Raw genomic sequence first — 230,686 nt, 5'->3', positions numbered from 1 at the left:
CTTCAGCTGGCAGACCGGCGAGTAGAGCGTAAGCAAGAGACTGTGGAATCAACAGTACTGTAACAATTGCTGCAGCCAAAAGATCCCGAATGAGGGTGTCCCGATCATAAAAAGTAAGGGTGTTGAGAATAGGAAACCATCTGGAAAACTGCTGCTTGGCCATCATTTACTGCTCACATTTTTCTCTATCCACGGCCCCCTTATACGCAGGACTCAAGAAAGATTAGAGACGGCACCAGGTTGTACCGCCATAGAGAATAGTTAATCACCAGCAGCCAGAATTGACTGCTGAAAAATATATGAGATTAAGGTTCGATTGTGACCAGTACTGCACTAATATCAAAACCCGCCCCTTGAGCCTGGGAGTGCAGTTGCTTTTTATCTGCACCCATCAGGATTTTGGCCCCCGCCCAAACCTGGCTGGAGCGGTTTCCGGTTCGGCAAAATGCATGCACTTTACTTCCCTCTTGCAGCACATTGCGAAAGGCCTCGCAGTGCTCTCGCATCATACGCCCACGGGTAAAGGGAATTGCCACAAACTTAATTCCAGCTTCTTCCGCTGCAAGCTTCATATCGGCATAGCTGGGATGCGCTTCACTCTCTCCTTCCGGGCAGTTACAAACCACAACCTGTATACCATTCTGCGCCAAGGGCGCCAAAGCGTCACAGGTGATATGTTCGGAAACGCTGACCTGGTCATCCAGTTTTTTAATGTTCATGTTCGCCTCAAAATTGATTTAATCCAATCCTCTGGGGACACTTTAACAAATGGCTAAAGCTGATTTAGCGGAACCTTTAAATAGACAGTACCATTGGATTCTGCCGGAGGCATTTGTCCCGCGCGGATATTTACCTGCACAGAGGGGATAATCAGCTTCGGCATATTCAGGCTGGCATCGCGCTTTTTGCGAATTTCTACAAACTCTTCTTCGCTGACACCATCGCGCAAGTGGATATTTTCCCGGCGCTGAATCCCTACGCTGGTTTCAAACTGGTAATCCCGCTTGCCTTTAGGTGGATAGTCATGGCACATAAACATGCGGGTTTCTTCTGGCAGGGACAATATCTTGCGTGCAGACTGATATAACTGTGTGGCATCACCGCCGGGAAAATCGCAGCGGGCGCTGCCCACATCCGGCATAAACAGGGTATCTCCCACAAACAGGGCGTCCCCGATTAACCAAACCATATCTGCCGGGGTGTGCCCAGGGCTGTACATCACTCGCGCTTCCAGCGCTCCCACCTTAAAGGTGTCGTCATCTTTAAAGAGATGATCAAACTGGCTGCCGTCTGCGAGGAACTCCCGTTCCAGGTTAAAGACATCGCGAAAGATTTTCTGCACCTGGCAAATCTGGTCACCGATAGCGATACGCCCACCCAGCTGCTCCCGCAGAAAGGGGGCCGCTGAAAGGTGATCCGCATGGGCGTGGGTTTCCAATATCCATTCCAGGGTCAGCCGCTTATCGCGAATAAACGACACTATCTCTTCTGCCCCCTGGCTACCGGTTCGCCCGGAGGCAACATCAAAGTTGAGCACAGCATCCACCACTGCGGCGGAGCCCCCTCCTTGTCGTATACCACATAGCTCCAGGTTTCTGTGTCCCGATCAAGGAACGGCTTTACCTGAGCGACTTGCTTCTCTTGGTGCATTTCATGCCCTCCAGCACTCACTATGCTATCAATATACATTCTGATAATATATAAAACAATATATTGTTATTTTGTAAATTGTTCACAGGCTCAGCGCTATGCCAGACCCCAATAATCTCGACTTCGACAAGATGCGCGAATCCGCCGGCCAGGCTGCGGCCATGCTGCGTTCGCTGGCCAATCAGGACCGCCTGATCCTGCTCTGCCAGCTGAGCCAGGAAGAACTAAATGTAGGCGAACTTGAAGAAAGGCTGGGAATTCGCCAACCCAGCCTGTCCCAACAGCTGGGTATTTTGCGCCGCGAAGGGCTGGTGGCCACCCGCCGCGAGGGCAAACACGTGTATTACCGGGTAGCTGACCAGCGAGTTCTCACCCTGCTGCAAACCCTATACCAACTTTATTGTGCGGAGTAGACCCATGACTATCGATTGGACGGCCTTTACCCCCACTACCGCTTTCGCTGGCGGTGCACTCATTGGGCTCGCAAGCGCCCTTTTACTGCTTTTCAATGGTCGCATTGCCGGTATTTCTGGAATTATTGGCGGCCTATTGGAAAGGGGGACAGGTATTGGTTGGCGTTTGGCATTTATTGCCGGGATGCTTATCGCCCCCTCTCCTGGCAACTTTTTTCTGCCCTACCCCCAATAAAAATTGATGCGGGTTACTCAACCCTGATTGTCGCCGGACTGTTAGTGGGGTTTGGCACCCGCTATGGCTCCGGCTGCACCAGCGGCCACGGTGTTTGCGGGCTGTCCCGCCTGTCTCTTCGCTCACTGGTTGCCACGCTGGTGTTTATGGGTGCGGGCTTTGCCACCGTATATGTTTTGCGCCACTTACTGGTAGCCTGATGGAGGGAATGACAGTGAAATCCAGAGTAATCGCACTAATGGCCGGATTGATTTTTGGACTGGGCCTGCTGCTCTCAGGCATGGCAAACCCGGAGAAAGTACTGGGATTCTTAGACCTGGCCGGTGCCTGGGACCCATCCCTGGCACTGGTGATGATCGGTGCAATTACCGTTGGGCTGCCAGCCTTTCAGCTAGTAAAGGGACGCAGCCGTTCTCTCCTTAAAGAGCCCCTGCAGCTACCTACCAGTGCCGATATTGATCGCCCCCTGGTAATCGGCGGCCTGCTGTTTGGCGTGGGCTGGGGGTTGGCAGGCTTTTGCCCTGGCCCAGCGATTGTGGCCACAGGTGCCGGCCAGGAAAAGGCCCTGGTTTTTACGCTGGCAATGCTCACCGGCATGGGTATTTTCCAGTTCGGCGCCCGTAAAACTGTCGCAGCCCAGAGCTAACCCCGCGCTTTAACCACTAGCGCAGCACAAGCCAACTATCTTGTTGAAGCAGGCCAATCTTCAGCAGGCAAGGGAATGCGAGCTCACCACCTTATCCCACCCTGGTTAAAGCGCTACCAGCCCAAGTGGCTGGTAGGCGATGCCGTGGGCGCGCTCCTGGCCAGCATGATGCTGATACCCCAGGCGCTGGCCTATGCAGCACTTGCCGGCCTGCCGCCTTACCTGGGCCTTTATGCTGGGCTACTACCCCTGGTTGGCTACGCAATATTTGGCTCAAGCTCTGTACTGTCCGTCGGTCCGGTAGCCGTTCTGGCTCTGATGACTGCCTCAGCCCTCACCCCCATCGCCACCCCAGGTAGCGAGGAATATATAAACGGCGCCATCCTCCTGGCCCTGCTCAGCGGGATCATTTTGCTAATAATGGGATTACTGGGCCTTGGCAGCCTGTCCAATTTATTGAGCCTGCCGGTGGTGGATGGCTTTGTCTCCGGCGCAGCAATATTGATTATGGTGGGGCAGATTGCACCGCTGCTGGGTATTCAGGGTGAGGGGCACACCGCTCTGGAGATTCTGGTAAGCACTCTCAGTAATTCCCCTATGACAGATCCGGAAGCCGCCTTGCTGGGAATTGTGGCCCTGGCCAGCCTGATTGCAGCGCGCCTGGGATTGCCATTTCTGTTGCGCAAAATGGGGGCCAGCCCACCGCGGGCAAAACTGCTCTCGCGACTGGCACCTATGCTGATCGTCCTGATATCGGTCCTGCTCACCACCATCTTTCATTGGGAAAAAGAGCTTCCGGTGGTTGGCGTGATTCCCGCGGGCTTACCGGCCCTAAAGGTGCCCTCTTTTAATCTGGGCATGGTTTACGAGCTACTGTTGCCGGCATTGATTATTGCCCTGCTCGGTTTTGTCGAGAGCCTCTCAGTAGCCCACAGTATTGCCCTGCGCCGGGGAGAAAAACTCAACCCCAACGCCGAGTTGCGCGGCCTCGGCACTTCGAATCTTTTCAGCGCTTTTTCCGGAGGCTTTGCAGTAACCGGCAGTTTTGCACGTACTGCCGTTAATGATGAAGCCGGCGCGAAAACCCCGCTCAGCGGGATTATTGCAGCGATAGTGATCGCACTGGTATTGCTGTATGCCACCAAGGTTTTTACCGAACTGCCGATCTGCGTACTGGCCGCCACAATAATAGTGGCGGCGGCAAACCTGATAGATGTCCGCGCAATGGCCCACCACTGGCGCTACGACCGCACCGACGGCCTTGCCATGGGCGGTACTTTCTTGGGGGTACTCTTGTTTGGGGTGGAGGCCGGGATTGGCCTGGGTGTAGGACTCTCTTTCGCTACCCTGATCTGGCGCACAAGCCGGCCTCATATTGCCGTGGTGGGACGGGTTCCCGGCACTGAGCAGTTTCGCAATGTGCTACGCCACACAGTGAAAACCCTGCCGGATATCCTCTTCCTGCGCATCGATGAGAACCTGTTCTTCAGCAATATCAGTGCAGTCGAAGAGCGTCTGTTGGTGGAGGTCAAGCGCCACCCCAACCTGCACGACCTGGTGCTGATTCTCTCTTCGGTCAACCGTATTGACAGCACTGCCATCGAGCGTCTGCAACAAATCAATCGCGACCTGCTGGAGCGTAATATCTGCCTGCACCTGGCAGAAGTGAAAGGGCCAGTACTGGACCGACTGGGGCGCTCCAAGCTATTGCAGGAGTTGAGCGGCAGGGTGTTCCTGTCCTCTTATATTGCTGAATTGGCCCTGCGCCACCATAAGATCGATGACGACAATCAAGCTGCCGGGCCCAACCCTCCCGCTGATCCTGCCTGAACCGAAATCCCCCATAAACTTGTAAGCGCCGGCCCTACACTGGCAAAATATCCAGTATTTGGGCGAAGCACACGATGGGCGGCAATACTCTCACCACTGAGCAACAGGCAATTGCAGATCACGCCGGTGGTCATGCCAAAATTATTGCCGTTGCCGGCTCTGGCAAAACCACTGCCCTGCTGCACTATGTGAAAAACCGTCTGGATGCCGGTATTTCTCCTGAGCGACTGCTGGTATTGATGTATAACCGTAGTGCGCGGGAAGATTTCGATCGCCGTATGCGGCACCTTGCGGATGGACCTATTCCCTCGGTACACACTTTCCATAGTATGGGCTACCGCTTATACCAACGCATGATCGCCAATGATCATATTGCTGCGGCCAATCTCACCCTCTCCCCCAATCCACTGTTCAACTGCAGATCTGGAAGGCGATTGAGGAATGTGCCCCCACCCACGAGCTGGAGGAAATCCGTGCGCGTAAGCAATCGGAGATCGAAGCTGCAGAATTTTTTATTGACTACACCAAGACCATTCTATCCGGGGACCTCAGCGCATTTCAGGAGCTGAAACTCGGCGATGAGTACATGTATTTCCTGCAGGTGTTTCGTACCTTCGAGACCTGGCGCCGTAGCCAAAATGCTGTTACTTACGCCGACCTGATTTACGATCCCGCCATGCTGCTCAGCCTCGATGAGCAGATGGCCGAACAATACGGTAGCTATTACGAAGATATCCTGGTGGATGAGTACCAGGATATCAACGAAATACAGCACTTTTTATTGCGCGTACTCTACGGAAAATCCGGCAACGTAATTGCCATTGGCGACCCGGACCAGACTATTTATGAATGGCGCGGCTCCAAGCCAGATTTCCTGCTCACATTTTTTGATGGCGATTTTCCGCCCTCAAATATTTATCACCTGAGCCGCACCTTCCGTTACGGCCACCAGCTATCCCTGGCGGCCAATCACTTTATCGAAAATAATCGCGAACGCGCCGATATATTCTGTGTTTCCGCCGATGAAGACCGGTATACAGAAATCGAACTGGTTAGAACCGATAAAGAAGGCCGCTGGCTGGTAGAGCATTTGCGCCGCTGCCAAAAGCATGGGCAGCCACTCAATGATATCGCCGTGCTAGTTCGCCTCTGGTCTATTGCGGCTCCCATTGAACTGGCATTGTTGGCCAACAATATTCCGTACAAATCTGCCAGCCGCAATACGGTGCTATCACGCCGCGAATTAAGGCCACTTTTTTGGAGTTTGAATATTGCCTCAGGCCGATTTGCCGAGCTGCCCGTCAAACGGCGTCAACAGGGGCTTTACGAGTGGCTAACTGCGCCCCATGTGCGTATTCCTCGCAAACTACTGGAGCCCATTTGCTCCTCCCTCGCCGCCCTGGATAAAGGCTGGGGCAAGCAGCTGGTACACCTGCTGCCGGAAGACCTGAGCAAGCCACAAACCAAACGCCTGCGCCAGCGCGCAGATCTGCTAACCCAAATTGAAAACTGGCGCGGCCATGCCGGTGAGCTGCTGCGAAGACATATCGGCGAACTGGAACTCCTCAGCGGAATTGCTGACGACGCCTTCACCCGCCAGCAGGGAGAAGAACGGCAGCAAACCATCCTCGCCTTCTGCCAATATTTGGACACACTCAAACAGCCGCCCATAGAAGCCCTTGCCCACCTTCAGGAGCTGCAGCGACAACACCGCGAAGGAGAGCAAACTGAGGCAGATGCCATCCAGATAACAACCATGCATCAGGCCAAGGGACTGGAGTGGGATCAGGTAATTATTCCCACTCTCACCCAGCACAATATGCCCTACCAGCCCCAACGGGATTTCAGCACCCCCGCCTCCCTGGAGAGTGAGCGCCGCCTGATGTATGTCGCCATAACCCGGGCAAAGTCAAAACTATTTCTGCTGGCACCGACAGAGGCAGCCAATAAAAAAGACCCCGAAGCCTCCCAGCCTTCACTGTTTATCAGTGAAATGCAACTTCCCCTGAGCAAGTTGATGGCGGATTCACTGCGTCAACGCTCTGAACAGATAGATACTGATATCCCTGTCTCCCGCCAGGCCCTCCACTACCTGGAAGCCTGTGATTACAACCCCAATATCAGCGCCCCACGTGCGCCCATACGCAAACCGGAACCCGGCGAGGGCCTACGCCACCGCAAACTCGGCCATGGACGGGTGCTGAAATGGGAAGACCAGCGAATTGAAATACTGTTTAGTGACGGCAAACCGCGGCGCTTTGACTGGGAGACTTTGGCTCAGTATTTAATGTAGTAAATGCGATAAAGAAAAATCTCTATATCTGGAGCTGGGATATAGTTTTGCATCGATACTTAATGGTTTAGCGGTGAAATGCCTATCACTGGTGAAAACCCATCAGTATCTTATTCAGATAACGAAAATGGATTTTTTTGCATCGGTGCCAGTTACGCATTTACTGAGCGTTAACTACTTCCCGACCAATTAACAGACAGATTTCTATGCAACCTCCCATTAAAAGCCTTCTTTGTCATCACCTCTCCCAATTACTTTTAATTACTAATAAAATTCCACAATCATTGTTCGGCAAGCAGCTTTCCCCGGATATGTTTTCCATGGGAGACAATGCAAAAATTGCAGCCAATTTTGCTTTGCGCGGATACTGCCCATTGGTTGGCCGGAAAGTTGTTTCATTCGATAAGAAAGGGGTTATAAAAGAGGATATTCAAGATACTATCCAGAGAACACTGGAGTACCTGGATACCTTACCCAAAGTAACGCAACTTGATACCAGCAGGATAATCACTGACAAAGCCGGTTTTATTGAGGTGCAGCTGCCCCAAATTGAGTTTATCTACCAATACATACTGCCAAACCTCCTATTCCATATCAGCCTGGTCTATGGGACCGCACGCGCCCATGGTGTTGCACTCAGTAAAGGGGACTTTGATGGTTACCATAGCTATCCAGCTGGCTTCAGCTTTGTCTGAACTGAGGACACGCCTCCCGGCCTAGCACAACACCCCACCACTGAATCCACCCTCTATGCATAAATACCGGTATTGACATGATCCGACCGACCCTTCTGAGCCAGACTCATTTCCTTGAAGTTGTGGCCGCTATCTCCCGCCCAGCCTCCAACATCCCTCGGATACCGGGCTTATAGAAGGTAAGGCAATGATTTATAACGACTTTTCTGTAAAAAAGTAGTTGACTTCGGCGAACACCCTCTATACTATCCGCACCCGTAACGCGCTCGTAGCTCAGCTGGATAGAGTACCTGGCTACGAACCAGGCGGTCGGAGGTTCGAATCCTCCCGAGCGCGCCATACACGAAAGCCCGCACCGAAAGGTTCGGGCTTTTTTGTTATCTGCCCTTAAGAGCCCTCGCCGACGCCCTCTCCCAAGCTGCATATAACGTAAACTTTTGTCCTAGTGATTTGGCACTTACCTCCCATGGCAACCTTGCCCCATATCAACAACACTTTCCCTGCACCGATTGACCTCATCAGGAAGTTGCGATAAGGATGGCTGCAACGGGGTTACCCATGGGTTTCCCGTGAGATAATTGACAGAGTGAAAACCTGGCCCGGCGATATTTGCAGTCCATCAGTAGTGCCGACTCCCTGCCTGTTTGGAGGTCTCCTCCGTAGTATTCAGCCATAACTCTTTTAGCTGTACTCACGTCTAACCCTTTACTTCCCCCAAAACTCCCACCCGAAGTGTATACGTCTCTCTGGTATCAATCACACGTTGCATAATCCACTGTAAGTAAGGGAGTACCCAATGAGACCGCAGCTTTTAGCCACTGCTATCGTATTCGCCATCGCCAGTACATCAATACTGGCAAACAACAACACCCGGGTAGTGAACCAGAACGGCACAGGAAATACTGCCTTAGGGGATCAATCCGACCCTACCAGTGAAGGCAATACAATGGTGCAAACGCAAAACGGGGACAACAACTTCTCCGATGCTGCACAATTTAACACTACCCTCAACAGTACTATTGTTCATACCCAGATTGGCGACAATAACTTCTCTAGCTTCCTGGAGCAGGAAGGGGCAAGTAATTCATCAATACAGCTGTTACAGAACGGGGATACTAACGAAGTATTTGCTGTTCAATTTCAAAGCCAAGACTCAAATATGAGTCTGATTCAGCAGGGCTCTGGCAATAGATCAAGTCAGGTTCAACAGTGGTCTGACCAATCCAACTCAACTGTTTTCCAGCTGGGAGACCTGAATATCTCTACGACTATTCAGGTGCTGAGCACGTCGAATATTGGCAATTATGTTCAGATTGGATCATCCAATATTGCACTTTTAAATACTGTCGAGGCTTCATTTAGCCAGTTCAATGTGCAGCAGGTTGGTATGCAAAATACTGCCACCACCGGAGGAGGCCCAATCAATTTTAACTCTATCAGTGTGTCTCAGTTCGGTGATGACAATGAGGGTAGCGGCGTACAAGGCTTTATCGACAATAGCACCATTGATGTCGTACAAATCGGTTCACAAAATGAAGCTTCAACCGGCCAGTCTTTTGGTGAATTCGCCAATACTGAGGTTCTCCAAAATGGTACGCTGAATATCGCATTCTCCAATGGTGCAGGATCCTTTATTCAGTCACTGACAACACAGTTCGGTCAACAAAACGATTCATTCCATCAACCTTTTGGAGATGGGCATATCGCAACCACGTTTCAAAGTGGCACGCTTAATACAGCAACCACCTTCCAAAACGGAGCCTCCCAGACTGCCAACATTACACAGCTTGGCAGTAGTAACACCGGCACTGTAAACCAGTAGCAGTATCAATACTTGCTAGTTACTTCTTGTCTCTAAGAGCGGGGGTGCTCTTGCAAAGAACGCCCCCGCCAAGTTAACTGTCTGTTATTCCTATGATATACGTGATAAAAAACCCTACACTTTATTCCTACTATTTTCCTACTTAACTCCCATAGTAAACCGGCTCAAAATCTACAACACTTTCAATGCACCGATTGACCTCATCAGGAAGTTGCGATAAGGATGGCTGCGCCGGGATAAGCATAGGCCTCCCGTGAGATAATTGTCAGAGTAATCGTGGATTACGGCTATTTGCAGTCTATTCGTGCCGGCGCCCAACCTGCTTGGTGAGAAGTCCCGAAACACCCAGCCTCAGTTCTGGAATTATCACTCACGCAGAGTCCTTCCCTGCCCCAGTTAACCGGCCATACATATGCAGCCTGTTGATTTCAGCCAAATTACTGTTGCCACCTACATCCAAGGGATCGCCTTATGAGACCAAAGCTTTTAGTCACGGCAGTTACGCTTATCACCGCCAGTATCCACGTGCTAGCAGGAAACAATACCTCTATTATTGAACAGATCGGTACAGGCAACATGGCCATGGCTGATCAAGCTGACCTCAGTACTCACAGCAGCACCATTTCACAAATACAAAATGGTAGTAATAATTTCTCAGACGCAACTCAATTTGGAACCACTTTAAATAGCACTATCAGTCACACACAAATAGGCAGCGGAAATAGCTCTCTCAATTTGGAACAGGAGAATGCCGTATCCTCCAATATGACTATTTTGCAGAGTGGCGATGGAAACATACTGTCAAATTTTCAGATTAATACCATCGGAACTACGGTGTCACAAACACTCTTCGGGGCCAATAATGGCACAAGCGCCACCCAAATTAATTCATCTAATGATACAGCCATTTCTTTGCAGCAGGGTGACTCCAACAATACAGCGCTCACCCAAATAGACAGTACTAATAACTTTATGAGTATGACCCAGGACGGCAGCAACAATAACGGGGTATCGATACAGATTCAAAGCTCCTTTGGTACCGTACTGATTTTACAAATCGGGGATCAAAATGAGAGTGGAATATCTCACAGTCTAAGCACTTCTGACTTTGCCAGCTCCACGCAATTTGGCACAGGGAATATGATAAGCCTTGGCCAAGGTGGAGGCAGCAACAATTTTGCTACTGTTGACCAGATTGGCGAGCAGAATTCAGTACAGGCTAATCAATTCGGTAGCTCCTTTAGTCAATTAAATATTAACCAGCAAGGTATGCTAAATACGCAAAATATTTTTCAGGCAGGTTCGCTAATTCGCTCATGGACCACCCAGAGTGGTATGGAAAATTCTGTTGTATCTAATCAGGGTGGTATGAGCCATACTTTAACCTCCCTGCAAAGCGGGAGCCTGAACAGCCTTACAGCCAATCAAAATGGTGTCTCACAACTTGCTAACGTGACCCAGCTGGGAGCAAACAATAGCGGTACGATCAATCAATAATCACCAAACAACCTGGCAAGTCTCGCATGAGCTTCAGGAAGCCCTACAGGGGGCTTCCTGCCTACCCTTCTTAGATAAGCTCCTTACAGTTTCCAAAGAAGACCGCATAAACAGGCCTCCAGGTCACTAAATGTCAAAATATGCATCTAGAATGAAGAAAATGCTTGACTCTATCTTTGCCTATCTATATTGTGCGCCTCCTCGACGCGCTCGTAGCTCAGCTGGATAGAGTACCTGGCTACGAACCAGGCGGTCGGAGGTTCGAATCCTCCCGAGCGCGCCATATTGAAAAGGCTTACGCTACTTGCGTAGGCCTTTTTTATTTCTTGCTTGTTAAATGTCCAGCGCTTCCGCTCCCGAGCGACGAAGTAATGTCCACCATTAATATTCTTGGCTTAACACCAATCTAAACTACTGCTTTTAAAAGCCCCATCTACATTTCTGATATAACCTCACCATTAACTCTTCCAAAAAAGTCTAACCTACCAAAGCACGTATCAGGCGATCCTCTTTTATAGTGACATCCGGAAAATCATAACCATCTGAAAGGGAAATCAACATGAAGATCAACATACTTAACCTGCCGAGAGAAATTCTAACTTTTTCATTAATTCTCTTAGCATCATTTGGCTCATCACAAGTATTTGCAGTAGAGTGCGGCGCCACCATTATAAAACCAAGAGTTCTCACACAGGACCTCAACTGCGAGCTAACTGCAGAGAACCCTGTAGCCTTAACTGTAATTGGGCCCTTCGGCAGCCTTATATTAGAAGATGCTGAAATTTCCTGTTCGATTCAGATTCCATTTGAGATGCAGTCTTTTGGCATAGTTCTGAAGGGGGCGAGTGCTAGTGTATCAGGAGGAAAGATCTCCGGCTGCGAGAATGGGATTTCTGCTGAAGACCACGGAACTCACTCTATTTCCAACATTGAAATTATTGATTTTGACCGGGATGGTATTCGCTTAGCCAGCGGAACCAATACTGTGACAAATGTAATGCTTACAGGGCTTGCAGGCTCCACCAATGCAGATGGCATTATGATAGCGGGAAGTAACAATAATATTAATAACTGCATGATTAGCGGTATTGGAGATGAGGGTATAGAAGTAGGTGGAAACTACAATAGTGTTACCTTCTGCCATATCTCTGGATTTAATGAAGAGGGTATTGAAATAATTGGGGACTATTCCAATATCGCCCAAAATGTTATCGAACACAACCTTGAAAATGGCATCAGGGTAAATGGCGATTTCGCCACAGTCGGGCAAAATGTTGTTAGGTCTAATGCCGAAATCGGAATTGAGATTGATAACACTGTGGGTAGCAGGATTACCCAGAATACCGTAATCGAAAATGGCTCTAATCTCTCAGAGGGGTTTGGTGGAATTGTGGTTACTGATGAGGCAGCAGCCGGAAATCAAATCATTGGGAATATTGTTTTTGACAATGAGCCATATGACTTGTCTGACCTCTTTGATCCAGACTGCACCGGAACCAACATTTGGGAAGGAAATCGGTTTGGAAGCGCCAATCCAGGCTGCTTGAATTAACGGCGTCACCGCTTGATTCTTACCGGGAAAAAGGATTCAATTCCTATTTCCCGGTACAACCCTCACATTAAGTTAACGATTCATACTTCTGGGTATAAGAATTTGCCTGTTCCTGCAGAATATCAGCGCTCCCGAGATAAATTTTATGAATATCTTATCGATGCACGAAATCAAGCCAACTTATGGAGCACTCATGTTACTTTCACAATGACCCAGGGTGTCTTTCAGGTGTTCCGTCGCCGCCTTTCCCTGGAGGATGCCATCAGGTTCTCCCAAGCACTCCCCCCATGCCTGCGATCCCTCTTTGTGGAACAATGGGATGTCACAGAAAAGCAAAAGCCATTTGAAGATTTACAAACTATGACACAGGAAGTCAGGAACCTTCGCCCGGATCATAACTTTTCTACCGACAACGCAATCAAGGACGTTGCCTGGGCATTGAGAAAACATGTTGATGAAACAGTCTTCGATCGAGTACTGGATACTTTGCCCCCAGAGGCAAAAGCATTTTGGTCGATCGACAATAGATAAAATACCTTCCGCTAATATAACTATTCCAAATAACCCAAACTTCATACACCTTACCAAAGGTCAATATACGGTTACTCACGCAAATAGATCACTAATGGCTATGCTTTAAATATTTAAATCACTTGCCCTTTTGGAAAGGAGTTCCAGATGAAAGGTTATGGCTTCAACTTAGGAAACGCCATAAAAAGTGTCGCGGTACTCATTGCTGGATCGCTATTTTCCCTCCACGTATTCGCGGTTAGCTGTGGCGACACTATAACTTCGCCAACTACATTAACAGGTAATCTAAATTGCGAGCTCAGCCAGGCAACTCCAGTTGCACTTACCGTGCAGGGCCCTGCCGGCATTCTTAATATGAATGGGTTCGCAATTAACTGCTCCACACTAGATCCCGTCGCCACAGAGTTTACAGCTGTCGAATTACAAGGTACCGCTGCAAGAGTCAGCAATGGCACACTTAATAATTGCCTCAATGGCGTCGTAGCCATGGGCGATGGCTTCCATCAGATCAGCAATATGACGATGACAGATGTTATTAGGAATGGAGTCCTATTATTTAGCGACGGTAATATTTTGCTTGACACTTCCATCACCGGAGTCGCCGGTTCCACTGTTTCAGATGGTGTAGAGGTGTTGGGAAATGACAATATAGTCTCCGGGTGCACCATCTTAGGCGATGGTGACGAAGGCGTTGAAATACTTGGCCTGCGCAATACGCTGACATTTAGTTATGTGGCGGGGTTTAGTGAAGACGGTTTAGAGCTGGACGGAGATCATATCATTGTTGCGCAAAATACCTTTGAAAATAATGGTCAAACCGGAGTAATCATCAATGGTAACTTTGCCACAGTTACCCAAAATACTGTGACCGGTAATGGCCAGATTGGTATTAATATCAGCGGCGGGAATGGTGGTAAAATTAGCACGAACTTCGTAACAAACAACGGCTCTAATGCCTCCCCCAACTATGGTGGTATCGTCCTGACTGACCCAAATAGCTCCAACTACCAGATTCTTGGCAACATTTTATCTGGCAATCAGCAATTTGACCTGATTGATCTGTTTGATCCAAACTGCACCGGAAGTAATCGTTGGCTGGGAAATCAGTTTGAATCCGCCAACCCCATGTGTCTACGCTAAAGACTGAATCCTCTTCGTTTGTTATAGTGGGGAAAGTCCGCTTTCCCCTTTTCTTTGCTCTCTCTAACCTCTTACAAACTACCGCTCCCTGGCTATTTAGCGCCATTCTTACCAATACCCACATTATCACTATCCACTTTTTTAGCGTAAAGAATAACCTCCGCACTCCACATAAAATACTTAACTGCTACCGCACAGCTGGCTTATATTTATCATCTATCATTGTTTAGCGTCACTACTCGAGAATACTATTTAAGCACTGGCAGGAACCCGATGAAATGACCCTGAATTGCAACCTCCACGGCTGGAGCTTTTATCCTTAGCTGCAATGAAAAAATCATGGCCAAAAAAGTACTCATCAGTCTATTAATTTTAGTCGCCCTCTATATCACGATTGCATATATCTACAATACCCGATTCACTCAGACGGCTATATTTGAAAGAACCTCCGTGACTGAAGAGTTCATAAAAAGCACGGCAGATATCGAAAAAAAAGACACTATCAATATTCTCATTATTGAAGGTGGCGGAGTTCGCGGCCTCATTCCACTTTATATAATCCAGTACTTGGAGTCCCGCCTTGGTAAACCTGTTAGTGAGCTATTCGATGTTTTTAGCGGGGTTTCTACCGGAGCGGCAATTGCCACCGGGGTTAATGTTCCATTTAAATCTCTCCTTGAATACCGTGGCGGAGACCTGTCAGCCACTGAATACATGATAAAGGTCTATCGGGAGGATACCGATTATGTATTTTCCTCTCCGTGGTATCATAAGATACTCACTGCAGGAGGACTTTTTCCCCTTCTTTTCTCGGGGACCGTTTACACGAGACCTTGGCGAAGCACTACTCAAAACACCTTCCATTTACTGATTTAAAAAACTACGTCATTATTCCCGCCCTGGATGTACACAGTGGAAAAATCCACCTTTTTAAAAACCGAGGAACTTCTGTCACCGACCTACCAACCAATACCACTTACCAATTGGTTACAGCTTCTGTCAGTGCAGAGACGGCCTTCCCACCAGTAATTTTCAGGGCTCCGGATGGGGAGACAAGACACCGATTTTTCGCCGATGCGGGTATGGCTATCAACAACCCAACCAGCCTGATTTTGTTGGATATCATTAACGAATTCCCCGGGAAAAATTACTATTTACTGATCCTGGGTGCTGGCAATCCACCTCTTGCGGGGGCGAAAATCAGTTATGACCAAATAAAAAACTGGGGGCGTTTACGCTGGCTGAGAGATGCCTTCTCTAATATTCAATTGTCCATGGATCACCAGCAGGTTTTTACACTGGAAATTGCCAAGTCTCTCTCATCCAAGGGGCGCATCGAATATGATTTTCTGGATATAGATATTGCAGAACCTTTTGTAGGCATCTTTGACGCCGGCTCCAAAGGGCACCTGAGAGCCTATGCTGACCAGCTAATTGAAGAAAATCGCCCGGCTTTAGAGAGAATTATTAAGCATTTGGAACAGCAAAATTAGTGCACCGGTCTCGTAATACCTTTCTGCTATCGTTCTTCCAGACGCTAAAGGCAGGGTTAAACTAAAGATTGAAATAGCGGCACGAGCTTAGCGTTAATTCTACCTGCTGCTGTCTTCTACTCGCTGTCAACCTTAATCATGAAGGCGTTAATATTTTGTACTATTGGAATTGGAAGCTTTCCCTCGGGCCTTTTCCAACAACAGGGTTAGTGCAAACTTTATCACCGCATTAACTTGCCCAGCATGATTTCTGCCAAACAATTGGCAAACCATTAGGTCCTCAGACCCGCCTTCTGTTTTCACTGTAACGCCCCACTAAATACCACCCCCACAGCAATCAAGAACTGCAATATGAATGGAACACCCGATATACATACCGCAAATACAGACCTTAATGCTGCTGCCTGCCCTTTAAATATTAACTACCGGCAGAGCTTCGAAACGCGTTGTGTAGGCCGGTGAGCGATAGGCCTGCCGCATCTTCCACTGCTTTTGCACACCCTCAGCACCTAAAAACAAAGTGCCACTGCCAAAGCGCTGATTAACCCGGTCCAGTGTCTGCATCATCATACCAGCACGGGCCGGCTGCCCGATGGCGAATAGATCACCCTGCCCCAAAGTCTTGGGTACCAACTCAACCAGCCCCACCCCAGCTTTCATAAAACGGTGTCCCGGACGATAGAGTTCCCTTATGGCCCCCTTCGCCAAACTGGCAATCAAGCGGGTGTCATCCGTAGGGTAAGGACATCGCACCACGGTGCTGCGGCTGTAATAGTTGGGCTCATGCGGGGATGTATGCAGAAACAGGTGAATCGCTGTTACCAGGTATTCCTGCGCACGCAATTTCTCTGCCGCCCGACTCGCATAGAGTGTAATAGCCTGTAACAGGGGCGGCAGCTCGGTGAGCTTTTCCCCAAATGAGCGGGTGCAATAAATCTGCTTCTTGGGCGCGGGCTGCTCTTCCAGGCTGAAACAGGGAGAGCCATTCAACTCCTCGATAGTTCGCTCAATATTAATATTGGTACGCCTGCGTAAAATTTTGGGGTTGGCCTGCCCCAGGTCATAGGCAGTTACAATGCCAAATTCCCCTAACCGTTGGGCCAAGCGCCGACCAACTCCCCACACCTTGTCAACTGGTATGCGTCTCTGCAGCCATTGCCAACGTTGCGGGCCATCCAAGACACAGACCCCATCGCATTTGGGAATCTTCTTCGCCGCTCTGTTCGCCAACTTGGCCAGGGTTTTACTGGGGGCAATTCCAACTCCCACCGGCATGCGTACATCCCGCCACAGGGTTCGACGTATTCCCTGCCCGTACTCGACCCAGTCCTCCCGCAGGCCTTGCAGATTGAGGAACATCTCATCAATACTGTACACCTCCACCTCTGGGCTAAAGTCCCGCAAGGTTGTCATGACTCTGTGAGAGATATCACCATAGAGAGGGTAGTTACTGGAAAAAATGGCAACATCATGATGCCGCAGCAAATGTTCAATCTTGAAGAAAGGTTCCAAATCACCGATACCCAGCAATTTGGCCTCTTTGGAACGCGCTACCACAAAGCCATCGTTATTTGATAACACCACCACTGGCCTACCCCGCAGGTCCGGCCGAAAAATCTGTTCACAGCTGGCGTAGCAACTGTTGCAATCCACCAATGCCAGCATTCAGCAAGATCGATGGTAGCGAATAGATGCCTTTACCACCCCTTCCACAACGAGTTCCTGCCCCTCCCTGATAGATATCGGAGGGTAGCGATCATTGGCGGAGAGCAGGCGCCCCCGGTAGCGGTCCAGGACCTTGCAGGCGAGCTGTCCATCCAGGGCAACTACCACAACATCCCCCTGAGCCGGCTCCAGTGAGCGGTCTACTATCAGGAGATCCCGGTCAAAGATTCCCAGGCCCTGCATGGAGTCCCCATTGGCACGCGCCATAAAAGTGGCAGCGGGCCGGGTAATAAGGTGTTGGTCGAGGCTTAGTGAATCCTCCCTGTGGTCATCCGCGGGAGAGGGGAAGCCTGCTGCAACACCATGGCTGTATAAAGGGGTCAGTTTCATTAGGGAACACCAATACTGTATATAAATACAGTTTAGAGGCTGAAAAGTGACACCGGCAAGAGAATTAAGTGACCACAGGGCCGGGAAGTGCTCACTAACATCCAATGGTGGTCAAGGAGAGGTAGAGTCTGACACCAAAGGCCAGCCCACCAGTTACCCTCAAGCCGCTTGGCAGCGTGACACTCTGGCACTATGATCCGGCCCCATAGGCAAAACCCAGATACTAGGGCCTCTTATTACTCGATCAATTGCCCACTGGAACCCCTCGATAAGCCTGCCCCAGCACAAAGAGAGAGACACAAATATGAATTTATTGGTCGCTGCACTGATTGTGGCTTCTTATTTTATCTGCATGAGATTGAGCTCTTCCGCCATCAAAAAGTTAGGCGGCGCCAAAGCAGTGAAACCCTACCGCCTGAAATACATCTCCAAAACTGTGGGCATTGCGCTACTGGGATTTCACTTGGCACTGCTGATCAGTGCTTTGGGATTTGAATATACCCAGGTTTCCATCTTCCTCTCTTCGGTATTTGCTGTAATTGGCGTGGCGCTCTTTGCCCAGTGGTCAATTCTGAGCAATATCACCGCCAGCCTGATTATTTTCTTCGGTTTTCCTTATCGTGTGGGTGACAAAATCCAGGTAATGGATAAGGACGACGACATTTCCGGGATTATTGAGGAAATCACGCTCTTCCATGTATTAATCAGGAGAGGGGAAGAATTGATCACCTATCCGAACACATTAATGCTCCAGAAAGGCGTAATAAAAAATCCCGAAAAGAGTAAGGCTGAGGATAACAAAGAGCCAGCGGAGTCACGCTCGGCAGAAGTACAGTAATACCCAGGTCCCCGCTTTTTACCATACCCAGCTCATTAACAGAGGGCCGAGACGTAGCTCCCCCGGCTCTCCCATATCCTAGTAATTTGCACACGAGTCCCCATTATCGGCAACAGGGGTTCGTATCAAGTTGATTCAATAGTCTCAATAGTTAAAAATGCGCATGAATCTGTAAAATTGGCTTTAAGGGACTACATGACCGATACCCTCAAAGATATACTCCACTTTATCCAAGAAATGGGCCTGAAAAATGGTCTGTTTGTCGTATTTTTCATCTTTGCACATTATTTACTTTTCTGGATGTACAGCGGGCGACTGAAAGATCGTCAAGTTGAAATTGATCGACTAGCGGCAGATAATAGGGAGTATCGAGACAGGTTCCTGAAGCTGATGGATAATGCCTTCTCCTATTCCCCGCCCACCAGAAAAGTGGCACCGAGAAAGCCAATTAATGAAAAGGAGTTTGAGTAGTGCTCTACATATTGTTAGCCCTTGCTCTTTTCTTCATTTCAATCCAGATATATCGGCTTTGGGAAATGAGAAAACACGACCAGCACTTGTTCGAGTTTTGTCAGTTGCGGAGAGATACCATTACGTATCTCTCTAACTCCTATGAGAGTCTCTCCAGAACAGATTATATCGCCCTCAGAAAAATCAACGATGCCCTGAGTACTATCATTGCGGAGTACAAGGAGCATAGAACCGTTGTATTCAATTTCCGTTTATTTGTGGAGTACCTGGATGAGCTGAAGGCTTTCGAAAAAAAGGCTGAAAAGATCTCTACCAGCAACAAAGAAATACAGAACCTGCTAAACAGAATACATTGTTCTATCTTCAAGGCATTCCTGGCATTCACGCCCTATCTCAAATCAGAGCTCGCCCTCTCACTGGTTATGAAGTTGAGCTCACTCGGGGTTAAAGCCGGAGTAAATTCCCTCAAGGGTTATCTCAGTAGCCTCAAAGAGGCAAAAATGATGGTCAACACCTTTAAGCGATCATCCACCCCCTGCTAACTGGCATCCGCTAGTACTCAAATGGGGGCTAAGCCCCCACCACTTTCCCATTTACCCCCATTCAAGTTAGACAAACCAACCCTCAACTCTACTCAGCAAGATTGATCAAGCCTTAGTAACCCTGTCGTTATAGTATTCCATTACCAAAGGGGAGGAAGGCAAGTATGTCCAGTTATCGGGAACAATTTCTGCAAGTACTAGCTTATATCGAAGCCAACCTTGATACCGAGCTGGATATCGACCAGCTATGCGGGCTCACCCAGTTATCCAGGTATCACTTTCATCGCCAATGCTCAGCATATTTTGGCATGCCCTTAATGGCCGTTGTCAGGCTGTTAAGGCTTAAGCGTAGCGCTTACCAGCTGGCTTATCGCACAGACAGAAGGATCCTGGATATAGCTTTGGAAAATGGCTATGACAGCCATGAAGCTTTCTCTCGGGCATTCAAAAAGCACTTTGGTCAGAGCCCATCAAAGTTCCGGCTGTCGCCAAACTGGGACCATTGGCTTTCCCACTACCAGCCTATTCTGACATTGAGAACACAGATAATGAGAAGCCAGGACAAAATCCAAGTGACCATCATAGACTTTCCCGAAACTTTGGTAGCGGCCTTGGAGCACAAGGGGCCACCAAATCTACTTAGCACAACCATTAGAAAATTTATTGAGTGGAGGAAATCACAGGGGCTAACACCGGCTACAAGCAGGACATTCAATCTTCTCTATAATGATCCGGCAACAACCGAACCGGGTGAGTACCAGTATGATGTCTGTTGTTCAGTACCATATTCAGTGAAGAATGATAACCATGGCATCAAGAGCAAGACTATTCCCGCTGGTAAGTGTGCGGTTATCAGGCATACCGGCAGTGATGACACAATAGGTATCACCGTAAGCTATCTATATTCAGACTGGCTGGAAGTGTCTGGTTTCACACTGCGAAACTTCCCGATTTTTCTGGAGAGGGTGAAATTCTTTCCAGAGGTGAAAGAGAGTGAAATGATTACGGATATCTTCTTGCCAATAGAATAAGCGCACTCTCAATCACTAGGCGCAAACTGACTTCAGCCTACACCTTTTTCCCATAGTAAGGGAAACTCAGCCAGCGAAATGCAAAACTCTTTGAGGCTCGCTCACCCCAGAGAGTGACCAAGGTAAAATTACCAATCTTTCCTCAAACAGCCTCTATCAACTGGCAACAGCTGCAGCTAGTGCTGAAACTGTATTTCCTTCAATAGTGTTTTAAACAGCAGGCAGGGATACTCTTCAACGATACTAAGCCGACATAGGGATAAGTGAATAGCCAGTCTCCTAACAGAACAATCACGTTATGTAATATGTTTACCAGGATACTCATAGAAACAGGCATACAAAATACGTGCTAATCACAAAATAATCTTAGAGTTTTTTGTCCCCTGGTCAGATAAACATTATCTTTAGCGTGTTAGTCCACCCAGAGTGGACATAGCAGGGGCTAACACAGTTATGAAGAGAGTGCTTCCGATTCTACTTACAGGGTTTGCTATTACACTGGCACCTCAAGTCACCCGGGGCGAAACTCTTTACGAACGTGAGATCGTCAGTCGCTGTCAGCATACCTGTAGAGATATCTACCGCAAGTGCATTCGTGATAATGAAAGACCACAAAATATCTGTGTTGAAAATCAAAGCCACTGCGATGTTATCTGCCGTGAAGGCAACAGGGTAGATTTCTATTATGATAAGTTTGATTCAAAATATCGATCTGGATACGACAATTACGATTACTAACCTCCACAAGGTAAAATTCCCCCTAGATAGTTAGCACTCAATTATCGTTTTACAAACCTCTATTTATTAAACCTCAATAAAACCCTGCGCAAACAACAGACTTCTAAGTTCGCGCTGATTCATCCTGCAATATCAGATTACATAAAACAAGATAGGCTCGATGTAATAAGACGTATTAGAAACGACTTGCAAGCATGATACCCTAAGTGAGTTGTTACTAGGAAATTTTTCCAGGAACCCTATTAAATATGCGCCGTACCAATTAGAAACAAACAAATGGATAAAATTCTATGAATAAAAATGCTTCCTCAGCATCAATATCAAATAGTGATACTCTTGATGGTACTAAAACCAACAAGGCCGGGGCTACTCTAGTTCTATTTCTATTACTTTCTATAGCACTCGCCTTTACCGCAGCCTTTCTCGGCCAATTCTTGCGCACAGGAAACATTGCCGCTGGCATAGGGGGAGGCTTAGCGCCAATTATCATGGGGCTTATAGTTGTTGTTTTTTTTCAAATTGGGAAGCCCTTCAGAAACTCACGATCTCGCTGCAAGATACTCCTGTGGAGCCAGATTGTGCTTATATTAGGCAGTATTTCAAACTTGCTATCCTATTTTTCCCGTGGGTATTGATCACTCAATGACTAAACTTAAAACTGTCAAAAATAGATAATTAAGTATTTAGTGTCAGGGTGCTCATATAGGCCCACCTTAAGTAGGCACTTCAGTTCACCGGCGCTAACTGCAGTAAAATCACATTTTTTATGTAACAATATTTTATACAACCTTACAATCAAAGGCTGCTAAAGAATAGCATAATCCGGTGTGTGCCCTCTTCTGTAAACCAGCACAGTTCTTAAGAACGTCATAAATATATCACCATTCTGCTTGATACCTCTAGTCTCAACGGTAACTATACCTTGAGCGGGCCGCGACTTCGATTCACGCTTAGAGATAATTTCACTTTCAGCATAAATAGTATCCCCTTCAAAGACTGGTTTTAACAACTTTACTTTATCCCATTCCAAATTGGCCACAACCTTTTTACTAATCGTATTAACAGTCATGCCAGTTATGATTGCCAAGGTTAAAGTACTATCTACCAGTGGCAATTTCCACTCTGTACGCTCAGCATAGTGCGCATCAAAGTGCAACTGAGCAGTATTCATAGTAAGTAGTGTCATCCAGACATTGTCAGTTCGTGTCAAGGTTCTACCAGGACGATGCTCTATCACCAGTCCAACTTCGAAGTCTTCAAAATAGAAACCAAAATCCTCTCGAAATCGGTTTTCTTCAATTTCTTTATATGGTTTAAAATTCACGATATTCTCCTGTAATTCTTCCCCTTAAAAAATCTCCAAGGTTCCTACTTCACGCACACCTCATAAAAAATGGCGTAAAATCACACACACCAAAAATAATCTAACAACTTAGATTAATCATCTGGCACACAACCAATCTATTCACACACCACGCACTGCACGATTTCACCCTAAACAGATACTTTAATCCCGCTCAGGAGAATAGCTAAGGCTATAAACTCTTGTTGCTTTAAATTAATCAAGGAAAGCACCTTTTCAATCTATTGGCAGAAAAATCATTACAAAGTGCCCCCGGCTATTTCTTGAAACCATCCTACACCCACACTCATAAGCCACTGAAAAATACAAACGTAAAATAACGACAATACGTAACTTACCAGACAAACTGAGCCAGAAACTAACTAATTGTGCACCAAAGTTCCACCATGTAAGAAGATGTGATAACCAGAAGTAGAACAGCAACAACGTGGACATATAGAATTGACTCGCTTACTAAAAAGTAAGCAGTATCTTTTGTTGAATCTGCCTGGTCAGCATCATCGATCAGTACTTTTAAATATATAAATGGGTAATCAATATGGAAGTTGAACTTAGCACTAAAGACGGGACTTTAGACCCCCAAAATCCAAACCCTGCTCCAGTAGAAGCCAAGTACACACCTGACAACCCTCCCACTGGATGGAGCTACATTAATTACAAGAATCAACCGGGCGGAGGATTCCAATGCCCTAACTGCAATAGGGTTGAAGACGGTGCAGATGTAGATGGGCATAGCTGCAACTGAGTGGAAGTTATTTAGGGCAAAATACTATTTTTGTCCTAAATATACATTAATATTTCACATGCCAGCTATAGAACTAAAGCGATTATATTTGAGACCACTTATTAATATAAGACCTCAGACAGTGAGGCTAAAACGAATAATTCAATAGCCCTTTAGCTCCAATACATTCAGATAAAATATAAGCCAAAAACCACCTCGAGAGATAGAAACACGAGAAGCAATAAGAAAGAGGATAAAATATAAATCTTCCCCACCACAAAAAAAACAAATAATTTCCCAGTGAAACAGCCACAAGCCCTCCCCAATTAAATATCTTTACGACTGCCTGGTAATCGATATATAAAATGTAAAAAATATTTATATATTCACAGTCACCAAAAGGTATTTTTAATGCAAAACTAATACGCCATTTAGTACTCTTCTTAATAAAGAGGATACAGGTTGAATTTGGCATGAGGACCAGATACTTACTACTTACTATTACTTTGTTAGCTTTTGCTTTCATTGGGACTGTTTATTTCTACAACAATCAACTTGCTGAAAGCATCAAGTTTAATGCGACTCCTGTTTCTGATGAACCAATAGTCAGCAACAAGGGGCTTGAAGACAAAGATACTATCAAAATCCTTATCATCGATGGTGGTGGTATTCGCGGTCTTATCCCTCTTTATGTCCTTCAATATATTGAGGACAAATTAGGTAAGCCTACCAGTGAAATTTTTGATGTGTTTAGTGGGGTATCAACCGGTGCCATCATCGCAACCGGGTTAAATATGCCTCATCAGAAAGACTACATGTTCAAGGATGAAGAAGCAGAGCTTCATTCAAAAAGTGAAAAAATTATTGATATCTATAAAAGCGAAAGCGAATATTTGTTCTCTTCGCCATGGTATCACAAAATCTTAACAGTAAATGGCTTTTTATCTCCTAGATTTCTGGGAGATCGACTACATGAAGTCATGCAAAAGCACTATAGTAGCGAACTGAATTTTAGAGAACTAAATAATTACGTCATTATTCCATCACTCGATATCCATACCGGTAAGCTACATCTATTTAAGAACCGCGGCGAAGATAGTAGCGAATTGCCGACAGACACTCTTTACCAACTGGTAACAGCTGCCGCCGCCGCAGAGACCCTTTTTCCGCCCGTAGACTTTATGAGCCACAATGATGATGTTAAACATCGTTATTATTCAGATGCAGGAATATCAGCAAACAACCCTGCAAGCATTATTCTGCGTGAAATCATCAAAGAGTTCCCTGGAAAAAAATACTATGTACTTGTTTTAGGCGCAGGTACTTCTCCACTAGAAACTATGGAGAAAAATTACCGAGAACTCAAAAATTGGGGAAGATTGAATTGGATGCAGGATGCCATATCCAATGTACAGAGATCAATGGATGACCAACAAATATACACACTTGACATAGCAAAATCGCTTGCTCCTGAAGGCCAAATAGAATTCAACTATTTGAATGTTGAAATTATTGACCCCTTTGTAGATCCATTCGATTACAAATCAATTGACAAGTTGAAAATATTATCAGAAAGACTTATTAACGATAATAAAGAAGAAATTTGCCACGTTCTCAAGCATCTTGGTGGGGAGACATAACAATACCTAGCTCCCTACTTCAAGATCTATTTCCCGGCGCAAGGGTTTGCCAGCAGACTTTGATTACCGTTCAGTTAGCCCGTTAAGCTAACTTTAACCTATAAAACACTGCGACCAACACCAAAAGCTCCCGCACTAAAGGTTGGACATTAACTATCCAGCAAATAGTCATTCTTCAAAGGTGTAATCTGCTGATATTGATCAAGGCTCTCACGTAATTTATCGTTATATTGGTACAGACTGAATGGTCATATATTGAATAAATTTCCAATAAGGAGTCTATGCTATGGCAGTTCGATTGGGAGATGGCTATGCGGCTTATCGTTTCAGGCCGGAGTGTACTTGGGTAACCGGCACCAATGCAGGAGAATTAAGATCTGACGGTTATGGCTCCTGTGTAGGACTGGTACTTTATAGTGGCGCTCCCAGAAAGATTGGGGTAGTCGCTCACTTCTCTGGTTCAATGCAAGCTCCACAGGTAAGGGATGATACCTTTGAGATAATGGCAGCGGTGTGCCCTATTGCACCGGGAAGAAAGTGGAGAGGATGGGTGTTTGGCGGCGTATCTCTAAATGGCAACTCTTCGCACCAAACAATGAGTGGGAACGGATCCAGCCTAAGACATACTCAAGCCCTGATTGATGTGGTACGTGGAGTACTGGATTTTAATCGAATGTTTGATGTTAATTTTAATATCTCTAACCTGGAAAAATTTAATTTTAATAGTCAGGGAGTCTTTACCGAAATGTCCCTACGCCAAGGTGATACCTATGTTGGACACCAAGGTGTGAAGCTGAATCTCGCGACTGGAAGAGTTACCTGGGACGATCGTAATCACGGGTCAGGTAAGTCAAAAAGTAAAGAGATGGTGAATTCTATGTTTTGATCATTAAGGTTAGACCTGACTGGTGGTGCCACTTACCTGCCAGGTCTAACTCACTCGGCTTAGAGGATCATATTTAGCCTTAAGGGTGTTGTATTTCAGATCCGGCCTAACTCTATTCTTATCCCCCTCTCCCCTACCGTAACCCTTACAGAGCTCGACATAAGAGCGAGATGATATTACTAAATAAAAAACTCCTGATACCATCAGTACCAGCCAAATACTTGATACAAAATATAGAGTCCATAAATAGGCTAAGAATGGTAACGTGAAAAGCGCTAACTTCCGTACACCCGTACCCGTAATATGTAATGATGCATAAATAGATATCAAAATAGTTAGAGAAGCGCAAACCAGAAGCAGCGATGAAGACTTCATGGTCAACATTATCAGGCTGAGTAGAACAAAAACTATAAGTCCAAACCACCGCATTTCAGGTTCTAGTGCTCCCATGCTGATAGGCGCAGCCATATAGCCAACGACATGATATCCAGTTACAACCACCATAAGTGCTGCCCAGCTATCCGCATTAGCTAGAACAACAGCTGCTAATACCCAATTGACTAGCATGGACCGTCTGGAAATATTATGTATTGGATCTAACACCGCGAGCCAACGAGGCATTTGCCCAACTGTAGCCATCGCGAATAAAATTCTTGATGATGCACCAAGATAAGTATACCCAGAGGCAGAGGGGCTAGTTACGCTGTCAGCGAGTAACACTAACGCTAGAAAATGCAGACCAAGAAGGGTAGCAAGATCTAGAAGTGGAGAGGTAAAGTTCAATCCCCGCCAACCACCAGTCTCAACCAGCAGGTCACGCGGAATCGCCTCCATAAAAGCAAATTGTAACGCAAGATAAACCAGGGTGATAATCACTACTGACAATGTTATAGCCAGTGGAATATTACGTCTTGGCTTCCTAATTTCACTGGCAAATGCAACACTAATTTGAAACCCATTGTATGAATAAATAAGTCCAGCGCCAATGATGGCAGAAAATGCACTACGAAAATCAAACTGCTGATTGTAAGAAAGGGAGAAATTTGAGCTGGTTTGATTACTGGTAAAAACCACAATGAGAAGCACAGTAAGCGCAAATAATGGAGTAAAAATCTTCAGTACAGTGACTACATTATTAATTTTAGTAAGCCAACGAATACCGTAAAAGTTAATTAACAGATAAACAGCTAAAATACTGAGTGCAAGTACCTTCCCCCATATAGTAAGAGTATGATTTTGTATTAGTATCGCAGAACCGATAGCAGATGATAGATACTGTGTTGTAGCCTGTGCTTCTGTAGCCACAACCATCAAGATACCAAACCAGTTCGCAAAAGCAAAAGGCATACCAAAGATGCTATTGTGCGAAAGGGCACTAGCTTGGGCCAAGGCTCCACGCACTGGGTAAGTCGCCACAATACGAGCAAGGCAAAGCCCTACCATCAAGACCAACAGAGCAGCAAGTATCCATGCCGCAAAAGCCCAATTACCTGCATATTTCGCCGTTAATTGAGCACTAAACAACCACCCTGATCCTATCATACAGGTGGCACTGAGTAATGTTGCGCTAAAAAGCGAAACTTTTTTCTTGCCACGCTTGGTATGATGCATATCGCTGATTTGTGTAAAATAATGAAATAAGAACAGTTTACAGTTTCACTATGCAATGACAAATGCACAGACTAACCTTTTCAGTACCAGCAAAAATAACCAGGTCTTTATCCGTCATCAAAAGCATTTTAAGGGCGTATATATCATCTAAATTCACTCAAGGTTAAACCTTATCCCTACCTTTCAGCTAACACGTTCCATACACAATTAGTTAAACGGTAGAGCTTCAGAGGGAATAGCTTCTCGCTCCTATTGCCATCACAGCTTAATCAAAATTAATCCTCAAAGTAAGCAACATCTATAGCGCGTCCCCATATATAAAAACTTTTTAAGATCTATGAGTCTGAAATATTATATTTTTTCTTCACACACTCCCGAAAGGTTCCAAAGTTAAAGGGACCAGGAACAAAGACTGGCTTGCATATAACAGAATTTCCCTTAACCCAGTAAGGTGTTCCTGCAACAATTTTGGTATCAATAGTGGCTTGAAAAATTGGTGCACCAACTACACCAACCGCTTCAGGGGAGGGGTTTTTCGGAAGTGAATTAAAGAACACATCAGCCTCTCCATCCCTGATTGCTTCATAACATTCCTTTATATCAAGCTGTCGTTTAGTGACAACCACATTCTCTGGAAAATACTGATTTGCTGTTTGAGTTGAAAGGTTTCCAGTACAAATTCTTATACTTGGATTAGACTGCAAATCGTCAATGGAACTAACTACATAGGGAGAGCCAACAGGTATATGAATAAACTGGCCAGAACTAATAATGGTGCATGTTGACCGACGCCCCTTCAGCCTGCGCAGATTTTCAGACTCACCACCTTTTGCATTAAACTGGCCTATAATATCAACGATGATACCTGGGTTATTAACGAATTCGAACATCTCGTAGACTTCACTAAACGGGCTAAGGTTTGTACCAAAGATCCCATCCTGTAAGGCAGAAGTTGTATTGAAAGGAAATGGAATTTCAATAGAATTTACCTCTATCTGCTCCACACTGTAATGCTTGGCAATTTCTCTGAGTATTTCTACAAAAATATCGTCAAGTATGCTTGAGCCATACATACCATTATCAAACCAATCAGAAGTACTAGCTCCAGAACTAATAAACCAGGGCATTCCAGCTATATACCCACGGCGTATTTGACCTGAAGACAATATCTTGGCAAATCGTCCCCTGGGCTTGGCGGGAAAGGGAGTGATCTCTGGGTTTGGAAGGCAGTCAGCTTGATTTACAATGTAATCTGTTGCATCAATTACTCCTGGAATCGGCTCAGCAAAGTCTTGGATTATTTTTCGATATTTACCGCTATTAATAATTCTTACCCAAGCAGCGTCAAATGCGTCAACTAACTGATCGTCGCCATCTACTTTTCTACTAGAGCCGGCTTGAACCTGGCTAACAAATAAAAGAGATGCTAATAAAAATATTTTCAGGAAAATATGGTTGTTCATAGTGCGGCCTATTGGTGATAGATAATCGATTTCTGCAATTGCTGCACATTATTTAGCTCACCATCCCAAAAAGTGCTAACCAAGGGTGCAAAATACTCAGGTAAGTACACCTTTTACACTCTCTGTGACTATACGTTCACGGTATTCAGAGTGCCCCACAATTACCAGCTCACTTTTTTGGTTTATTTAATAAGAAGCCACCCATCTGAAGTATCAGTCACCACGCGAGAAGAGTAAAAAGAAATACCTCTGAAATTTCATACACAAAACACCGCATCTAGTGGTGCTCAAAGAGCTCTTTAATATTTATAACTAATGAAGGATAAGCTTGTAGATGAAACATACATCTAAAAGTCACAAAGCAATATTACTTCTCTAATCGAACACCACTACAATGAGTTTGAACCAATCAGGTGGCACAATGAAAACTTGGCGACCAGCAATTAGATTTTTCCTACTAATCTTTGTTTTCGGCATCACCGCCTATATTTACAATCATCATTTTACTGAAAAGATAAAATTCAACAGAACCCCCCGTTACAGAAGAAATAATTATCAGTGAGGGTCGCCTAAAGAAAAAGGAAACTATCAATATCCTAATCCTGGATGAAGGAGGAGTTGGTGGTGAAGAAATCACCAACCTGCCTTCGAACAGTCCCTACCAATTAGTAATCGCAGCTTCTAGTGCTGAAATGTTTTTCCCCAGTTGACTTTATGATCATAAATAGAGATTTTAGCCACTGATACTTTGCCGATGCAGGAGTATCGGCCAATGATCCCACCGCATAATATTACTGGATATCATCGAAGAATTTCCGGATAAAAATTATTATGTGCTGATTTTGGCGCAGGCTCTGCTCCTCTCAGCAGAGTAAACACTAGTTATGAAGAGGTAAAAAATTGGGGGCAGCTACGCTGGTTTCATGACATTATCACGGATATGCAAAAATCGATGGATAACCAGCAACTATACACACTAAAGATTGCCAAACTATTATCTGCCCTGGAAAGGTTGAGTACGATTATTTGAACGTTAAGGTTATTAACCCAACAGTTGGTATCTTTGATTATGAGTCTATAGATTCTCTAAAAATCCATGCCGAGAGATTACTTGAAGCAAACAAAAACTCAAATAGACCAAGCTGTCAAACAGCTTAAGCAAAGATCTGAGTAGCTAAACCTTTTCACTCCATCTCTTATCCTCTAAAAGGAGCAACAAGATTCACTGCCTTTTTGAATCGGAGGGCATGGAACTGACCCATAGGAGCAAAATACACAGCAGTCACCTTGCTTGGGGCTTAATAATTTCCCACACTGCCCGCACTCATAGAACCATTGACAAGCATTAACTGGCATACTTTCTACCTGTTTATACCCACACTCAGGGCAGGTAATCGTAGAAGTTAGAATTTGTTCTCTCATTACCAGTTCTTAGCCTCTCACATGTCTACAGTCGAAATAACAGTTGTCTTGAACTCTTGATAATCACAAAGCTATTTCAGATAACTGCTACCAAGAACCAGTAACTCTATAAAACTATCTGTCAGGAATCACTATCTACCCTTATGAAATTGCGGCAACCTTTAAGGCCTCTGCATTTCGTCGAATAAAATCATTCCATGTAGCAGGCAACCTACCAACAGCTGCCTTGAATGCGGCCTCATCAAAAGTCCGATCTGCATTAGGTATTGCGCCAGCTGCATTTAAACGGAACTGATCCCTAATACAGGCCATATAGACAGGATCAGCGCCAGCAGCTACAGCCTCCTCATAAAAGATCTGGGGGTCAAGTGGGCTTAACGCTATTGACTGCCCTACCAAGTCACTCATCATCTCGGCAACCTCAGCCATACTCGCAGCATCATAACCGAGACGCCAGACTTGACCGCTAAATCTATCAGGGCTTTTAAGGGCTGCAGCCGCGATTGCCGCTACGTCACGAGCATCAACCCAACTCCAGCGAGCATCACCGATTAGGTTGGTTAAACTGCCATTTTGCAGCCACCCAAAACTAATCAGGTTTTGCATAAAGCCCTCGGGACGTAGATGGGTATACCTAAACCCTTGCTGCTCAATATAAGCTTCTATCATCTGGTGCCACCCCCAATGGGAAACCTCGGCGGTATCAGCACCAGAAGCGCCGATATGAACAATATGATCAACTTTTGAGCGCCTTGCAGCATCAATAACACGTTTCGAGTGCTTCAACATATCTACGGTGTAACCGGTCATCAAGAGAATTCCGTCGACACCAACTACTGACTTCTCGACTGTAGTCATATCATCAAGATCAAGCTGAATTGGCTCCGCGCCAATATCAAGCATCGACTGCGCCTGATCATCCCGCCGGATAGCAGCAACTGTTTGGATATCCGGGTACTTGACTAAAGAATAAACGACTTCCGCACCTACTTTCCCAGTAGCACCAATAACGAGGAGGCGCCTCTTCTTTTGATTACTCATTAAAGTACTTTCCCCTACTTTTGTTACTTTTCATTAGACTACCCACTTTTGTCATCTGATATCGCTAGGCTAAATCATGCAATAAGAAAACCTGAGTAGACTAATTAAAGCGTATTGTAATATGGGGAGATATCTATCTACGCCAGAGAAGTGGGGTAACATCCTGTCCTGCAAATCACTTGACCTATGGACTTCTCTTTCAGCTAATATAATCTAGTAGCTATTACCAACCTACATAAAATTGATAATCTGGCGCCTTAATACTCGCTCCAATAAGCTTCTATCCTTCCTAAATACGCTTCCTATCTTAAACGGCCTTCTCAAAGTTTAGCGAATGAATCTAAGATTTCCCCAGATTAGTAGAACTTAATTGTTAGCCGTCAATCTAATATAATAATTTTGTACATGCACTAATTCTCTTACTCAATCTACAAAAATGCTTCTTAAATTAAGATAGAGGGGGCCGATGAAAATACTGATTTTATTATCAGCACTCTGTATCTACTTCATAAGTAACACAGCCTCTAGCGAAATACTGAACAATAAAATAAAAGATTCTAACTTTAACTCACTGAAATCTGTTACTGAGCGCGCAATCGCCAACTCTGCTTTTTTCAGCGAAGATATACTTCAATTAATAAATAGATCCAATTTTGATTTTAAGGAGTCAAGTGAATCTGCACAAGTCCACCTATACATTGATAGCACTTCGGCATCTATTATCACTAAGAAATCTCAAAGTAATTCAGATTTTTTGGATATTACGATCAGAGCAGCTGACGCTAATTATCACATTAAGCTTAACAACCAAAAACCCGAGTACATTATTTCCGGGCATGGATCAAAAATTGATATTGAAGGGAAATTATTGCTTTGTATTATTGTCGGAAAAATGGAATTAAAAGGATGGCAGAAATCTGAAAATTTATACAAATCTGCATCATATAAGATTGCGAACTGGTTCTCTGAAATGCCTACTGGCATGGTAATTTATACTATTGATTCGATAAAAAAAGACAATAAAAAGTAAGAAATGCTGGTATGTCAATAGCAAGGTTGCCTGGCCCTTACCTCAAGACTATTTATATTCACTGAGTTTAGTAGGATTTCTTCCCGAAAATTCTACAATCTTGGCCAAAATATTTGCGAGCACTGGTCTTTTAGGGCCCACTCAAAAGAACTTAGAGCATATGTGCCGCTACCTTACTATCAATTCATTAAAGCAATGAGCCACTTAACAGTCGATTAACTTTGCGATACCAACCAAGTTTGGGGCTCTTTATTTTTGAGCGTTTTTTGACGACAATCAATAAACCCTTTAACGACTCAGAGAATAATAATGAAGGATTTTTTGATTGTTGGCGGTGGCCATAACGGCCTTGTCTGCGCCTGCTATTTAGCCAAAGCGGGAAAAAAAGTAACAATTCTTGAGCGCCGGACTATTGTTGGCGGAGCTGCAGTTACTGAAGAGTTCCACCCAGGATTCAGAAACTCGGTAGCGAGCTACACCGTGAGCCTGCTCAACCCGAAAATCATCGAAGACCTTCACTTGCGTGAGCATGGCCTGGACATCAAGTTACGGCCACAGTCAAACTTTTTCCCACTTACAGATAGTGAGAGTCTCTCCTTCCATAATAATCTGGCAGATACACAGACAGAGGTCGCCCGCTTCTCAGAAAGGGATGCAGCCACTCTACCCGACTTTTATGCCATGCTGGAAACCGTAGCGGATATTTTACGTGAAGAATTGCTACGCTCTCCCCCAACGTGGGTGGCGGGTTTGTAGATTTGATTCGCGCTGGTAGCTTTGGCATGAGAGCGAAAAAGCTCAGTATGGCAGCTCGCCGGGATGCACTCGACCTGTTTACCAAGAGCGCTACCAGCGTGCTGGATGCCTGGTTTGAAAATGACCATGTCAAAGCAGCATTTGCCTTCGATTCTATTGTCGGTAACTATGCCGCTCCCAGTACTCCCGGCTCCGCTTACGTGTTACTGCACCATGTGTTTGGCGAGGTTAATGGTGAGAAAGGCGCTTGGGGTCATGCCATGGGCGGCATGGGTGCTATCACACAAGCCATGCGTAAAGAGGCTGAGCGCCTGGGGGTCACTATTCGCACAGACGCCGAAGTTAAAGAAGTCCTGGTTGATGGTGGTCGCGCTAGCGGGGTGCAGCTAAGCAATGGAGAGACCGTAACCGCCGGCAAAGTAATTGCCAATGTTGGCCCTAAACTACTCTACTCCCAGATGATTGACGAACAACACCTAGAGCCGGAGTTTCGTCGCCGTGTGCGCGGCTTCAAGGTAGGGTCCGGAACCTTCCGTATGAATGTGGCGCTGTCTGAACTACCAGATTTCACTTGCAAGCCCGGAACTCACTTACAGCCACACCATCAATCTGGAATAGTCATTGGCCCCACCATGGATTACTTGGAGCGGGCCTACGTGGATGCGACACAATACGGCTGGTCGAAGCAGCCCATTGTAGAGATATTGATACCCTCTACCATCGACCCCTCCTTAGCCCCCGAGGGCCACCATGTCGCCAGCTTATTCTGCCAGCAATTTGCTCCAGAACTGTCGGACGGCAATAGCTGGGACGACTACCGCGAGCAAGCGGCACAAACCATTGTCGATACCGTCACTAACTATGCTCCCAATTTCCGTGACGCCATCATCGCCCGGCAAATTCACTCACCTCTGGATTTAGAGCGCAAGTTTGGCTTGATGGGTGGCGATATATTCCATGGCGCCCTGGGGCTGGACCAGCTTTGGAGCAACCGCCCCTTTATGGGTTTTGCAGATTACCGTACGCCGATTCAAGATTTATATCTCTGTGGCTCCGGCACTCACCCTGGAGGTGGGGTTACTGGAGTGCCTGGACATAACGCTGCAATGGAGATTCTGAAAGATAGATGAGACTGGCTCGCACTGATCTTATGAACCCAGTGCGGCCACTATTTATAGAGTGTTCAGGCCAAGGTTTACCACTCAAGAGATCAGCTGGTATATACGTTATTTGAATAAGTCCCTGCACTTGCTGGCAAGTGCAGGGACCATAATGGGAGAGCGCTGACAGCCTGTATGATCTATGTCTACCTGGACTACTACACAGCAGCCTTATAAGACTATGGTTGCGTCAAGCTAACGAATACTGATGGCATGGTGAGTTACCCCACCATACCAACAGCCGTCCCAGTAAACAAAACCCAATCTAATTAAAGATTCAGTTACTGTAGCGAAATAGCAGTCAACTCAGAGCCAGCGATATACAGGGTTCCGTCATCACCAAGACTTAAGTGCCCGGAAGATTCAAAACTCCAGTCCAGCTCCTGAGTACCTATATTAATGGCATAAGTATGTGAGGAATCTCCAACAAAAATATGCGTTCGGGTTACCACAATATTTGAAGTTAACAACGTTGGCGCCTCCCAGGCCCACACTTCGCTGCCATCTTCTTCATCGATAGCCTTCAGAATGCCAGACTGCAAGGCATAAATAACTCCACCACTAGAGGATGGCTGCCCGGAAAACCCAACAGAAGTTTTCTCCCACAAAATATTGCGTTCATCCAGATCAAATACAACTAAAGAGCCCGATTGAATTGCCACAACATTATTATACCTAGTCAAAACTGTGGCCACATTTACATCGTATCCTCTCCAGTCAAGATTAGGATATTCAATCTTATAGGCTAATTCACCAGAATCACGATAAAAAACCTGTAGATCAGTAATAAATGCATATACATACTCTTCATCTACAGCTGGGGTAAAATCTTGATAATGATCTGTTGATGTAAACCAGGACTCCGATCCATCACTCAGATCAAATGAGTAAAGTCCTCCGTAATACCCCCCGCAGTATAAATCCCTCCATCATATACAGTTGGAGACATATAAGTTGTCCACTGATTTTCATATTTAGTAGCAAACAATAGTGAGCCATCATCTATGTCAAGCCCTCGTATAAAGGAATCCCCATGACCACCAGTTTGAAAAATGACTTTTCCACTGTCATAAGCTGGGGGGTTTATAGAATGTATACCATCATAAACGCGCTCCCATGCCAAATCTCCCGTGCTTGTATCCAGGGCAACAATTCTATGCTCAGCAAAATAGGAATCATTAGATGCGAAGACCTTACCATCAGCCACCACTACCGGGTGTAACTTCGTCATATTAGGTAATGTCACGGACCAATGGTGAGAGAAATTATCTACATCTAGCTGTAGCGGTGTATAACCAGTATGCGCTGCTCCGCCTTGATATGTCGCCCATACCACAGGTAAGGGGTAACTATTGCTATCAATAGGTGAAGTGTCTGAGAAGAACTCTTCAAAATTTGTAAAAGAATCAAAATCTTCATCATTTGCTGCATCGTCAGCATCAATGGGGTCTAGCGCATAAAGCACTTCCCATCCATCCCGCATATGATCGCCATCAGTATCAGCAATAATTGGGGATGTACCATAGGTATTCGACTCTTCAAAATCCGAAAGGAAATCACCATCTGTGTCTATATCTATTGGGGAAGACCCCAAGGTATATTCTTGCAGGTTGGTCAGGCCATCAGCATCAATATCACCAGCGCTATCATCTGCCAACAAATCCAAACCATACTCAAACTCGTACATATCTCCCATACCATCACTGTCTGTGTCTTCAAGTAATGGATTTGAGCCGAGTTCCTTCACCTCTGTAAAATCAGTAAGCCCATCGTTGTCACTATCTTGCTCCAATAAACTTGTACCTAATTCCACCTCTGCTGCATCAGACAAACCATCAGCATCTGTATCCACAACAAAAGGATTAGAACCATAAATCAACAGTTCATCGCCATCGTTAACGCCGTCATTATCAGTATCAGGGTTGTCCGCATGAGTACCAAAGGTGTACTCTAGCAACGCAGATAAGCCATCCCCATCCAAATCGGAGCCCGCATCAGCAACATTCTTCGGATCTAATCCAAAGCCATACTCCCACCAATCAGGAAGTCCATCACTGTCAGAGTCCCAATCTGGTGTCAGATCTACAAATTTACCCCGCGCATCTAGCTTGGAAAAACTACTTAAGTCTGCCGTGACACGATATAGTCCGTCATATGCTGTAGCAGCGACTAACTCCCCATTACTACGGAGATTTAGATCATTAAAGCTCTGGCCAACGAATAATGTTTTTTGCAAAACCCCACCAGCCGTAAACTGATGTATCTCACCATTCCAGGTAGCTGAAAAAATATTACCAGCCTCATCTACCGCAATTGCCCGGGAAGTTTCAATAGATATGTTGGAGAGCAGAATTCCTGACTCTGGACTGAATTGAGAAACCTGACTGCCACTTAATGCGTAGAGATAGCCATCTGCGCCAACTGTCAGATCTATAAATGAGTCTGCATCTACATAGTTCACAGAACCATTTGCTAAGTCAAACTTCACATACCCTTGACTAGGACTGCCACTCGTTGACTGGTTGGTAACGAAAACTAGTTCACCAACAGCATCTATGCCGCCATAACTCAAATTATTAATAATACTCCAACCAGGCGCTGGATAATGCTCCCAAAGATTTGACTCTAGTGAATATACACTTAAATAAGGCTCAAATGTCCCATTGAAAATCGCTACTCTTCCATCATCCAAAATCACCGCATCTCGTGCATATGTGAAATCACTTCCACTCGGATTAGGGATGTCGAAACTTTTTATTTCACGACCATCGACATCAAGTAAGTAAAGCTTATTTTCAAAAATAGAAATTCCAGAGGCTCCCACTTCAAAAATTGTAGGAAGAGAAACCCCCTTCAGTTCATCAATCAAAATGCCACAATCGTTAGCTGAGGATTCAATCCTCACATCTAATGTATGATAACCCTCAGTAATGGGAACAGATATCTTTTCCCATGATGTTTGGGAGACAGACACACCTAATAATTTCTCACCATTTAGCTCAATAACCAATTCAGCATCATAGATGGAATAGCAGGTAGATCGTGCTTGTAGAGAAAACTCTACAGGGGAAAAGTAATTGGTTGTAGAAATACCCCAACTACCTTCGGTAAATAAGCTAACAACCCCATCACTAGCTGATTGAGTGACAAATTGTGGGCTACCCTGTGAGACCCAGCCCCCGGCAATTCTTGATTTTCAAAAGAAAAATAGAATTCATCGATTGGAGAGGGTAAAGATAACTCCTCAGTTGGGTCAGAGCCCAAAAGGTACTCGATTAGATTAGAAAACGTATCATTATCCAAATCACTATCGGCATCGGAAGCATCCAACGGATTCAGTCCAAATAGTACTTCCCAGCCATCCGGCATACCATCTTCATCTGTATCACTGTTAGATGGATTGGTAAAGTAAGTGATAACCTCGTCAAAGTCTGACAACCCATCCTGATCCGTATCTGCCATCAAAGGCGAACTGCCGGCTAAGAACTCCTCAAGATTATTTAGGCCATCAGCATCCGAATCCTTCAAGGCATCTAGTTTGTCAGTGTCATCCAAACCATGGGCCAACTCCCACCACATTGGCAAGCCATCGTTATCGGCATCAGATTCATACCGATAATTTACTATATTCAGCTCATTGCCAATTGATTGATGAATTAGTATTACACCATTTTCATCAGCAATAAGGTCTATATAGGTATCGATATCGAGATATTGTTTAAATAGAATTTCTCTAAGATCATGACTGAAAATTGCTAAAAGATATTCCCTATCTACCTTAACCAGGCCAACAGCAACACTCTCGCTCCAGGTGAAATCCTGTAGCTGTATCTCCGCACCCACATCCTCAGATAAAGAGCTCAAATCAAGTGCGCTAACGAGGGGGTTAGCGGGGTACCCCTGGATAACATTCCCCTCTCCAGTCACAAACAATTTACCATCCGGTGATTGCGACAGCCATGCACCTAAAGACTCTCCGAAGTAATAATATTGATACCCGGAAAACTCCTTTCTATCATTATCAATATTAAAGCTATTTAAATCTCCATAAGAAGAATAATGATAAAACCGGCCGGTTTCCTCCACGTAAAACAGCTCCTGTGAGCTGCTTACCCAATTGTAACTATCCCTAATCACAAAGCTTTTATTAAGCAAGTGATAATTCAAATAAGCGCTACCTGAACCACCTCCAGCAACTGCCACATAGAAATCACCAGCACTTATTAATGCTTCCAGATTACCCTCAAACGAGGCCACTTCCTGGTTTTTTATAGGTAAAGTTTCACTAAACTCAAGAAGTTTACCATTCTCAAAACCAACCAATATCGAAGATGAATTGTCGACATTAATAGACAGCGCCTTACCGTTGCTCTCAAAGTGCCCCAAATGTAAAGGATTTAAATATTTACCAGCTACCGTATCCCACTTCCAGATTGAGCTGGAATTGTCATCCAGTAAATAAAGCACGTCTCCTCTTCGAGCAACATCATCTACATTTTTGACCTGCACTTGCCCTTGAATATCACAAACACCATTTATGCCATGCTCTGCAAGGTAGCAGGCTGAATCCAGAGGAAATAAATCGAGGCTTAAACTAGATTCTCCCACAGACGGATCATACCCATCATTCCATGAGTCGGGCGCGCCATCGAGGTCAGAATCTACTGATGCAGCCCTATCGTTTGGAAATGCATCTTCTCTATTCGGAACTCCATCGCCATCTATATCATCCAACAGCTCAACGAGCTGATACTTTCGGCCATGATTTTCAGTATAAGTAATGACTAAGGCCACTTCATCTAACTGTACTAAGCCCTCAGGAAGCCCTGTATAGGTAGCAGAAAAAAACGCCTCAAAATCATTATTGTAAGCAACTAAAGAGCTTCTATTATTAGTAACAGACGCTGATAGGGTTACAATCACACTACTATCGGAAAACCCATAATCAAAACTAGTTACTGGAGAACCAATAAAACTCAAGTCACTGGCTTCGTAATAATCACCACTACCAAGCAGTACTCCATTACCACCGTTCACAATCAGAATGGGGCCTCTGATAGTGTAATCACTATGGTAGGGAGATTCCCCTTGGACACCTATAGCGCCGCTCGACTGAGAGATTTCCTCAAAATGTATATCATTAGGGGACGTGCCATCTCTAAAATGATAAATCCGGCTATTTACGTCGTTCCAAGCGTAATAATGAGAATACCTATTCCAATCCTTGCTATCTAATAAATTTCCATCCTTAGACAAGACATGGTGTGAGTACCAAGCTCCCTGATTATCTTGAAGCAATAAATAATTACCCGCCTCAGCCAGTCCAGTTGCACCAACAGGCATTTGAATGAGGTCAACTATCTTTTCAGGTGTATCAATTGAAAAATATCGGATCCAGCCGTCACTATAAGCAAGATATACTCTCTTGTGCTCATCATGGTAACGTACAACCTGGGGACTTTGATCATCAACTACTAGATCAAGTTTTCCAGTGAAGTTTTGGGTCTCTAAACTCCACTGGTAAAAATTGTAAACCCCATTTTCAGAGAAGCTGAGATATATAACACCATTCGCATCAGAAAATACTTCATCCAAAGCTAGTGTATCGGTCAGAGTAGCGAAACAGGTCTCCCCATCACCTTCATTTATCCGGGAGCACAACGCATCAAGATCGTAATGGTCAGCATTATCACCAACTCCGTCACCATCCAGATCTGATGACTCTGTTTCATCCCAAGGGAATGCGTCGTTCTCGTTTTCTACGCCATCATTGTCGATATCATTGTCAACGTCATTGGGGGTACCATCCCCATCTAAGTCGGCTCCGATAGCTTTGATAATGGAGTATTTTGGTTTATCCCCCAGGCTGAGATCTCTCTTGAACTGTCATATTGGCGTGTTTCATGAATAAGGAGCTTAACTAAGCCACCAACTTTGAGAGGAGTCTCAGCGTCTGAAGACTCGGGGTCAAAGGTGTTGGGCACAGGTAGCTCACCAACGTTCAGCCTGGACAAAAAGTCGTAATTATCTTGTATTGCCTGCGTGGTATTTGTATCAAGACCTTCGGCAAGGCCATCTAACGCCCCATCTGTTAGATCTGAAACTAACAACTCCAGTACTGTTGAAGTGCTTATATCTGTCTCGTTTTTAAGAGCCCACACAAGAGACGCGGTAGCTTCAGAAGCGGTACGGTAGCTCAAAATATCATCAAGATCGGCCTCATTCCCAAAAGCCACTGGTGGCGTATGAAAAAGGTCTACCTTATCTAGCAGCTCAAAGCCTAACTGACTTTTAACAATCAGAGATTGAGATATCAAAGCATCGGTCAATCCCTGCTTATCTTCGATATTTCCACGCCGGATCAGATCAACTACGATGGTTGTTAGCGGTGTTGCGAAGATATCTTTAGATTTCTCGAGAGCTTCAGATTCAACAATTGTCGACAGGCCAGGAAGGATTGGGGCCATTCCTGTCGTTAGGTCTACCGTGGCATCACTAGCCAAAAATTCAATTAGATAGTAACCATTACCCGGAAGATCTAAGCCTCCCTCAGTGAATTTACCTAACTCTGTGGTTTCACCTCTCGCTACAATATCCCCCTTTAAGTCCGCCGCCTCAAAAGAAACTTCATGAATCCTATAATTGGCAAAACTTAGGGGTCCCTTTACGGCTGCCCCTGAAAGTGAATACGTCACGGGTGGGGGGCTGGTGGCTCGGGTTCAGGTGAAGAGTCACTGCCTCCTCCCCCTCCGCAACCTAATAAGACCGCAGTGAGACCTGCCAGTACAAGCTTTAAATTAAATGCCGTTGTTCGCGATCCCATATCACAATCCTTTTCAATCACTCAGCCTGCATACTTGGTGCGATAGTACTTGAGCTGTATAAATCGAGGCCTTTTAGCCACTGTGCGATTCTTTACAATAAGCGGGCGCGAATCATATACGGCTATTAAATGAACTGCAAAACCAAACCTGGAATACAATACCTTATATCACTATATCTCCCGCTGTGTGCGAAGGGCATTCCTCTGCGGTAGGAGGGCCAAATCCGGGAAGAACTGTGAGCACCAGCGTCAGCGAGTTGAAGATAGAATGCAAAAAGGGCCGAGATCTTTACTCTCGATATCGCAGTCCCAATTACCACTCGATCCAGAAACGTATTCACGCTGCAATCTCAACCGAGCAACCCACCTCTGGTGGGCAAGGAGCGCCGGGATGCCCAAAGGCTTACCTTTTCAGCTGAGCCGCTATTTAAAGCCAGTAGACTGGAGGGGCTGGCAACTGTAACCGAATAAACCAAGGATGCATGGGTTAAGGATTGCCAGCGCTTTCTTTTCCCACCGCTAAACTCAGAAAATTCATCAAGGACTACTATCTTGCTTGTGTGGCTCTTTGCCTAAATTCCTATCAACTGTCCGATGAGCGGCTATCGTGAGTTGCATACCGCCTGTTTCTGCGCAGAACCTCTGACAACCAATTAAATGATGTAAGCGTTTGACTCCCACCTCAGTACTCTCCAATTGGTGGGTATCCAACATCGTTGCAGCTCTGATTATGAGTTATTGCACCATGTATTTGGTAAGGTCAATGGTGAGAAAGGCGCTTGGGGTCATGCCATGGGTGATATGGGTGATATAGGTGCTATCGCCCAGGCCATCTGTAAAGAGGCTGAGTATCTCGGAGTCACCATTCGCATAAAAGCTGAAGTTAAGAAGGTGTTGATTGATGGTGGTCGCGCTACCGGAGTGCGGCTAAGTAGTCGGGAAACCATTACAGCCATTATAGTAGTTACCAATGTTGACTCTAAACTGCTCTATTCCCAGATGATTCGCGAACAACATCAGGAGACTGAGTTTCGCCGCCGTGTGCGCGGTTTCAGGGTAGGCTCCGGGACCTTCCATATGAATGTGACGCTGTATGAACTACCAGGCTTCACTTGCAAGCACGGAACTCACCTACAGCCACACCATCAACCTAGAATAGTCATTGATCCTACAATGAACTACTTGGAACAGGCCTAAGTAGACGCGAGAAAACACGGCTGGTCGAAGCAGCCCAAGCCACCCGGGAAGTGGGGTTACTTAAGTACCTAGTCATAACACTGCAATGGAAATATTAAGAGATAAATAAGAATGGCCTGCGAATGCGGGCCATTCATAGCATGAGATTTAGTTTCAGTAAATGAGTTAAGCTCAACTTCGAATTCAAACGTTTCAAAGAGTCTTGTTTAGCTCCACTACAACTAATGCATAATAACTCTGAAACAGTAAAGGGTATCCACTGAAACGCCCCCGCTATTAACTCTCCAAGCCCTTTTTATTGACTATCCATTGATCAATTAATTGCTCCAATACCATCAGGGGTACAGCGCCGTTGGTTAATACAACATCGTGGAATTCACGGATATCAAACTTATTTCCTAGTTCTTGACGTGCACCTTCACGTAATTCCAGTATTTTCAACATGCCAGTTTTATAAGCCACAGCTTGCCCTGGCATTACGAAGTAGCGCTCAACCTCAGTTATGACCTCAGTTCTCGCCATACCGGTCTTTTCCACCATGTACTCAATTGCCTCTTTCCGACCCCAACGCTTGTGATGTATGCCGGTATCCACCACTAAACGTACAGCCCGAAGCATCTCATCTTGCAATCGTCCAAGATCATCATAAGGATCATCTTGAAAACCCATCTCTTTTGCTAGTTGCTCAGTATAGAGAGCCCAGCCATCTGAATAAGCAGTATTTGATACTGCCTTAAGAAAAGTTGGCAGCTCCTCTAGATCCTGCGCAATCCCTTCCTGGAAATGATGCCCTGGAACTGCCTCATGGTAAGCTAAAGTTCGCATGCTGAATTTCTTGGTTTCATGAACATCGCGCAGGTTCACATAAAATACTCCTCCGCGTGAGCCATCAATTGCTGGGGGCATATAGTATGCTTTAGGTGCACCCTGCTCTTTGAACTCTGCTATTCGTCGAACCTCTACTCTCGCTGTCGGTTTTAAATTGAAATAGTCATCAATACCTTCATTAATTTCATTAATTATCAATTGGTAATCTCTGATAATCTGCTCGCGTCCTTTATCAGAATTTTCATAAATAAACCGAGGGTCATTATTGATTGCTGAAAAACGATAATTGATACTACCTCTATCAAGACCAATAGAAGCAAAGATCGTATTCATTTCCTCCTCTATGCGTGTCACCTCCTTCAAGCCAGTATCATGCAGCTCATCAGGAGTCAGATTTGTAGTGGTATGAACACGTGCTTGATAGGCATAAAACTCATCACCTTCCGGAAGAGCCCAAACTCCATGGCTCCCTGTAACTTTAAGCTGCAATTCTCGATAATAGGCGATCAAGCTTACGTAAGCGGGGTAGACCTCGGTTTCTATTAGTATCTTTCCCCTATCAAGGATACGTGTACGCTCATGGTCTGGTAGAGTTTCAAGCACACTCAGGCGCTCTTCCAGAGAGGTATAGAGTATGTTTTCTTGAGCTGGAACATCAATAAATCCTTGCATTTCCTTCAACACACGATCAATTACAAAGCGCGGAGGCAGGATCTTTTTTTGTTCCCGAATTCTTAATCCATCTAATACCTGAGAGAATTTTCTATCCACTTCACTTAAGCGAGAAAGATAATAATCAGCCTCTTTGATACTATTAATCTGATGCAACTCAACAAGAAATTCCGGCAGCTTATTTTGAACACCAAACATCTGATTGAGAGGATAGTTATGATGTTTCCAACGATCTCCCTCTACCATGCTTTCCAGGTAGTACTCAAAAATATCATAGGAAATTGCCTGTCGATCATTGAGACTAGATCGATCATACTTCCTTAAAGTAGATAGCTCATCCTTAACTATCTGAAGCTTATGTTGTACCATCTTTTCAGAAATATCATCAAGATGGGCATTGTGGCCATCAAATCCAAATTGTTCAAGAATCCGTAAAATTGACAGCGTTTCCGGGCTGGTACTTTGAATTTTGATGAATGCTCTTTCAAAATACACATTTATAGCCCAAGGCTTAAAATAAATCGCATTGGCCGCAAAGGCTGAAACTCCAACCACCCCAATCAATAGAGCTCCACCAAACCATTTGGCTGTTATTTTTATCATTATCGACCCCTCTTACTTTAGATCGCCATTGTCACCATGCTAATAAGTGAAGTACAACCATTTGAACCAAGCAAAGCGTCGAACAAACTGAATTAGGCGATAAAATGCACATTGCAGACGCATCAAGTCAGGGGCGCCACTCCTTAAGGAAAATCAAAATTCCTAATTTTTGTGCAAGTTACCATTGCGCTAAGTTGCTATCTATTTACGGAGGACAAGAAAGGAAAACATAAGTTCGTATGAGAGATATGAACATATACTCACCATTAAAATAAAAGTATGACTAGTAAGGATTCAATGGAAGGTACCCAACGATCCCTTAAATTCTAAATAAATGATCATTAACAAAGGTAGAAATTACTTAATTGCAGATCCGGCCATAAGTTACTTGGAGCAGGCCTATATGGATACGATGCAACATGGTTGCTCAAAGTAGCCCATTGTAGAATCGTTAACCCCCTCCATCATTGCCTCCTCTCACGGCAGAACGCCAATATGTCGCCAGCCTATTCAGCTAGTAATTCCTTCCAGAACTGCCTGGCGGCAAGAGTTGGAACAACTTCGTTGCATAAAACTCTCACCTAAATTGCAGAGTCCCAATCTTTGGGCGTACAGAATCATTGTACTCCAGTACCTGCTTTATCCTTCTAAGATAATAAAACTATATATATAAATATAACGATTAAGGTGTGATTTCTGTTCATAGGACAAGCTAAACAGATGACATCAGATTTCAGACAAGCCGATTAATTTAGCATTTCTAAATTATCAAGTGTGACTTTCATAGATTTTATATGGAATTATTGATGATAATTTTTTTCATATTTGTAAAAGTACAACAAGTAATGGTTTCTTAAAAGTCTGACTGAAAGAATATCTTTAATCATTTGTTTAGTATTTCAACAAATATCAGCAGCAGCAGGCTTTTTTAATTCTTCATATAAAGAATGTTAATTATTTCTTGAAATACTTAGAGCGTTCTTTGGTATGAAAACTGGCGCTGGTTAGCTTCTAATTTACAATCATCGAGTTGTAAATATGCACGAAAGTACTATATTATGCGCCCGCACAAGAATTAAGTGTGAAAATAAAAAATGGTCGTACCGCTACTAAACATCTATTAATTTAGAGGGATTAGATATGAATAGAACTCATATTTTTCTTTCACTAGCAGTACTCTCAGGGGCATCATATGCAGATCCCCTTTACAATTTTGTTGAGATAGGCCAAGCCGCAAGTTTCATCAGCGGGCATAATGTTGCCAAGCAGCCGGTAGTAGACGAGACTGCTGTAAAGAAAGAATATACGTTAATAGAGCGCACCTCTTCTTTAAGCGCCATTGCGGTTACTCCAGACGGTAAGCAATATGTAGCAGACGTAGATGAGAAATCGCTTTCATTGCTGGAGCAAGCTATAGCGATTTTTGAGTCTCAAGGCTTGGATGCAAGTGTTTTTTCCTCTAAAGGGCAATTGCCCACTATGGTCGAAGGTCAGGAACGACTGCTACCCACAGTTGTAATAGGCACTGACGACAGAGTTCAAATCACTAATACTGTGCAAAATCCCCACTGGTATAATGGCCGCATTGATGTGGGATGTACCGGTACATTGATTACAGCAAAACATGTCTTGACGGCAGGCCACTGTGTTTCTGATGGTTCCGGCAACTGGTTCAGTTCTCTTGATTTCACGGTGGCCCAATCTGGTAGTTATAAACCCTGGGGCAGTGAAACCTGGACCAATGCTGTGACTACCACCGCATGGCATAATAATGGAGACACTAACTATGACTATGCGATTATTGTATTAGCGGAACCACCTCACAATGGATATTCAGGATGGGGGGTCTATTCGAGCGGAACCCATAGCGTTACTGGATACCCAGGAGATAAGCCATTTGCTACTATGTGGACTGACTCAGGTAGTACATCCTCAAGTACCTATAGAGTGTGTTATACATTAGATACAGCTGGTGGCCAAAGTGGCAGTGGGATTAAAGATACTAATAACACCGTTCGCGGAATCCACACCACTGGATCGCCCTCACAGAACTGCGGAACTCGCTTAACCAGCACAGTGTATACTACCTTGCAGGATTGGATTGCCACTTATCCATAAAGTGAAAATACCACACTCAAGTTCGGAAAAAGGCGCCCTTGGGCGCCTTTGTTAATAATATGAGAATACTTATTCCTTTGATCTTTTTTCTAGGTGCATGCGGGATAATGGCCGATGATGAGCCCGAATGGCATCGTGTGATGGTGAGAGGCAGTCTAAAGACACCTGATCCCGTTTTACGCGAAGTACAGCGCCTGGAACAACTAGGACAAGTAAAAGATGTCGTTATTCTTGAGTCCTACCCACTACAGATATGGTTTAGTTCCGACTTGGAGACAGCTGAAAAGCTGAAATCTCTGTCAGAAAAATACAGCTCGGTACGCTGAGCGTATGCGATTGCTAGATCTATTTCTCTGCCAGTACATCAAGTAATAATAAACCTCTATCAACCGAACCAGTCATACCGATGCTCCATTTATATGCTCAATCTATGATCAATCAGAGGGAGGCATCTCAGGCCTGATCTAATACCTACTTCTTAGCTATTAATAATTCCAGTAAAGAAAAAATACGTGAGCTTAAAGTAATTTATTTAACCTATAGGTGTCCGGGATCAGCTTTTAAACATTGGGTTTACTGAATTTCTTGCAATTAACTTATAAAGCCCACAGTAGGTGGAGCAAAACACCCGCACAGGCCCGCGGGACCGAAGCAACTTGCCTGTGATAGTTATGTTCATTTGTTTGAACCTTCAAGTCTGAGTAAATCTTTTTCTACAGATCTTACCGATCGCTAATTCTTTTTCTGGAACCGCTTATTATGTGTTTATTCATCATACTCAATAAAATCCCATGGGATTTCTTTTTTGAATATTTCAATACATTCTTGCATCAGCTCAAGAGTTACTGACTCTTTGAATACTGTGACAGTGCGGGTTTTCTCCGTATCATCTCGAAATATCTCTATGACAAGTTCGTCGTCTCTATAAATCTCGACACCAATGCCATCTCTTGGATTTACATCGCTAGCTACTACAATTCTATCTTTTGGTTGAGACATCAATACTCCATTGTCAATAGTGCCCGGCTCACCAAGCAAATTTTTGATGGCAAATTTTGTGCGGGTTTTGCACAAAAGGTAACAGTGGCCGGAAGTCAAATTACAGGCACCTGTTATATTTTAATTTTACAATTTCCATGAATCCTTTTAGCTCAACCTCTGCGGGGCCTTGCTCTTTAATACCCTGCATAATTAAGCAGGTTTCATCATCAAGCCAGCTACAGCATTTAGCTTGATCACTGCTTAAATTTACCGAATGAAAACTCATTAAAATAAGCTTGCTTGGAACCTCATGAAAATCGAGTTTGTTACACTCATATAATTCCGCAATTCTGGATGCAACACTATCAAAAGCTTCACTTTCGCATTTAAAATCAAGCTGGGATAAAACCTTATATTGCTTATTCTCATCGTTGGCTAACAAAAGATCCATTATCATTTCATCGGGCTCGTCACATCGAAGATTTTTTTCATCAGCCCACTGCGAAATCTCTCCTGAAAAACATAACGCCCGACTAAGCAGCGAGCTTCGCAGCAGTAAGTCCGGCAGGCGCTGCCTGCATATTTGAGCCGCTTGTTATGTGAATCACTAGCCTGGGAACTGGAAATCATTGGACACTTTCTTAATTACATATTTGTTCCCAGAACTATAGCTCTCATACTCTAACATCTCGTTATCCAGTTTAATGATTCGATAAGCATCATAATTAAACGGATCAGCGGGGTTAGACGGAGAAAGATGATTGTCTTCAACCCAACCACGAAATATTGCAAAATAAACTGGGCCTGACACACCCCACTGGCCGGCTTCGGTTTGTTCCTTGATTTTTCCGTCTTTGTCATAAATACGAAAAATAATCTTGTAGGTTCCTTGCGGAAATCTCTCAACTATCTCTTGTCTCTTACCACCATCCTTAGTCGGTTGACTCCCGTACCATTTTCCAACCATGAGGTTCCAAGTTTCTTCTTGCGAAAATGTAAGTGACGGCTTTGCTGATGTTATCGCCACAGAAGATGTATTTGTAGTGGCACATCCTGTAACGATGAGCCCAGCAAAGACTATGAAGATGCTGACTATTTTCATGATTTTCCTTTCACATAACGCTCTAACTTGCGGCGGTTGCCGCATCGCGGTAACCGTCCGGCAACATTAGCTTGTTAGGTGCTGCTACCTTTAGCGGGTGCACCTGATTATTGATTAAGAAACCTTCTAGTTCACTTAGCTCAGCAGGTAACTTGGCGCCCTCATGGGAACCACAGCTGATGAATCGGAACCCAGCAGCGAATAGAATTTGTACCTTACGCCACTGCCTCTTATCAACTGCCTTTGGTGCCTTAAAGCTACGTCCCATCTCATGCATACATTCGCCACAACCTGGGCAAGGGTGACATCGAGTCGCCTTTTTACCAGAGTACTCAACAGGTCTTTTATAACTTTTTCGGCAATTGAAGCATACATGAGCAACCAAGTATTCGGGACCACGATGGAATGGAACCGGCTCAGGCGAATTAATAACACGAGTTCCCGTAGCCTTACGTAATTTCATTCTTCGGTGCTTTTCTAGATTTACGCTCATAATTCCTCTGGGCACCTAACGCCGAGCTAATTTTCGTCGATAGGCGTCAAATTGAGCCCCTTGTTAGCTTATTACCTAAAATACAATGAAAAAGCTCATTTAGCTGGGCCATTTCAATGCTTCTATCAGCTTTTGGGAGTTTTATATCTTCCAAACGAGTGAGTTGCTCCTCAATGTACTGATTCAATAAGGGAATAGCCGGAGACAGCATTTTTTCCTCGCTCACCCTTTTGCGTTCTAAAAGAGCATGAATTGTATCAAGCAACTCATTGTTTGTTACTAACGATAATACTTTTTCAAACTCTATTGGAGCGGCTGTACCATATTCTTCAAGCCACTGTATAGAGAATAATGGACGCAAGACATAGAAATACTTTTTAAGCGGCACCATTTCCTCACGTAAATACCCTCGATAATTGGTTTTTGCCATACTTCTGTAGTGATATATACCCTTTTCAGTAGAATATATTTCAGGCAGCAGCTCTAATGACTTATCACGAAAACAACCATCATCAATGTAAGATATTGAAGATTGGATCCACTCGACAAATGCAGGATTTGATTTCCAGAATAGTTTCAAAGCCTTCCTTACATCCCACCCGTTTAAATCGATATCATCAACTATTGGGTATTCAATCACATCCCGCTTATCTTCCAAATCCACCGATAGATACCATTCAGGTTTATTTACATAGATAAAACGGACATCATAATCGCTATTAGGTGAAGCAAACCCCCATGCTCTACTTCCTGATTCAATTGCCATAAGAATCGTTACATCAAATTTTTCTTCAGTCTTCTCTAGGCGACTTAATATATCTTCTCTAATACTGATGTCTATCATAATTTCATCTTGAAGCTAACAGTTAATTCAAAAGAAGCTTCTTTATATCACCCTGTTTTATATTTATATGCCCTAGCTCCTTCGAGAAGGAAAAAACTAAGAAATTCAATCAATTATCTATACTTGGTACAAATGCACCAAAATAGATATAAAGTAGCGTCTTTATATCTCATTATTTTCGCTGCTTTGTATCTATTTGAGAATCCTAAAAGTATCAATAAGTTACTGAGTTTCACCTAAAAATAGGAGCAGCTGCTGCTGATCTTTGTTATAGAATGCACAACTGTATATTTTTCACTCAATATCAATCTATCTAAATAGCCAAAAACCGAAGATTTGAGGTTTATGGCTTGCCATCCACTTGAGCCCTCTAAACTGCTCCATCACCCACCTGGCGCTTGCACACGGTGTGCTCAATATCACCTGCTTAGCCTCCACCCAAGCTTTATGCCTAAACCTCACTATCTTGTAAACACAAGTCGATACACTGCACCTTTACTCGCCTCTTCCTCGAACTCATTAATCTCCTGATTTTTTACCATCCCGCGCCAACAGGTCCTTCACTACTACCATCTTTATAAGTGGCAGTAACGAATCCAGAGATTCTGGCTACACAGGTTCGAAAGACGAGTGAAGGATTGAAAGAGGTGCGGACTTGCACTTTGTAGGGTAGCCAAGCCGTTTGAGACACTATCTAAGGCCGAATAAGCTACGAGGGGTAGAAAAAGCAATGCGCAGATCCGATCAAAAATAGAACTTCCATTGGTGGTGACTGTAGTAGTCGCTAGCTCGGCAAACAAAACCCAGGAAGTAATGATGAGAATATTCTTTACTTCATCTGTCTCGCAGACACAACACTCAGAGCTTTTTTAGCTTTCTCAATATTATCTACACTTGGTTTCAGCAAAAATGGTGCAGTACACGGAGCTTGCAAAACTCCTTCAAGTTTTGATAATTTGAATGGATATTGGGTTTCAATGATACCCTGACCACCCACCTTTGCAGATGCCACCAAATAGCGATCCTCATCCAATTGACCGGGCAATCCAAAGGTAGAATTAGTCCAGAAAAGATCCACGATAGAGCTATCGTGCTTTCCAAATAACTCCTCTTCTACTGAAAAAGTTATTAGAGCATGCCTTGGCATTCCGGTGTATCTATTCTTGTCCACAACGATATAATTTTCTACCTTACCAACAAAAACATGGTTAGCAGAAATTATATTCTCAAAAATAAAATTTTCAATTTTAATACAAGCGCTGACTGAAGAGCTTTTCAAAAATAACAACAGTAAAATTATTCTAACTCGAAACACAATATTGACCATAAAATCATAAAGCTCAACACCTAGGCTAGGTACCTCATAGATCTAATATATCACCACTTACCTACTCATGGTAAGTAGCTTGTAGAGTTGGAATGAAATTGATTTTCTTATTGGTCAAAAATTTCCGAACTAGCTAGATTTTCATCGATTGTGTGAAGGTCCTCCCTACCATAAGTACCATTTTCTAAGTTGTCGTAAAGAAACAAGAGGAGAGACTTCTCGTATTCGTCACTCAAGTTAGCACTACCTAGTGCCTACAGCAGCTTGGCACGACGCCTACTTCAATTCATATATAGCGGTTATTCGTTGGCCTACTTTGATAAATTCAGGAACTGCCATTACTAAATCCATACCGTAGGAATCAGCTTCCATGGCTAAAGCATACGCTTGAGGGCTGTACTCCAATGAAAAAGTTGCATATGCCTGCCCAAAATTCTCTTCGGTAGTAATTCCATAGACACTCTTGACCGTTCTAGACTGGGCCTTAGCAAGGGCATCGGCTTTTTTCCTAGCTTTGAAGCTCAGATCAACAATCATTTTTTCTTTGTACTCATCTTCATGAGTAGTTTCAAAGAATGCATCTATATTTTGAACACCGTCTAACCGGATTAGCTGATTCATTATGCTAGGGTACTTCGTAAGATCAGTAATACGCAAATTGAATCCTTGCTGAACCTCATAACCCAAGATATCTAAGTTGTATGCTCCATCTTTTCTTGCTCGCTTAGTGGTCTTGTCGATTTGTGTTGATTCGATATTTGAAATGGGAATTTCGTTACTTTTTAAGATTTCTAACATTTGAGCAGAAAACTTGGTTAATTGATCCATCGCCTTATCTGACGATTTATCATATGCTGAAAGACTGAAGCGCACTTTTACCAAGTCAGGTTTAACTTCTTGCTCAAATTTTTCAGTGACAATCACAAACGGAAATTCGGGTACTGGATTGGCAAAAACTGAAAAAGAAATAATTAAAGATAGTGCCAATAAAACATATTTCATGCGCGATTCCTTTTAAGTTTTAATGCCCGTATTTGTGTCTTGTTTGTAGCGCAGCGGAAAACTAATCCGACAACATGCGCATGTTAAGAGGTGCTGCCACGCTCAGCTTCGTCTAATTTCTTTAAAGCAAACTCACCCCTTTCTGATACAGAGTGTGAGTTATCTGAAGCAAAGCGCTCAGCGAATACTCGTGCTTTCATACCTAAATTGCCTAACTCCCGTATCAATATCTCTGCTGAAAGGCGCCTAACGATGGACGAGCGATCTTCAGATGATCGTTTTAATAAGTCTAGTAGCGGAATTTCAATTTCTAGCATTCGCTCACCTACGATAGGTTTTAGCTTGCCTTCACAGTACCTTATATCAGTCCACACCCATTTTCGGCCTTCGATCCATGCTACTCGCCCTTCAAATAAGCTGCGGTATGCCTTAGCTCGAACCGTAGGCTGAATTGCAGACTGAGCTATTTCTTCAATTTTCTCATCAAGTATCGGTGTGCGGCCAAGTTGAGAAAAGAGTGAAAGCATAGGTCCAGAAGCCGATGAAATTAACTTAGACCGAAGAGACTTTGCTATTTCCTCTTCGCAGATAATTTTCAGAAGAACCTCTTTATCTATTTCTTCTATCCTGCCCCACGAGTTCCAATTAGAAAGCGTGACACATAGTGCATCAACTACAAATTTTGGATCAGTCGATCTAGCTACCCCAAGAAGCGTTTCCCTTGCGGCTTTACGGACTTGAGGCACCCAATCATTGAGTCTACGAACCGCCAGAGAGAAAAAGAAAGTATTCGGCGCAGCCCCGGAAAGGGCTCGCAGTGCTTTTTCACGTGTGTAACCATCCCAGCTAGTAAGATCGAGCCAAGTTACTAATTCCTTGGATTTTGACCATACCCCACACTTCGGGGGAACAGACTCCCTTATAGCCGAAGAAAATTCTGAACGAATAGAACGTTCCCAGTGATCAAAACTCGAAAGAGGCAGCTGAGACGTCACTTCAATTAGTTCAGACATATCGGCCATGAATTTACTATCCGAGTTTATCGAGCTAGCAAACGTTCTCACTGCTGAAATAATTTTATCTTCCATAATCTGTGATTATTGCACCTACTATTCTTGCCTATTAACACCGCAATCAGTAGCAACTTGCTTTGTGTGCTGCACAAAAATAGGAGCACAGCGACCGTACAAGAAGTGCACCAAGTAAGACGTCAGCTGTATTGCTTTGTTAACTGGGGCTCAACCAATACTTTTGAGACTGGCGCCGCACCAAAAGCAATTTGGGCGCGACTTACGTATTTTATGGCCACAATCAAGGCAGTTCTTCCCAGATATGGGGTCAAATTTCCCATCTAGCTTCCCATCACGTAAGTCAATTTCAGCCATTTTTTCTTTAAGCTGACTCTCAGAGAACCCTGTAGAACGCTCAAGCTCCTCAAATAGTGCATGGCATAGCAAAGATAAACGATCTACTTTCTCTTCCAGCTCGCGGACTGATGAAAGCGCCGCTTTAGAATCATGCTTTGCATCACTACTCAGTTTTTGATTATCCGAGATCTGACTCTGCTGAAAAGCATCCCAAAACCATGACATGGTTGATTATTTCCTCCGACTGTTAACGCTTTAAGCAATGGACCAAAAACGCAGTTTTGTGTCCGCTGCCTTAATTTGTTAAGTGATTGTTAGCTACTTTGTTTGGATATAAGCTTATAAGATGGCTTATCTGTTTCTATGGCATATCCAAAAAGAATATTTGAAGAAATAACAGGGGTTACCTTAATAATGCCAATTTTATTGGCTACTAATTCACGCTTTATCAATTCATAGCTGGTATTAATTTCCTGCATATTTGGACTCATCGAACTTGTTCCAAACATAACTATAACCGTACCATCACTTGTTCCAGCCACCTTCATTTTCATGCCAGATATAGAGATCTTTTTAGTAGGTCCTGATAAGCCAGAACAATCTTGCGACAGTTTATGAGGGCTACTACAAGTCATACCAACTGCCGAAATAGAATCATTATTCAGTGAGTCTGGGACCAAAACAGGCGGGCTTGAAACACAGGCAGTTAGTAATACCGCAGAAAATAGTAGTAGTGTATTTTTAATCATCTTCCTTCCTTATTGTTTAAAGTAAATAGTGCAGAAATAGCTTCATCAACTACTTGTGAAGGTTTTTTCCTGACTAAGGACGTTCTATGTGAATATGCTGAGGCTAGCAGCAGGCTGGACTCTTTCTCATAAAAACGGATATCCACATTTAGTAAATACCACGTCACATCCCACTGCCATTGCCCCCCATAAACAATTTTCACATCATAGTCTTTAGAAGTATCTGACGATTCAGCAAAAACCTTCAACCCTTTCTTCTTTAGTTGAAGTGAAATAATTTCATCTAGCCCCCTCTCATCAGTCGTATTCTTCTCAACCTTGTAAACTAAATTACGATCAATAGATTCTCCTGGGACAATATAGCCACCCATAGTACTTGAACAACCCGCTATGGATAAGAATAAAGCGGCAACAATAAATATTTTGTACTTCACTAAAACGCCTGAATCTGATGGATATGTATTTTCACTTAACGCCGCCATATAAAAGGCGAGCAACTTGTTGCGAGTCCAGCACGCGAAGTGTGCGATTTTTAATGGCCTTGTTAGAGCTCATTTCCCTTGTTCCTTTTGTTTGAGAAAACTGACTTTAGTGCAGCCAGACCAAACAATATCAATGCTGGAGCAATTCCAAAAGTTAAAACGCCTCCAGAGTATTCAGGTAGCTTCTCGACGAAAGTATTGTATAGAACCCATACAGCTATCGAAATTCCTATTAAGAAAGATGTTAAACCAAATATTGCTTGAGGGAAAAATAGCAATACTGAAATGTATTCCTGAATTTTCGTTTTCCGTTCTAAAGCTCTAAGTTCAGCTGCGTAATCGAAGCAAATCAGAGTTGAGCAAATCAAAGAGACAAGAAATAGCAATCCGAACCAACCTGTAATCCTCATTAGAAATAAAGAACTTGGGATAAGAAGGAAAGATATTAGAAGCTTTGATCCACTAGATGTCATACGCGCAGCCCTAACAGTTAATTCAAAAGAAGTTTCTTTATATTACCCTACTCCATATTTCCAAGCCCTTCTCTCTTCGAGCATAAGAAAAATCTCGAAGAATCAGTAAGTTACCTGTACTTGGCGCAAATGAACCAAAATAGATATTCTTTATATCTCATCATTTTCGCTGCTTTATATCTATTTGGGAACCCTTTAAATATCAATGAGTTACTAATTTTTACCCATAAATATGAGAAGCTGCTGCTGATCTTTGTTATAAAATGCATAACTGTTCATTTTTCACTCAATATCGATCTTTTTCGCATGCTCAATACTGATGATCTGTGGGTTGGGCTAGTCATTCACTTGAGCCCTCCAAACAACCCCTCACCTGGTAGCCTCTTGGGCACAGGATACCTCACATCGCTAGGCATAGCTCCCGCCCAAAGCTGTATGCACCCACTTTACTGCCTTGTACACAAGTCGATACACAGCACTTTCACTCGCCTCCCTTCCTCGAACTTACTGACTTCCCAATTTTTGTCATACGGTGTCAATAGGTTCTCTACTGCTGCCATCTTTATAAGTGGCGGTAACGAATCTAGAGATTCTGACTACACAGGTTCGGAAGACATGTGATGGGTTTAAGACTAGAGGTGCAGAGTGGCACTTTGCAGGGCAGTAGCCAAGCCAATTGAGACATAGTCCAGTGAAGAATGAGTTTCGAGGGGTAGAAAATCAAAGCTCAGATTTCATCAAAAGTAGAACAGCCATTACTGGTGATCGGTGTGTCCGCTACCTCAGCACATAAGAGCTAGGGAGCATTGATGGGAACATTCCGTCATCATCAAAAGGCCGGGTATCTTGGCAAAGCGTGGGCTCTATTTTTAGCACAATCCTGAAAGCCATTTTAAGCAGTTGATGGGCTCGGCAGTATTGGTATGAAGTTTTATGTACAGTAAAACGAGCAATGAGTACGCGTCTTGTGGGGCTGACAAGGCTTGCTTACCCTTTCCTCCAGTCGGCTAAGAGGGTCTGCTTGTTAAACACCTCCAAGACACCAGCATGGCCGCTCCGAATTCTCAACCTAATCACCTTTGGCACCCAAGAGGCATTCGAATCAGAATGCGTATACCGCCTAACGAACAGAGGCACAATGCTTCTGCTTGGAGTCCCGATAATTATTGGGTACCTCGAGTTGCCCCACCCTTTTAGTATATTCAGGCCTTTGCTTTCCGTTCCCTTTTGATCCGCACATCGATTTCTTCACGGTGGATGGGGAGTGATTTGGGTGCGCTTATGCCTATCTTCACTTGATTGCCTTTCACCTCCAGCACAGTGACTGAGACAAATGTTTTATCAGCTTTATACACGTTGCCGCGCCTCTTTGTTAAATGAAGATAGAGCACGAACTCGTTGTAAGTTGGATTAGGTAGTTAGATCTGAAGTTACTATGGAGCAAATCATATCCCCCGCATTACTGATCCTGCCTGGCTGCCTCTGGATTGAAGCTAATCACATAGGTAACGTCTGCGATTACCGGTCACAAAGTGAAGAGGGTGTCGGAAATTTTGTAATTAGCAGTCAGTCCAATTCTTCTTGGACCCAATCACAATACCTCGGTTTCTAAGTTGGGCACCAAGCACATCTTGCCGCTTTCTACAGGCTCACTGGTCCGGCTGTACCAGTTGAGAGGTTAAATTGAAGCGGCAGATTACAGCTCCTTGAAAACCTATGTCTAGTAGATGGCAGCAGAGAGGAGTGCAAGGATGGTAAGAACTCGGATGAGTGTGTCATATACTAGCAGAGTTCTCTGGGCGCGTTACACTACTGCCAATAATCTAAATTTCAGCTATTCAAGCACTGCATGTCCATGATTGCTACGGCACTAGAGAATAAATATGGGTTAATATTTGACTATTCAGTAAAGTAAGACCTCAACCAAAATGAGGTAAAAGCAACTTATACAGCTTCCCTCTTCTACCTCAATTAGTGGGTGTTTAGGTTTTTTGTGGGTTTTGATTGTGGGTTTTGATTGTGGGTTTTGATTGTGGGTAAAATACCCCGGCACTTAAGAGCCTATAGGGTATTCGCTGTAATAATTATATTTAACTATTATAAGTGCAATCTGAGTTCGTACACAGCTGAACTATAGTAGCTTTTTGCTTTGTGCCAATGCATCCATCCAACCTAAAACGAATAGGCTTTTGGCTAACTTGAGCTGACATTGCAATTGATACGGCACGGTCAAAAGCTGCTTCGTTGCCTAAAGAATCAGAATCAAATCTTACCGCGTGATCGTCACTACCACATTCTTGAGTTTTAGGTCCAGTCCACCTTATAACCACGTAATCAGAAAAAGATTCAAGCAAATCAATCTCACCATGCGACCAGCTAGCCTCTGCAGATACATTAGGGGTTGCAAGCATTAGCAGCAGAGAAAAAATATATTTTTTCAACGTTTATTCCTTTTAAATATTGAGAGTAATTCTAATATTATAGCAATCCAGGGTATATTTCATCATCTAAGGCACTTATGAACTGAAGAACTAGCTGTGGGATAACCAACTTTCATGGGCCTTTCATCTTACCGACCATCAATCCAAAACCTCTATTTCTGCGGCCTCAAGAGGTGGGTTTACTGAAGTACCTCACCACACCACTCTGAAATTCCTCCTAACACTGTGGCTTTATCAAAAGGCCTAAACTCTATCCGTGCCAGCATCACCAAGATGCCTGAAGACTCTGGTTAAACTTCGAATCGCCGGTGCATTTGTGAAGCAGTCTCAGGATCTTCGCAAAACTATCTTTTTAGCCATACGTTCAGTGGAGCTTATGTTAAGTATATTATCTGGACTTCAGTTTTATCCTTACAACCAAGCTTCAAGGTCTTGACCCATATGAGTATTTTGGAGAGATACTCTGAAGAAGGTTCCGTATTTCCAATACGTTGAGAATTATGAAGTTTTGATACCCTGGAATATCCAACTTAAGAAGGTTGTGCTGGCAGCTATCGCATAATAAGAGGCTCCACCCTAAAGATGTCGAGCCATTAGCAACACAGGGCCATCAAACTCTCTACGACTTTGCATTCAGCGGTGCTATCCCTGCCTATGATCTTCCTCTTAAATTTGGTATATTCCTCACCTGTAGCTCACATACCGCTTGCCAATATAAAATAGGAATAGAAATGAAGTATTTTTTACCAGCTCTATGTATTACTTTGAGCACCTCAATTCCCCTAAATTCTAGCGCCGAAACTTCTCCTATCGCCAAGATTGACCACATAACAGTTGGTGAATCCTTTGCCCGTATCCATGCCACACAAATGATGGGGGTATCGAATGGGGTGGGGAATACATGTAGCGATAAAAGTTATTACTACCTGGATTTAACTGATGGTAAGAATAAAGGACAATTTTCCGCAATTCTTGCTGCAAAAGCAGCACAAAACGATATCGCGTTCCAAATAGATAGTGGAAGGTGTATCGGAGCTTATGCCGAAATACTGCATACATATGTTTATTAATTATCTGGGCCTCTAACCTTTTCTGTTTCAGGCCAAACTAACCCCCATATCGTAATTGACACCAACACAGTCCGCCTTCATGTTATCACCTGAATAGACTTCAATGGCACTTTCATGGGGGTTTCGATTGTTCATGGTAAATATAGTATTAGTGTTCCTTCTCAGGCAATGCGCTAGTCTGGCTTACATTCCGCTGGTTCCATAACTTCCATTTATATAAATCTAACTTTCATTTTTTACTCAGCACCTACCAGTAGTATCGTTTTTTAAGGGAGTTTTTTATTGCGGAGAAGTGAGCAGTACAAGAACTACGTTATTCACATAACGCAAGTAGTTGATGCACCGCTTACCCATTCTATAGTTTCGTACATTAAGTAGACTCTGAAAGCTAATACAGCCTACTATGTACTAGACAGGTACACTGCATATATTTTTTTGCGATCACCTACACAGCATAACCACCAATGCTCAAACCTACTTGTTATCGACCTATATACTGCACGTAAAGTTGACAGTTTTCCCCCACTTCCCGAATCATTTCATAGATCAGAGAGTAACAACAAACTAACATCTCGAAATGCCTAACCCTAAACTACTTATAAATTCGTATCATTTGCGTAGATTGCGACCAATCATCAGTCTTACAATTAAAACCGTCCGGATATCTTAGTATTACCGATTCGCCTGTAGCCATTGCTTGTTGTGCAACTGACTGAAATGAGGAAGTGCTAGATTCAGAGTGCAAACCCAATGATTTCCATGAACTCCCAGACTCATCTTGGACTCGCAAAAGAACGTCCAATTTTTGAGACTGTATTGCAGTAATTTTCCATGGGCCACAGTCTACCGTTGCATAGCACTCTGAGGCCAATATCAAAAGGGCTATTATACTAACTTTCTTCATATCACTCTCCAGTAACTCGAATTTATAACAACTGCCCAAATAGTAAACCGTATAATTTAGTACCGATTTGAGATTTACCAAAGGGTCAACCAGGATGACAGCCTGAAGGCTAAGCTACTTAAGCTATTTCACATCAAGTCCGGACACATCACCGTGAATTACTTAAACTAATTACAATAAAAACCCATGATTCCAAGTTTCTACAACGTTACTGCCATACAAACCACATACACCATGTCCATAAGCAGTAACAGTTGCTCCTGAAGCCTTTGCCGCTAAAACCATACTTAAAACCGCTTTCCCTCCATCAGTAGCTGCATCCACTGCCAATGCATTGCCATAGTTTGTTTTATCCGCACAGGCTGCCGGCGTTCCACCTAATGGCTTATCAAAAAAAATCATGGCTCTCCCATCTCCATCGACTCGAATCTGCTCCACCTTTGCACTGACCGAGCCTAAAGAATAAGCATTTGACGCAAGTAATACCGCAAAAGCTGTAATCAACAACTTCTTCATTTTACCAACCTTAATATTTTTAAACTAATAAAAAACAGTTCTGGATACCCAGCACAGAAGTAGCTTAAACCGTTAACCCACATATCACAACATCAAGCCCACTGAGTAAGTACCAGACATAAAAACAACTATTTCTTCAAATAATGTCCCTCCCGCGCCATACACGGATCTCCCCCGGCTCCAACCTTGCTATCATTGCGCCTGCAACCGTGTGCTCAGGATACTCCTTTGCGCAGGAGTATTGAATATGAATAAGTGCAGCAAACTAAGAAATTAATTTTTATTGATATTTACATGTGGATGCGAATTTTTTAGGCCAGGCTTAGACATAAAATCTAGCTTCTTTAGATGCCATCCAACTTAACGCCCCACAGTTTTAGAAACACTGACTAAAATTATGGGGCATCACTCTTGAGCTCCCAATCAATAGGAAGCACTGCAATTTTCGTGCTATCTATTTATAGGTACTCATATACAGCGGCTTTTGATAGTCAACGATAGACTCGCAACTGCCTGCAGTAGAGAGTTCCAATCTTACGCTAATTCCTGTATCCGCCATAAATGCGGCTAAAACCATAGTATCGCTCTTTTCACTTAAGGCGCACAACCACCTATCCCCGGTTTTGTCTAATTTAAAAGCGACCCGGCCCTCACACTTTCCAGGGTAATCAAGAGTAGATGTAACTTTTCCAGCGCACGCTTCTGACGCAAGCGGTGACTGTGAAATGCAAAGCAACAAGGATAAAGCAATTAGTCGGTTCATATTTGATCAACTTCAATGGATATCTGTGTAAATTAAGTAATATTATTCTCAGTCACCTGTCATGATGGAGTGGATCATGTAGAAAGTCACCTCTAAATTTTTCACTTCTCTCGCTTAGCGATTTCGCCTGAGCTGCTTGTGATGAAGGCAGTGGTGATATTTCAATAGGGACCTCAGGTGATCAGTCAGCTGTAACTCGCGATACCGGTTCTGACAATTACCTAAATTTAAGCCACAACTCTGAAAACCTTGATCATATTTACTCTATACTTCTTGCCTCGCACACAACCAAACATCCTGTATGGGTTCGTGTAGCCTCTACAGGCTCATGCGACATTGACTATGTTTTTTTCAGACAAATGAAAATTGAAAACTACCAAGCCAAGAGTTTAGCTCCAGGATCAGTAGGAATTCGTTAGTATTGACCAAAAACTTAGATGATTTACACGTGAATCACGCTGAAGAGGTACGAGGCACTACCACCCAGCCTACCATGGAGACTCTAGCCAAGCTATCTGTAGCTACCCCCAAAGCAGGTGCCATCGATACAGAGGACCCTCCTTTCTCGATCGGCTTGGTATCTCTCCAAAGCATTGGCTCTACTACAACTTCGAAAGGCACTTTAAATAATTGGTGAAATTAACGGCGATTATACACTTGGCCTGCACCCAGCTCAATAATCACTCAATATATAGACTGCGTGGCTATTAGTTTTATATTTCTACTCCTCACGCCAAGTGCAAAACAAGCGGTGACACAGCAGATTTTTTGTACTTAGTTTTTTGCTACGCCTAGCTTCCAGCCTTTCATAGCTACCTGCCCTTTCTTTTACTCTTTATACTAAATAAGTGGAAAATATAGCCGAGTTTACAACCTGTCATTCATTCAATTCTGTAGGTGTCTTGGATTATTTCTTAACTACTGAATCACAAACACCTTTTTTACAGCCTTATGGCGCACAACAACTTGATTCGCCTTCAGAACCTCTTGTATACAAACCTTCGAACCAGCACTAAAAAAATAATCTGATCAAATCTCGTTTATCTCATCGCCAGCCCCCTTCACCGACAAGAAAAACTTGGTAACCCCTTAGCACCACCAGCAAGCTCATCATCTCGAGAAAAAACCACTTCCGCCATAAATGTCTTCCCTGGCTCTAATTTATCTGTTGATTTAAAGGCCGTGCAAAGTACAAAAAACCATAAAAAATATCAACCACTCAAAAAACCTCTAAAAAAGTGGAGCAAAAACTTCAACCTCAACCTAAAACTCACAATCTTTACTTCACCCATTTCGCACGATTTCCCATATCACACTTTGCAGTTCACCCTAAACTTAATCCCCCAGAAGGGCCAGTAGCTGTGCGGACACTTCCGGCGAAAATTTGAGCCCGTACTTCTCCACTATCGCCATAAACCGCTGCAAATAGATAGCTTGGAAAGAAAAATTCGCAAACTAAACCTGAGCTGACAGAGTACCTTCTGAAAAACCAGTAACTGTCAGATCAAGTCTGAATTACTACAAGCTATAGGCTTTAGGAAATTCTGGTTAATATCTTTGTCAAATCACTTAAGCTCAATAGTTTTAGCCTTACAATAATTAGCTGCTCCCGGCCATACTGCTGTTTCATAAATCTGAAAGACAACGTCTTTGCCTGCAATATAAGCAGATAATGCAATGGAAAGCATTCTTTCTTCTCCCCTCCCGATTTTGGAGGGATATAAACACCAGCCAAACAATTTGAAACCTGTGTGGGAAATTTGATTAGTACATCACCACCACCAAATGAATCATAAGCACTTATTCCTTGAATCTTGCCTACAGCACTTGGAACCGCAGCCTGGACAGATAAAGCTCCTGTTAACAATAGCGTACTCAGTAGTTTCTTATACAACTTCTTTCTCTCTTGTGCTCGTTAATTTATAAGAGATTATTATACAACAGTGCAATACTCCCAAAGCACTTCAAAGTAGCTCATCTATTTCTGATATAGAGACAACAAACAAGGGCACTATATCAATATATAAATTACTATTACCACAGCCCTCAGGATCTATAGCTGTCGCGCCCATCTGGACATCAACAAATGGAGTCCACGGAGCAATGTATGTGATATCAGACTTTGCCACCTTTGCACTAAATATTTCGCCTGAAAAGCAGAATAACGCAATAACATAAAAAAAGTACTTCCTCATCTCTCACCCCACTAAGAAGCAGTTAAATTTATAACTATGTCCTAAAGAGGTTCATATATCGCTTTATCTTCTCTTCAATTTTCACCAAAAGCCAAATCTCTTTAATGTAACGCAAAACAAGCACATATACGACAGCAGGCTTAAGGGCCGGCATTCTCGCTGCTATCGACCTTTTTGGGAAGCCTCAAAAACTAGTGAGTTAGAATTTTTATGGTGGGGTGAAGAAGTGACCCTTGCAGACTGTCACCAAAAGATAAAACCTGGCGCGCTTCCCATTTAGCCACAGAGACTCCAGGCCCCAAACTGAGTTGGATGAGCGTATTGAGTAACGTAGTGGACGCAACCAATTCTTATATCCCTATCACTCACAATGCTTGGGGCAAAATACCTTGAGAATACATGCTGACCAGGCCCTGCCGGACGGAATTGGCTCACACAGGACTACCCCTTCAGGCCTATCACATGTTTTACTTCCTCCTTACTGGAAGACTTTCCCACTCTTGATCTAAACGCAATTACTCCCACGACTATCCTTCATTTTGCAAGTGCGATTTATAAGCAGGAACAGAAAATGAGTACCCCATGAAGGCCCTTTAAATTGCAAGATTCAAGCAGGTTTTAAAAATCCAACAACAATGATAGTAAACGTTTAAATCAACATTTCTTATAGCAATGCAAGAACCTAGGCTGATTCCCCCAGAGAGAATTCAAGCCCACACTGCTCCGCCTGTATCCTCAGCTTCCCATCCTACTAATAGTCTCATTCTCTCCAGGATAAAAAATGGTTGATATTTGTCATTGCCTAACATCAATTTTTCAACTCTTATCTTCCATCTATGATTTCCAGATCAGTAAGCTGCTAAAAACCACCATACACATGTCACCACTAGAAATAACAGTTCCCTATGGTTGTTAAGTAACCAGCAAAAAAGCTCTAGCTAGCTCTAACCGTTAAATAATATCCACACAGTATGTGAGGCTCTTAAAGAGCCTATCAATATGCACTCCTAACAACCATGCATATGAAAATGGTCACTTTTGACAGTTGTGCACCAAAAGTCACCCTGATAATCTTCGATTGTCAATATTTATTGGCCAATAACGATAACTTTAAATAGGTAATTGATTGATGTATTTGTCAAGATTTATTTCTGGCTTACTATTGATTGGGGGGTTAGCTGGTAGTAAAGCTTTCGCCTCTGACAGTATGGACTGTGTGGTTATTGAAAAAAATGACCTAGTCCAGGTTGAACTAAATAAATCCAATTCTTATCAGAACTGCTTTTCTCTAGATAAAATCCCTTCTTCAACACCAGTTGACATAGTCTCCTTTGCTTTTGATGATACTAAGAATAAATTATCTGTATATGAGGTAGGGTCTTCCAATACCAAGCAACTAGTCGTAAATTCAATCTCAGGTACTGATACTGTTAACGCAATTTCGTTAAATACACATAATAAATCTCTCATTGTCGAAATTGCTCCAACCATAAAATTAACTTCTAACAAAGATGTTGACATTACATACCTTATGGTAAATGGAAGAGCCCAGGTTATTGTAAAGATTTACGACGTTAAATCACAAACCAGCTCAGGAGGCAGCTCAGGAGGTGGAACCACAATTCCTCCTATTGATCCGGGTGGCTGTGACAGCGTCATGTGTAGAGAACCCGTATTTTTCATGGCAACCTCAAGCTCTGCTCAAGCATGCACTGCAAGTCAGAAGGCCCCAAATCCGCCATCAAATTTTGATATCAATAAGCACTTGAAGCAATTCAAGAGAGCAGGCATCGCAGCAAGCAAACTCCCTGGAGGGAAAGTCACGTTAAGTGCGGCGGTTATGGCTAGCATGTTTGCACCTAATCGAACCTATGACCTTAAAAACAACCCGAATTACAATGCAGACCAAGAGTTTGGGAATTGGTTTTATGGAGCTGCCGCTCATCAAATGGGCTTTACTGAACAGGAAGCACTTACCGCTGGAGCAGTAGTACAACAGTGGCAAAACTATAATAACTCAAACCACCCCGACGCTAATGATATTGGAAAATTAGTGGGAAATATTGCTCATGCGCTCGCAACCGGAGAAGGGGACAACCATGATGATGCGGCACCAATTAAGGGCGGGCATAGTTATAGTAAAGATATATATGAGAATGATGCTAACGCCGATAGCAACTCTGACTCTTGCAGTCCGAACAAAACTGTAAACTCACCTACTACAGCTGCTCCAGGCTATGGTATTGGTGGTCTAGGGTATGGTGGAGGTTGGAGCGGAGGCGGTATGTATTTCGGATCTGGTGGCTGCTGGGGTAGCTGTAGTAGAACTGTAATCATTGTAGAATCGCTTTAAAATACTTTGAGGCCTGTCAATCCAAGGTAGGCCTCACTTATAAGTGAATATCACTATGATAAAAATTTTCTTGACCGCAATTATTTACTTCACATTCCTTATGATTTTCCCCTTTACTGGGTATGATTTTTTCTGGAAATACTCTCCATCCCTGCTTAATATATTTCTATTCTTTGTAATAATTTTTTCAATCTACTTTACGATACTGAAACAGTGGAAAGTCTCATTTAGAGAAAAAGTTAAATATAGCGTATTATTTTTGGCAATATCTACGATTTATTATTTTTCAGTAGAAAAAAATCATCATACGAAATAAACCCAAGCACTTATTATACTTTTGATAGATTTGATGGAGGGGCCTTTACTTCTTCCACTCTATCTAATCTTATCAGACTAGACAGAGTAGCATTAATTCTCGCAAAAAAAACTGTGATAAAAACATACGAGAATATTAAAAAAGAAAAGATTAAATCCGTAGAGGGGGGCCATTTAATAATAGAATTAGAAGACTACTCTGGAAAGATTGAATCTGATCAAATTGAAGTTAACAATCTAAAAGGTAATGTTCAATGAACGGCGTCAACCTCCTCAAATGAAGGAGGAAGCCTCATAAACCTTACGGTCTAGCAAGTACTCAAGACTGAAGATAATCATTGCAATGTGTGCAAAGCAGTTGACCCTACTCTTCCAGGAGAGTCAATATCTGAGTTGACTCTTCCGGCGAGAACTTCAGTCCATATTTCTCCACTATCGCCATAAACCGCTGCACAAAGATTGCCTGGACCGGTTCATACGGTGGCATCCACTCATCAGGGCCTGTGTTCCCCTTGCTCTGGTTCCGGCCGTCATCGACCAACCATAGATCCCAAAATCTTCTGCAAACATCTTTTTAGCTCTGTCTAGCAAACTAAACCACTGGACTGGTCAGCTCAGGAAAATGCGAGGGTGTGTTCAACAAATCAGACTGAAGAACTAGCCAATGTAGGTGTCTAGGCGCGCCCCTTTGTTGACCATGAAGCTCTCAATGCTGATGAAGGCAAATAGGGCTAAGTTAAACCGCCAGCATCCAAAGATGCTGAAGCAAAGGTTAGGAAAATAAATTTAACTTATGTCGAAATTTAGCTAAAAATTCTGTGCAACAGATACATCTTTTTATCTTAAGAATACATAAGGCAACAAAAACACACCCTAAATACTTTTAGTCAAAACTGGCAAAAGTATTTATTATCCCTTTTTTGACTATCCATTAAAAGCAAGAGAGTTTTATGGTTCAACCGCACCAAAAATAGACCGCCTCTTAATTGATAGATATTTGAAACACTGGTAGCATCAGCTGCCAAAGAATCTTAAGAAGAAGTGTACCGAAATAATTTATAAGGTAAATACAACATCAACGAATACGCATAATGTTATAACTACAAAGTGTAGCCCCCATGCAAATCAAAATAGCTGACATAATTCTGCGCACATCGACACTTATAGGCTTAACTACCTAGGAGTAATACATCTGGAGCCCACACACTGTGAACCTCAGGTAAAATATTGTCGAAATGCTTAGAAGTGGTTGAATTTTTGATGCGAAGGCTCATTTTTATGTAATCCAGGCTGCCTCTGGAACAGAACCATTCAACCAGTAGTTTATTAAGGATATTTAACGTGATCGCTAGACTTTTGACTTTCTTAGCTCTTATTTTTTCTGGCAGCACTAGTGCACAAATAATAATAATGCCCCCAGAACTTTATGAACCAAACGTATATTGGTGCAACAACTGTGAAAGCTATCAAAATAAAGCTAACGAGGTAGCACTCGACAACTGGCGTAAGAAATACTACATAATTGACACTAACAATGACGTTATTAAAGCATACATAGGTGTGAACTCAAGCGGATCGAGCATGGAGCCAGACGCTGCAATAGGGCAACCATCTAGTGTAGATAGCGAATTTGAGAATCTTTTTGACAACTTAATGATTGCCTATATAGATTTATCTACAACAGACCCAATACAAATTCCAGCTGAAATTGGAAATAGCGCCTGGGACATGTCAGGAAAAAGTAAGACTAGAAATGATATCGCAGATTATTTATCTGAAAACATTGGCCTAAGAAATAAAATAGGTAACTATGCTACAGCTGCAACGGAAATTGCAGGAATAATCGAAGCAGAGATCACAGTAACAATCGTTTTTGTGGACGGATCATCTGCAAAATTCAAAATTTCTGAAATTAATAACAACCAAATAGAGTTTGAGTATATAGAAGGCAGCGCCAAAGACGCCAACAACAACTCTGTACCAACGACAGTTAAAGGATTCGCTGGAACTTTTGTACTTGAAACTCCTGAGCAAATAAATGAATTCCTGCAAGGATACAATAATTGGGGAGGAAATATGCCAGGCCTGGAAGGGTGCAAGAAAGCTGACGTCACTTGCGAAGTAATAGGTGACGAGGTCAGGTGTGTTGCAAAAAGCGTAAGCTGTTAATACCACCACCCATTGATAATGGTGCTCTCGAGTAACATTCCTAACCAAACCGCCATATTAAACGATCCTGTTTTGACATAGCTCTAAGAACCAAGGCTGACTACGATCTCTTAGAGCTATGGCTACCCTACTCTTCCAGAAGTGCCAATATCTGAGTTGACTCTTCCGGCGAGAACTTCAGTCCATATTTCTCCACTATCGCCATAAACCGCTGCACAAAGATTACCTGGACCGGTTCATAAGGTAGCATCCACTCATAGGGACCCTTATCGCCCTTGGTTTGGTTCCGGTCGTCATCGACTAGCCATAGATTCTCAGGGTCTTCTGCAAATTGACGCTTCAGCTTAACAGTCCAATTGGCACCATCATGCTCATGTGCCCAAGACAACGGCACGATGTGCTCAACATCTAAGTCGGACGCCAGACTATAGAATTGACCTGTATAAGGGTCCAACCACAGGCCTGTATCTACAGCGCTTAGCATTGGTGAAGGTTACAGGTGCCAAGGAGAACTGAACTAGGAGCTCATGGTGTGTGCTCTGACAATTACCGTCAGAGTCAGACCAGCGTGGCAGCCAGATAAAACGGTAGAATCAGGTGCATGACGACCCCTCATTGTTGCTTTAAGGGATCGCACAGGAGGTAGATTAGGAGAACAAACACAGGTTATTGCACATTAGACAAGCGCACGGCATTTATTTTTGGGCGACCACTTAAGCAGCCACTAATACTCAAGCCTACTTGTTTACCGGCCATAAAAGCTGCAAGTAAAGTTGACAGTTTAGCCTCGCTTCCTGAATCGTTTAAGAGATCAATACGGTATGAACTGCTACTACCACAGTTCTCAGGGTCTATAGCCGGCGTGCTCATCCGTACATCAACAAAGGGAGTCCAGGGAGCAATGTACGTGATCTCAGACACTGGCACTTCGGCACTAAGCGCATTGTTTGAAATAGAAAAAAAGCACAAAGAAAATATATTTTTTTCATATTCTAATCTAAATAATAAATAATAAGGCATCTAAAAAAGTGCCATGTTATCTACCTTGCATGCTAAATCCATTAAATCAAATAGTTTATATCTCTGATTAAAGCCAAGCACATGGCAGAATCATAATCACTCTTTTGCTGGTCGATATTTTGACCGCTGTCGACCAATTTGAGAACCCCTATAATAGAATTTTAGTGGCAGATTAGAGGGATTGCTTAAGATGCCTGTCACTATTTGTCAAAATTTATACTTATCTTAGATTCCGCTGATGAAGCCTAAGCAGCAACCACTCTATTATTTTGAGGAAACGTACAGAAATCCAACTGTAGGAACAAACACAACCTGTCACAGCAATAACGCTAAGTTAACCGACGCACGGTGTGAAGCACGCTTTTGCGCGTCCCACGGAGACCGCTTGCGGACGTAGTGTAGTTGAACATTTTGTTAAGTGCTTACTCCGAAACTCTATTAATATCACAGTTAGCCCTGATCATTTTGCTTTTTAAATTAGGCTCTCCCTTTCTTGAAACCCACATGTGCCCAGTAGTGGATATCTGTGGAATCATGAAGCGCTGCATACAACCAGGCATGTATTCGTGCCAGTGGAGCATGAACTTGACACTGGTCGAGCCGCTAATAGGAAACTTCTCATACCAAGGGGCGCGACAACCTTTTATGGTCTCGTATTCGCCCAAAATAGCATAACTGTGGGCCATGCCGATATTTTCACCTTGTGCTGTTTCATGAAAGTAGCCCTTCACACGAAAACTTGTCTCACCTTCAATCGGTGTACACTCAAACTCTACCCTAGCCCCTGCAACAGATGATGAAGACCAAATTAGTAACAAGAAGATGAGAAGTCTCATAGGCACTGGTCTTGCCCACAAAAAGTAGACACTCTAACTATGCGTATTTTCGCTCATACTCTGCTGGACTTACATAGCCTAATGCAGAGTGCCTACGAACCCTATTGTAGAAAATCTCAATGTATTCAAACACCTCAGATTTTGCTTGCTCTTCGCTTTCGAATGTTCCGGCATAGACCAGCTCGACTTTTAATCTGCTAAAGAATGATTCCATTGCCGCATCATCCCAACAGTTAGCCTGGCGACTCATACTCGGCTTGCACTTGCTTTCGGACAAGAGATCCTGGTATTTCTGCGATCGATATTGCATACCCCTGTCAGAGTGAACTATTAGTCCAGGCTTTATTTGTCGTCGCTCTAGAGCCATTTTCAATGCTCGACGTGTCAATTCATCCGTCATCTGGGAGTCGAATGCCCAACCTACAATACGTCGAGAGTACAGATCCATAACTACCGCGAGGTACAACCACCGCTCCAGAACCCAGATATACGTAATGTCACTTGTCCAGCGGCAATTTGGTCGATCCACATCAAAGCAACGCTTAAGTAAGTTGGCGGAGACATTAATGCTCCCCTCTACGGGCTGACTATATCGAAAGCCTTTGCCGTTTCTCGCTTTAATATGCTCCTGATGCATAAGCTTAGCGACGTAGTTCCGTGAACATGGCTCACCTAACTCTCGAAGCTCGCAAGCGATTCTAGGCGCTCCATAACGACCTTTAAACGCAGTAAACGTCTCTCGGATTTTATCGATTGTTCGTATCTTTCTAATCGTGCGAGAAGGTGGCAACCGCCCTCGCCATCGATAATAACCCGATCTTGAGACTTCTAAACACCGACACATCAAGCTAACCGGGAATGACCCCACATGCTCTTGTATCAGTGCGTACTTTACTCTTGGTGGTTCGCAAAGTACGCAGCTGCCTTTTTTAGAAATTCAACCTCCTGACGTGCTTCATGCAGTTCCTTCTTGAGCTTGCGAACTTCAGTGCTTTCCTGCTTGGAATAGTTGACGCCGTCTAAACTATTGAACTGCTTATCAGACAGTCGATTAAATTGACGACGCCAGTTGTAGATCTGCTGTGCGCTGACGCCTAGCTCTCGTGCCACGGAGGCCGTTGTTGCTCCAGGCTTTTCTGCTCTCTTAACTGCTTCTCTACGGAACTCCTCCGTATACGCCTGAGTTATTTTCTTACCCATGATACACCTCCGTGTTAGGCCTAAACCTAACTATACAGGGTGTCTACTAAACGTGGGTAAGTCTTAACGCTAACGCCACAAGCAAAGGCGCGCATTAGCGCGTCCAGCCCGCAGGGCGGTTTTTCCTTGCCTTGTTAAATTTAGGGCCTGCATTCTAGCCATACTCTTTCACCAGGGTGATGCTCCGCTATTGTTGTAAGGGCCTCGTTCAGTTCTTCTTCATTTACTGGATCAATTTCATAGCTGAAGTTTGTAATATCAAGCTTCATTTCTCGATAGCTATCTATCTCAGATGCACTCAAAACGTTGCAGCCAATCCAAACAGGGTACTTACCTGTTTTAATTACTGCTTCAAGCTCTCTAAACCCTTCTTTTGTAGTTGCAAATATGACCATGCGAATTTAATGCCAGGTTTAGCGGCCGCGGCAAGCGTAGCTTGACGAGGTCCGATGGAGGCCGCAGGCTGGAACATACTGCAACCTCTTGTTCTACATTTACTGGATAATATCTGGGCAGTACAGGTTTTCTGCGCCAGCAATTCCGCCCATAACTTTTACCCAATATCTATTAGAATTAAAATCAATAATGATTTCATAACTATATACATCGCTTATTACTGGATTTGACGGAATGTAATAGTTGTAAACAACATGATCTCTACTGATTTTCTGCCAGGGTATTTCATCGATTTTGTTTAGATCTTTAACCGTAAATTCTCCTGTACTACTCATATTTTCTTAGATGAGTGATGAAATCAATTCTGGAATATTAGCTTCGTGACCCTGCTTAACAAATTGGATCTCTGACTGCACTGCAGAACTAATAAGAAAAATCAACATGGTCAGTGGTACTCGTATCATATTTGTAGATCGCCAATGTAAACGGCGAGCGACGCAAGAGCGAGTCCAGCGGGATGCCGAAGACATGTAGCGGTGTTTAACATTTTTGTTAAATGTTTTTGTCATGCACTTTAAAGTTAGCATTAGCAACCGCCACCATCTCCGCCTCCACAACCCCCATCACCACCAAAAAATCCACCACCGCTATCTCCACTGTGACCACCACGACCACTATCCGGACCTAAAAGAAAAACAAATTTGATTAGCAGTAGAATTAGAAATACGCCTACTAAAATTGGCAAGATCGTACTTTGAAATACACTTTCTGATTGAAGGTCGGTGTAGTGCCATGAAGCAACTAAACCTAAAATAAATACTATCCATGAAAACATCATTTTAATCCTGAATGACATTTAACGCCGGCCACAGCGGCTGGCAAAACTGGCGATTTTTGTGCGCAAGCATAAAAAGTGACAGGTTTGACAGTCCGCTGCTGGCCCTTGTTAAGTGCTGAACTCATTTGGGTAACTACTTGTTAAATAGTTCATTGGAGGGTTATCAATACCAATTACATGCTCGGGTTTGAACCAAAGCTTACAGCCCGGCTCTAGATAGCCACTACCCGGCTCGATACAACTTGGTTCGTTATCAAGGATGCCTAAATAATGACCTTTTGTCTTTTTAAGGACAATAACCCACATCCGCTCTCCTGAGACTTGAACCGATCCATCTCCGTCTTGAGTTTCAATATCGAAAGCAAGCTTCGCAGCTTGCCCTCGCTTTAAGTTGAAACGATCTTCTTTAGATGGAATCTCGAAAGTTTCAGGGTTCTTCTGTTGCTCGAACTCAACGTTTCGGATTTCCCAAAAGTGCTCTTCTATGTTTGGTAATACGGGATCATCCCACACTTTCTCGATTCCTCCGCGCACTTAACGCCGTGCTAAGCGGCTGATTTTGTTGATTTGAATTTGTGCTATTCAAGCACAAATTTGATGCAATGAAAATGAGTCCGCCTTGAGCGCCTTGTTATGCGCATTTAGTAATGGTTATCTGGGTGGTTTCTTGCTGCTTAAGATTTGTTTCCACTTTCTTAAACCATGCTCACCCACAATAAGAAGGCTAAAGACTGTCACTACGATAATCCATTTGGGCATAGAGAGTGCTATGACTGCGTTGCTTACAATTAAGGTCGGTATGATAATGAAAATAATCCAATAAAGGGGTGTGATGTGCTTTTCATTCATTGTGCGAGTATTTTAGTTTAGAAGAGGGCGGAGTTTCATTGCACATAACGCCTGCGACTGCGGAAACCGGCGATTTTAGACGCGAAGCGCCGTCCCGGTTGTCCGACAGCATGCGTTTGTTAACTGTGGTGCACGTCACTACACACGCCTTTCGTTATTAGGAACACAGCGCCCCAATAAATCAACAAATAGAACGTTGTAAATAAAAACCTACCTAATTTTGTTGGTAGAAGCCCTATATCTTTTTGGAACCCGAACAATTCGTCTGTTGCTATGAGTCCAGGAGAGAGATATAGCATCTCAACCAGCTGACCAATATTACTTATTACCTCAGAATCGCTTCGCCCCACCATTAGAAGGGTAAACGGTAAAGCAATAATAACTACGGACACCCAAATATGTTTATTCATAGCGTACAGTTAACGCCGCCGGCAGGGGCAGCTTACTAGCTTAATGCCGACTCCGCTCACTACTGCAACAATACCAAATTAGCCGAGTTACTGGAGTGCAAGTTTTGGCCAAAAATCGATTTCTTCCGTAAAAATGGGATGCCATATATAAATTAGCGATATATTTCCCGGAAGCAAGAGAGCTTTGTAAGCCGGCATACCTCCGCCATACACGTTCCAATTTATAAAAAATGCTACTAGGCCGACAAGTAAACCAACCAGTTCTGAAATAGAAGCGACAGCCATAGTGCTGAATTTATTCATATTGCCCAATAATGCAGTGCGCACAGGCGAGCGAAACGCAGTGTAGCAAGTCCAGCCGCGTAGCGGCGATTGTGCCACACCTTGTTATGAGTGAGCTCACTCATAAGTTTTGCCTGCATGTATTATTTGTGCCGCCCGTAGCCATGCGTTGCCTTGCTCATTGCTTGCTTCTGAGTCCTCGGCGTAAGCAACAGCACTTTCAAGAAAACCTTCGATAGTAATATTTTGCCAACCTAAAGACCCAGCACTATATGGAGACGATGGGCTTTTCTTTTCAATTTGAATTTCTCTCTCGCGGTCTTTCATTAGCGCAGTGAGAAACTGTAAAAAAGTTTTCTCGTCATGAACTTTTTCGATGAGATCAAATAAATCGGTTTCCATACTCTCTTTTACTCATAACGCCTTTAGCAGTGGCAGGCAAAGCGCAGCTTTGACTGTCCAGCCCCGAAGGAGCGATGTTGCCTAAACTCTTTATAAGCTGATTTCACTAGGTATTTCACTAAAAAACTCAAATTCATTTTCCATGCCCAAACCATTGCCTCCACCGATATACCTAACACCGACAGCCGTACCTTCTGGAGTATTTTCTATTTGAATGACGACACAAGGTACTTTTGTATTTGACTCCTCATCTAGTTGGAGTGCAAACAGAGGAAGACCTGTTTCGTAAGGCTCGCTGCCTGTTGGAACATAAAATGCTGCTCGGCCTTCCGATACGTCAGCTTTTGTAGCAGCCCTACCTGAAATACATGGCGTATCTTTCCAGTTGTTAATATCGATTGCTTCCCACATCACACTTTCCTCAGGCTTATAACATTGAGCTAACCGGCAGCCAGTGCGAAGCACGCTTTTGGCTGTCCGACGGAGGTCGCATGCGGCCGGAGTGTAGTTAAGCTTTTTGTTAGGCATGCTCTCTACTCAGCTACTGAACACGAGTAACACTCCCTTTATTTGGAAACATTAAATGCTTTGCACGCTTCGTGGTAATACCCCAATCGTCGGTTTCCCACCGCCTATCGCCTGCCTCGGTTAGAAATAGAATGGTACTCCAAGACTCAGAATTACTCCAAGTCTCTACCTTAACTAGGGCGTCGCTTATGGAGTAGTCACTTAAGCTATCTCCGTCTCGCTCACTTAGCAAAATGGTGCCGTCATTGATGAGAGATTCTATGATGTTGGTTACATCAATAGAACCGTGGTCCCACTTCTCAAACTCCCATTTTAGCTCTATCAGCGATGACTCCTCTGATGCATTTAGAGCGACAAGGAAGTAAGCATCTTGCTCGGTGATTATTTTCATATGATGCCTAACACCCCACACAGGGGCAGATAAATAAGCACAGCGTTTTGGTTGTCTCAGCGACCAACGGGAGCGATCGCTGCGGCTTATTATGTTTCATCGATGGGCTCAACTAACCATCGACCTTTATCTAAATATGCCACATAGCCGGGCTTTAGGTCTTTAAATCCAGCTATCCATGGAAATTTCGTAAACAAGCACCCCATACACACAATCATTCCGTCACTTGCATCTTCGGTGGTATTGCACATGAACTGCCAATCACCACCCTTCCAGTGGAGAACCTCAACAATGGGCTGCTCTCCGCTCATGACGAACTTGGTGGTAACTGCCCCTACATTGTCATCAAAATCGAATGGCCAGTCTTCTGGGCTGAAGGAATGTTTATGTGCTTCTACTTTATTCATGACAAAACATAACGCCTAGATCAGGTGCGCCGTGGGCGTCACCTGGATTTTTTGTTAGGTGAACATTGCTCCGTTGTTGCAAGCCCAAGATCTATATAAGCGATTATGTAACCGTATTCCTTCTTTGTTAGCTCACCAATAGTATATTTTTCCTTTACCAGTTTATGTGACCACTGACGACCACATGGTGCATTGGGAATCGTTGTATTAATTTCAAGCAAGTAGGTTTCGTTTATTTTATAGCCTTTTTTGACAGCTGCTTTAGCACACAAACTTAAAGAATACTCAACTGCATACTTATCAATAGTAGGATTACCAATAAACTCTATATCACATGCAAGTTTTCGATCTCCTTGTGAGTCAAAGTAATACAATTTACCAGTACTCGTGCATCCTGCCAGAAATAAGGCAATGACAATGAAAACTATTTTCAAATTTTTCAATGATATTCCTTGTTCACCTAACGCCCCGCACAGGGGCAGACAAATAAGCGCAGTGTTTTGGCTGTCCCTGCGACCAACGGGAGCGCCTGCTGCGGTTTGTTAACTACTTTGTATAAGAGCATATGGAATTAGAACTGTTGCAGCCAAGGCTCCCAGTAGGATGGGGATTAGGAAAACCCAAGCTATAGGCCGCCACCCGTCACTCCATATAATAGAACCCTCAAAATGGTTTATAGGTCCATAAGTTAAAACAATAAACAGTCCTAAATTCGTCCACACCCACAGCATTACCAGTAATGCCGTCGAGACAGGAGACCAACCTATAAAAGGAAGAAAAAAGGACACAACTAATAACCACCTGAATGGATAAAGCTTAAGTGCAACCTTTGTATAAAAATCAGTAAATAGTCTCATAGTACATACAACAGTTAACGCTTCAAACGGGGGCGCGCGGTAGCGCGTCCCGGCCCGAAGGGCCCTTGCTGCTTTGTCTTGTTAAGTGTTTACCCCAGCCCAGACCTACTACATATGATGAAAGCAACGCAAAACCGATGCTAAAAAACGCTAATGACTCAGCGTAGTCTTGATTGGCGTAAGCCATGGAGAGCGATAAAATCACTAGCGGCAGGCTTAAAATAACAGCACACGCTAATACGGCATAGATTGCTTGAACTCCATTTGCTTTTCCGTACCACAAGCCAACACAAATACCTGCAATTAGCCCAGACAAACAAATTGCATCTTGACCGGAATATGTTCCTGCCAATTTATAGAACCCAATAGTTCCTACCCCTATAAAGAGAAGCATCAATCCTAAAATTTTGAAAATGTGCTTGATCATGTTTTTACACTTAACGCCCGGCGTACAAGCAAAGCAGGTAGTGCTTTGTCCAACCACACGAAGTGTGGCGATTGTGCCGCCACTTGTTAAGTGTTGATGTACTGCCTGTACTCTTCATGGACATCATTGTCTATTTCCACACCTCTGTTACCGCCATACAGCCGGTCATTTTTATCTTTACGGGGCCCGGATATCCAATAGTGGTCACCAGACTCGACCTCGAAGTAATTTGCTTTAAAGCCACTACCTTTAAGGCTTTGAAATTTCATTCCTCGATAGTAAAGCGTTTTTCCTGACTTTGATAAGTAAACACGACCAATACGAGCCTCACCTTCTAGGCCGCCCGACTTATCTTCGATATACATTATTTTAGAGCGAGATAGCTTGAATTCTGAAGGAAGTTTCTCTCCCTCAAATTCTCGCTCTTCTTGCTTTCCTTGATGTCTACTCATGGATTTTACACATAACGCCGCCGACAGGGGCAGCTTACCTTATGCGTCTTTTGCGCGAAAATGGGTGCAAAGCGACCCACGCGAAAGGCGCATAAGGTAAGCTGCCCCGCGGAGGGCCGGAGGCCCAGAGCAAATTGCCCGACCTTGTTATGGAGCCCTACCACGAGACTTGATCCATGGCATTCCTGTACGAAGAAAGAGTTTTATAAGTAGCCACTTTAAGAGGTAGCTTTTGCCTCAATACCTGGTATAGGAATACTGGCACTAGCCAAAATACAAAGGTTATTCCCTGCACCACCAATCCGACAATTACTATTTCATTCTCGAAACCTTCGACTAGAAAGAAGAATAACACCAGTAAATTGATGCAACCCACTGCCCATAGAGCTCGGCGGGCATCCTTCACCAATACATCATCTACTACTTCTTTTTGTTTATTGCTCATAGTTGAAAAGCTTCATAACGCCCGCGTCATTTGCCGCAGCGAAGCGGAGGTCAAATGCACGCACTTGTTACGTTTTTATTCAGAACTAGCATAGATTTTTTCTAGTTCGACCACTCTCATTTCACTTAATCGGCGTTTACAGAATGCCATATGTAATCGGTAACCACTGAAGTTTTCAAGTCCGTCCATTTCATTTATAAGTGCACAGTGTGAATCCCTATATGAGCGCCACACAGCTGAGGTTGATTTAAAGCGTTCTATTAATTCGTTTCCATCGGCAGCTTTACTTAGTTTCTCAATAATCTCTGCGTCTAGAGCATCAATTCTTCTTTCAGCTATCATATTATGAGCCCAACCACATTGTGCCGCCCCCCATTTACCACCAGCATCGTCGCATGGATCGTAAATATTCAACTTAATGCACTTTATTAGAATCTCCTGATCTTTAATTGCCCTACATGACTGCCGATCAATCGAAAACGATTCTAAGTCACTCCCGCTCCATAAAAGTTCTCTGAGCTCTGCTGTGCGTTGCTTGTATGCCGAGATGCAACTCTTTTCATCTTTACATGCATCATTCCGCTTTTTAATCCAGCTAATCTGCTCTTTCTTAATCTCCAACGACTTTTGCCCTGCAAATGTCGACATGACAGACTTATAGACAGCTGATAGATTTTCATCATAAGATCCAAGTCGCCTATTAGAACAGATCAATAATTCAGAACTGGTAGAAGCCTTCTCACAATCAAAGCTTGTGGCAAAAATATCAGGTGAGCCAACAATCAAAAAAGCAATTAATGTAAAGAAACTAATTTTCATTAAATATCCTTATCGCACGTAACGTCTCAAACACCGGCATGGTGAAGTTGGCGGCTTTTTTGGAACAAAAAAGGGGACAGCTTTGACTTGTTAACCATTGCCCTCATACCTTAGCCAAGTGCTACCAAGAACAATGGAATCGAACTTGATACCTTTTTCTGTAACTTCCATTTCATAAGGCGGATCTACAGCTGTGGCTGATATTTTCTTGCCCGATAATGAAAAAAGGAAGCATTCTAACTCACCAGTTTCAAGCACATACTCTTTATGCCTACTTAAACCCCAAAAGAGGCACATATTCTCAATACCTATGAGTTTGCTGTCTCTTGTAGATACCCGGGCACTAATGGAGCCACAACCTAAGAACAAAATACCTGTTTCAGGCACGTACAACACTTCCTGAGATACACCCGATGAGCACGACTCCCAGAAAACATAAATAGTCAGATAATCATTGAAGGTAATGGTAGATAAAGTGTTATTTTCAGAGTTACTTGACTCAATAAATATATCTTTATCTCGGCACCAACTGGGATCGGAGCACTCTTCATGCTCTATCTTGATTTCTGCGTCATTTATTGTGATTTTGCTCGATATCATTTTTTATGGTTAACGCCCGGCTTAGGGGCGGACTTGGAGTTCTTTGTGATGTGCTAGCCTAGCGATAAGCACATAAGCAAACAACGGAAAGGCCGACCCAGCCATGCGTCTTTTTACATGGCGACTACAGCCGTTTGTTAAGCGATGCCACCTAAACACCAAAATAGCTACTTACAGCTGCTGTTAATAACAGCAAGCCAAAGAATACAAACATATTTTTAGCAGCCTTACACCTATAAATCTTACCTTTTTCATTCAACCCTCTTGGTACCCACAGAGAGTTAAAAAAGTTAAACCTTACAAATGAACTCTGATTAGTTACATCCTTATTTCTATTTACAGATGCTTTAAACATAAAATAAATACCTTTAAAAAAGCACAACCCACCAATTACTATCGTAACGGCTAGCAAAATGGTTGAAATGACGGCTCCAGCTAATTCCATAGTTTACCGCTTAACAGTTTATTAATGAGCCAATGGCTAACTATCCATTTGGCCACTATTTCTGGGAGGGAGCTTCCAAGCTCCACAGAAAAGCCTATACATACAGCAGGTTATAAATTTTTGTCTAAATAGTAACCAGAGATAGTGAGCCATTGGCTCAAGTCGCCTGGCTCGCCCCCCGCTCTTGAACACATTTTACCCATAATTAAATCAATAAGTTAGGGGGAATTTCTGAAGATGTAAGCCATGGCTCTATAATTCGAGCTTTCGCACCGGCGGTAGGCCCTCTCCACTACTGAAAACCACAGCTAGTATCACCCGCTCGGAATCGCTATAGCCACAATCGAGTTATGCACAGCCAGACGGTTAGCCACTTCGACAATGCAGCTCGCTACCAAATCAGCGGCATGGTCGGCGACGATTACCGGCTGGCCCGCATCGGTCTGCAGAGTCTTGATGGTTACATAAACGCTGGACATCAGATCACCAGCGCCATCAGTCTGTACATTATTCTGATCATCAATGACGGCAATGGTGCATTTAAGCACTGCAGTCGCTTGAGCATCGCTATTGGTGGGCTCTGTGATCTGGGTTACCGTTGCACGCACAATAGTGCCCGCACTGTGGCCGTCATCGATGGTGTAGGCGAACTGCCAGGCCATCAGGCCTGGCACTGTTATCGGGGAAAAGCTGTGCATTATCTATTCCTTTGCTTAATCAGATTTATGTACGCCGTTATGGGGGATGATGCGATGCTGGGGACCGGTACCGGCGGCATAGCTCTTGCCACCTACAGAGACCTTGTACACGGTACGGAGGCCGGCACATTCGACCCGCTCGACGGTTTCCCAGGTGAGCGGCTCTTCTTCAAGCAGTACACCCAGCTCAACGCCCTCGCAGTACTGCGCCTCGTAGACCCGCCCTGCACGGTCGGTAACGGGGGTTTCACGGCTGCAAATTACCTAGGCACCGCTTGTTGTGGTGAGCAATACGCAGGGTATTTCTGGCTCTGCATCTACCGCGCCAGTAATGAGGCTTAGATGGGTTTCCTCGTCGCCGGTATCCCAGCAGTCGATCAGGTCTCCGCTTTCGCAGTTGTCCGATAGGAAACCTTCGCGCAGCCAACTGCCTGCAGCAACGCACCAGGGGTCTCCGAGTACCGTGGTGCCGCCGCCATTGCTCGGGGTGGTAATGGTGCCAACACCTCGGCGCCAGGTATTGGCGGCCAGCTGGGAAATGTTGGTGGTTGCGTAATGGGTAACAGCGCCGCCCTGAGTATCCGGATCATCGCACTACACGTAGTACGACAAAGACAAGCTCGGCGAACTCCTCGCTATAAATAAAAAAGACCAGTGTGAAGCCGGAAATCTTAGCTCCAGGTTTACTGACGAATGCGCAAAGCAAGTTGCAAAAGAATTGCGTGAGGAGCTGGAGCCTTTAGCAACTGAATATGGATATGTCCGGGCGGCTTGATGTTTAAGCCTCCCTATTTAATCACGGGAGTGAGCAAAATGTCTGAGAATCTAAGTATCTGGCAGCGAGTAAAGAAAACTGACGCTCGCTTTGTAAAAGAATCAACGTTATAAGGCCGCAAAACCGCCAGTATCAACTATATAACCATGGTTGAGAAAGCCACCGAAATATCGGGATCAACCGGAATTGGTTGGGGTTATGAAATTGTGGAGAGCGAGACGACCGGAGCGCACCAATAATTGTGGAAGGTCAGGAAATTGGCCACAACCTCACCCATACAATCAGGCTCCGCCTCTGGTACATGATCGATGGAGTGGGCGGTCATGTTGAAAACTACTGCCATATACCTCGCATCTATTGGTCATATAAAAATAAGTATTTTTTCGAAGATAAAGAGGCTGCCAAAAAAGTCTCTTTCTGACGCCCTCAAAAAATGCTTCTCGTTCCTCGGATTCTCTACAGACATTCATAGCGGTGCGAATACCATCAGGAGCGTCAATTAGAAAGCCAAATCGCTAATGATTTATCACTGCTTACAACTATGCGCCGTGGTGATGTGTGCAGCTTGCGGCTGGATAAGCATGTAACCGATGCTGGTATTGATAAAGGGGTTGAGAAGTCAATTAATCAACGCGGCGAGGAGAGGGCTACATATTTGCGCTGGTCTTATAATCACCACCCTGGTTTACGCCAGATAATAAACCAAGCCCGACAGCTTTCCCTTCAAAACTACCGGTGCCCTTTTGCGGTTTCATATCAACCAAAGAAAAGACAGCCGCGGGCGAAGCAAGATGAACATTAGTGCAGGTTAATGCCAGCAAGGCTATCAAACCAATTTAAAGAGGCGCGAGACACCGCAGAGGTTCGCCAGGACTTACCCAATAGCGCCAGGCCAACCTTTCACGAGTTGCGCGCCCTAGCCTCTCACCTGCTCAAGAAATCCGGTCACAGCCCGGAAGAGATTGCAGAAATATGCGCCCATACAGATGCGGAAATTACTGAGAAGTTTTATCTCGGTGGACATGAGCGGGAATACAAAGAAGTGGGTATCAGCATCGACCCAAAACTACTGCTGCGGAAGTGATTGAGAGTTTTTTACGGGGTTTTTGTACGCTCAATCGGGAAAACTGGCTGAAAGCCGCATGATATATAGAGAAAGATGGTCGGAGCGGCCGGATTTGAACCGACGACCACCACACCCCCAGAAGCACTGGTACAAAAACCTAACCCATTGGTTTTAAAAGATTTTATAGTTGGAATAGCCGCCTATGCAAGCAGCGTCGAAAATAGTGACGAAACTGTACAGGCATACACTACTTTGCTAAGCGGTACGGTGATACCGGATTGACGCCTTAACCACCCCCTCAACTAGCAATTCTTGGCCCTCCCAGACCGGTATTGGCTTGTAATTGCCATTGGCCGACAATAGCCGGCCTCGCTTCAAGTCCAAGATTTTGCATGCCAGCTGCCCATCAAGTACCTCTACCACAACGTTTCTTACTACTCGTGCCAAAGATCAGTCAGCAGCACGAAAATTGCTATCGAAGATACCCCTACTTAGAGTTACCATTGCTGCGAGTATAGAGGACGGACTGCCTGTTAAATACTCATCATGGCTATCATCCATCTAACATCAGTCATCTACTGGGGGCGTGTAATTTACTCAGAGATAATTGTGGCCAATACAAGAGGCTGCTTAAAATACTCTTCAATATTTACTGTCACTTACTACTGCATCGTAGAGCCCATATTTCCATTGCCAATTTGCACGACAATAGCTGTTTGACCAATTCCTGTCTGTGTAGTTGAGTAACTATTATTACTACCTATTTGAGAAGTTATCGCTGTACTCAAAGTAGCTCCCGTTTGAGAGATACCTACAGTATTCATGGAACCAAATTGATTGCTAACAGCGGCGCTAGCAGTAGTCTCAATTTGAAACAAATCTGTATTATTCCCCGTACCGACTTGAATGACCGAGGCACTACTTGTGGTTGTTTGACCTTGAACAAGGGTGGCATTATTCCCTAGACCTATTTGATCAATTAGGGCACTGCTCGCTGTTACTTCACTCTGAGCAAGAAAGTTTGTATTCTGTGAGCCTGCTTGGTTGATAAAAGCAATACTAGCAATAGTATCCCCCTGAGCTAGGAAGGCTGTATTCATTGCCCCTCCTTGATTTATTAAAGCACTACTTGCAATAGTTGCACCTTGACTAGTAGTAGCATCGTTCATAGAGCCCAGCTGATTAATCCAGGCACTAGTCGCCATTGTTTCACTTTGCCCAGAAATAGCCATATTCATAGTACCAACTTGGTTAATCAAAGCACTACTGACTATGGTTGTACCTTGGCCAATATCAGCATTATTCATAGTACCTATTTGATTAATGATAGCAGCGCCTAAAGTAGTATCTACTTGCTCAGCGTATGTTATATTTCCTTGTCCTAGCTGACTAATTGAAATAAGACTAAGTGCAGTATTATCCTCTTGTATAGATTCTGAACTATTTAACTCCCCAACTTGAATGTGGTTTACTGTACTATTGTTGGTGCCTGTGGTTTGAGATATATCCGAACCATTAGAAACACCAATCTGTGTTTGGGTAATGAGATTGTTATGAGTAGTTGGATCTACTTGATTTGAGTTAGCTATATTATCGGACCCAACTTGAATTAATATCGCTGTATTGTTTCCCGCAAAGGCATCTAGACCAATTACAGCAGACACGGCAGTAGCTAGAGAGATTAACTTCTTCATTAGTAACCCTTATACAATAGTTGTACACATATATACATCTTGTGGTCATCGTTGAGCACGGCAGTCATTTTCGTACGATTTTATACTACGTATCGAAATGATTGATTTAGTAGCCAGCGAACTAATACTGTATTCATCAAACAGTAAAATCATATATTGCTATGGATACTATCAGCGCATAGAAAGAGTCTGGAAAGAGCAAAACCAACCCTTACTTCAATTTATAAGGTTGGATAAATCTATCTCTGAGTTAATCAAGTAATTCTGACACCTAAAATCGTACTCAAACAAAACCAACGGGATAAGTCTTGCAGAGTATTAGGCTAGGAACCATAGGATAAAAATCTTAATTTACTAGGAAATAAGTTCATAAAAATAGTGGTTAAATAAGTATATTGATGGAAGTCTCATAAAAGCATAATTACAGCTAGAAGCGATATACTGCCACCAGCTTCCCTCAAGATAAAGGCGCTCTCACCATAAACTTCTGCACTTAGATGGCCTGAACGGGCTTATAGGGTGGCATCCACTCATCAGGGCCCTTGTCCCCCTTACTTTGATTGCGGCCATCGTCGACAAGCCACAGATTCCCAGGGTCTTCAGCAATATGCTCGACATATAAGTCAGAAGCCAGGCTGAACAATTGGCCGGTGTAAGTGTCCAGCCATAGGCCAGTATCGACCCTGCAGCGCTTAGCATTGGTGAAAGCAACCGGAGTCAGGGAAAACCGAACTAGCAGCTCATGACGGGTGCTTTGCCAGAGTCAGACCAACGTGACAGTCACTCATGGCGGTCATAGTCTTTACTGATGTTAGCCTCTATATCAAAACTGCCAGACAAAACAATAGATAAGATGATAGGTAAAATCAGACGCATGACAACTCCTCATTGTTTTGAGGAGTCGTACATGAGGAAGCTAGAAGGAGGCCCCAGATATACTAGGGCAAAAAGCGAAGACAAGCCGGAGTGGAAGAATCCGCAGTATTATTACCCCAATCGTTAATCAAATTATCGCAAAAGCTGTCAGCGAAAGGGTCTTCTAAATCAATGGGATTACCCAGAGCAACATTTTTCCTTATAGTGTTATTGGAGCTTTCAGGAAGTTGATCACTCACTAATATTCCAACAGTGCCATTATTGTTTGACGTATTCCCTCTGACAACATTATTGGAGCCTTCAATTTCAATACCTGCTACCATATTGTGACTTGAAGTATTTTGAAAAACAAAAGCTCCACTGGTATCGACCTCAATACCATGTAAATCATTCTCCAGCAAGGTATTGTAGGTGATAGTCCCGTTTAAACCTTCAAAATCAATACCGGCCGAGGCACTACCTACAACCTCATTTAAGGTGACTGTTACGGAGTTACCTTCGACTATTATTCCCTCACCTCCAGAGTCAATCACTGTATTTTGAATGATAAAATTGTTATCGCCATTTGAATCAATTCCATCATCCCCATCCACCTTATTTCCAAGGATCGTATTTCCCTGGATAAGGTTAAAATTACTGTCAACTTGTATAGCATCGTCAACCAAATAATCGAGAATTTCAACATAAAGGATAGAGTGAAATCCTAATCCCCCTACCAGAATACCCCCTGGGCAGTTAGAAATAGTTCCACCAGTTACTGAGTGAGAACTACCCTTAATAAATATCCCGAATTTTTCATTGGTGACACTGCCAGTGCATGTAATCCCACCATCACCAATCATCCTTAAATTTCCGCCTGGACCAGCAATAGTGAGAGCATAAGGATTCGCATCAGACAGCTCACATTGAAGGTTTTCCGTAAGGATGGCGGGTGTTTTGATCACATCATAACAGCTTACAGCCAAGGACTGAGAGGATATTCCTATTGATAGTGTGCCAAGTGCGATGGGCCATAAACTAAAGGCAGGCACTTTTAAAATCATTTTTTAACTCCTTTTGACTAAGTCAATGTTAATATCGATTACAGATTAGAAGTTAAATACCATTTCCGCTAACTCAACACCCAAATAGCTCTCGCCATGAAGATGGCGGCCGGCTTGGTTATCAAATGTTCATCGTGGTAGCCACTCATGGCGGTCGTAGTCGCTACTACTGTTAGCCTCAACCTCAAGGCAGCCAGATAAAACGGCAGAAAAGACGATCAGTAGAATCAGGCGCATGACGACCCCTCTCTATTATTTTGAAGGATCGTACAGAAAGCCAACTATTGGAAAAAATACAACCTGTCACAGCAATAAAAGACTGAACTCACTGGTTTTTACACAGCGTAGCGGAGTAAAAATCCAGTGCAGTGATTTGTTATACATTTTCTCCATTCTCCATTCTCCATTCTCCATTCTCCATTCTCCATTCTCCATTCTCCATTCTCCATTCTCCATTCTCCATTCTCCATTCTCCATTCTCCATTCTCCATTCTCCATTCTCCATTCTCCATTCTCCATCTTTTATACTCTCAATGTTCTCACTAAAAAGCATGTCAATCTTCTTTTTATTCATAAGTAGATCCTATATTTTATATGAAGCACTCTATTGAATAGCAACTTTCAATCATCTTCGTTACTTCCTAAGATTTCAAAGGCCATTCGATTCCCTTTTTGATAAAGCTGGATATTAAATGTTGTTGCAGTAGTAGTATTTTCTACTGGAGCTGCATCCTGATAAGGACTTTTGAAATAGTTAGGGGTATTCTCCCCTACATGATTACGCCAAATTGTTCCCCCTCCAGACACTTGAAACTGGACATTAGGAGCAATTCGGTTTCCATTTTGTACATAAGCAAAACCTATTACAACACTATCATTTGATGGTGGTGTTATAGGAGTTGTATCAATGTATGGAACATCATCTTGTGTTAGATAAGGTTTGGATGCATTAAATTGATTGTGTATCCACTCACAGTTTGTACCATCCAAATTACAGCAATAAAGAGCCGGCGCAAGCCTGTTTCCAATAATTACGTTATTAATACCTGTTACTATTTTTCCTTCTGGACAATTTACAGCCTGAAGATCAATGTAACGTTCCTTATAATAATTCGAATTGTTAAACTCAGAACTCCTTATCCATTTTTGCTTCACAGGCTGTGGATCAGGATTTCCGCTTAATATTTCAAACCCCAATCGGTTACCCTTTTGATATTGTCGAATGTTTAATACGGGCGTTGAAGAAGAAGGAGATTGAACAGGAGCAGCATCTTGATAGGGGCTTTTGAAATAGTTAGGGGTATTCTCCCCTACATGGTTACACCAAACAGTTTGTCCTGTTTTAGGATTTTTGAAGAAAATATTTGGTGCAACTCTATTACCATTTGCTACATAAGCAAAACCTTTTACAATGCCTCCATGATAAGGTGGCGTGATAGGAGTTGTATCAATATATGGAACATCATCTTGCGTTAGATAAGGTTTGGATGCATCAAATTGATTGTGTATCCATTCACAGTTTGTACCATCCGAATTACAGCAATAAAGAGCCGGCGCAAGCCTGTTTCCAATAATTACGTTATTAATACCTGTTACTATTTTTCCTTCTGGACATTTTACAGCCTGAAGATCAATGTAACGTTCCTTATAATAATTCGAATTGTTAAACTCAGAATTTCTTATCCATGACTGTTCTAGATAATTTTCTTTAAAAAAATCTACGTAGCGGTGAATTCCGTGAGCAGAAATAGGGCTTTCACCTTTCAAAGATGGAATGTGATAGCTATTAATCACATTATAATAGCCACGCTCTTCGTTCATTACCCCTAATCCTTGTGGAACGGGATCAAGTGGGTTTAAAAAACGAGCAGAATAAAAACGGCCACCTACTAAAGGGTCATATAATTCTGATCTAAAAGCAAGATTTCCAATTGGTGGAGCACCGTAATTATACATTTTTAAAATTTTCGCGTCAGACTCCCATTTCCACTGAGAATAGGATTTCAAATATTCACTTAAAGAAACTACTGCAAGAGTTGCCAAAGCCCCACCTAAACTATGTCCAGCAATATAAAACCTTTCTAGTTTTGAAGGCCCGCCTATGGTAGTTAAAAGTGAATTTAACTGTTCAATGAGTTGTTTTTCTACTCCATTATACGCATTAAGAAAACCAGAAGGCACTTCATAAGGCTTCCCATCAACCAAAGGTGTAAGCTCAATGAATAAATTAGTATTCCAATTAGGAATACTTGTTGGCTGAGTCCCCCTGAATGCAATTACAATTTCTTTCTGATTTATGCTTCTAGCCAAATATACGCCTGTATTACTTGGAGCACTTAGTTGACTTTCTAATTCGTACCCTATAGATAATAATTTTGCTCGAAGTTCTCCCTCTTCTAAATACGCGTAAGCTGAAAACTGACTACATAAAAGTGACTCGTATTTTAAAGAGACATCTTGTGGAGCACTATCCTCTATCGGGTCAATGGGAATTAAACTGCCTAATTGTGTATTTTTGCCCATATCTTTTTTCATTACTTTCTCTCCTTCTATTCAAAAAAATCAATGTTTAATTAATTACCACTTCATGTATAACTCCAAATTAAGCGGTCCAGCGTCAGCGAGGTTCGCTTGATTTTTTTGTTATGCTCACTGTCTATTAATGCATTTTTCTTTTGTAGATTCTGAAAAAGCTGAACTATCTGATAAAAATGCCGTGGAGCCGAAAACTCTTTTGAGTAACGAATTAAATGTTCTTTACCTGCTTTGAAATTACCAGTGGCCTTGCCACTTTCAAAACCTGACATGAAAGCTATAGACTCTTTAACAGAAAGGGTATACTCACCAGGTTTAAGCCTAAAAATAAAGTGGTCACCCGTTCCTAATTTTGATATATATTTATTACTTACGTAAAAAAATAGTTTTTCTGGATTTAGCATATGATATGAATTTTTTGTTCTCTAGAGATATACCATAGCACTATTTCAGAAGTTAGAGACTGATCTTGTATATATCTTAAACTATTCAAAGCACAGCCTAACTAGTAAAGAAACTGATAATATTGGAATGATTTTCCCAATGAATTTCATACCTCTTATTTCGTAATTACTTATTTACTATTTACTATTTACTATTTAATTGATTGTAAGCATAGCAGTTTATTAAAGAGCCAATGGCTCAAGTCGCCTGGTTCGACCTTCCGCTCTTGACCATAATTAAATCAATAAGTTAGGGGGAATTTCTATAGATGTAAGCCATGGCTCTATAATTCGGGCTTTCGCACCGGCAATACGCCCACTTCAATACTGAAAACCACAGCCAGTATCACCCACTCGGTATCGCCATAGCCGCAATTGAGCTATGCACGGCCAGACGATTTGCCACCTCAACAATACAACTCGCTACTAAATCAGCAGCATGATCGGCGACGTTTACCGGCTGGCCTGCATCGGTCTGCAGAGTCTTAGTGGTTACATAAACGCTGGACATTAGATCGCCGGCACCATCGGTCTGTACGTTGTTCTGATCATCGATAACAGCAATGGTGCATTTGAGCACTGCAGCCGCTTGAGCATCGCTATTAGTGGGCTCTGTGGCCTGAGTTACCGTTGCGCGCACAATAGTGCCGGCACTGTGGCCGTCATCGATGCTATAGGCGAATTGCCAGGCCTCCAGGCCCGGCACGGTTGTTATTGGGGAAAAGCTGGGCATGTTGTTTCCTGTGGTTTTGTATTTAGTGATTGGTGATTGCGCGGGCATGTGGATCTACACCGCTATAGGAAGGAGTGGTAATAGTGCCCACACAAAACCGTGAAGCGCTGGCAGTCAGCTGAGAAAAGCTGGTGGTCGCACTATAAGTAACCGCTCCGCCTTGGTAGCTGGGATCATCTAAATACACGTAGTATTTAGTATTGAAAGACAACCCGGTAATACTACCGCCGTTATAGCTGACAGTATCAAGGCCGAACTGTACCGAGTGTGAGTCGATAGTAATTTTTGCTCTGATACCCTCACCAGAAGCGGAGTTATTCTGATTATCGATCACGGCAATCAGGCCTGGCACATCGTTTGAGGGGGAAAAGCTGGGCATTATCTATTCCTTTGCTTAATCAGATTTATGTACGCCGTTGTGAGTAATTATGCGGTGCTGGGGATCAACGCCAGCAGCGTAGCTCTTGCCACCTACAGAGACCTTGTACACGCTACGGAGGCCGGCACACTCGACCCGCTCAACGGTTTCCCACGTCAGCGGCTCATCCTCATGCAGTACACCCAGCTCTACTCCCTGACAGTTTTGAGCCTCGTATACTTTGCCTGCCCGATCGGTTACGGGGGTTTCACGGCTGCAAATTACTTGGGCACCGCTTTCTGTGGTGAGCAATACGCAGGGTATTTCTGACTCTGTATCTACCCCACCAATAATGGGGCTTAGATGGGTTTCCTCGTCGCCGGTATCCCAGCAGTCGATCAGGTCTCCGCTTTCGCAGTTGTCCGCTAGCAAACCTTCGCGCAGCCAACTGCCTGCGGCAACGCACCAGGGATCTCTAGGGACCGTAGTGCCGCCGCCATTGCTCGGGGTTGTAATAGTGCCTATACCTCGGCGCCAGGTGCTGGCAGCCAGCTGGTAAATGTTCGTGGTTGCGTAATAGATAACCGCACCGCCCTGAGTACCCGGATCATCGCAGTACACGTAGTATTTTGTGCTGAAGGACAAACCAGTGATACTGCCACTGTTGTAATTAATAGTGCCGAAACCAAACTGCACTGAGTGCGCGGCAATCGTGATTTTTGCGGTACTGCCATCATCAGAGGCGGACAGTGCGGAACTGGTTGGCAGACTAGCGATACCGGATTGAATCATCGGCAGATTGCGCTGGTCCTGCACCTCAATCACGTCAACTTTTACATAGTCGAGAATGACACGCCCTTTTTTATTGGGGTGGTTGACGTAAAAGAGAGGAGAAAATGATCGCACGTTAGCATGTAGCTTAGCGGGGTTGCCGATATGGTTACCTCCAAGGGTTCCACTGTAAACCGCGTTAGCTGTCGAATTCCCTTTAAAGTAAGCAACATAGGTTTGCCAGCTACTCAGCGGTGGCGTATAACCGGCTGTAAGAATGTAATGCTGGCTACTGTAACTATTAGTTCCAACTCCGCTACACAAGGCCCCGCTACTGTCATAACCAACTAGGCCGCAGTGCATGGTCCGGTCTGTATCTCCTTCGCTGTATACCAGCATGCGCGCCTCGATGCGGTACAACTTATCCGGATCGAATGGCACACGCTCCTTTGAGTGGAAGTAGACCATCCCATCGGAATTACTATTCCCCAGAAGTGCAGCACTGCTGCCGATTTTCAGGGGTGAGGAGCCGCCCACGCTTGTATAGTCCTGCACAGCACCAGAACCAAAAGCTTTAGTCCACGCATCTAGCCAGCTCAGATCAGAAAAGTCCTCCAAAAAGGTATTTCGCATTGAGCGGATTTGCGCGCGCTCCTGTGCGGTAGCACCGACTGTGGCACCGTCTTCAGGTTTATTGGTCCCGTAGATTTCTTCCCAGTCTGCACGGGCTCCGGCAATTTGATCGATCTTAATCAAGACCTTTTGTCGAGTGCTGTATACCGCCTCCCATTTGGCTTTCCAGGTGTTTCGATCGATGCTGGTGACTGTTGAGGTGTTACTCAAACCTGCACCGCTAAGATAACTGGAGAGTGCTGTTATTGCGCCGCTGTAGTTGGTTTTCTCAGCGGTAATGCCGTAGCTATTGGCCTGCCCTTCGATATCGCCCTGCTCTGCCAGGATCTGGTTGTATTCGCGCACCGCGGTTAATTTCTCGGTGGGGTGCAGTTTGCCATCTGCGGCAATATTGCTGAGGTCTAAAAGAGCAGCGGCGGCATCGGTTTTGGCTTCAGCAGCAGCATTGGCGGCGGCCTCGGCTTTGGCATCCGCTGCAGACACGCCTAGTAATGCCTCGGGGTCACCACTACCGCCGAGGGTAACCACAAGGCCATCGTATGTGCCGCCATCTGCAGCGTTAGACCAGATAGAGATTTCATTGGCACCGGCCTGCAGAGTGACTGGGAAGGAGTACCATTGAGTTGCGTCATTCGACCCACTCATTACCCCAACCTGTACACCATTCAAACCAACGCGTGGACCGCCCTCGGCATCGTATGCCAACACATGGATAAAGCCGTTCCCAGCAGTGGCATTAAACGAATACTTAGTACCCCCGGCATAGTTGGTATTCGTGGGCCAAAGTAACCCGGTAGGCCGGCCATCCCACTGAAACTGCAGTGTGGCCCCGACCATGCCAGCCTCTCGTGCTTGTTGGGCGATAGCGTTAAGTAAAACCTGGCGTGCGCTGTAGGCCGCTTCCCAGTTGGCATTCCAAATGGTGCGGCTGATAGAAGTGCTTTCTGAGGTGTTGTTCCAGGTTGGAGACAGACCATTCAAGTAGCTGGTGAGTGCTGCCAGGTTGCCGGAGTAGTTTCCTTTTTCTATTACCAGTCCGGCACCGTCAGCCTGCGCTTCAATACCCGCTTGCTCTGCCTGAAGCTGGGCATACTCACGAATCACGATGAGCTTTTCGTTTTGATGTAAAACACCATCGGCGGCGATGTTATCCAGGTCTGCCAACGCGGCATCAGCATCCGCCTGAGCGGCTTCGGCCTTGTCGATTGCCTGTTGTACTTCAGGATCCAGCGCGGGGTCTTCGTAATCGGTATAGGGTATGCGTGACTTGGGCACAAACATCAGGCGCGCGGCATTGGTGCCTAAACAGGTGCCCCCGTGCCCCGCATTACCGGGGCTATCCGGGCTTTCCCCATAACAGGCGATTATTTTGCTGTTACTGAGTATTGGCATGGGGTTCTGGATACCGTCTATCAACAGCACTATGCCCCCGGGCGCACCACCGCCGCCACTGCCTCCAGGCACCTGAATTACATTGCTATCACCAGTAGTACCGGGGCTGCCATCTTCGCCAGAGTTTTCTATTTTGCCGCCGACACCAATGGCGATACCCCGCGCGATTACAACAATCCCAGCACCGCCCTTCCCACCTAAACCACCGCGCCCGCTGGGTTCATAACTGCCATCAAAGGAATAAAAAGAGGAGTGACCACCGCGAGCCCCACCAGATCCGGATAGGTCGTCAGGGATCCCTTGTAGATCTCCGCCGTTATTCTCGATATTAAGGGGCGGCATTACCTCATTGCGGCCTTTGACAGTTTTCCCCCAAGCTCCCCGGGCCGTTCCTCGGTTGACAGTCTCTTGGGCATTTTTTAATTGACCAGCACCGCCATAGCAGGAGCCGAGAAAACCCACGCCATTATTGGTGGGGATTCCTTGTAAAGTGCCGTCAATTTGCAGGACACCGCGCACCCGCAGCTCAATATTGCCACTCACAGAAAGTGTGAGTCCTACAGGTATCGTAAGATCACCCGGGTAATAATAAATTGCGCGGCTATCGGCATTACCAGCCAGGGTGCCATCAGCAGTTAAAAAGCCGCTGGAGTCGATACTCAAACTACCCGTCATGGCCGCACCTTCAGCGCTGTACCAGGCATCCGGTAATTCTGCGCTAGTACTATCAGCCTGATCGGCAATCATGCCGGCGGGCTGGTAGCTGCCGAATAGGTCCACGGATACTGCACCGCTTACCTGATCGATGCTGATACGCTGTACTTCCATAGCGCGGTTCAGAGTGCCGTTGTCTACGTTCTGGGAGTGGTCGCGCAATTGCGGCAGCCTTACCCGTACAATATCCCCTACTTCCAGGTCATTGTTACTGGGCAGTAATCCCAGGCGCAGACTGAGCGGCGGGCCAGCGAACCGATCGCGCAAAGCATCGAAAGTGTTTTTTATTGTGGTATAGGTATGGCGAGAGTTATGCAGCCCCCTGAATTTGAGAGAGTGCTGTTTGGCCTCGCCATGCACGGCGACAGAGTCCGCATCAATTAAATTATTCGAGCGCAAAAACTTGCCATCGAATCCGGGCTGCTCAAACCAGCTCCATTGCACCGAGAAGATATTGCGCACCCCGGCCAGATTGTACTTGAGCTCCCCCAGGCTTTTCACATCATCGGGGCCGATGGTGGCTACTGTGCCGGATTCAGCCAGCACCCCAGCCATACGGCGAAAGCCCAGTTGACCGGCGGCGTTGACTGGCATAAAAGCGCCGAGCAATAAATTAATCTCGGTCTCGATAAACTTCTTGCCGTCGGTTTCTTCCAGACCATCAAAGCGCAGGATTTTGCCCTTGCTGTGGTCGCCGGGCTTATACCAATCTGCCCCAATATTTTCGAACTCATCCAGCACCACAAAGGCGGGATCTATGCCTAAGTGCCAGTTGCTAGGCAGTACATTATTGGTGCCGAGAATATTTCCGGTCAGTAATGCATAGGCCAGCTGGGGACCAGGGCCTTCCAGATAGATAAATTCTTCAACTTCTACGCCGCTTTCGTCGTCACTGTTTTCAGGTAACTCATGGTCTCGGGCAAAGGTGCCGAACAGGCCGCGCGTACAGTTGGTAAAGCTACTACTCATTTTACCGGTTGCGCGCACAATCTCGAAACCGTCCTGATATTTAATTTTCAGGTAATACACGGATTGGTCAGGGGCATCACCATAGGCAAGAGTGTGCGGATTGGCTTCAAAGCTGCTGGTATCGAATACCTGTAAGGTGGTGTCTGCTTTGGCAAAATTGGCAGCCAGGCGCGTGCTGTTGGGTACAAAAATATCGCGACGCATCTCCCGCTGAATATCCCGGCAGCGCACGCGGTAGATGCCCTCAGTGTAGGAAATGGATTCCTCGGCAATCTGGGTTTGTTCCAGGCGAAAATCCGCCCAGTCGAGTCCGGCAAAACCCTGATACAGACGTACCGTGCGGCCCTTAATGCCTTTACCCTGCTCCAGCTCATCGCGCAGCACATAAGACAGCTGGCCGCCGATATCCACGACTTCAAAGGAAATAGCTCCAATTTCTGCGCGACCCTGTTCAGGAACTAACTTTTGACTGGTTGCACTGCATTTATTTAGTGCCCCATGAATGGCATTGGCTGGAAGGCCGGGAATATTGTTATGGCTGGTGATATACAATGGCAGGTCATAGCCGATCTCAATGACTAGGCGCAACTCACGCTGTGCAGCTTGATTATGTAGATCGAAGATCTCAGAATTGTTGCGCACTCCTACACCTCAATAGCTGTAAACGTCACATAGAACTCAAACGCACCCTGCCGCATCTCACGGAAACCGTTACGCTTTAATCGGCATACAGCGGTCTCTCTGCCTCCTGGAATATCTGAAGTATCCAGTTCAAATGCTTCACCATTGGCACAGCTCGCCTCAAACTCTCTCCATAACTGCAACTGGTTTTCGAAGAATGGCGAAACTGATATTTGCCATTCAATATCTCGCCGATACAGAACACTTTCGGTATTTCCGGATAGGGCTGTGTGCTCTTTACCAGTAGATTTTGGAGTGCGATTGCATCTTGTCGCAGTAAAAGAGAGAGACCCGCTAGTACCGTCTACCAACTCTCGTGTCGGGGTGTAACTAATACTTGGCATATGTGGTCCTTGAATTAACCGGCCAGCTCCTGGGCCTGACGAGAATCTGCATTTATGATTACGACATCTTGTTCATTAATCAGCTCTTTGAATTTCTCTACTAAACTCTCGGCGTTATCGCTATTTACATCGCCATCAATATTGAAAATGACCTGAGTTCCAGTTTGTTGCTCAGTGCTGGTTGAGATCTGATCATTTGAGGCCAGCGGTGCAGTGGGTGAGGTCAAGCTGCTGGATGCTGTTGCTCCTGAGCTTGTAGAGCTGCCACCACCTCCGCTAATAGCTGTGGCAGCGATAGCGGCAGCTGACAAATAACCCTTAGCCTTAACAGCGGTAGCCAAGCCAGCTCCAGCGACAGGTCCAAGCCCTAACGGTGGTGGGGCCAGTGCGGCCACAGCAGCAGCTTCTGCATTAATAACTGCTTGTGCGGCTGCCAATCCACGCTGCATTAAAAAAACAGTACGGTTATTGCTGTCTACATACGAGAGGATTTCCTGCAATGTCCCCGTGATAATACCCACTCGCTTCCTTGAGCTTTTCTGCTCGAGCTTTTCACGGTCTTTAGCGTGCTTGGATTCCAGAAAAGTTAGGTTGCGCTGATACTCACCTTCGAGCGCCAAACTGGCTTGGCGAGATTCTTCTTCAGTTGCCCGGGTAGCTTCTAGATGCTCAGCCAATAGTTCTCGTTTAGAGATGTAACCCTGGTCGAGGATTTCCATTTCTTCATCGTGCCGAACTTGAAGAAGTTCATTTTCTGTGAGCCATGATTCCCTTAGACCTTGAAGGCGAGCATCAATTTCCTCATCAAGCTGCTCCTTGCTACGCTGCAAAAGCTCTTCACGCTTCTCTGGATCATGCACATTTTCTTCAATAATTCGATTGCGGCGCCGGTAACTTTCAGCAATGGCCTCTTCCTCTGTCATTAGGCTCTGGCGCAGGTTATTTACCGTATCCAGTCGCTTTTGGACCGTGCGTTCGAATTGCTCCTGGAGTGCTCGCTCTAGGGCTGGAAGGTCATCTTTTACGCTGGTAGAACTTAGGCTTTGTGGGGCATTTATTGGAGAGAGGGATAAGGGCTCTCCACCATCGGTGAGCGATTTCGGTTTGCCGATTTCAGCTATCCTTCGATCGATTTCATTTAGGTTGTTGGCCGCCCTTTCTATCTCCTCATTTAACTCCTTTACTTTTTCAGCATTTCTGCCTGGGAGCTGATAGCTAAAGCGCGCATTAGGATCAAATCCACCATCCCTCATGGTGTCACGCTCTTTAATTAACCTATCCAACTCAGCCTGAAGCTCATCCCTTCTGTCTTGTATCTTCTGCTCTCTATTTATCCGCTGGGCTTCTGTGAGCTCATACCAACTTTGAGTCAGCTCATCAATTTTCCCTTTAAGGCTTTCAGCTTTCTCTTCGGCAGTTGGCTGTGCCGCATTCCAGGCAATCAATGCGGTGGTAGCCAAAGCAATAACACCCACTGGTCCACCAAGAAAAGCAAGAGCAGTACGCAACCCTGTGGTAGCAACAGTCGCAGCACGAGTTGCTATCGTAGTACGACCAATAGCTTGGCCAAGCGCATTGGTTTGAATTGTGGTTTTGTAAGTGGCCGCATTCAGTAGACCCATCTGAACAACTTGCTTGCTAATAGCGCCCGCGAACTTTCCAGCGAGGATTGCGGCAACTGCGGTAAATGCGAATTCCATGCCGCCCGCTACATCGCGAACAGCCTCCGCATCATTTGCAAAATCCTTGAGGACTTTAGCAAGGCCAGTAATAGAGCCAGCAACAGCCCCTGAAGCACCGGACACACCATCAAGCTGACCAATTGCTGCAGTAACGCCTGAGGTCAACTGCTCCAAGCTCTGGCCGATGGCGGTATTCATCTGCGAGGCTTCTTTGTCGATATCTTTGGCCGCCGCCTGGAATGCCTTTACCAGAGTTTCCGCGCTCAGTTCGCCATCTGCAGCCATTTCCCGCAACTTGCCATTGGCAGCCCCTGCGGCATCGCTGGTTAGCCCCAGATAGTCCACCAGTGCCTTTTGTAGGCGTGGGGCATTCTCCATTACGGAATTAAACTCATCCCCTCGAAGAACACCGGAGGCGAGACCCTGAGCTAGTTGGCGCAACGCTCCAGCGCTTTCCAGGGCTGATGCACCAGACACCAGCATGGCCTGGTTAATGGTCTTGGTAACTCCCAGAATTTCCTCCTGGCTGTTGAATAGGTGGCCACCAGACTGCGCCAAGCGCTGATACAAAACAGCAGTAGAATCCAAGGAGCCACGAGTTTCAAAAGCTATCTCAACCAGGCTTTGCTGAACATCTGCCAGCTCTTGGGTAGTGTCAGTTACCAATCTCAGTCGGTTTGTAAGATTGGTCCAAGTATCTGTGTATCTCGCTATTTCTCGGATAGACAGACCTGCAGCGACTGAAGCTAGAGCCCCAGCCAGGAGGTTGCTACTCGTGGCCATACTCTGGATACGGCCACTAGCTTCACCACTACTGCGCCCAAGGCTCTCAACAGTCCTTTCAGCTTTTGCACCAGAGCGCTCCATCGCATCCAACTTTCGGCGGGCAGAATCCGGCCCTTCCGCCTCTACACGGATACCCAGGCGAGCAATTTGATCAATCGGCATTTTGAATAGCCCAGTAATTAATATCGAGAGCACGAATTACAGAGACTTCCCACGCAGATATATTGCGCTGAGTGAGCTGGCTCCAGTTCTGAATCTCGGTGAAAGTGAGCGGTTCGGTTCCGCGGATCTCGCGGTAGTAGTGGAAGAGATAAATCAGGCCATCAGGGGGTTGTTCGGCCTTAAGTTCCGGCGGTGTTATACCTGTTGTTTTTTGGACCTGCTGGAGTTGCTGGCGGAGGCTTTCTTTGCACCCTTTCGGGATCTTGTCGAGTTTGAACTGGCAACAGGCCCAGTCGATGAAGACTTGCTGCCGCTGGCGAAAAAAGTGCACGGTTGCTGGCTGCGCGATCAATCTGGTCAACTAATTGTGGTGCCTCAACTAATAGCTCCTTAGCGGCCGCCTGGTTAAAATTATCTTCAAGAGACCAGCCAATAACCAATGCCGCCGCTGCTGCAACTTTAGCCTCTCGCACAAGCTCAAATCGCTTCTCCTTATCCTCTTCCAGATTGGCAGTTGCAAGGTCACGCTGCATTTCTGACTGAGCCATCTGAAATGCATCTGAGTCAACACTGAGGATTTCCAAATAATGTTCTGTGGCTTTGCCTTCGGGAGTATAAAGTGGGAATTTAACCCCCTTATTCCCTTTCTCCCGGGTATAAAAATCACTGGCTTTCATTAGGCTGAAATCCTCTCGATGCTTAAATTTGTACCTGCGGTTTCGTCGTACACCGCCTGGAAAGGCAGAGGTAAAATAATTGCACCCTCACCGGATACATCTACTTGGCCACCGGTATATTTAATTTTTGGAAGGGTGAAGACATAAGAGTTGCCAGCAGCATCAACTAAGCTAAATTCCAAGCTGGAACTCTGCTCATTTAAGAACTTCTCAAGTAGTACTGAATTCTCAAAGTAAGCCGATAGCTGGCCGGTGATATTTGAACGCCCTACCCCAGGCTGGATTGTGGTATCACTGCCAACGACATATCGCGATTCAAGGCCATTCTCTAGCGTGAGAGTTACTTCGGTCACCACTGCCAAGCCAGTTAAGCCTTCCCTGATTACACCTTTAAAAGAGTCAAAAACCTGCGTGGTTGTTTCACCCTCATAAGTCGAGCCAGACAAGGAAGCAGCCTCTGGGGTCATATCTTTACCAACAACTCCCAAACTACCACTCACCCGGGCTCCAGGCGCTACAGTGAGATTCAAGGTGTTTACCTCGCAACCCGTGTAGCGGTGATATGGCTTATCGGCAATGTCCCCAAATTTTCGCTCAATGGTGAAACTTCGGCGGGTCTTGCCGACGATCAATTTGTCATTGGTCCAGGTTCCCATGGTTACTCCTTCAAGAAGGTCATCAAAGGATCCATAGGAAAGGTTGATATTAATATCGCCAGCGACACTCTTGTTCATGTGTCGGTAGTCGGTGATTTGGCGATCATTGCGGAGCTCTTCATCTGCTGACCCCTCTTTGGTCAGAGCGAGAGTGGTTCCTTTGTTTCGGATTGCTTTAAACCCGGGCGAAGCTGGAGTGACGCCATAGGTAAGCTCTGCCACGTAGGCCATTGAATGTTGGCTGCCGTCTGCCATTTGTGTGCTCCTAACGTAAAGTGGTTGCGGACCAAGCCGCGCTTATATCGAGCTGATACCAGCCATCTGCCACCCTTCCAGGTGAGATGGTTGAAGATTGAATAGTTACGATTTGGCCGGAGTACTCCGGAAAGGAACCGGCTTTGAAGTGCATGAGAATTTGATCCGCTTTTGCTAGGGCATCCCCTCGCCCTTTTCCTACCGGATAGAAAATGCTGATCTGAAATATGCCTACCCGCTCATCCCTGCCTATCTCGCCAACAGTGTCCTGATAACTATCTGCAGGCAGGTTGTACACGGCCGCATAAGGTGTACCCACATCCGGCTCAAACCCGTCATTTTCATAACCAGTAGGCAAGCCGAACCCGCCCGATACATAGTGCTGCACCAGGGCCGAATAGATTTTGCTGTACATGGATTATCTGATTATTCGTCGGATGATCGATTTAATGCGTAAGACATTGCGGCGAACCATACCCGCTGGGGCCTGCTTTGAATGACCATATTCCAGAGGCTGGATATACGGCAAGTTGTTGATTAGATAATTCACTTTGTCCAGGCCGCTAACATTCTGAATTACCTCTGCCTGGGCCTCAGCACCTGACCTATCCAACCGCAAGCTTGAGCTCTGAGCAGGAGTGCCGACAGTCGTCTGCCAATTGCCGCGAGCCCGACCTGTATCAACCGGCGTATCGCGAATAACAGAGTTAAACAGCTCGATATTTGTTGCCCGATATAAGCGATCAGCCTCGGCCAAGGCATCTTCATTGAATTGTTTTAAGCTCGCTGAAAATTTCATTTGCGCACCTGGCAGAAGTAAACCAATGGAGTTCCTGCAGGATTGGCTTCTTTAATGTTAACCACCTGCCACTTAACCCCGTTAATCTCAGCTTCAGTGGTAAGGGTTGGAGCCCACTTCAAGCCAGCTGCAGCGATGATGAGTTTTTTGTCACCTTGCTGAATGCTCTGGCCCTCTGCATACATCAAGCCGGATTCTTTGAGGTTGTAGTCCTGCAGAATCACTTGGACGGGTTGATTTATGGGGGTATCGCCTGAGCTCTGCCCGGTAACCGGATCAGATACACCCGGAATAATGTCATGAAGGATTTGTTCAGAACCAAAACGCGCAATAAGCCGTAGAGCCGTATCGGCCATACGGTTGTAGAAGTCGCTCATAGATTAGGTCCGGACTAGGAAAAGCCCGTTGTTTTTAAGGAGTGGAGCAAGCAGAGCGTCGACCTTGGCAAAAGCGGGGGTAAACTGTTGTTGTACAGGCGCGGCATAGGCCACATCTACCGCCCCCTCTACACGCTCTTTGATTATCGGACCGGTATCGGTTGGTAGCCGGTTGGGCTGCAAGTCGTTCTCTCTCGCCTCAATTGCCAGGGCCAACTGTGCATACACCAACTCACGCGGAATCTCATTACTTGGGAAAAGTGCATCCGGATAGGAAATTCCCCAAGCATCAGAGCGGGGCCACTGTAAGGGCTGGCCTTGCGTTGAAATGTACCCCTTGTACCGATCTCTCTTGCCTTCTAAGAAATCCATGGCCCTGATAAGAAGCGGCTCGCACTGCTCATCCAATAGCGCAGACAGGTCTACGCCACGCACACCCGCATAGTCGCGCAGGTCTTGCACGCTGGCATAGCTATTGGCATTCGGATTAGTACCGGTGCCATCTTCTATCGTCAGGGCCATGGATTAGTCGCCTGTAAGCTCAGATTTGGCAGACTCAAATACCTTCAAGCCTCCGGATGTAAGAGTCCCGTCTTCGCGCACTTGATTTCGTGCCAGTGCGAATTGGATGCCTTCCAACTCAACAACAAAACCCTCTTCATCATCCTGTATAACTTTAACAGGGACTTTGGGCGATTCGGCGGATACCAGGAAATCAGAGGCGGCTATTGTCACTTCTTTCGCTTTAGCAGCAATGCCGCGGTCTATTCGGCTGGCACTGGCCAGAAGTTCTTTAATACTGGGCATGGATATCTCCAGGAAAGACCGGGGCGAACCCCGGCACGGATTAGCCGTTAGTGATTAGGAAAGCCAGGGGCACATTTTTACGATCAATAACCCGGTCCCAGTTGCTTGGCATGGCGAGTTCTGCCCAAGTAGGACTCACTCCAGAAACAGAAGCCTCCAACCACTTAAAGCCGAGCGGATGTATCAGCCAGCTCTTGCGCTCCCATAGAGTTTCCACACCGCCGCCATTGCCCTCGCTGGCTGCACGCTCAAGCTCCACCGGAGTTTTTGCTTGGCCCTCGCCATAACCGAGGGCACCCGCACCAAACAAGACAGAGGTGTATTTAAACCCGCTAGTACCGCCTGCTATAACCGGCATACCGTCATCGAGAATGACACGGCGACCAAGGAAAGTCGGAATTGTTAGATTACCCTTTGAATCAGGGACAAATTCCACATCGTCATTATCCACCATGCGCTTGTAGACCATCGAGTGGACACCAATGGCAGAGGTAGATTCGAACCGATCACCAAGGGTAAAAGCCGCACCGGTAAAGGCTGTACGGCTAAACACATTACTTGCGCCTGCGTTGTTACCATCTTCAATGGCGATATCCTCGACCATATCCGCATCATCGTTAGCGATGTTATCTGCAAGGATGCCATTGAGGACTGGGATTACTCGGCGCTGCCACTGACGCATCCAATAAGTGCCAAATCGATTACGAACACGCTGCATCGGATCGGAACCAGCGATTTCTCCGGACAGATCCGCAGAGCTATAACCCTGGTTAATGTAGGCCATGCGTGCGACCTGCTTGCCCGCAACAACTTTTTGCGGCGAAGCCTTCTGGGCCGGGTTGTCAGTGCTGTAATTGGGCTCGACAGAAGCGTCCAGATCTCTCCAGAAAGGAACATTCAGCGTATCACCGCCAGAGTTCGCTTTCTGGTCCAGCATTGCATTGCGAACAGCAACACCAGACTGGAAAAATACTGTTTTTTCAGGTCCATTTTCGGCCTGATAATCGGAATATACTTCCGGGATAACAACATCGGATAGTTGGGTTAACATAATTTTTAACCTTTAGGTTGGCGATTAACCTGCATCGCGTGCCCGGCGATATTCCTCCGGGTTACGTTGATACAGCTCCACACGTTCTTTTTCGGACAAATCCGAAAACTTCTTGGAGGCACCGCCTCCCCCGCCACCGGCAGCACCGCCGCCTGAGGCTTTACTTCCAACAATCAACGGCGCAAATACCGAATTACTGGAAAATTCTTGCTGTAGTTCTGCAACCGTCATAGCACTCGGCTTACCAGAATCATCCAGCACAACGGTTGTCGGTTTGCCGTCACGAACCTCCATAGACAAACGGCGCTCAAGGTGAGGAATAAGAGCCTGTGCACTACCTTGAACTGCAATATCTGAAGCAATCGAACCAGCAACCCCGGATACCATTTGCTCACTGAGCCAGCCATTACGCTCACTTACTGCCTGGTCCATGTCAGCCTTGAGTCGGTCATACTTGGCCTGCCAGCTCTTCTCTAGGGCCTCAATATCGCCGCTCTCACGATGCTTGCCGTTCTTCAAATCATCCAAGCTGTTTTGCAGTTCGCCCATGCTGGTTTCCAGGTCACTGACCTTTTTTTCAGCGGCTTTGCGATGGCGTTCTGCCTCTTCATGCTTGGCTCGATAACGGTCTTCTTCATCTCCCTCAATTTTCAGAACAAAACCGTCGCCACTTTTCTCATAGAGGCCGCGATACTGCTCTTCGACCTCACTGAGGTCGCTGATACGCTTCTTTAACATTTGAGCACTGCTCCTTTTTTCGGGGCACAGCCCCTATTACTTGCCGAGTAAACGGCAGATACAAAAAAGGCCCGCCGAAGCGAGCCCAGTTATTAATTTGGTATTTAGAGGCCTGCCCGCTCGAATGCGATTGGCTCTTTCAGTTTCATTTCTGCCAGAGTGAGAGGTTTAAAGTTACGCCCCAGGTTTAACGCTGCAAAGCGCTCTGCAGTGAGCCCTCCTTCGATGAGAAGTTTTGCCCGGGTGGGGCCAATGGCATCTTGTATGAAACTAAGGGGCTGCTTCTTGAGCCACTGGTAATAAGTCAGGCCAGCATCGACATAGCCGTCCTTACTGGCCCGTGTGGCGCCCTCACTTAATGCCCGGTACTTTTCCTTTAGGACCGCAATTACTGTACTGCGGCAGCGTATGTGCACCGGTGGGCGCGGCCCCTTATCGAGGGGGAAAACCTCATTATCCAGGCTGCGACACTGAATTGACGTACGGCTATCCAAGGTGGATACCCAGCGCAGCCCTTCCAGCAAGTCGGCATTGTTCTGCAGCGTCTCCATTCGTGCAGTGGTAGCTGTATGGGCTATTGCTGTGCGAACTATCGCATCGGCATTGCGTTGGGTTATTGCCAGAATTCCATCGCGGTACTTGTTGGCTTTGGATCCCCGAATGTTACGAATAATCTGGAGAGTTGTTTGCCCCTCGAAGAAGCCCTGCCGTATAGCTCCGCTAACCCGCTTTCGTTCGCTACTGGTCCAGCCCTTGATAAATGGCTCAATTAGCTGCCCGCCATCAGGACCACGCACAGAGAGCGGCGTAGAAAGCACGGCAGCGCGAACCTGTACGGGCGCAGGAATTACATTCTCAACCCCGGCAATCAGTGCAGCCTGTAAGTTTCGGACCTCAAATTCTGATTCATACTCAGCCAGGTCCAGCAGGTGGCCGGCAAGCTGGTCGTAGTACTTGCTAAATATCTCTGCCAAGTCGCTATCAACAACAGCGAGCAACTTTTCCAGCCGAGTGCGAGAGAATTCAGTTAAGTCGTGACTGGATAAACGCTGCTTTATGGAGCGGTCTATCTGCTGCAGGAAGGCCGCAAACTGATTTACCTCACCGGACTTCAGCCGCTCCAGGTAAACGGCGTGGCGCGTGGTTGAAGTGGCGAGCGCTTCACTCATCGTTTAACCCCGGCTCAGGCTCCTCACTATCAAGCTCTTCACGAATCGTTTCATCAGTCTTCTCTGCATCAATAACCCCATGCTTTCGGAGGTTCGTCCACAGGTCAGAACTCGGTAAGCGGCCAGATTGCCAAGCATTCACTAGAGCTGTGAGCATCTGCGCATCAAGATTGGATTCAGCAAAGTCCTGGTTGAGTTTGTACTCGGTATCAGCCTGTACATTCTGGAACTGGGCTACCCATTGAATAGCCTGGGTGTAAGCCTCACTGACGTTCTCGGCGACCAGGGACAAAACCGAATGCTCTGATTCATTTTCGGCTTGTGCTTCAGTGGCCGTCTTAACTGCTGAACCCCGCTCAATTAAGCGAGCACCCAAGGCGACCATTTGCTTTTCTTTCTGGTCCATTGCTTCTTTGACCAGGGTATTAGGTTCAACTTGAGCAAATCCAAAGGCACCGCCTTCGGGAAGCAAAATTGGAGAGCGGGAGCCAATATAAATGCCCTGCTTCTCCATATGGTCACGCCAGTTCTCAGTTAATCCAGAAATCCAAGGCTGCGCCTGACCGACGAAAAACGCTGAATCCTCATAGTCTGCTGAGTTGCGGTAATGGGCTTTGTTGAGGTTTGCCAGGTCTAACAATGGGGACCGATCGATACTCGAATCATTGTTCTCGGCACCAACAAAGGTAAACGGGATAATGTCCCAGGCCTTCCCTACTCCATCTAACGGTGTGTAAGTATCGTGAATAACCCAGGTGCCAGTGTTTCCACTGCGCCATATCTCCACTGTGTAGCGACCATCAATCAGCTTGAGTGCGCGGTACTGAGTTTTCTCTTCTATGCCAAAACCGTCCGAAGTAACCTCTTCATAGCTCTCACGGATAACAACCAGCCCCAGCCGGTGAACACCGCCAACCTTGATGGTCCGCCAGTTGATAATCTGATTAGCGGGATAGCTCACTATCGATGCGCGTACTAGGCCGGCTTGCTGTTCTGCCTTGGAGGTTTGCCTTTCAGTTTTGGGGTAATCCACCAGTAGCCCGCGCCGGCCAGACTTAAGCACCGCAGCAACCACAGACTGAGACTGCTGGTAGATGCTTACCCCATTGCCATTAGCATCTGAAGTCAGGTATTCCAGACCTGCCGGGATATCAACTGTTGGCGCTCGACGAAATACGGCACCAACCAGGCCCTGCAACGTGCGACCGGTTGCGTTATAGAAAACTGCCCTGTCTGTGTACTGCAGATAGCGAGCTCTATTTGCTTCACTCTGGTCCTTTGGGTTGGGCATGGGTAAATAGGTGGTGCCCTTAGCCTTAATAACCCGCTCACCCGCACAGATATCATCAATCAGAGTCCAGTCTGGCAGCGCCTTGGTGAAGTCGTCGCGCTGATAGGTAACGTCATTTGCCATTAGTAGGCCATTCCTATGTTGATTGTTAATGCTGGTTTGATGAGTGGGTAATCGTGGTGAATGAAGTAGCCACCAGCGTCTGGTGCATGGTCGAGACCACCGGTTTTATCTGGCTCGCCATTCTCTGCCCAGGGTTGTTGCTCTAAGCAGTCCGAATAACCTGGGCACTTATCGGTATTCACCAAGTAGCGGCGCTCACCCTTGGCATTGCAAAACATCGCGTTCATTGCGTTAACTCGATCTTTCACTGGGGGATTAGCCTTTGGCGCATGTACTGAAAACCCGGCATTTCTCAATAAAGCCAAATCAGTAGTGCTGGCGTTCACTGACTTGCGGGAATCACCAGAGGCATCCGGATAAATGCGCACCTCGCAAGTTTTCCGATAGTCCCCGTCTCTGTATTCCCAATACCGCTCTTTGATTCTTCGAATCATGTCCGGGGTGTCGTAGCCCTCAAGGATTTCATCGACGGCGCGGGGCTTGCTGTCACGCTTTACGTGAGTGATTGCCGCCATCTTGCCGACATTGAAGTCCATGCCGATGAATAAAGGCTCACCGGTTTTTACCGAGTCATTGCAGTGATTAAGCTTGCGGTCGAATTGGTGATAGACCGTGCCGGTAAGCAGGTTTACAAACTGGCCATTGAGGTAGGCCCGGATAAGCTCGGGCGTATAGGCCTCAAGCATTGAATCGATATAGTCATCAGGCAGGTTCGACTCATTGTCGAAGGTCGAGGCCTGAATTAACCCGTAACGCTCTCTAAGTTTCGGCTTATCTCGAAGCGCCTTTACGAACTGGCGATAGACAAACTTGAACCCTTCCGGAGTGGTCGTTACATCGATGCCATTTTTGACACCGTGAACCTTGTAGCGCATGCGCGCCATGATTTTCCGCCAGGCCTGCTCTGCTTTCTTCTCAGCAAGCAAGTCCAGCTCATCAACCAGGGCATGGCCGATTTTAAATCCGACAATATTGGCCGGGTCATCTATCGAGCGGCAGATAACAGAGCCGCGGTAACGACTACCGCTGTACACTTCTACTTCGTGGTCGCCTCGCTTGACCTTGACCCGCAGCCCCATGGTCTCGGCAACTTCGCCGATGGTGGGGTAGTAAATATCCCTGATTAGTGGATAGGTTGGAGCAAAGTAACCCTGGTTAATCTTGGGGTGCTCGTAGAAGTGGGCCAGCTGTCCTGAACAGCCTACCCAAGTCTTTCCGGATCCAAACCCCGCAACATAGGCCCGGTACTTGTGCGGCAGGTTTAAAAACTGACTTTGCGGAACATTAAGAGCCGCTCTCACTTCCCTCCCGCGTTCTTGCATCCTTGACCTCGAATACGACTTTTGTCGGTGGTATGTCGGCACCGCCACCGGCTGGGTCAGGGTTTCGTTGCCATTTCTCTCTTTGCCGGTTATGAAGCCAGGCTAAACAGGCCGTTGTGTCTGGTGGGTAGTGCTCGGTGTACTCCTGAACGATAGGGTTGCCGTTGTGCTGCATGATCTTTACAGCTTCATGGCTATAGCCGCAGGCCCTTCGAAAGAGGCTCTCGACCACGTTGGCATCAGCCAAAGTTTTGCCCTTTTTATGGACTCAAAAAATTCGGGATGCTTATTCTTCCAATTGTTGATTGTTTGCTCTGTTACCTCGAAGAATTCGCCTAACTCCTTGTCAGTCAGACCCAACTTGCAGAGCTTTTCAGCCTGCTCAGCAAACTCCTGCCTATAGCTGGTCAGCCTTGCCACTATTCCCCCCGCTCTATCAACCGCTCCAACTTGCTATCAATACGCTGGAGTCGGGTTCTGATTTCATCTTTGAATTCAGCTATGTGTTTTTGCTCCAGGGCGCGCATAGCTGATTCGTGCTTGATTGCCTGTGCGTTCTCCCCTACCCGTTTTTCTACATCTGAGCCCCAGGTAAATAAACCAGCAGCTAAAAGTATGATGCTGGCTATCTGAGTGATAGAGATGCTTTTGCTGAGATGCCAATGTTCTGCTGCTTGGGTCATAGGCTTTACCAGGTAGAATTAACTTTCTACAAAATTTGATTGATAGAAGGTTTGCTTTGAGGGCAAAAGGGACTTCGATTACAGGCCTTCAAGTGCCCATATTTCTACAGCTCTCTCTCTAAAAAATGACCAAAGTCTAAAAAATCGTGTCCAAAACTTAAAATCAGCCAAGCGATATCCAAGTAGATTATTCATGTTAGAGCAAGGTTTGTAGAGTTAGAGTGAAAGTCTACTCATGCCACCTAGTTATGCTTTTACAAGGAGAGTTACTATGCCATTCGCTGAGCCATGGAGAAGATACTGTTCTGGAGACTTTTTTTATGGATTTTCGGGAAGTAGAGCGAGGCTAATTCAACAGCTAGCGCAAAGAACCATGCAGGATTTTGCCAGTAAAAATACGGTCGCATGGCTTGATCAATTACTAACCGGCACTGCTGTACACGATTGTCATTACTTAAATGAAGACTTTAATAATTTCTGTCGTAGTAAAGAGAAATATAAATGTGTTGTATCAGAAGATTCCAGTATAGAGCCACCCCAAACAGGGGAGGAATCTGTTGACAACAAAAGGTTCAGAAGAAAGAGCAAAGCTGGAATCGAGTTCTTAGTAAAACACCATCACTTCATACATTTTGCGATAGACCATGATATGGATTGGAATGCCGTAATTACCAAACCCGGACAAGGTGAAGGTATGGTAGAAGCAAAATTTCCATTTGAAAGAAAAACAATGTATCAGTATGACTTCGGTGAAGGTTTAAAAAACCGTGTTATTACATATGCAGAAATAAGATTTATCTATAGAAACAGGAATGACGCAGATTTCATGAAACGAATACAGTTTTGGTATCAAGATGCCGCTAACCCTGATAGCGCGTTCAGTCCCGAAGCCCCTCCTTGGGAAAGATACCCTGATATTTGGCAAAACTATAAACCCAAAAGTAAAGCTTGATGAACTGATAACCCTTAAAAATCACTATTTATAGTTTGTCCGTCTGAGTACCATGCGTTTTGTCATATGAACGCATGGCACCTATCCCGAGCATGGCCGTTATCATAGAGAACAGCGTACCAGTTTCTAGCACTGGCGGTGGAGTCACCCCTGTAAGTATTGAACCCTTAGCGCTGTAGATAGCCCAAACCCAACAGAGCAATGGATACAGAACAAACTGATAGGCGAGAGCCAAACCTCCAACCCAGCCAATCCAGGGGCGCCAACCGGCGACAAATATGCTTTTGTGCTGAGCCTCGGCTTTGTTGACTTCCAGCTGCCCGAGAAGTAACTGCACCTGAGCATTTAGCTCTGCCAAGCTGCCCTTTTGCTTGAGTTCCTCCAGCTTGCGTACTTCCTCTGCACGCTTAACTGGGTCAGGCCATATACGCTCAATAGCCATTTTGCCGGTTTCAAAAATTGCCGATAGTGGGTCGAAAGCCATTAGTAACTCCAGACTGTAGGGCGGGTGCGCTCGCCGGGTATTGATTCAAGGTCATCCAGGTGAAGAAATCGCCTTTTAAACTGACCTTTCTGCTTTACTCCTATACCGGTAAAACCCTCCTCTTGGGCTATTTGGATTAACCGATAAGCACGGCCTGAAGCTACCTGAATATCAATAGCCTGCCCGGTGGCATGGGTCATGGTGGCATTCAGTCGGGCATTGTGTGCTGGGCAGCGGTAGCCGGAATTGATGACCATTGGCTTGCCATAGCGCTCCCTGACTTTAATCAGACGCTTTAGCGTTTCATCTTTGAAATGGTTTTTGCCACAGCAACGACAGGCCAACTCCGACTCTGTGAAGTGGTCGTTTTGGAACATGGGAGTCTCAAATTTCAGGTATAAAAAAGCCCGCATTGAGCGGGCTTGGAATTAGTTTGAATTGCAAGGGCTACCCAAAGAAGGGTTGTAGACATGCTGACCTACAACATGCTAGGAAACCGGGTTAGAAATAAGCAGAAATATTTGTAACTTTTCCATCATTCAGGAAAGAGTTCTTATAACTATCGATCAAATTATATTGCTGAGTTAAATTTGAAAGAAAGTCATCCGTAATTTCTAAACTATCTAAAAGTCCACCAAAGCTGTGGCCGTAAGTTTCACCAAGGAGTTGTATACTGTTTGGCAAGAGTTCTGGATGCTCTCTGGGAACATCATCATCATACCATTCACTCTTGGTTTGCCCTGTCTTGCTCAAATGTATATTGGCTATTCTATACTGAGACGGAGTTATAACCTCTAACTGATTCAATCTATAGATAATCGAGCGGGAACTTACACCCCATTTAATTTTAATATTTTTTATTGCGTTCCAGTCGATTCTGGAACGTTTACTGGCACCGTACCCTGTCAACAATGCCGCTCTCGGAAGCAGAAAAGTACTAGCAAAATAATCAGCCTGGTCCTCAGTTTCCTTATCTCCAGTTTCTATTCCATTATGAAGAATAATGTGCGCACATTCGTGAGCTAAATCCATTCGTATACGTGGCGCTGATTTTTCTTCATTAAGTAAAACAATAGGACGTTTACGGTGGACTGATAGAGCATCAACCTTTTCAGACACTTTCCCAAAGCTAGCAACTATAGCCCCAGCATTTTCCAAAACTCGGATCATGCTCTTAATGGGGCCATCACCAAGATTCCAATACTTCCTACTTTCCAAAGCCGCCTTTTCGGCGTCATACAACGAAACTGCTTCAAGGTTAGGGAAATTAATGTTTGGAAGATTCAGCTGATTATCCAAAGAGTCAACCAGCCGATTCATCAATGTAGCCCTGGCTGTGCACTCCCTCCTAGCAGACACCAAGGTGGTTTTCAACTTTCTAAAGTGACACTCTTCTTCTTTTATATGATTAGTAATTGGCTTATAGAAAAAACCACTCTTTACTTTTAACTCATATGCAAGGGCTTCGACTAAATCATCCGCGGGTGATTTACTATCCTTTTCAAGCTGCTGAATATACTGTCGAGTCGTCCCTACTCGATCTCCAAGGTCATTTAGAGAGAGTCCAGATATTAGTCTGCACAATCTTAAATTATCGCCCTGAAATATTTCGCCCTTTTTCATTTGTTTCTTTCGCCTTCTCATCAGAACCAATAGAGAGAGAAACAGCTGCAGATGGAAGCTCAACCGGAGCCGATTCACTTTCACTAATTGGCATAATTACTGCACCTACCTGATGTATTGGCACGATGTGAGAGGCAAAGACATCCCCCGACTCTCCCATGCCCAAAAATTCTATATTTGTTGTCTTTCCTTCCAAGTCAGTTTCGATTGCATAGGTCCAAACCAGCTTATCTGGTACTGCCACATCTTTGAATAGCCCTAGCTGTCTCAGCTCGGGAAATGTCTGAGCACGAGAGCATATATTTTTTTTCGGTTTTCCAGTTTCACCTCTGTAGAAGCTAACTTCCACTTGACCAATTTTGAAAATAAATCTCAGGCTAGGGTTTTTAATAGTTAGATACGGAATGTTATACGACTGATTTACCAGCTCACTACAGCACCAAGCGTGTGCTCGGCACCCAATAGACCAACCGCTGTCTCTTTCTTCATCAACCGCCTCGAGGTTGTCAAATCTAGCCTTCGCCAAAATGCGACCAACTTCATTGATTCGCTCAGCAGTAAGATCTTTGTGTACCTCTGAAGGATGTCGATTCATAGAGTCCGGCCTGCTCCTTGCCATCATTGGAAGATGACATACATCTTATAGGCGATTTAAGGCATTTGTCAACCAGGATATAAAGTGTAAACCTTCATTCAGAATTGCAACCTAAACCTAAAAAGTAAACATTGAGCTAATAGTCATAGATATCCCTCACCAATGGTACGTTCGTGCAGGTTTATTTTTGTGTCACTCCTCGATTATTGCTCTGCCCTAAAAATAGGAGTGAGCATCTCGCAAACCACTAACATAAAAAAACCGGCTGGGGGGCCGGTTTAAAGAAAGGATGATCGCTGCATGAAAACCAAAGCAGCTGTGAACATACTAATCCCGGGCATAAGCACTGTCAATACATACAGCTGTATACATATACAGCTATGCAGATTTGCGCGCCATTCAAACAATCTGGCACAAAAAAGCCCGCGTTTAGCGGGCTTCGGAGCGTTTCACTGGGAATCTGCATATTTATCCCAGCATGGGGTTTTTATACATTTCTGGCACAGAGAAAGTCAAGGGTTTACGCCAACTATGCTGACAAACAAAACCCAAACGCTATTCAACAATGATCCATCTATTCAACCAACTCAAGCTTATGAACTCGGACATTATTATCTAGCTGCACATCCATCCTGTATACCAACCTTATTGCATTCTTTAAATAGTTTTCCTCATCAACCAAAGGCATAAATTCTACATATTGGTCATCTGATACCTTATGAAGCTGTAGTGAATAAAAAATCTCTTTAGAGGTAAATATGCAATAATCTACATCAACTATGCCCAGTCTATACACTTCACATGAGCCAATATGGCAAATGTAATTTTCACTAAATCCATCCTGAAAGCTAATATCATATCTATCTGCTAAATCAGTAGCATTTGACTGGCTAAGGAGATTGAGAATCGTTCTATTACCCACAAATAGAACAGGGCAAGGAACACCGCCTGAAAGCCAATTAGTATAGCCTAGAAGAGATTCCGGCGTACTTCTCTTCGCACCTTCAAGAGGAACCACATTCAGAAAAGCTCTGAGTATATTACCACCAACACTATGCATTACATTTTTCTTACTTCGTTGTAAAGCATTAGTGCCATTCAGTTTCTGAGAACCTAAAACTAGCCACTCCCTTGGATAGGGGCACTCATTGTCAAAAGTAAACCTATCTTCAAGACTACCTTCTAGGTTTATATGCTCAAACAAGAATAGAGGATATTTCAATCCCCTCGACGAACAAAAAATCTCGGAACCCACCTCTCCCAGTTGCCTAAGAATCCTCAAATCTACATTTTCAACTCTTAGGAATTGCTCTCTACTATTTTCTATTTTATCTATTATACCCTCTAAAGAAGTAATAAAATTACCTCTATACTCATCTATGCACTCAGAAGCCAGCAACTTATATGTACAACCTTCATCGACTTCTTCTATCCATTTTTTTAATTCCGAAACAACATCATCTCGATATTGCAATGTAAAGAAGTCAGAAAATATTACTCTGTCCCACTCATCGGGAAGATGCCAAACCGTATCAGACATCGACATACAAATTTCAACATAAGCACTTCTCATATCATTGAAGGAGCTATCCCTCTCCACTAAAGGCATGCGATTAACAGTTCTTTCATCCCTAATACATTTATCATATAGAGATAATACAGATGACAACCATGAATTATAGCCATTCCCCCAAAAATCCTTATGCCTAATAAAAGCTCCCAGAACATCACCCGGTGTTAGCGCTACATAGGGATTAATTAAAAAACCTGAAGACTGTGGATTCTCTGCAGAGAGAAGCTTACGAACACACCTAACCAACTTGTCACTTTGATCATCTCTTGGAATTTTTAGAATATAACAAGCTGTCAATATCCTCATATCCAGGTGAGCATTCTTAAATGCTATGTTTCTCGCCCCTACACCATTAAACTCTCTACCATTAAGTGTAGCAATCCAAGCCGCATTATTACTTTCCTCCTGAAGTAGAGATGGGTCAATAAGACATCTATTCCATAGGTAATCAGCCTCATAATACTGCTCTCCAACCCACAGTTGATCCAACCATCCATTTAACATTTCCACGCACCAATTGGCAGCCTGAAAATCATTAAAATTTAATGCAGTAATTATGGTAGACGCTGAATGTTTAAGGTGAGTATTTGCTATTCTATATATTCTTTTCTCATTATCACTTCTTTCCAATTCGCGTACGACATACCACAACCAGTGTTCCCAAGCTTCAAAATAATTGTCAACAAGTCTATGATATTTATCAATCACCCTTGAGTTACTAGATTCCAATGCATATGAATACCAATCAACCAACAACCTCCAAATATCGTGACTGCCAGACATCAGCCTTTCAATCTCATAGTCGACACTTTTCCCGCCATGTTTATATACATTCACATGCATATAATTTACATCTTTTAAAAAATAAGAATTAATGGGTATCTTTTCTATTGCATCCCGGCCAAGCTGCAAATATAAACCAAGAAATTCATCTAAATAACTCTTATCACCTGACTCTAAATCCCACGAATCAATTCTACTATCAAGAAATCCACCATCATTCTTAAACAACAACATATGAGAAATTTCCGAATGCCATTCAGTCAGCTTATTCACAGCACCAGAAAATAAATTTCGGTCATTATCCCTAAGAGCATCATTCGCAGAACCCGCCAAACTACGAAAGACGGCAGACAACGAGACATTTTTTAGATCAACTTTCCTCCCATGTAAAAACCCCACCCTAACAATAAATTTAACCATCCAATTAATTTTGAAGCCTTTGCTGCTAACTAAAATTTTAAAGTCACCATTCTTTGCTTCTCTATGAGAATGTATCTTCAATACACCCCCAGTAACACCCTTTATTTTAAGAATAAGTAGCTGCAAGCTTGTTGCCACCCTCAATAGCCAGAACCTAACATCTAGCACAGTATCATTATCAATAACTTTCTTAGATACATTATCGTCACAATTAAAGAGGAAGGTAGTTTGAACATCGAGCACTCCCCAATCAGCCCCCCAATAGGGCTTATAATTTTTAGGTAAATCCATGACACCTTGCCGCACCCTAGAGCGTACACCAGTCTTTGGCAAATCATTGACAAGGTACTTAAAAACAATATCATCCTTTGAATTATCATCAAGCATCATAAACGTCTTGACAAAAAACCATGCAGTTAAACAAACATTAAAAAAAGCCAAACTGCTGAAACCATACAAATAGCAACATAGTATTTATCACTTAAAGACGCCCTCATGAAATATCCAGCAAGAATAAAAGCTGCGAGACTCAACCCACTCATTCCTGCAAACATAAATCCTGAATAATTGTGATAAATCGGCAAGATTACACTTTTAGCAGACCTGTTTTGCAGGTACACACTTACTAATCCAACCACCAAGGGATATACAACGCCAACAATGGTCAACTGGCCAGCTAAAAATGTATCCTGCCAACCAATCATTTCTTTCCACTGCTTCGTATACTCTAATACATTTGCTTTTATCCAGGGCTGCCACAAAATCAAATTTACAAAAATTAAAATAGACAAAAAAAACATTAAACAAGTATATTTCTTAAAATGGCTAGACCATAAAACTATCCACCTTTCCAACACACTCCACTTATTATTCTTATAAACTTCACTTTGAAAAATTGAGCCTTTAATTTCCCTATCGACTGAGCGATTAAGTGTATCAAAAACCCTCCTATACATTTCAAGCATCCCAACCCCCAAATCAGAATAAAAACGAAAAACAAATCATGCGCGAAACGCAATGGTGCTTATCAACCTAAAGTCAACGACTTAAATAAAATAATCAATATAACTTTTTTACATCTAAGATTTCTTTAGACAAGCTTCCATAAATCGACAAACAAAAGGTAGAGCTATCCCTGGAAGGGGGTCAAGTAGCCGAACCAATCTAACCCAAATTTTTCGCCACTTTCGATCCCACTCTTCTTTATCACAACTCAACAATTTTCGCGCCTGACAAAGATCAATTCTCTTCCCACTGACGTCTCGCAAAGCAACAGAGTGAATACAATAAAACGCCAATTGTCCAACTTTCAACGGGTCGTGAGGCTCACCCCAGCTATAAAACCGCTTCATCATGTAATTCAGAAGATAAGCTCGCTCCTTATATCGATTCCCCGGCGGTGCATATGCAGCCATCCCCCAACAATAAGCAAGTTCATCAGTTTCTCTCAATTTGGCTATGGCATGCTGTACCAATCCCTTTTCACAGGCATCCATTATTCGCCCGCTACTGCCCTTCCCCACCCTAGTTTCAGTTGCATAAACAGTCTGACCTGCCAAACGTGCAGTAACTTTTCCATTCTCATTCCGAATCTCATCAATGTAATGCTTCGGCCCCCGGCTCCGTACCGTCTGCCCACCCAGCATTGCCGCATAATCAGATTGCTGTGTGGTTGTATCGAACGCATCATGCCAAGCCTGTCGAGCTGAGTGAAAATTCATTGATTCACCTTGAAGATTTTCTGGAATATCTTTGATGTGGGCTCTCTGTCTCGATACCTCACCTTGCCTGTGTCTTGCCAGCGTAGGTAATCACTGCAAGCGAGCTCCTCTACTGCACACCTGTCCCTTTGCTTACACGCATCGCACGGAGATGGCTCAAACAAGGCGCTCTGCTGGTTGCGAGTTAGTTCGGTATTTCCCCAGCTAGGCATTGGTTACTCCTTTATCAATCCCTTTTCCCGCATCTTGCTTTGGGTTTCGTATAGCGCTCTTAACTTGCTACGCTCCACCTCAGCCTTTGAGATGTCCGTCTTGCTCCGGCCATCAATAACGTCATGGCAGCTGCTACAGCCGTACACACCCCACCAATCAGGAGATTTGCGGGCTAGACCTGCATTGCTTGGCAGATGGCAAAGCACTACCGTTTCAGGATTGCTGTTGCAGTGTGGAAACAACCTCAAGGTGCAATCTTCACCTCTGGCAGACTTGCGAATTCTGCTCATTGTTCTCCTCCCTGCTTTAGCTTCATGAATTCACCTTCCCCTGGCACGGTTAGAAATAATCCCCGCTCGGTTGCCCAGGCTAGGTGCTGGTCCATCATCTGGAGCATCACCCCCTTGTCACCACTGGCGGTCTTGTAGCGCTCACCATTTGCATCAAGCCCTACATGCTGACTGACAAATAACTCGTGCGCGTCTTGAGCATTGAATGGGCGCTGCCCATACGGCTTACCTCCTTTCATGCAGAGAGGCATGGTTGCACCTCTCGCTGCCATCCATTCGGCTGTTTCGCTCATCCACATGCGCCAAGTTTTCTTCATTGGCCAGCTGTTGGGGTTGTGCTGATTCCACTTGAACAGCCAAGGCCTACCTTCCAGGTCCAAGCTCTCAATGAACTGAATCAAGCGTGACTTACTGAATTCATCACGAATTAGCTCTTCTGCCATCTGCCCTACTCCAACCCAATCAAAAACCAAACACCTGAGCCAACCGCCACCACCCAGAGAAAGAGCTCAAGATAGAAAACTGCTTTGGTTGGGGCTGGCTCATTCCTCACGCGACTTCTCGCATACTCTCTGAGTAGTCACGAAGCCGCTGGCGGGCCTCGCTCAAGCTCTCCTTGTGGAAGCTACCCAGGTAGCTGATATCGCCCCACTCGATGCGCTGCTGGGTGCGGATGGTGCTTGCAAACATCACATCTACTTGGTCGACTCGCTTGGTGCGGAACACTGCTAGCGGGCTACAGGGCTCAGTAGTTGAGATCCGCTGAAGGGCTTCTGAAATGGTGGCTACGGTCATGGGTATCACTCCCTGATGGTTCTAGGTTTACCAGTTTGTGTCGGTGAGTATTTCGGTCACGGACCGGTCTCGGGTCCGCCCTTGGTGCATGGATTGGGCGTGAGGCTGCTGCCCTTGGTTCTCGTGATTCAGCAGCCACTGGAACTGGAATCCTCGCCAACCTCGCTCACAGCAAATGGCGAGACAGTGGTCAACGCTGTAGCCGTGTTGGCTGGCTAGGTGGAACTGCTTAGCAATCTGGTTGACAGCGGTTTGGGTGAGCGGCGCCTTGCGGACTTTTTTCCAGTCCTGCAAAACTTCCTTCCCGGGTTCGGTTGGCCAGGATGAAAAATCCAATCCCCTATTAATATTTTTAGGTTCTTTTAGATTCTTTTTAGATTCGTGGTCCGTTTTTGGGACTGGTCCAGTACCGTTTTTGGGACTGGTTATGTCCGTTTTTGGGCCTGGTCCGCTTTTGGGACTAGTACCATTTTTGGTACTGGTGATTTGGCCAAAATTCAAAGTGAACTGATTGCTAGAACCTGTCGATTTGGCGCGGATAATGAGGCTAGATTCTTCGAGGTGCTCCATCGCCGTGATGACTGTTTTACGGTTGAGGCCGGTTGATTGGGCGATATAGGCAATGGATGGATTACACTGCCCATTGGCCTCATTGTGGCAATTGGCAAGAGACAGCAGCACTAGCTTATGCGTGGACTTCACGCCCTGCTGCCATGCCCAGAAGGTAGCCTCAGCACTCACTACACACCTCCACCTTGAACTTGATTAGAGTCGATGGGAGTCTCATCGAGCCCTAAAAACTCGCTTAGTTCGTCGGTTACCATCTCGACGGTTTTTTCAGCCTGCTGTAATGCCGTGTTATTTTTGTTCCTGCGGGCGCAAAAAGCCCAGCGGTCACGCTGAGACTCTGAGAGTCCAGCCATCGCCGCTTTGATGTCGTCTTGCATAGTGTTGCCCCAGTTGTGATTAGTTATTTACTGATCTGGGTTAAATCTTGAACCGTCGTATTTTTTAAACGCGCAGCATGGCTAAGATGCGCTGAGCTGATTGGGCTTTTTTAATGTCTTCGGGGGTCTCAGCTTCGAAAATAGGAAGTGAAGCTTCTAAAATAATTCGAATTAATTGCTCGCGAGCAATGCCGAATCTATCGGCCAGCGAGTCCAACCTGTCACGAGTTTTCTTACTCGTCCTAAGATTTGATTTACACTCCAGTCCCATCCCTAGCCTCCGTTCCATCCCTTGCTATTTCTGATTAATACTTTTTGGTAATGAATAAATAAACAGATCGACACTTCAAAAAATGAGCTAGATAATCGATTGACACACCTGACAAAAGGAATCGTCATGTTTGATCTGACCTCTAATGAAGACAGGCTGTACAAAACCCACTACCTTCGCCTTGAACGCAGCGCTACAGACATAATCCGAATAGAGGTCCACGAAATACTTCAGCTTGGACTCACTCCATGCCAACCAAAATTCTTTGCCCGAGTTATCGATTCACTTGGTATCCCTGATAAAAAGCTATCCGCTGACGGCGATAGCATTGAGGAGGCTATAAACGGAATCTTTCCGCAGCTTTAGCTTCCTCGCACCTTGGGCGCTGCCAGAGAGCGCCCTACCCTTCCAACTGTTTCGACTCCACTTTGCGAGAACTGAACAAATAACCATATCGACACAGCAGAAAGTCGGATACATAATGGTTGCGCCTGCGAGCCAGTTAGGGAGCACTTCAGATTACACGCCCTAATTCCTCGCAGTGATGACGCAGCCCACCCCAGAAGGGCTGCTAATCACCGCCAGGCATGGCGGTATACAAATGAGCCTTTTTCGAGGCTCAATTAGTGTGTCCACCAAAGTGCACGCAGTGCTGTATGCGGCTTCGACTCCCGGTATACAGCGCACGAATTAGGGCTCACTTAAAAGACCTGGGGGCTAGGCGGCGGCCTACCCCCAGGCATTTTCCCCTCGCTCCAGAGGCTATTTAGTAAAACGTATCGGTAACACTCACTCTTTTAGCTGGGTTAAGGCTCCTAACTCCAGATATCCGGACGACACTCTGCTCGGGTTACTTCGCCTTGAGTCACCCGCTCTATATCCCTAGATAAACCCAAGCCAGGCTTCTCCGCACCACAAGCTATGGCATTCAGATGCCCTACAGAGCACCCAACTTTCTCAGCAAGCTCAACTCGCCGCTTAATGCATGGTTTAATTTTTAAGTAATTGATAAGGTTCATGCTCAAAAGTTTATGTTAAACATAAATCCCAGGCAACAGAATTTATGTTTTGTATAATGATACTGGCGTCAACTTTTATGTTTTACGGTATCGCAGAGGTATAAACTGTCTGCAACACTGCATGGAGGAATAGGCAGGCCCATATAAGAAGATGACGATTCACGAAATCCGGCGTATGAACGCCCGCTATCTGGTAACAAAGTTCAGGAACCAAGGGGCATTTGCTGAGGCAGCAGATATATCTCGCTCTCAGCTGAGTCAGCGTATTGGCCCAAACCCCACTGAAAACATTGGCGACTCAATCGCGAGACGAATGGAGAAAGCTGCCGAGAAGAAAGAGGGCTGGCTGGACCGAACACATCCAGAGGTAACTGGAGAACAGCAATCACCATCATTCGAGGAAGGAATCAACCAAGATGAGCTCATGGTTGCAGTGCAGGCTGTATGGGACGCTCTTGAAACTCGTGAGGAGAAAATTACCGCTCCCCTATTGATGAGTGCTGCTTTTATCTACTTAAGACTTAAAGGCACTAGCGAATCGAGTGAGAAAGAGTTAAACGAATCCATCTCTATTGCGCGAGGAACGATTAGATCCCTTGACCTCACTCGGTGACAGAGTATTCCCAGTCCATACAGAACTCCCCAACTCCTTTATTGGGGCAGTACTTTCGCTTCAAACATGCCCTGCATTGATGGGGCACTGCCATTTCCACAGCCACCAACGCCAGCCGCTTAGAGTGAGTAGAATCCCTATCCTTTTCACCCTTTTTCGGTAAAAAATCGACTATCGGAACAACCTTCTGCACTTTCCAATCCTATGGAGCCTGTTTCTATCAAGGGCGCCAATCCATGCCCACCGCTCAGCAAACTAACTTGGGTAAATGAAGGCTAACACAGCGCAGCAGGCGCCAATGTCTCATAAACGCTACAATTCGTGGCTTGACGTAGCATTTCCACTAGAAAATTCACCTATTGATTAACCTTCCTTGTGCAGTCGGCATCCGGATAAGACGCCGCACCTCACAGCTCCGCCTCAAGCAACGCCAAGTTGCAGAGGCGCTTGGGGTATCTCGTAGCTTTGTATCTGACCTCTATCGGGTAGGAAACGAGGTTTGAGCTTTGAGCAACTCACGAGACTATGCACGCTACTTAACATCAGCTCAGATGAGCTTCTTGGCCGCTCCCCTAGTCACTTCAAGCTAACCGATTCTCAAGTTGACAGGCTCATTGCAGACATTGAGCTCAGTATTCGGAAATCACTAGAAAATAACCAATCAGAAACATAGGCGTAAAAAGCAACTAGTTTGTTATGTAATCTATTGCAAATGTTTATGTTTAACATAAACTTTACATAAACAAGATTACAAAGAGCTTCAGCCATGCACTCCTCCAACTCAACGATTCCCACCGATGACGCTCTTAGACGTTTCGAGCGCCATCAAGACTCTCTACCAGATGAAACTGCAGCCGATACTGAGCGTATTGAATCTGGTATTGCTGACTACTTCCTAACGCAGATATTTCTTAGCAACCACCGCCTCAATAAATTCGAAGCTGATTATCTCAACCGCTTTATTGAAATCGCCATGGACAACGTTAACGAAGACAACCTTGGTGAATTCTTAAAAGAGTGCAAAACGGATTCTTGCGAGGGTGGAGTTAAAGGCTCCAAGTTTGCTGATAAGTGTGCAAAGCAAGTTGCAAAAGAGTTCCGTGAGGAACTGGAGCCTTTAGCAATTGAATATGGATATGTCCTAGCGGCTTGATGTTTAAGCCTCCCTCTCTAATCGCAGGAGTGAGCAAAATGTTTGAGAACCTAAGCATCTGGCAGCGAGTAAAGAAAACTGACGCTCGCTTTGTAAAAGAGTCAACGCTAGAAGGCCGCAAAACTGCCAGCATCAACCATATTGCCATGGTTGAGAAAGCTACTGAGATATGGGGACCGATCGGCATTCACTGGGGCTACGAAATCGCTGAAGAGCGTGACGACCAGGGAGCCCCAATAATTCAGGACGGTCAAGTAATCGGCCACAACCTCACCCACACAATCAGGCTACGCCTCTGGTACAAAATTGACGGGGAGCGCGGCCACGTGGAGAACTATGGCCATACACCCCGCATCTATTGGTCACACAAAAATAAGTATTTTGTCGAAGATAAAGAGGCAGCCAAGAAGTCTCTTTCTGACGCCCTAAAAAAGTGCTTTTCATTCCTCGGCTTCTCCGCAGATATCTACAGCGGTGAATGGGATGACCCCGAATACCGCCAAGAGCGTCAGTTAAAAAGCCAAATCGACAAAGCGGAAGACAAAGACTCCGCACGAGACAAGCAAGCTAAAGAGCTTACCGAGTACGTCCAGAAACACCTCGAGACACTGAAAAGCTCTCGTCGTCTTCATGAGGCCGCCGGAATATTCAAAACCTCAATCAAACACCTTGAGCGGCAAGGAAATATGCCACACCTCACTGATGTCGCCAAAAAAGGAATTACCGCTCTCACCCAAACCTACGAAGCACAAAAGGAAAGCCTCAAAGGAGCTGCATAATGACCGCCTTAAAACTCTATGAAATCACCGACCAAGCCCGCGAGCTGAAGCAACTAGCCGAAGATAACGACATGACGCCGGCAGACATTGCCGACACTCTGGAAGGTATCGAACTTGAATTCAATGAGAAGGCTATCCAGATAGGAAATCTCCTCATGAACTTCACCCCCTTCGAAAAGGGGCTTGATGATGAAATTAAGCGGTTACAAGCCAAGAAAAAAGCTCTGCAAAACCGCCGCAATTCAATCACCGAATATCTCAGCTTCAATATGCAGGAATGCGGAATCAAGAAAATTGAATGCCCGGTGTTCACGATCTCTCTCAAGAAGGCCGCACCTAAGGCTGAGATTGAGAATGAAGATGCCCTACCCGGTGAATTCGTCACCGTGAAAAACACATTCACACCCGACAAGAAAGCCATATTGGCCGCCCTGAAAAAAGGCCAGGAAATTCCAGGGGCACGGTTGGCCGAAGCCAGACCTGCCTTACAAATACGTTAGCGCGTGGGTCTTGCGCCGCTAGTACAGGGCGCTTTTTTGAAGGAGCCAATCATGGCTAGAGGAATCAACAAAGTAATTCTTATCGGCAACCTGGGTAGTGACCCAGAAACTATGTATGCGCCCAGCGGTGGAGCTGTAACCAAAGTTAGTCTAGCTACTAGCGAAAGCTGGAAGGATAAGCAGACCGGCCAGCAGCAGGAGCGCACCGAGTGGCACCGCGTGGCGTTCTTTAATCGTCTTGCAGAAATAGCCGGGGAATACCTGCGTAAAGGTTCAAAAGTTTATATCGAAGGCTCACTTCGCACGCGAAAGTGGCAGGACAAGAATACAGGTCAGGACCGCTACACCACTGAGGTTGTCGCGGCTGAAATGCAGATGCTTGACGGTCAGCAGAATGGTGCGCAGCAGGGTCAGGGATTCCAACAGCCCTCCCCTATGGCCCCACAAAACCAACCACAACAAAGACCGGCACAAGGTCAAGGAGCACACCAAAACAGGCAGCAGCCACCTAATTCCATGGATGGAAGGAGTGATTTTAACCAAAGTTTTGATGACGACATTCCCTTTTAGGAGAGAGTTATGAGTGACTTTTGGAGAGAGCGCTATTCATGGATGTCGGAGGGCCAATGGAAGTGCTTTGAAATGCTCTGCGATTTATTTGGTGGAGCACATCACTTAAGTAGCAAAGTAAAGCCCCACGGCAGCGGCATCGAGATTAATGAGAACGCTTTCGGCAGGTTTGCAACCTTTGATTTCGACCATCTTACCCGTGGAGTTGTCATGGCTCATGACCGGGCAATCAGATTTGCAATTGAGCCAAGCGGCCCAGGTTTACTAAAGCTAATCCTTCACTTCCGTGGATGCAGAACAGGTCGAATGTATCAGAGGCACCCAACCATGGAAGAAGCTATTGAGACTGTACGGAAATAATCACACCAACCTGGGCCGCTAGTTCAGGGCCCCTAAAGGGGTTCACATGGAAATTTCAAAACTACCTCTCAATAAGCAGGCTACAGCAGTAGTAGCAGAAGTAAAAAAATTCCTTTCTACATTCCAGGTTTTAAAAAACCGGAAACCCGAAAGAGTCGCCGTTAAGTCAGATAAATTTCAAATGATTCAGCGCGCTGTAGTTGCTGAATTAAGAAGACAAAACAAAGGAACTGCATCTGCAAAGGAAATTACCGCCCCTAATACTCTGAGTATGGAAGGGGTTCAGATTTATCCGTTTGCGGCATTAACTTAATAAATAGTTTTTGAGGGACATGCGATGGAACAGTTAATGATAAATTCAGCCATAGCAGAAAAACCAATCTTATTTAATGGGGATATGGTGCGCGCAATTCTGGATGGCCGTAAAACCCAAACGCGCAGGCTCATAAAGCCTCAGCCATTTAATGGCTTAAGCAATAAGGAAGCTATCAAACAAATTGGTGGTTTACCTGCGGGCCGCTCTTTATATCAAGAGATAAACAGTGCCTGGCAAAGCAGGTTTGTCGACATCAACTGCCCTTTGGGTGAGCCTGGTGACCGCCTGTGGGTGCGCGAAACCTGGAAACCTTCCATTTCTCATTCGTGCGCAATGGACACCTGTGACTGCGAGGATGTGCAGGTCGAGTATTTAGCAGATGGTAGTTTTGAATTCTTCAGAGATGAAGATATCGCAGAAAACTGGACCATGCCCCAGTCAGCCCAGGAAGGAAACGATACCCCCTCAATCCACATGCCCCGCTGGGCCAGCCGTATCACTTTAGAAATAACTACCGTTCGCGTTGAGCGTATTCAGGATATTAGCGAGGAAGACGCAAAAGCCGAAGGTGTGGACGGCCCAGAATCCGCAGCCGCTCAATTTTGTGGTTGGTATGAGAAGCCACTCCCTGCATTCCGCAGGCTTTGGGAATCTATCTATAGCAGTGACAGTTGGGACCAAAACCCCTGGGTATGGGTTATTGAATTTCGCAGAATTAATCAGGCAGAGGTGGCTGCATGAAAGCACAAACCGGAGTTGTTGAGGGCGGCCAGCAAAGGGCGCCCCAAAGCATCAATCAACTGATGTACTGGAAAGATTGGGTTAGAGAGAGCTTTGCCGGAACCCAGCCCGCACGCGAGACCGTTATAAAGTGGGTTTCAACTGGTGAAGTTGCTGGGCGCTGGTTAGGCGATAGATTATATATTTACCGAAACGGGTTTCACGACCCTTACACAATACGCACGGAAGAGCGCACGGCGGTAGATGCAGAGCCAATCTCACCGCTACTCGCACGCAGATAACACGGAAGAAAATAATGGCTAGACCAAAAAAACCTAGATATGTAGACGGTCTGGAGTTGCCAGAAAATCTTTATACCGACCCCAAAAAGCGGGCAAACTATTGGCGCTATTTACGCCCAGATGGTTCCAGTCTCACATTCCACGGCACAACAGCCGAAGCGATTCGTCAGGCAAAACAGGCCAACCGACAGCGCGACCTCTATGAGCGTCAGCCAGCTACAACGGATACCGTTTGGACTGCGCGAGCAGGAAGCCTGCTAGACCGCTACAGCGACTGGGTTGCCTGGATGGAGCTAAACCACCCCAAACAGGCCACAGCTTCACGCTGGAACCAGAAGCGCCGCTATGTTGAGCGTATGTGTGAACAGCTTAATAACCCTATGCCGCACGAGCTGACACTAACCATGGTTCGCGAATGGTGGGAATCGCAGGATTATCACCCTCAGCGTAATAGCCGCGCCGCTCTTCGCAGTTTCGTTAATTATTTAATGCTCGAAGGTACAGTTCCGAAACTCACATTTAACCCATTCAACACCAGCGACGAAGCCCCCAAATTAATACCGCGGCAGCGTCCTGCAAAAGTGAGACAAAGGCTAACTCTGCAAGACTTCTGGCAAATACACGATATGGCCGGTGAACTGGGTTATACAGGGCTCCAAATTGCTATGGACCTCTCGCTCCTCACTACCATGAGACGCGGCGATGTGTGCAGCTTACGACTGGACGAGCATGTTACGGATGCCGGTATTGATAAAGGGGTAGATAAATCAATCAACCAGAGAGGCGAGGAAAGAGCCACATATCTGCGCTGGTCCTACAGCCAGCACCCTGGGTTGCGTCAAGTCATCAACCGGGCCCGGCAGCTATCTCTGCAAAACTACCGCTGTCCGTTTGCGGTCTCGTATCAACCAAAGAAAAGGCAACCCAGGGCGAAGCAAGATGAGCATTGGTGCAGGCTGATGCCTGCAAGGCTATCAAATCAGTTTAAGGAAGTACGTGATGCCGCAGGAGTTCGCCAGGACTTGCCAAGTAGCGCCAGGCCAACCTTTCACGAAGTCCGCGCTCTAGCCTCTCACCTACTGAAGAAGTCCGGCCATAGCTCAGAGAAAATTGCAGAAATATGCGCCCATACGGATGCGGAAATTACTGAGAAGTTTTATCTCGGAGGACATGAGCGGGAATACAAAGAAGTGGGTATAAGCATCGACCCGAAATTACTAATGCGGAAGTGATTGAGAGTTTTTGTACGGGGTTTTTGTACGCTTGGGAATTGGTTTTTGTACGCTCAATCTCGAAAACTGGCTGAAAGCCGCATGAGATATAGAGAAAGATGGTCGGAGCGGCCGGATTTGAACCGACGACCACCACACCCCCAGTGTGGTGCGCTACCAGGCTGCGCTACGCTCCGATTTTGAAAAATCGCTCACTTCGCTAAGTGATTGATTTTTAAAGACATCGTATTCCGATGTGGCGTGAATCATACCGGACTAGCAGTGGATTGCAAGCCCGGATTAGCGATTTTAGAAATTATTTTCCCCTTCCAGCAGGGCTACCACATCTTTCAGTTCTGCAATCACTTCTGGCAGTACCTGCTGTAGTTGTACCACTTCTGCCCGCTCGCTGCCGGTCTCTATCTGCAGGCGGGCCCCTCCAATGGTATAGCCCTCTTCGTACAGGAGCGCACGAATCTGGCGGATCATGATGACATCCTGATGTTGGTAATAACGGCGATTACCACGGCGCTTTACAGGCTTCAGCTGCGGGAATTCCTGTTCCCAGTAACGCAGGACATGGGGTTTAACGGCGCATAATTCACTCACCTCTCCAATGGTGAAATAGCGCTTTCCAGGAATTGCAGGTAGCTGAGCGTTATTGCTCGGTTCCAGCATATTCTTCTACTCGTGCCTTGAGTTTTTGCCCTGGTTTGAAGGTAACTACCCTGCGGGCTGAGATGGGAATTTCTTCGCCGGTTTTCGGGTTACGGCCTGGCCGCTGGCTTTTGTCGCGCAGGTCGAAATTGCCAAAGCCCGAGAGCTTGACCTGCTCGTTATTTTCCAGCGCATTGCGGATTTCCTCGAAGAAGTACTCGACGATCTCTTTCGCTTCGCGCTTGTTAAAGCCCAGCTCTTCGTACAGTTTCTCGGCGAGCCCGGCCTTGGTCAGTGCCTCTGTCATTGGATCCTACCAATTGATTCAGAGGCGTCGACTCCAGATCGGAAGCGGCCCAAACCGCGGCGGCTTCAACCCGGTAGCAGACGCTCTCGGGGTGCAATTCAGCCTGCACCCGAGAGCATCATGCCCTGCTAGCGCAGACTAGCGTTATATTTTTCTTCTAGTTTTCCGACCACCGCATCTATAGCGGCATTGATTTCGTCGTCATTAAGGGTGCGCGACGAATGCTGAAAGGTCAACCCCAAAGCGACACTTTTTCTATTTAAATCAATGCCTTTGCCCTGGTAGACATCAAATATTTTGAGGTCGGTCAAGGTTTCGCCGGCTACTTCGACGGCGGTTTCCACCAAGCTGGCGGCAGGAACATCGGCATCGATCAATAAAGCCAGGTCGCGACGCACTTCCGGGAACTTGGATAGCGGGCGGAATGCAGGCACTTTGCCCTCTCCGATCGCTTCCAGGCTCAGCTCAAATACGAAGGCAGGCTTGGACAGATCCAGCTTCTTCTGCAGCTGAGGGTGCAGAGCGCCAATAACCCCTACTTCGCGGTCGCCGCGCATGATCTTGGCGGTTTGGCCTGGGTGCAGCGCGGGGTGCTGGCCGGCAACAAAGCGGAACTCATTGGCGGCGCCAGTGCGTGCCAGCAGGGCTTCCACGTCAGCTTTCACATCATAGAAATCCACACTGTCTTTACTGCCCGTCCAGTTCTCTGCATAACGGTTGCCATAAGCCAGGCCTGCGATCATCTGCTCTTGCTGCAGCTCGGCGCCAGGTACAAAACGCAGGCCGGTTTCAAACAGGCGCACGCGGTTCTGCTGGCGGTTGAGGTTATATTGCAGAGCTTTACAGAGGCCTGCCAGCAAGGTGGTACGCATAACCGCAAGTTCGGCACTGATCGGGTTTTGCAGGGCCACCGGGTCGGCTTCCGGATCAAACAGAGCGGCGTTGTCGCTATCGATAAAGCTGAAAGTGATCGCTTCGTAGTAACCGCGGCTCAGCAGGGTTTGCTCGAGGTTGTCCTGGGCAACCATGCTCTCTGGGCGCGGGGCAATTTCCAGTTCAGCGGTAAAGCTTTCGCTGGGGATACGGTTGTAGCCATACACACGGGCCAGCTCTTCCAGCAGATCTGCTTCGATGGCGATATCGAAACGGAAGCTGGGTGCGAGGAAAGTCCAGCCTTCATCATTCTGATCGATCTTTTCCAGTCCCAGACGGGTGAGGATATCGACGATTTCGTCATCGGCCAGCTTGATGCCCAGGCCCAGCTCTACCCGCGCGCGGCGCAGGGTGATATGACGCTCGGCGGGCATGGTTTCAGTCAGCTCGCGCAGATGTACTGGGCCGGGCTCGCCGCCAACAATATCCAGCAGCAGCTGGGTAGCGCGCTCAACCGCTTTCTCTTGCAGGTGGTAGTCCACGCCCCGCTCAAAGCGGTGGGAGGAATCCGTGTGCAGGCCGTAGGAGCGGGCCTTGCCGGCAATCGCCAGCGGATTGAAGAAGGCGCTCTCCAGAAAGATATGCTGGGTACCTTCGGTAACAGAGGAATCCAGGCCGCCCATAATACCGGCCATCGCCAGGGGCTTTTCTTCGTCGGCAATAACCAGGGTGCCTTCCTGCAGTTTTACTTCCTGGCCATCCAGCAGAGTCAGTTCTTCACCGTGCTCAGCCATACGCACTTTGATACCACCGGAGAGTTTCTCCAGGTCAAAGGCGTGCATGGGTTGGCCGAGTTCCAGCAGGACGTAGTTGGTGACATCCACTACCGGGTCGATGCTGCGCAGGCCGCTGCGGCGCAGGCGCTCCTGCATCCACAGAGGAGTTTGGGCTTTGATATCGATATTGCGAATTACCCGGCCTACATAGCGTGGGCAGGCAGATTCCGCCAGCAGGGATACCGGCAGGCTTTCTTCAATCTGCTGGGGTACCGGGGCAATTTCAGGGCCCTGAACGGCGCAGCGGTTCAGCACGCCCACTTCGCGGGCAATACCGGCAACACCGAGGCAGTCGGAACGGTTCGGGGTGAGATCCACTTCGATGGTCTCATCATCCAACTGCAGGTATTCACGCAGATCGGTACCGGTGGGTGCGTCTTCCGGCAACTCCCAGATACCGTCGTTGTCTTCGCCCAGCTCCAGTTCGGTTTGCGCACAGAGCATGCCAAAGCTCTCTACACCGCGCAGCTTGGCTTTCTTGATTTTAAAATCGCCCGGTAGCTTGGCGCCTACCAGGGCAAAAGGAATTTTGATACCCACACGCGCGTTGGGAGCACCGCACACCACTTGCATTTCACCTTCAGGGTGACCGGCTACTTTACAGACGCGCAGTTTGTCTGCATCCGGGTGTTGTTCACAGGCGATAATCTCACCCACAACCACTCCGGAAAAATCACCCGCTACTTTTTCTATGCCATCCACTTCCAGGCCGGCCATGGTGATTTGATCGGCCAGTTCCTGAGTGGTGAGTTCCGGGTTTACCCATTCCCGCAACCAGGAGTTGCTGATTTTCATAGTTGATCTCTTTCTGTATTCCGTCAGCGCAGCTCTGTGCGCATTTTGCCTGGGGCCTTTCGCCACGCAGGCCTACACAATTCGATTTTGGCTTAGAACTGTTTCAAGAAGCGCAGATCGTTATCGAAGAACAAGCGCAGGTCGTTAACGCCGTAGCGCAGCATGGCGAGGCGCTCGATACCAATACCGAAGGCAAAGCCCGAGTATTTTTCACTGTCGATATCGCAGGCGGCAAATACGTTCGGATGCACCATGCCGCAGCCGAGAATTTCCAGCCAGCCAGTGCCGGAACACACGCGACAACCTTCGCCACCACAGGCGGTACATTGGATATCCGCTTCTGCAGAAGGCTCGGTGAACGGGAAGTAAGACGGACGGAAACGCACCGGTACTTCCGCTTCGAAGAAGGCACGCAGGAACTGGTCGATGGTGCCTTTCAGGTGGGCGAAGCTGATGTTCTCGCCGATTACCAGGCCTTCCACCTGGTGGAACATGGGCGAGTGGGTGACATCGGAATCACAGCGGTATACGCGGCCCGGGCAGATAATACGCAGCGGCGGAGACTTTTTCTCCATGGTGCGGATCTGCACTGAGGAGGTGTGGGTTCTCAGTACGGTGGTGGGGTCCACATAAAAAGTGTCGTGCATCGCGCGCGCTGGGTGGTGCGCGGGAATATTCAGGGCTTCGAAGTTGTAGTAGTCCTGTTCGACCTCCGGGCCGTTCTCAACAGAAAATCCGATACCGGCAAAGAATTCTTCTACGCGCTTTAAGGTGCGGGTAATCGGGTGAGCATTGCCCTGCTCTTCACCGCGCCCCGGCAGGGTGACATCTATGGTCTCTTCCGCCAGCTTGGCATTGATGGCCTCTTGTTCCAGCCTATTGCGCCGCGCGTTAATTTTTTCCTGAACCTGCTGCTTGGCTTCGTTGATCTTGGCACCCGCCGCCGGGCGCTCCTCAGCAGACAGCTTACCCAGGCCTTTCAGCAGTGCCGTCAGCTGGCCCTTTTTGCCCAGGTAATCAACACGCACCTGATCCAGTGCGGCGAGGCCGTCGGCCTTCTCCACCAGCTCCATTGCCTGCTCGGTGAGGGACTGCAAATCTTGCATCGAACTGTTCCCGTTTGAATCCAACTTCGATTAATTTTTTCTGCTTTGTTCGGCCGGTGCTCTCTGCACCGGAGGGGTCTACCCCAGGTACCGCCACCGGTAAAAAATAGCGGAAACCCCATAAAAAAATAGGGAAGGGCCGCTACAGCCCTTCCCTATTTTAAGTATTCAGTTTTACAACTGAAGTGACAGCTTACGCTGCCAGGGCTGCCTTAGCTTTTTCAACTACGGCAGCAAAAGCGGCTTTATCGTAAACAGCCAGATCAGCCAGTACACGGCGATCCAGTGCGATGTCCGCTTTCTTCAGACCTGCGATCAGGCGGCTGTAGCTCAGGCCTTCTGCACGGGACTGGGCGTTAATACGGGTAATCCACAGAGCGCGGAAGTTACGCTTCTTAACGCGACGGTCACGGTATGCATACTGACCAGCTTTAATAACTGCCTGCTTGGCAACGCGGAATACGCGAGAACGCGCACCGTAGTAACCTTTAGCCTGCTTCAGAATCTTCTTGTGACGACGACGCGCCTCTACACCACGTTTAACACGGGCCATACTTCTATCCTCTTAAACCTTTGCGATTTGGACCAATTACTTGGCGCGCAACATACGATCGACCAGACCGGCATCAGACTTGTTCATAGTCTGGGTGCCACGCAGCTGACGCTTACGCTTGGTGGTCATCTTGGTGAGGATGTGGCTCTTGTTAGCGTGCTTGTGCTTGTAGCCCGCAGCCGTCTTCTTGAAGCGCTTGGCAGCGCCACTATGAGTCTTTGCTTTCGGCATTTTGTACTCCAAAGTGAATAATCGCCTGTAAAACAGGCACCTTTAGTAACTGCCGATAACCGGGGTTATCGGCACTGCGAGAGTGGGGAGGCAGCCGTCGCCCAACCACTTCTCAAAAGGAGACCTCGGGAATGACTTCCCCAAACCTCACTTTTTCTTTTTGCTAGGAGCAAGAACCATCAGCATCTGGCGACCTTCCATTTTGGGTCGCTGCTCTACAATGGCCAGCTCTTCCAGGTCCTTCTCGATGCGCTGCATCATTTCCATACCCAGCTCCTGGTGGGCCATTTCACGGCCACGGAAGCGCAGGGATACTTTGGCTTTGTCACCCGCTTCCAGGAAGCGGACGAGATTGCGCAGCTTGATCTGGTAGTCACCGATATCGGTGCCCGGGCGGAATTTCATTTCCTTGATCTGTTGCTGCTTCTGTTTCTTCTTGGCGGCATTCTTGGCTTTCTTGGCCTCGAATACGTGCTTGCCATAGTCCATGATCTTACAGACTATCGGCGTGGAGTCCGGGGCAATTTCAACGAGATCCAGGCTGGCCTGTTGCGCAGCCTCGAGCGCCTCCTCCAGGGAGACAATGCCCACCTGCTCGCCATCAGCACCTATCAGGCGGAGTTCTGACGCTTCAATCTGATCATTTATGCGGGCCTTTTTGGACCGTCCCTTAGTGTCTCGTTTAATAGCTATGGTCTCCCAGTTGCCAAGTTGTTATGCATTATCTTCTGTCAAACGACCGCGACGACTAACGTCCTGCTCAAGGATCTCAAGGAATGACTCATACGTCATAGCTCCCAGATCTTCACCGCTACGGGTGCGAACAGCCACAGTCTGACTTTCCACTTCCTTATCGCCGATCACCAGCAGATAAGGAACACGCTGAAGCGTGTGCTCGCGGATTTTAAAGCCGATCTTCTCGTTTCTCAAGTCAGCTGTGGCGCGGTATTGCTGCTCACTCAGGCGGGCTTGCAAATCGCGACAATAATCAGCCTGGCGATCGGTGATATTCATGATCGCCACCTGCTGCGGTGCCAGCCAGGTTGGGAATGCACCTTCGTAGTGTTCAATCAGAATTCCGATAAAGCGCTCGAAGGAACCCAGGGCTGCGCGGTGCAACATTACCGGCGACTGGCGCGAACCATCTTCAGCAACATATTGTGCATCCAGACGGCCCGGCATAGAGAAGTCCACCTGAATGGTGCCGCACTGCCATACACGGCCGAGACAGTCTTTCAGGGAGAATTCAATCTTGGGTCCGTAGAAGGCGCCTTCACCCGGCAGCTCTTCCCAGGGCAGGCCCGCGGCATCCAGCGCATCGGCCAGGGCTTTCTCCGCCTTATCCCAGCTTTCATCGGAACCTACACGCTTCTCCGGGCGAGTGGAGAGACGGTAAATAACATCATTAAAGCCAAAGTCTTTGTACACTGAGTGCAGCAGATCCATAAAGTCAGAAACCTCTGACTGGATCTGATCTTCGCTACAGAAGATATGGCCATCATCCTGTACAAAACCGCGCACGCGCATCAGGCCATGCAGGGAACCGGAGGGCTCGCTGCGGTGACAGGAACCAAACTCCGCCAGGCGCAGCGGCAGGTCGCGATAGCTGCGCAGGCCTTGATTGAACACCTGTACGTGACAGGGGCAGTTCATCGGTTTGATGGCGAACTGACGCTCCTCACTGGTGAGGGTGAACATGTCATCGGCAAATTTGTCCGCATGACCGGACTTGCGCCACAGGCTGAAATCCACCAGCTGCGGGGTTTTGATTTCTTTGTAGCCGAATTCGCGCTGGCGACGACGCATGTACTGCTCGATAGTGCTGTAAATAGTCCAGCCGTTCGGATGCCAGAACACCATGCCGGGTGCCTCTTCCTGGATATGGAAGAGGTCATATTTCTTGGCCAGCTTGCGGTGGTCGCGCTTCTCTGCCTCTTCAATACGACGCAGGTAAGCCTTCAATTCTTTTTTGTTGGCCCAGGCGGTGCCGTAAACACGGGTCAACATTTCATTGTTGGAGTCACCGCGCCAGTAGGCACCGGCCACTTTGGTTAACTTGAAGGCTTTCAGCCTTCCAGTGGAGGGCACGTGTGGTCCGCGACACAGATCTTCGAAATCACCCTGGCGATATAAAGAGATATCTTCATCGCTGGGAATGCTGTCGATAATCTCAGCCTTGTACTCTTCGCCCATATCGCGGAAGTATTTCACCGCTTCTTTACGGGGCATCAAGCGGCGGGTAACCGGAATATTTTCCTTGACCAGCACTTCCATTCGCTCTTCGATCTTCTCGAGATCCTCTGGCGTAAACTGACGCTCGTAGGCGAAGTCGTAGTAGAACCCATCTTCAATAACCGGGCCAATAGTGACCTGGGCGGTGGGGTACAACTGCTTGACTGCCTGTGCCAGCAGGTGTGCGGCGGAATGACGGATCACTTCCAGGCCTTCCGGCTGACGATCTGTGATGATAGCCAGATTTACATCGCGATCGATGATGTAGCTGGTATCAACCTCTTTACCGTCAACTACACCGGCAAGTGCAGCTTTGGCCAAACCTGGACCGATATCTGCAGCAACATCGTGTACGGAAACCGGGGCGGAAAATTCTCGACGGGAACCGTCGGGGAGAGTAACAACGAGCATTGTATGTCCTTTCTCTCAGTGGCGATCCCTACCAAAGACCGCATGAAACTATCCATGAAATCGTTCATGGAACTATTGATCCGGATGGGCCAGCCATCCTTTATAGATGGTAGACCCGAGCGGATTTGAACCGCTGACCTCTGCCATGTCAAGGCAGCGCTCTAACCAACTGAGCTACGGGTCTAAAACTCTGCAGCGGGGGAACCCAGTGCTGCGAAGAGCGCGAACTTTAGCACCGCTTTTCAGTGTTTTCAACAACTTACTGAACTTTTGTGTGATTAAAATTAAGGCCGTGAACCCTGCAAATCGGGCTGAGATGATTGCAGAATACAGCCCGGCATTCACCTATTCCGCCTCCTTCAGACGGGAGATCTCATCGCGCAATTTGGCTGCGGATTCAAACTCCAGGTTCTTGGCGTGCTCGTACATCTGCTCTTCAAGCTCACTGATTCGCGCCCAGCGCTGCTTGTCAGACAACGGCTTGGCATCAACTTTATAAGCACCCTTCCCTTCGGCCACCTTACGCTTGTTTTTCGGCACGCCGGGCGCCACAGCTCCTTCAAGAATGTCCGCCACACTTTTGCGAATCCCTTTGGGGGTAATGCCATGCTCTTGGTTAAAGGCGAGCTGCTTCTCACGGCGGCGGCGGGTCTCCTCGAGAGCCCGCTCCATAGAGCCTGTCACCTTATCCGCATATAGAATAGCCCGCCCCTCAAGGTTACGCGCAGCGCGGCCAATAGTCTGGATCAACGAGCGATCTGAACGCAGAAAGCCTTCCTTATCTGCATCAAAGATGGCTACCAGCGCTACTTCAGGCATATCCAGACCTTCTCGCAGAAGGTTAATACCCACCAATACATCAAATTCACCGATACGAAGATCCCGAATAATCTCTACCCGCTCTACGGTATCAATATCAGAATGCAGGTAGCGTACACGCACCCCATTCTCAGCCAGATACTCAGTCAAATCCTCGGCCATTCGCTTGGTCAGCACGGTAATAAGGACTCGCTGGTCTGCATCTGCGCAGCGGTGAATCTCTGACAGGGCATCATCCACCTGGGTTAGGGCCGGGCGAATCTCCACCTCTGGGTCAACAAGCCCGGTTGGCCGCACTACCTGCTCAACCACCTGCCCTGCGTGATCACCCTCGTAGGGCCCCGGTGTCGCCGAGACAAATACCGTCTGCGGAGCCAGGTGCTCCCACTCTTCAAACTTCAGGGGGCGGTTATCCAGGGCGGAGGGGAGGCGGAAACCGTATTCCACCAGGGTCTCTTTACGCGAGCGGTCCCCCCGGTACATGCCGCCAATCTGCGGGACGGTTACATGGCTTTCATCAATAAACAGCAGGGAATCATGGGGCAAATAATCAAACAATGTGGGGGGCGGCTGGCCGGCATCACGCCCGGACAGGTAGCGGGAATAGTTCTCTACGCCATTGCAGTAACCCAGCTCCTGCATCATCTCCAGGTCATACCGGGTGCGCTGATCCAGTCGCTGGGCTTCCAGTAATTTATTGTTACCGCGCAACTGATCAAGGCGCACCCGCAACTCTTCCTTGATGTGATCAATAGCACTGACGATGGTTTCCCGAGGGGTTACATAGTGAGACTTCGGGAAGATAGTGACCCGGGGAACCTTCTTGAGCTGTTCACCAGTAAGGGGGTCAAACAGGGTAATATCTTCAATCTCCTCATCAAACAAGGAGAGGCGCACCGCTTCCATATCGGAATCTGCCGGGTAGACATCGATAATATCGCCGCGCACACGGTAGGTCGCACGGCGGAAGTCTGCATCGTTACGAGTGTATTGCAGCTCCGCCAGTCGGCGTAGAATCGTACGTTGATCGACCAGGTCACCACGATCCAGGTGCAGTACCATCTTGAGGTACTTATCCGGGTCTCCCAAACCATAAATAGCTGACACTGTAGCAACCACTACCACGTCTCGCCGCTCAATCAGGGCTTTGGTGGCGGAAAGGCGCATCTGCTCAATATGCTCGTTTACCGACGCATCCTTCTCTATAAAGGTATCCGAGGATGGCACGTAAGCTTCGGGCTGATAGTAGTCGTAGTAGGAGACGAAGTACTCTACAGCATTCTTGGGGAAGAACTCTTTAAACTCACCGTAAAGCTGGGCAGCCAGCGTCTTGTTGTGAGCCATCACTATCGCCGGACGCTGCAGGCGCTCAATAATGTTGGCCATTGTGAAAGTCTTGCCCGACCCAGTGACCCCCAGCAATGTCTGATGGCTAAGGCCATCATTAATCCCTTCTGCCAACTGCTCAATTGCCACCGGCTGATCGCCGGCCGGGCTGTAGCTACTCTCTACCTTGAACGGACGCGACTCCATACACTCACCCAACCATCAATCCAAAAAACAGAATGCGATTGTAGGCCCTCCTCAAAGACCCCACAAACCCGAAAGACCTGTCACACCTCACCTCTCCCGCTATTACCCGATATCTTTTTGCGTACAAATCGAACAAATAATTTCCTGACAAATCAATTAGTTAAATCGAAAAAAAGAGTTGACCTGCCCAAAAGTGCTCTATAATATACGCGCCATCTCGACGGCACAGCCGTTAAGAAATTCCGCCTTAGCTCAGTTGGTAGAGCAAATGACTGTTAATCATTGGGTCGCTGGTTCGAGCCCAGCAGGCGGAGCCAAATTTCTAAGCGCAGCTTAATTTGCGCTATACAAATTAGATTAAATTCCGCCTTAGCTCAGTTGGTAGAGCAAATGACTGTTAATCATTGGGTCGCTGGTTCGAGCCCAGCAGGCGGAGCCAAACAAAAACCCCACACGGTACAAAAACTGTGTGGGGTTTTTTCTTTACTGTAAACTGAAAATCTTATCCCTCAATTAAAGCCCCAACTACCGCCAGGGCGATTCGCAGGCCTGACCATCAGCAAGCCCTAGCCACCTCATGAAGTCGCTTAACCGGCGCCTTGCCCTCAGGCGGAGAATCCTGACGCCGCTGCGCCCAGGCCATATCCACCAAACTCTGCCTTGGCGAATAATCCCCGACTGCCTCACGCAAGATTCGGTGGATTTCTTTGCAATCATGCCGCAAACAGGCCTGACGCAACTCGCCAAGTAAAACCTGAAGGGCTTTTGGTACAAGGCAATCTTCGGCTCGGCAACGCACATGATCACCGGGTGATAAAAACCCAGAAAAAGATATCAAAGACTCACACCGAGAAGGATACTTTACTCTGGCGAGGGTTATGAACACGATGAATTGCCCCACAACCCCTACGGACGACCCGCTATGTTAGAGGCATTGATACAACCACAAGCAATAGCGGATAACAATTACACACACAACAGGAAGCAGCCAACCCATCAATAGGCGCTGCTAACGCCTACCACCAATACAATTTACAATATTCTATCGATACGCCGTAGAAAGGACTAAGCAAACTACATGGTAGCGAAGCCCAAGGAAAGCATCAGGACACAACCCTTAAACCCGAAGCAAAAGGCCTGACCTGCTAGCGCACCCAAATTAAAACCGGGCCCAACTGGGCACCAGTTGAATGCCCGGCAATAGCTAATAACGGACAGCTTTCCAAATACTAAAGGCGAATCCTCTCCTTGTTTTTCTTAAGTGTCGTCGCGCCGATACCCTTTACATTCAACAACTGATCAATAGAAGTAAAGGGGCCATGTTTCTCACGATACTCTATGATTAACTGCGCCCGAGCCTCCCCTATGCCATCCAGCTTTTCAGCCAGCTCAACGACTGATGCACTGTTTATATTAACCTCTGATATCAATTGTTTTGCAGCTTCAACCTCTCCATCATCTGCAAAAACCATCACCGGCTGGCAAAGTGCAAAAGTTAGTACAAATACAGCAGAAAGTAATACGCGAAAGTTTGTCATGATTGACTCCAAGTGAAAGTGTTTTTTGTTTCACATTGGGACTGCCAATACTTCCCCAAGCCGCACCATGATAACTATGCGCCGAGCTCAAACTCACTTAGCACTAATTACACCACATCACATACGACCAAAGTAATCAAAGCTTACTTACCTGAAACTTCGGTCAAAATACCCTGTAGTGCCTCTAGCGGATTTGCAGATGCGGTTATCGGGCGCCCAATAACGAGATAGTCAGAACCTTCCGCAATAGCTTCAGAAGGTGTCAATGTGCGGCGCTGATCCCCAGCATCACTCCCAGCCGGGCGAATACCGGGAGTCACCAAGGCAAACTCCGGCCCACAGGCCAGCTTAAGAGCGCTCGCTTCACGTGCAGAACACACAACCCCATCAAGACCGCAGGCTTTGGCCTTCTCTGCCAAACCCACTACATGATCTTTTAGTGATTTTTCAACTCCCGCGGCTTTCAGTTCCTCTGGAGTGGTGCTTGTTAATACAGTTACCCCGATTAGTAGTGGCTTACTATCGCCAAACTCTTCAAGAGCTTCAGAGGCCGCTCTCATCATGCGCTCGCCACCACTGGCATGTACATTGACCATCCAGACACCCAGGCGCGCTGCGGCCTTCACCGCAGAGGCCACAGTATTTGGAATATCGTGAAACTTTAAATCGAGAAAAACCTCAAAACCTCGCTCTACAAGAGCCCGAACCACATCGGGTCCAGCAATGGTAAAAAGCTCTTTACCTACTTTTACCCGGCAAAGGGCCGGATCAAGCTGGCCCGCCATAGCCAGGGCCGCTTCTTTATTGTCATAGTCGAGAGCGACAACGATTGGAGAGGAAACTTGAGAGCGCAAAGAAATACCTCATATAAATTTCATTGGTACATTGATTGAGCAAAAGACAAGCAGCCGGAACTACTCACCTTCGATACCCTTGACCGAACGGACAGAGTCCCAGTGCTTGCAACTGGGGCACAGCCAATGCAATTGATTGCCGGAAAAACCACAATTACTACATCGATAATGGGGGCGGTTTGCGATCAATTGATCAACCAGCGTTTTTAACAGGGAGAGATTTTCTCTCGCTCTACCTTGTGCCGTGCCAATATACAAATCAAGAAAACGCCCCAGCCCTCGCAAAGAAGGGCGCAAAGCCAATTGCTTACCCATAAACGCTGCCGCAGCGGCTTCGCTATCCTGCTCCTGGATTCGCTCAGCCAGTGCTATTAATACGCTATTCGAGGGGTGCTCCTTTAGGAGGGACTCCAGATACCGATCCAGGCCTCGGCCATCATCAAGCTCTCCATAACACGTCAGGAGAAGCTCCAGAATCTCCGGAATATAGTCAGGGCTCTGCTTGGGGATCCTCTGCAAGACCTTGATGGCATCACGCTGCTTGCCGAGTAGATACTCCAGGCGCGCCCAAAGCAAACAGGCCCGCACTGAACTGCGATCATACCCCAGGGCTGCATCTAAATGTTTACGCGCACTGAGGTAGTCCTTAGCAGCAATCGCCTCCTCTGCCAACTCACAGCAAAAATGTGCCTGCACTGGCGCCCAATCAGCAGATAAGCGCTTAAATCGGCGGCCATGCAACAAGTTGACGGCATGAATTGCTTTGGCCCACTCGCGCTCATCCCGATAGACTTCTACTAAGTGCTCAAGACTGGTTGTACGCAGCTCCTGGGAAGTTTCTACCAGTTCCTGCAGCAGGCGTTCAGCACGGTCGAGCCACCCCGCAGCAATATAATCACAAGCCAGTTCGAACTGAGCCTTATGCTGACTCTGCCTGGATAGACTGGGACGCGCCAACAAATTTTGGTGCACTCTTATTGCCTGATCGTACTCACCCCGCCTTCTCAAAAGATTCCCCAATGCCAAATGGGTATCAAAAGTGGCCGGGCTGACCTCAAGCGAGTCAATAAATTTATCAATACTATCGTCGTGGTGTTCGCTGAGCAGGTAATTCAGCCCCTGCGCATAGGAACGAGCCAGGGATTCTTCCTGCTCGCTGAAGTCCGGCTTCTTTTTGGAGCTGCCTCGCCCCAGCATCCAGCCTATGGCGATGGCTGCCAGCAGGAAAAAGAAATAGGCGAAATCGAGCAAATCAGTCTCCGGATACCTTGCGGTGAGCAGCCTGAAGCTCTCGCTCCATTTTCTTTAACTGTCTACTCAACCCCCTTACCCGGCGACGCTGCGTAAAGAGAGGTAGCAGGCTAGCCAAAACTCCCAGCAAAATCCCCAAAAGCAGCATTGCGATAAGCCAAACTCCCACACTGCCAGAAAATGGGGAGTACCCTGCGATAACCGGTGAAATAATTTGGGGATTTTCCACTGATATATAGATGCCGAGGGCGACACACAGAAGGGCCACAAAGCCAAGAAAAACGTGCATCAACCAACGCAAGAATGACAAGGGAACCTCCACGTTCCACTAGATAGCTTTATTAAGAAGCCACAGAGACTATTCAGGAAAATCACATGATGCAGAGCGAATCACAATCAGCCGCTGCCGAGGTGTAATCATACCCCGATCCCTGCCTCATCGTGCATACTCCGATTGACTCTGTCGCGCAGTTCCTTACCAGGCTTGAAGTGAGGAACATATTTGCCCGCCAAGTCCACGGCATCCCCGGTTTTAGGGTTCCGCCCTGTACGTGGTGCCCGGTAATGTAATGAAAAACTACCAAAACCTCGTATTTCTATCCGCTCACCCTGGGAGAGCGCGTCAGACATGGAGTCCAACATAACTTTGACTGCCAGCTCTACATCTTTTACCGGCAGCTGATCCAACCTCAACGCAATCCTTTCGATCAGTTCGGATTTGGTCATGTGCCCCGCAACCTTTCTAAGTCATTGATTATTTTGGAGTAGAGCAGCAATCATCTAATAGAAAGCCGGACTGGGCAACCCCAGTCCGGCTTTCGGGTCACTCCAAATGCTTCATCTGGAGCTCTAAACAATCAAAGATAATCAGTCTTTGTTGTTCATCTGCGCCTTGATCAGGTCACCGATAGTAGCGGGCTGAACCTGCTCAGACTGCTTCTTACTGTGATCCTTGATAGCTTGCTTCTCGTCATCCTGGTCTTTGGCTTTGATAGACAGGCTGATCACACGGTTCTTGCGATCCACACTGGTGATCTTAGCTTCTACCTCTTCACCTTCTTTCAGGACATTGCGAGCATCTTCAACCTTATCTCGGCTGATTTCAGAAGCGCGCAGAACGCCTTCTACTTCGTTCGCCAGGGTGATTACTGCCTGCTTAGCATCAACTTCCTTAACAGTACCTACAACGATGCTGCCGCGGTCGCTGGTAGAAACGTAGTCGGAGAACGGATCGGACTCCAGCTGCTTGATACCCAGGGAGATGCGCTCGCGCTCGGAGTCGATACCCAGGATAACAGTCTCGATTTCGTCGCCTTTCTTGAACTTGCGTACGGCTTCTTCGCCAGCTTCGTTCCAGGAGATGTCGGACAGGTGCACCAGACCGTCGATGCTGCCGTCGAGACCGATAAAGATACCGAAATCAGTGATGGACTTGATCTTACCGGAGATCTTGTCACCCTTAGCGAATTTACGCGCAAAGGCATCCCACGGGTTTTCCTGGCACTGCTTGATACCCAGGGAGATACGACGACGCTCTTCGTCGATATCCAGGATCATCACCTCTACCTCGTCGCCCACCTGGACAACTTTGGACGGGTGGATGTTCTTGTTGGTCCAATCCATTTCGGAAACGTGTACCAGACCTTCCACACCTTCTTCCAGCTCGGCGAAGCAGCCGTAGTCGGTCAAGTTGGTTACAACCGCCTTCACGCGGCTGTTTTCTGGGTAACGCTGCTTGATGGATACCCAAGGATCTTCGCCCAGCTGCTTCAGGCCCAGGGATACACGGCTGCGCTCACGATCGAACTTCAATACTTTTACTTCGATCTCGTCGCCAACGTTCACGATCTCGCTCGGATGCTTGATGCGCTTCCAAGCCATATCGGTGATGTGCAGCAGGCCATCGATACCGCCCAGGTCCACGAAAGCACCATAATCGGTCAGGTTCTTCACGATACCCTTGATGCTCATGCCTTCCTGCAGGCTTTCCAGCAGTGCTTCACGCTCTTCGGAAGTCGCAGCTTCCATTACCGCGCGACGGGAAACAACAACGTTGTTACGCTTGGAGTCCAGCTTGATAACTTTGAACTCGAGCTCTTTACCTTCCAGGTGCGCGGTGTCGCGAACCGGACGAACATCAACCAGAGAGCCGGGCAGGAATGCGCGGATATTGGCAACGTCAACAGTAAAGCCACCCTTAACCTTGCCACTGATAACACCTTTAACCACTTCGTCAGCTGCGTGGGCTGCGTCGAGGATTTTCCAGGCTTCAGCGCGCTTGGCTTTTTCACGGGACAGACGGGTTTCACCGAAACCGTCTTCCACAGCTTCCAGGGCAACCTGTACTTCGTCGCCCACCTGCAGCTCAACTTCGCCCTTGTCATTGGCGAACTGTGCGGCAGGGATAACACCTTCAGACTTCAGGCCCGCGTGAACGGTTACCCAGTCTTTGTCTACGTCAATTACAACACCGGTTACAATAGCGCCCGGTGCCATTTCAACGCTTTTCAGGCTCTCTTCAAATAGTTCAGCAAAGCTCTCGCTCATTACATTACCTATAGTGCTGGGCCCAGCCGTTGGTAACTGTTGAGTTTAGTCAACCGCCAGCCGTGACCCCAACCGCGTTGCCAGCACGCGGGTCGGATTACAACAACGGCCGGGCAATTCTGGCTGATCCCGGCCGTTATCGTTAGTAAACTATGTGCTGCTCAAACTTCAGGACGAAATTCGATCCTGTATCAAATCGAGCACCTTTTGGAGAACTTCATCGATACCCACCCCTGTGCTATCGAGCTCTACCGCATCCTCAGCGGGAGCCAGGGGAGAGGCTTTTCTATTCATATCCTGTGCATCACGGGCACGGATGTCCTCCAGCAGGTCGCGGAGGCTAACAGAAACACCCCTCTCCCGCAACTGCGCCTCGCGACGCCTGGCGCGCTCCTCGGCGCTGGCTGTCAGGAATACTTTGACTGGCGCGTCAGGAAACACCGTAGTCCCCATATCCCTGCCATCTGCAACCAGGCCGGGAGACAGACGAAAATCTCGCTGCCGCTGCAATAAAGCGGCCCTCACTCCAGGAATTGCAGCCACAGATGATGCAGCCATACTAACCCGCTCCATCCGAATATCATCAGTGACCTCGCGCCCATCAAGAACCACCCGCAGCTTACCTTCACTCACAGCAAAGTGAACATCCAAGGCCTTTGCCACCTGAGTGAGCGCCTCCTCATCAGCCAGGTCTACCCCCTTATCAAGAGCAGCCAGAGCCGCAGCCCTATACAGGGCGCCAGAATCAAGCAAGGTAAAGCCCAGGCGGTCCGCCAGCAGCTTGGCTATAGTGCCCTTCCCCGAGCCACTAGGGCCATCAATTGTGACTACCGGCGGCAGCCTGTTCGAATCACTCATATCTTCTAATAAAACTCTACTTCTGAAATAACTGCGCGAACTGCGAGGTTTCCAAATTCCCCCTAAGCCAACTGAAGCTTTAAGCCAGCCTCCGTCGCCAGTTCGGCAAAATTTGGAAATGAGGTAGCCACGTTGGCGCAATGAAGGATGCGGATTGTATCTTTTGCGCGCAATGATGCCACTGCAAAGGCCATGGCAATACGGTGGTCCCCCAGGCTATCAACTGTCCCACCAGAGAATACGTTTTTCTCGCCAGTACCCTGAATCACAATACCATCAGGGGTTGCCCTGGCCGACACCCCCAGCGCCGCCAACCCATTCGCCATTGCCTGAATGCGGTCGCTCTCTTTAACACGCAATTCCTCTGCCCCGGTCAGCACAGTCTCTCCCTCTGCACACGCAGCGGCAATAAACAGGGCCGGAAACTCATCAATAGCCAGTGGCACCAGGTCTTCTGGAATGCGAATGCCTTGCAGTGGGGCATAGCGAATCCGTATGTCCGCTACTGGCTCTCCACCCACCTCTCGTACATTTTCGAGCTCAATATCAGCCCCCATAGCCCGCAAAATACTTATTACGCCGTCTCGCGTCGGGTTGATCCCCACATGCTCCAGCACAATATCTGAACCAGGAGAGATAGCCGCTGCCACCATAAAGAAAGCAGCGGAAGAGATATCTGCTGGCACATCAATACGGCAGGCCGCCAAAGCCCCTCCGCCACAAACACTTGCCTTAGCGCCGTTTCGCTCTACTACATACCCAAAACCTTGCAACATACGCTCGGTATGATCTCGGGTAGGCGCCGGTTCCACAGTAGAGGTTTCGCCATCAGCGTAGAGCCCAGCGAGGAGCACAGCGGATTTCACCTGGGCACTAGCCATCGGCAACGGGTAGTTGACCCCTGCCAGCTGCCCACCGCCTTTGATCAAAAGCGGTGGGCGCCCTTCCGGCCCGGTTTCAATATTTGCACCCATCTCCCGCAACGGATTGGCCACCCTATTCATGGGGCGCTTGGAGAGAGACTCATCGCCTGTAAGGGTCACATCAAAGTCCTGCCCGGCAAGCAGTCCCGCCAGCAGCCGCATGGAGGTACCTGAATTACCCAAGTACAAGGGCCCCGGAGGTGCCTTCAATCCGCGCATACCCACGCCGTGGATAATTACCCGACCATCGTGCGGCCCCTCTATCACCACTCCCATATCACGAAAAGCCTGTAAAGTCGCCAGCGCGTCCTCCCCTTCAAGGAAACCCTCCACCTGCGTCACCCCTTCTGCCAGGGAGCCCAGCATAATGGAACGGTGTGACATCGACTTATCTCCAGGTACCCGGAACTTGCCTGTGACCTTGGCAGCAGGCTGTGCAATAAAAGTAATTTCCTGTGCTTGCATAGAATCTGAATACGCTTGTTTCGCCAACATTTTTGTAAAGTGATCCCGGGCCGCTTTGGCTCGGGTGAAGACACCCATCAGCGCCGCACTATCGCCGGAGGCAATGGCACTACGTAAAGATGAGAGATTGAGACTGTAGAGATCGATTGCCTTTAAAATGGCATCCCGGTTAGCCAGCATAATATCTCGCCACATGACCGGGTCACTGGAGGCAATTCGAGTGAAGTCGCGAAAACCACCGGCTGCATAGCGAAAAATATTTTCATTTTCTGCATCGTGCGCAAGAGTGTCCACGAGACTAAAAGCGATGACATGAGGAAGGTGGCTGGTCGCCGCCAATACCTCATCATGCTCCTCCACTGGCATTTTAAGCACTTCAGCACCAGCCGCCTGCCAAGCCAGCTCCACCAGCTGCAAATGACTCGTATCGGTTTCCGGCAGCGGAGCAAGAATAACCCGATGATCGCGATAAAGATCATCCCTGGCCGCTGTCACGCCACTTTTCTCTGACCCGGCAATAGGGTGGCCCGGAACCAGGAAATCGGGCATTCGCCCCCATACCTTTTTTGCCGCAACTACCACACTACCCTTAACGCTGGCAGCATCTGTAGCGGTTACCCCATTTGGCAAGGCCCCTTTAAGTTGAGCAAACACCGACTCCACCGCAAGCGTGGGTACCGCGACAAAAACCAGGTCGCCAGGCTCAAGCTCGGGTAGCACTTCCTCGAGACGGGTGCTGGCTCGGTCGACAATGCCCAACCTTCTAGCCTGCTCACAGGTTTCAGCGTTAGGAGCAACACCAATAACCTCCCGGCAGGCACCTGCTGCCTTTAGCGCCAGAGCAAAACTTCCACCAATAAGGCCAATCCCAATAACCAGCAGCCGGCCAATTTGCTCTTGCTCCATCAGAGTACACCGCGCGGATAGGAGCCCAGCACCTTCAAGTCGGAGGCACAAGCCCCAACCTCTCTCAAGGCTGCAGAGATTCCATCTGCATCCCGGTGGCCTTTAAAATCAATAAAGAACACATAAGTCCAGTTACCTGATTGAGACGGGCGGGTTTCCACACGGGTCAAGTCGATACTGTAGCGACGGAACGGTTCCAGAAGATCATGCAATGCACCCGGCTCGTTGCGCATGGATACCATCAGGGAGGTCTTATCATCCCCGCTGACTGGAACCTGCTGCGTACCAATAATCAGAAAGCGGGTGGAGTTGTCCGGGCGGTCCTCAATCTTTTCCGAAAGAACCTTCAGGCCGTACAAATCAGCCGCCATGTCACCGGCAATCGCCGCAGTATTCCACTCCCCCTTAACTCGTTTGGCCGCATCAGCATTGCTGGACACAGCCACCCGCTCCACATTGGGGTAATGGGCATCAAGCCATTTGCGGCACTGCGCCAGACTTTGCGCATGGGAATAAATACGGGTGATTGACTCAGGCCGTGTTACATCCGAGATCATCAAGTGATGGTGAATCCGCAACTCCACCTCTCCGCAAATACTCAGATTGGAATTCATGAAGTTGTCCAGAGTGTGGTTGATCACACCCTCGGTAGAATTCTCAACGGGCACCACGCCATAGCTCACCGCCCCCGCTTCCACCTCTCGAAACACTTCATCGATAGCGGCGAGCGGGCGGCTTTTGGCCGAGTTGCCAAAATGCTTCAATGCGGCCTGCTGGGTAAAAGTACCCTCTGGCCCCAGATAAGCCACCTTGACCGGCTCTTCTAACGCGAGGCAGGCTGACATAATTTCACGGAACAATCGCGCCATTTCCTCATTGGTCAAGGGCCCTGGATTGCGCTCCATAGCCTTGCGCAACACCTGCGCCTCCCTCTCGGGCCGATAATACAGCGCGTCTTCACCAGTTGCCTTTTTCACCTCTGCAACCTCCAGCGCACAGCGCGCCCGCTCACTAATAAGCTGGGCGATCTCGGCATCAATGCCATCTATACGGTTGCGCAGCTCTAATAAGCGCTGGTCGCCACTAGTAGTTTCCTCTGTCATTCGCCTATCTACTTTTCCGTGAATTCATCAGTATTATTTACCCTTTCCGACACTTAACCCCGGCGAACCTCAAAGTCCGCCATAAATGCCACCAAAGCCTTCACCGCTTCCAGAGGAACAGCGTTATATAGAGAAGCGCGCATGCCACCGACCGAGCGATGCCCCTTCAAACTTAACAGTCCAGCAGCTTGGGATTCCTCCAGGAATAATTTATCAAGACTGGCGTCTGCCAATACGAAAGGCACATTCATACGCGAACGACTACCCACCTCTACCGGACTGGAGAAAAAGTCGCTGCTATCCAAGAAGTTGTAGAGCATTTTGGATTTTGCATCGGCCTGCTTTGCCATCTCCTCAACACCACCCTGAGCCTTCAGCCATTGGAAAACCAGGCCTGACAGATACCAGGCAAAAGTAGGCGGCGTGTTATCCATAGAGCCCGCATCAGCAGCCACCTTCCAGCTCAAACTGCGGGGGATATTTTCCATTGAACGATCGAGCAAATCATCACGAATCACGGCTACGGCAATACCTGAAGGACCAATATTTTTCTGTGCGCCGGCATAAATTACACCGAAGTTCTCCACCTCAATAGGTTGCGACAAAATAGTCGAGGACATATCAGCCACCAGCGGGCAATCCACCTCCGGCACATAATCAAACTCCACACCGCCAATCGTTTCATTCGGCGTATAGTGTAGATATGCGGCCCCTTCCGTTTGCTGCCAACTGTCTGCAGCTGGCACATAGCTGAAATTTCGATCCTCACTGGAAGCCACTACATTGACCTCACCGTAGCGACGAGCCTCTTTAATCGCCTTGGCCGCCCAGTGACCTGAATGAATAAAATCGGCCTTGGTAGACCCAGCGCCGAGAAGATTCCAGGGCACGGCACTGAACTGCCCAGTTGCACCACCCTGAAGAAACAATACTTTGTAGTTGCTCGGCACACTGAGCAGATCGCGGAGGTCCTGTTCGGCCCGCTCAGCCACCTCAACAAACTCTGGAGAGCGGTGGCTGACCTCCATTACAGAGCAACCGAGCCCTTGCCAATCGAGCAACTCCCTTTGCGCCTGCTCCAGTACGGGCTGCGGTAAAGCGGCAGGGCCTGCACAGAAATTAAACTTCCTCATGAGCTGATTTCCACAATACAAAAAAGGTTTCAAATACAACTAGATGTGTCTACGCACAAATTGCCATTCAGGGGGATAGATATCGCGCCTTTAGCGTTTTTCGTGGGAGCCAAAGGCAAGAAAGGCCGCGATAAACGCAGCCTTTCTTAGTGGTCTGGAGCGGTGGGTCACTCTTCCCCACCGTTTTCTTCACCGTCATCTTCGGTCTCTTCAATGCGACCGAGACCAACCAGCTTCTCGCCAGTCTTCAGGCGAATCACTCGCACCCCCTGCGTGTTGCGCCCAAGTACAGACACTTCATCAACACGGGTGCGCACCAGAGTGCCCTGGTCGGAGATCAACATCATCTCTTCACCCGGATGCACCTGACAGGCACCAACCAAGGCACCGTTGCGTTCACTTTCCGCGATCGCAATAACACCCTGGGTACCGCGCCCCTTGGTGGGGAATTCGCTGATAGCTGTGCGCTTACCATAACCATTCTCAGTAGCCATCATCACAGAGCCACCCTCTTCAGGGATAACCATAGCGATAACCTGCTGACCTTCCTGCATACGAATACCGCGAACACCACGGGAAACACGACCCATAGAGCGCACATTGGACTCGGAGAAGCGCGCTGCCTTACCGGCGCTGGTAAACAGCGCTACATCGCGCTCACCATCGGTAATCGCAGTGGCTACCAGGCGATCGCCCTCTTCCAATTCAATTGCACGCAAACCAACACTGCGGGGGCGGGCAAACGCGGTGAGGGGGTTTTCTTTACGGTGCCATTGGCGGTAGTGAAGAAGATAAAGTGATTTTCGTCGTACTCGGACACCGGCATCATGCTGCTGATACGTTCACCCTCTTCCAAGGGCAGCATATTAACCATTGGGCGACCACGGGAGGCTCGGCCAGCGGTGGGCACTTCGTAGACTTTCAGCCAGTACACCTTGCCCTTATTGGAGAAGCACAGAAGGGTGTCATGGGAGTTGGCGATCAATAGATGCTCGACGAAGTCCTCGTCTTTTACCTGGGTCGCGGATTTACCCATACCACCACGGCGCTGGGCCTGGTAATCGGTCAGAGGCTGGCTCTTGGCGTAACCACCGTGGGAGATAGTTACTACCTTGTCTTCCGGGGTAATCAGGTCTTCAACGGTCAGATCCTGGCGAGACGCAACGATATCGGTTCGACGCTCATCGTTAAAGTCCTTTGACAGCTGCTCTAACTCTTCGCGGATCACTTCCATCAGACGCTCGAAGCTACCGAGGATATGCAGATATTCAGCAATCTGCTCCAGTCGATCCTGGTATTCGGCCAGCAGCTTATCGTGCTCCATGCCCGTCAGGCGGTGCAGGCGCAATTCGAGAATTGCCTGAGCCTGGGCCGGGGACAAGTAGTAAGCGTCGTCGCGCAGACCAAATTCTTGCGGCAGATCATCTGGACGGCAGGCATCAGCACCAGCCCGCTCCAGGAACTGCTGTACATTGCCTACAGGCCAGCCTTTGGCCAGCAACGCCTCGCGGGCATCTGCCGGCGTGGCGGAAGACTTGATCAGCTCAATTACCGGATCAATATTGGCGATGGCAATCGCCAGACCTTCCAGAATATGACCGCGCTCGCGGGCTTTGCGCAACAGGTAGACCGTACGGCGGGTAACGACTTCCTGACGGTGGCGAATAAAGTGCTCGAGCAGCTCTTTGAGGTTCAATACCTTGGGCTGGCCATCGACCAGGGCTACCATATTGATACCGAAGACGCTTTCCAGCTGGGTCTGGGAATAGAGGTTATTCAGAACCACATCACCCAGCTCTCCCCGCTTAAGCTCAATCACTACGCGCAAGCCGTCTTTGTCGGACTCGTCGCGCAACTCAGAGATACCCTCGATCTTTTTCTCTTTCACCAGCTCAGCAATACGCTCGATCAAGCGCGCCTTATTCAGCTGGAAGGGGATCTCAGTAATGATGATGGTTTCGCGATTGGTCTTGTCATCGCGGATCACATCTGCTTTGGCACGCACATAAATGCGCCCACGGCCAGTGCGGTAGGCCAGGAGAATACCGGCGCGGCCATTGATGATGGCGCCCGTGGGGAAGTCCGGCCCGGGGATGTACTCCATCAGGTCGTCGACGGTCAACTCGGAATTGTCGATCAGAGCCAGGCATGCCTTGATCACCTCACCCAGGTTGTGGGGAGGAATATTGGTAGCCATGCCCACCGCAATACCGGAGGAGCCATTGACCAAAAGGTTCGGCACACGGGAAGGCAACACCTCCGGCATTTGCTCGGAACCATCGTAATTATCGACAAAGTTAACCGTTTCTTTATCGAGGTCGGACAGCAGCTCGTGGGCCAACTTGTCCATACGGATCTCGGTGTATCGCATGGCAGCTGGGCTGTCACCATCGATAGAACCGAAGTTACCCTGGCCATCTACCAGGGTGTAACGCATAGAAAACGGCTGCGCCATACGCACAATAGTGTCGTAGACCGCAGTGTCTCCGTGCGGGTGATATTTACCGATTACATCACCAACGACACGCGCTGATTTTTTGTATGGTTTATTCCAGTCGTTTTTAAGCTCGCTCATCGCGTAGAGCACGCGGCGGTGTACCGGCTTGAGGCCATCGCGTACATCCGGCAGTGCGCGCCCGACAATCACGCTCATGGCATAGTCGAGATAAGACTGCTTGAGTTCTTCTTCGATATTAATCGGAGAGATTTCTTTGGCTAATTCGCCCATGGCTTACGGCGTTCCTTTTATAGCGCGGGCATGTGTACCGAGCCCGGATAAGCGGGCGATTCTAGCATAGTTTGACGCCGTTGGAGGGGGCATCTGAACAGCCACTCACGCCATTTAGATCCCTGGTTGCCGTAACAGTCCCCCGCCGCTAAAGTTGAATCCACTTTAACCGCCGCCTCTTAGCACTTATGTCACAGCCCGTCGATACATTGATCCACGCACGCTGGATTATTCCAGTGATTCCTGAACAAAAAGTGTACGAAGATTGCTCTCTCGCTATTGAGCAGGGCCGAATTACGGCACTCTTGCCCTCCTCAGAAGCCAAGATCCGTTTTAAGGCAAGCCAGGAAGTAGATCTCAACCAGCACGCCTTGATTCCCGGCTTAATTAATACTCACAATCACGCCCCTATGACATTGCTGCGAGGCTATGCCGATGACCGCCCGTTAAAAGAGTGGTTGGAGCAACATATCTGGCCGACAGAACAACGCTGGGTGGGCCCAGAATTTGTCGCAGATGGCAGTCGTCATGCCATTGCCGAAATGCTGAGATCTGGCACCACTACATTTTCTGACCAGTATTTCTTTCCTGAGGCCGTAGCTTGTGCAGCACGGGAAAGTGGCATCCGGGCCCATATCGCCTTTCCTGTACTGGACGCACCCACTCCTTGGAGCCGGCATAGTGAGGAAGCACTACATAAGGGTCTAGCTCTTCGAGATGATTATCGCGCCCATGAGCGTATCGAAGTGGTCTTTGCACCGCACGCCCCCTATACAGTGGGGGATCAGACCCTGGAAAAAATCGCTGTATGCTCTGCGGAGGCCCAGGTTCCCATACAAATACACCTGCATGAGACTTTTCACGAGGTAGAAACCGCTTTAGAGAAAAGTGGAGAACGCCCAACTGAGCGCCTCTTGCGCCTGGGCCTGATGGGGCCGCAAACTCTATGTGTGCACATGGTCGCAACCAACGAAAGGGATATCGAGCTACTAAGTAAAAGCGGCGCCCATGTAGCGCATTGCCCCTCTTCAAATCTCAAACTAGCTTCCGGCTTCTGCCCTGCGACAGAGATTCTAGACGCCGGTATCAATGTATCGCTTGGCACTGATGGCGCAGCCAGCAATAACAGCCAGGACCTTTTTGCCGAAGCTAATACCGCCGCCCTTCTGGCAAAAGCAGTCAGCGGCCGAGCTACCGCTCTACCCGCACACCAAGCCTTGGCAATGGCCACTATCAACGGCGCACGCGCACTGGGAATTGATGAAATTACCGGAAGCCTTGAAGTTGGTAAAAGTGCAGACATTACTGCTATCAATTTGGGGGGAATTGAGCAACAGCCAGTGCACGACCCGATCTCCCAGCTGATTTATACCGGGGGCGGCCATAATGTAAGTGATGTCTGGGTAGCCGGCAGACAACTTTTAAAGCAACGCCAATTGCAAACCTTGAACGAAATAGAGGTAGTTCAGCGAGCACAACTGTGGCGTGATAGAATTGCCGGCCATTCGCGCTGAGCGCGAATTAACCCCCAGTGATCCTATTACCGGCGAGGGTCGGCCACTAGCGACGGAGTTTGCATAGAAGTTCATGAGTAATGTAGATCCTGCAGAAATTGCCAAATTCGAACAGCTCGCCAGCCGCTGGTGGGATAAAGAGGGCGAATTTAAGCCACTCCATGAAATCAATCCGCTGCGCGCCAACTATATCGATGGACTTGCATCAGTCGCGGATAAGAAGCTATTGGATGTCGGATGTGGCGGGGGCATTTTGACGGAAGCCATGGCCCAGAGAGGCGCTGACGTTACCGGCATCGACATGGGAGAGGCACCACTGAATGTGGCCAAACTGCATGCACTGGAAAGCGGCGTAAATGTAAATTACCGGCGGGTAGCTGTCGAAGACTTGGCTGAAGAAATACCGGCTAGTTTTGATGTCGTTACCTGCCTGGAAATGCTGGAACATGTGCCCGATCCGTCATCGGTGATCCGCGCCTGCGCGAAGCTTGTCAAACCCGGTGGCCACCTATTTTTTTCGACAATCAATCGCACTCCTAAGGGCTGGCTTTTCGCAGTAGTAGGGGCAGAATATATCCTACGCTTACTACCCAAAGGCACCCATGAATACGGCAAGTTTATCCGTCCCTCAGAAATGGGCGCCTGGCTGAGGGAAAGCGATTTGGAGTTAAAGGATATTACCGGTATGACATACAACCCGGTAACTCGCACTTATAAACTCAACTCTCGCGATGTCGACGTAAACTACCTTGTGCATGCCATTAAACCCGAGTAAGCGGACGATAAAATGAAAGCAGCTTTATTTGACCTGGATGGCACTCTTCTCGATACCGCGCCAGATTTTATTGTTGTACTTAATCAACTACGGCATCAGGAACAACTGCCTCCACTGCCAGATGAAATAATCCGCGGCACGGTTTCCAATGGTTCTCGCGCATTGGTAACACTGGGGTTTGGCAAGGAAGAGGGAGACCCAGAGTTCAGCAGTCTGCTACAGCGCCTTTTGGATCTATACCTTGCTCACTTGGCTGAGCAAACAGCGCCTTTCCCGGGTATTGAAAACTTGTTGGACACCCTCGTGGACAACAGTATTCCCTGGGGCATTGTGACCAATAAGCCCGAGGCATTTACGTTACCATTAATGCAGGCATTTGAGCACTTGCCACCAGCAGCAGCTGTGATTTGCCCAGACCACGTCAGCAAGACAAAACCAGACCCAGAGCCCATTTTCCTGGCATGCAATCAAATTGGCTGTGCCCCCTCGGAAGCCGTTTATATTGGTGATCACGAGCGGGATATTGTTGCGGGGCAGCGTGCTGGCATGCCAACAATCGCCTGTAGTTATGGTTACATTGATGCATCAGACAACCCAGCCAACTGGGGCGCAGATCACTTGGTCAGCTCTGTAGAGGAAATCTGGCCCCTGCTTAAACAACATTATATTTAACTTTCTAACCCGCGCAGTAACGCCCAGCTCTTGTGCTTGGCGATAGCATCAGGATTTTTCATGTCAGAATTTGCCGGCGACTATGTTGCGCCCACCAACCTGCTCAAAGATAAAATAATACTCATTACTGGTGCTGGTGACGGCATCGGAAAAACTGCCGCAAAAACTTTCGCCTCACACGGAGCCACTGTAGTTTTGCTGGGGCGAACCACAGCAAAACTGGAAATGGTATATGACGAGATTGAAGCGGCTGGCGGTCCTCAACCAGCAATATTTCCGCTCGACTTGAATGAGGCCCGGATCGAGAATTTCGAAAACCTTGCCGAAGCAATTGATCAAGAGTTTGGTCGACTGGACGGGCTGCTACACAATGCGAGTCTCCTCGGCCAACGAACACCACTAGCCAACTACAACTTCGCCACCTGGCAGCAGGTCATGCAAGTAAATATCAATGCAACATTTGGTCTCACTAAAGCCCTGCTACCACTACTGGAAAAATCTAAAGCTGGGTCGATTGTATTCACCAGCTCAAGTGTTGGTTTAAAAGGGAGAGCCTACTGGGGCGCCTACTCAGTATCAAAATTTGCTACCGAAGGGCTAATGCAGGTTCTCGCCGATGAATTGGATGGCGTATCAAATATACGGGTAAATAGCCTAAATCCCGGCGCCACACGTACATCTATGCGCGCCACTGCATATCCAGCCGAAAACCCCCAGTCTGTGGTAGCTCCCGAAGAAATAATGCCCACTTATCTCTACTTGATGGGGGATGACAGCCTAGGCCAGAGTGGTAAGCACTTCAGTGCACAAAAACGATAATATTGCTAACTGGAAAAACCGGGCATAGCTCGGTTTTTTTATGTCATAAATCAAGAAATTAATTAGCCCTTCCGCTGCCCTGGAGACTTCTTGTCCAGATCGCTATCCCGCTCTGTACCACCATGCTCAGGGGCATCTGCAAAAATATCCCCTTCAAACTCCATCATTTCATTACCCTCGAAAATCTCTGCTTTTTTATCTACCTTACCACTGCTGTCGAAGAGATTTTGCTGAGCTCCACCCTCGAGTGACTGACCTGCTACCAACTCCGTCGCTACCGCTAATGCCGCCCCCGAAACTGAAAGTCGCATGCCCTCATAACAAAAATAGGTGGCCACAAGGGCAAACAAGACTGCTGGAGTTACTAGACTTTTCATTTTCCAATCCTGGATAGCTTTAATTTATAAAATTTTTCCAATTGATAAATTAATACCCAGGATTTAGTTGATATGCCCCCTGGATACCAAGTCAGATTTAGCCAATAGATCAATCAGACTTAAGAATGAGGCTATTTTTCCACGCAGATTCAGGCAAAAGCGTGAAATATCGCACAAATTTCATTGTCCAGCCCTGCTGGGTCGGGCAGAATAACGCTAACACTAGGCAATAATATGAAATAAAGATTATGAAAGCGGTTCTTTGTTCTCTCGCTTTAATTTTATTGACCCCAATAGCGTATGCTAACTCCTTGACAAAACAGCTGGAAACCTGTTCTGCAATAGCAGTAGATGAAGATCGATTGGCTTGCTTCGATAGCCTCAGTGGCTCCTTGGAACAGCAAGCAAAACAAAGCTTTGGCCAAGAACATAAAGCGACCCTTCAAGTTCCAGAGTACATCGAAGCCAAAATCGCCAAAATTCAAGATGACTCTTATGGTAAAAAAATTATTACGCTAGACAATGGCCAGATCTGGAAGCAAAGCGGAAGTGCACGCATATTTTGGGGGGCTGGCGATCTAGTCACTGTAGAGCGTGCCATGCTCGGCTCTTTCTTTATGAAACAAGCAGACGGCGGTCGCAAAATGCGAGTAAAGCGGGTTAAATAACAACCTTTCTTGTCTAAAGGGCAGTAACAGACCCTATCAGCTGCCCTTCCAACCTCAAAGAAGCCTGACAATTAGAACCTTCTAGTCATCGAAAGGAAGGCGCAATAATCAACTTTCATCTATGGTTAAGGTGAAATGGGCGCCACAGGCTGCCTGGAGAGACCAACCAGTACATATCGTTCACGCAGTCAACAGAAGGTTTGAGCACTTGTCCCGAGAAAATTTCTACTCAAGGGATGAAGACTGGCTGAAGGATACAGACAACGCCCTCTCCGATTCCTGCTCCAATGCAGATGATCGCGACCAGGCCACTGATGCCGGGCCCGATATCGAAGAGATTCATTCTGTTGGGGAGCCACTCTCTGAGAGTGGCACAACCCCCATGCAAAGCTACTTAAAGCACCTTTATCGACTCGAGCTGCTAACTCCTGAGGAGGAACACAGTACCACATGCATGCTCAGAGATCTGGAAGACAAACTAATTGTCATCCTACAGCAATACGGCACCGAGCTAGTGCAATTGCGCAGTGAAGGTGTAGAGCAACGGGGAAGTACAGGGGCCTATGATCATGGGCTGATCATAGAGCGCACAGAAGCCCTATTAGTCCTCGATCACCTACCACGCAGAGAGCGCAGTAGACTCAACGGCGTGCTAAAGCGCTTCCAAAAACAGCGCAAAAAGCTGATCCAGTGCAATCTGCGCCTGGTAATCGCCATTGCCAAGCGTTTTCGCAACCCATCGGTTCCTTTTATCGACCTTATCCAGGAAGGCAATGTCGGTCTGATGAAAGCCATAGAGCGCTTTAAGCCACAAATGGGTTATCGCTTTTCCACCTATGCCTATTGGTGGATTCAACAGGAAATCCAGCTGGCCCTGCGCCGAAATGAGGACCTGGTTCGCCAACCTGCAAATGTCCAGGATGATCTGAGAGCGATCTACAGGGCGATAGGTGAAGTCCGTGCCCAAGGGCTTCCCGCATCCGATGAAAATCTCGCTACGCAAACCGGTTTGGACCTGGAGCGTATCCAAAGCCTACTAAAGCTGCCTGGGCCCACCGGCTCGTTAGATGACCCTGTTGCCGATGACCAAAGCAGCACGCGACTCGACTACGCGCCAGCCGACGAACTCTACAATACCGACGAGCTGGTAACCAACCAGGAGTTGGCCGAGCGATTGCGTGAAGCTGTCGCGCGACTACCTGCCAGACAGAGAACTGTTTTAAATCTTCGCTATGGGCTGGTATCCGATAGAGACTGCTCATTTCGAGTCATCGGCGAACAACTGGGATTAAGTCAGGAAAGGGCCAGACAACTGCATTCCGACGCACTTCGACAACTGAAGCGGCAATGGCGCTGAAAAAAGGAAGAAGCCGGTGGCAAGCCTCATCATTGAAACTTGCCATCGCCATCTTTCCCTCTAGTCTTAATAAAGCTCAATTAGTTAACATCGGAAGTTATGCGTAAGCCAGTGGTTTCATGTATGTGCGGTAATACCCTTAAAAATTACGCACCTTTTTTTATTTATGGACTCTTAATTTCCCCTTTCACTTTTGCTGAGTCAGAATTTATTGCTAGCGCAGGAAAGGGGCTGGGCAGTGAGCTGATGCAAGTGCACTCCATCTCAGCCGCAGAAATGGCAGGCTTCAGCTATTCCTACCTGCTCGCATCATCCAATCTCGACAACAATTTTTGGGAATGGTGGGGGCAAGGTAGTTATTCCCACATGCGAATAAAATATCGCGACGAAAGCCAGCAACAAAATATATTTGAATTAAAGCCTCTACTGCGCTGGTACCCACGCAATGAACCTCGCGGCGGATTTGGAGAAGCTGGTGTAGGCGCATCCTATTTAAGTAACGATCATTTTGGCAGTATCAGAATGAGCACAAAATTAAACTTCGCACTGCATTTTGCTTTGGGCTATCGCTTCTCAGGTGGCCATACACTATCTTTACGCTATAGCCACTTCTCCAATGCCAGGACCAATACACCCAACCCCGGCTTCGACTTCGCATCTCTAAATGGGCACTTCAATTTTTAGTCAGGCCAAAAATAGATTATCAAGGCCTATCCAGTAATTCATGGTAAAGGTTTACAGTTTGTTTAACTAAATCCTCATTATAAAAACTGTGAAATTCAATTTTTACTAAACGATCGGTTAAGGCTAAAGCAGCTTCAGATAAAGCTTCTACATTTTTGCGCTCTACGATTCCCTCCGGAAAACAATGGGCCAACACTTCCCCCGCACACGTATCCTTATAAGCAATCACTGGACATCCCATTGCAAGCGCTGCCATAGCATTCCTGCCGCATGGCTCATACGGGCGAGCAAGACTAACTAACACCTGGGAAGAGGCATACAGCTCGCGCATGTCCTGGCGAGCCCCAAGGAACAGCACGCGCCCTTCTAAACCCAGTTCTTGGGCATATAACTCCAGCTTGCGGATATAACGCAAATCATCCTTTTGTTGCTTGCCAATAACCAAGCCCATTATATCCTCACGACCTCGCACTGAATAAGCGAGTCCCTGTAGAAAAAAGCCTAACTCTCCTTCCAGGGATAAATCCCCCGAATACAGCCACCAGTTTTTTCCTCCAGCTGAGGATAATTATTAAGAAGACGCAAATGCCATTGCCCTGAAATGGGTTTGCTACGATCAAATTCCTTAGCGCTAACTCCCCAAGGAATAACACTGGCCGGCGAGACCATCTTCTTTCCGTAGTGCGCCTGTAATTGATTAGCCACTCCAAGGGATGTGGCGATAACCCGCTCCCCGGCAATCACACCAGCATCTCGGCGACTGGGTGCACGATTGCTATCGACATGGGTTACCAAACCTGGACGATTTACATCATCCATACGCCGCCAAGCCCGCGAAGTCAATAAAGCGGCTAACCGTCCATGCACATGAATGATATCTGCTTGTAGCCCGGCCAAAATATTAGTAAGACGCCGTACAAGGGGTTGTGACCAGAGGGGCTTTTTATTCAAAGGCAGTTGAATATGCTGGATACCATGTAGCTTGAGACGAGCAACCAGCGCCCCACCTGCCGAGATCACAACAGGCTCATGCCCCTGTTGGCTCAACGCTTGTATAAAGTCCAATGCGGCCTTCCCTGCATCTCCAGGCTCTAACTCAGGCCAAACTTGTACAATTCTCAAAATGTTTACCGCGAAAATGGAACAAAGTCACTATTTTGACTCTCACTGATTTAGTTTCCCAGTAAATTCCGCACATGCCAACGGGAAAACCTACACATATGGCCAGTTTATCTTTGCCGTCACCTCCAGTATCAGCGCCTACTCCAGGGTGTTACTATTCTTTCGCTTAAACAAGATCAGGGACCAGCAATGATTCATCGTTACTTATCACAGTCGATAGCTCTCGCTCTCATATTATTTGTCGGTTTAGTAAATGCCGCAGAAACTGACCAAGGTATCTTCTGGAAGGCCACCAAAGAGAACCAGACTATCTATCTGCTGGGCTCAATCCACTTAGCTACAGAAGACTTCTACCCCATGCGCCCCCAAATTGAGCGCGCCTATGCCGAGAGCGATGCCATTGCAGTAGAAGCCGATATTCTCGCTGCGGAAGGCAATATGCTGCTACAGCAGAAAATCATGATGGAATCAGTCTACCAGGGTGAACGTAATCTACGTGACGACCTCCCCCGGAAACGTACAAACAGCTACAGAAGTGGATACAAAAGCACAATATGCCGGAGGCTATGTTTATTCGCCAGCGCCCTGCAATTGCCATGATTTCCATGAGTATGGTCGAAATGCAGGCCCATGGCCTCAATCCCGAACTGGGTATAGATCGCCATTTTCTGCAAAAAGCCAAGAAAGATGACAAACCGGTCGTTGAACTCGAAGGGGTTTTACAGCAGTTCCAACTGTTAAATGGCCTGGACAACCCAGCTCTTCTGTTACAACAAACCCTTGAGCAGCTGGAAGATATATCCAGCTTCCTCCCCAAGCTCACCAAGGCTTGGAAGGACGGCGATGAGAAAACTCTCCACCACCTAATTATTCTTGACGGACTCAATGAAAACCCGGAATACAAACCGCTTTACGATACGCTGTTTTTCAAGCGCAATGAAAATATGGCGAAGCGAATCAGCTTAAAAGCGCCAAACCATTCATCCCTGTTTGTTATTGTTGGAGCAGGACACCTAGTTGGGGGGCAGCATCGTGGAGCTGCTCAAAGAGGACGGATACAAGCTGGACCGGATATAGCCCCCACCGGATAATAGTCGAGCTATTTGGTAGTACGAGACGATACTCCCTCCCAATAACCTTGCCGCCGGTTTCTTTTAGGCGGCAATCTTCTTCCCGCATTTCCCGACAGTCCAACAACTATTAACAGCAATCATCGTTGCTCCATCGCGCGCGGGGGACATACAGAGAAAACCTAAGACTCCCTTACAACTGCTCCATGCACACTTGCTAAACTGCAACAACACGCCGCGGTCGCTAAGTACCGCTTTGATACGGAGCGTCATATGAAATGCTATGGCCTATATTGCGCCTTAGCCTTTGCTTTTCTATCGCCCCCTGCTTTGGCAGACAAAGCCGAATCGAAAGGGGGCTCAAAATTGTCTCCGACGACGGGAACTTTTCTGCGGAACTTGGAGGTCGCATCCATTTTGACACCTACCTCTTTGATAAAGATGATAGCTACTATGAAGACCTCATTCTCATTGACGACTTTGAAGAACCGGTAAATACCACAGATTTCCGTCGGGTACGCCTGGCAATGAAAGGAAAGCTATGGGAATGGGAATATAAGCTCGAACGGGACTTTGCCACTAGCGGTACCGCTGGGCTTAGAGATGTTTATTTGGCGACCGAAGTCTTCGATGGAAGGCTCCGAATAGGAAACTACAAACCGAACCGTTCCATTAATGAGCTTACGTCCTCCAATGAAATCACCATGATGGAACGCGCCTTTGCTACCGCTGCCGGCATCTATGACAACCGAGGCAGGCAGCAGGGCATCGGCTGGAATACCTATTGGTGCTGCCATACTTTTGGCTTTGATTTGATAAATTTGCGCAATCCTGGCGACCCCCGCAATTCAGGTGTTGGCGCCACAACCAGGTTTACCTGGGCTCCGATTGATGACTATAAAAGTACATTGCATCTGGGTGCCTCGCTTAGTTATGAAGATGCCAATCAAGACACTCCTCCTCGGAGGGCCCTAGTCGAATATGCCGGCCGCCGCGGCCCAGAGCAATTAGTCGCATTGAGCCCAGGCGGAAACGCTTTATTCTTTGGGGAATTTGGCGATGAGGAGTTTTATCTTGGGAAGCCAGAAGGTGATGTACTGATACTGGGCCTGGAACTGGCTGGTACTTATGGCCCTTTTTTTGCTCAATCGGAGTATGCTATTGGCAGATTCTCCGGTGACTTTTTCCTCTCCGAGTTCACTTTCGAAAAGTTTTTTGGTGCCCCACCCAACTTCTTTTGCGACCCACTTACTGGTTGTTTTATCGGTGACCAAAGTGTCCATACTTGGTATATCACTGGAAGCTGGGCAGTAACCGGGCAGCACAAACCCTATAACTATAAAAAGGGGCTTTTTAAGTCAATTAAGCCCCAGCCTCCAGCTGGGGCTTTCGAAGTGACGGCCCGCTACGACACAATTGAAAATCGCGACATTCCCGATATGACGGTTCGAAATTTTGTCTTTGGGTTTAATTACTATTTCAATCCCAAAGTACGATTCATGTTAAATGTGACTCTAGGAAATAACCGCTTTACTGGAGATCAAACCCGACAGTTTGCTGTTCGCATGCAGGGATTTTGGTAATTATCAACGAGGGAGGCTCAACGGCAAGCCGTCAAACCGCCCAATGAGAATTATTAATTAACCAACCTGCTGGGCATTAGCAGGATCAAATACCTCCACTTCAGAGGCCCGTTTGATATCGCGCACCGGATTTTCGAAGCGAGTGAGAGCCACATCACGCTGCTGCCTGGCTTTCTCCAGATTGGCCTCTTTCACGTGGCCATAGCCTCGAATTTCCTCTGGATAGTTGAGTAAATCAATAGCTGCGGCGTGGTTCTGTGCATTCAGCTCACCCATTACCTTATCGACCAACTCCTCATATTCGCTAATTAAGGCACGCTCCATTCTGCGCTCGGCAGTGTAACCAAACACATCCAATACGGTACCACGCAGGAATTTTAATCTGGCCAGGACACCGAAGGCTTTAAACATCCATCCGCCAAACTTCATTTTGCGTGGGCGCCCCAATACCTTGTCAAAACGCGCCAGCAGGGGCGGGGCCAAGTTGAACTCCAACTCAATTTCGCCGCTGAAATTCTCCTGCAGGGATTGAGTAAAACGGCCATCGGTATATAAGCGCGCCACCTCGTATTCATCTTTATAGGCCAAGAGTTTGGCGTAATTACGCGCGACAATCTCTGCAAGCTTGAGATTGCCCGGCACTTTAAGAACTTCCGCTGCCTTCACCTTATCCACCAGGTTTTGGTAGCGCTGCGCCAGTTCAGTATTCTGGTAACCAGTGAGATGCTTTACCCGGTGAGCAACCACTTCTTCCAACCCCTGCGGTAAAGCAACAGGGACTTGGTCGTGAGCCAGTAGCTTGTTTAAGGTTTTGGAATCAGCAGCGGCAAGGCGACCAGCGGCAAAGCCCTGCAGGTTGCCCTCAACTGCAACACCATTCAGCTCAATAGCCTGTAACAACGACTCCTGAGAAAGCGGCAATAACCCTTTTTGCCAGGCAAAACCCAACATAAAGATATTTGCGGCCAGGGTATCCCCCAGTGCCAACTTGGTGAGCCTATGCGCCTCTACAGACTCCAACTCACAAACAGCATTACTCAAGGTGTCTAATACAGCCTGAGGCGAGTGTGCATCTTCACGACCCAAAACAGTAGCAGCGGTTGGACTCAGATGGGTATTTACCACTGCCCGACTATGGGTTTCATCCAGCTTAGCCAGACAGGCTGCGAGGTTGCCTGCGGCAATCAGGTCACAAGCCATCAGCGCGTCTGCTCGACCATCAGAAATACGAACAGCCTGCAACGCGTCAGGCTTTGCAGCAAAGCGGATATGGGAATAAACCGCCCCGCCCTTTTGCGCAAGGCCAGTCTGATCCAGGGTACTGCAGGCCTTACCTTCAATGTGGGCTGCCATTGCCAGCAAAGCACCGATAGTAACCACTCCGGTTCCACCTACACCGGTTACCAGGAAGTTAAACGGCTCACCCAGGGCGGGTAGTTGCGGTGCAGATAATTTATCCGCCTCAGTGCGTAACACATCGCCAACCCCGGCACCTTTGGCCAGGCGCCCACCTTTCACAGTAACAAACGATGGGCAAAAACCATTGATGCAGGAGAGGTCCTGATTGCAACCAGTCTGGTTTACCCGGCGCTTATCCCCCAGGGCAGTAGCAACTTTTTCTACCGCGATACAGCTGGATTGCTGCACGCAGTCACCACAGCCTTCACACACCAGCTCATTGATAAACGGGCGCCCCTCTGCCTGGGGTAACAGGCCGCGTTTGCGCTTGCGGCGCAGCTCAGTAGCGCAGGTTTGGTCGTAGATAATTACTGTACAACCTTCAACTTCGCGAAGCTCTTCCATAACCGCCGGCATATAATCGCGATGGCGGATCTCCACCTCGGCAGGGAAAGATAGAGCACCCTTATATTTATCCGGGTTATCCATCACCAGTACAACTTTCTGCACCCCCTCAGCCAATACCTGGCGACAGATCATATCCGGTGCCAGCTCTCCGTCATGGGGCTGGCCACCTGTCATAGCGACAGCATCGTTAAACAGAATTTTGTAGGTGATATTCACCTTGGCTGCGACAGACGCCCGAATGGCCAAGATTCCTGAGTGAAAATAAGTGCCATCACCCAAGTTCACGAATACGTGCTTTTCACTGGTAAAAGGCGCCTGGCCTACCCAGTTGACGCCCTCAGCGCCCATCTGAGTAAAGGTAAAAGTCTCCCTATCGAGCCACTGGGCCATATAGTGACAGCCAATTCCCGCGAGAGCACGGCTACCTTCAGGCACTTTTGTTGAGCGGTTATGGGGGCAACCGGCGCAGAACATGGGCAAGCGTGAAACACTGGAGCCCGCCTGCTGGGAAATCCGCTGGGAAAGGGCATTGAGGCGCATCAGGCGATAGCGACCACGCTCACCCAACTTGTCGTCACCCAACACAAAGCCCAAAACCTGGGCAACAATCGCCGGTGAAAGCTCACCGTAAGCGGGCATCAGTGGCTGGTCATGCTCATCCACCTTACCGAGAATACGCGGGAAACTAGGGTCTTTAACGTGGACGTTATACAGCTCCTCTTTTAGCTGCACTTCCATCAAGCTGCGCTTCTCCTCCAGCACTAGCAGGGTATCCAGGCCTCGAGCAAATTCCTGAATGCCAGGTACATCCAGCGGGTAAGTCATACCCACCTTGAGAATCCGAATTCCAAGCTGCTTAGCCTGGCCTTCATCAATCCCCATATCCTCAAAAGCCTGCATCAGGTCAAGATGGGCCTTGCCGGTAGTGACGATGCCGAGACTGGCCTCGGGATTTTCCAGCACAACTTTGTTCAGATTATTGGCACGGGCAAAAGCCAACGCTGCCGGACGCTTATAACGCCACAGGCGCTCCTCCTGCTCCAGGGGGTTATCCTGTTTGCGAATGTTTAACCCCCCTCGGGGCGCTCGATTTCCGGATAGGTGAACTGCACACGCTGCGAGCCCACTTCTACCGTGGCAGAACTGTCCATATTTTCCGCCAGAGTGATCATCGCTACCCAGCAGCCACTGAAGCGGGACAACTCCAAGCCATAATGACCATAATCCAGTACCTCCTGCACAGTGGCGGGGTTAAGCACTGGAATATGCATATCTACAAAAGCAAATTCAGATTGGCCCGGGTATGAAGATGACTTACAGCCGTGGTCGTCGCCGGCCACAATCAGGGCTCCACCCTTTGGAGAGGACCCTGCAGCATTCGCATGGCGGAAAGCATCACAGGAGCGGTCCACACCCGGTGTCTTTCCATACCAAATGCCACAGACGCCATCTACCTCAGCGCCTTCAAACAGACCCACTTGCTGGGAACCCCATACCGCAGTCGCAGCCAGCTCTTCATTGACGCCCGGCTGGAAACGAATATTGTGCTGCCCCAGTAGTTTTTTGGCGCGAGAAAGCTGCAAATCATAGCCACCCAGCGGTGATCCGCGGTAACCAGAGATAAAAGTCGCGGTATTGAGACCGCGGGATTGATCCATACGCATCTGGTCGATCGGCAGGCGCACCAACGCCTGGATGCCAGAGAGAAGCACACGGCCTTTAAGGGTGGTATAGCGATCGTCCAGGGATACTTGCTTCTTTACCTGGTTGTCCGCCGCGCGCTGGGGACTGGTTACGTTATCAGTCATACACCTAACTTCCGGTCGTTTATTCTTCTCGAAACTCGGTTCGAGTTTTAAGTCATTATTCTTCCGAATCGCCTCGTATCAGCAGTCGGATGCCGGGTTCGTGATGGGCCCACAGAATCCTTTGGCGGGCAATCACAAAAAGCATCCGCCCTGAGACGGATTGGTCAGGTCATACTAGTTCGTTAAGCGCAACAGAGCATTGCTTTATTTACGTAAATGTGCGTAAATTTGTGATGAAAATCTCGATCGATCAAATTTTTATAGGATAGGAGTCTTTATGAAGCGTTCGACAGACCTGGATGATTTTGACCGTAAGATTCTGCGAGCGCTGCAGGAGAACGCCGATTATTCCATGGCGGAGCTAGGAGACAAAGTCGGCCTCTCCCACACTCCCTGCTGGCGCCGGATCAAAAGGCTGGAGGCGGAAGGGATTATCCGTGGCCGGGTAACCCTGCTGGACCCCCGCAAGTTAGACCTGGGAGTGACAGTATACTGCTATGTCACTATCCACAACCATGACGAAGAATCCCTGAACAATTTTGAGTCTGCGGTCCAGGATGTCCAGGAAGTTGTAGAGTGTTATTCAACCAGTGGTGACAAAGACTATGTTCTACGTGTTGTCGTGGACAGCGTGGAGCATTATGAGCAACTTCTAAAGCGCTCTCTGGTGCACCTGCCCAACGTGGCCTCGGTGAACTCTACTTTTGCCTTAAAGCAAGTGAAGTACACTACCCAGCTTCCCCTCTGAGGAAAGATATAAGTCAGAGCCCCAACAATCAAGGGGCTCAACCGCCGCTTTAGGGTTGTCGTGGCAGTTGACTTAACAACTGATCCAAAGCCTGCTGCATGGTCAGACCGTCGCAGTCTACCGTAATGTCCGCATATTCCCGGTACAGAGCTTGGCGTTCAGTAAATAGGGCTTCAAAAGTCTGCCCCGGAGCCTTGGCAATCCCGCGACTTTCATAATTGTGAATACGGCGGCGCAACTCTTCAGCAGAGCACTCCAAGAACACGATTGTGCCGAGTTCTTTTAAATTGGCCATACCTTCGCCGCTATAGACAGCGCTGCCACCCGTAGCAATGACATGGCTGGGCAGATGGGCAGCCTCGATCACTTCTCCCTCAATAGCCCTCAAATTCAAATAGTCGCTTTCTGCCATGATCTCCTGCAGGGTTTTCCCCTCCCTGGCTTGGATCAGTACATCGGTATCGACAAAATCCAGAGCCAACTCCTTTGCCAGCAACACACCCAGGGTGCTCTTGCCTGCACCAGGCATACCAATCAGAACAATACTTTTTCTTTTTTTCATCAGTTCAAATGTTCGAGAATAAATCGTGCATACCTTTTTAATCCCCACGGCGAGGGAAAACTACCGAACGCAACCAACCTAGGACGCCGTTGCCCTTGAGCATCATCTTGTCAAGCTCATCCAGATTATGGGCCTGGCGAAAAGCATCGGCAAATAATGCCTCACGAGTAATCATTCGGCGTTTGGGATTAATACTTTTTACAGGCTTTGCAGGATTACCAGCAACTACAGTATTTGCCGGAACATCCTTGGTAACCACACTGCCTGCTCCAACCACCGAATTATCCCCAATACTCACCCCCTTACAAATCGTCGCACTATCACCAATCCAGACATTATTTCCCAAGCGGACTGGTGCAGTGCAGCGAAAAGGCCTGGTGCGATTATAGAGTCCATGCCAATCCGAATCCGAAATATATACATTCGCGGCAATCATACAGGCGTTGCCAATTTCTATGGACTGTGCAGCGGAAATACGCACACCCGGGGAAATCAGCACATAATCACCGATGGTGATAAATGCCTCGCCACCCTTATGGCCAAATGTCGTAAAGCGAATACATTTTTCTGCATTGGAAATTAAATGGGGATAATTACCAATACGGACATTACTGCCAAAAACATAGACCGAAGAGGGATCCATCACTTCAGGCTCGACCCCTATGGCATCAAATTGTGGCAGCAGAAAGTACTCAGTGCGCCAGTTGCGCCAACGCAACTGTAAACGCTTCATCCAATAGGGCCTATGGTCCTTGCGCATACATTAAATTCTGTTTGATTTAGCACTACATATAAAACAAATCGCAATTGCTTTTGTATAAGCAGCGGTTTAGTGTTTGGTCCACAAAAAATAGCAAGCGGTTACCCATGTCCATTAAATTATCTATCGATATTCGAGCTATCAAAGGATTTCTTGCTGCCCATGAAGGTGAAGCACTTTACCATCTGGCCGCGGAGGCCAGCGGCCTGGGGCCCTGCCTGGAGGTCGGCAGCTACTGCGGAAAATCGACAGTGTACTTAGCTACCGCCTGCAAACTCACAGACAATGTGGTCTTCGCTGTGGACCACCACCGCGGCTCGGAGGAGCATCAACCCGGCGAGGAGTACCACGACCCGGACCTTTTTGACGAAAGAGCCCAATTAATGGACAGCTTTCGCAATTTTCGCGCAAATATCCGTGCAGCTGAGCTCGAGGACTGGGTAGTTCCTGTCGTGGCCCCCTCTGCTATCGCTGCACGCCACTGGAATACACCTCTCGGCTTGGTGTTTATTGACGGAGGCCACTCTTTGGAAGCTGCGATGACCGACTACCGCAGCTGGTCCCGCCATATTGTTCCCGGTGGCTACCTCGCCATCCACGATATATTCCCGGACCCGGCCGACGGCGGCCAGGCCCCTTACGATATTTACAAGCTAGCCCTGGCTTCCGCTCAGTTCGAGCTCGTCGAAACTGTAGACACCCTGGGTATCCTGAGACGTATTTGAAGACAGTTGTACCGATGTAAACAAACTACTCGCCGGCGTCAGGTCGGCGAGTGCATCCGCCGCCAACAACATAGCACCCACAGTCCAAGTAGTTTTCTCTTCCGGCCAAACTGCCTCATCCCGATAGACATAACCAGTCCAGTAACCGCCATCACTGTCCTGCCAGCGGTGAAGCCCCCGAAATATAATCTCAGCACGGGAACGCTGCCCTGCAGCCAATAGTGCCATTGTCAGCTCGCAAGATTCCGCCACAGTTACCCAGGGCTCATCATTAACACAGCGACAACCCAGTCCCGCCACGACAAACTCATCCCAACGCTGATGCAGGCGAGTGCGAGCAGCTTCTCCAGAAAAGGCCCCTGTTAACACAGGATAAAACCAATCCATGGAAAAGCGTGCCTTACTTTCCCAGGTTCGATCGAAACGTTCCGGCTTGTGCCGCAAAGCGTACCCCAAAGCCTGGCGCCCCTGCTCCCAATTGGGGCGGTCAACACGCAGCTCTCTGGCAATGTTGATGGCACATTCGAGGCTCTTAAAAACCGAAGAACAGCCAGTTATCAGGGCATCTTTCTTTGGCTCTCCCTCTGCATCCACCGCCCAGTGAATTTCCCCGTGCTCCGTCTGCAGTGCCAAAACAAAATCAATTGCACGCTCAACCATCTGCCAGTAGCGACGCAAAAAGCCTTTGTCTCCGCTAATCAGATAAAAGTGCCAAATGCCGGTGGCCACATAGGCAACAAAATTTGTCTCGCGGCGCTCACGATTATCAACAGCACCGTTTTTGTATGCCGCCCACCAGCTGCCATCGGCCAACTGAATATCTGCCAACCAGCGATAAGCTTTTTCTGCGGCGGCAAATTCACCTGCGATTGCCAAGCCCATGGCCGCCTCAACGTGATCCCAGGGATCGGCATAATGTCCCTTAAACCAGGGAATAGAGCCATCGGGCAGTTGCTGGGAGAGAATATAGGCAGCACTGTCACGGACAAACCCATCGGGAAAGAGGTTTGTGTTTTTTACCGGAGGAATAACCATCTCACTCACGAACTCGCCTCCCCCACCAAGCGCAAAGTCTCCGGCGCTTCCTGCTCAGCTTTGACAAAATAAAGCGCGATACTTTTACCTAACAGCGGATTCAGTATCTTTTCCGCGGCACGAGTAAGCATTGGCTGCTTCATCAAGTCCCAAACCAACAAGCGATGATAGGCTGCAACTAAGCGGGAGTCCGGCTGATTCCAGAACAGACACTTCAGCCACCAATACGGGGAGTGCAAAGCATGAGCCTTATGGCGTGCAAAATAGCGATGCCCCAAGGACTCAATACTTCCCCTCAGCTCTTTCTCACGGAATATACGAATATGGCCACCCTCCACCTCATGGTATTCATCGCTCAGTTTCCAGCAGACCCACTCGGGGAAGTAAGATGGTACCGTGGCAGCAAAAATACCGGAGGGTTTCAAAACCCGATCGATTTCTGCTAGGACCGCTTTGTAATCCTCAATATGCTCCAATACCTCTGAACAAATCACCACATCGAAAGTGGCATCGGCAAAAGGTAGCCGCAGGCCATTGGCAACCCCAAGTAACAGGCGCCCTTTGGCATGCTCCGGGCTTTTAAAAGGCTCAGCCCGCTTACTGGCTGTACGCACATCATCAAGGCATAAATCTATGCCGAAGATATCCACTTCATCAGTAATCATCAGGTGAATGGAGTGGCGACCTTCGCCACACCCGAGATCCAGAACTTTTTGTCCTGGGCGAAGACTCAGGTGCTTCGGATCTACAGTAATCATCAAGCCGCCTCCGCACCGCTGACATCTGCGCCAACTATCTCATCTTCATGTCGACGCTGCACTGCAGATTCACCCAGTATTTCACGGTAATAAGCCACGAGGCTCGCAGCTGCCAGCCCCCATGAGAACTTTTCCTCTATTCGTGCCCTACCCTTAGCACTCAGCTCAGCTTGAAGAGATATGTCCGACAAAACCCGACCAAGGGCTTCACCCAATGCCTGGCTGTTACCAGCCGGCACCACTATGCCAGCATCCCCTACCACCTCTGGTAGCGCGCCACCGTCGCTGGAAACTACCGGTGCCCCACAGGCCATGGCTTCACCAGCAGGCAGTCCAAATCCTTCATATAAAGATGGGCAGGCTACCACTGTGGCACTGCGGTAATACCCCACTAATTCAGCATTGGAAATGCCAGAGACAAACTGCACTGCATTCTGCAAATCGAGCCGATGAAGCAGCTCCTCCGTTGCCCCCCTCCCGTAGCTTCCCCACCACCAACAACTCGAGACCGTTAAACCTCTGGCGCAAGCTGGCAAGTGCCAGCAATAACACCCCCAGTCCTTTGAGTGGCTGATCTGCTGAGGCAGTTGTCATAATTCTAAGTGGCAGGCGCTCAACACTTTCGCTGGGGCTGAATATTTCTGTGTCGATGCCGTTATAGATCAGGTTTATCTGTTCTGGCTTCACGCCAAACTGCTCGATGATATCCCGCTCTGACTGGCGTGATACTGTCACAATATGGCGCAGCTTACGTGAAACCTTGATCTGCATTTTCAGGAAGTTATGCCAGCGACGCACCAGCAGGCGAAAACGCCAATCCGGCGCCGCATCCAACGCCAACTGGCGATCACGGGTAATGGGGTGATGGATAGTAGCTACGACAGGCAGCCCACTTTTTTCAATATCCAACAATCCATAACAAAGAGACTGGTTATCGTGCACTATGTCATAGTCACGGCCGTGTTTACGCAAGTATTTGGCCACGCGGCGACCAAAGGTGTAAGGCTCGGCAAAACCGCCGGTGAGTTTGCTCCACCACTCAAAAAAGTCCGCCCAGGAAAGCAGGTGTTTAGCCTTAAGAGCTCGCACCGGGTTCTCAACCTCATACAGGTTCAGTCCCGGCATCTTTATCAAATTTACCCGCTCATCCAACTCTGGATAGGGTTGGCCTGAGATAACATCCACAGAGTGGCCAGCATCAACCAATGCCTTACTCAGGTAGCGAAGGTAGATTCCCTGACCACCGCTATGTGGATTGCTGCGATAACCTAATAAACATATTTTTAGCGGCCGCGTCTTGCCAGCCATTGGACCGTCTGCACAATTTCCCAAGGCGGTCATAGATTCCCCATCTGCTTGTTCTGAGGCCCACCTATCTTTCACCAATCCGGTAACACCACGTCGTGGGCTATGTTACGTCGACTGATAAATCGGGGGCCTTACGCTAGTAAAGCGGAAGAATACACTGGCGTGGAAATGACTGCTAGGCAGAAGCTGTCCACACTATTGGCCAACCCGACTGCCATGTAGATTGACGAGCCAAACTGAAAGCCACATACAGCAATGCTTTCCCCCAAAGAGTGAAAACAAACACGACTGGATTCAGGAGAGCCTATTCCATATCGACCCAATCTATGTATTGACAGTCACTCACTGATCATTGGGAAAAAGAACCGAAGGAAATCCTAAGCATCTGCGATGGTGTACTGGATGACTGAAGAAACGTTTTGCGAGGATAAAAAAATGCCCGCCAGAGGCGGGCCAGGTTTCTCGAACACACTTTCAGGAGGAGAGTTTCAAGCGCGTTACGCACTTAAATTTAGGTATAGCAGAGTATTACAGCTCTCCATCTGCCCTGTCGTAAAAGCCGTTCAGTATTCATACAATCGGTGCTGTATCACCTCTTAAGTCATCGCTAAACGCGGTGCAAATAGCTCTGGTACTCCACATCTGTAACCCGTGAACCAATTTCCACCTGTTCCTGACGCTTAAGTAACAGGAATAATTCAATAAAGCGTGGATCAAGGTACTCACGCCATAGCTGGCTCTGCTCAAAACGCTTGAGTGCGCCACTCCAGGTATTAACCAATTGCTCACTTTCAACTTGATAGGCGTCGCCTTCCACTGGAGCTGGCGGTTGCAGCTGGTTTTCCAGGCCATGACAGACGCCAACAAGAATTCCCGCCAGAACCAGATAGGGGTTTACGTCTGCTCCGGCAATGCGGTGCTCAATACGCCGAGCTTCGGGGTTACTTGCCGGAATCCGCAAGGTCGTCGTTCGGTTATCATAGCCCCAGCAAAGATTTAGCGGCGCATGTGAGCCCTCCTGGAAGCGACGATATGAATTGCTATGCGGCGCGAAAAATGCCATCGCATCGTTTGCGGTTGCCAACATACCAGCCGCCGCTTGGCGCAGCAGATCTGACCCCATCTCACTGCCGTCGTCAAAAACATTTTTTCCCGAACTGTCGATCAAGCTCATATGCACATGCATACCGTTACCAGCCTGATCCCCAAACGGCTTGGCCATAGTGCTCACCCGGAAACCATGGCTGCGGGCCACACCTTTCAACAGTCGCTTGAACAGTAGGGTCTGATCGGCAACCTTCACCGGATCAGCACTGTGCAACAAGTTAATTTCAAACTGACCTGGCGCGCACTCGGACAGTACAGAATCAGCCGGGATCCCCTGCTCTTCACAAGCAGCACGAACATCAGCAAAGAAGTGGCGCTGTGCATTCAGCTCAGACAAATCGTATACGTCTGTGGAAGGCACCAACTCAGCGTCGTTATCACTAACCGGGCGCGGTCGTGCCAGGTGATCCACCTCATCACGTAACAGGTAAAACTCCAGCTCGGTGGCACAAACTGCGGTGTAACCAAGTTTTTTTAATCGATCCACCACTCGCTGCAACTGGGCGCGTGGATCTGCGTACAGTGCGCTTCCATCCGCCTCATGCAGTTGCATATGCAATTGGGCCGTCTCTTCTCTGTGCCATGGCGCCAGGCTGATCGGCGAAACCGGCAAGCAGACACCGTCGCTGTCTCCACTGGCGAAGACCAGGGGACTGTCTTCGATATCCCGCCCCCAGATGTCCAGGCTGACAGCGCTGCGCGGCATCTGCAGACTGCCTTTAAGCAGTTTTTCTGCCGCCTCGGCAGGCAGCCATTTGCCACGGGGCACACCGTTAATATCGAACATAAAGCCTTCAATCCACTTTAGGTCCGGGTGCTCTGCCAGGAATTTACGCGACTGCTCCAGCAGCTCTGGCTGGGCAGTGAATTCTTTTTCTTGAGACATAAGTTGCCTGAGGTAATCCAGTCAAACCGCAAAAGCGGCCTTGAGCCACCACTCACATCCGCCACCGACAGACGATGAGGGGCGACCTAGGGCCGCTCTCATAAATAGATGCGATACCGCGAGTTTACGCCAGTGCTTTTGCGGTATCGTCCAGGGCGCGATGCGCTTTCTCCACCAACTCATCGACCTGCTCAGTGGTAATAATCAGCGGCGGCGCGATAACCATTGCATCGCCCACAGCACGCATTACCAAACCGTGCTTGATACTGAGATCACGACACACTGCGCCTGCGGTACAGTCGTCATCGAAGCGGGCACGGCTCGATTTATCTTTTACAAGCTCCAGTGCTCCAACCATACCCAGACTTCGGGCTTCACCAACAATCGGATGCTCTGCCAGCTCAGCCCAGCGCTTGGCCAGGTAAGGGCCTGTCACATCGCGCACATTCTCAATAATTTTTTCATTGCGCAGGATGTTAATTGTCGCCAATCCTGCCATACAAGCTGCCGGGTGCGCTGAGTAGGTGTAACCGTGAGTAAATTCACCACCCTTACTTTTAATCACGTCAGCAACACGATCACCCACCATGGTGCCGCCCAGCGGGAAGTAACCATTGGTTACTGCTTTGGCAAAAGTCATCAGATCGGGCTTGAGGCCGTAAAAATCTGCGCCAAACCACTCACCGGTGCGACCAAAGCCAAAAATCACTTCGTCCATCACCAGCAAGATATCGTACTGATCCAGCACCTTCTTCACTTCTGGCCAGTAGGTTTCCGGTGGGATTACTACACCACCAGCACCCTGTATAGGCTCTGCAATAAAAGCGGCAACTTTCTCAGGTCCGAGTTCCTGGATCTTTTCATCAAGGCTGCGCGCAGCATGAATGCCGAACTCTTCCGGGGACATATCGCCACCCTCGGCAAACCAGTAAGGCTGTTGCACATGCTCAATGTAGTCCAGCGGCTGAAACTGCTTATGCATACCACTCATACCACCGAGGCTAGCACCGGCAATGGTAGAGCCGTGATAGCCATTCTTACGGGAGATCACGATACGCTTCTCAGGTTTATCCTGAAGATCCCAGAAACGGCGAATCAGACGCAAGTTCGTATCGTTTGCTTCGGAGCCGGAGCCGGTAAAGAAAACGTTGCTCATATTGGCCGGGGTCACCTCCGCCAGAGCATCAGCCAGCTCAATAGAAGGCACAGTGGTGCACTGGAAGAAGCTGTTATAGAACGGCAGGGTATTCAACTGCTCATAGATGGCATCGCTAATTTCTTTACGGCTGTAACCCAGGTTACAACACCACAATCCAGACATACCGTCCAACATACGATTGCCATCGATATCAGTGATGTAGGCACCTTCAGCGCTGGTAATCACTCGGGTACCCTGCTGGCCCAGATCGTTGAAGTCCGTAAAGGGGTGCAGCAGGTGCTCGCGGTCGTGTTGTTGCAGCTCACTCTTGTTCATATTTCGCTCCTGGCTTTTGCTCTGGGGTTTTCCCGCCGCTCCCGACAAGCAGCCTCTGCTTGTCGGGCGGAGGTTTTCCCGCAATCTGTCATCCGCACTGCTCTACTGCTCAATGGGTATCACAAGGCGAATTATTACTACCAAATTTGTGATCACATTTTAGTAGCGAGACTCACAGAAGCGCAAGATCTATCTATGCCTCACAGCAACCTTAAGGTCGAATGAGGCCAAGTGGGCAAACTGGTGGGAAGGCAAAACCAGACGGTCAGTTTGTTTGGGCGACGTCTCCTGCCACGCGCGGTTTGATGTACAGCGGGTTAACAGTTACGACTGCTTGCTAGAGCAGCTCCTCAGCGGAGATTGAGCCGAGCCCCTCTTCTATATCCTGGCGAATGGCGCGGCGAACCCTCTCTACACTTCTGTCTGCAATGGCATCCAACAAATCCTCGTGGCGATCCGGCAGCTCCTGAACACCAAAGCGCTGAAATACAAGATGCTGAAGAGGCGCTGTCTGCAGCCACAAACTCTCGATCAACGAGAGAATGATATGCGGCCGCCCCATGCGATAGAGAGTAAAGTGAAAATCGAGATTAGCAGTGACATACTGCTCAATATCCTTTTGTTCGAGGGCAGCCGTCACCCGCGCGTCCAGGGCTCGTAGCTGCTGCAGTTCTTCCTCCTGTACAAACGGCAGGGCCTGCTCCGCAGCCTGGCACTCAAGCGCAACACGCGCCGCACAGATCTCATCGAGCTTCTCAGGAGTCATTGTCGGCACCGTGACACGACGGGTATCGGATAACTCCAAGGCCCGCTCAGAAGTCAGGCGCCGCAAGGCTTCACGCACCGGCATAGGGCTGCAATCCAGCTCCGCAGCCAAGCCGCGAATGGTAATCGCATGCCCCGGCAAAAATTTGCCACGTAAAATAGCATCTCGCACCTGGAAATAGACTCTCTCCTGAGTGGTGCGAAACTCTTCCTGCGGATGATTAAACTCCTGCGCCATGTTCATGCGGCCCTGACCTGATGTAACTTGTGCGGAATATCATCGAAGCCAACCTCTATGAGGTGGTCCGCTGCACGGCCACTCTGCCAGACTTCATGGAAATCATCGGCAACCCATTTGCTCAGTTCCACAACCTTCTTCCAATAGCGAATCCGTTCCTCGCGGCCCATCTTATAAAAATCATTACGATCAGGGATTTTGCCATAGGGCAGCTTCGCCACGAATGCAGGAGAAGGTGCCACCAACAGTGTCGATGACATAGCATCACCTCGCACACGACGCCAGGAAAGCCCTTTATCAAACCAGCCCGGCACCATAAACGGGAAAAAGTGCGGGTAGAGCACCAAACCCTGAGGGTGACTGAAACGTAAATCAAAATGGTAGTCGGTGATACCTCCATCACGATAATTTCCCTGTGGAGCACCAGCGGGGTTGCGAACTCCCGCCATCACCAATGGAATAGAACCACTCGCCAGGACCGCTGCACAAACATTGTCCGCGGATAGCGTCGTATCCACCGTACTCAGGTTGCCAAACCGTACTGCGGCATCACGGCCAGAGTGAAAAACCACCCGTTCCCAAAAAGCGCTCAGGCTGTGCCTGGAGAGCGCGTTGGCCATGGCCGATGCAAACAACGCCGGGGCCAGGAAGGCGCGCTTTTCACTAGCCAGGGGACCGCGGCCACGCACAGTGACAAAATGGCTGTGCCACAACGGGTTGCCTGCTACTTCGCCTGCACCATTTTCACCTAAAACATTGAGCAGGATTTGCTCCCCGGCAGCAGTGATCTCCGCCGGTGTCGGTTTGTCTGAGGCATAACTCTGATGGATATAACCATATTCCAAGCACTCCAGGGCCTCCAATGGCTCCGCCATGGCGTAACACATATTGCGAAAGCTACCGATTGAAGACCCCAGTGTCGCGATAGGATCACGACGCCCCTTAAAAAATTCCCCCATCAGTACCCGGTCCAACTGGCTGATGACCAGCCACTTGGGGCCTCCTGAGGCCCCCACCAGGGTGGAAAACTGTTCCTGGCGTAAGCCCTCCTCACGAATCTGGTGCGCCGCATTTGCGCCGGCCAATAATATGCAACTGGTATTCTTCACAAAGCGTCTCTTAAGGTATCCATTCAGGCGGAAGTGTACCGGGTTTGAATCCTGAGGGGATCACCACTCTCCGGTATTCTCCATTGATTGCCAGGGTTCCTGAGGCGCCAACGGCTCTCCATTTTGTAGTAGCTCTATCGAGATACCATCTGGAGAGCGAAAAAATGCCATATGTCCATCACGGGGAGGCCGGTTGATAGTCACGCCCGCATCCATCATCCGCTGGCAAACGGCATAGATATCATTAACTCCGTAAGCCAAATGGCCAAAATTGCGCCCGCCACCATAGGATTCCGGATCCCAGTTGTAGGTAAGCTCCAGCATAGGGGCCTTATTTTCCCTTGCGGCATCTACATCTTCCGGTGCAGCCAGATACACCAAAGTAAAGCGACCTTTGTCGTAATCGTTACGCGTTACAAGCTGTAGCCCTAACTTTTCACAGTAAAATTTTAAAGATTCTTCCAAGTCGGCCACGCGGACCATTGTATGCAGATACCTCACCCTCTACTCCTTCCTGCTATCAGGATCTAAAATCGCGGAATAATAAATAATTCAGCCTCGCGTGGCGAAAAGCAAATGTATAAGAAATTCTATCGAGCCTTTTCACAAGCCCCTAGCGGCAGCCCCTCTGCCATGTTGCATATGGCCTGCCACTCCCATCATTATTGGCCGGATATCACTCTGGAGGCGGTGCAACAATATTGGCACGATGCGGCACTGCTTGCCGACGATAAATGGGGACCCATTTTTCACGAGAAAATACCCGCCTGGCAAAATGCTGTCGCGCGCACACTACAAATTCCAGATGCCGGGCAAATCGCTATTGCCCCAAACACCCACGAATTGGTTTACCGCTTGATCAGCGCCCTGGATCCCGCCAAGCCACTGCGCATACTCACCACCGATAGCGAATTCTACAGCTTTGCACGCCAATTACAGCGACTCGAAGAATTGCCCCATGTGGAAGTAACGCGTATTCCAAAGACCCCCTATGCGACACTAGCCGAGCGCTTTGAGAGAGAGCTGCATACCCGGAACTACCAGCTGGCTTATGCCAGCCTGGTATTTTTTGATTCTGGCGTGGTATTCCCCGAGCTGCTACGTATTACTGAGCAAAAACCCGAGGAAACCGAGTTTGTTATTGATGGCTACCATGGTTTTTTTGCTCGCCCCATTGACCTGAGCAAGGTCGCAGATAAGGCCTTCTTTACTGCAGGCTCCTATAAATACCTAGGTGCCGGTGAAGGTCTGTGCTTTATGAGTATTCCATCCCGGTGTCGCTTGCGCCCGCTCAACACTGGCTGGTTTGCCGAAATGGCAGAACTTGAAAATCGCCCTGGAAGTGTCAATTACGGGGATAACTGGCTGCGTTTTGCCGGCGCCACTATGGACTATTCCTGCCTGTACAAGGGTCTTGCCATTTTCGATCTATTCCGACGGGAAGGTATCACCGTAGATAAAATCCACCGCTATGTCCTCAATGCCCAAAGCCGCTTCCTGAACACAATGGACAAAAACAGCCACCCGCTACTCAACCGGGAGCGCCTGATTCACCACGACCTGAAGGAGGGCCATGGCCACTTTTTCACGTTCGATTGCGGCACAACAGAAAACTCAGAAAAGCTACAAAAAGAGCTGAAAGCCCGAGCAGTCCTTTGCGACAGGCGCCAACATCTGCTGCGCCTGGGCTTTGCTATCTACCATGACGACAATGAAACTTATCAGCAGGTTTTTGACTCTCCCTAAATAAATTCGCGGGCACCGTTCTGCTGATTAACATACCAAGCTAGCCAGCGGCCCGCTCAGCCTCTATTGATCCATACTCTAATCCATACTTTAGCGGGCGATATAATCTAGAAATAAGAGAGTCTGGACCTGATCATGAAGCTGCTTCTCCTCAACCCAAATACCACAGAATCTATGACGTCACTAATGGCGGGCGCCGCACAAAGGGTTGCATCTCCGCGCACCAAAATCGTAGCGACCACCGCCAAGATCGGCTTTCCTTATATTTCAAGCCGGGTCGAGGCCGAAATTATTGCTAGTGATATCCTCGAGACAATTGCTGAACACCACACACAGGTAGACGCAGTCATTATCTCTGCATTCGGGGATCCAGGTCTTATTGGTGCGCGTCAGTTATTCGACATTCCCGTGATCGGTGTTGCCGAGGCGGCAATGCTGACCGCTTGTGCGCTTGGCCAGCGCTTCTCGATAATCACATTTAGCGATAGTTTGGCGGACTGGTTTCGCGATGGTGTGCTGCGTGCCGGTCTCGAAAATCGTTTCACCGGCATTCGCCTACCTAGCGAGCGTTTCCAATCGATCGAAACCGTACAGGAAGAGCTTAGCGAAAGCTTGGTTCAGCTCGTAGAAGAAGCCGCATATACTGACCGGGCAGATGTCGCCATCCTCGCTGGAGGGCCGCTCGCCGGTCTTGCCACAAAGGTTTCTGGCAGACTGCCGATTCCTGTAGTCGATCCAGTCCCTGCCGCTGTCGTGCTAGCAGAGGGTCTTGTACGGCTCAACCCAGGCATTGCCCGCGCAGGTGGTTTCGCCCGTCCGCCCGCGAAAGACACATTGGGCCTCCCCGATAGCCTCGCCAGGCGAATAGGGCACACTGACTGAGCTTCTTCCAAGCCCTCCTTATAATAATCTCTACTCTCCCGACAGCTCTGACTCATAGAATTACGGCGGCTGGATTTAGCCTGCCAGGTACAGCCTGCGATTGAGCATCCTAAAAACACATGCAGCCACGTGTTTCCAACAGATGTCGATACCTTCTTCTCCTGGGGTTTGTTATCTACCAAGAAAGATGAAACTTATCAGAAGAAATTTAGCTCTGATTAAGTGGGCAGCACTTTCCCGGCCAAGTGGCAAGCCAATATTGCCAAGCAGCTTGTCTACAGCTCCCCGATGATCCGTTATGCTGACCTTCTTGCTCAGCTGCGGTTCAGAAAGGCACTGATAGTATTTGGCGCCTAATGCATCGGAGTGATGCCAAATCCATAGCGATTGATAAGGAAAAATCATGAAGTTAGTAAAATTCTCGACAATCACAGTGCTTACTCTGCTTATCGCCGCTTGCGGAAATGGGCAGGCTCCCTCCGAACGGGGAACCCTGGTCTCTATTGCGGCTCACGGTGAAGCCAGCCAGATACCAGATGTAGCCAATATTTCCGTGGGCGTGGTAACAGAAGCCCAAGACAGCAAAAAGGCCATGAGTGATAACGCTGAACAAATGGAATCACTGATGGCGGCGATAAAGAAAGCGGGTATCGCCAAGAAAGATATCCAAACCAGCGGTATCAGCCTTTCTCCCCGCTATCGCTACCAACAAAATCAAACCCCGAAAATAGTGGGCTATACAGCGCGGAATACGGTGAGCGTTAAAGTGCGTAAACTGGATAAACTGGGCCAGGTACTGGACGGTTTGGCAGCTGCTGGAGCAAACCAAATTCACGGCCCAAGTTTTGAAATCGGCGAACCTGGCCCGGTCAAAGCGGAAGCCCGTGAAAAGGCCCTCTTAGATGCCCAGGAGCGAGCTACTATCTATGCAAAAGCCCTGGGAATGAAAGTTCGAAGAATTGTTAGTATTTCTGAAAATGGCAATGGCGGTATGCCCCGCCCGATGATGCTGCGCAGTGACATGGCGGTAAAGGAAAGCGCTTCAACCCCAATCTCTCCCGGTGAGACGACCCTTTCCGTAAATCTTGAGCTGGTATTCGAACTGGAAGACTAAGACAAGCTTTCCGGCTCCACCAATATTTTATGGGGCCGGAAATCTGTTCCCTTCAGCTCTCGCCCACACCCTCGATAAATACCTCAACCGCAGGTTCGCTGGGCTCCTTAAATACTTTGCCCCCTTTCATTACAAATTGCACCCGCTGCAATTCGGAAATATCCTCCAGGGGATTGCCCGCGACTGCGATAATATCGGCAATTTTACCCTCGCTGATGCTACCCAGTTCATCCTGTACCTGCAGAAGTTGAGCCGCATTCCACGTGGCCGAACGGATAGCGTCTGCTGGCGTCATACCACCTTGCACCATCAGTACAAACTCCCGAGCATTCTCTCCGTGCCTGGTGACCCCTGTATCGGTGCCAAAAGCAATTTTGACACCGCGCTTATAAGCTTTGGAAAAAGTATCCTGCATTAACGGGCCCATAGTTGCTGCCTTGGGGCGCACAATATCTGGCAGGAACCCTTCGATTGCGGATTTTTCAGTCACCCACTCCCCCGCCATGAGTGTCGGTACAAACCAGGTACTATTGCGCCGCATCAGGTCCATTACTTCTTCATCCATGTAGGTGCCGTGCTCAATTGAATCCACTCCAGCACGGATCGCACGTATCATCCCTTCCTTACCATGGGCATGCACCGCCACGGTAAAACCATAGTCCTTAGCCGCTGCAACAATGGCCTCAAGTTCATCCTGCATAAACTGTGGGTTCTGTCCGCTTTTGGCAACACTCAAGACACCACCGGTTGCAGTAATCTTGATTAGATCTGCACCATCCTTATAGCGCTGACGTATTGCCTTACGAGCAGAGATTGGGCCATCGACAACACCATCGACCGGGCCGGGATTACCAACCAGATCTTCACGGCGTCCATTTGTGGGGTCCGCATGGCCACCGGTGGTAGCAATTGACTTACCCGCAGTATAAATTCTCGGCCCCTCAATCGTGCCAGCTTCAATAGCCCGGCGCAGGCTCACGGTTACATTATCGTGATCACCAAGATTGCGTATAGTAGTAAAACCCGCTTGTAATGTGCGATTAGCTGCATCTACACTGCGCAGAGCAAAGTCTGCCGGATTCCAGGTATAGGACTCCACGTAAGCGCGAGGACCAAACTCATAAGTAAGATGGCTATGCATATCCATAAGCCCTGGCAATACGGTGTACTCGCGCAGATCTACCAGGGACTCCCTATCCCGCTTGGCAAATCCTTTTTGTACCGATTCAATCCGGCCATCCACCACATGAATGGTGCGATTTTCCAATAATTTTCCATTAGTGCTGTCGAACATTTTCCCCGCATAAATAGCGACACTCTCTGCAGATACCGGCAGGCTGAAGAATCCTACACAAACCGCCACGGCAGTGGCGGTGCGGCGAAAGAAGCTGTTTCTCTTGGCACTTGTGGTCATTGTCCTCACCAGTAAGTCTCTCTTAGATTTGAACTGTTTTTATTGGAAATCGTACAATTTACCGTAATCGCCAAGGCGAGAGGAAGCCCCTATGAAAATCTATGAGTTTGCGAGTGCACCCAATTGCCGCCGAGTTCGTATGTACTTGGCTGAAAAAGGCATTGATGTAGAGTTTGCTCCTGTGGATATTACCAAGGGGGAAAATCTCACCCCAGAATTTCGCAGCAAGGATATCAATAAAAAAGTACCGGTTTTGGAGTTGGACGATGGCGCCCACATTGCCGAATCTGTGGCTATCCAGCGTTACTTCGAGGAATTACACCCAACCCCTCCCCTTTTCGGGCGAAATGCTAAAGAAAAAGCCCTGGTGGAGATGTGGAATCGTCGCGCTGATTTTAATTTGATGTTCGCCGTTGGGATGTGCTTTCAGCATGTTTCCGGATTTTTTAAAGACCGTATGAATGTCTACCCAGAGTTTGGTGAGGATGCAGGTAAACGCGCCCTGAAGTTTATGAGCGTTTTAAACGATCACTTTTCCGATAGTGAATACCTGGTTGGCGACTATTTTTCAGTCGCGGACATCAGTATGGTTTGTAGTCTGGACTTCGGCAAAGTTCAAAATCTGCGCCCGAATGAAGAAAAGCACCCCCACCTGATTCGCTGGCGCGAGCAGCTCAAGAAGCGCCCCAGCTTTAAGGTATGACTGAAGCACACAACTAATTTCACTTCACAAAGATAAAGACTATCGCCCCATATAAATGGCGTGGGGCGAATTTATCGAGAAAGAACCTGAAATTACAACAGCATAGATCCCATTCAAACAAACAAGTCATCATCCGACTAATATTTAGGGTTACTCTAACAATTAAGCTTCTCTAGATTTCACCACCTTCAGGTCTCCATAAGTTACCATCAACAAATATAAAGGAAACGTCGCAAGTTCAGTCGACAGATTAAGGATGGAGTTTACGACAAAATTAACTTGAACCCAGACAATGAAAATTGTAAGAGATTGCCCAATAAGATAGCAACTGTGAGACTATGACTGTACGAAAACTTCCAATGTATTGAAATCTATTAAGAAACTCCTGAGGAGGGTGACTACCAAAAGAATCTCCCTAATACGCTCACCAAAAAAACCTACATTAAACCAATATCAGTAAGAGCATCCTTCAGTGCCTGCTGGTTATCATCCAAAGACCAACCCAATATTGACTGAATTAGTTGTCCGTCGTAAAAGAAGTAAAACGCCGGCGTACCCAAATTAGCATCTAAGAAAGACCACGATGATGAGTTATATATCAAGCCGACCGGCAATTTTGGATAGGTTTGCATCCAGTTTTTATGCTGTTCAATTTGCAGACTTCCACCTGGCTGGGTAAGCCAAACAGAATACTTAAAAATATCTTTTTTAATTGTACATCATCACTAATGTAATTTGCTGCAGCCCTGGAAAAACGACACCCAGGATTTGAAATAACTAAAATAAAAGGACCCTGTGAAGGAATCTCAAAAGCACGCTGCTTAAGCGACGAATCTTCAAACTCTAAAATAAATGGCTTTTCGAGCGCCAGGTCATTAACCCTGTTAATTTTAGGCAAATATTCCAAATAGTTTAATTTCTTTTCTTCAACCATACTCCTGGCTAATTCGAACTGCCCAGCGGCAACATAGGCTTTTTGCAAATCAGCATAATGCCGCCTCTTTACAAATTCTTCTCTCTCAAGAAATTCCAATAGCCTAAGCAAATCATCAGTATAATTAACCCGAGGATCATAAAAATTAACAACCGTTACAGCTCTAAATAAATATTCTAGATCCAGCTGTCTTAGCTGCTGCTCACCAAGGTTAGCTATAATTGGTTTAAAATTCTCTAGATATAGACTCTCAGCTACCTCCCTTCTTTCCTTAATTGAGCCAAGCTCTGCATTAGAATAAATTTCATTCAACTGATCGTAACGATCCTTGATAGAAGTGTTACTACTTGCCCATATCTCCACCACGCTTAAAAAGGGCAGCATAAACAGTATCATTACGGGTGTTTTTTTCATTATGATGTCCTAGCTTTATGATAATCCCTTCCGGCTCAGAAATCCGTTTTCGACTGCGTCTGATATATAGCCCTGAAAAAGGAAGCCTTTCAAAGACTGAGCGTGTGACACAACATTTAACACCTTTAAGAAAAGTTCATCCATAGAACCAAACCACCAATACATGGACACATAATTTAAATTACACTAAGGTGTTCTACCGAAATATATAGATTCTTAATTATTCCGGACAGGAAAACTAATTTTTCTATCTTCGCCTGTATACGCAATCAGCATCCTTCTACCAGCCAAGCACAACAATACTTTGGTAGTTTTATTATAAACTGTAATTTTCTTGCCCAGAACACCTAATTGGTTAAAGCAATGCAAACCTGTATCAAAATTCACCTTGCTACTATATTTCCGTGGAAATATGCACTCGAAGCTATTTTATTTAGCCACTGAAAGATCTTCAACAATGAATATCTCATTAGAATAGATTGACTTTCGACCAACGCTATTTATCTATTGGCTACTGAACATCTAAAGTTGAGATGGCACTCGATTTAAAGCCATACTGTAATTCACAGTATTGTCATTACAATATTAGTCCACTCCTGCCACCCTACTACCCGCCAAGATTCTTCCACAAAGATGCAGACAACTGGAACACTGATTTTCAAGTATCAATAGCAGCCCTAGCCTTGAATCTATAGCAACACCGCCTTTGAACTGCACTTGTCAACATTCATGTGTTTTGACATAGTTTTCGAACCTTTAGCCTGCTATAGCTTTTCTAGCAATCTACAGCAAAAATTGAACTCAGAAGGCAGGCCGATCCTATGACAGCTCCAGAGAAACTATCCTGCCCCAACCACTGGGCGAAGGCAGGATAAACCGTGTAGATTAGTAGCGCCCTAATAAGCTAGCTTTAAATCCGCAGATTAGGGATAGTTACACGTCCGTGAATTGCACATAGAGCGCGCCTGCTTTGCACAATAACGAATCGGCCAGCCACCCATATCTACGTCAGACTTACAAGTATAATCTTCGACCCACTCCCAATTAAGAGAGAGTGCAGCTTCAGCTCGCTCTGCTATCGCTCTGTCTTTTTCTGATTCCACAGTTAAATTTTTCATCGCCAAGGTAAATGACTGCAAACCAAATAATTCAAGGATATCATGTACTTCTGTTGCTGTTGGCCCATATTCTAACATCCCGTAATCAAACCCAGCCAAACCCTTGTCGGTGAATTTTAAGCTGTTGATAAATAGCTCTCGCTCTATTTCTGGCAACTTCCCGAGGGGCGTCTTTTCCACTGGATTAGCCACCAGATAATGATTTAAGTCTGACTCACTTTTGATTGGAGCATTCAAGAATTCAACCTGCCTCTTTAAAGACAAAATTTCCTCTTGAAGCTTAAGGAGAGCACTGTTCTCTTGAGCACCTAAAGAAACATCCTTAGAAAATACCTGCTGAGAAAATACAACAAGCAAAAGTGCAAACGCTGTACCAATTAACCTTAAATTTTTCATACTTCAATTCCTTTGAATAATCATATTTTTGCACCAAAGAAAAGTTAACAGCAACTTTTCCGGGCCGTAACTTACCAACCATATAAAAAAATGTAAAGGTTAATTATGTGCGACACCTTCGCAAAAACCCGGCCTTACGAAGGGTAATATTAAATTCCATCATGACAACCTTTCCAACAGATTGACTTATTTCCAGAACCCTCCCACCCACATACCAGCCGAATAATCATCGTAAACCATGTCGAACTTTTTATCGCAATTATATACTGGTGACAACCGGGAATTACCTATTTTAAGCTTTAAGCTTTAAGCTTTAACGAATAGAAATTATGCTGACTACAAAGCCAATAAGCTTTCCGCACAGCACCCCCTATAACTGGCACCCCAAAATTCACGAAGAGCCATTTTAGCCACTTCCACCTAATTTATTTCAATTTCAGTAAAGCAGAACCCTAAAATCATACCTTTTTGTGAACTTCATTTTTATATCCACCATGTACAAAATACCTCTTGCTTTGAGTCAATTTCATAGCACACTGATAGGTGAAGTGAAAAATCCCTGAATATTCTAGACATAAAAGCTCTAGAATGATTAATATAAGCATCCTCCCCCCTTACAGACTCGCCCTCTTAATTTCACCATCACAAATTACTATTTAATTTTAGGTGCAAATGATGTTATCCAACCACGATAAATTTTATAGAAGACACTAGGGATAAGCTAATTATAGGAATCAACAAACAAGGGGACAGGGCTCTCAGATTGCGCTCCTAATTTGAATACCAAGATGACCCCAACTATCTTAAGCTAGACACTCTAGGTAGGAACTCCTCACAAGCCTTAGCATGTTGATGACGAGAAATAATCTTAAGCGCCATCAGCATTGAATTAGCGGCGCAAATCAAACTGAAGTGCAGACATAGAGCTTGACTACCATAAATAGAAAATAAGTACAGAAATTATTTTCAGGCCACTGCACAGGATCCAGCTTATTATTCCGTTAATTTTGCCAACCCCTGAAAGCCGTCCCTTAATAAACCTCAGACCCCCTCAACGCTTTAACTCAGCAACTCATAACTTCGCTAGATAGAAACTTAAATAACACCCTCGAATGACCATCAACTAAATAGTATTTAGAGACAGCTAACTGGCCGCCCTTAGCATATATCTCAATCTGGCAGGCTCAACTGAAAAGTTGGTTATTTTACTTTGCAAATACAACCTTAAACACCATCATCGTAACGAGATAAATTTTCCTGGAAAAATAGATCGTATCAATTTTGATTTAAGCAGCTTTCTCGTTCCGAACTTCAAAAAACAACTTGTATAACAATTGTACACCTTTAAAACCATCAAATGATTCATTTAAGAACCTTGTAATCGGACAATACATTCAAAAATGATAGATTTCTTACCTGAAGGACCAACTCGAAAATAGCAAAGTTTTAATTATCGACCTGTATATCAATTGGACTCACTAGGAAGTTGGAGTATTATTGCTCCCCACAATATCATTGCCAGTGGCCTCATCTTTTAGCAAACCAGGAAATAGCATAACCAACCTTTGCATGCCCCTGGTTCTGGTTAATTAAAGACAGCTTGGATCTCAAACTTTTTTTTCAAGAAGTAGTAGGATTCCTGATCGACAACAATGAAGCAAGTTAAAACAGGTCTGATAAATTACCCCAAAATGTATGATATGCTTTGACACAGGATTCACAATTATCCAGCCTGCGCGACCTTTCCGGGAAGGCAAACCCCTCTTTCAATTTGACAATCACTTCATTTATCGATGGTATGCAAATCAAATAATCGTGACACTCTTAATCAAAAGAGTTCTTTTGGCAGCTATATATAGTTATTACCTATTCTGAGATTGAAAATTATCCCTCTTGCTTGGCAAATGATCACCAAAGGTTTTCCCTGCCTCATGTGGGACTTATACGCTGTCCTGCTACCCATACTTTCTAGTTTTGCCCACTATTAATACCGACACCCTCAACAGGATTTGTATTTATGAAAGCCTGTATTGTTGAATAACAACTCCAAGAGATGATCAGGGTCTTTAAACCATACAGTGCCCAACCAAAGGAACACATTGAAATTACGTGAATTAAAATACTATTTTTCCGGCAACTCCAACCCCAATTCGCACCCCCGTAAAAAATAGATATTATTTCCTTCTTCTATCTGCTTTCGAAATCAATAAGTGGCGATTTATACAGACTTTGATGTTAAACAGAAAATATATACACTTACCTTCGAAAAAATTAGATGAATGACCATCCAGCAGCGGATTACTAGTAATCTAGTTAGCCCGCCAGAGAGAGCTCATGCGCCCAGACTTTGCACATATCTATGTCAATAGGACTGTGACCAGGCTTAACATCTATAAGGTAACCGGCTGTGGAGATGAGATTTTCTGCCCCTCCCAGAGCCAACAAAGAAGCTGACCGCCTGGACAACTGCGCGTACGATACTATCCGCACCTTGAAAATGGACTGCATTCGTAGATATTGACATATCCCATGCTACCGTTGATTCACCCAGCCTTCCTCCAGAGTAGATGGGGGCGGCAGCATAACAATCAACCTAAGCAAGTTGAACAATAAGACTCATGAAACACCTGTAATGCAAAAAATAATTTATAGTAGCCTCTTAATACATCTAGAAGTTAAGGCACCCAAACTAACCCTGCAGCTTCTGTTAAATTGTTTGGCATCAAAGCCGCGTAAAATCGATGGGCATTTATTCATTTCACAGGCTTTGGTTGAGCTCGCCCCCCATAACCATTCACTAATCGGTTCTAGCAGAGATATTCGAATTGCAAATCAAGCATTCAAGTACTTTTTTATCGTAGAAAGTTTTTAAATATGCGCTACAAACTCAGGTTGAAAAAGGCCATAAAGGCCTTTTTCAAAAGTCTGATAAAGCCCTAATCCTTTGAAGGCAGAACTTCTACCGGGCCAATATCCAGCGCCTCTACTTCTCCCTTGATCTTATCCAGGTCTCCAACAATGACCCAGGTAAATTGCTCGGGGGCCAGGAATTCCTGTGCCGAGGCTTCAACTTTATCGGTATCAAGCGCGGCCACCCGCTGTGGGTACTCAGCGATATACTCCTCCGGCAGCCCCTTTTCTACCTGCCAATTAATACTGGAAAGCAATTGCCCCTTGGTTTGGAAGCGTGCACTCTGCTTGAGTACCTCATCATTTCGGTAATCTTCGAGCTCCTTCTCCGTAATTGGACGATCACTGAGATAATCCCGATACTCTTTCACTAACTCCTGTATTGCTGGTGCGGTTTTATTCGTTTGCACTGGCGCGAACAAAATGTAGGGACGCTGGCCTTCTGTATCCATAGAAACAGCGCGAGCTCCATATGACCAGTGCTTATCTTCACGCAGATTCATATTTACTCGGGAAGTAAATTTCCCTGCGATAATATTGGCCATTGCATCGAAGGCCTCAGCACCTTGGGGTTGCCAGGGAGGCATAACCAAACCGGCCATGATAAAACTCTGCTGCGCTCCTGGGCGATCCAGCAAATACACTCGGGCTTTTTCGGGACGCTCAACTTTAGCCACTTCAATTTTTGGTAATTCAGTTTTAGGTGCCTTCCAACCACCCAGAGTTTCGTTCAGTAATGGCTCAATTTCTTTTTCCGTTACATCCCCCACAACCGTCAGAGTGGCGTTATCCGGTCTCACCCAGGTTTTCTGGAAGTTCACCAGATCTTCCCTGGTTATTGACTTTATCCCCTCGGGAGTACCGGAACCGGTCAACGGTGAACCGTAGGGATGATCTGGACCAAACAGCAACGGCGGCAGCTCACGCAGAGCCAAGCCCTGGGGCTGTGCCTTTTCCTGGGCTATGGCATCCAAGCGGTTGGATTTTACCCTTTCAAGATCCGACTCAGGGAAACGGGGCTCAGTCACCACTTTGGCAAACAACTTCAAAGAGGGCTCCAACTGGGTCTTGAGGGCGCTCATACTGATGGAGTTGTAATCCAGTCCGCTCCCCCCGCCAATACTCACCCCAAGCTCCTCAGAGCGCGCACTAAACTCCAGGCTGTCCAGGTCTCCAGCACCCTCATTTAACATTTGAGCAGTCACAGAGGCGAGACCAGGTTTATTCTGATCGGCAGAGGCCCCACTGCGGAACTGCAAGTTCATCAATACCACAGGCGTATCATGACGCTCCGCCAGAACCACCTTGAGGCCATTTTTCAATGTAAATTCGCGCTGCTTGGGCAACTCCAACTCTACATTCTTATCGACCTCTGGCAATTTGCTGCGGTCGGCACCCTCTGTGGCGGCGGTGTACTTTTTCTCGGGCTCGATGATCAAGGTATAGGAATCATCCTTTAGCCACTGCTTTGCCACATCCTGCACCTCAAGCGCGGAAACTTTGGCATAATCTTCCACACCTTTAAGCAGGGCCCCAGGATCCCCATAATAAAATTCAGAGCGGGCAAGAATATCGCTCTTGCCACCAAAGCCACCGGTTTTTTCCAGCCCCTTCACCAACCCGGCAAATTCTCCCTGCTTAACTCGGCGTAGCTCCTCTGCGCTCACCCCGTTTTTCGCAAATTCTCTCAATTCTTTATTCAAAAGTTTTTCAACTTTATCGAGGGACTGCCCAGGTTTCACATCGACAATAATCATCAACTGCCCAGCCAGCTGGCGCCCATAATAAAAAGCGCTCACACTCGTCGCTACTTGCTCATCCCGCACCAAGCGACGATAAAGTAGTGAATTTTTTCGGTTAGCCAACAAGGAGGTCATCAGTTCAAGTGCGTGCTCCTCATTACTACCTACCGCAGGAACATTCCAAACTTTGTAAATACGAGTTTGCGGCACCTGGTCTCGTACCACCTCCCGTTTTTTAACCTGGGTAGGCAGTTCCCAGTTTTTAATTCGCGGTTGTACTCCTGTGCTGGGTATATCGCCAAAATACTTGCGCGCCTTGTCCATAGCCTCATCAACACTGACATCGCCAGCAATTACCAAAGTGGCATTTGCCGGTTGGTAGTGATCTGCAAACCACTTTTTCACATCCTCCAGGCTGGCATTATCCAGGTCTTCCATTGATCCAATTGGCGTCCAGGAGTAAGGGTGATCTGCCGGAAAAGTACTCTTGGCAATAATGTCGAAAGCCTTTCCATAGGGAGCATTCTCCCCCTGGCGCTTCTCGTTTTTTACCACTCCACGCTGTTCATCCAAAACTTCCTGGGTGATAGCGCCCTTGAAGTGGCCCATTCGGTCAGACTCCATCCACAGAGCCATATCCAGGGCACCTTTAGGCACAGTAGCAAAGTAGTTGGTGCGATCATTATTAGTGGTGCCATTCATATCCGTAGCACCCGAGCGCTGGAAAGGCTCGAAGTATTCACCTGGATAGTTCTCACTGCCGTTGAACATCAGGTGCTCAAACAGATGTGCGAAGCCAGTTTTGCCCTGCGGTTCATCCTTGGAGCCCACTTTGTACCAGATATTGGTGGAGACAACCGGGGCTTTGCGATCCTCGTGCACTATCACCGTCAACCCATTGGGCAGAACTTCTTTGTGATAGGGGATATCCAGCTCCGGCGGCGGTACATAGGCCTCTTTATCGGTGGCTGCTGCCTTGCTGCTGGCAGCGGCTTCTTTATCCACAGATAACGCATGGGGTGTATCGTCGACAGACTTGCCGCAACCGGCAAGACCTGCAGTGGCAATAACGACACTGATAAGTACTGGACGCAAGTCCATATTGTCACTCCCTCTTAATAACCGCGGCTTCAGGATGGCAAGTTTAGGCCAGGATTCACTCCTGATATCTGCTAAACCCTCAGCACATTCAAACAGTGGATCTGGCATCTTACCCGGTTGCCAGATCGATCGGACAAATATCAGACAAAAAAATGGGCACCGAAGTGCCCAAAAAATACATCACAGAGAGAAATGATCAAAGCAATCGCCTGTGGCGATCAGGTCACCGACACTTCTCTTGCGTTAAACTGCTGTTATGCGGCTACAGTGCCGGATTTATTCTCGGTATCGCCAGTCACAGAATGGTGGCCAAAACGCTCTTCGGCTATACGGTCAGCAACATGTGCCGTAGTCTCACCAGTCTCATCCGCACGTACAAACACCTCTTTCATAGTGCTGCCAATTTCTTCAATGTGCGCACGCACCTCATCAGCGTTGTAGTCGCCTTTCTGCTGGTAGTACACATCGATTATTCCACCGGCATTAATTACATAGTCCGGGGCGTAGAGGATTCCCTTCTCACGCAATGCTTCTGCGTGACGCTCTTCAGCTAACTGGTTATTTGCCGCACCGGCCACCGCACCAACTTTTAGACGGGAAATAGTGTCATCATTGAGGATCGCACCCATGGCACAGGGAGCAAATAGATCCACATCGAGGTCAAAGATCTCATCAGCGGTTACAGCAATCGCGCCCAGCTCAGTCACTGCGCGATCAATGTTGTCCTGGAAGATATCGGTAACGAACAGCTCCGCACCGGCATCTTTCAGCAGCTTAGCGAGGCGGAAACCCACATTACCAACGCCCTGGATGGAAACTTTCAGGCCGGTAAGGTCAGTTTTACCCCAGCGATGTTCCACCGCAGCTTTAAGGCCCACAAATACACCGTAGGCTGTAGAAGGAGACGGATCACCACCGTATTCAGAGCCCGCAAACAGGCCGGATACATATTCGGTGGTCTCACCAATCACACTCATGTCAGCGACACTAGTGCCGGAGTCCTCAGCGGTGATATAGCGACCACCGAGGGTATTGATAAATTCGCCCATGGCGCGCAGCAACTCAGGAGTCTTTTCCTTGCGCGGATCACCGATGATCACAGATTTCCCGCCGCCGAGCTTTAACCCCGCCATTGCAGACTTATAAGTCATGCCTCGGGAGAGGCGCAATACATCATTCAGTGCCTCACCATCATCGGCGTATGGCCACATGCGACAGCCACCCAGTGAGGGACCTAAATTCGTATTGTGTACCGCGATAATTGCCTTGAGTCCGCTCTTAGCATCTTGGTAAAACGCCACTTGTTCGTGTTTATCGTAGGCGGAATGGGAAAAAATACTCATTAACTGTTCCTCTCCGGAAGGCCGGTTCTACAGCTGGGGAACAACCACAGCCCTTATCTGTTTTTATTCAGGGGTAAGATTATATCCACCTTCGACAGATAAAGTTTGCATATTTTGCACATAACCACAAAGCAATAGCTAAATTGTCACATAAAGCATATTTTTTTAGGATAAACGACCTTGCGAAAATATAGTCGCCTAAGCGGTCAGCAATCCTGACCTCCCCTTCAACCCACCGCGCGGCCCCATTAGCACAGGGATACTTTCTTCCACTACCGGACTCCGTTACATCGTGTCAGCATGGTCTGGTAGAATCCGCGCCCAAATCGACCCGAGAGATAAACTCGATGCTGAATGCCGACGCTCTGAAACAACTTTCACAACTGAAAACAGATATTCGCTCCAGTAAGGACTTTGCCGAAGGCCGGGTACGCGGCAGCAATGGCAAATTTGGCTTCGTGGAGCTGGAGGATGGACGGGAGGCCTTTCTGCCACCCAACGAAATGGAACGTGTTTTCCCAGGTGACCGGGTTCGCGTCTGCATTACAAAGGAGAGCAAAGGCAAACTGACAGCCGAATTAGATGCCCTACTCGACAGCCAGCTGGATTACCTGGTTGGCCAATATGTACAGCGAGGTCAAGGGCACTTTATCCAGCCCACTCAGAATGGCCTGTCTCGATGGATTTTCCTGCCTCCTAAAGCAAGGGGCAAGGCACAGCCAGGCGAATTTATCGCCTGCAAAGTCAATCGTCATCCCTTTAAGGACGGGCGCGCCCAGGCAAAAGTTGAGACTGTTATCGGTAAACCAGAAATGCCTGGCATTGAGCATGCCTATGTAGTGGCCCAATACAAGCTACCTGAGCAGTTTGGTCCGGCAGCGGAGAAACAGGCTAAAACCATTTCTGAACAGATTGTCACCAATACCTCTGAGCGCACCGACTTATCCGAATTGGGCTTTGTCACTATTGATGCGGAAACCACCCGCGATATGGACGATGCCCTCGCCGTTACACCTAGCGAAAACGGCTGGACCCTGCATATCGCCGTTGCCGACCCCTCAAGTGCTATCACCGAGGGCAGCCCATTGGATCTCGAGGCGTTTAAGCGCGCCCACAGCCAGTATCTCCCTGGCGAAACTCTGCCTATGCTGCCGCGCAGCCTATGTGAGGACCTTTTTTCCCTGATACCTAATGAGTTGCGCCCTGTACTGGTAGTACACATCGATATCGACAGCGACGGTAAAATTATTTCAAGCCGCTATGAATTTGCCGCAATTCGCTCCCAATATAAATTGAGCTACAACCAGGTAAGCCAACTCATAGAGGGAGATGAGTCCGCGGTACCGGAAGAGCAAAAAGAAAGCTTGCGCAACCTTGCCGCTCTGTATGAGGCCCGCGCCAAATATCGCGCAGGGCACTCCCTGGCAATGGAAGAGCGCCCTGACTATGAAATTCACCTCAACAAAGAGCGCAAAATCGAGCGTATTGAGAAGCAGGAGCGTAATATTGCCCAGCGCATGGTTGAGGAAGCTATGCTCGCCACCAATATCTGCATCGGAGCAAAACTGGCAGAATTACAACAGGGCTGCTTCTCAGTACACCTGGGTTTTCGCGAAGAACGGATGGGCGAAGTAAGAAGCCTTCTAAAGGAATTACTCCCAGAACATGCGGAAAACGATCTCAGCCAATTGCAGCACTATTTAGCGCTGGTTAAACACCTGGAGAGCCATGAAGATGCGCAAATGCGCAACCTTCTCGCAGTGCTGAAGCGCATGCTGCGTCCCGGCCAGCTCAACAACAACTCCGGTGCGCACCTGGGTCTGGGACTTGAGGCCTACGCCACCGTAACCTCACCCATTCGCAAGTACAACGACCTGTATAACCACCGCGTACTGCGCGCAGCATCTGAGAATAGTCCTGCGAAAACACTGAGCGACACAGAAATCGAGAGCCTGCAAGATAGCCTGCTCCGTGGACGCCAAGCCAATCGAGCCCTCGAACAATGGCTTTACACTCAGTTTATGCAGGATAAAGTAGGTCAGGATTTTACTGGCAAGATTGTCCTGGTTAATGGAGCTGGGCTGGGCGTACGCTTGGACCAATACGGCATTGATGGATTTGTCCGCTTGAACGGCGATAAAAAGAATCTACCCACATTTGACGGCAAACACTTAACACTCACCCACAATGAGCAAAGTTTTCAGTTAGAGCAGACCGTCAATGTCAAAGTTACTGCGGTGGACATAGATAAACGCCGCATTGCACTCGAGCTTTTGTCAGAGAGCTCGGTAACTGAAGAGGCCCCACAAAAGTAACGACGAGCAACATCCAAAGAGCCCGGCAAATGCCGGGCTCTTTCCTGTTACCTCTTGGTCGACCCCATAAACAGGTTTTACAGGAAACGACAATTAATCCCATAAGAATGATTTGAGGCCACCAATGAGCAATATTGCTGAGCTGAACCCTACCCCTCTCTGGAAACACTTCGCCAAACTTTGTGAAATCCCCCGCCCTTCCAAGCATGAAGATAGAGTTGTTGAGCACATTGTCGATTTCGCCAAAGCCCGCGGCCTGGATGTGCAGCTGGATGAGATTGGCAATGTTATTATCAAAAAGCCGGCAACACCGGGCATGGAAAATCATCAAACTCTGGCGCTGCAAAGCCATGTCGACATGGTGCCGCAAAAAAATGCGGATACTGAACACGATTTCCTCACCGACCCTATCAAACCGCATGTTGATGGTGAGTGGATTACCGCCGAAGGCACTACCCTAGGAGCCGACAATGGCATCGGCGTCGCCGCCATTCTTGCCTTGATGGAGTCTACAGATATCCCCCACCCCGCCCTGGAAGCTCTGCTCACCATCGATGAAGAAGCGGGCATGACCGGTGCTAAGAACCTGCAGCCAGGCTACTTCGAAGCCGATCTGCTGTTAAACCTCGACACTGAAGACGAAGGTGAGCTCTACATTGGCTGTGCCGGTGGTATCGATGTCAATGCAGCTCTGCCCTACAAGGCAATACCTGTAGCAGCTGGCAGTCAGGCATATAAACTGTCTGTACGCGGCCTGCGCGGAGGCCACTCAGGGCTGGATATTGATAAGGGACGTGGCAATGCCAATAAGATTGCCAACCGCATTATCGATGCCGCCCTACGTGAAATTCCTACTTTGAGAATCGCTACATTAGATGGGGGAAGCTTGCGCAATGCCATTCCCCGAGAGTCATTTAGTACCCTCGTAGTTCCTGCTGACAACCAGGAGCAACTACAAACAGTTGTCCATACTGAAAGCGCACAAATTGCGCGGGAGCTGGATAACGAAGCGGCACTGGAAGTTAGCCTGGAGAGCACCGATACACCACTCAATACAATGGATATCACGAGTCAACAAAAGCTGATTCGCGCTATTCGCTGCTGCCCCAATGGCGTGGAGCGCATGAGTACCGCACTGGAAGGTATTGCTGACACTTCCAACAATTTGGCCCGCGTGGTCACTATAGAAAAAGACGGCCAACACCGGGTTCAAATACAGTGCCTGGTACGCAGCCTTTCTGATAGTGCTAGGGATCAGCACAGCCTGGATGTAGCCGCTACTTTTGAATTGGCCGGTGCAGAAACCAAACTGGATAATTCATACCCCGGCTGGACGCCAAACCCCAACTCACCACTACTCGCGATGATGAAGGGTGTTTACAAAGAAATGACCGGAGAAGAGCCTGAAGTGAAAGTGATCCACGCCGGCCTGGAGTGTGGCCTTCTAGCCAAACCTTACCCCAATTGGGATATGGTCTCATTCGGCCCCACCATTCGCCGCGCCCACTCGCCAGAAGAGAGAGTACACATCCAAAGTGTCGCCAACTTTTGGGATTACTTTATTAAAGTTGTTCAGGCAATCCCAACTAAAAACTAAACTCCCTTTCGTGCCTATTAATTATAAATAGAATGATCCCGTTACCATCCATCGGAGTGAGCCCGGTGGATGGGCTGCTCACCCACTCCCTCTTACGACACTATCTATAGTCCTTGCGAAGCAATCACATTTTTCAGGTGCTAATAGAAAAAAATCGATTAAAAAGATTAAGGGCTAAGCTGGGAGCTAGATAGATACTTTTTAGATTAAATTTCAATCAAAATAAGAATATGGAACTTTACATCCAACCTTCTAGTCAATACATTCACTTCAACTATGACATGGAAGAGGCAATAAAAAATTTAAGTTTGTCTGCAATCCCTAAAGCGTCACAAACTACATTCATAGGTGTGGGCACTAAATTATTAAAGGATACCGGCCACCATAGCGCTTCAGTCACAGATAAAAAGCTTTAAACCGGAATATTAATTTTTCAAGGAAGTTATATAATTTATGAAAAATCTAATTTTAATATTGTGCATTTTTTCTCTAACAGCTTGCGGAACCGTTACCACCTTATCAAGCACAGATCTCGAAATTGCAAGAAACTTAAAAAAGCAGAAAACTAATTGTGAATCCATCCCTAGAGTTTATAGCGGTCTGTCGTACAACATGTGCAAAATGCATTCAAATAGCGAATCTTTGAATTTTGCACCGCTTCTTGGGGCCTATCTTGTTGACAGTGTTCTCTCCGCAGCCACTGACACAGCTGTCCTTCCCTTCACAATCTATGAGCAGCATAAGAGTGGAAACATATTAGTTCAAAGTAGCCAACATTAACTTGTCCGATACTAGCTACTTTCCAATTCAATCGGCCGGCGCTTAAGGGGTCGGCTGGTTTGACTCGCTGGACTATTGAAGATAATATCCACAGTATTGTCAATCTTCTTTATTGCAACCCTCACGTCTGTTTGATCAAGTAGATAGGATGCACACATCCTTAACTTTGTTGAGGGTATTAGCGCAGGCAGCTTTTCCTGTAAGCGATTCCATGATTCATCATAAGCACCCACATCATCGCAATCCACTCCAGGCTGATTAATAAGGAATTCTGCGGCATGCTATGAATATCAGCCAATTCCTTTTTAATTCATACCAAAATCATTAGCTGCCTCTTCAAAGCCCCGCATGAGTAGCTATTCTTTGCCCGGTCCATGATCCAAGGCATTGTTTATCAGATAGGTGCAAACAGGAATTTTTTATGCCCCTATGCCGAGATCCGCACTCCGAATCGAAAATCAATCGCTTCAACTTTATGCAGAGACTCAAGTAGAGAGTTCAGTGAAGTGTAGAGCACTAACCATCATACAAATACCAGGAAAATTCAGAACCTCAAGATATTCCCCAAAAACTCTATATATTATTGCTTTTAGATTGCTTAGATATCCACCATTTAGCAACATCCTCCCGACGACAAATCCAAACAGCTTCAAAGGTAATGATATAATCTAAAAATCGAGCAATAGCCATAGCCCTGGCCGGGTGCCCACTAATACGACCATGTAAACCAATACTCATCAGTTTGGGGCTTTTCTTTCCCTCCTTCCAAAGACAGTCAAAAGCGTCCTTCAACAATAAAAAGAAATCCTGCCCCGATGAAAAACCATTAGGCATTAGATATCTCATATCGTTGTTCACTAAGGTGTATGGTACTATCAATTTCTCAGATACACTGGACTGCCAATAAGGCAGGTCGTCACAATAAGAATCAGAAATATAAATAAGATCACTCTCATCATTTAGTAATTTCCTGGTATTAAGGCTCGTCCGACCCGTATACCAACCTCTAGGTGGACATCCTGTTATGTGCTTAATTATTTCAATAGTGCGCCTAATACCCTGCCGCTCATCTTCAACTGGCACTGTCTTATAATCCAACCAGCGATAGCCATGACCCGCAACTTCATGCCCCCCTGCAGAGAGGGCCTCCCCAATTTTTGGATTTAATTCCAGCGCCAACCCCGTAGCAAACGCAGTTAACTTTAACCGTCTCTCCTCAAATAGGTTTAGCAAACGCCAAACTCCAGCCCGAGCACCATACTCATACATACTTTCAACACTAAAATCCCTCTCACCTACCCGGGGAGGCCTACCAGAAATTTCATGTAAATAAGACTCAGATTGTTCATCACCATTAACCAGTGTAGATTCGGACCCCTCTTCAACATTAAGAACAAATTGCACGGCAACTTGAGCCTCATCAGGCCACTGAGGATGCGGAGGTTTACCGGCATAACCAATCAAATCTCGCTTTTGCATTAGCCTAACTCAAAAGTTGTAACGCCAAACACGCGATTATGCATAATTTTCGGTTTGGGCCCTAGATACATTCTGGCACAACCAAAAACTTCCTCCATACCGTATGCTCGGGCCAATGCCATTGCTGCAGGATTATTTTCTGGAACGTCCAAGAATACTTCCTCACCTGCCGCATGTACCAATAACTGATCACAAAGGGACTTCGCTACCTGTCGATCATTTGCAAATAGAGGTCCAATTTTGAATCCTTTTCTACACCGACGCATTACTCCATACCCTTCAAGGCGACTGTCCTTTAAGTACCCCAAAGACAGCGCCTCAGGTTGAGCTATCCACCCCTGTAGAAACTTACCCCTGCAGGCAGGAAAACAAGCGCGATCATATTGGTTTAGATGATCAAAAGGCACTTGGCATAGAGGAACAACATTCCCTTCAAGGGTTTTTACCCTGCTTGAGGGCCGGCAAACAAAACGCAGGTTACGATGCGAGAAAGAAAATCCGCCCTTGGCATAGTAGCTTTGCATGTCAAAAACGCCATCTAATCCAACAGTAGACCCAGGACAGAGCCGCGCCAACATTTTATCTCTACGTATATGCCATAAGTAGTTTCCGTAGCCACGATGTCTAAATTCTGGCCGCACAATAAAAAAACCCATAAATCCATACCTCCCATCGTAGGAAGTAATCGCTCCACCTCCTATCAGCTCCTTATCTTTTAATGCTGCAACGAATGCTTCAGGGTCGGTATTCCAAAATATTTCCGCATCATTTAACCCAGGATTCCAGCCTTCCTCTGCCGCCCAATCCACCAATAAATCCACTTCCCCTCTTGTCATTGGGCGAATAGTAAGCTCTTGAGACATTATTTCCTCCTTTTTCGCCACATGTTAAACATCCTACATTCAACATCACATCAAATCTGCAAGAGAGCCTTTATTAAACTGAATTTTCCCCATATTTAAAAAGTGGATTACTGAAAGCATTGCTCCATATGAAATACTTAACAGAGATAAAATTGAAAACACATGCATAGGAATTACACACCAAGCTTGCTTACAAAAGAAAGCAATTATTACGTAGCTTTCCAATATGTACATCCCAAGAAATACTCCCAGCACTATCAGACCAACATCCAGCTCCAGAGTGGATACCTGAACGATAGAAAATATAATAACGGTAAAGAATAGAAAATTACCAGCAAGGCGAAATCCCCAGGCAACTTTTATTCTAGGTAGTGCTACAGCCTTCTCAATATTCCTTCGCGAATGAGTCAATCTCTCTGATGCACTTTTCGAATTGATTTTACTTACCACTAAATCCGCTTGTGGTGTTTGATATATACCACCACTCACAACACCCCTCTCAAATACATCCCATCTACTAGTCAAGCAAAATCGCACCAATAAGAGACTTTTTATTATTAAACTGTTAAAAGGGCATATTCCGCCGCTTGAACAGACAATTTTATCATCATTTTCAAAAGCCGCTTCCCCTATATTGACTAGATGCTATTTTGAGGTGAAGTGAGAGATATTTCTAACATCATGAATTGTAGGTCTTATTTTGGTGCAAGAAATTTGAAAGGACTCGCCGGCTTAAATTCAGAAACAACCTCTCCCCCAAGATTCTCAGGAACATCCAGTTTCATACTCATTACTTGAGCACCGAGACTAAGGTTTAACTTATCAAGATCCACCCAAATGACTGAGGGATTGATAACCGATTCAAAATAGTAGCGTTTGGCAGACTGGTCTATCACTGAACGCCACAGTGTCGAGGCGATATTAGGCTTCTCTGGATTACTCATCCCCAGAGGAACGCTAACAGCGCGTATTTGTGAGAACACGGAAGCTAATGCATCCCTACGCGCATTGTATTTCGGGGATGACTCCAAGGCATAGCTAGCTCGCACAAACCTGTCAGCTGCACTAATAGTACCAGGCAGAAAATTCTGGCCACCAATAAGGTCCCAATAGGTATTGATAGCTAGTTGTTGTCCATAAATTGGCGAGTTTGTCATTACCGTGTATTGTTTCCCATGATGAACCTGCAACTCCCCTTTTATATATTCAAATATTGCAGAATCACCAGATGGATCAGAAAGAGCAATATGTGCGGTAGCCGGCCTGCCATTGGGCAGATCTGTACCAACCACGGTGAAAGGCTCTCGCTTCATCGCATTTACCGCTTCACTAACTGTACGAAAGTTATCCAGAAAATACTGTAACCAGGCCCCAACCGAAATTGTTGGCTTACCCCGTGCTTCCGGATTACCGTAATCCGCTTCAGCCAGATATAGAAGATTTCCCACTAAACCAGCTTCATTGATCCCATCTGAAGTCGCAGACTCATAGATACTGATCACAACAGAACCATAATTGGATGTCCACTCAATAGAGCCTCTACCAACCCCTCCGTTGCGTTGCATCCCCTTTGGAAATGCCCAGAAATCCATAGCAGCTTTAATATCACTCCAGTCCATGCTTCTTCCGGTGATATAGTTCCCTGTACCAGTTCCATATAATATCCGCGTGCAAGCTTGTGAAGATGCAGCAACCAGTAAGAGGGAAAAAAGAGGATTGGAGCAATCCAGTAAAACAAGGGCTTGACTTCATTTAAACTATGCAATCTCACAGATATTCTCCGCTTGCTTTAGGTGTTCAATAATCCACCCTTCATCTGAAAAGCTCACTTTACCTAACAGACTCAAACATAATAAAAGTGAAAATATATGTAGAATAGTTTTAGCGCATCAGAGGTATTCAGTATGTAGAAATTGAGGTGTATAACCTCAAATCTAACGAAAACTCTGTTTAACCTCCTATTTCTGGCGTGCTTTCCAACCAACCGGATTCACGCCCCTTTCTTTTTAAGTAAAATTCCCCGTTACTGAAAATGATTACACTATGTAGGAAAGAAAACTCACGCCGATCCAAATGTAAAATGTAATAGGGGGAGAGTATGAACTCCATTGGTAGACTGGTAATTTTGGTCAGGGAGTACGAAGAGGCAATCAGGTTTTATAGAGATAAGCTGGGCTTTGAAGTATTTGTCGACTCAGAAGCGCCTCCCCTTCGGTTCGTCCATGTCCGCTTACCAAAACAGAAAGATGTAGGAATCTGGCTACTTCAAGCTTCCTCAGAAAATCAGGAGAAGAGCGTCGGAAAACAAACTGCCGGGCAACCATGCGCCGTCATTTATACGGATAACTTTCAGAGTGAATATGAACGCCTAGTGGATAACGGTGTTCAGTTTACTAAGCCCCACAGATCTGAAGCTGGTGCAGAATTTGCACACTTTGAAGATTTATATGGCAATGAGTTTGTCCTAGTTGAACTGAAAACCGAGCTTGCTGAGTAAATTTTATGGGCCTTTGTCGATTCCCTCACTTGGGCCCAATTTGTGAAGCGGTTGCCCTCATGCCTAACAGACTTTCAGATTTCTTAGAACCTTCTGGATTACCCGATACTTTCCTGAAAGTTTCCTGTTTACTTCTCCTGCCCTATCACATATAAATCGGACAAGACTCATTCATTGGGTACCAAGTTCCTGCCACCTTAATCACGATCACTGGGTGAGCCCGGTTATAGAACAAATTTTCGGCACTGGAATGTGCCATTGCTGACTTTCTGCCAGCATACGCCTAAAGATAAGGAAGTTCGTTTCTCAAAGCAGCACCGAACAACAAAAGTTTAGTTGGCTATTGGCCTTCGATCAATTTGGAGTGCTCGCGCTACCGTTACCGATCATTTGGAAGCATCATGAATAGAAGCCTGATTTTGCTGGTTCCCGGCTTAACGAGGGTCACCAGCACTGCTCAGCTGTCCGAATTCACCGAAGGACTTATCGCAGCAAGCGAGCGCATGCCGCTCACTCCCATTGCAGATCCCTCTATTCCCCCTGGAGTCCACCGTTTACGAGTAGCTTCGAGCGGACAGCCCCAGGAGCTGGATCTTGTGGAGGCATACTGGAACGACTTGGTTCCCAGTATTACTCAGCAAACATTGAAAACTCGGCTTGCCAGAGGATTCTCATTGATCTGGTTCTGGCTTGCCAATCTTCACATCTGGAAAGGGGTACTTAGACGTAAATACTTAACTTTTGGCCTGACGCTATCGGCTCTTGCTTTTATTGTCTGGTACCTAGGTACCATTATTTTATTTGTTGAGGCCATAGAGCCAGCCACAGACAACCCTTTCTTCTTCCTGGTGGAAAAGTTGAAGCGCTCCGTGGAGTACATTGGTGGCTGGCGAATATGGGCTGTAGCCACGGCAATAGTGGCATTAATGCCGGTCTCCCTATTAGTAGACATCTCTGATTTTTGTAAGCGCTACCTCACCAATGAACCTGCGGCCAGGGGCAAACCTGCGGTACGTTTTGAAATAATCCGACGAGTACGTGAACAATTGGAAAGCAGCCTTGCACAAGAAAAATACCAGTCGGTGACCATTGTCGGACACAGCTTCGGTAGTGTTGTCACTGTTGACCTGTTTGCTGACCTTCCCCCCATTGGAGTCCCTGTTCGCATACTCACAATGGGCTCCCTAATTGAGGTATTAGGTAAGCAAGCACCCTGGCTGCAGAATGAAGTACTTGAACTGTCCCAGCGCAAAGACTTAATTGAGTGGATTGATATCAAGTCTCACTCAGATTGGTTTGCCAGCGGATCGGCAGTACCAGATGCCCATCATTGCTATGAGCGTATTATTGGCTCATATGGCACTTTCCCAGACAAGCTGGCTGCCAGGGTACACTCTCGTTACTTTGACAATCAGGAGGCCGTGAGGCTACTGCTATCTTATTACGAGCGACAAAATAGTATCGTTAGCCCTAGCGAAAAAATAGCCATAGAGCCAGCCTGAACCAATAACAAAGCGCACTGCTCGTGCCGGTAAGAAATTTCCAGAACACAACAGTCACCAACAATACACTTACAGCAAGGAGAGTAAAGATGTCAGCCAACCAGCCAATGAAAAGAGCATCGACTCTGTGCTTATTTCTGGCGATTCTTGTCAGTAGCTGTACCCAGCTTGCTCCCAGGTATGATGCGGAGCTTTATTCAGGCCTAACCGAAGTCAATGCTGAATTGATGCAATTCTTTTCCTCGGTTTCCCATGGCACCAACAAAGGCTCCTATAGCGAGAGAAGCCAAAACTATCACTCCTTAATTGGTAAAATTGATGCGCTGGCCATGCAATCAAATACCCGACCTGTCCCCGGCAAGGTTACTTTGAGAAAAATCAACAATTACCTTGACTCTACAGATAGCAATATTAGTTTTGAATCTGCACCACCAAGTGTTGCTTCCCTTGAAAAAATTTCCAGCAGTCTAAATCGAATGCGAAAGGAAGATGAAGATAAGGGACTGCGTGCTACTGCTGTTGCTCTCTTCAAAAATGAAGTTGTAATCTCCATGGACCAGGCCCTGACCTATGAATCTTTTCTAAACCGCTGAGGAATTAGACATGTCACTTGACGTTAACCAGCTGATTTCCAATATCAAAGATGCAGCTTCCACAGTTATCAATCACGATATCACCGAGATTCGCGGTTTTTCAGAACGCCAACTGGCTGCGCTGGCGCTGCAAGCAAAGCTCATCGCCAACGCAATTTTGGCCGAGGAAATTGATGATGACCTCAGAGACTACTTTCTAGACTCTCTGGAAGATATGGCCCTAAACTTTGCCAAAACTTTACGTGGACTTCTCGCAGTCACTATTGAAAAGGTTTGGAATGCGGTTGTCGGTATTATTTGGTCAGCAATAGAGGCCTGCACTGGAATTTCATTGAAAATTGCCTCTTGACCCTAAATGAATTTTTCCATCTCACGCCCCGAAATTTTATCGTAAAGCTCCGGGGCTTCCAATTCATCAATGTACAACCCATTTTCTCATGTTTTGTGCCCTATCAGAGCCTATCCCTAATTTTGACTCCCTAAGAACGGAATATTTATTGAGCCTCTAATCAGAATACTAAGCTCGCTTCCCCTTAACCCGTTTGATGAAGACAACCTGGGTGGTGTAGTTTCAGGCGTTGCCTGGGGGGGGGCGCTCCGTGCACAATATCACCATCAGTTATCCTGGATTTCTAAGTAACTTTCCATAAGCATCCAGGCAGCTCCCAATGAGCGCTGCTTGGATGCTTAAATTGGCTCACCTAAACAGTTGCCCTTTCGCAAAATAAAGCTGAATAAGCTTGTAGTTTTTTCTTACCGTGTTTTTTCGGTAAAATTTGGCATCGCTCAAACCATAAAGAGATATAGCGCGATATAACAAATAATAACACTGGGCAACGCCCACAGAGGATACACTCTATGAAGGCCCTTCTCACGGCAATACTGGCTATAACACTTTGCGCCCACTCTAAGGCTGCCGATAATCTGGTACTGGTAACTATTGATGGCTTGCGCTGGCAGGAAGTTTTTTCCGGTTACGACCAGGAAATATTGAATCACGAAAAGTTTACGGAGAATAAAGATCAATTGATCAAGCAATTTGGAGGCGAATCAGCAAAGGTAAAGCGAGAAAAACTTTTTCCTTTTATCTGGAATAAAATAGAAAAAGGCGGATTTCTGGCCGGTAACCGTGACAAGGAATCTTTTGCCAATATCACTAACGGCTGGTGGTTTTCCTACCCTGGCTACAATGAAATCCTCACCGGGCGCGCCGATCCAAAAATTAACAGCAATGATCCACTACCCAATGACAATATCACTTTCCTGGAATGGTTAAATAACAAACCAGAGTTTGAAAAAAGTGTAGCTGTTTTTGGTAGCTGGGGCGTATTCTCAGCTATTATCAACCGGGATCGAAGCGGTGTTTTTGTCAATGCAGGATTGGAACCCGCCAACTGGCCTGGAATATCCCAGCGTGCTCAATTTCTGAATGAACTGCAAGGCCAGCTGCCAGTTTTCTGGCAGGATGTACGCCCGGACGCCTTCACCTATGGGCTCGCCAAAGAATATTTAATCCATAATAAGCCAAAGATGCTCTATATAGCCCTGGGTGAGACCGATGATTTCGCCCACGATGAACAGTACCACCAATACCTCGATTCCGCCCATCGCAGTGATGTAATTCTCGCAGACCTATGGAGTACCCTGCAATCTATCGAAGGCTACCGAAACAATACTAATTTGATAATAACCGTGGACCATGGCCGCGGTAACATTGCCGAAGCCTGGCCACACCACGCCAGCGGCCCGGCACTGACTCAATATTTTGGCAAGGAAGACCACCCACACAAAAATGGCATGCCCGGATCAGATGAAATCTGGATTGCAGCACTGGGCCCGGATATCAAAGCACATGGTGAAGTATCAGGGGGCCCCACTCTGTACCAGAATCAGATTGCCGCCACAGCCTTACAGTTGCTGGGTTTCACTCCCACAGATTTTTCCAGGGACGCCGGTCCAGCCATAGATAACTTAGTGAAGAAATAGCCTTTTCTGCTTCGGGGCCACTATGGCTGGCCCCAGTCAGTTCAGCAATAGAACTTGGTGCAATCGTCTCCAATCTGGCATTTGGAAACAGCTCACTAGCTGCCCCGCCCCAGTTTCCGCATAATTGTCGGCCGCACTCGTAACTAAATACAAATGGCCTGATGTATGTGGTTTAAAAACCTTCGTGTCTATCGCTTAACCAAAGAATTCAGCCTGGATGCTGAAAAATTCAACGAACTGCTGGAGCCACAGGCATTTATACCCTGTGGCAGCCAGGACTCCTCTCGCTATGGCTGGGTCCCCCCTTGGACGCCACGGTAACCAGTTGGTCCACTCCACCAATGGCTACTTAATGGTCTGTGCCAAAAAACAGGAAAAGGTTCTGCCCGCGGCAGTCGTCAATGAAAAAGTCGAAGAGCTAGCCCAAGCTATCTCCGCAAAAGAGGCCCGCCAGGTTGGTCGCAAAGAGCGACAAAACCTGAAGGATGAAGTGTTGCTTGAAATGCGGCCTAAAGCCTTTGCTCGCTCGCGCCTACACTACGCCTATATCGCGCCCCACGATGGTTTGGTCGTAGTAGATGCCTCCTCAGCATCTGCCGCAGAGGAATTGCTGGAAAACCTCCGCGAAGCGATCAGCAGCCTTGCGGTAATCCCCCTTTCCGCCAAAAATTTGCCACAGCAAACCATGACCCACTGGCTCACCGCACCTGAAGCGCCAATACAGTTTGATTTTGGCCATGAATGTGAGCTTCGAGATCCTAAAGACAGCGGTAGTGTGATCCGCTGCAAAAACCAAGACCTTTGCGCGGAGGAGATACACAACCACCTGGTGGCGGGGCTTCAAGTCCACAAGCTGGGACTGGTCTGGCGTGGAGGAGTTGAATTCCTGGTTGACGACCAGCTCTCCCTGAAACGCGTCAAGTTCAACGATGAATTACTGGAAAAAGCCGATAGCGCCGATGCAGATAATGCAGCTCTGCGCTTTGACGCCGATTTTGCCGTAATGACCCTTGAAATCTCAGCTCTGCTCAAGGACTTGCTTGCCGCTTTTGGCGGAGTAAATATGGAGGCTGCCAGCGTGGAGGAAATAGTAGCCAAAGCCTCACGTGGAGAAGTCGATGAGCGGGTACGAGAAGTGGAAGAAGTAGCGTTCTGAGTACTTACCCGGTGCCATTCGCACCGGGAGGCCCACCGGGTGAAGCCCACTCCTACCCTCAGAATATAAGTGGGCTCTTCCCCTCACTCTCTATCAGATCATATCTCTACAACAGGGCGACCTGGCTCACTCCAGAGTACGTGGTATTTCCTCTGCTCAGGCTGGTCCACACGGGAGAAAGTATGCGCGCCGAAGAAGTCCCTCTGCCCTTGTAGCAAATTAGCTGGCAGGGACTCTGTGCGGAACGCATCGTAGTAACTCAAAGCCGAAGACAGTGCCGGTACCGGAATACCATTCAACGTGGCACTGGCAACCGCCTGACGCCAATTGCTTTGGTGTTCGGCAATCTGCTGAGTAAAGAAGTCATCCAATAACAAATTGGACAGCTTGGCATCGCGCTCATAAGCATCGCTGATAGACTGAAGAAATACTGCACGGATAATACAGCCAGCCCGCCAAATACGCGCAATCTCAGAAAAATTCAGCTGCCAGCCCTGCTCTCGCGCAGCCAGCTTCATCAGGTCAAAGCCTTGGGCGTATACACAAATTTTCGCGCAGTACAGGGCATCGTGCAGCTCCTGGATTACCTCATCACGCTGCTCCACCGCTACCGGGGATACTGACGGCCCCTTTAGTTTCTGAGCAGCACGAGAGCGCAGGGTCTTACGCGTAGACAGGGAACGAGCATAAACTGCTTCGGCAATACTCGGTGCCGGACATCCCACCTCCAAACTGCTGATTGCCGTCCACAGCCCTGTTCCCTTCTGGCCGGCTCGATCCAGAATCACATCAACCAGCGGCTGCTCGGTGACAGAATCCAGGGTGGATAGAACTTCCGCACTGATATTGATCAGGTAGCTGTTCAGTGGGCCGCGATTCCATTCTCGAAACACTTCAGCAATCTCGGCTGGTGACATCTCCAGGGCACTGCGCATCACATGGTAGGCCTCACAGATCATCTGCATATCAGCGTATTCGATACCATTGTGCACCATCTTTACATAGTGACCGGAACCAATGGGACCAATATAGGCCGCACAGGGCTCTCCCTCACGCACAGGATTGCCTGGCTCAAAGCGCTCGATAGGTTGGCCACTGGCCTTATCGACCTTGGCTGCAATGGAGTGCCAAACCGGCTCTATACGGCTCCAGGCATAACGGTCACCACTAGGCATCAAAGAGGGGCCAAAACGGGCACCAACCTCGCCTCCGGATACTGCCGTGGTAAAAAAGATCAGCTTACCTTCATATCGCTTGGCGCGCTCAACGGAGTCAGTCCACAAGCTGTTACCGGTATCCACCACGATATCGTCTGCTTTAAGCCCTGCATCCAGTAGCTTGCAGCAAACATCATCTACTGGTGCACCCGCTGGCACAGACAGAATAATCAGGTGCGGCGCCTTTACTTTTGCCAACAGCTCGGTGTACGAATTGCAGGTCTCCACCCGTGCAGGCTGATCACCGCGCTCTTTCTTGTCCTGCTCCAGCAGTGCGTTGAGCCGATTGTGATCCAGGTCGAAAGCACAAACCTTGTAGCCATTGTCGGCCAGGTTCAGGATCAGGTTCTTACCCATCACACCGGCGCCGATAAAGCCAATATCGCACTGTGAGTCAGACATCAAGTTCTCCGTACTAAGATAGGGGTCTTTCAGGGGCGCGGAGTATAGCAATATGCATACGAGGCCGGGAGAGCAAAAATCCAACAACATCACCCATGCGTACAAAAAATAACCAACAAAATATTGCTCACTGACAAAAACTCAGCATGGAGTGGGTACTTTACTAGGGGCTTAGGTTGGACCAGCCCGGTATATCTTTTAGCGCCAGGGCCCTGATCACAGGCAAGTACAATAGCCTTCTTCCCTGTCCACATTCTCCAGGAACAGTCATTCTGTTAACCATTACAAATGGCTGATATAACCTTAGAAATCAGATCCAGAAGACAGCTTTCACATAGCGGCAGGAAGTAGATTCCATTTATAAGAGAGATGACAACCAGAAGATCTGGCTATGCCAGTTTTAACTTTTCGTTGAGGCACACTGTCGGAGATCTGATAGGTAACTCCAACCAATCCACCGGAAGGAAGTTTCTAAAAATGTTAGAGTCCCCATTACCAAGTTCAATTAAATCCTCAAAACAAAGAGTGGTATTATCTTAAATAATTCACGACTTTTATTAACCGCACCACAGAAAACCGTAAAAATTTATATCCCAACTTATTTTTAAATAAATTTGAACATGCAGGATGTACTATCATAGTCACTTCAGACCACTTTTGGCAGTTCGCCAACATTCAGCCTTCATGCATCCCTTCGATCCCCCAGGCTACATCTTTTAATTTTCCAGGAAGTATGAACTCATCGTATAAAAAATATAAACTCCAAAATGTTTAAAATGGAAATCATTATCGCTCAACAGATCCAATATTGAGGATAACCAAATCCCACTGTGGTAGAGGCTTATTAGGTACAGAAATCTTAATATAAAATATTCTGACTATAATCAACTAAATTTGAGGATAAAGAATGTTCTTTACCGATAAAATCGCGTCTATTTGAATTATCCCTCCCCCAATAATCGTCCCTGTTCGTCTTTAAGGATGGATGGTGTTGATACTTAAATCCTATTCAGTTTTTCTAGGCTATAAGTGGAATCACCTCCAAGCGATGATGCGCTTATTAAAAGGCGGCGGATTATAAATACCCAAGTATTGACACTACGCCTGCCGTAACTTACAAAGCTACTAGGAATATTATTATTATGAAAAAGATCCTTACCGCTGCTTCTATCTGTCTCGTTTCCCTTGGGGTTACCAGTCTAGCCAACGCCGAAACCTGGTCCCCTCCGGGCGCTATCGCCTTGGCAAATGTTGGCACCCTAACGGTTAAAAAAGGAATTTCTCTTAACTGCACACTTTCAGGCAGTGTAAATTCCACCGGTGCAGATGCTTCAGTAGGCAGTCTTGCGCTATCGGGCGGATTCCTCAATATGTGCAACAGTGTCTCCTTCAATAATCTTCCCTATGACCTGATAGGAAACGCAAACAATACAGTAACCTTAAAGAATGTTGCTGTTGCCGCCGTAACTGGTAACTGCGCCGGGGACTTAACAGGTTCTTTCGATCAATCAACAGGAAGGATCACCTTTAATAATGCTCAAATTCCGAGTGTAGGTTCAGGTAGTGCCTGTGTAATTAATGGCGTTGTATCAACCAACCCACAATCCTCATTCACTGTACCCTAAAAAACCCTCGAGGTAGCCAATTTAAAATACCGCCGGCAACCGCTAGCGGTATTTTTTATAAACAACTAATGAATTTCATTTCAAAGCATTTTCTTATTACCTTTACCTTTACCTTTACCTTTACCTTTACCTTTACCTTTATATAAAATACTACTATTCAAATCCTCTTATAATGTTATGCAACATTAATCCCTCAAAAGGAAATCAGGCCCTGCAATTACAGTACCTTCATAGTAGAATACGCTAGAGAAGCTTTTCCCTACAACCAACCTAATCTTGAAAGAGAATAAATGTCAGCTCTATTAATCTAAAAATTAATTTAATTTAGATATATAGTAAATTAGCAATCTATCAGAAGAAGACAAAGGAAAAGCCACAGTAAGTAAGAGATGAAATACCGCATTCTAACTTACTGTGACTACTCTAATCAGCAGGCCTCCGATACCGGGTTTAAAAAGTAAAAGTATTAAAAGCCTTTACTGACACTAAACCCAACAATACGAGGCTCTAAAGTAAATACATTTGTAGTAAGACCTGAATCATCGCTATTTGTAAACATATCTGTAATCGGCGCATCGTCAAATATATTTTTCACATAGAGCTGCATATACAGTTCAGAATTCGGGTTGTTCAAGCTCACAGAAGCATTAAGGTTGCTCCATGCCTTCAAACGATCATATTCTGTATTATAAACACGTGCATAGCTCTCAGATTGGCGATAGTAATCCGCCCGCAACGTCAGATCCCAGTCCTCAATAGGAATAGTATGTTCGACACCAAAATTCACAGTAAACCGCGGAGCATTAGGTAGCTCGTTACCACTCAGATCAGCAGCAAAGCCCCGTCCTCCATTTGGAGCATCAGTGAGTGGATTATAAGGATCTACACCATAAAGCAAGTCCCAGCGCGCAAAGCCCTCTATCTCTGGCGTAAATGAACCGTATAGAGCAGAGCCTGCACAGAGTGACCAAATGGCAAGCACATTGCCGGTAGCGGCAACTGTTTCAACCAAATCCACTGGTGCAATACAGTTTGAAGGAACCTGAATACTAGGCCTTACCAACATCCAATCTTCATTTCCTTGAGTGCGATTCATAACATCAATAGACTCTTCACCATCTGCGATACGAGTCTTCAGGTAGCCCATATTCATATCAACTCTGGTGCTATCTGTAAGCTGCCACGCCAGCTCAAGCTCAAGCCCCATACTCTCCGCATCAAAGTTCTCATTTAAAGAAATGCGATCAACAATTTGGGAAACTTGATAATCTGTATAATCATAGTAGAAGGCGTTGGCATTGAATGTCAGACTTCCATCTAACATTACATTCTTGGAGCCGATTTCTATCGCATTAACAAACTCCGGTTCAAAGGAGTCCTCCAGGGGTTGATACTGCACTACGGTTGGATCAATCTCTGCTCGAGGTGGATTAGTGCCGCCCCCCTTATAACCGTGAGCAAAAGATAAATAAAACATGGTATCGTCAGTAAAGGGGGTGTCTACTCGCCAATCTAGTACCGCACGGCCCGTATATTCCTGCCAATTCTGAGTAACTTGATCTCCCTCTGGATATCCTCGGTGAACAAGCCCACCTGAACGCTGACCTGATATTATTTCTCCTGTTTCACTATCAAAGCTTGTACCTAACAGTAACTGGCTAGGTACAGGAGTTGATTGCTTACGGTCATCGGTGTAGCGCAGACCTGTGGTAAGTTTTACATCCTCTGTGATCTGCCAATAGGCCTCACCAAACAGGGCCCATGAGCGAGTTTCCACTAAGTTCCTGCTAAGAAAATAGTTGTGCCCCTCCTCATCAATATTCTCAAGTGAATTTGGATCTACATAAATACAATCCATATCACCCGCACCGACCTCTGGATCAATACATTTTTCAGAAATCAATAAACCTGTATCAGGGTCTCTGGTACCGTTATAAAAATATTCTGCAATCAAACTAAACATATTATTGAATACAAAATAATCATCCTGGGTTTTAAAGTCCAGGTAGTTAGCACCTAATGAAAAGTTCCAGGGCCCATCAAAAGATGTCTGTAACCGGAATTCCTGGCTCCATTGTTTATTATCGGAGCGGCTAATATCTACTGCTAATATTCCATCAGAGGGGCCTAACTGTGGATCAGTATAAATTCCTCCAGGGGTGGGAACAAATTCAGCAGAATCATTAAAAATTGGGTCTGATACATAACGATTGTAATCTTGAGAAGAGTAGTAATCATCCTTTGCATAAGTTGATTGGGAGAAAAAAGTGAGTGAATTACTCAATTCCCACTCAAAATTCAGCTGCACTAAATCATTTTCAGCACGGAAAACTGGATCATAGCTGGTGGCAATCTCACGTAAATCCCTTGATTGCTCTGCATTTCCATAGGGATTACTGTAATAGTCGATAATCGGAAATCCAGTATCTAAATTGATAAACTGGGGTACCAACACAAAAGCAAACCCTCTTCCATTCGGCGCGCTATAGGCATCATCACTGTAAATTGATGCCGGCATACACCCCTGGCTAAAGAAAATAGAAGTAATTTCTGTTAGCTCAGTATCCCCGATCGTCGATGGTCCCGGGTCGGTGGTACATAGCTGCTTGCCAGTACGTGAGCGTTTGTCATCTTCTTCAAAGTGCTGCCAGATCAGGTTTGCACTAAAGGTTTCACTGGGTTCCCACTCAAAAATGGCACGCGTGGAATAAAGGTCCCTATCATTTACATCGTTCCCAGTGTAGGTATTGGTATCAAAGCCATCACGCTTGGTCATAGCACCTGAAAGCCGCAGTGCCATGGTATCGCCCACGGGCAAGTTAAACATGCCACTTGTGCGCTTTGAGTTATAGCTACCTATTTCAACTTTAATCTCAGAAGCAAATTCATCCTCTGGCATCACCGGCAACATATTAACCACGCCAGCAGTCGCATTTCGGCCATACAAAGTACCTTGAGGTCCTCGTAACACCTCTACTCGCTGTACATCAAAAAACTCCTGCTCGAACAACCGGTTACGAATAAGTGGTGCATTATTGAAGCTCACCGCCACCGCCGGATCGGTTGCAGCAGAGACAGCCTTGGTACCAACGCCACGAATTGAGAAGTTATAGGTACTAAAGTTTGATTTGGAAAAGTTTACGTTAGGCACCGCACGAAGTAGTTCTTCACCCCGTTCAATCTTCAGGGCATCTATATTGTCCCCCGACAAGGCAGAGACAGCGATAGGAACATCCTGAATACTCTCCTCTATTTTTTGTGCTGTTACGGTAACTTCTTCGATAGGCTGCCTTGCTCGACTACTTTTATCCTCGCTTTGGTCATCCTGGGATAAGGCTGTCAATGGCGTCGCAGTCATTATCATGCAGGCAATCGCAACGCTATACCAAGGGGTATGATTATTGACTGGATTAGTGGTACGAATCGCTTGTGCAATCAACTTTTCTTTCTTACGAAGGCTCATCATCATACTGAGTCTCTCTATATTATTTTCTCTATTATTTTTAAGTCAGCCAAACACCACCTTATCTCAGGCCTAACCAAGTTAAAGACGCAACACACTCGCGGTAGGGGGATTAAGATTACCCGCCCAGAGAACATCAAACATAAATCAAGAACAACAAAAACTTATATTTTTAATTGACATAAACTTCCAACTTCCAACTTCCAACTTCCAACTTCCAACTTCCAACTTCCAACTTCCAACTTCCAACTTCCAACTTCCAACTTCCAACTTCCAACTTCCAACTAGAAAATAGTAGCTGATAAAAATGAACCCCCCATACAAAACAACAAATAAATCAACAACGCCTTAAACACCAAGATTAAAAAACTAATCTATTGAAATTTCCCTCAAGATGTCTCACTTAGCCTAGTCAAAATTGGCAACGTCAAACGGCCTCTTCCATTACCTTCCGAATTCGAACTAATGCACGTTGAATTAGTTCTTTCACTGACTCCTTGGAGATTCCCATGCGCTCGGCGATATCTTGGTAAGTTAAACCTTCAAAGCGATGAAATTTAAATGCTGTACCTGCTCTTGGCGGTAATCTCAGGATAGCTTGACAGACACGACGGCAATCCTGCATCCCTATAACCGTTCGCTCAGGTGTGATCACATCTGGAATATCTATCTCAGAACTAAGTGGCTCATGATATGCACGGCAGCGAGACTTCTGGTAGCGGCCATGGCTTACCAAAAGATTTTTCGCAATTGTGTAGATATAACTCCTTGGATTTCTAATATTCGTATTAGATTTCTTCATCTGAAAATGCAGATGCGCAAAAACTTCTTGCACCAGGTCATCCACATCAGAAATATTCACCCTGGAAGAAAAATATCGCCTCAACCCCAAACGATACTCCCCGACCCATGAAGCCATATCTTTTTGGCAGCTTTTGTTCATAGGCAAACAAGTATTTGGTCAATTGAAAGTGTGCCAACCGCCTAGAGCTTCATCACTAACTCGACTAGCGCTAAGCCGGTAATTAAAACTGGACGAACACCAAAAAAACTTATTTGAATTACCACAAAGCTTTCAGAGACTTATAAAATTATGACCATTAATTCACGAAACCAATCAAAAATGCAGACTGCTAGGTCAAAAACACACTTTAAAAGAATTCTCTCTGGAAAATTTTTCTTAAATTTATTTTGACTTATTCGGTTTCCAGAAAATTTAGAATAACTGCACCACACTTATTGATAAACGCCTTCAATAAACTAAATGGTGAATAGAACGCCTATATGTTTCATAAGTGAATAATCTCTAGAATTACACGCCACAAGATTTCCAAGTTTAGCTAGCCTGAGAGGCATTGATTACTCATTGAGCGACACCACAGCTAGCATCGCAAACCTTCATAAATTTGTAACTGGTACTAAAGAAAGCCTACTGCAGTTTATTCAAAGGCCACTTGACTTTCCCCCGCATCATTCTAATAACATAGAAAAAGCCTCTCACCAGAAAAACAATTCCCCACTGGGCACTTTAAAAACCAGTAGAAGAGTCAGAATTCTGCATGGCAGCTCAAACAAATCCAATACTTTGCCCTCTAGTTGCCTAATCGCCGTCCAATAGACGCCCTGGAACCAATCAAACTGGCACAAAAAGATCAAACATAAGCACCCCACATCAAACAAATTTAGGCTCATTAATTAAAATTTTCTTTTCTTTATATACTTTATTCGATAACCTCTATGACTTTAGTGACAACTTTTAAATTCTTTACTTTTTCACAACCCTCGTATCGCAGTAAAAAAACTTGGAGAGTTGAACCTGAAAATACCCACTTAAAAAACAAATAGTGGTTTTCTATTTTTTCAAGGAAAAATAATAAAAAGGAGAGACTCCCTTAAACTATGTACTCCATTATTACAGCTTCAAGCCTACCTTCAGAGGTGCTGGGAAAGAACACAATAATGCCCTTACAGGTATGATGAACCATTTCGGATTGCAGAAAGCAAGATTTTGCGGATGCGACTGGGGAGGTTTTGTCGTTGATGCTATGGTCCTACTCTATTCCGGGCGCCATGCTGGATTGACAAATATTGGTACTCCGCACAGTTATCACCCAAAGGAACTTCCAGCAATGGATTTGCCAATAAAAGAAATCACAGATAAACCAGATTATAGCCAGTTTTTACAACAACCTGAAATTCCAGAAAATCTGCTCAATAACCATGTAGATAATTTCTTCTGTACATTTTTTCGGAAGAACTATCTGGCCAACAAAAACCTTTCCAAGATGCCAAATAACTCTTCAGAACGAAAAGTCGAACTTGCTCCGATGATAAGTTCCACAACCGGATAGCTAATTGGCTTGAGTTGACTTTTTCTATCACAGACAATCAAAGCAAGCATATTAACAAGCAGGCAAGTTTGTATGAAAGGACTTAAAAGACTAACCCTTTTTTGGAGTTCAGCAGTTGCTGGTCTCCTATTGACCTCCTCTCTCGGGCATGCAAAAGCAATAAATAGTGAAAAGCCCTATACATTGACTACCTGGAATAAAAAAACTGCAGATGGTTACAGAGGTTTTTTTAAGGTCCCAGAAAATCGCGCTATCAAAGATAGCCGCAACCTTTCAATTCAGTATATCCGCTTCCCTTCGACAGGTAAAAAGGCGGGTCCGCCTATTGTCTATCTGGCTGGGGGCCCCGGCGGATCCGGAATTATGGCAGTCAACTATCGCTATGAAATGTTTATGGCATTGCGGGAATACGGTGATGTCATTGCCCTGGACCAGCGCGGCACCGGGCATTCCAATGACCTGCCTAGCTGCCAGTCTAATCAGGTAGTTCCACCACTCATATCCACCTCCGATTCGAAATATGTTGAACTGCATCAAAGTGCCCTTCTTGAATGCCTCTCTTTCTGGCGCGATCAAGGTGTTGATCTCGCAGCCTATAACACATTGGAAAGTGCTCGTGATCTAGAGGCTCTACGGCACCATTTGGGAGAAGAGAAAATTGTATTGTGGGGCACTTCTTACGGCAGCCATTTGGCACTAGCAGCCTTAAAGGAGATAGAGGGGTCTATTGATCGGATTATTCTTTCCAGTGCTGAGGGGCTAAACCAAACGATTAAGCTACCTTCCCGTACAGAATCCTATCTGGATCGCCTTCAAAAAGCCATCGATCAGCAGCCCGAAGCGAAGGCGATTTACCCAGATATTAAAGGCTTGATACATCGCATCCATGCAAAGCTGGAAAAGCAACCTCTAAAAATTCAGCTTCCGCAAAGGGATGGGAGTAAGCTGGATACCCTATTACAACGCAGAGATATGCAACAAATAGCCTCTGCATTTATTGCAGACCCCAAAAGTGCAGCCCAACTGCTCGCTTTTTATCGTGCAATAGACTTGAGAGAGGTACCGGCCTTCGACAAAGCTCCTTCCCGTTATTTTCCTGATGGGTTCCTACAGCCTGGAGCTCCCATTACCCTCAGACCGATGCCCACTGCTATGGATATTGCATCCGGTATCGATAAAGGACGCAAAGCCAAGGTGGCCGAACAAGCTAAAGCTAGCCTGCTGGGGGACTACTTAAACTTTTCATACCATTATGACGGCTTGGCGCCAGAGCTGGACTTGGGAAATCGCTTCCGGGCAAACCCACAAAGTGATGTGCCCGTATTATTATTCAGCGGTACGCTAGATGGCAGAACTTATATTGAAAGCCAACACGAAGCCGTTTCAGGTCTTTCAAATACAACCTTAGTAACCGTAAAAAATGCCGGTCACAACTTGTTTATGGCCTCCGAAGAGGTTCAAGACACCATAAACTTATTTTTGGAGGGGCGCCCTATTGAAAAGACAACGATTACGGTGGATCTGCCCACTCTAGCTATAAAATAGAGGCTCTCTATAAGTTTTCGGTAGTGGCATTCTTGCCGCTACCTATCCACTACACAATATCTCGTATCCCCCACCCCCGCACATTAACCTTGCTATAGATGCAACTGGAGGCGGGGATGACCAATATCACCGACGAAGTTCATCGCGGCGCCATTTGTGACCTGCGAGCACTTCAGCAACCTGGATTGCAGACATTCAAGCAATATATTCGCGGTAGCCTGCCAGGACCTCCCTTTTGGCGCTTAACTGGAATGCAACCTATTGAGGCAGGGCTTGGAAAAGCTACCTATTCCATGCCTATTACACCTTGGTTAGCTGATGGTACCGGCATTTACTGGGGCGGTATCTATGCAATGTTCGCTGATGCTCCCCTGGCTTCCGCTATCTGGACTACCCTACCCGCAGGTAAAGTACTGAGCACTTCTGAACTGAACATGTGCTTTATCCGGCCAATTACCACTAGTACTCAGAACATTGTCGGCCGGGCAACGACGATTCACTCCGGTAGCCAGGTTGGCCTCTCCAGCCTGCAGATCAACGACCAAAATGGCAGGACTCTCGCTTATGGGAGTACCCGCTGCTTAATAGCAGACTTTCCAGTCAGCCCAGATCAAGAGCTTCCTCTACCAGACTTAGGGCCCACCGAGCCACCTGATCCTTATTTACGCCCTCCTCCTGAAACATTCTTTTGTGATATGGCACACTTTCCAGAACAAGTGCCCATTGAACTTCAGCGGTTGACGATCAATGAAGGGCGAATGCATCCAGTTTGGTTACTTACTGGTTATCGAGCAGTCGAGATAGAAAATGGGCGCTGTATCTCTACCATGCCTTCCTCCCCCTGGTTCTCTAATGGAACTTTATCCATTTATGGTGGGCTTCTGGCCTGGGCTGCAGACTTCACCATGGGCGGAGCTGTTTACTCCACTCTACCTGCCGGATCTATCTTCGCCACTCTAGATATGCATATTCGCTTTGCACGACCAGCAAAGCTCAACAGTGGGGATTTGATCTTAGAGTCCCAGGTACTTCACCGAGGCCGGCAATTAAGGGTTTCATCCTGCAATATTGATACGCCCAGCGGTAAGCGCGTGGCTATTGCCACTGGTTCCGCACTGGTTATCCCCGGCGGTGCTCAGATGCTTGCGGATGGCAAACAGCCAGATGAAATTATTGCCACTGCAACCTCAGGCAAACCTTGGACACCCTGAATAAAATTCCTTATCAATGCTAAGGCCAACTTCAGGTAAAATGCTCATCACCAACATTCAGGCAAAGCCTCTGAATATTTTTTGACCGAATAGTCGCCTATTGCGACACCAATTCCAATGTAACTTTTGGGAAGCACACTATGGCCTCATTGCAAGACCAACTCCTGCAAGCAGGACTTGTTGACAAGAAGAAAGCCAAACAAGTTAGCAAGGAAAAGCGCAAACAGCAGAAAGTTGCTAAGAAGTCTGCGCAGCCCCAGATAGATGAAACCAAGCTGGCCGCACAAAAGACTCTCGCAGAGAAAGCTGCTCGAGATCGCGCCCTGAATGCCGAGCGAGATGCCGCTGCTCAACAGAAAGCTATCGCAGCCCAGATCAAGCAATTGGTGGAAACAAACCGCCAGCCCTACTCTGGAGAAACGGCTTACAATTTTACTTTCGACAAGAAGATCAAAACCATCTACGTCAGTGATGAACTACGCGATCACCTGATAGCCGGTCGCCTGGTGATTGTCGCCCAGGATGCGCGTTTTGATTTGGTGCCCAGGATAATCGCCGACAAGATTGCCGAGCGAAACACTGAGATTATCGTTAAACCTGCTGAAACATCAGCACCGGTAGATGAAGACGACCCCTATGCAGATTTCCAGATCCCCGATGACCTTATGTGGTAATTGGCAATGAAGCAAGATGTTGTCCAGGTAGTGGAGCAATGGCTCACCGATGTGGTGGTGGGCTTAAACCTCTGCCCTTTTGCGCGCAAACCTATGCGCGCAGGCCAGATACGCTACATAGCCAGTGAAAGCAAAAACGACCAGGCCCTGCTGGCCGATTTACATACAGAACTGCAACGACTCGACAGTACGCCAGAGAGTGAGCTCCTTACTACCCTGCTGATTATTCCCGATCATCTGCAAGACTTTGCCGACTACAATCAATTTCTCGATCAGGCCGAATGGCTACTGGAACGCTACAACTATGTAGGCACTTATCAGCTGGCCAGCTTCCATCCGGACTACCAATTTGCCGGAACAAATCCGAATGATGCTGAAAATCTCACTAACCGGGCCCCTTTTCCTATCCTTCATCTATTGCGTGAAGATAACCTGGAAAAAATGATCGAGCTTTACCCAAATCCAGAGAGCATTCCTGAAAATAATATTCTTCAGGTTGAATCACTGAATCAAGAAGAAAAGCTGCGACTCTTCCCCTACCTTTTCCGATAGCAAAATCTCAAGTGATGAAATCCCTGGAAGAACTACTGCGCTTGAACAAGCTGATCCGCCTGATCGGATTTGACGATGCCCCTTTCAAGAAAGAGCGGGGCACGCCAGTAAAGGTTAGCGGCATCGTCTGTTCCAATACACGCTTCGAGGGAATGCTATGGGGAGAAGTGAAAAAAGATGGTATGGAGGCCACCCAGGTCATTGCTGAACTGTTAAAAAACAGTAAGTTTTATAGTCAAATAAACGTAATCCTTACGGATGGCCTTGCTGTCGGTGGTTTTAATATTATTGATTTACCTGAACTCTCAAAAACTATCGATCGCCCTTGTATTGCCGTTATGCGTAAGCTACCGGATATGGCAGCCATAGATCGCGCCCTTCAAAACTTCCCCGATTACCGGCTCCGCAAAGAGACGTTGTTAAAAGCCGGCGAAATCCACTCACTCAGGAATTTTTATTTCCAGGTACAGGGCTGCAACCCCGATATCGCTGCCCGGGTACTGGAGCAGGCAACGGATAATGGCAACGTGCCCGAAGCACTGCGGTTAGCACATATGATCGGTGCCGCGGTAATAACGGGACAAAGCGGTAAACGGGCATAGAATGATAGTGAAGGCTGAATTTACTCCTGCCCTTTTTATGCATAATAAAAGCAAGGGGGTTCAAGGAATTAACTCACACTTGCTGGGCAAATATCGCAAAAAATTTTAAACCTAAAGAAGTAAGTTCACACAGCGCCAATAAAACGCATAGGACTAGGCCTGGCTATGCTAGAGGGGGAGTAGAACTCCAACAACGAAAAGAAAACGGCAGGCTGTGACTAGAACTACAAACCACCAGACTTAGGGCGCCAGCTGCCCGAGGCTGACGAGATAAATAAGAATCATTAAGAAAGACGCATATTCGACCGTATTGGCATGGGCTCTCACCCAATTATGTAAAGTGTTATCCAGCTCAAAGGAATGCCCCATCTTTTACTTACTATGCCCTATAGCGACAAGAGTCCTAAGGAAAAGCGATAATGCGACTAGAAATCCAATACACAACTAGTACACATTCATAAAAATTTCCTCTCTAATCGGCCTGACAATTACTTAGCAATATATCGAGTCGACTAATTGGTATAATAAAAAACCAAATTAAATCCTGGCAATTCCTTGAACTTCTTTCAAAAGCTGATAATTCGGTAAAAAACCTTAATATAAGCAAACAGTTATAGAGGGAAAATTATTGCAGAATTTCCTCCAGCAGTTCCACCCGAATAGTTGTGTCGTCGGTAATCAGCTCACTCCATATCCAGTTATGGTGGGCTATTACAGTTTGTGCCTTAAGGTGTGGACGATCTTTCAAGGTATGACAATCAGAAGCTACTAAGATATTGATCTTATGGCTCACAGCAGACCTAATAGTGGTATCTACACAAAAGTCCGTCGCCCATCCGCTGACAATCAGACGATTTACATTAAGCTTTTCCAAGGTGTGCTTTAGATCTGTCTGATAAAAAGCATCATTGGTTTTTTTCTAATTACAAGATCACTTTCACTTTTTATCAGATCATCCAGCAGTGCCCAGCCCGTAGATCCGGGCAGGAGTCCCTCTTCTTCAAGCCCATCATGCTGTATAAATATTACACTTCCATCTCGCTCCCTAACCCAGGCAGCGAGCCTGTTTATGCGGGCTATGGTACCGTCTACATCAAACTGATTACGCTCCGCAAAGGAAGCTTCCTGCATATCAATAATCAGCAAAACATCCATAAGTTCACTCTGTTACTTACCCACATAGGCAGAGGCGATTGATTCATATCTTGCACCCTGCCGCAATTCATCGGCAGGCATTAGGAGCCTTCAAGTACGACTTGGTATTAAAGGATAACAGCGCTGTCCCTGGACTTATCAGCAAAAAGTGCCACAAGGGAAAACTGGGAAAATCCCTGGTCCGTAGATAGATATTCCTTACACCAAAACCTCAGGTTCTCCGTAAATGCCTCCGATGGCTCCAGCGCAAGGAAATGACACCGCACGACAATATCAGAATCCTTCTTCCTGCTATCGTCAGTAATAGAGATTGTCAATGTAGAAGAAGCACTTTCCCAGCGAATCAGGAAGTAGAGGGAAGAGTCATTGATACTCTCATTGAGCTTGGATACGGCCATACCCAAGGTCTCGGTTAAGTCCTGGTATACATCACTATCGGTAATAGCATTGCTCTTCGCATGGTACAGCTGGTATTCCGCACCGTCATCACTGACCAAATCAAGCAGGCCTGATGATCGACCCAACTTCCACTCTAAGCCCATAATTCCTCCAGATAGATACAGTTTAAGAAGCCGGGTATTTTACGGATTCCTCAACCAATCCACACCTGTTGAAATCAAGGTTAGTACAGGTGCACATTTTCCATACAGGTAGATGGCTGGTTAGCCGGCTTCTTAGGCAAGGCTTAGAGTAAAGAACCTCCAAGCCTTCCAGAACAGCATTTATTTGGCGCTGGGCCGTTGGGATACGCGCATAGTGATATCTGCATGGAAAACTTCTTCCCCGTTCTGGTCGAAAACCCCGACTGGCATGATTACATCACCCGCATCAATAGATTCAAACTCAGGGTACTCACATACGGCTCTCAAGTTAGTTTTAGCCATCTTCAAGTACTTAACCTCCATCCCTACAGGTATCCAACGAAATCGTCGATCAAGGGATACATCAAGACAAACGCCACCAGCTAGCTCGGCGGCATTACACATGGCAATAGCATGTACAGTTCCAATATGATTAGTAACACTCCAGCGCTTTTTTAAGAGCACTTCGACATGTCCTGGGGACACTTCGGCAAAGCATGGCTTGATAGACCTGAAATATGGAGCCTTGAAGGCCACTACTTTAGAAACTGCCCAGCGCCCGAGTGCCGAGCTCCCAAACTTTTTCCACAATTGCAACACGGGGCTTTTCGAAGATTGATAGTCCATCTTGCCTCACTATCTAAATCATTGGTTGACGAACTTCCTCATAGGCATCCGTCGTTGCCCGCAACTATACATGATCAAAGGGTTACGCCAGATAATCAGATCTATCAGGTTTATTGACCAGCCTAACTATCGGAGAACAATACAGCCGAAGATCTGCACAAAGAATAAGAAATACCGGATATCTTCCGGTAATAGCTATTAGTATAAGCGAAAGCCTCTTTCCATCTTTGATGGTTATAAGTTTAAAAAAGAGACAAGAAGATAATTTGGCATCAATGTCTGCGGAGTCCCTTAATAAACACATGTTAATCTGGCAATCAGATCTAGCGAGTGGTCACAAAAAATAGCAGCTTTCGGGGGAAATAAACTTCTATTTTTACTCATAACCAAGTGGCAGATGCCACATTATGGGTATTTTTGTTTCATACGCCTATAAAAGGAAAATAAACATGGCAATCTTACCGGCAACCGCATTCAATCAACTGCAAGCAAATACATCAACTTTTCTGAAAACCTACCCAGTTAGAATTTATGGTGATCCTGGAGCATCAGGAATAACTCAATACTGCATCGGCAATGGCGGAAATTCATATCGTCCTGGAACCATTCTGGGAACACACAATATGCACTCAACTGAATCTTTCCACATAAGGGGTAATGCTTTTTATCTTGCGACAAATCCACACCTGTTTTTTACACACTCCATACATATGGATGTCGGTGCGGCAAACCTGGGTTTTTATCGTTTACCCAGCGCAACTGGGCCCTCAATGATGGTAACCGGCCAACTATCTGCCTGCTCTTTTGTCATCCGCCCAGTCATAGGCAGTACTGCCCTTGATGTTGCTCATGTACAACCTGCGGCTGTTAATGGCGATACCCTTCGCAACAACCTAGCAGCTACTTACGGGACAGCCTTTGTTTATGGCACCAGCAATCAACGGGGGTTTTACAATGGGGCAAATCGTACCGTTTCAGTTATTGGCATACGTACAGGTACTAGCTGGAAAATATACGCGCAGAAACATGACAGAACCACGGGGGATTATCGCATTCTCAGTGTGTACGAGATCTACCCGACACATCAAAAACTTTAATGACTAAAAATACTAAAAAAAGAGTCTTAAAGAAATTTCAACTGAGGACTCAGCCTGTATCATTAAAGACAGCCATATTGTATAAACAATCAACATTTTCACCTGAGAATTTACGTAATAAAGCGCCCGAAATAATCTTAGTTATTTAAAGTATCCAAAAACTATAAATCTTTTCTTCATGTTTCCTTATATGAGATCCATCGCATAGATTGACCGCTTACACCGAGCCAATTGATTATCTTCATAGAAACGCATTAAAACTGTCATTTCTCGCCAGCATACTTACGCCCGCTCGCCTTTGGGCTTCCACAGGCGCTCTCTATAAGACATAAAAACCATATCAGGAGCTGTCGTGAAGAAAATTATCACCACCGGCCTAGTCCTCGCGGCCTTAAGTGCATCCTCTACCCAAGCATTCCAACAGATCACCCATAAGCGCATTGCAATTGACGCTGTTTCCTATATGCGCAACAACCCAGAGACTACCGAATACAATAAACTCAAAGCTTGGGTAAATGCGGCCGGATTTAGTGTAGATGAGTTTGCGGAAGTACTTGGCCAGGGCGCTTATGATGTTGACGACTTCAAAGATACTTACCTGTGCGGGGCAATCACTGGTGACTGTGTCTACGCTCCAGTGTTTAACGCCGGAGCCTCACTAGTGGGTTACACAAGCTATTGGCATTTCCAAAATCATACCCGCGGTTCAGATGTTCACGGGAACGATCTCGGCGGCTACAACTACGACCTGCTTACCGTATGGGACAGCATTGATAATATGGCAGCTACCTGGCTGGTTGGCGACTATCTGGATGATGGTAATGGGGGAATGACCGGTTGGTGGTCAGCCGATGACTCAGAATACAATACCTATGGTATTACTGAAGCCAACTATCGCCAGGGTAGCCATTCCTCCAAATCGATGTATGACGACTTTGAGGAGATCCCCTTTCAACCTATCGACAACCTCGGCCAGTACTGGTACAGCCAATTCCTTGCCCAACCAACCGCACAAACTCTCGGCTTTGTAATGCATACCACTGACCTGCTTCAGCCACACCATGTGTGGACCACCTCAGGGCTCAACCACAGCGGTTGGGAGGGCTGGGTTGCAGATTACTACGATAGCGAAAACCTCAATGACGAAGCACTGGTTGCTCAGGCCATGTCTAACTTTACTGCTATAGGGCAAAGCAGCGATGATATTCGCCCCTTACTGACTCAAGGCGGCGCCCTCGCCTATGCCAATGGTGGTATTGTTTTATCCAGTACCGATCATAACGACAGGCTGCAAGTGGCCAAAACGGTCGTGCCTCATGCCATTGCAATGGTGGTTCATATCCTCAATCACGCTGCTCAAAAAGTCAGTGAATAACAACAAGAATTAAGCGCTCACCACTGGCGCCCGCAGCCAGTGGTCTAAGGATATTCTGATGAGAGTTATCTGGGTATTGGCCGCCGTACTGATAGTGACCACTCTGGCTTTCGCGGACTCACCTACAACGCTACCAGATAGTGTTGCAGCAAGAGTTAATGGCGAAGATATATCTCTAGCGGCATTAGACGTATTTGTAAAAGCAGCACGTCGCCACGATAAAGAGGCCAACAGGCGGTCAGTTCTCAAAGGGCTTCTAGAAAGCCATCTACTAGCCACGATGAACACCACGAAGTCTGTAATAGATAACCACAACACTGTAGGCTACGACTACCATACGCAGGTTGAGCAACAGCTCTTCAAACTGATTCGCAGCGCTTACCAGACCCCGCTTGAAAAGACCATGCAATCTGCAAACGTAAACAGCAGTCTGGATTTTCTAACAGCTCCTCTGACACTTAATATCAACAAACTCAAACCAATTCTTCAGTTACAGCAAAAGCTCTATAGCTCCATGACAACTGACCAACGGAATTCAGCGGAGCAGCTAGTGATTGCTCGCTACAAGTTCAGAGATACACAAGCTGAACAAGTATTGACTTTATGGGACTTATATCGTCGCCAGAATATTCAGCTTAAGGTACAGATGCACAGCTTGAATTTGGAATTCATCCGCGAGGCCATAAAGCAACAGCTCACTAGCGCCTATGTGTTAGATTGGTTTGAAATCGGCTCATCCTTGGACCAGGTATCCCGCGCAACCGTCAAACAGTGTATAGAATATGCCCTACAACGTGAACTTCTATTACAAAATATGGGATTGATTCATGATATTCACGATGAAAACCCACATCTCCAAGCTCTCGTAAAATCTGTGACAAAGAAAGAAGTCCATCAGTACTATAAAAAACACAAAGAGAACTTCAAGCGTATTGAAAAGGTTCACGCCTATCATATCCGCCTGGAATCACAAGAAAAGGCCGATCTTGTCTATAAGGAAATCAAAGCCGGCCTGCCCTTTCATAAAGCAATTCAGAAATACTCTAACGCAACAGACCGTAACTCCAACGGCAGCCTGGGGTGGATTGATCGAGAAAACCATCGCGATCACTGGACACTCGCCATGGCATTTAGCCTCCCTGAAAATACAGTCTCAAAACCCTTTCGCAGCCCCCAAAAAGCCGGGGATGTGCACTGGGAAATACTCTGGATAGACCAGCGGGAAGTTAGCTATCAGCCAATCGAGAGCGAATCGGTGCACTATAGAGCCACTAATGCTATTGCTCAGAAAAAACTCCAAGAAAAATTTTATACACTGATATCACTGGCTAAAAAGAATGCATCCATACAATTAAATCAGAGGTTGCTGTCTTGCGAATCTTGCTAATTGTAGTCGCTCTAACATTAGTTGGACTGATCATTACTGCAGTGGCTCTAAATGATCAAAGCATAGCTTTGGATGGGATAGTCGATAGGGACAAACCTAAACCAAATTTCCCTTATTCCACCCAAGCTCACCAACCTTCGACAAAAACCGTAGTTACCCAGTATTCAGAACTCAATGTAAATAATGACTTCGCATTCTCTTCAAACCCAAAAAGCGTAGCTGTGCAATCATTAGCAGAGACTATGAAAACTGGCGATCCACGTACACCTCCACTTGCCCCTAAAAATAATCCACGCACAAAGCCAAGCACTGAAGAACTTGCATCTCGCGATCTCTACCGAGAGTTTGAAGCTCGGCAGGAACAGGCCATATATGCCTCTTTTGCCGCAGCTGCGAAGCATAAAATTACGGAGCTAGAACAACAAATTGAACTAGGGAAGCAGTTTGGTATAAACCAGGAACAACTCTACGAGGCGACTCAAAAACTGGATTCGCTGCGAAAACAAAGAGAAATTATTCTCAGGGATCACCTGGAAGTCGATACCGAATCCCCCACAAAGCAATAGCTATAAAAGTCAGATTTAGACCCTATACGCCTTTATAACTTTTCAGTCTATATTCAAATAAGTCAATAAATTTTCGCAAATGGAAGCTTATAACACTATCATTTTCGGTGTTTTAAACCTGAGTGGCGCCAAGCCAGGTAGGAAGGATAATTGTGAAAGCGGCCCTCCTTCTCTTATTAAGCTTATTCTCCACTTACTCCCTGGCATCCTCTGTCAGGGTCCAATTAATGGACTGGGATAGCATTTGTAAAGTGCAAGTAACTGGTGGAAAGAACCCCTCATTCACAAATTTCCAAACCTACAAAAATGTAAGACGGGGCTGGGAGATTGAGCGCCCCTACCAAATTTGCTACCGTCGCAATGAAGAGCCCTCACAGTGTAACTCAAAAATGACTTTGTGGCGCTGTAAAAGATATGTTGAATCGGATGATCCCAAGAGCAACACTTTCCCGCTGTTCTGATTTTTTGAAAAATAGGATTGGATCAAATGTCATTGCAAACTCATAGAGCAAACTAAATATATAACTTAAATTTTAACGGAGATTCCATACGCACTAATAGCCACAACCGCCAAGTTACGACGCTTGATCCAATATACTTAACTTAATCATCCAAGGATTGACCTCAGAAGGAGAAACAAAATCAATCTGCAGTACAATACCATCATCAGAAAACCGATATATCCATTTATTATCAATAAATTTTCCCTGACTAATTTTCCAATCTGGATTCTCTTTCATCTGTTCACTTAACCAGGCTTTTACAGTCTCCACATCACCGGAAACCTGAAATGCGGTATACCAATCTTCCAAGTCGCCATAGCTATATTCCTTAGAAACAAATTGAATTGACTCAGGCAAGTCACCAAAATTCGGCATAATTTTGTCTGCCATTATACCCCGGATATAACCGCCCTGCGGCTGCCACTGGTACTCAATCTTCGCCGCAACACTTCTGGCTTTCTCCATCGTATCAATCTTGCTTACCAGGTATAGAGCACCATCTATTCCGGATGAAAGACCGGCGGTAGTAATGATCTTCCCGTTATCTACAAACTTTTTATTCTTTACCAATTCGATATCAGGGAAACTTTTCTCGAACGAATTGAAGGCTCCACGAATAGTGGTTGCTTTCTTACTATGAAGCAGCCCGGTATTCGCCAAAATAAAGGCACCGTTACATACCGATAGCACATACTGCACCTGCTCAGACTGCTCCTTAATCCACTGCAATATCTCCGGGTTCTCCATCGCTTTATTGATGCCACCCCCAGGGATAATTACCGCATCAAATTGATTCTCTTGATCAAAACTGGCATCTGGAACCACCTGTAATCCCATCGCTGAAGTAATGGTTTCACCATCTTCAGAGATGGTTGTCAAACGATAACGCGCCTGACCAAAAACCTCATAAGGGCCAGCATAATCAATAGTTTGTGCACCATCGTACAATAATATTCCAATATGGAAAGCGTCCTTAGATATAGAGTGGGCCCAAGCCTTACTACTTAAAAGTAATGAGCACAGGGCAGCCCAGAAAAATATTTTCATGGTTATAACCTTAAATTCGAAAGTCAGTTATTTTTAGCAGGAGCAAAGGTTTATTCGACAATTGATCAGACATATCATAAAAGTCCCGCTATATGAATAGTGCGCTTCCAGTCGAGGCAGTTGAAAGCATAAATTAATAGCATTAGTCGCAAAGGACATAAAGCCGACAAATTAGGACATCAATTATCAGAGAAGGAGCCTTTCTATCTCATTGATAATATTTAAGCTCGGCATTGGCAATGTTTATATAGGCTCCACTGCCCTATGCTTCTTCGCAACAAACCATATTGCCCGTGCTGGGCCAGTGAGATCCCTAAATGAATCTATTGAATTAGATCAGCCTCACCCCGTTCATAAGCAATAATTTTCCATAGTTCTTTATAGATTCTGGGGATTAGCTAAGCCTGCTTTTCGGCAAGCACTGCATCTGCAAATAACCCCAACCCATACATTGCGGACAGCAAGAACAGCTAGTTATTCATACATAAGTAAAGTAAAAAAACTTTCCCTATATTGCTTATTACCAGGCGGACTACATGTGTTTTAGAGAATGGAGAAATCGCGATTATACTGATGGAAAAGCGGAAAATGAATTACATAGTAGAAGCAGAATAAAAAGAAGAACAAGCAACTTATAATGGCACACAAATATATTATATTTAGGGCATTTATAGAAAATATGGCATTACCTAGATGTCGATATCACAGTTTCGGTAATGCCATCTAATTGGTGCAGGAATCTGCTAATTAGCTACAGTAAATTTGCTTGAGGTGCCACTATAGCTGGAAATTTTTCCTGTCCACCCACTCTTCCAGTTTCCGTAATGCTTAATACGATATGTGCCAGCTGGAGTATTTTCACCAATTGTCCACTGCCCTTCAGCAAAGGAACAAGCCAGACAATCTATAGCGGTATCCCTGGTCCAGATAAAACGGGTATCCAAATCATTATCCGTAAGATAGGTTTTCCAGCTACCATTCACTTTTCGCTGAATCTCAATAAACGTGCCGCCAGTCCTGAAATTATTGCGAGGATGTCCAGAGCGAAAAGAGGCGCTCACCATGTCTCCGGCAGAGTAGCTGTTACCGACATCATTCCAGACTTGCCCAAAAGATTCCCAAAGACGCTTATCATCATAAACCACCCCGATAACATGAATCACCTGGTCATTAGATAAATCTGCAGGTGTTGGGCCTGCATCGACTTCCAGATTATTGTTCATGGCATAGGCCATCTCCGTGTAGATTTGCTGGTAAGCT

222 protein-coding genes, 6 tRNA genes and 4 pseudogenes (2 of these 232 running past the window's edge) are annotated in these 230,686 nt (G+C 46.7%); 86 read left to right on the top strand and 146 right to left on the bottom strand.

What is annotated here, in order from left to right; genetic code table 11:
• The 4 genes from P3339_RS08650 to P3339_RS08635 all read right to left on the bottom strand — a co-directional run.
• Positions 1 to 166: the 5' end (the start) of a SulP family inorganic anion transporter gene (locus P3339_RS08650; protein WP_282953070.1), read on the bottom strand. The gene continues 1,556 nt to the left of window position 1, outside the view; only the first 166 of its 1,722 coding nucleotides appear in the window; its start codon is at positions 164 to 166; its stop codon lies off the left edge, out of view.
• A 139-nt stretch (positions 167 to 305) separates the two neighbouring features.
• Positions 306 to 719, bottom strand: a complete 414-nt coding sequence (locus tag P3339_RS08645; RefSeq protein WP_020413245.1) for a protein tyrosine phosphatase family protein — start codon at positions 717 to 719, stop codon at positions 306 to 308.
• A 53-nt stretch (positions 720 to 772) separates the two neighbouring features.
• A complete protein-coding gene (locus tag P3339_RS08640) occupies positions 773 to 1,537 on the bottom strand; it encodes an MBL fold metallo-hydrolase (RefSeq protein WP_282953069.1) in 765 nt (254 codons plus the stop codon).
• Positions 1,480 to 1,650, bottom strand: a complete 171-nt coding sequence (locus tag P3339_RS08635; RefSeq protein WP_282953068.1) for a hypothetical protein — start codon at positions 1,648 to 1,650, stop codon at positions 1,480 to 1,482. The genes P3339_RS08640 and P3339_RS08635 overlap by 58 nt, the downstream gene beginning before the upstream one ends.
• A gap of 98 nt (positions 1,651 to 1,748) precedes the next feature.
• Here P3339_RS08635 and P3339_RS08630 point away from each other — a divergent pair, with 98 nt between their 5' ends.
• The 17 genes from P3339_RS08630 (at position 1,749) to P3339_RS08550 (ending at position 15,797) form a co-directional block, all read left to right on the top strand.
• Complete coding sequence (locus P3339_RS08630) at positions 1,749 to 2,063, top strand: ArsR/SmtB family transcription factor (protein WP_282953067.1); 315 nt, start codon at positions 1,749 to 1,751, stop codon at positions 2,061 to 2,063.
• A gap of 4 nt (positions 2,064 to 2,067) precedes the next feature.
• The gene (locus P3339_RS23795; RefSeq protein ID WP_282953066.1) at positions 2,068 to 2,298 is read left to right on the top strand and encodes a YeeE/YedE family protein; all 231 of its coding nucleotides are present in this window, start codon (positions 2,068 to 2,070) and stop codon (positions 2,296 to 2,298) included.
• The gene (locus P3339_RS23790) at positions 2,223 to 2,498 is read left to right on the top strand and encodes a YeeE/YedE family protein (protein ID WP_282953065.1); all 276 of its coding nucleotides are present in this window, start codon (positions 2,223 to 2,225) and stop codon (positions 2,496 to 2,498) included. Before P3339_RS23795 ends, P3339_RS23790 begins: the two co-directional genes overlap by 76 nt.
• 8 nt (positions 2,499 to 2,506) lie before the next feature.
• Positions 2,507 to 2,944: a YeeE/YedE family protein gene (locus P3339_RS08615; protein WP_282953064.1), complete on the top strand. Its 438-nt coding sequence runs from the start codon at positions 2,507 to 2,509 to the stop codon at positions 2,942 to 2,944.
• 75 nt (positions 2,945 to 3,019) lie between these two features.
• On the top strand, positions 3,020 to 4,774 hold the full coding sequence (locus P3339_RS08610) for a SulP family inorganic anion transporter (RefSeq protein WP_282953063.1): 1,755 nt from the start codon (positions 3,020 to 3,022) through the stop codon (positions 4,772 to 4,774).
• 74 nt (positions 4,775 to 4,848) lie between these two features.
• A complete protein-coding gene (locus P3339_RS08605) occupies positions 4,849 to 5,343 on the top strand; it encodes a UvrD-helicase domain-containing protein (protein ID WP_282953062.1) in 495 nt (164 codons plus the stop codon).
• 17 nt (positions 5,344 to 5,360) lie between these two features.
• Positions 5,361 to 7,067, top strand: a complete 1,707-nt coding sequence (locus P3339_RS08600) for an ATP-dependent helicase (RefSeq protein WP_282953061.1) — start codon at positions 5,361 to 5,363, stop codon at positions 7,065 to 7,067.
• A 206-nt stretch (positions 7,068 to 7,273) separates the two neighbouring features.
• Complete coding sequence (locus P3339_RS08595) at positions 7,274 to 7,762, top strand: DUF1993 family protein (protein WP_282953060.1); 489 nt, start codon at positions 7,274 to 7,276, stop codon at positions 7,760 to 7,762.
• A gap of 262 nt (positions 7,763 to 8,024) precedes the next feature.
• Positions 8,025 to 8,101: transfer RNA gene (locus tag P3339_RS08590), tRNA-Arg, on the top strand.
• A gap of 457 nt (positions 8,102 to 8,558) precedes the next feature.
• Positions 8,559 to 9,584 (top strand): hypothetical protein, encoded by a 1,026-nt coding sequence (locus tag P3339_RS08585; RefSeq protein WP_282953059.1) that lies wholly within the window; start codon positions 8,559 to 8,561, stop codon positions 9,582 to 9,584.
• A 471-nt stretch (positions 9,585 to 10,055) separates the two neighbouring features.
• Positions 10,056 to 11,081, top strand: coding sequence for a serine-rich family protein (locus tag P3339_RS08580; protein ID WP_282953058.1), 1,026 nt, complete (start codon positions 10,056 to 10,058; stop codon positions 11,079 to 11,081).
• A gap of 206 nt (positions 11,082 to 11,287) precedes the next feature.
• Positions 11,288 to 11,364, top strand: a tRNA-Arg gene (locus tag P3339_RS08575).
• Between the two features lie 276 nt (positions 11,365 to 11,640).
• Positions 11,641 to 12,633, top strand: a complete 993-nt coding sequence (locus P3339_RS08570) for a right-handed parallel beta-helix repeat-containing protein (protein ID WP_282953057.1) — start codon at positions 11,641 to 11,643, stop codon at positions 12,631 to 12,633.
• A gap of 102 nt (positions 12,634 to 12,735) precedes the next feature.
• The gene (locus P3339_RS08565) at positions 12,736 to 13,164 is read left to right on the top strand and encodes a DUF2267 domain-containing protein (RefSeq protein WP_282953056.1); all 429 of its coding nucleotides are present in this window, start codon (positions 12,736 to 12,738) and stop codon (positions 13,162 to 13,164) included.
• A 147-nt stretch (positions 13,165 to 13,311) separates the two neighbouring features.
• Positions 13,312 to 14,304: a right-handed parallel beta-helix repeat-containing protein gene (locus P3339_RS08560; protein ID WP_282953055.1), complete on the top strand. Its 993-nt coding sequence runs from the start codon at positions 13,312 to 13,314 to the stop codon at positions 14,302 to 14,304.
• A 339-nt stretch (positions 14,305 to 14,643) separates the two neighbouring features.
• The gene (locus P3339_RS08555; RefSeq protein WP_282953054.1) at positions 14,644 to 15,180 is read left to right on the top strand and encodes a patatin-like phospholipase family protein; all 537 of its coding nucleotides are present in this window, start codon (positions 14,644 to 14,646) and stop codon (positions 15,178 to 15,180) included.
• A complete protein-coding gene (locus P3339_RS08550) occupies positions 15,138 to 15,797 on the top strand; it encodes a patatin-like phospholipase domain-containing protein (protein WP_282953053.1) in 660 nt (219 codons plus the stop codon). The genes P3339_RS08555 and P3339_RS08550 overlap by 43 nt, the downstream gene beginning before the upstream one ends.
• Before the next feature lie 411 nt (positions 15,798 to 16,208).
• Here P3339_RS08550 and P3339_RS08545 read toward each other — a convergent pair whose 3' ends face one another.
• Positions 16,209 to 17,462, bottom strand: a complete 1,254-nt coding sequence (locus P3339_RS08545; protein ID WP_020413272.1) for a Y-family DNA polymerase — start codon at positions 17,460 to 17,462, stop codon at positions 16,209 to 16,211.
• Positions 17,463 to 17,852 carry a LexA family protein gene (locus tag P3339_RS08540; protein WP_282953052.1) on the bottom strand — a complete coding sequence of 130 codons (390 nt, stop codon included), beginning with the start codon at positions 17,850 to 17,852 and terminating at the stop codon, positions 17,463 to 17,465.
• Positions 17,853 to 18,156: 304 nt separating this feature from the next.
• Between P3339_RS08540 and P3339_RS08535 the strand changes: the two genes are divergently transcribed.
• The 5 genes from P3339_RS08535 to P3339_RS08515 all read left to right on the top strand — a co-directional run bounded on the left by P3339_RS08535 (position 18,157) and on the right by P3339_RS08515 (position 22,107).
• Entirely contained in the window at positions 18,157 to 18,690 is a 534-nt protein-coding gene (locus P3339_RS08535; RefSeq protein WP_282953051.1) for a mechanosensitive ion channel domain-containing protein, read from the top strand.
• Between the two features lie 195 nt (positions 18,691 to 18,885).
• On the top strand, positions 18,886 to 19,161 hold the full coding sequence (locus P3339_RS08530; protein WP_020413275.1) for a hypothetical protein: 276 nt from the start codon (positions 18,886 to 18,888) through the stop codon (positions 19,159 to 19,161).
• Complete coding sequence (locus tag P3339_RS08525; RefSeq protein WP_020413276.1) at positions 19,161 to 19,703, top strand: hypothetical protein; 543 nt, start codon at positions 19,161 to 19,163, stop codon at positions 19,701 to 19,703. The genes P3339_RS08530 and P3339_RS08525 overlap by 1 nt, the downstream gene beginning before the upstream one ends.
• 164 nt (positions 19,704 to 19,867) lie before the next feature.
• A complete protein-coding gene (locus tag P3339_RS08520) occupies positions 19,868 to 20,734 on the top strand; it encodes an AraC family transcriptional regulator (protein ID WP_282953050.1) in 867 nt (288 codons plus the stop codon).
• 1,028 nt (positions 20,735 to 21,762) lie between these two features.
• Entirely contained in the window at positions 21,763 to 22,107 is a 345-nt protein-coding gene (locus P3339_RS08515) for a hypothetical protein (RefSeq protein ID WP_020413278.1), read from the top strand.
• Between the two features lie 170 nt (positions 22,108 to 22,277).
• Here P3339_RS08515 and P3339_RS08510 read toward each other — a convergent pair whose 3' ends face one another.
• Complete coding sequence (locus tag P3339_RS08510; RefSeq protein WP_020413279.1) at positions 22,278 to 22,796, bottom strand: MaoC/PaaZ C-terminal domain-containing protein; 519 nt, start codon at positions 22,794 to 22,796, stop codon at positions 22,278 to 22,280.
• A gap of 577 nt (positions 22,797 to 23,373) precedes the next feature.
• Between P3339_RS08510 and P3339_RS08505 the strand changes: the two genes are divergently transcribed.
• The 3 genes from P3339_RS08505 (at position 23,374) to P3339_RS08495 (ending at position 26,085) form a co-directional block, all read left to right on the top strand.
• Entirely contained in the window at positions 23,374 to 23,580 is a 207-nt protein-coding gene (locus tag P3339_RS08505; RefSeq protein WP_282953049.1) for a hypothetical protein, read from the top strand.
• Positions 23,581 to 24,032: 452 nt separating this feature from the next.
• Positions 24,033 to 25,199 carry a patatin-like phospholipase family protein gene (locus P3339_RS08500; RefSeq protein ID WP_020413281.1) on the top strand — a complete coding sequence of 389 codons (1,167 nt, stop codon included), beginning with the start codon at positions 24,033 to 24,035 and terminating at the stop codon, positions 25,197 to 25,199.
• A gap of 286 nt (positions 25,200 to 25,485) precedes the next feature.
• Positions 25,486 to 26,085 carry a hypothetical protein gene (locus tag P3339_RS08495; RefSeq protein ID WP_020413282.1) on the top strand — a complete coding sequence of 200 codons (600 nt, stop codon included), beginning with the start codon at positions 25,486 to 25,488 and terminating at the stop codon, positions 26,083 to 26,085.
• Positions 26,086 to 26,130: 45 nt separating this feature from the next.
• On the opposite strand, the gene P3339_RS08490 is transcribed toward P3339_RS08495, so the two are convergent.
• From P3339_RS08490 to P3339_RS08475, 4 genes are all read right to left on the bottom strand, one after another.
• Positions 26,131 to 27,696, bottom strand: a complete 1,566-nt coding sequence (locus P3339_RS08490; RefSeq protein ID WP_282953048.1) for an APC family permease — start codon at positions 27,694 to 27,696, stop codon at positions 26,131 to 26,133.
• Between the two features lie 335 nt (positions 27,697 to 28,031).
• Positions 28,032 to 29,159, bottom strand: a complete 1,128-nt coding sequence (locus P3339_RS08485; RefSeq protein WP_020413284.1) for a hypothetical protein — start codon at positions 29,157 to 29,159, stop codon at positions 28,032 to 28,034.
• Between the two features lie 1,203 nt (positions 29,160 to 30,362).
• A complete protein-coding gene (locus P3339_RS08480; RefSeq protein ID WP_083922721.1) occupies positions 30,363 to 30,581 on the bottom strand; it encodes a GDCCVxC domain-containing (seleno)protein in 219 nt (72 codons plus the stop codon).
• Between the two features lie 141 nt (positions 30,582 to 30,722).
• On the bottom strand, positions 30,723 to 31,622 hold the full coding sequence (locus tag P3339_RS08475) for an NmrA family NAD(P)-binding protein (protein WP_020413285.1): 900 nt from the start codon (positions 31,620 to 31,622) through the stop codon (positions 30,723 to 30,725).
• A gap of 466 nt (positions 31,623 to 32,088) precedes the next feature.
• Here P3339_RS08475 and P3339_RS08470 point away from each other — a divergent pair, with 466 nt between their 5' ends.
• The 3 genes from P3339_RS08470 (at position 32,089) to P3339_RS08460 (ending at position 34,538) form a co-directional block, all read left to right on the top strand.
• Complete coding sequence (locus P3339_RS08470; protein WP_282953047.1) at positions 32,089 to 32,652, top strand: hypothetical protein; 564 nt, start codon at positions 32,089 to 32,091, stop codon at positions 32,650 to 32,652.
• Positions 32,653 to 32,961: 309 nt separating this feature from the next.
• Positions 32,962 to 33,408, top strand: a complete 447-nt coding sequence (locus P3339_RS08465) for a phytoene desaturase family protein (protein ID WP_282953046.1) — start codon at positions 32,962 to 32,964, stop codon at positions 33,406 to 33,408.
• Between the two features lie 26 nt (positions 33,409 to 33,434).
• On the top strand, positions 33,435 to 34,538 hold the full coding sequence (locus tag P3339_RS08460) for a phytoene desaturase family protein (RefSeq protein ID WP_282953045.1): 1,104 nt from the start codon (positions 33,435 to 33,437) through the stop codon (positions 34,536 to 34,538).
• A gap of 311 nt (positions 34,539 to 34,849) precedes the next feature.
• Here P3339_RS08460 and P3339_RS08455 read toward each other — a convergent pair whose 3' ends face one another.
• From P3339_RS08455 to P3339_RS08440, 4 genes are all read right to left on the bottom strand, one after another.
• Positions 34,850 to 35,446: an outer membrane protein assembly factor BamB family protein gene (locus P3339_RS08455; RefSeq protein WP_282953568.1), complete on the bottom strand. Its 597-nt coding sequence runs from the start codon at positions 35,444 to 35,446 to the stop codon at positions 34,850 to 34,852.
• Positions 35,443 to 37,578, bottom strand: coding sequence for an outer membrane protein assembly factor BamB family protein (locus P3339_RS08450; RefSeq protein WP_282953044.1), 2,136 nt, complete (start codon positions 37,576 to 37,578; stop codon positions 35,443 to 35,445). The genes P3339_RS08455 and P3339_RS08450 overlap by 4 nt, the downstream gene beginning before the upstream one ends.
• Before the next feature lie 50 nt (positions 37,579 to 37,628).
• Positions 37,629 to 40,163 (bottom strand): hypothetical protein, encoded by a 2,535-nt coding sequence (locus P3339_RS08445; RefSeq protein ID WP_282953043.1) that lies wholly within the window; start codon positions 40,161 to 40,163, stop codon positions 37,629 to 37,631.
• Positions 40,164 to 40,381: 218 nt separating this feature from the next.
• Entirely contained in the window at positions 40,382 to 41,263 is an 882-nt protein-coding gene (locus P3339_RS08440; RefSeq protein ID WP_282953042.1) for a hypothetical protein, read from the bottom strand.
• Positions 41,264 to 42,090: 827 nt separating this feature from the next.
• Here P3339_RS08440 and P3339_RS08430 point away from each other — a divergent pair.
• The gene (locus P3339_RS08430) at positions 42,091 to 42,588 is read left to right on the top strand and encodes an FAD-dependent oxidoreductase (RefSeq protein ID WP_282953041.1); all 498 of its coding nucleotides are present in this window, start codon (positions 42,091 to 42,093) and stop codon (positions 42,586 to 42,588) included.
• Between the two features lie 276 nt (positions 42,589 to 42,864).
• On the opposite strand, the gene P3339_RS08425 is transcribed toward P3339_RS08430, so the two are convergent.
• Positions 42,865 to 44,691 (bottom strand): DUF885 domain-containing protein, encoded by a 1,827-nt coding sequence (locus P3339_RS08425; RefSeq protein WP_282953040.1) that lies wholly within the window; start codon positions 44,689 to 44,691, stop codon positions 42,865 to 42,867.
• A 1,140-nt stretch (positions 44,692 to 45,831) separates the two neighbouring features.
• Between P3339_RS08425 and P3339_RS08420 the strand changes: the two genes are divergently transcribed.
• Together P3339_RS08420 and P3339_RS08415 are read left to right on the top strand one after the other, a co-directional pair.
• Positions 45,832 to 46,809, top strand: a complete 978-nt coding sequence (locus P3339_RS08420) for a trypsin-like serine peptidase (RefSeq protein ID WP_282953039.1) — start codon at positions 45,832 to 45,834, stop codon at positions 46,807 to 46,809.
• A 107-nt stretch (positions 46,810 to 46,916) separates the two neighbouring features.
• Complete coding sequence (locus P3339_RS08415) at positions 46,917 to 47,135, top strand: hypothetical protein (protein ID WP_282953038.1); 219 nt, start codon at positions 46,917 to 46,919, stop codon at positions 47,133 to 47,135.
• Positions 47,136 to 47,574: 439 nt separating this feature from the next.
• On the opposite strand, the gene P3339_RS08410 is transcribed toward P3339_RS08415, so the two are convergent.
• The 13 genes from P3339_RS08410 to P3339_RS08350 form a co-directional block, all read right to left on the bottom strand.
• Entirely contained in the window at positions 47,575 to 47,808 is a 234-nt protein-coding gene (locus P3339_RS08410) for a hypothetical protein (RefSeq protein ID WP_282953037.1), read from the bottom strand.
• A gap of 100 nt (positions 47,809 to 47,908) precedes the next feature.
• A complete protein-coding gene (locus P3339_RS08405) occupies positions 47,909 to 48,241 on the bottom strand; it encodes a hypothetical protein (RefSeq protein ID WP_282953036.1) in 333 nt (110 codons plus the stop codon).
• 156 nt (positions 48,242 to 48,397) lie between these two features.
• Positions 48,398 to 48,892 carry a hypothetical protein gene (locus P3339_RS08400; protein ID WP_282953035.1) on the bottom strand — a complete coding sequence of 165 codons (495 nt, stop codon included), beginning with the start codon at positions 48,890 to 48,892 and terminating at the stop codon, positions 48,398 to 48,400.
• Positions 48,893 to 48,914: 22 nt separating this feature from the next.
• Positions 48,915 to 49,169 carry a hypothetical protein gene (locus P3339_RS08395; RefSeq protein WP_282953034.1) on the bottom strand — a complete coding sequence of 85 codons (255 nt, stop codon included), beginning with the start codon at positions 49,167 to 49,169 and terminating at the stop codon, positions 48,915 to 48,917.
• 262 nt (positions 49,170 to 49,431) lie between these two features.
• Complete coding sequence (locus P3339_RS08390) at positions 49,432 to 50,229, bottom strand: nucleotidyltransferase domain-containing protein (RefSeq protein ID WP_282953033.1); 798 nt, start codon at positions 50,227 to 50,229, stop codon at positions 49,432 to 49,434.
• 829 nt (positions 50,230 to 51,058) lie between these two features.
• On the bottom strand, positions 51,059 to 51,556 hold the full coding sequence (locus P3339_RS08385) for a hypothetical protein (RefSeq protein ID WP_282953032.1): 498 nt from the start codon (positions 51,554 to 51,556) through the stop codon (positions 51,059 to 51,061).
• 276 nt (positions 51,557 to 51,832) lie between these two features.
• Positions 51,833 to 52,558 (bottom strand): SIMPL domain-containing protein, encoded by a 726-nt coding sequence (locus tag P3339_RS08380; protein ID WP_282953031.1) that lies wholly within the window; start codon positions 52,556 to 52,558, stop codon positions 51,833 to 51,835.
• 83 nt (positions 52,559 to 52,641) lie between these two features.
• A complete protein-coding gene (locus P3339_RS08375; protein WP_282953030.1) occupies positions 52,642 to 53,646 on the bottom strand; it encodes a hypothetical protein in 1,005 nt (334 codons plus the stop codon).
• 150 nt (positions 53,647 to 53,796) lie between these two features.
• Positions 53,797 to 54,150, bottom strand: a complete 354-nt coding sequence (locus P3339_RS08370; protein WP_282953029.1) for a hypothetical protein — start codon at positions 54,148 to 54,150, stop codon at positions 53,797 to 53,799.
• Positions 54,151 to 54,239: 89 nt separating this feature from the next.
• On the bottom strand, positions 54,240 to 54,674 hold the full coding sequence (locus tag P3339_RS08365) for a hypothetical protein (protein ID WP_282953028.1): 435 nt from the start codon (positions 54,672 to 54,674) through the stop codon (positions 54,240 to 54,242).
• Positions 54,671 to 55,108, bottom strand: coding sequence for a hypothetical protein (locus tag P3339_RS08360; RefSeq protein ID WP_282953027.1), 438 nt, complete (start codon positions 55,106 to 55,108; stop codon positions 54,671 to 54,673). The genes P3339_RS08365 and P3339_RS08360 overlap by 4 nt, the downstream gene beginning before the upstream one ends.
• A gap of 1,723 nt (positions 55,109 to 56,831) precedes the next feature.
• Complete coding sequence (locus P3339_RS08355) at positions 56,832 to 56,984, bottom strand: carbon storage regulator (RefSeq protein ID WP_282953026.1); 153 nt, start codon at positions 56,982 to 56,984, stop codon at positions 56,832 to 56,834.
• Between the two features lie 735 nt (positions 56,985 to 57,719).
• Positions 57,720 to 58,070 (bottom strand): hypothetical protein, encoded by a 351-nt coding sequence (locus tag P3339_RS08350; RefSeq protein WP_282953025.1) that lies wholly within the window; start codon positions 58,068 to 58,070, stop codon positions 57,720 to 57,722.
• A 731-nt stretch (positions 58,071 to 58,801) separates the two neighbouring features.
• On the opposite strand from P3339_RS08350, the gene P3339_RS08345 reads away from it, so the two are divergent.
• Positions 58,802 to 59,140, top strand: coding sequence for a hypothetical protein (locus P3339_RS08345; RefSeq protein ID WP_282953024.1), 339 nt, complete (start codon positions 58,802 to 58,804; stop codon positions 59,138 to 59,140).
• Positions 59,141 to 60,215: 1,075 nt separating this feature from the next.
• On the opposite strand, the gene P3339_RS08340 is transcribed toward P3339_RS08345, so the two are convergent.
• A complete protein-coding gene (locus P3339_RS08340; RefSeq protein WP_282953023.1) occupies positions 60,216 to 60,560 on the bottom strand; it encodes a hypothetical protein in 345 nt (114 codons plus the stop codon).
• 1,184 nt (positions 60,561 to 61,744) lie between these two features.
• On the opposite strand from P3339_RS08340, the gene P3339_RS08335 reads away from it, so the two are divergent.
• Positions 61,745 to 61,960: a hypothetical protein gene (locus tag P3339_RS08335; protein WP_282953022.1), complete on the top strand. Its 216-nt coding sequence runs from the start codon at positions 61,745 to 61,747 to the stop codon at positions 61,958 to 61,960.
• A gap of 897 nt (positions 61,961 to 62,857) precedes the next feature.
• On the opposite strand, the gene P3339_RS08330 is transcribed toward P3339_RS08335, so the two are convergent.
• A complete protein-coding gene (locus tag P3339_RS08330) occupies positions 62,858 to 63,217 on the bottom strand; it encodes a hypothetical protein (protein WP_282953021.1) in 360 nt (119 codons plus the stop codon).
• Between the two features lie 1,430 nt (positions 63,218 to 64,647).
• On the opposite strand from P3339_RS08330, the gene P3339_RS08325 reads away from it, so the two are divergent.
• Together P3339_RS08325 and P3339_RS08320 are read left to right on the top strand one after the other, a co-directional pair.
• The gene (locus P3339_RS08325; RefSeq protein ID WP_282953020.1) at positions 64,648 to 65,871 is read left to right on the top strand and encodes a polymorphic toxin type 44 domain-containing protein; all 1,224 of its coding nucleotides are present in this window, start codon (positions 64,648 to 64,650) and stop codon (positions 65,869 to 65,871) included.
• Between the two features lie 1,656 nt (positions 65,872 to 67,527).
• Positions 67,528 to 68,355, top strand: coding sequence for a hypothetical protein (locus P3339_RS08320; protein WP_282953019.1), 828 nt, complete (start codon positions 67,528 to 67,530; stop codon positions 68,353 to 68,355).
• A 127-nt stretch (positions 68,356 to 68,482) separates the two neighbouring features.
• Here the strand turns inward: P3339_RS08320 and P3339_RS08315 are convergent, their stop codons facing one another.
• The 21 genes from P3339_RS08315 to P3339_RS08215 all read right to left on the bottom strand — a co-directional run bounded on the left by P3339_RS08315 (position 68,483) and on the right by P3339_RS08215 (position 80,657).
• Complete coding sequence (locus P3339_RS08315) at positions 68,483 to 68,839, bottom strand: GmrSD restriction endonuclease domain-containing protein (RefSeq protein WP_282953018.1); 357 nt, start codon at positions 68,837 to 68,839, stop codon at positions 68,483 to 68,485.
• A gap of 182 nt (positions 68,840 to 69,021) precedes the next feature.
• Entirely contained in the window at positions 69,022 to 69,375 is a 354-nt protein-coding gene (locus tag P3339_RS08310) for a hypothetical protein (protein WP_282953017.1), read from the bottom strand.
• 422 nt (positions 69,376 to 69,797) lie between these two features.
• Positions 69,798 to 70,211, bottom strand: coding sequence for a hypothetical protein (locus tag P3339_RS08305; protein WP_020413310.1), 414 nt, complete (start codon positions 70,209 to 70,211; stop codon positions 69,798 to 69,800).
• Positions 70,212 to 70,248: 37 nt separating this feature from the next.
• Complete coding sequence (locus tag P3339_RS08300; protein ID WP_282953567.1) at positions 70,249 to 71,091, bottom strand: IS3 family transposase; 843 nt, start codon at positions 71,089 to 71,091, stop codon at positions 70,249 to 70,251.
• Between the two features lie 11 nt (positions 71,092 to 71,102).
• Positions 71,103 to 71,411 (bottom strand): transposase, encoded by a 309-nt coding sequence (locus P3339_RS08295; RefSeq protein WP_282953016.1) that lies wholly within the window; start codon positions 71,409 to 71,411, stop codon positions 71,103 to 71,105.
• A 140-nt stretch (positions 71,412 to 71,551) separates the two neighbouring features.
• Positions 71,552 to 71,806, bottom strand: coding sequence for a hypothetical protein (locus P3339_RS08290; protein WP_282953015.1), 255 nt, complete (start codon positions 71,804 to 71,806; stop codon positions 71,552 to 71,554).
• 99 nt (positions 71,807 to 71,905) lie between these two features.
• The gene (locus P3339_RS08285) at positions 71,906 to 72,142 is read right to left on the bottom strand and encodes a hypothetical protein (RefSeq protein WP_282953014.1); all 237 of its coding nucleotides are present in this window, start codon (positions 72,140 to 72,142) and stop codon (positions 71,906 to 71,908) included.
• Positions 72,143 to 72,393: 251 nt separating this feature from the next.
• Entirely contained in the window at positions 72,394 to 72,645 is a 252-nt protein-coding gene (locus P3339_RS08280; protein WP_282953013.1) for a hypothetical protein, read from the bottom strand.
• Between the two features lie 108 nt (positions 72,646 to 72,753).
• A complete protein-coding gene (locus P3339_RS08275; RefSeq protein ID WP_282953012.1) occupies positions 72,754 to 73,158 on the bottom strand; it encodes a hypothetical protein in 405 nt (134 codons plus the stop codon).
• A gap of 1,145 nt (positions 73,159 to 74,303) precedes the next feature.
• Positions 74,304 to 74,588 carry a hypothetical protein gene (locus P3339_RS08270; RefSeq protein ID WP_282953011.1) on the bottom strand — a complete coding sequence of 95 codons (285 nt, stop codon included), beginning with the start codon at positions 74,586 to 74,588 and terminating at the stop codon, positions 74,304 to 74,306.
• 90 nt (positions 74,589 to 74,678) lie between these two features.
• Entirely contained in the window at positions 74,679 to 74,999 is a 321-nt protein-coding gene (locus P3339_RS08265) for a hypothetical protein (protein ID WP_282953010.1), read from the bottom strand.
• 130 nt (positions 75,000 to 75,129) lie between these two features.
• On the bottom strand, positions 75,130 to 75,507 hold the full coding sequence (locus P3339_RS08260; protein ID WP_282953009.1) for a hypothetical protein: 378 nt from the start codon (positions 75,505 to 75,507) through the stop codon (positions 75,130 to 75,132).
• 89 nt (positions 75,508 to 75,596) lie between these two features.
• Positions 75,597 to 75,914 carry a hypothetical protein gene (locus P3339_RS08255; RefSeq protein WP_282953008.1) on the bottom strand — a complete coding sequence of 106 codons (318 nt, stop codon included), beginning with the start codon at positions 75,912 to 75,914 and terminating at the stop codon, positions 75,597 to 75,599.
• A gap of 38 nt (positions 75,915 to 75,952) precedes the next feature.
• Positions 75,953 to 76,357, bottom strand: a complete 405-nt coding sequence (locus P3339_RS08250) for a hypothetical protein (RefSeq protein ID WP_282953007.1) — start codon at positions 76,355 to 76,357, stop codon at positions 75,953 to 75,955.
• A gap of 436 nt (positions 76,358 to 76,793) precedes the next feature.
• The gene (locus P3339_RS08245; protein WP_282953006.1) at positions 76,794 to 77,198 is read right to left on the bottom strand and encodes a hypothetical protein; all 405 of its coding nucleotides are present in this window, start codon (positions 77,196 to 77,198) and stop codon (positions 76,794 to 76,796) included.
• 86 nt (positions 77,199 to 77,284) lie between these two features.
• Positions 77,285 to 77,650, bottom strand: a complete 366-nt coding sequence (locus P3339_RS08240) for a hypothetical protein (protein ID WP_282953005.1) — start codon at positions 77,648 to 77,650, stop codon at positions 77,285 to 77,287.
• A 157-nt stretch (positions 77,651 to 77,807) separates the two neighbouring features.
• Entirely contained in the window at positions 77,808 to 78,095 is a 288-nt protein-coding gene (locus P3339_RS08235) for a hypothetical protein (protein WP_282953004.1), read from the bottom strand.
• Positions 78,096 to 78,170: 75 nt separating this feature from the next.
• Positions 78,171 to 78,914 (bottom strand): lysozyme inhibitor LprI family protein, encoded by a 744-nt coding sequence (locus P3339_RS08230; protein WP_282953003.1) that lies wholly within the window; start codon positions 78,912 to 78,914, stop codon positions 78,171 to 78,173.
• Between the two features lie 90 nt (positions 78,915 to 79,004).
• Positions 79,005 to 79,514 (bottom strand): hypothetical protein, encoded by a 510-nt coding sequence (locus P3339_RS08225; RefSeq protein ID WP_282953002.1) that lies wholly within the window; start codon positions 79,512 to 79,514, stop codon positions 79,005 to 79,007.
• 151 nt (positions 79,515 to 79,665) lie between these two features.
• Complete coding sequence (locus P3339_RS08220; protein ID WP_282953001.1) at positions 79,666 to 79,959, bottom strand: hypothetical protein; 294 nt, start codon at positions 79,957 to 79,959, stop codon at positions 79,666 to 79,668.
• Between the two features lie 314 nt (positions 79,960 to 80,273).
• Positions 80,274 to 80,657: a hypothetical protein gene (locus tag P3339_RS08215; RefSeq protein WP_282953000.1), complete on the bottom strand. Its 384-nt coding sequence runs from the start codon at positions 80,655 to 80,657 to the stop codon at positions 80,274 to 80,276.
• On the opposite strand from P3339_RS08215, the gene P3339_RS08210 reads away from it, so the two are divergent.
• The 3 genes from P3339_RS08210 to P3339_RS08200 all read left to right on the top strand — a co-directional run bounded on the left by P3339_RS08210 (position 80,652) and on the right by P3339_RS08200 (position 82,516).
• A complete protein-coding gene (locus tag P3339_RS08210) occupies positions 80,652 to 80,999 on the top strand; it encodes a hypothetical protein (protein WP_282952999.1) in 348 nt (115 codons plus the stop codon). The two genes, P3339_RS08215 and P3339_RS08210, sit on opposite strands and share 6 nt — an antisense overlap.
• The gene (locus P3339_RS08205; RefSeq protein ID WP_282952998.1) at positions 80,989 to 81,213 is read left to right on the top strand and encodes a hypothetical protein; all 225 of its coding nucleotides are present in this window, start codon (positions 80,989 to 80,991) and stop codon (positions 81,211 to 81,213) included. Before P3339_RS08210 ends, P3339_RS08205 begins: the two co-directional genes overlap by 11 nt.
• A 1,030-nt stretch (positions 81,214 to 82,243) precedes the next feature.
• The gene (locus P3339_RS08200; protein WP_282952997.1) at positions 82,244 to 82,516 is read left to right on the top strand and encodes a site-specific integrase; all 273 of its coding nucleotides are present in this window, start codon (positions 82,244 to 82,246) and stop codon (positions 82,514 to 82,516) included.
• A 644-nt stretch (positions 82,517 to 83,160) separates the two neighbouring features.
• Here the strand turns inward: P3339_RS08200 and P3339_RS08195 are convergent.
• From P3339_RS08195 to P3339_RS08075, 26 genes are all read right to left on the bottom strand, one after another.
• Positions 83,161 to 84,192 (bottom strand): hypothetical protein, encoded by a 1,032-nt coding sequence (locus tag P3339_RS08195; protein WP_282952996.1) that lies wholly within the window; start codon positions 84,190 to 84,192, stop codon positions 83,161 to 83,163.
• Positions 84,193 to 84,685: 493 nt separating this feature from the next.
• Positions 84,686 to 84,835: a hypothetical protein gene (locus tag P3339_RS08190; protein WP_282952995.1), complete on the bottom strand. Its 150-nt coding sequence runs from the start codon at positions 84,833 to 84,835 to the stop codon at positions 84,686 to 84,688.
• Positions 84,836 to 85,130: 295 nt separating this feature from the next.
• Positions 85,131 to 86,111: a right-handed parallel beta-helix repeat-containing protein gene (locus tag P3339_RS08185; RefSeq protein ID WP_282952994.1), complete on the bottom strand. Its 981-nt coding sequence runs from the start codon at positions 86,109 to 86,111 to the stop codon at positions 85,131 to 85,133.
• Positions 86,112 to 86,487: 376 nt separating this feature from the next.
• The gene (locus P3339_RS08180; protein ID WP_282952993.1) at positions 86,488 to 86,685 is read right to left on the bottom strand and encodes a hypothetical protein; all 198 of its coding nucleotides are present in this window, start codon (positions 86,683 to 86,685) and stop codon (positions 86,488 to 86,490) included.
• Positions 86,686 to 86,732: 47 nt separating this feature from the next.
• Complete coding sequence (locus P3339_RS08175) at positions 86,733 to 88,646, bottom strand: lipase family protein (RefSeq protein WP_282952992.1); 1,914 nt, start codon at positions 88,644 to 88,646, stop codon at positions 86,733 to 86,735.
• A gap of 50 nt (positions 88,647 to 88,696) precedes the next feature.
• A complete protein-coding gene (locus tag P3339_RS08170) occupies positions 88,697 to 89,050 on the bottom strand; it encodes a hypothetical protein (RefSeq protein ID WP_282952991.1) in 354 nt (117 codons plus the stop codon).
• Between the two features lie 385 nt (positions 89,051 to 89,435).
• The gene (locus P3339_RS08165; protein WP_282952990.1) at positions 89,436 to 89,822 is read right to left on the bottom strand and encodes a hypothetical protein; all 387 of its coding nucleotides are present in this window, start codon (positions 89,820 to 89,822) and stop codon (positions 89,436 to 89,438) included.
• A 22-nt stretch (positions 89,823 to 89,844) separates the two neighbouring features.
• Entirely contained in the window at positions 89,845 to 90,201 is a 357-nt protein-coding gene (locus P3339_RS08160; protein WP_282952989.1) for a hypothetical protein, read from the bottom strand.
• A gap of 15 nt (positions 90,202 to 90,216) precedes the next feature.
• Positions 90,217 to 95,301, bottom strand: a complete 5,085-nt coding sequence (locus P3339_RS08155) for a hypothetical protein (RefSeq protein WP_282952988.1) — start codon at positions 95,299 to 95,301, stop codon at positions 90,217 to 90,219.
• A gap of 2 nt (positions 95,302 to 95,303) precedes the next feature.
• Positions 95,304 to 95,684, bottom strand: a complete 381-nt coding sequence (locus tag P3339_RS08150; protein WP_282952987.1) for a hypothetical protein — start codon at positions 95,682 to 95,684, stop codon at positions 95,304 to 95,306.
• A gap of 14 nt (positions 95,685 to 95,698) precedes the next feature.
• On the bottom strand, positions 95,699 to 98,314 hold the full coding sequence (locus P3339_RS08145) for a tape measure protein (protein ID WP_282952986.1): 2,616 nt from the start codon (positions 98,312 to 98,314) through the stop codon (positions 95,699 to 95,701).
• Positions 98,304 to 98,471: a phage tail assembly chaperone gene (locus P3339_RS23785; RefSeq protein ID WP_444902625.1), complete on the bottom strand. Its 168-nt coding sequence runs from the start codon at positions 98,469 to 98,471 to the stop codon at positions 98,304 to 98,306. The genes P3339_RS08145 and P3339_RS23785 overlap by 11 nt, the downstream gene beginning before the upstream one ends.
• 22 nt (positions 98,472 to 98,493) lie before the next feature.
• Positions 98,494 to 98,991 carry a hypothetical protein gene (locus P3339_RS08140; RefSeq protein ID WP_282952985.1) on the bottom strand — a complete coding sequence of 166 codons (498 nt, stop codon included), beginning with the start codon at positions 98,989 to 98,991 and terminating at the stop codon, positions 98,494 to 98,496.
• Positions 98,991 to 99,902, bottom strand: a complete 912-nt coding sequence (locus tag P3339_RS08135; protein ID WP_282952984.1) for a phage tail tube protein — start codon at positions 99,900 to 99,902, stop codon at positions 98,991 to 98,993. The genes P3339_RS08140 and P3339_RS08135 overlap by 1 nt, the downstream gene beginning before the upstream one ends.
• 10 nt (positions 99,903 to 99,912) lie before the next feature.
• Complete coding sequence (locus tag P3339_RS08130) at positions 99,913 to 100,317, bottom strand: phage tail terminator-like protein (RefSeq protein WP_282952983.1); 405 nt, start codon at positions 100,315 to 100,317, stop codon at positions 99,913 to 99,915.
• Positions 100,318 to 100,320: 3 nt separating this feature from the next.
• A complete protein-coding gene (locus P3339_RS08125; RefSeq protein WP_282952982.1) occupies positions 100,321 to 100,701 on the bottom strand; it encodes a hypothetical protein in 381 nt (126 codons plus the stop codon).
• On the bottom strand, positions 100,698 to 101,078 hold the full coding sequence (locus P3339_RS08120; protein WP_282952981.1) for a hypothetical protein: 381 nt from the start codon (positions 101,076 to 101,078) through the stop codon (positions 100,698 to 100,700). The genes P3339_RS08125 and P3339_RS08120 overlap by 4 nt, the downstream gene beginning before the upstream one ends.
• 3 nt (positions 101,079 to 101,081) lie before the next feature.
• A complete protein-coding gene (locus P3339_RS08115) occupies positions 101,082 to 101,600 on the bottom strand; it encodes a DnaT-like ssDNA-binding protein (protein WP_282952980.1) in 519 nt (172 codons plus the stop codon).
• Positions 101,601 to 101,603: 3 nt separating this feature from the next.
• Positions 101,604 to 101,885 (bottom strand): hypothetical protein, encoded by a 282-nt coding sequence (locus P3339_RS08110; RefSeq protein ID WP_282952979.1) that lies wholly within the window; start codon positions 101,883 to 101,885, stop codon positions 101,604 to 101,606.
• A 40-nt stretch (positions 101,886 to 101,925) separates the two neighbouring features.
• Positions 101,926 to 102,936, bottom strand: a complete 1,011-nt coding sequence (locus P3339_RS08105; protein ID WP_282952978.1) for a major capsid protein — start codon at positions 102,934 to 102,936, stop codon at positions 101,926 to 101,928.
• Between the two features lie 24 nt (positions 102,937 to 102,960).
• On the bottom strand, positions 102,961 to 103,674 hold the full coding sequence (locus P3339_RS08100; RefSeq protein ID WP_282952977.1) for a hypothetical protein: 714 nt from the start codon (positions 103,672 to 103,674) through the stop codon (positions 102,961 to 102,963).
• A gap of 104 nt (positions 103,675 to 103,778) precedes the next feature.
• On the bottom strand, positions 103,779 to 104,843 hold the full coding sequence (locus P3339_RS08095) for a minor capsid protein (RefSeq protein WP_282952976.1): 1,065 nt from the start codon (positions 104,841 to 104,843) through the stop codon (positions 103,779 to 103,781).
• Entirely contained in the window at positions 104,836 to 106,257 is a 1,422-nt protein-coding gene (locus tag P3339_RS08090) for a DUF4055 domain-containing protein (RefSeq protein ID WP_282952975.1), read from the bottom strand. The genes P3339_RS08095 and P3339_RS08090 overlap by 8 nt, the downstream gene beginning before the upstream one ends.
• Positions 106,257 to 107,558: a terminase large subunit domain-containing protein gene (locus P3339_RS08085; RefSeq protein ID WP_282952974.1), complete on the bottom strand. Its 1,302-nt coding sequence runs from the start codon at positions 107,556 to 107,558 to the stop codon at positions 106,257 to 106,259. The genes P3339_RS08090 and P3339_RS08085 overlap by 1 nt, the downstream gene beginning before the upstream one ends.
• Positions 107,542 to 107,811: a hypothetical protein gene (locus tag P3339_RS08080; RefSeq protein WP_282952973.1), complete on the bottom strand. Its 270-nt coding sequence runs from the start codon at positions 107,809 to 107,811 to the stop codon at positions 107,542 to 107,544. The genes P3339_RS08085 and P3339_RS08080 overlap by 17 nt, the downstream gene beginning before the upstream one ends.
• Positions 107,812 to 107,998: 187 nt before the next feature.
• The gene (locus P3339_RS08075; protein WP_282952972.1) at positions 107,999 to 108,262 is read right to left on the bottom strand and encodes a hypothetical protein; all 264 of its coding nucleotides are present in this window, start codon (positions 108,260 to 108,262) and stop codon (positions 107,999 to 108,001) included.
• 271 nt (positions 108,263 to 108,533) lie between these two features.
• Between P3339_RS08075 and P3339_RS08070 the strand changes: the two genes are divergently transcribed.
• A complete protein-coding gene (locus tag P3339_RS08070; RefSeq protein ID WP_282952971.1) occupies positions 108,534 to 109,214 on the top strand; it encodes a hypothetical protein in 681 nt (226 codons plus the stop codon).
• 28 nt (positions 109,215 to 109,242) lie between these two features.
• Here the strand turns inward: P3339_RS08070 and P3339_RS08065 are convergent, their stop codons facing one another.
• From P3339_RS08065 to P3339_RS08005, 13 genes are all read right to left on the bottom strand, one after another.
• Complete coding sequence (locus P3339_RS08065) at positions 109,243 to 109,698, bottom strand: 3TM-type holin (RefSeq protein ID WP_282952970.1); 456 nt, start codon at positions 109,696 to 109,698, stop codon at positions 109,243 to 109,245.
• A complete protein-coding gene (locus tag P3339_RS08060; protein ID WP_282952969.1) occupies positions 109,698 to 110,075 on the bottom strand; it encodes a D-Ala-D-Ala carboxypeptidase family metallohydrolase in 378 nt (125 codons plus the stop codon). Before P3339_RS08060 ends, P3339_RS08065 begins: the two co-directional genes overlap by 1 nt.
• Before the next feature lie 124 nt (positions 110,076 to 110,199).
• The gene (locus tag P3339_RS08055; protein ID WP_282952968.1) at positions 110,200 to 111,321 is read right to left on the bottom strand and encodes a helix-turn-helix domain-containing protein; all 1,122 of its coding nucleotides are present in this window, start codon (positions 111,319 to 111,321) and stop codon (positions 110,200 to 110,202) included.
• Positions 111,290 to 111,916 (bottom strand): hypothetical protein, encoded by a 627-nt coding sequence (locus P3339_RS08050; protein WP_282952967.1) that lies wholly within the window; start codon positions 111,914 to 111,916, stop codon positions 111,290 to 111,292. Before P3339_RS08050 ends, P3339_RS08055 begins: the two co-directional genes overlap by 32 nt.
• Positions 111,917 to 112,490: 574 nt before the next feature.
• Positions 112,491 to 115,082: a hypothetical protein gene (locus tag P3339_RS08045; RefSeq protein WP_282952966.1), complete on the bottom strand. Its 2,592-nt coding sequence runs from the start codon at positions 115,080 to 115,082 to the stop codon at positions 112,491 to 112,493.
• A 26-nt stretch (positions 115,083 to 115,108) separates the two neighbouring features.
• Complete coding sequence (locus P3339_RS08040) at positions 115,109 to 115,657, bottom strand: hypothetical protein (RefSeq protein ID WP_282952965.1); 549 nt, start codon at positions 115,655 to 115,657, stop codon at positions 115,109 to 115,111.
• 114 nt (positions 115,658 to 115,771) lie between these two features.
• Positions 115,772 to 116,413 carry a hypothetical protein gene (locus tag P3339_RS08035; RefSeq protein ID WP_282952964.1) on the bottom strand — a complete coding sequence of 214 codons (642 nt, stop codon included), beginning with the start codon at positions 116,411 to 116,413 and terminating at the stop codon, positions 115,772 to 115,774.
• A gap of 215 nt (positions 116,414 to 116,628) precedes the next feature.
• Positions 116,629 to 116,916 carry a nuclease domain-containing protein gene (locus P3339_RS08030; protein WP_282952963.1) on the bottom strand — a complete coding sequence of 96 codons (288 nt, stop codon included), beginning with the start codon at positions 116,914 to 116,916 and terminating at the stop codon, positions 116,629 to 116,631.
• Entirely contained in the window at positions 116,913 to 117,359 is a 447-nt protein-coding gene (locus P3339_RS08025; RefSeq protein ID WP_282952962.1) for a NinB/YbcN family protein, read from the bottom strand. Before P3339_RS08025 ends, P3339_RS08030 begins: the two co-directional genes overlap by 4 nt.
• Positions 117,360 to 117,465: 106 nt before the next feature.
• Positions 117,466 to 117,711 (bottom strand): hypothetical protein, encoded by a 246-nt coding sequence (locus P3339_RS08020; RefSeq protein WP_282952961.1) that lies wholly within the window; start codon positions 117,709 to 117,711, stop codon positions 117,466 to 117,468.
• 27 nt (positions 117,712 to 117,738) lie between these two features.
• The gene (locus P3339_RS08015) at positions 117,739 to 118,452 is read right to left on the bottom strand and encodes a helix-turn-helix domain-containing protein (protein WP_282952960.1); all 714 of its coding nucleotides are present in this window, start codon (positions 118,450 to 118,452) and stop codon (positions 117,739 to 117,741) included.
• On the bottom strand, positions 118,452 to 118,658 hold the full coding sequence (locus tag P3339_RS08010; RefSeq protein WP_282952959.1) for a hypothetical protein: 207 nt from the start codon (positions 118,656 to 118,658) through the stop codon (positions 118,452 to 118,454). The genes P3339_RS08015 and P3339_RS08010 overlap by 1 nt, the downstream gene beginning before the upstream one ends.
• A 64-nt stretch (positions 118,659 to 118,722) precedes the next feature.
• The gene (locus tag P3339_RS08005) at positions 118,723 to 118,929 is read right to left on the bottom strand and encodes a hypothetical protein (protein ID WP_282952958.1); all 207 of its coding nucleotides are present in this window, start codon (positions 118,927 to 118,929) and stop codon (positions 118,723 to 118,725) included.
• A 126-nt stretch (positions 118,930 to 119,055) separates the two neighbouring features.
• On the opposite strand from P3339_RS08005, the gene P3339_RS08000 reads away from it, so the two are divergent.
• The 11 genes from P3339_RS08000 to P3339_RS07950 all read left to right on the top strand — a co-directional run bounded on the left by P3339_RS08000 (position 119,056) and on the right by P3339_RS07950 (position 126,493).
• Positions 119,056 to 119,295 (top strand): hypothetical protein, encoded by a 240-nt coding sequence (locus P3339_RS08000; RefSeq protein ID WP_282952957.1) that lies wholly within the window; start codon positions 119,056 to 119,058, stop codon positions 119,293 to 119,295.
• An 804-nt stretch (positions 119,296 to 120,099) separates the two neighbouring features.
• Complete coding sequence (locus tag P3339_RS07995) at positions 120,100 to 120,561, top strand: hypothetical protein (RefSeq protein WP_282952956.1); 462 nt, start codon at positions 120,100 to 120,102, stop codon at positions 120,559 to 120,561.
• A gap of 766 nt (positions 120,562 to 121,327) precedes the next feature.
• A complete protein-coding gene (locus tag P3339_RS07990; protein WP_282952955.1) occupies positions 121,328 to 121,714 on the top strand; it encodes a hypothetical protein in 387 nt (128 codons plus the stop codon).
• 38 nt (positions 121,715 to 121,752) lie between these two features.
• Positions 121,753 to 122,493 (top strand): hypothetical protein, encoded by a 741-nt coding sequence (locus tag P3339_RS07985; protein ID WP_282952954.1) that lies wholly within the window; start codon positions 121,753 to 121,755, stop codon positions 122,491 to 122,493.
• On the top strand, positions 122,493 to 122,993 hold the full coding sequence (locus tag P3339_RS07980) for a siphovirus Gp157 family protein (protein ID WP_282952953.1): 501 nt from the start codon (positions 122,493 to 122,495) through the stop codon (positions 122,991 to 122,993). Before P3339_RS07985 ends, P3339_RS07980 begins: the two co-directional genes overlap by 1 nt.
• A 51-nt stretch (positions 122,994 to 123,044) precedes the next feature.
• A complete protein-coding gene (ssb, locus tag P3339_RS07975) occupies positions 123,045 to 123,563 on the top strand; it encodes a single-stranded DNA-binding protein (protein ID WP_282952952.1) in 519 nt (172 codons plus the stop codon).
• A 9-nt stretch (positions 123,564 to 123,572) separates the two neighbouring features.
• On the top strand, positions 123,573 to 123,923 hold the full coding sequence (locus tag P3339_RS07970; protein WP_282952951.1) for a hypothetical protein: 351 nt from the start codon (positions 123,573 to 123,575) through the stop codon (positions 123,921 to 123,923).
• Between the two features lie 46 nt (positions 123,924 to 123,969).
• Positions 123,970 to 124,236 (top strand): hypothetical protein, encoded by a 267-nt coding sequence (locus P3339_RS07965; protein WP_282952950.1) that lies wholly within the window; start codon positions 123,970 to 123,972, stop codon positions 124,234 to 124,236.
• A gap of 24 nt (positions 124,237 to 124,260) precedes the next feature.
• Positions 124,261 to 124,980 (top strand): ASCH domain-containing protein, encoded by a 720-nt coding sequence (locus P3339_RS07960; protein ID WP_282952949.1) that lies wholly within the window; start codon positions 124,261 to 124,263, stop codon positions 124,978 to 124,980.
• On the top strand, positions 124,977 to 125,261 hold the full coding sequence (locus P3339_RS07955) for a hypothetical protein (RefSeq protein ID WP_282952948.1): 285 nt from the start codon (positions 124,977 to 124,979) through the stop codon (positions 125,259 to 125,261). The genes P3339_RS07960 and P3339_RS07955 overlap by 4 nt, the downstream gene beginning before the upstream one ends.
• Positions 125,262 to 125,275: 14 nt before the next feature.
• Positions 125,276 to 126,493, top strand: a complete 1,218-nt coding sequence (locus P3339_RS07950) for a site-specific integrase (RefSeq protein ID WP_282952947.1) — start codon at positions 125,276 to 125,278, stop codon at positions 126,491 to 126,493.
• A 99-nt stretch (positions 126,494 to 126,592) separates the two neighbouring features.
• On the opposite strand, the gene P3339_RS07945 is transcribed toward P3339_RS07950, so the two are convergent.
• The 11 genes from P3339_RS07945 to uvrB form a co-directional block, all read right to left on the bottom strand.
• Positions 126,593 to 126,669, bottom strand: a tRNA-Pro gene (locus P3339_RS07945).
• Positions 126,670 to 126,781: 112 nt separating this feature from the next.
• Positions 126,782 to 127,150, bottom strand: coding sequence for a MerR family transcriptional regulator (locus P3339_RS07940; RefSeq protein ID WP_020413346.1), 369 nt, complete (start codon positions 127,148 to 127,150; stop codon positions 126,782 to 126,784).
• Positions 127,131 to 127,436: an integration host factor subunit alpha gene (gene ihfA, locus P3339_RS07935; RefSeq protein WP_020413347.1), complete on the bottom strand. Its 306-nt coding sequence runs from the start codon at positions 127,434 to 127,436 to the stop codon at positions 127,131 to 127,133. The genes P3339_RS07940 and ihfA overlap by 20 nt, the downstream gene beginning before the upstream one ends.
• Positions 127,437 to 127,564: 128 nt before the next feature.
• A complete protein-coding gene (pheT, locus tag P3339_RS07930; protein WP_282952946.1) occupies positions 127,565 to 129,940 on the bottom strand; it encodes a phenylalanine--tRNA ligase subunit beta in 2,376 nt (791 codons plus the stop codon).
• A gap of 92 nt (positions 129,941 to 130,032) precedes the next feature.
• Positions 130,033 to 131,046: a phenylalanine--tRNA ligase subunit alpha gene (gene pheS, locus P3339_RS07925; RefSeq protein ID WP_020413349.1), complete on the bottom strand. Its 1,014-nt coding sequence runs from the start codon at positions 131,044 to 131,046 to the stop codon at positions 130,033 to 130,035.
• Between the two features lie 193 nt (positions 131,047 to 131,239).
• The gene (gene rplT / locus P3339_RS07920; RefSeq protein ID WP_020413350.1) at positions 131,240 to 131,599 is read right to left on the bottom strand and encodes a 50S ribosomal protein L20; all 360 of its coding nucleotides are present in this window, start codon (positions 131,597 to 131,599) and stop codon (positions 131,240 to 131,242) included.
• Between the two features lie 36 nt (positions 131,600 to 131,635).
• Positions 131,636 to 131,830 (bottom strand): 50S ribosomal protein L35, encoded by a 195-nt coding sequence (gene rpmI, locus P3339_RS07915; RefSeq protein ID WP_020413351.1) that lies wholly within the window; start codon positions 131,828 to 131,830, stop codon positions 131,636 to 131,638.
• Between the two features lie 147 nt (positions 131,831 to 131,977).
• Positions 131,978 to 132,517, bottom strand: a complete 540-nt coding sequence (infC, locus tag P3339_RS07910) for a translation initiation factor IF-3 (protein WP_157533488.1) — start codon at positions 132,515 to 132,517, stop codon at positions 131,978 to 131,980.
• A gap of 27 nt (positions 132,518 to 132,544) precedes the next feature.
• Entirely contained in the window at positions 132,545 to 134,473 is a 1,929-nt protein-coding gene (gene thrS / locus P3339_RS07905) for a threonine--tRNA ligase (protein ID WP_282952945.1), read from the bottom strand.
• Positions 134,474 to 134,580: 107 nt separating this feature from the next.
• Positions 134,581 to 134,657 (bottom strand) — tRNA-Val (locus P3339_RS07900).
• Positions 134,658 to 134,818: 161 nt separating this feature from the next.
• Positions 134,819 to 136,825 carry an excinuclease ABC subunit UvrB gene (gene uvrB / locus P3339_RS07895; protein ID WP_282952944.1) on the bottom strand — a complete coding sequence of 669 codons (2,007 nt, stop codon included), beginning with the start codon at positions 136,823 to 136,825 and terminating at the stop codon, positions 134,819 to 134,821.
• A 241-nt stretch (positions 136,826 to 137,066) separates the two neighbouring features.
• Here uvrB and P3339_RS07890 point away from each other — a divergent pair.
• A tRNA-Asn gene (locus tag P3339_RS07890) sits at positions 137,067 to 137,142 on the top strand.
• Positions 137,143 to 137,188: 46 nt separating this feature from the next.
• Positions 137,189 to 137,264 (top strand) — tRNA-Asn (locus tag P3339_RS07885).
• A 790-nt stretch (positions 137,265 to 138,054) separates the two neighbouring features.
• On the opposite strand, the gene P3339_RS07880 is transcribed toward P3339_RS07885, so the two are convergent.
• The 11 genes and pseudogenes from P3339_RS07880 to gyrA form a co-directional block, all read right to left on the bottom strand.
• A complete protein-coding gene (locus tag P3339_RS07880) occupies positions 138,055 to 138,363 on the bottom strand; it encodes a ComEA family DNA-binding protein (RefSeq protein WP_020413355.1) in 309 nt (102 codons plus the stop codon).
• 143 nt (positions 138,364 to 138,506) lie between these two features.
• On the bottom strand, positions 138,507 to 139,217 hold the full coding sequence (gene pyrF / locus P3339_RS07875; RefSeq protein WP_020413356.1) for an orotidine-5'-phosphate decarboxylase: 711 nt from the start codon (positions 139,215 to 139,217) through the stop codon (positions 138,507 to 138,509).
• 60 nt (positions 139,218 to 139,277) lie between these two features.
• Positions 139,278 to 140,468, bottom strand: a complete 1,191-nt coding sequence (gene lapB / locus P3339_RS07870) for a lipopolysaccharide assembly protein LapB (RefSeq protein WP_282952943.1) — start codon at positions 140,466 to 140,468, stop codon at positions 139,278 to 139,280.
• Between the two features lies 1 nt (position 140,469).
• Positions 140,470 to 140,778, bottom strand: coding sequence for a lipopolysaccharide assembly protein LapA domain-containing protein (locus P3339_RS07865; RefSeq protein ID WP_245556689.1), 309 nt, complete (start codon positions 140,776 to 140,778; stop codon positions 140,470 to 140,472).
• A 107-nt stretch (positions 140,779 to 140,885) separates the two neighbouring features.
• Positions 140,886 to 141,194 (bottom strand): integration host factor subunit beta, encoded by a 309-nt coding sequence (gene ihfB, locus P3339_RS07860; protein ID WP_020413359.1) that lies wholly within the window; start codon positions 141,192 to 141,194, stop codon positions 140,886 to 140,888.
• Positions 141,195 to 141,335: 141 nt separating this feature from the next.
• Complete coding sequence (gene rpsA, locus P3339_RS07855; RefSeq protein ID WP_020413360.1) at positions 141,336 to 143,015, bottom strand: 30S ribosomal protein S1; 1,680 nt, start codon at positions 143,013 to 143,015, stop codon at positions 141,336 to 141,338.
• 168 nt (positions 143,016 to 143,183) lie between these two features.
• Positions 143,184 to 143,873 (bottom strand): (d)CMP kinase, encoded by a 690-nt coding sequence (gene cmk, locus P3339_RS07850; RefSeq protein WP_282952942.1) that lies wholly within the window; start codon positions 143,871 to 143,873, stop codon positions 143,184 to 143,186.
• A gap of 62 nt (positions 143,874 to 143,935) precedes the next feature.
• Positions 143,936 to 146,167, bottom strand: a complete 2,232-nt coding sequence (locus P3339_RS07845; protein WP_282952941.1) for a bifunctional prephenate dehydrogenase/3-phosphoshikimate 1-carboxyvinyltransferase — start codon at positions 146,165 to 146,167, stop codon at positions 143,936 to 143,938.
• Entirely contained in the window at positions 146,167 to 147,270 is a 1,104-nt protein-coding gene (gene pheA / locus P3339_RS07840) for a prephenate dehydratase (protein ID WP_020413363.1), read from the bottom strand. The genes P3339_RS07845 and pheA overlap by 1 nt, the downstream gene beginning before the upstream one ends.
• A gap of 53 nt (positions 147,271 to 147,323) precedes the next feature.
• Complete coding sequence (serC, locus tag P3339_RS07835; RefSeq protein ID WP_282952940.1) at positions 147,324 to 148,403, bottom strand: 3-phosphoserine/phosphohydroxythreonine transaminase; 1,080 nt, start codon at positions 148,401 to 148,403, stop codon at positions 147,324 to 147,326.
• Positions 148,404 to 148,570: 167 nt separating this feature from the next.
• Positions 148,571 to 151,131, bottom strand: a pseudogene (gyrA, locus tag P3339_RS07830) (DNA gyrase subunit A).
• Between the two features lie 188 nt (positions 151,132 to 151,319).
• Between gyrA and P3339_RS07825 the strand changes: the two are divergent.
• The 4 genes from P3339_RS07825 (at position 151,320) to P3339_RS07810 (ending at position 154,911) form a co-directional block, all read left to right on the top strand.
• Positions 151,320 to 152,645, top strand: coding sequence for a TRZ/ATZ family hydrolase (locus P3339_RS07825; protein ID WP_282952939.1), 1,326 nt, complete (start codon positions 151,320 to 151,322; stop codon positions 152,643 to 152,645).
• Positions 152,646 to 152,718: 73 nt separating this feature from the next.
• On the top strand, positions 152,719 to 153,420 hold the full coding sequence (ubiG, locus tag P3339_RS07820; RefSeq protein WP_020413367.1) for a bifunctional 2-polyprenyl-6-hydroxyphenol methylase/3-demethylubiquinol 3-O-methyltransferase UbiG: 702 nt from the start codon (positions 152,719 to 152,721) through the stop codon (positions 153,418 to 153,420).
• Between the two features lie 12 nt (positions 153,421 to 153,432).
• On the top strand, positions 153,433 to 154,092 hold the full coding sequence (locus tag P3339_RS07815; RefSeq protein WP_020413368.1) for an HAD family hydrolase: 660 nt from the start codon (positions 153,433 to 153,435) through the stop codon (positions 154,090 to 154,092).
• A gap of 60 nt (positions 154,093 to 154,152) precedes the next feature.
• Positions 154,153 to 154,911, top strand: a complete 759-nt coding sequence (locus P3339_RS07810; RefSeq protein ID WP_282952938.1) for a YciK family oxidoreductase — start codon at positions 154,153 to 154,155, stop codon at positions 154,909 to 154,911.
• Between the two features lie 62 nt (positions 154,912 to 154,973).
• Here the strand turns inward: P3339_RS07810 and P3339_RS07805 are convergent, their stop codons facing one another.
• Complete coding sequence (locus tag P3339_RS07805; protein ID WP_020413370.1) at positions 154,974 to 155,288, bottom strand: hypothetical protein; 315 nt, start codon at positions 155,286 to 155,288, stop codon at positions 154,974 to 154,976.
• Positions 155,289 to 155,536: 248 nt separating this feature from the next.
• Here P3339_RS07805 and P3339_RS07800 point away from each other — a divergent pair, with 248 nt between their 5' ends.
• The 3 genes from P3339_RS07800 to P3339_RS07790 all read left to right on the top strand — a co-directional run bounded on the left by P3339_RS07800 (position 155,537) and on the right by P3339_RS07790 (position 157,997).
• Entirely contained in the window at positions 155,537 to 155,956 is a 420-nt protein-coding gene (locus P3339_RS07800; protein WP_282952937.1) for a hypothetical protein, read from the top strand.
• Positions 155,957 to 156,164: 208 nt separating this feature from the next.
• On the top strand, positions 156,165 to 157,313 hold the full coding sequence (locus P3339_RS07795) for a sigma-70 family RNA polymerase sigma factor (protein WP_040628847.1): 1,149 nt from the start codon (positions 156,165 to 156,167) through the stop codon (positions 157,311 to 157,313).
• Between the two features lie 99 nt (positions 157,314 to 157,412).
• Positions 157,413 to 157,997 (top strand): acyloxyacyl hydrolase, encoded by a 585-nt coding sequence (locus tag P3339_RS07790; protein ID WP_157533489.1) that lies wholly within the window; start codon positions 157,413 to 157,415, stop codon positions 157,995 to 157,997.
• Positions 157,998 to 158,016: 19 nt separating this feature from the next.
• On the opposite strand, the gene P3339_RS07785 is transcribed toward P3339_RS07790, so the two are convergent.
• Together P3339_RS07785 and P3339_RS07780 are read right to left on the bottom strand one after the other, a co-directional pair.
• A complete protein-coding gene (locus tag P3339_RS07785) occupies positions 158,017 to 158,514 on the bottom strand; it encodes a glycosyltransferase (RefSeq protein ID WP_282953566.1) in 498 nt (165 codons plus the stop codon).
• Positions 158,499 to 159,119: a glycosyltransferase gene (locus tag P3339_RS07780; protein ID WP_282952936.1), complete on the bottom strand. Its 621-nt coding sequence runs from the start codon at positions 159,117 to 159,119 to the stop codon at positions 158,499 to 158,501. Before P3339_RS07780 ends, P3339_RS07785 begins: the two co-directional genes overlap by 16 nt.
• 189 nt (positions 159,120 to 159,308) lie before the next feature.
• On the opposite strand from P3339_RS07780, the pseudogene P3339_RS23385 reads away from it, so the two are divergent.
• Both P3339_RS23385 and P3339_RS07765 read left to right on the top strand, forming a co-directional pair.
• Positions 159,309 to 160,210 (top strand): annotated as a pseudogene (locus P3339_RS23385) (TraB/GumN family protein).
• A 257-nt stretch (positions 160,211 to 160,467) separates the two neighbouring features.
• Complete coding sequence (locus P3339_RS07765) at positions 160,468 to 161,772, top strand: OprO/OprP family phosphate-selective porin (protein ID WP_282952933.1); 1,305 nt, start codon at positions 160,468 to 160,470, stop codon at positions 161,770 to 161,772.
• A 57-nt stretch (positions 161,773 to 161,829) separates the two neighbouring features.
• Here the strand turns inward: P3339_RS07765 and P3339_RS07760 are convergent, their stop codons facing one another.
• Complete coding sequence (locus P3339_RS07760; protein ID WP_282953565.1) at positions 161,830 to 164,622, bottom strand: indolepyruvate ferredoxin oxidoreductase family protein; 2,793 nt, start codon at positions 164,620 to 164,622, stop codon at positions 161,830 to 161,832.
• Positions 164,623 to 164,645: 23 nt separating this feature from the next.
• Entirely contained in the window at positions 164,646 to 165,386 is a 741-nt protein-coding gene (locus P3339_RS07755) for a hypothetical protein (protein WP_282952932.1), read from the bottom strand.
• 277 nt (positions 165,387 to 165,663) lie between these two features.
• Here P3339_RS07755 and P3339_RS07750 point away from each other — a divergent pair, with 277 nt between their 5' ends.
• Entirely contained in the window at positions 165,664 to 166,134 is a 471-nt protein-coding gene (locus tag P3339_RS07750) for an Lrp/AsnC family transcriptional regulator (protein WP_020413378.1), read from the top strand.
• Between the two features lie 49 nt (positions 166,135 to 166,183).
• Here the strand turns inward: P3339_RS07750 and P3339_RS07745 are convergent, their stop codons facing one another.
• Positions 166,184 to 166,696 carry a shikimate kinase gene (locus P3339_RS07745; RefSeq protein WP_282952931.1) on the bottom strand — a complete coding sequence of 171 codons (513 nt, stop codon included), beginning with the start codon at positions 166,694 to 166,696 and terminating at the stop codon, positions 166,184 to 166,186.
• 37 nt (positions 166,697 to 166,733) lie between these two features.
• Complete coding sequence (locus P3339_RS07740; protein WP_282952930.1) at positions 166,734 to 167,429, bottom strand: acyltransferase; 696 nt, start codon at positions 167,427 to 167,429, stop codon at positions 166,734 to 166,736.
• A 134-nt stretch (positions 167,430 to 167,563) separates the two neighbouring features.
• Between P3339_RS07740 and P3339_RS07735 the strand changes: the two genes are divergently transcribed.
• Positions 167,564 to 168,181 (top strand): class I SAM-dependent methyltransferase, encoded by a 618-nt coding sequence (locus P3339_RS07735; protein ID WP_020413381.1) that lies wholly within the window; start codon positions 167,564 to 167,566, stop codon positions 168,179 to 168,181.
• On the opposite strand, the gene P3339_RS07730 is transcribed toward P3339_RS07735, so the two are convergent.
• From P3339_RS07730 to P3339_RS07690, 9 genes are all read right to left on the bottom strand, one after another.
• A complete protein-coding gene (locus tag P3339_RS07730; protein ID WP_040628851.1) occupies positions 168,110 to 169,216 on the bottom strand; it encodes a prenyltransferase/squalene oxidase repeat-containing protein in 1,107 nt (368 codons plus the stop codon). The two genes, P3339_RS07735 and P3339_RS07730, sit on opposite strands and share 72 nt — an antisense overlap.
• 5 nt (positions 169,217 to 169,221) lie before the next feature.
• The gene (locus tag P3339_RS07725; protein ID WP_020413383.1) at positions 169,222 to 169,974 is read right to left on the bottom strand and encodes a class I SAM-dependent methyltransferase; all 753 of its coding nucleotides are present in this window, start codon (positions 169,972 to 169,974) and stop codon (positions 169,222 to 169,224) included.
• Positions 169,974 to 170,402, bottom strand: coding sequence for a glycosyltransferase (locus P3339_RS07720; RefSeq protein ID WP_282952929.1), 429 nt, complete (start codon positions 170,400 to 170,402; stop codon positions 169,974 to 169,976). The genes P3339_RS07725 and P3339_RS07720 overlap by 1 nt, the downstream gene beginning before the upstream one ends.
• Complete coding sequence (locus P3339_RS07715) at positions 170,371 to 171,315, bottom strand: glycosyltransferase family 4 protein (RefSeq protein WP_282952928.1); 945 nt, start codon at positions 171,313 to 171,315, stop codon at positions 170,371 to 170,373. Before P3339_RS07715 ends, P3339_RS07720 begins: the two co-directional genes overlap by 32 nt.
• A 574-nt stretch (positions 171,316 to 171,889) precedes the next feature.
• Entirely contained in the window at positions 171,890 to 173,275 is a 1,386-nt protein-coding gene (locus P3339_RS07710) for a glutamine synthetase family protein (protein ID WP_282952927.1), read from the bottom strand.
• A 124-nt stretch (positions 173,276 to 173,399) separates the two neighbouring features.
• The gene (locus tag P3339_RS07705; RefSeq protein ID WP_282952926.1) at positions 173,400 to 174,749 is read right to left on the bottom strand and encodes an aspartate aminotransferase family protein; all 1,350 of its coding nucleotides are present in this window, start codon (positions 174,747 to 174,749) and stop codon (positions 173,400 to 173,402) included.
• Positions 174,750 to 175,086: 337 nt separating this feature from the next.
• Positions 175,087 to 175,758 (bottom strand): GntR family transcriptional regulator, encoded by a 672-nt coding sequence (locus P3339_RS07700; protein WP_282952925.1) that lies wholly within the window; start codon positions 175,756 to 175,758, stop codon positions 175,087 to 175,089.
• The gene (locus P3339_RS07695; protein WP_282952924.1) at positions 175,755 to 176,861 is read right to left on the bottom strand and encodes a hypothetical protein; all 1,107 of its coding nucleotides are present in this window, start codon (positions 176,859 to 176,861) and stop codon (positions 175,755 to 175,757) included. Before P3339_RS07695 ends, P3339_RS07700 begins: the two co-directional genes overlap by 4 nt.
• A 60-nt stretch (positions 176,862 to 176,921) precedes the next feature.
• On the bottom strand, positions 176,922 to 177,362 hold the full coding sequence (locus P3339_RS07690; protein ID WP_026305087.1) for a VOC family protein: 441 nt from the start codon (positions 177,360 to 177,362) through the stop codon (positions 176,922 to 176,924).
• Positions 177,363 to 177,437: 75 nt separating this feature from the next.
• On the opposite strand from P3339_RS07690, the gene P3339_RS07685 reads away from it, so the two are divergent.
• From P3339_RS07685 to P3339_RS07675, 3 genes are all read left to right on the top strand, one after another.
• On the top strand, positions 177,438 to 178,607 hold the full coding sequence (locus P3339_RS07685; RefSeq protein ID WP_282952923.1) for a hypothetical protein: 1,170 nt from the start codon (positions 177,438 to 177,440) through the stop codon (positions 178,605 to 178,607).
• A 135-nt stretch (positions 178,608 to 178,742) separates the two neighbouring features.
• Positions 178,743 to 179,489 (top strand): aspartate/glutamate racemase family protein, encoded by a 747-nt coding sequence (locus P3339_RS07680; protein ID WP_282952922.1) that lies wholly within the window; start codon positions 178,743 to 178,745, stop codon positions 179,487 to 179,489.
• A 403-nt stretch (positions 179,490 to 179,892) separates the two neighbouring features.
• Positions 179,893 to 180,603, top strand: a complete 711-nt coding sequence (locus tag P3339_RS07675) for an SIMPL domain-containing protein (protein ID WP_020413393.1) — start codon at positions 179,893 to 179,895, stop codon at positions 180,601 to 180,603.
• 52 nt (positions 180,604 to 180,655) lie between these two features.
• Here P3339_RS07675 and P3339_RS07670 read toward each other — a convergent pair whose 3' ends face one another.
• Positions 180,656 to 182,017, bottom strand: a complete 1,362-nt coding sequence (locus P3339_RS07670; protein WP_282952921.1) for a metal-dependent hydrolase family protein — start codon at positions 182,015 to 182,017, stop codon at positions 180,656 to 180,658.
• 91 nt (positions 182,018 to 182,108) lie between these two features.
• On the opposite strand from P3339_RS07670, the gene P3339_RS07665 reads away from it, so the two are divergent.
• The gene (locus P3339_RS07665; protein ID WP_020413395.1) at positions 182,109 to 182,720 is read left to right on the top strand and encodes a glutathione S-transferase family protein; all 612 of its coding nucleotides are present in this window, start codon (positions 182,109 to 182,111) and stop codon (positions 182,718 to 182,720) included.
• Between the two features lie 598 nt (positions 182,721 to 183,318).
• Here P3339_RS07665 and P3339_RS07660 read toward each other — a convergent pair.
• From P3339_RS07660 to P3339_RS07645, 4 genes are all read right to left on the bottom strand, one after another.
• Positions 183,319 to 184,068 carry a hypothetical protein gene (locus P3339_RS07660; protein WP_282952920.1) on the bottom strand — a complete coding sequence of 250 codons (750 nt, stop codon included), beginning with the start codon at positions 184,066 to 184,068 and terminating at the stop codon, positions 183,319 to 183,321.
• Positions 184,069 to 184,991: 923 nt separating this feature from the next.
• Positions 184,992 to 185,582, bottom strand: a complete 591-nt coding sequence (locus P3339_RS07655) for a hypothetical protein (protein ID WP_282952919.1) — start codon at positions 185,580 to 185,582, stop codon at positions 184,992 to 184,994.
• A 2,936-nt stretch (positions 185,583 to 188,518) separates the two neighbouring features.
• On the bottom strand, positions 188,519 to 191,335 hold the full coding sequence (locus P3339_RS07650; RefSeq protein WP_282952918.1) for a M16 family metallopeptidase: 2,817 nt from the start codon (positions 191,333 to 191,335) through the stop codon (positions 188,519 to 188,521).
• Positions 191,336 to 191,589: 254 nt separating this feature from the next.
• Entirely contained in the window at positions 191,590 to 192,678 is a 1,089-nt protein-coding gene (locus P3339_RS07645; RefSeq protein WP_020413400.1) for a Glu/Leu/Phe/Val dehydrogenase dimerization domain-containing protein, read from the bottom strand.
• Positions 192,679 to 193,025: 347 nt separating this feature from the next.
• Between P3339_RS07645 and P3339_RS07640 the strand changes: the two genes are divergently transcribed.
• Positions 193,026 to 194,993, top strand: a complete 1,968-nt coding sequence (locus P3339_RS07640; RefSeq protein WP_282952917.1) for a VacB/RNase II family 3'-5' exoribonuclease — start codon at positions 193,026 to 193,028, stop codon at positions 194,991 to 194,993.
• A gap of 124 nt (positions 194,994 to 195,117) precedes the next feature.
• Entirely contained in the window at positions 195,118 to 196,590 is a 1,473-nt protein-coding gene (locus P3339_RS07635; protein ID WP_282952916.1) for an aminoacyl-histidine dipeptidase, read from the top strand.
• A gap of 1,353 nt (positions 196,591 to 197,943) precedes the next feature.
• On the opposite strand, the gene P3339_RS07630 is transcribed toward P3339_RS07635, so the two are convergent.
• The 4 genes from P3339_RS07630 to P3339_RS07615 form a co-directional block, all read right to left on the bottom strand.
• Positions 197,944 to 198,849 carry a polysaccharide deacetylase family protein gene (locus P3339_RS07630; protein WP_282952915.1) on the bottom strand — a complete coding sequence of 302 codons (906 nt, stop codon included), beginning with the start codon at positions 198,847 to 198,849 and terminating at the stop codon, positions 197,944 to 197,946.
• Positions 198,849 to 199,712: a GNAT family N-acetyltransferase gene (locus tag P3339_RS07625; RefSeq protein ID WP_282952914.1), complete on the bottom strand. Its 864-nt coding sequence runs from the start codon at positions 199,710 to 199,712 to the stop codon at positions 198,849 to 198,851. The genes P3339_RS07630 and P3339_RS07625 overlap by 1 nt, the downstream gene beginning before the upstream one ends.
• A 45-nt stretch (positions 199,713 to 199,757) precedes the next feature.
• Entirely contained in the window at positions 199,758 to 200,201 is a 444-nt protein-coding gene (locus P3339_RS07620) for a hypothetical protein (RefSeq protein ID WP_282952913.1), read from the bottom strand.
• A 206-nt stretch (positions 200,202 to 200,407) separates the two neighbouring features.
• Positions 200,408 to 201,376 carry a linear amide C-N hydrolase gene (locus P3339_RS07615; RefSeq protein ID WP_282953564.1) on the bottom strand — a complete coding sequence of 323 codons (969 nt, stop codon included), beginning with the start codon at positions 201,374 to 201,376 and terminating at the stop codon, positions 200,408 to 200,410.
• Positions 201,377 to 201,810: 434 nt separating this feature from the next.
• Here P3339_RS07615 and P3339_RS07610 point away from each other — a divergent pair, with 434 nt between their 5' ends.
• From P3339_RS07610 to rdgC, 6 genes and pseudogenes are all read left to right on the top strand, one after another.
• Complete coding sequence (locus P3339_RS07610; RefSeq protein WP_020413407.1) at positions 201,811 to 202,209, top strand: VOC family protein; 399 nt, start codon at positions 201,811 to 201,813, stop codon at positions 202,207 to 202,209.
• Positions 202,210 to 202,610: 401 nt separating this feature from the next.
• On the top strand, positions 202,611 to 203,711 hold the full coding sequence (locus tag P3339_RS07605) for an alpha/beta hydrolase family protein (protein ID WP_282952912.1): 1,101 nt from the start codon (positions 202,611 to 202,613) through the stop codon (positions 203,709 to 203,711).
• Between the two features lie 89 nt (positions 203,712 to 203,800).
• A complete protein-coding gene (locus P3339_RS07600; protein WP_020413409.1) occupies positions 203,801 to 204,304 on the top strand; it encodes a hypothetical protein in 504 nt (167 codons plus the stop codon).
• 10 nt (positions 204,305 to 204,314) lie between these two features.
• Positions 204,315 to 204,653: a hypothetical protein gene (locus P3339_RS07595; RefSeq protein ID WP_020413410.1), complete on the top strand. Its 339-nt coding sequence runs from the start codon at positions 204,315 to 204,317 to the stop codon at positions 204,651 to 204,653.
• Positions 204,654 to 205,162: 509 nt separating this feature from the next.
• Positions 205,163 to 206,290, top strand: coding sequence for an alkaline phosphatase family protein (locus P3339_RS07590; protein WP_020413411.1), 1,128 nt, complete (start codon positions 205,163 to 205,165; stop codon positions 206,288 to 206,290).
• A 165-nt stretch (positions 206,291 to 206,455) separates the two neighbouring features.
• A pseudogene (gene rdgC / locus P3339_RS07585) lies at positions 206,456 to 207,446 on the top strand (recombination-associated protein RdgC).
• A gap of 98 nt (positions 207,447 to 207,544) precedes the next feature.
• On the opposite strand, the gene gnd reads toward rdgC, so the two are convergent.
• The gene (gene gnd / locus P3339_RS07580; protein ID WP_020413413.1) at positions 207,545 to 209,065 is read right to left on the bottom strand and encodes an NADP-dependent phosphogluconate dehydrogenase; all 1,521 of its coding nucleotides are present in this window, start codon (positions 209,063 to 209,065) and stop codon (positions 207,545 to 207,547) included.
• Positions 209,066 to 210,207: 1,142 nt separating this feature from the next.
• Between gnd and P3339_RS07575 the strand changes: the two genes are divergently transcribed.
• Positions 210,208 to 210,690 carry a PraA/PraB family alkane oxidation protein activator gene (locus P3339_RS07575; RefSeq protein WP_020413414.1) on the top strand — a complete coding sequence of 161 codons (483 nt, stop codon included), beginning with the start codon at positions 210,208 to 210,210 and terminating at the stop codon, positions 210,688 to 210,690.
• Positions 210,691 to 211,156: 466 nt separating this feature from the next.
• On the opposite strand, the gene P3339_RS07570 is transcribed toward P3339_RS07575, so the two are convergent.
• On the bottom strand, positions 211,157 to 214,159 hold the full coding sequence (locus tag P3339_RS07570; RefSeq protein WP_282952911.1) for a TonB-dependent receptor: 3,003 nt from the start codon (positions 214,157 to 214,159) through the stop codon (positions 211,157 to 211,159).
• A 421-nt stretch (positions 214,160 to 214,580) separates the two neighbouring features.
• Positions 214,581 to 215,072, bottom strand: coding sequence for an RNA polymerase sigma factor (locus P3339_RS07565; RefSeq protein ID WP_281165160.1), 492 nt, complete (start codon positions 215,070 to 215,072; stop codon positions 214,581 to 214,583).
• Between the two features lie 1,072 nt (positions 215,073 to 216,144).
• On the opposite strand from P3339_RS07565, the gene P3339_RS07560 reads away from it, so the two are divergent.
• From P3339_RS07560 to P3339_RS07535, 6 genes are all read left to right on the top strand, one after another.
• Complete coding sequence (locus P3339_RS07560) at positions 216,145 to 216,504, top strand: hypothetical protein (RefSeq protein ID WP_282952910.1); 360 nt, start codon at positions 216,145 to 216,147, stop codon at positions 216,502 to 216,504.
• A gap of 72 nt (positions 216,505 to 216,576) precedes the next feature.
• Positions 216,577 to 218,049: an alpha/beta hydrolase gene (locus tag P3339_RS07555; protein ID WP_282952909.1), complete on the top strand. Its 1,473-nt coding sequence runs from the start codon at positions 216,577 to 216,579 to the stop codon at positions 218,047 to 218,049.
• Positions 218,050 to 218,165: 116 nt separating this feature from the next.
• On the top strand, positions 218,166 to 219,260 hold the full coding sequence (locus P3339_RS07550; RefSeq protein ID WP_020413421.1) for a PaaI family thioesterase: 1,095 nt from the start codon (positions 218,166 to 218,168) through the stop codon (positions 219,258 to 219,260).
• Between the two features lie 140 nt (positions 219,261 to 219,400).
• Positions 219,401 to 219,934: a DUF2058 domain-containing protein gene (locus P3339_RS07545; protein WP_020413422.1), complete on the top strand. Its 534-nt coding sequence runs from the start codon at positions 219,401 to 219,403 to the stop codon at positions 219,932 to 219,934.
• Between the two features lie 6 nt (positions 219,935 to 219,940).
• On the top strand, positions 219,941 to 220,486 hold the full coding sequence (locus P3339_RS07540; protein ID WP_020413423.1) for a DUF1415 domain-containing protein: 546 nt from the start codon (positions 219,941 to 219,943) through the stop codon (positions 220,484 to 220,486).
• Between the two features lie 14 nt (positions 220,487 to 220,500).
• The gene (locus tag P3339_RS07535) at positions 220,501 to 221,088 is read left to right on the top strand and encodes an endonuclease dU (RefSeq protein WP_282953563.1); all 588 of its coding nucleotides are present in this window, start codon (positions 220,501 to 220,503) and stop codon (positions 221,086 to 221,088) included.
• A 625-nt stretch (positions 221,089 to 221,713) separates the two neighbouring features.
• Here P3339_RS07535 and P3339_RS07530 read toward each other — a convergent pair.
• The 3 genes and pseudogenes from P3339_RS07530 to P3339_RS07520 all read right to left on the bottom strand — a co-directional run bounded on the left by P3339_RS07530 (position 221,714) and on the right by P3339_RS07520 (position 223,451).
• Positions 221,714 to 222,219, bottom strand: a pseudogene (locus P3339_RS07530) (isochorismatase family protein).
• A 131-nt stretch (positions 222,220 to 222,350) separates the two neighbouring features.
• A complete protein-coding gene (locus P3339_RS07525) occupies positions 222,351 to 222,785 on the bottom strand; it encodes a hypothetical protein (protein WP_020413427.1) in 435 nt (144 codons plus the stop codon).
• Between the two features lie 180 nt (positions 222,786 to 222,965).
• Entirely contained in the window at positions 222,966 to 223,451 is a 486-nt protein-coding gene (locus P3339_RS07520) for a hotdog fold domain-containing protein (protein WP_282952908.1), read from the bottom strand.
• Positions 223,452 to 223,900: 449 nt separating this feature from the next.
• Between P3339_RS07520 and P3339_RS07515 the strand changes: the two genes are divergently transcribed.
• The 4 genes from P3339_RS07515 to P3339_RS07500 all read left to right on the top strand — a co-directional run bounded on the left by P3339_RS07515 (position 223,901) and on the right by P3339_RS07500 (position 227,876).
• Entirely contained in the window at positions 223,901 to 224,548 is a 648-nt protein-coding gene (locus P3339_RS07515; RefSeq protein WP_020413430.1) for a hypothetical protein, read from the top strand.
• 352 nt (positions 224,549 to 224,900) lie between these two features.
• Positions 224,901 to 225,923: a phospholipase C/P1 nuclease family protein gene (locus tag P3339_RS07510; RefSeq protein WP_020413431.1), complete on the top strand. Its 1,023-nt coding sequence runs from the start codon at positions 224,901 to 224,903 to the stop codon at positions 225,921 to 225,923.
• Positions 225,924 to 225,981: 58 nt separating this feature from the next.
• A complete protein-coding gene (locus tag P3339_RS07505) occupies positions 225,982 to 227,310 on the top strand; it encodes a peptidylprolyl isomerase (RefSeq protein ID WP_282952907.1) in 1,329 nt (442 codons plus the stop codon).
• Positions 227,295 to 227,876: a hypothetical protein gene (locus P3339_RS07500; protein WP_282952906.1), complete on the top strand. Its 582-nt coding sequence runs from the start codon at positions 227,295 to 227,297 to the stop codon at positions 227,874 to 227,876. The genes P3339_RS07505 and P3339_RS07500 overlap by 16 nt, the downstream gene beginning before the upstream one ends.
• Before the next feature lie 575 nt (positions 227,877 to 228,451).
• Here the strand turns inward: P3339_RS07500 and P3339_RS07495 are convergent.
• Together P3339_RS07495 and P3339_RS07490 are read right to left on the bottom strand one after the other, a co-directional pair.
• On the bottom strand, positions 228,452 to 229,426 hold the full coding sequence (locus tag P3339_RS07495; protein WP_051089500.1) for a DJ-1/PfpI family protein: 975 nt from the start codon (positions 229,424 to 229,426) through the stop codon (positions 228,452 to 228,454).
• Between the two features lie 743 nt (positions 229,427 to 230,169).
• Positions 230,170 to 230,686, bottom strand: partial view of a neutral/alkaline non-lysosomal ceramidase N-terminal domain-containing protein gene (locus P3339_RS07490; RefSeq protein ID WP_282952905.1) — the end only. Its footprint extends 1,568 nt past the window's final position; 517 of the gene's 2,085 nt are visible here — the last part of the coding sequence; the start codon falls outside the window, past its right edge — the gene reads right to left on this strand; it ends in the stop codon at positions 230,170 to 230,172.

Source organism: Microbulbifer sp. MLAF003 (genome assembly GCF_030012965.1).
GTDB lineage: Bacteria > Pseudomonadota > Gammaproteobacteria > Pseudomonadales > Cellvibrionaceae > Microbulbifer > Microbulbifer variabilis.
The sequence above is the reverse complement of the archived record's forward strand: the minus strand, read 5'-3'. Positions and strand labels throughout refer to the sequence as shown.

What these genes read in the sequence shown, in the direction of transcription:
- P3339_RS08645 (WP_020413245.1), bottom strand. Translation starts at nt 719, where the DNA reads ATGAACATTAAAAAACTGGATGACCAGGTCAGCGTTTCCGAACATATC.
- P3339_RS08635 (WP_282953068.1), bottom strand. Translation starts at nt 1,650, where the DNA reads ATGCACCAAGAGAAGCAAGTCGCTCAGGTAAAGCCGTTCCTTGATCGG.
- P3339_RS08630 (WP_282953067.1), top strand. Translation starts at nt 1,749, where the DNA reads ATGCCAGACCCCAATAATCTCGACTTCGACAAGATGCGCGAATCCGCC.
- P3339_RS23795 (WP_282953066.1), top strand. Translation starts at nt 2,068, where the DNA reads ATGACTATCGATTGGACGGCCTTTACCCCCACTACCGCTTTCGCTGGC.
- P3339_RS08615 (WP_282953064.1), top strand. Translation starts at nt 2,507, where the DNA reads ATGACAGTGAAATCCAGAGTAATCGCACTAATGGCCGGATTGATTTTT.
- P3339_RS08610 (WP_282953063.1), top strand. Translation starts at nt 3,020, where the DNA reads ATGCGAGCTCACCACCTTATCCCACCCTGGTTAAAGCGCTACCAGCCC.
- P3339_RS08605 (WP_282953062.1), top strand. Translation starts at nt 4,849, where the DNA reads ATGGGCGGCAATACTCTCACCACTGAGCAACAGGCAATTGCAGATCAC.
- P3339_RS08600 (WP_282953061.1), top strand. Translation starts at nt 5,361, where the DNA reads ATGTATTTCCTGCAGGTGTTTCGTACCTTCGAGACCTGGCGCCGTAGC.
- P3339_RS08595 (WP_282953060.1), top strand. Translation starts at nt 7,274, where the DNA reads ATGCAACCTCCCATTAAAAGCCTTCTTTGTCATCACCTCTCCCAATTA.
- P3339_RS08585 (WP_282953059.1), top strand. Translation starts at nt 8,559, where the DNA reads ATGAGACCGCAGCTTTTAGCCACTGCTATCGTATTCGCCATCGCCAGT.
- P3339_RS08580 (WP_282953058.1), top strand. Translation starts at nt 10,056, where the DNA reads ATGAGACCAAAGCTTTTAGTCACGGCAGTTACGCTTATCACCGCCAGT.
- P3339_RS08570 (WP_282953057.1), top strand. Translation starts at nt 11,641, where the DNA reads ATGAAGATCAACATACTTAACCTGCCGAGAGAAATTCTAACTTTTTCA.
- P3339_RS08560 (WP_282953055.1), top strand. Translation starts at nt 13,312, where the DNA reads ATGAAAGGTTATGGCTTCAACTTAGGAAACGCCATAAAAAGTGTCGCG.
- P3339_RS08555 (WP_282953054.1), top strand. Translation starts at nt 14,644, where the DNA reads ATGGCCAAAAAAGTACTCATCAGTCTATTAATTTTAGTCGCCCTCTAT.
- P3339_RS08545 (WP_020413272.1), bottom strand. Translation starts at nt 17,462, where the DNA reads ATGCTGGCATTGGTGGATTGCAACAGTTGCTACGCCAGCTGTGAACAG.
- P3339_RS08540 (WP_282953052.1), bottom strand. Translation starts at nt 17,852, where the DNA reads ATGAAACTGACCCCTTTATACAGCCATGGTGTTGCAGCAGGCTTCCCC.
- P3339_RS08535 (WP_282953051.1), top strand. Translation starts at nt 18,157, where the DNA reads ATGAATTTATTGGTCGCTGCACTGATTGTGGCTTCTTATTTTATCTGC.
- P3339_RS08530 (WP_020413275.1), top strand. Translation starts at nt 18,886, where the DNA reads ATGACCGATACCCTCAAAGATATACTCCACTTTATCCAAGAAATGGGC.
- P3339_RS08520 (WP_282953050.1), top strand. Translation starts at nt 19,868, where the DNA reads ATGTCCAGTTATCGGGAACAATTTCTGCAAGTACTAGCTTATATCGAA.
- P3339_RS08515 (WP_020413278.1), top strand. Translation starts at nt 21,763, where the DNA reads ATGAATAAAAATGCTTCCTCAGCATCAATATCAAATAGTGATACTCTT.
- P3339_RS08505 (WP_282953049.1), top strand. Translation starts at nt 23,374, where the DNA reads ATGGAAGTTGAACTTAGCACTAAAGACGGGACTTTAGACCCCCAAAAT.
- P3339_RS08500 (WP_020413281.1), top strand. Translation starts at nt 24,033, where the DNA reads ATGAGGACCAGATACTTACTACTTACTATTACTTTGTTAGCTTTTGCT.
- P3339_RS08495 (WP_020413282.1), top strand. Translation starts at nt 25,486, where the DNA reads ATGGCAGTTCGATTGGGAGATGGCTATGCGGCTTATCGTTTCAGGCCG.
- P3339_RS08490 (WP_282953048.1), bottom strand. Translation starts at nt 27,696, where the DNA reads ATGCATCATACCAAGCGTGGCAAGAAAAAAGTTTCGCTTTTTAGCGCA.
- P3339_RS08485 (WP_020413284.1), bottom strand. Translation starts at nt 29,159, where the DNA reads ATGAACAACCATATTTTCCTGAAAATATTTTTATTAGCATCTCTTTTA.
- P3339_RS08480 (WP_083922721.1), bottom strand. Translation starts at nt 30,581, where the DNA reads ATGAGAGAACAAATTCTAACTTCTACGATTACCTGCCCTGAGTGTGGG.
- P3339_RS08475 (WP_020413285.1), bottom strand. Translation starts at nt 31,622, where the DNA reads ATGAGTAATCAAAAGAAGAGGCGCCTCCTCGTTATTGGTGCTACTGGG.
- P3339_RS08470 (WP_282953047.1), top strand. Translation starts at nt 32,089, where the DNA reads ATGAAAATACTGATTTTATTATCAGCACTCTGTATCTACTTCATAAGT.
- P3339_RS08465 (WP_282953046.1), top strand. Translation starts at nt 32,962, where the DNA reads ATGAAGGATTTTTTGATTGTTGGCGGTGGCCATAACGGCCTTGTCTGC.
- P3339_RS08460 (WP_282953045.1), top strand. Translation starts at nt 33,435, where the DNA reads ATGAGAGCGAAAAAGCTCAGTATGGCAGCTCGCCGGGATGCACTCGAC.
- P3339_RS08425 (WP_282953040.1), bottom strand. Translation starts at nt 44,691, where the DNA reads ATGATAAAAATAACAGCCAAATGGTTTGGTGGAGCTCTATTGATTGGG.
- P3339_RS08420 (WP_282953039.1), top strand. Translation starts at nt 45,832, where the DNA reads ATGAATAGAACTCATATTTTTCTTTCACTAGCAGTACTCTCAGGGGCA.
- P3339_RS08415 (WP_282953038.1), top strand. Translation starts at nt 46,917, where the DNA reads ATGGCCGATGATGAGCCCGAATGGCATCGTGTGATGGTGAGAGGCAGT.
- P3339_RS08410 (WP_282953037.1), bottom strand. Translation starts at nt 47,808, where the DNA reads ATGTCTCAACCAAAAGATAGAATTGTAGTAGCTAGCGATGTAAATCCA.
- P3339_RS08405 (WP_282953036.1), bottom strand. Translation starts at nt 48,241, where the DNA reads ATGGATCTTTTGTTAGCCAACGATGAGAATAAGCAATATAAGGTTTTA.
- P3339_RS08400 (WP_282953035.1), bottom strand. Translation starts at nt 48,892, where the DNA reads ATGAAAATAGTCAGCATCTTCATAGTCTTTGCTGGGCTCATCGTTACA.
- P3339_RS08395 (WP_282953034.1), bottom strand. Translation starts at nt 49,169, where the DNA reads ATGCATGAGATGGGACGTAGCTTTAAGGCACCAAAGGCAGTTGATAAG.
- P3339_RS08390 (WP_282953033.1), bottom strand. Translation starts at nt 50,229, where the DNA reads ATGATAGACATCAGTATTAGAGAAGATATATTAAGTCGCCTAGAGAAG.
- P3339_RS08385 (WP_282953032.1), bottom strand. Translation starts at nt 51,556, where the DNA reads ATGGTCAATATTGTGTTTCGAGTTAGAATAATTTTACTGTTGTTATTT.
- P3339_RS08380 (WP_282953031.1), bottom strand. Translation starts at nt 52,558, where the DNA reads ATGAAATATGTTTTATTGGCACTATCTTTAATTATTTCTTTTTCAGTT.
- P3339_RS08375 (WP_282953030.1), bottom strand. Translation starts at nt 53,646, where the DNA reads ATGGAAGATAAAATTATTTCAGCAGTGAGAACGTTTGCTAGCTCGATA.
- P3339_RS08370 (WP_282953029.1), bottom strand. Translation starts at nt 54,150, where the DNA reads ATGTCATGGTTTTGGGATGCTTTTCAGCAGAGTCAGATCTCGGATAAT.
- P3339_RS08365 (WP_282953028.1), bottom strand. Translation starts at nt 54,674, where the DNA reads ATGATTAAAAATACACTACTACTATTTTCTGCGGTATTACTAACTGCC.
- P3339_RS08345 (WP_282953024.1), top strand. Translation starts at nt 58,802, where the DNA reads ATGAAGTATTTTTTACCAGCTCTATGTATTACTTTGAGCACCTCAATT.
- P3339_RS08340 (WP_282953023.1), bottom strand. Translation starts at nt 60,560, where the DNA reads ATGAAGAAGTTGTTGATTACAGCTTTTGCGGTATTACTTGCGTCAAAT.
- P3339_RS08325 (WP_282953020.1), top strand. Translation starts at nt 64,648, where the DNA reads ATGTATTTGTCAAGATTTATTTCTGGCTTACTATTGATTGGGGGGTTA.
- P3339_RS08315 (WP_282953018.1), bottom strand. Translation starts at nt 68,839, where the DNA reads ATGCTAAGCGCTGTAGATACAGGCCTGTGGTTGGACCCTTATACAGGT.
- P3339_RS08310 (WP_282953017.1), bottom strand. Translation starts at nt 69,375, where the DNA reads ATGCCTTATTATTTATTATTTAGATTAGAATATGAAAAAAATATATTT.
- P3339_RS08305 (WP_020413310.1), bottom strand. Translation starts at nt 70,211, where the DNA reads ATGAGACTTCTCATCTTCTTGTTACTAATTTGGTCTTCATCATCTGTT.
- P3339_RS08295 (WP_282953016.1), bottom strand. Translation starts at nt 71,411, where the DNA reads ATGGGTAAGAAAATAACTCAGGCGTATACGGAGGAGTTCCGTAGAGAA.
- P3339_RS08290 (WP_282953015.1), bottom strand. Translation starts at nt 71,806, where the DNA reads ATGGTCATATTTGCAACTACAAAAGAAGGGTTTAGAGAGCTTGAAGCA.
- P3339_RS08285 (WP_282953014.1), bottom strand. Translation starts at nt 72,142, where the DNA reads ATGAGTAGTACAGGAGAATTTACGGTTAAAGATCTAAACAAAATCGAT.
- P3339_RS08280 (WP_282953013.1), bottom strand. Translation starts at nt 72,645, where the DNA reads ATGATGTTTTCATGGATAGTATTTATTTTAGGTTTAGTTGCTTCATGG.
- P3339_RS08270 (WP_282953011.1), bottom strand. Translation starts at nt 74,588, where the DNA reads ATGGAAACCGATTTATTTGATCTCATCGAAAAAGTTCATGACGAGAAA.
- P3339_RS08265 (WP_282953010.1), bottom strand. Translation starts at nt 74,999, where the DNA reads ATGTGGGAAGCAATCGATATTAACAACTGGAAAGATACGCCATGTATT.
- P3339_RS08260 (WP_282953009.1), bottom strand. Translation starts at nt 75,507, where the DNA reads ATGAAAATAATCACCGAGCAAGATGCTTACTTCCTTGTCGCTCTAAAT.
- P3339_RS08255 (WP_282953008.1), bottom strand. Translation starts at nt 75,914, where the DNA reads ATGAATAAAGTAGAAGCACATAAACATTCCTTCAGCCCAGAAGACTGG.
- P3339_RS08245 (WP_282953006.1), bottom strand. Translation starts at nt 77,198, where the DNA reads ATGATCAAGCACATTTTCAAAATTTTAGGATTGATGCTTCTCTTTATA.
- P3339_RS08240 (WP_282953005.1), bottom strand. Translation starts at nt 77,650, where the DNA reads ATGAGTAGACATCAAGGAAAGCAAGAAGAGCGAGAATTTGAGGGAGAG.
- P3339_RS08235 (WP_282953004.1), bottom strand. Translation starts at nt 78,095, where the DNA reads ATGAGCAATAAACAAAAAGAAGTAGTAGATGATGTATTGGTGAAGGAT.
- P3339_RS08230 (WP_282953003.1), bottom strand. Translation starts at nt 78,914, where the DNA reads ATGAAAATTAGTTTCTTTACATTAATTGCTTTTTTGATTGTTGGCTCA.
- P3339_RS08225 (WP_282953002.1), bottom strand. Translation starts at nt 79,514, where the DNA reads ATGATATCGAGCAAAATCACAATAAATGACGCAGAAATCAAGATAGAG.
- P3339_RS08220 (WP_282953001.1), bottom strand. Translation starts at nt 79,959, where the DNA reads ATGGAATTAGCTGGAGCCGTCATTTCAACCATTTTGCTAGCCGTTACG.
- P3339_RS08215 (WP_282953000.1), bottom strand. Translation starts at nt 80,657, where the DNA reads ATGCACAGCTTTTCCCCGATAACAGTGCCAGGCCTGATGGCCTGGCAG.
- P3339_RS08205 (WP_282952998.1), top strand. Translation starts at nt 80,989, where the DNA reads ATGAGGCTTAGATGGGTTTCCTCGTCGCCGGTATCCCAGCAGTCGATC.
- P3339_RS08200 (WP_282952997.1), top strand. Translation starts at nt 82,244, where the DNA reads ATGCCAGCAAGGCTATCAAACCAATTTAAAGAGGCGCGAGACACCGCA.
- P3339_RS08195 (WP_282952996.1), bottom strand. Translation starts at nt 84,192, where the DNA reads ATGAAGAAGTTAATCTCTCTAGCTACTGCCGTGTCTGCTGTAATTGGT.
- P3339_RS08185 (WP_282952994.1), bottom strand. Translation starts at nt 86,111, where the DNA reads ATGATTTTAAAAGTGCCTGCCTTTAGTTTATGGCCCATCGCACTTGGC.
- P3339_RS08180 (WP_282952993.1), bottom strand. Translation starts at nt 86,685, where the DNA reads ATGAATAAAAAGAAGATTGACATGCTTTTTAGTGAGAACATTGAGAGT.
- P3339_RS08175 (WP_282952992.1), bottom strand. Translation starts at nt 88,646, where the DNA reads ATGAAAAAAGATATGGGCAAAAATACACAATTAGGCAGTTTAATTCCC.
- P3339_RS08170 (WP_282952991.1), bottom strand. Translation starts at nt 89,050, where the DNA reads ATGCTAAATCCAGAAAAACTATTTTTTTACGTAAGTAATAAATATATA.
- P3339_RS08165 (WP_282952990.1), bottom strand. Translation starts at nt 89,822, where the DNA reads ATGCCCAGCTTTTCCCCAATAACAACCGTGCCGGGCCTGGAGGCCTGG.
- P3339_RS08160 (WP_282952989.1), bottom strand. Translation starts at nt 90,201, where the DNA reads ATGCCCAGCTTTTCCCCCTCAAACGATGTGCCAGGCCTGATTGCCGTG.
- P3339_RS08150 (WP_282952987.1), bottom strand. Translation starts at nt 95,684, where the DNA reads ATGCCAAGTATTAGTTACACCCCGACACGAGAGTTGGTAGACGGTACT.
- P3339_RS08145 (WP_282952986.1), bottom strand. Translation starts at nt 98,314, where the DNA reads ATGCCGATTGATCAAATTGCTCGCCTGGGTATCCGTGTAGAGGCGGAA.
- P3339_RS08140 (WP_282952985.1), bottom strand. Translation starts at nt 98,991, where the DNA reads ATGAAAGCCAGTGATTTTTATACCCGGGAGAAAGGGAATAAGGGGGTT.
- P3339_RS08135 (WP_282952984.1), bottom strand. Translation starts at nt 99,902, where the DNA reads ATGGCAGACGGCAGCCAACATTCAATGGCCTACGTGGCAGAGCTTACC.
- P3339_RS08130 (WP_282952983.1), bottom strand. Translation starts at nt 100,317, where the DNA reads ATGTACAGCAAAATCTATTCGGCCCTGGTGCAGCACTATGTATCGGGC.
- P3339_RS08125 (WP_282952982.1), bottom strand. Translation starts at nt 100,701, where the DNA reads ATGAAATTTTCAGCGAGCTTAAAACAATTCAATGAAGATGCCTTGGCC.
- P3339_RS08120 (WP_282952981.1), bottom strand. Translation starts at nt 101,078, where the DNA reads ATGAGCGACTTCTACAACCGTATGGCCGATACGGCTCTACGGCTTATT.
- P3339_RS08115 (WP_282952980.1), bottom strand. Translation starts at nt 101,600, where the DNA reads ATGGCCCTGACGATAGAAGATGGCACCGGTACTAATCCGAATGCCAAT.
- P3339_RS08110 (WP_282952979.1), bottom strand. Translation starts at nt 101,885, where the DNA reads ATGCCCAGTATTAAAGAACTTCTGGCCAGTGCCAGCCGAATAGACCGC.
- P3339_RS08105 (WP_282952978.1), bottom strand. Translation starts at nt 102,936, where the DNA reads ATGTTAACCCAACTATCCGATGTTGTTATCCCGGAAGTATATTCCGAT.
- P3339_RS08100 (WP_282952977.1), bottom strand. Translation starts at nt 103,674, where the DNA reads ATGTTAAAGAAGCGTATCAGCGACCTCAGTGAGGTCGAAGAGCAGTAT.
- P3339_RS08095 (WP_282952976.1), bottom strand. Translation starts at nt 104,843, where the DNA reads ATGAGTGAAGCGCTCGCCACTTCAACCACGCGCCACGCCGTTTACCTG.
- P3339_RS08090 (WP_282952975.1), bottom strand. Translation starts at nt 106,257, where the DNA reads ATGGCAAATGACGTTACCTATCAGCGCGACGACTTCACCAAGGCGCTG.
- P3339_RS08075 (WP_282952972.1), bottom strand. Translation starts at nt 108,262, where the DNA reads ATGACCCAAGCAGCAGAACATTGGCATCTCAGCAAAAGCATCTCTATC.
- P3339_RS08070 (WP_282952971.1), top strand. Translation starts at nt 108,534, where the DNA reads ATGCCATTCGCTGAGCCATGGAGAAGATACTGTTCTGGAGACTTTTTT.
- P3339_RS08065 (WP_282952970.1), bottom strand. Translation starts at nt 109,698, where the DNA reads ATGGCTTTCGACCCACTATCGGCAATTTTTGAAACCGGCAAAATGGCT.
- P3339_RS08060 (WP_282952969.1), bottom strand. Translation starts at nt 110,075, where the DNA reads ATGTTCCAAAACGACCACTTCACAGAGTCGGAGTTGGCCTGTCGTTGC.
- P3339_RS08055 (WP_282952968.1), bottom strand. Translation starts at nt 111,321, where the DNA reads ATGAAAAAGGGCGAAATATTTCAGGGCGATAATTTAAGATTGTGCAGA.
- P3339_RS08050 (WP_282952967.1), bottom strand. Translation starts at nt 111,916, where the DNA reads ATGAATCGACATCCTTCAGAGGTACACAAAGATCTTACTGCTGAGCGA.
- P3339_RS08045 (WP_282952966.1), bottom strand. Translation starts at nt 115,082, where the DNA reads ATGATGCTTGATGATAATTCAAAGGATGATATTGTTTTTAAGTACCTT.
- P3339_RS08040 (WP_282952965.1), bottom strand. Translation starts at nt 115,657, where the DNA reads ATGCTTGAAATGTATAGGAGGGTTTTTGATACACTTAATCGCTCAGTC.
- P3339_RS08035 (WP_282952964.1), bottom strand. Translation starts at nt 116,413, where the DNA reads ATGAATTTTCACTCAGCTCGACAGGCTTGGCATGATGCGTTCGATACA.
- P3339_RS08030 (WP_282952963.1), bottom strand. Translation starts at nt 116,916, where the DNA reads ATGAGCAGAATTCGCAAGTCTGCCAGAGGTGAAGATTGCACCTTGAGG.
- P3339_RS08025 (WP_282952962.1), bottom strand. Translation starts at nt 117,359, where the DNA reads ATGGCAGAAGAGCTAATTCGTGATGAATTCAGTAAGTCACGCTTGATT.
- P3339_RS08020 (WP_282952961.1), bottom strand. Translation starts at nt 117,711, where the DNA reads ATGACCGTAGCCACCATTTCAGAAGCCCTTCAGCGGATCTCAACTACT.
- P3339_RS08010 (WP_282952959.1), bottom strand. Translation starts at nt 118,658, where the DNA reads ATGCAAGACGACATCAAAGCGGCGATGGCTGGACTCTCAGAGTCTCAG.
- P3339_RS08005 (WP_282952958.1), bottom strand. Translation starts at nt 118,929, where the DNA reads ATGGGACTGGAGTGTAAATCAAATCTTAGGACGAGTAAGAAAACTCGT.
- P3339_RS08000 (WP_282952957.1), top strand. Translation starts at nt 119,056, where the DNA reads ATGTTTGATCTGACCTCTAATGAAGACAGGCTGTACAAAACCCACTAC.
- P3339_RS07995 (WP_282952956.1), top strand. Translation starts at nt 120,100, where the DNA reads ATGACGATTCACGAAATCCGGCGTATGAACGCCCGCTATCTGGTAACA.
- P3339_RS07990 (WP_282952955.1), top strand. Translation starts at nt 121,328, where the DNA reads ATGCACTCCTCCAACTCAACGATTCCCACCGATGACGCTCTTAGACGT.
- P3339_RS07985 (WP_282952954.1), top strand. Translation starts at nt 121,753, where the DNA reads ATGTTTGAGAACCTAAGCATCTGGCAGCGAGTAAAGAAAACTGACGCT.
- P3339_RS07980 (WP_282952953.1), top strand. Translation starts at nt 122,493, where the DNA reads ATGACCGCCTTAAAACTCTATGAAATCACCGACCAAGCCCGCGAGCTG.
- ssb (WP_282952952.1), top strand. Translation starts at nt 123,045, where the DNA reads ATGGCTAGAGGAATCAACAAAGTAATTCTTATCGGCAACCTGGGTAGT.
- P3339_RS07970 (WP_282952951.1), top strand. Translation starts at nt 123,573, where the DNA reads ATGAGTGACTTTTGGAGAGAGCGCTATTCATGGATGTCGGAGGGCCAA.
- P3339_RS07965 (WP_282952950.1), top strand. Translation starts at nt 123,970, where the DNA reads ATGGAAATTTCAAAACTACCTCTCAATAAGCAGGCTACAGCAGTAGTA.
- P3339_RS07960 (WP_282952949.1), top strand. Translation starts at nt 124,261, where the DNA reads ATGGAACAGTTAATGATAAATTCAGCCATAGCAGAAAAACCAATCTTA.
- P3339_RS07955 (WP_282952948.1), top strand. Translation starts at nt 124,977, where the DNA reads ATGAAAGCACAAACCGGAGTTGTTGAGGGCGGCCAGCAAAGGGCGCCC.
- P3339_RS07950 (WP_282952947.1), top strand. Translation starts at nt 125,276, where the DNA reads ATGGCTAGACCAAAAAAACCTAGATATGTAGACGGTCTGGAGTTGCCA.
- P3339_RS07940 (WP_020413346.1), bottom strand. Translation starts at nt 127,150, where the DNA reads ATGCTGGAACCGAGCAATAACGCTCAGCTACCTGCAATTCCTGGAAAG.
- ihfA (WP_020413347.1), bottom strand. Translation starts at nt 127,436, where the DNA reads ATGACAGAGGCACTGACCAAGGCCGGGCTCGCCGAGAAACTGTACGAA.
- pheT (WP_282952946.1), bottom strand. Translation starts at nt 129,940, where the DNA reads ATGAAAATCAGCAACTCCTGGTTGCGGGAATGGGTAAACCCGGAACTC.
- pheS (WP_020413349.1), bottom strand. Translation starts at nt 131,046, where the DNA reads ATGCAAGATTTGCAGTCCCTCACCGAGCAGGCAATGGAGCTGGTGGAG.
- rplT (WP_020413350.1), bottom strand. Translation starts at nt 131,599, where the DNA reads ATGGCCCGTGTTAAACGTGGTGTAGAGGCGCGTCGTCGTCACAAGAAG.
- rpmI (WP_020413351.1), bottom strand. Translation starts at nt 131,830, where the DNA reads ATGCCGAAAGCAAAGACTCATAGTGGCGCTGCCAAGCGCTTCAAGAAG.
- thrS (WP_282952945.1), bottom strand. Translation starts at nt 134,473, where the DNA reads ATGCTCGTTGTTACTCTCCCCGACGGTTCCCGTCGAGAATTTTCCGCC.
- uvrB (WP_282952944.1), bottom strand. Translation starts at nt 136,825, where the DNA reads ATGGAGTCGCGTCCGTTCAAGGTAGAGAGTAGCTACAGCCCGGCCGGC.
- P3339_RS07880 (WP_020413355.1), bottom strand. Translation starts at nt 138,363, where the DNA reads ATGACAAACTTTCGCGTATTACTTTCTGCTGTATTTGTACTAACTTTT.
- ihfB (WP_020413359.1), bottom strand. Translation starts at nt 141,194, where the DNA reads ATGACCAAATCCGAACTGATCGAAAGGATTGCGTTGAGGTTGGATCAG.
- rpsA (WP_020413360.1), bottom strand. Translation starts at nt 143,015, where the DNA reads ATGAGCGAGAGCTTTGCTGAACTATTTGAAGAGAGCCTGAAAAGCGTT.
- cmk (WP_282952942.1), bottom strand. Translation starts at nt 143,873, where the DNA reads ATGAGTGATTCGAACAGGCTGCCGCCGGTAGTCACAATTGATGGCCCT.
- P3339_RS07845 (WP_282952941.1), bottom strand. Translation starts at nt 146,167, where the DNA reads ATGGAGCAAGAGCAAATTGGCCGGCTGCTGGTTATTGGGATTGGCCTT.
- pheA (WP_020413363.1), bottom strand. Translation starts at nt 147,270, where the DNA reads ATGACAGAGGAAACTACTAGTGGCGACCAGCGCTTATTAGAGCTGCGC.
- serC (WP_282952940.1), bottom strand. Translation starts at nt 148,403, where the DNA reads ATGAGGAAGTTTAATTTCTGTGCAGGCCCTGCCGCTTTACCGCAGCCC.
- P3339_RS07825 (WP_282952939.1), top strand. Translation starts at nt 151,320, where the DNA reads ATGTCACAGCCCGTCGATACATTGATCCACGCACGCTGGATTATTCCA.
- ubiG (WP_020413367.1), top strand. Translation starts at nt 152,719, where the DNA reads ATGAGTAATGTAGATCCTGCAGAAATTGCCAAATTCGAACAGCTCGCC.
- P3339_RS07815 (WP_020413368.1), top strand. Translation starts at nt 153,433, where the DNA reads ATGAAAGCAGCTTTATTTGACCTGGATGGCACTCTTCTCGATACCGCG.
- P3339_RS07810 (WP_282952938.1), top strand. Translation starts at nt 154,153, where the DNA reads ATGTCAGAATTTGCCGGCGACTATGTTGCGCCCACCAACCTGCTCAAA.
- P3339_RS07805 (WP_020413370.1), bottom strand. Translation starts at nt 155,288, where the DNA reads ATGAAAAGTCTAGTAACTCCAGCAGTCTTGTTTGCCCTTGTGGCCACC.
- P3339_RS07800 (WP_282952937.1), top strand. Translation starts at nt 155,537, where the DNA reads ATGAAAGCGGTTCTTTGTTCTCTCGCTTTAATTTTATTGACCCCAATA.
- P3339_RS07790 (WP_157533489.1), top strand. Translation starts at nt 157,413, where the DNA reads ATGCGTAAGCCAGTGGTTTCATGTATGTGCGGTAATACCCTTAAAAAT.
- P3339_RS07765 (WP_282952933.1), top strand. Translation starts at nt 160,468, where the DNA reads ATGCTATGGCCTATATTGCGCCTTAGCCTTTGCTTTTCTATCGCCCCC.
- P3339_RS07755 (WP_282952932.1), bottom strand. Translation starts at nt 165,386, where the DNA reads ATGACTGATAACGTAACCAGTCCCCAGCGCGCGGCGGACAACCAGGTA.
- P3339_RS07750 (WP_020413378.1), top strand. Translation starts at nt 165,664, where the DNA reads ATGAAGCGTTCGACAGACCTGGATGATTTTGACCGTAAGATTCTGCGA.
- P3339_RS07745 (WP_282952931.1), bottom strand. Translation starts at nt 166,696, where the DNA reads ATGAAAAAAAGAAAAAGTATTGTTCTGATTGGTATGCCTGGTGCAGGC.
- P3339_RS07740 (WP_282952930.1), bottom strand. Translation starts at nt 167,429, where the DNA reads ATGAAGCGTTTACAGTTGCGTTGGCGCAACTGGCGCACTGAGTACTTT.
- P3339_RS07735 (WP_020413381.1), top strand. Translation starts at nt 167,564, where the DNA reads ATGTCCATTAAATTATCTATCGATATTCGAGCTATCAAAGGATTTCTT.
- P3339_RS07730 (WP_040628851.1), bottom strand. Translation starts at nt 169,216, where the DNA reads ATGGTTATTCCTCCGGTAAAAAACACAAACCTCTTTCCCGATGGGTTT.
- P3339_RS07725 (WP_020413383.1), bottom strand. Translation starts at nt 169,974, where the DNA reads ATGATTACTGTAGATCCGAAGCACCTGAGTCTTCGCCCAGGACAAAAA.
- P3339_RS07715 (WP_282952928.1), bottom strand. Translation starts at nt 171,315, where the DNA reads ATGACCGCCTTGGGAAATTGTGCAGACGGTCCAATGGCTGGCAAGACG.
- P3339_RS07710 (WP_282952927.1), bottom strand. Translation starts at nt 173,275, where the DNA reads ATGTCTCAAGAAAAAGAATTCACTGCCCAGCCAGAGCTGCTGGAGCAG.
- P3339_RS07705 (WP_282952926.1), bottom strand. Translation starts at nt 174,749, where the DNA reads ATGAACAAGAGTGAGCTGCAACAACACGACCGCGAGCACCTGCTGCAC.
- P3339_RS07700 (WP_282952925.1), bottom strand. Translation starts at nt 175,758, where the DNA reads ATGAACATGGCGCAGGAGTTTAATCATCCGCAGGAAGAGTTTCGCACC.
- P3339_RS07685 (WP_282952923.1), top strand. Translation starts at nt 177,438, where the DNA reads ATGTATAAGAAATTCTATCGAGCCTTTTCACAAGCCCCTAGCGGCAGC.
- P3339_RS07680 (WP_282952922.1), top strand. Translation starts at nt 178,743, where the DNA reads ATGAAGCTGCTTCTCCTCAACCCAAATACCACAGAATCTATGACGTCA.
- P3339_RS07675 (WP_020413393.1), top strand. Translation starts at nt 179,893, where the DNA reads ATGAAGTTAGTAAAATTCTCGACAATCACAGTGCTTACTCTGCTTATC.
- P3339_RS07670 (WP_282952921.1), bottom strand. Translation starts at nt 182,017, where the DNA reads ATGACCACAAGTGCCAAGAGAAACAGCTTCTTTCGCCGCACCGCCACT.
- P3339_RS07665 (WP_020413395.1), top strand. Translation starts at nt 182,109, where the DNA reads ATGAAAATCTATGAGTTTGCGAGTGCACCCAATTGCCGCCGAGTTCGT.
- P3339_RS07660 (WP_282952920.1), bottom strand. Translation starts at nt 184,068, where the DNA reads ATGAAAAAAACACCCGTAATGATACTGTTTATGCTGCCCTTTTTAAGC.
- P3339_RS07655 (WP_282952919.1), bottom strand. Translation starts at nt 185,582, where the DNA reads ATGAAAAATTTAAGGTTAATTGGTACAGCGTTTGCACTTTTGCTTGTT.
- P3339_RS07650 (WP_282952918.1), bottom strand. Translation starts at nt 191,335, where the DNA reads ATGGACTTGCGTCCAGTACTTATCAGTGTCGTTATTGCCACTGCAGGT.
- P3339_RS07645 (WP_020413400.1), bottom strand. Translation starts at nt 192,678, where the DNA reads ATGAGTATTTTTTCCCATTCCGCCTACGATAAACACGAACAAGTGGCG.
- P3339_RS07640 (WP_282952917.1), top strand. Translation starts at nt 193,026, where the DNA reads ATGCTGAATGCCGACGCTCTGAAACAACTTTCACAACTGAAAACAGAT.
- P3339_RS07635 (WP_282952916.1), top strand. Translation starts at nt 195,118, where the DNA reads ATGAGCAATATTGCTGAGCTGAACCCTACCCCTCTCTGGAAACACTTC.
- P3339_RS07630 (WP_282952915.1), bottom strand. Translation starts at nt 198,849, where the DNA reads ATGCAAAAGCGAGATTTGATTGGTTATGCCGGTAAACCTCCGCATCCT.
- P3339_RS07625 (WP_282952914.1), bottom strand. Translation starts at nt 199,712, where the DNA reads ATGTCTCAAGAGCTTACTATTCGCCCAATGACAAGAGGGGAAGTGGAT.
- P3339_RS07610 (WP_020413407.1), top strand. Translation starts at nt 201,811, where the DNA reads ATGAACTCCATTGGTAGACTGGTAATTTTGGTCAGGGAGTACGAAGAG.
- P3339_RS07605 (WP_282952912.1), top strand. Translation starts at nt 202,611, where the DNA reads ATGAATAGAAGCCTGATTTTGCTGGTTCCCGGCTTAACGAGGGTCACC.
- P3339_RS07600 (WP_020413409.1), top strand. Translation starts at nt 203,801, where the DNA reads ATGTCAGCCAACCAGCCAATGAAAAGAGCATCGACTCTGTGCTTATTT.
- P3339_RS07595 (WP_020413410.1), top strand. Translation starts at nt 204,315, where the DNA reads ATGTCACTTGACGTTAACCAGCTGATTTCCAATATCAAAGATGCAGCT.
- P3339_RS07590 (WP_020413411.1), top strand. Translation starts at nt 205,163, where the DNA reads ATGAAGGCCCTTCTCACGGCAATACTGGCTATAACACTTTGCGCCCAC.
- gnd (WP_020413413.1), bottom strand. Translation starts at nt 209,065, where the DNA reads ATGTCTGACTCACAGTGCGATATTGGCTTTATCGGCGCCGGTGTGATG.
- P3339_RS07575 (WP_020413414.1), top strand. Translation starts at nt 210,208, where the DNA reads ATGAAAAAGATCCTTACCGCTGCTTCTATCTGTCTCGTTTCCCTTGGG.
- P3339_RS07570 (WP_282952911.1), bottom strand. Translation starts at nt 214,159, where the DNA reads ATGATGATGAGCCTTCGTAAGAAAGAAAAGTTGATTGCACAAGCGATT.
- P3339_RS07565 (WP_281165160.1), bottom strand. Translation starts at nt 215,072, where the DNA reads ATGGCTTCATGGGTCGGGGAGTATCGTTTGGGGTTGAGGCGATATTTT.
- P3339_RS07555 (WP_282952909.1), top strand. Translation starts at nt 216,577, where the DNA reads ATGAAAGGACTTAAAAGACTAACCCTTTTTTGGAGTTCAGCAGTTGCT.
- P3339_RS07550 (WP_020413421.1), top strand. Translation starts at nt 218,166, where the DNA reads ATGACCAATATCACCGACGAAGTTCATCGCGGCGCCATTTGTGACCTG.
- P3339_RS07545 (WP_020413422.1), top strand. Translation starts at nt 219,401, where the DNA reads ATGGCCTCATTGCAAGACCAACTCCTGCAAGCAGGACTTGTTGACAAG.
- P3339_RS07540 (WP_020413423.1), top strand. Translation starts at nt 219,941, where the DNA reads ATGAAGCAAGATGTTGTCCAGGTAGTGGAGCAATGGCTCACCGATGTG.
- P3339_RS07535 (WP_282953563.1), top strand. Translation starts at nt 220,501, where the DNA reads ATGAAATCCCTGGAAGAACTACTGCGCTTGAACAAGCTGATCCGCCTG.
- P3339_RS07525 (WP_020413427.1), bottom strand. Translation starts at nt 222,785, where the DNA reads ATGGGCTTAGAGTGGAAGTTGGGTCGATCATCAGGCCTGCTTGATTTG.
- P3339_RS07520 (WP_282952908.1), bottom strand. Translation starts at nt 223,451, where the DNA reads ATGGACTATCAATCTTCGAAAAGCCCCGTGTTGCAATTGTGGAAAAAG.
- P3339_RS07515 (WP_020413430.1), top strand. Translation starts at nt 223,901, where the DNA reads ATGGCAATCTTACCGGCAACCGCATTCAATCAACTGCAAGCAAATACA.
- P3339_RS07505 (WP_282952907.1), top strand. Translation starts at nt 225,982, where the DNA reads ATGAGAGTTATCTGGGTATTGGCCGCCGTACTGATAGTGACCACTCTG.
- P3339_RS07495 (WP_051089500.1), bottom strand. Translation starts at nt 229,426, where the DNA reads ATGAAAATATTTTTCTGGGCTGCCCTGTGCTCATTACTTTTAAGTAGT.